Origin of the sequence: Pseudomonas alkylphenolica, assembly GCF_000746525.1 — a bacterium.
Lineage (GTDB): Bacteria > Pseudomonadota > Gammaproteobacteria > Pseudomonadales > Pseudomonadaceae > Aquipseudomonas > Aquipseudomonas alkylphenolica.
Genome location: NZ_CP009048.1, coordinates 3,518,038 through 3,742,175, shown reverse-complemented (window position 1 = coordinate 3,742,175; position 224,138 = coordinate 3,518,038). Strand labels below are relative to the sequence as shown.

Here is a 224,138-nt window from a genome sequence, read left to right as displayed (position 1 = left end):
CGCTGCCGAGCTGGCGGCCCGTTACATCAATGATCGGCACATGCCCGACAAGGCCATCGATGTGATCGACGAGGCCGGCGCCTACCAGCGCCTGCAACCGGTGGAGATGCGCGTCAAGCGTATCGATGTGCCACAAGTCGAGGACATCGTCGCGAAAATCGCGCGGATTCCGCCTAAGCACGTTACCAGTTCCGACAAAGAGCTGCTGCGTAACCTTGAGCGTGATCTGAAGCTGACCGTGTTCGGCCAGGATGCAGCGATCGATTCGCTGGCGACTGCGATCAAACTGTCGCGCGCCGGCTTGAAGTCGCCGGACAAGCCAGTGGGCTCGTTCCTGTTCGCCGGCCCTACCGGTGTCGGTAAAACCGAGGCGGCGCGTCAGTTGGCCAAGGCCTTGGGTGTCGAGCTGGTGCGTTTCGACATGTCCGAGTATATGGAGCGTCATACCGTATCGCGCTTGATCGGTGCGCCTCCGGGCTATGTTGGGTTCGACCAGGGTGGTTTGCTCACCGAGGCCATTACCAAGCAACCGCATTGCGTATTGCTGCTCGATGAAATCGAGAAGGCCCATCCGGAAGTCTTCAACCTGCTGCTGCAGGTGATGGACCACGGTACCCTGACCGACAACAACGGGCGCAAAGCGGACTTCCGCAATGTCATCGTGATCATGACCACCAATGCCGGTGCTGAAACCGCTGCACGAGCCTCGATCGGTTTCACGCAGCAGGATCACTCCTCCGACGCCATGGAAGTGATCAAGAAGAGCTTCACGCCGGAGTTCCGCAACCGTCTGGACACCATCATCCAGTTTGGCCGCCTCAGTCACGAGACGATCAAGAGTGTGGTGGACAAGTTCCTCATCGAGCTGCAGGCGCAACTGGAAGACAAGCGCGTGCTGCTGGAGGTGAGCGATGCGGCGCGCAGTTGGCTGGCTGCCGGTGGTTACGATGCGCAGATGGGCGCACGGCCAATGGCGCGGCTGATCCAGGACAAGATCAAGCGGCCATTGGCCGAAGAGATCCTGTTTGGAGAGCTGGCCGAGCACGGTGGTGTGGTGCACATCGACATTCGCGATGGCGAGCTGGTGTTCGAGTTCGAGACCACGGCTGAGATGGCGTAACGGCTAATCGTGGAGCAAGCCCGCTCCCACAGGTAGATGGCCTGGTGGGAGCGGGCTTGCCCCGCGATGCTTTTAACCGCCAACAAAAACGCCCGGCATATAGCCGGGCGTTTTTGTTGGTGTCGCTTAGCGGGCGCGGTAGGTGATGCGCCCCTTGCTCAGGTCGTAAGGCGTCAGTTCGACGCGGACCTTGTCACCGGTCAGAATACGAATGTAGTTCTTGCGCATTTTTCCGGAGATATGCGCGGTAACGACGTGCCCATTTTCCAACTCCACACGGAACATGGTGTTGGGCAGGGTGTCGACGACAGTGCCTTCCATTTCGAAGCTGTCTTCTTTCGACATGCAGTAAAGCCCTCGGTGTCCAGTTAATGGCCCGGTGCACAACTGCGCCAGGCAAAAAAAGTGGCGTGCATTGTGCCCGAAAACTGGATTTTAAGCCAATGATTTCAGTTCAGGGTTACCCAGCGCTGATTGATCAACAGCTCAATGGGGCGGTACTGGGTTTTGTAGTTCATCTTTTTGCAGTTTTTGATCCAGTAACCGAGGTAGACCGCATCGAGACCTTGTCGCAGGGCTTCGGTAATCTGCCAGAGGATGGCAAAGCGCCCCAGGCTACGGCGCTCTTCGTCGGGGTCGTAGAAGGTGTAGACCGCCGACAGACCATTGGGCAGCAGGTCGGTGACCGCTACGGCGACCAGGCGGCCGTTGAGGCGGAACTCGTAGAAGCGGGAAAACGGCAGGTCACGGACCAGGAAGGTGGCAAACTGATCGCGGCTGGGCGGGTACATATCGCCGTCAGCATGGCGTTGTTCGATGTAGCGCCGGTACAGCTCGAAGTACTCCTCCTTGAACGCTGGGCGTGCGGCGTTGACGGTCAGGTCGGCATTGCGCTTGAGGATGCGTTTCTGCTGACGGTTGGGTAGAAAGCGCGCAGCCGGAATCCGCGCCGGCACACAGGCGTTGCAGTTCTGGCAATGCGGGCGATACAGGTGGTCGCCGCTACGCCGGAAGCCCATTTCCGACAGGTCTGCGTAGACGTTCACATCCATCGGCTGGCTCGGGTCGAGAAACAGCGTGGTGGCCTGTTCGTCTGGCAGGTAACTGCAGGAATGGGGTTGAGTGGCATAAAACTTCAACCGCGCCAGCTCTGTCATGATCAACCCCTCGGGAGGTGCTTTAGATTTAAGTGTAAGCCAGCTGGAAAAACTCGCCTAGCAAACCCAGCTGGCGCTGCTGGGTTGGTCAAGGTAGCGCTGCAGGTAGTCGGCGAAGGTTGCCCGGGCAATGGCCCGGGCGCCCAGGCTATGCAGGTGGTCGGTCGGCATCTGGCAGTCGATCAGGGCAAAGCCGGCCTGCTGCAGGTGCTCGACCAGGGTCACGAAACCTACCTTGGAGGCGTTGTCGGCGCGGCTGAACATCGACTCGCCAAAAAACAACCGGCCCATGGCCAGGCCGTACAGGCCGCCCACCAGTTCGCCGTTCTGGCGAACTTCAACCGAATGGGCGAAGCCCTGTTGATGCAGCTTGAGGTAGGCCGCCTGCATGCTGTCGGTGATCCAGGTGCCATCGGCGTAGTCGCGGGGCGCTGCGCAGGCTTTGATCACGGCGGCAAAATCCTGGTCGAAACTGACCTGGTAATGGCCCTGGCGGATGAACTTGCGCAGCGAACGCGATACGTGCAATTCGTCGGGAAACAGCACTGTACGCGGGTCGGGCGACCACCAGAGAATCGGCTGGCCGTCCTGGTACCAGGGGAAGCAGCCGTGGCGGTAGGCTTGTACCAGGCGCTCGGCGCTGAGGTCGCCGCCGGCGGCCAGCAGGCCGTTGGGATCGCGCAGGGCTTTATCCAGCGCAGGGAAGGTCAGGGTGTCGCGGCTCAACCAGGTCAGCATCGTCGTTCAATGGCGGAGTAGGGGAGGGGGCAGCATTGCCTGAAACAGCATCGCGGGGCAAGCCCGCTCCCACTGAACCTGTGGGAGCGGGCTTGCCCCGCGATGCTGTTAAAGCAACTTGCTCGGGTCTTTGTTGTCACACTTGCATAAAAACACCGCATAAGCCTTTGTCACAAAAGAAAATGCGTGCTCAAATTGCGATATAGGAAATTGGCCCCCGTTTACGCGTGTTTCTGGCGTGCCGCCATGGCGGTAGGCGGGCAGTAATGTTAAAAGTAGTGGTTTGTTGACTGTTCACATAGGTCAATCACTGTTGGACGCGCATTGAGCGCAGGAATAGACGCGTTTTGAAGAAATCCACCGCTACATCGAATCCCTTGCCTGTGCCGCAGTGGCGCCAGCAATTGCATTATCGCCTCAAGGAAGGCGCGCTGATTGCCATGGGGGCGCTGTGCCTGTACCTGTGGATGGCGCTGCTGACCTACGACCAGGCCGACCCAGGCTTCAGCCATACCAGCAATGTCGAGCAGGTGCAGAATGCCGCCGGACGTGCGGGTGCTTACTTCGCCGATGTCCTGTTCATGGTGTTGGGCTACTTCGCCTATATCTTCCCGCTACTGCTGGCGATCAAGACCTGGCAGATCTTCCGTGAGCGTCACCAACCCTGGCAGTGGAGTGGCTGGCTGTTCTCCTGGCGCCTGATCGGCCTGGTGTTTCTGGTGCTTTCGGGCGCCGCGTTGGCGCATATCCACTTCCATTCGGCCGCCAGCCTGCCAGCTTCGGCCGGTGGTGCGCTGGGCGAAAGCCTTGGCGACCTGGCCAAGAACGCGTTGAACGTGCAGGGCAGCACCCTGATGTTCATTGCCTTGTTCCTGTTCGGTCTGACCGTGTTTACCGACCTGTCCTGGTTCAAGGTCATGGACGTGACCGGCAAGATCACCCTCGACCTGTTTGAACTGTTCCAGGGCGCCGCCAACCGCTGGTGGGCCGCGCGCAACGAGCGTAAGCGCCTGGTGGCGCAGCTGCGTGAAGTTGACGACCATGAGTATGACGTAGTGGCCCCGGTAGTGCCGGATCGCCGCGAGCAGGTCAAGGCCAAGGAACGCATCATCGAGCGTGAACCTGTCCCGAGCAAACCTGTCGCCGAGCGTGTGCAGCCGCCTGCGCCAGTGATCATGCCGACGCCGGCCAAGGTGCCGGAGCCGAGCAAGCGCGTGCAGAAGGAAAAGCAGGCGCCACTGTTCGTCGACAGTGCCGTCGAAGGTACGTTGCCGCCGATCTCAATCCTTGATCCTGCCGAGAAAAAGCAGGTCAATTACTCGCCCGAATCCCTGGCCAGTGTCGGCAACCTGCTGGAAATCAAACTCAAGGAATTCGGCGTTGAGGTCTCGGTGGACTCCATCCATCCGGGGCCGGTGATCACCCGTTACGAAATCCAGCCGGCCGCTGGCGTCAAGGTCAGCCGTATCGCCAACCTGGCGAAAGACCTCGCCCGTTCCCTGGCGGTGACCAGCGTGCGTGTGGTTGAAGTGATTCCCGGCAAGACCACCGTCGGTATCGAGATTCCCAACGAAGACCGGCAGATCGTACGCTTTTCCGAAGTACTGTCGTCGCCGCAATACGACGAAGCCAAATCGCCAGTCACCATGGCCCTGGGGCACGACATCGGCGGCAAGCCTGTGATCACGGACCTGGCCAAGATGCCGCACTTGCTGGTAGCCGGTACCACCGGTTCGGGTAAGTCGGTGGGGGTCAACGCGATGATCCTGTCGATCCTGTTCAAGTCCGGTCCGGAAGACGCCAAGCTGATCATGATCGACCCGAAAATGCTCGAATTGTCGATCTATGAAGGCATCCCGCACCTGCTTTGCCCTGTGGTCACCGACATGAAAGACGCCGCCAACGCCCTGCGCTGGAGCGTTGCCGAGATGGAGCGGCGCTACAAGCTGATGGCGGCCATGGGCGTGCGTAACCTGGCGGGCTTCAACCGCAAGGTCAAAGACGCCGAAGAGGCCGGTGAGCCGATCTACGATCCGATGTTCAAGCGCGAAAGCATGGATGACGTGCCGCCGCTGCTGAAAACCCTGCCGACCATCGTCGTAGTGGTCGACGAATTCGCCGACATGATGATGATTGTCGGCAAGAAGGTCGAAGAGCTGATCGCGCGTATCGCCCAGAAGGCCCGTGCCGCCGGTATCCACCTGATTCTCGCGACCCAGCGGCCTTCGGTGGACGTGATTACCGGTCTGATCAAGGCCAACATTCCGACCCGTATGGCCTTCCAGGTTTCGAGCAAGATCGACTCCCGAACCATCATCGATCAGGGCGGCGCCGAACAGCTGCTCGGCCACGGTGACATGCTTTACATGCCGCCGGGCACCAGCCTGCCGATTCGTGTGCATGGTGCTTTCGTTTCCGACGATGAAGTCCACCGGGTGGTCGAAGCGTGGAAATTGCGCGGCGCTCCGGACTACAACGAAGATATCCTCAGCGGTGTCGAAGAGGCCGGTAGTGGTTTCGATGGCGGTAGTGGCGGTGGCGGCGACGATGATGCCGAAACCGACGCGCTGTACGATGAAGCCGTGCAATTCGTCCTGGAAAGCCGCCGCGCCTCCATCTCCGCCGTACAGCGCAAGCTGAAGATCGGCTACAACCGCGCCGCGCGGATGATCGAGGCGATGGAAATGGCCGGTGTGGTCACCGCGATGAACACCAACGGCTCGCGCGAAGTGATTGCCCCCGGGCCGTCCCGCGACTGATGAACCTTCCAGCCTGTGGCCAGCGACCGGCCACAGGCCCATCCATACTGCAACGAGGATTGCCATGCGCCTGATTCGCATGATGTTGGTTTCCGCTTTGGCCTTGTCCAGCGCTTCGGCATTCGCCGGTGAGCAGGATGTGGCACGCCTGACCCAGTTGCTGGAAAAGTCCAGAACCATCGAGGCCCGATTCTCCCAGCTGACCCTGGATGCCAGCGGCACCAGCCTGCAGGAAACGGCGGGACAGATGTCGGTACAGCGTCCTGGCCTGTTCTACTGGCATACCGATGCACCGCAGGAGCAGGTGGTGGTCTCGGATGGCAAGACCGTCACCCTGTGGGACCCGGACCTGGAGCAGGCAACCATCAAGAAGCTTGATCAGCGCCTGACCGAAACCCCGGCTTTGCTGCTGTCCGGTGACGTATCGAAGATCAGCCAGAGCTTCGATATCACCTCCAAGGAACAAGGTGACGTCATGGATTTCACCCTCAAGCCGAAAACCAAAGACACGCTGTTCGACTCCTTGCGTCTTTCGTTCCGCAAAGGCCTGGTCAATGACATGCAACTGATCGACAGCGTCGGCCAGCGTACTAACATTCTGTTCACCGGGGTTAAAGCTAACGAAGCGATCCCGGCGAGCAAGTTCAAGTTCGACATCCCCAAAGGCGCGGATGTCATCTCCGAGTAAGAGGTAGTAGCGCCGTCCATGGATCTGTTTCGTAGTGACCCCGTAGCCCAGCCCCTGGCCGCGCGCTTGCGCCCGGCCAACCTGGACGAGTACGTCGGCCAGGAACACCTGCTGGCCCGCGGTAAACCGCTGCGTGAGGCACTGGAACAGGGCGCGCTGCACTCGATGATCTTCTGGGGTCCGCCCGGAGTCGGCAAGACCACCCTGGCGCGGCTACTGGCGCAGTTCTGTGATGCCCATTTCGAGACGGTTTCGGCGGTGCTCGCCGGGGTCAAGGAAATCCGTCACGCGGTGGACATCGCCAAGCAGCAGGCCGGGCAGTACGGGCGGCGCACCATCCTGTTTGTCGATGAAGTGCACCGTTTCAACAAGTCGCAACAGGATGCCTTCCTGCCTTATGTCGAAGACGGCACGCTGATCTTCATCGGAGCGACCACGGAAAACCCGTCGTTCGAACTGAACAATGCATTGCTGTCGCGCGCGCGGGTGTATGTGCTCAAAAGCCTTGATGAGCCCGCCCTGCACAAGCTGGTACAGCGGGCGCTGAGCGAGGAGCGCGGGCTGGGCAAGCGTCAACTGCGCCTGGGCGACGAAGCCTTCAAGATGCTCATGGCCGCTGCCGATGGCGATGGCCGGCGCATGCTCAACCTGCTGGAAAACGCCTCGGACCTCGCCGAAGACGGCAGCGAAATTGGCGTCGAGCTGCTGCAAAGCCTGCTCGGTGACAGCCGCCGCCGTTTCGACAAGGGTGGAGAGGCTTTTTACGACCAGATTTCAGCGCTGCACAAGTCGGTGCGCGGCTCCAACCCCGACGGCGCGCTGTACTGGTTCGCGCGCATGCTCGACGGTGGCTGCGATCCGCTGTACATCGCCCGGCGCGTGGTGCGCATGGCCAGCGAAGACATCGGCAACGCCGACCCTCGCGCTTTGAGCCTGTGCCTGGCGGCCTGGGATGTACAGGAGCGCCTGGGCAGCCCTGAGGGCGAGCTGGCTGTCGCCCAGGCCATTACCTACCTGGCCTGCGCGCCAAAGAGCAATGCCGTGTACATGGGCTTCAAAACCGCCCTGCGCGAAGCCGGCGAGCATGGTTCGCTGGAAGTACCGCTGCACCTGCGCAATGCACCGACCAAGCTGATGAAGCAACTGGGTTATGGCGACGAATACCGTTACGCCCATGACGAACCTGATGCCTACGCCGCCGGCGAAGACTATTTCCCCGACAACCTTGAACCGCGTCACTACTACCAACCGGTACCGCGTGGCCTGGAACTGAAGATCGGCGAGAAGCTCAAGCACCTGGCAGAGCTCGACCGCAAGAGCCCGCGGCAACGGAGAAAACCATGATTGCCGTGATCGCTGCCGTCAGCGCGGGCGGCATTGCCGGAACCCTATTGCGCTTTGCCACGGCCAATTGGGTCAATGCCCACTGGCCACGCCACTTCTATCTCGGTACGCTGGCGGTCAATCTGATTGGCTGCCTGCTGATCGGCTTGCTCTACGGGCTGTTTCTGCATCGCCCGCTGGTGCCGGTCGAGCTGCGCGCGGGCCTGATCGTCGGGTTTCTCGGCGGTCTGACGACATTTTCATCCTTTTCACTGGATACCGTGCGCCTGCTCGAAAGCGGGCAGGCGCCGCTGGCCTTCGGTTATGCCGGGATCAGCGTATTTGGCGGGCTGCTCGCAACCTGGGCCGGCCTGTCTTTGACCAAATTCTGAACCAACGAGAGAACGACATGCTCGATTCCAAACTGTTACGCGGCCAACTTCAGGAAGTGGCGGACCGCCTGGCCTCCCGTGGCTTCAGCCTGGATGTCGCGCGCATCGAAGCACTGGAAGAACGCCGCAAGGTGGTGCAGACCCGTACCGAACAACTGCAGGCCGAGCGTAACGCCCGTTCCAAATCCATCGGCCAGGCCAAGGCCCGCGGCGAAGATATCGCTCCGCTGATGGCCGACGTCGAGCGCATGGCCAACGAACTGGCCAGCGGCAAGGTCGAGCTGGACGGCATTCAGGCCGAGCTGGATTCGATCCTGCTGGAAATCCCTAACCTGCCGGACGAAAGCGTGCCGGTCGGTGCTGATGAAGATCACAACGTCGAAGTTCGCCGCTGGGGTACCCCGCGCACCTTCGACTTCGAGATCAAGGACCACGTGGCCCTCGGCGAGCTGAGCGGCGGCCTGGACTTCGAAACCGCAGCCAAGCTGTCGGGTGCCCGTTTTGCCCTGCTGCGCGGCCCGATCGCCCGTCTGCATCGTGCCCTGGCGCAGTTCATGATCAATCTGCATACCAGCGAGCATGGCTACGAAGAGGCCTACACCCCTTACCTGGTCCAGGCCCCGGCGCTGCAAGGCACTGGCCAGCTGCCGAAATTCGAGGAAGACCTGTTCAAGATCAGCCGTGACGGCGAGGCCGACTTCTACCTGATCCCGACGGCCGAAGTGTCGCTGACCAACATCGTTGCCGGCGAGATCCTCGATGCCAAGCAACTGCCGGTCAAGTTCGTCGCTCACACTCCGTGCTTCCGCAGTGAAGCCGGTGCCTCGGGTCGTGATACCCGCGGCATGATCCGTCAGCACCAGTTCGACAAGGTCGAGATGGTCCAGATCGTCGAGCCGGGCAAGTCCATGGAAGCCCTGGAAGGCCTGACTGCCAACGCCGAGCGCGTGTTGCAGGCGCTGGAGCTGCCATACCGCGTGTTGGCGCTGTGCACCGGCGACATGGGCTTCAGTGCGGTCAAGACCTACGACCTGGAAGTCTGGGTGCCGAGCCAGGACAAGTACCGCGAGATTTCCTCGTGCTCCAACTGTGGCGACTTCCAGGCGCGCCGTATGCAGGCGCGCTGGCGCAACCCGGAAACCGGTAAGCCGGAGCTGGTCCACACCCTCAACGGTTCGGGTCTGGCAGTAGGTCGTACCCTGGTAGCGGTAGTGGAAAACTACCAGCAGGCCGACGGTTCGATCCGCGTGCCGGAAGTGCTCAAGCCGTACATGGGTGGCCTGGAGGTCATCGCCTAAATGGAGTTCCTGCCGCTGTTCCACAAACTGCGCGGCAGCCGTGTGCTGGTTGTCGGTGGGGGCGAAATTGCCTTGCGCAAATCGCGTCTGCTGGCCGATGCCGGGGCGGTGTTGCGGGTGGTCGCGCCCGAGATTGAAGCGCAACTGACCGAGCTCGTCCGGCACAGCGGTGGCGAAATCCTCAGCCGTGGTTATCAACCGGGCGACCTTGACGGTTGCCAACTGATCATCGCGGCGACAGATGACCAGGCGCTCAACGCCCAGGTCTCGGCGGATGCTCACCAGCGCTGCGTACCGGTCAATGTGGTCGATGCGCCAGCGCTGTGTTCGGTGATCTTCCCGGCCATCGTCGACCGTTCACCTTTGGTGGTTGCGGTGTCCAGCGGCGGCGATGCGCCGGTGCTGGCACGCTTGATCCGGGCCAAGCTGGAAACCTGGATTCCGGCCGCTTATGGCGAACTGGCCGGACTGGGCGCGCGCTTTCGTGACAAGGTCAAGGCACTCTATCCGGACGTCAATCAGCGTCGTGGCTTCTGGGAAGATGTGTTCCAGGGCCCGATCGCCGAGCGGCAACTGGCCGGGCAGGGCGCTGAGGCCGAGCGTTTGCTGCAAGCCAAGATCGACGGTGCCAGCTATCAGGCACCAGGCGAGGTGTATCTGGTTGGCGCCGGTCCGGGCGATCCGGATCTGTTGACCTTCCGTGCCTTGCGCCTGATGCAGCAGGCCGACGTGGTGCTCTACGACCGTCTGGTCGCTCCGGCGATCATCGAATTGTGCCGCCGTGATGCCGAGCGTATTTATGTCGGCAAGCGTCGTGCTGACCATGCCGTGCCGCAGGATCAGATCAATCAGTTACTGGTTACCCTGGCACGTCAGGGTAAACGGGTGTTGCGTCTCAAGGGTGGTGATCCGTTCATCTTCGGCCGTGGTGGCGAAGAGATCGAGGAACTGGCCGAGCAGGGCATTCCGTTCCAGGTGGTGCCGGGTATTACCGCAGCCAGTGGTTGCTCGGCGTATGCCGGGATTCCGCTGACGCATCGTGATTACGCCCAGTCGGTGCGCTTTGTCACTGGCCACCTCAAGGATGGCACCAGCAACTTGCCGTGGAATGATCTGGTCGCACCGGCACAGACCCTGGTGTTCTACATGGGGCTGGTTGGCTTGCCGACCATCTGTGCCGAGCTGATTCGTCACGGTCGTGCTGCTGATACACCGGCAGCATTGGTTCAGCAGGGCACCACGCCGAACCAGCGGGTATTTACCGGGACATTGGCCGATTTGCCAGCATTAGTGGCTGAGCATGAAGTCCATGCGCCGACCCTGGTGATTGTCGGGGAAGTGGTTCAGTTGCGTGAAAAGCTGGCCTGGTTCGAAGGCTCTCAAGGCTGAAAATCATCGCGGGGCAAGCCCGCTCCCACCCGGTGGGAGCGGGCTTGCCCCGCGATGAATCCACCCCTAGTTTCCCGCCTTGATCCAAATCCCCCGCCCCAGCAAACGCTCCCGATCATGCGCCACAGAAAAATCCTGCAACGGCCCTTTAGGCACAATCCCGTTCGGATTGATGGTCTTGTGGCTCATGTAGTAATGCTTCTGGATATGCTCGAAATTCACCGTCTCGGCCACCCCCGGCCACTGATACAACTCCCTTAGCCAGTTCGACAGATTCGGATAGTCAACCAGGCGCCGCAGGTTGCACTTGAAGTGCCCGTGGTACACCGCATCGAACCGAATCAGCGTAGTGAACAACCGCCAGTCAGCCTCGGTCAGGTATTCCCCGGCCAGATAGCGGCGTTCGCCCAGGTGCTGTTCCAGGCAGTCCAGCTCGGCAAACACTTCATCAAACGCCTGCTCGTAAGCCTGCTGCGAGGTGGCAAAGCCTGCCCGGTACACGCCATTGTTGATTGCCGGGTAGATCCGCTCGTTCAGTGCATCAATTTCGGCCTGTAGCGGCTCGGGATAAAGGTCCAGGCGGTTGCCGGTCAGGTCGTCGAAAGCATGGTTGAAAATACGGATGATCTCCGCCGACTCGTTGTTGACGATGCGTTGCTCCTGCTTGTCCCACAGCACCGGCACCGTGACCCGACCGCTATAGTGCGGATCGTCGCGGGTATAGCGCTGATGGAGGAAGTCCAGGTGATCGAGCTTGTCGCCGGTGGAGCCTTTGCTCTGATCGAAGGTCCAGCCGTTTTCGCCCATTAGCCAGCTGACCACTGAAACGTCGATCAGGCTTTCCAGGCCCTTGAGCTTGCGAAAGATCAGGGTTCGGTGGGCCCAGGGGCAGGCTAGGGAGACATAGAGGTGATAGCGACCCGCTTCAGCGGCAGGCAATTGATTGCGCCGCTGCGCATTCTCGCGCTGGAATGCGCCGTCTTTGCTGCTTTGATACCACTGGTCATGCCAGCGTCCGTCGATCAACAGGCCCATGCTGAGCTCCTTGGCGATTCGTTCGAATATAGAGCCCAGTGTACGAGCTTGAGTTCGAACGAATAGCGCAAAGTCTGCGCCTGTTTAATCGACTTTGTTGATGGGTTGCCTTACGCCTGACGCTGATCCCAATAACGTTGCGCCTGTGCAAAGGCTTCATCGCGGTTGTGACCCAGTCCGCGCAAAGCGAGGGCCATGGTCGCAACCACGGCGAGTTCACCGTAGCTGTCGCGGGCTTCGCCGCGCCAAACCGTCAGCAGATGCTCAGGCTCAAGGCTCGCCGGTTTGACATGGCGCTGGGCCGCCAGGGCTGGCCATTCTTCATCCCATTCGATGCCGTTTGCCGTGCCATACAGGTGGCTGCTGGTATCCGGGTTGATCTCGATTTCGCCGCCATCGCCCTTGACCACGATGGTGGTGTCGCCGAGCAGCCGGCTGGCTTCACGATGCACCGCCTGGTAACCCGGGTGGAAGATACTCTGCAGGCCGCAACGGGCGCCCAGCGGATTGAGCACTCGAGCCAGGGAATGAATGGGCGAGCGCAGGCCCAGGGTGTTGCGCAGGTCGATCATCCGTTGCAGGCGCGGTGCCCAGTCCTGCAGCGGGATAAATGCCAGCTGCTGGCTGTCCAGGGACTGGGCAACGGCATTCCAGTCACGGCACAGCGGGATCTGCAGCAGCTCAAGCACTTGCTCGGTGTACAGGCGTCCGGCGGTGTGGGCGCCGCCGCCGTGCAGCAGGATGCGCACGCCGTTGGCGGCCAGGCACTTGGTGGCAAGCAGGTACCAGGGCAGGTGGCGCTTCTTGCCGGCGTAGCTCGGCCAGTCGAGGTCCACCGCGATCTGTGGCGCGTGCAGACGCTCACGCAACGCTTCGGTGAAACCGGCCAGTTCCTCCGGGCTTTCTTCCTTGTGCCGTAGCAACATCAGGAACGCGCCCAGCTGGGTTTCCTCGACCTTGCCGTCGAGCAGCATGCCCATGGCTTCGCGGGCTTCTTCACGGTTCAGGCCGCGGGCGCCGCGCTTGCCTTTGCCAAGGATGCGCACGAACTGGGCAAACGGGTGTTCGGCCGGGGTTTCGGTGATCAGCGGGCGAGGATCGGTCATATGCAATTGGTTGGCTTCGGCAGGCCCGCAAGCTTCGCGGCGAGTTTGGCGGGAGTGCCTTTGAACAGGCGGTTCAGGTGCATGCTGTTGCCTTTTTCCGGGCCCAGCTTGAGTGCGGTGTACTTGATCAGCGGGCGGGTTGCCGGCGACAGTTCGAACTCCTGGTAGAAGGCACGCAATAGCGTCAGCACTTCCCAGTGTTCGGGGGTCAGCTCCAGTTGTTCGTGGGCGGCGAGGGCGGTGGCGACTTCGTCGGACCAGTCGCTGAGTTCGACCAGATAGCCATCCTTGTCCAGAGCGATGCTGCGCTCGCCTACAGTCAGGGTATTCATAGCCAGCTGTTGACCTTGTCGTAATCCAGCGACAGCGCAACAAAGGCCGGGTAGTCGATGGCCCGAATGTTGACGTCAGTGCCAATGGCGCGTGCTTGCAGGTCTTCTTCAAGGACGTACAGGCGGCCTTGCAGATTGCTTGCCTGCAGGCTGGCCAGCGGCGCGCTGCCGGGCTGCAGGGCATACACCGCATCGCCGCAGAGCAACAGGCCATCTGCGCTGCCAAGCAGGCGCAGGCAGCTGCTCAGGCGATTGTCGCCGAAGGGCGAGTGAGAAATTACGTGCAAGGTGCTCATCAGAGGGTAATCACCTGGTCAAAACGGTCGATCAACGCGGCCAGCGCGGCATCATCCAGCACTTGCACCGGCAAGCTCAGGGTCTCAACGGCAAGGCCGCGCTCCTGCAGGCTGCTATTGGCGACGAAGAGTTCTTCGACACCGAACATCGGCAGGGCCTGCAGATTGGCGGCCAGGTTCTTCTGTTGCAACTGCGCGGGTTGCTGCCCGGGCGCGAGCTGGAACACCCCGTCGTCGAGAAACAGCATGCCCAGCGGCAGATCAAAGGCGCCGCCGGCCAGGGCGATATCCAGTGCTTCACGGGCAGAAGGGCCGGTCCAGGGCGCCTGGCGGCTGATAATCAGCAAAGACTTGGCCAATTCAATCGCCTCCAAAGCAGATCAGCCGATCGGCGCTTTGTGCGCCTTCATGCAGCTGACCAAGACCGGACAGTTCCCAGGGCGCAGGCAGATTCACTGCCGGACGCTGATAGCGTTGGGCTTCTTCAGCGTTGAGCACGCCACGGCGCAGGGCGGCGGCGATACACACGACCGCATCGAGCTGATGCTCGCTGATGAAGGACCGCCAGTTGGCAGCGACATCCAGTTCATCCTGTGGCGCAACCACGTTGGCTGAAGCGCTGTGCACGCCATCCTGATAAAAAAACAGCCGGACAATTTCATGCCCACCGGCTAGTGCTGCCTGGGCAAAGTGCAGAGCGCGGCGCGAGGAGGGCGCGTGGGCCGGAGAAAAAACCGCAATGGCGAACTTCATGGAAGGCTCATTCAGCAAAACTGCGCCAATAATAAAGCAAAAAGCCCGCAGCAACATGCCACGGGCTTTTTCGAACCTTGCCGAGCTCCCTGTAGGAGCTGGCCTTGCCAGCGATTGGACCGCAAAGCGGTCCCCTCACACTCAAGCCTTCTCTTTATGCTCCGGCAAGAACCAGTTCAGCACCAGTGCACAAATCCCCCCGGTAGCCACACCCGACTCCAGCACATTACGCAGCGCCGATGGCATATGCGCAAGGAACTCCGGCACCTGTGCCACACCCAGGCCCAACGCCAGCGACACCGCAATAATCAGCAGCGCGCGGCGATCCAGGCTGATGCTGGCGAGAATATTGATCCCCGACGCGGCCACCGCCCCGAACATCACCATTGCCGCACCGCCGAGCACCGGCTCCGGTACCGCCTGGATCACCCCGGCAACACTCGGGAACAGGCCAAGGATTACCAGCATGGCGGCAATCCACACACCGATATGGCGGCTGGCGATACCGGTCAGCTGAATTACCCCATTGTTCTGCGCGAAAACCGAGCTTGGGAAGGTATTGAACACCCCGGCCAACAGCGAGTTGGCGCCGTTGACCAGTACACCGCCCTTGATCCGCTGCATCCACAGCGGACCCTCGACCGGCTGGCGCGAGACCTTGCTGGTGGCGGTGACGTCACCAATGGCCTCCAGCGAGGTGACCAGGTAGATCACCAGCATCGGAATGAACAGCGCCCAGGAGAAGCCCAGGCCGAAATGCAGCGGCATTGGCACCTGGAACAGCTCTGCCTGGTGCATGCCGGTGAAGTCCAGGCGGCCCAGGTAGCCGGCCAGCGCGTAGCCCACGGCCAGGGCAATGACAATGGCGCAACTGCGCATCCACACCACAGGGATACGGTTGAGCACCACGATAATGGCCAGCACCACGCCCGAGAGCAGCAGGTTCTCGCCATTGGCGAAGGTGCCGTTGCCCATGGCGGCAAAACCACCGCCCATGCTGATCAGGCCGACTTTGATCAAGGTCAGGCCGATCATCAACACCACAATACCGGTCACCAGCGGGGTGATCAGGCGCTTCACGAACGGCAGAATGCGCGAAATGCCCATTTCAACGAAGGAGCCGGCAATCACCACACCGAAAATCGCCGCCATCACCGCTTCAACGGGCGTACCTTGCTTGACCATCAACGCGCCACCGGCGATCAGCGGTCCGACGAAGTTGAAACTGGTGCCTTGGACAATCAGCAGCCCGGCGCCGAACGGCCCGAAGCGGCGGCACTGGACAAAGGTGGCGATCCCGGAGATCACCAGCGACATCGAAACGATCAGGTTGGTATCCCGAGGTGAAACCCCCAGCGCCTGGCAAATCAGCAGGCCCGGCGTCACGATCGGCACAATGATTGCCAGCAGATGCTGCAGTGCTGCCAGCATTGCAATCAGCGGCCGTGGCCGGTCTTCAAGGCCGAGGACCAGTTCATTGGCCTGCGCGGGTGCGCCGGGTCCTTGCTCGATTGAACTCATGGGAGTGCTGCCCCGGAAGAAAAAAGGAGCGCATTCTACGTGCAATTGCCGGCTAAGTGTAGGCGCGGGCTTGCCTCACGATGAAACCATTGCCCACAAAAAAAGCCCGCCGAAGCGGGCTTTCTCACAAGCTACCAACCACCTGATCAGTCATCGCGACCCATCAGGCCGAACAGCTGCAGCAGGCTAACGAACAGGTTGTAGATCGATACATACAGGCTGATGGTGGCCATGATGTAGTTACGCTCGCCACCGTGAATGATCGCGCTGGTCTGGAGCAGAATGCAGACCGACGAGAACAGCACGAAACCGGCGCTGATCGCCAACTGCAGGCCGCTGATCTGGAAGAACAGACTGGCCAGCACCGCGCCCATCAGGACGAAGAAGCCAGCGGTGATGAAGCCGCCGAGGAAACTCATGTCTTTGCGGGTGATCAGCACATAGGCCGACAGGCCACCGAACACCAGGGCGGTCATGGCGAAGGCCGAGCTGACCACCTCAGCGCCACCGGCCATACCCAGGTAACGGTTGAGGATAGGGCCGAGGATGAAGCCCATGAAGCCGGTGAGGGCGAAAGTAGACACCAGGCCCCAGGCCGAATCACGCAGCTTGTTGGTGAGGAAGAACAGACCATAGAAGCCGATCAGCACCACGAAGACGTTCGGGTAGCCGACACGCATTTGTTGCGCAACGAAAGCCATGAGGCCACTGAAGGCGAGGGTGATAGCCAGCAGCCCGTACGTATTGCGCAGGACCCGGCTGACCTCCTGCTGCTCGACCTGCTGGCCGTGATTGACGGCGTAATCCTGTTCGCGCATGGCGACACTCCTGTGGGTTTGTAACGTTCAGATGCAAAGATCATAACAGAGGACTGCAAACCAGCTACACAGAGAGTTTGACAGCTTGTTTCATTTCGGTATTATGGCGCCCGCAATACGAGGAAGCGTGGCCGAGTGGTTTAAGGCAACGGTCTTGAAAACCGTCGATGGGCAACTATCCTAGAGTTCGAATCTCTACGCTTCCGCCATATTAAAAGCCCTGATTATTCAGGGCTTTTTGCGTTTTTGGAGGGCGAAAAACTTGACGCTGAAAAGGCCAAGTGTTCCGCAACTTTTCCATGGTGTTCCGCAACTCCTTCGTAAAAGATGTTTCATCGGGTTGGTTTCACGATCTCCCCGACGCGGTGGTAAACGGTCTGCGTGATCCGCTTATCGGTGTGCCCTAGTAGCCTACTCGCGTGCGCCAGGTCTTCAATTTCGCTCTCTGCTTTGGGGCGGATATCGCGAAACATGCTGTCGGCCAGGACGATATCAAGGTCTTCCATCGCTTTGGCTGCCGCCTTGGATCTAGCATCATCAAAGCGAAGGCGTAGCATCGCTGGCGTCACGTTGCGGCCGTCCTCTGTCACTATTAGGTACGGGTTGCGAACCCCTCGCGCCTTGCGTTGACTCAGAAGGCGCTCAACCAGTATCCCCAGCTGGCTGGTCTCTGTTTCCGACTCAAGACGTATCCTCAGTTTTTTTGTCGTTTTGCCCTGGGCGAATTGCAGAAAACCATCAACCACGTCTGTCGCCCGGGTGGCCAGTACATCAGCTGGGCGTTGACCGGTCAGATAACCCAAGTCCATTGCATCGCGCAGCTCGGAAGTGGCGTGCTCGTACACCGCATCCCAGATCGCCGGTCCTGCATAGAAGTCCCGAGGAGTCTCCTTGTTCTTGCGGATACCGGTCGCTGGGTTTGGGCGGTCAGTAATGCCCCACTCCCTTGCCATGTTGAAAATGTGAGAGAGAAGGGCGATCTCTCGATTCGCCCTAACCTTACCTGTCCGTCGATCTCGATACTGGGCAAGTACTTGAGGTGTAATCAGCTCCATCGGGGCATCATCGAAGGCTTTGCGCAGCTGTTTGAGCTCGACCAGGTTGTCCTTCTGGGTGCGCGGCTTTTTGCCCGGAATGATATCCCTTTCATAGCGATCGAATAGCTGCCCCATCAGGCGCGTTATTTTTGGAATGGCCTTCCTATCGAGCTTCGCCCATTCCACTTTGGCGATGTCTAGGTTCTGTACGAAAAGAGATGTCGCAAACACCGCATGGAACAAGCCAGCGAGACCATGGCGGCATAGCTTTTCGCAAGCTTGTCGAAGCGTGTCACGATCCGGCGGTTCTCTTTCAGCCAGCCGACATGCGCTCGATGATGTTGCGCTGTCGGTATTTGGGCCGATCAAACAATCTGGGTAAGCCAGGCTTGGGTTTGCGCTTCATCGAGCGCAGCGGGATGACGGGTTGCATTCGATATTGGTCGCAGTAACGGCGTAGCGCTTCGGCGTCGTAGCCCCTGTCGGCAAGCAGCCATTTACAGCGTTTACGCGGGCGGCCACGTTGGCTCGATGGAATGCTGACCTCGCCCAGCAGTGGTTGGGCATAGCTGATGTCACTGGCTTGACCGCCAGAGAGGAGAAAGCGCAACGGTGTACCGTTGGCGTCGCAGAGCATGTGGATTTTGGTTGTCAGGCCACCACGACTGCGGCCTAGAGCGTGATCGGCAGGCTCGTCAGGCCCCCTTTTTTCCCGGCGCCAGAAGAGGCTCGGGTTGCGCGAACGGCGGTTGAGTCGATCATCCAGGTTTGCAAATCGATCAAGCCTTGCTCATTCAATCTCAGGTGTAAGCGTTTGAGCATCTGATCGAATGTCCCTTGGTTTCGCCAGCCGCGAAACCGCTGATACACCGTTGACCACGGGCCGAAGCGTTCAGGCATATCTCGCCACGCAGCACCTGAGCAGAGCACCCAGAGCACGCCATCAAGCATCAGCCGGTCGCTCAGGCGGGGGCGCCCCCGGCCATGGGTTTCGGTGAAGAGATCAGCAACCACAGCCCAGGCCTCGTCCGAGAGTTCGTAACGGTTTGCCATCACAGGATTCCTTTCCGTAGATGGCTGGAAACTCTACAAAATTTCAGCTTCCGAGGGACGCCGATTGGGTTTCTCGGGATTTCGTACAGAGCCTAGTCAGCGGTGCGCTCATGTTGAAATTAGAGGAGTACAGATGTGCTCCTTGTCTTGATTCGCAAGCTGCCCGCAGATCGCAAAAGCAAAGCAAAAGCAAAAGCAAAATCAAAAGCAAAAGCAAAAGCAAAAGCAAAAGCAAAAGAAATGGCGGATGGCTGAATGAGAACCGCCGGATCGTGACACGCTTCGACAAGCTCGCGAAAAGCTACGCCGCCATGGTCTCACTGGCTTGTTCCATGCGGTGTTTGCGACATATTTTTTCGTACAGAGCCTAGCAGGTGCGCCGGCGCCGTTGAGTCGACGCACACCAAGCACTCGGCGCACAACTCATTGCGTTGCTTTAGTCCGCCCACTCCAGCCTGATGAACGCTTCGATGTCCTGCGCGCGAGCTATCGCCATTGTTTCAGTCCAGTCTTCAGCCTCCTGAATCTGCTGCCGAGCAGTTTCCGCGCTGGAGCAAGGCGGGCGGTAAGGTGCTGCCCGGGCTGGTTTGTCGCCGGGAAGCTGAGCGTGTGCTGTTTCTGGAGGCGGCGTGAGCACCTGGGCACTGCGGTCGGTCGCTCTTCTGCTGGTGCTGGCGTCCTACTGGAGCGCCTACCAGCACGGGCGATCAGTGGAGCGCACCGACGCCGCGCTGAGTGCGTCACATCGAGACACCGGTGACCGGCTGGCCGAAGTGCTGGGCGAGCGGGGAGCACGGCAGGAAGAACAACGACGCGCCGAGGCGCAGGAGGAGGTGAGAGCCCATGCGAAACAGGAGCACCAGGTTGCTCATGCTGGCGCTGCTGGCACCGATGCTGCTGGCCAGCGGCTGCAACACGACGCAGCCAAGCTCGCCGCCACCGTCAGTTGCCCCGGCCCGGATACCGCTGCTATCGCCCGAGCCCAGGCAGCCGCCCGCGCCGCCATGGTGCTCTCCGACCTGCTCGCACGGGCTGATGCTCGAGCGGGAGAACTGGCGAAAGCGTATGACCGAGCCCGAATAGCCGGCCTGGCGTGCGAAGCGTCCTATACTGCTCTGGTCAAATAACCGGAGCAGCAGCGTGAAGAAGACCCTGACGGGAGTAATCGAGGCCGGCGAGCCGCTGATTCAGCAGGCCATCAATGCTCAGCGGCGCTATCACGCAGCCCAGGACACCGGCCAGCCGGCGAAGGAAGTCGAGCGCCTGCGAGTTGAGGCTGAGTCGCTGTATCAGGCTGTCACCGAGTACCAGCTACGATCGCTTGGAGGTCCTGCGCGCTCGCTGCATTGAGCGTCCTGCACGTCTGGTGAGCGAGGGTTCATAGATAGCTCATAACGAATGACACCTCGCTGTTGGCCGTTCCAGGTCTTACCCCTAAATCAAACTTGCCTCCGCTGCTTGCTGGAAGTGTTCGATAATATCGTGCGCTCAGTGGTATCCGGAAATTTCCGCCTGTAGAGGTGTAGTCGCTGAATACGTGATCTTTGTTTAATTCCAGAGGGGTTTGATTGCCGTCTAGTATTTGTAGGGCAATGCCTTTTGCAGTTGAGGTCTTGTTTAGCTCGATGATGCCCTGGCCTGCATCCCAGGCTGGGGTGGTCGGGTTTGGAGCTAAACTGTACATGACCTTATTTATTCCACTCGGGCAGTTGTTGAGTAAAATGTTGAATGCAGTTGCTTTTGAAGTGTCGCCGATGTCGGAAAAAACGCCAAGATCATACTGTCCCATTTCAACTTTTATATCCGGGGTTTCGCAGGATTGAGCTACAATGGATGCGGTTTTGGATATACGCATTGCCAGAGGTTGCAGCGTATCTATCTGGTAATATCCAATATCCCCTGCTGGGATGGTTAAGTTTCCCTTGAGAGGGGCTATCTTAAGTAGATGTAGTGTGTGGGTAGTGCCATTGAAGCCATATCCCCCAGGTTTCCTAGAGCTACCACCAAACCCTTTGACTGGGCCATTCTCCCTTATCCATTGCCAAGCTAGGCCGCTATTGCTGATAGGGAATATGTCTGAGGCGGGGAGGGCTGTTCCTAGGTTGTTCTTGATTCCCTGGACGAATGTGGTTGTGCAATTGTATGAGCTGTTTCCTTGGAATGTCACGGTGTTTGTTTGGTAGATGGTCGTGCCGTTTGGGATGTCCCTAGGGATTGAAAGTGTTGAAGGTATATCAACAATTATGGGGTTTTGTTGGTGGCCCTCATAATATTTGCACTCTGCCGAGGCGTCGAACCATACGCAAACTAAAGCCGTAAACAAGAAGGTCTTTTTGAGGCTCATTATTTGGATGACCTCTCAATAAATTCCCAGTTATAATCTGAGTTTTCAGACTTCAGTTTGTTGTAGTGGTGAGTAAAACTGGTGATTTCGGGTTCTAGATTCTGTGCAGGGGGCGAGCACCCAGAAAGTGCAGTAAAAACACTTGTAAGGAAAGTTAGCTTGTAACTGCTTGCTTGCTTCGCGTTAATTCCATTTTTTGATCTTCATGGTTCATTGCTGATTCATGCTGGCTGAAGGGAATATTTGAAGTTACCTTCTTCTCCATCCATTCGGAATCAGACGATTCTTATTGTCGCCACAGGCTCTAGGTCTTGGACCGCATTCCTCCCCAGGTTGGCGAGCAATCACCCAGCTACTAGTTCTCAAGGTGGGGATCTTTATGTTGGCGTCAGACAGGCCTCGATTCTGCCGCCGATCGGCAATTGCCAGGCTCCGGGCAAATCCATGCCATGCGGTATTTTTATACAGTAGTGGCTGGCATGCGTTTCCTCATCTTGCGCCGGCGGAAGCTGGGCGTTGCCATACCAACAGATCAGCTGCGGAGAATGCAGCCGCTGGCTGGCGACATCCAAATCAGCGAATGCCATGACGCGGGCCTTGGGCGCTCGACAATCAGCGCCTGGATCTTCGGATCAGGGCCAGGCCCTGACGTTTTCCCGCGGTTGCTCGACGTGAAGATCACCGGCATGGCCCAGGTCGGAATGAACCTGGCGGGGATCGAGGAAGTGGACGGTGCCTACTATGCGCAGTCGTGGTGGTGCAGGGTGGAGTCGTGAGGTCGGCAGGACGCCGGAACAGGGGTGAAAATCGGTTCCCAAACTCAAGTGGGGCACCCTTGTAGAATGCGGCTTCCAGGGGTGTTGAAACTCGGAAGCTCTGGAGCTGAAAGGCGGCTGAAAGCCGCAGCGGGCGGGCTTCTTTCTATCGGATTGCTAATCCGTCTACGCCGGTTCGATTCCGACCTCGGCCTCCATTATTGAAAGCCCCGCAGATTAACGTCTGCGGGGTTTTCTTTGTGCGCAGAAAAGCCTAGGTGTTCCGCAACTTTGGGCCGGTGTTCCGCAACCTAGCGTATTTCGGAGGGCTGACGATGAAAGTTGGATGGAAGCCGTGCCGCTACCAGAGCCCTGCACCGGCTGACTTCTTCCGCGACACCTCCAGATACCCTTGGACGTGTAGGCCCTTCATATTCATTGAGATGCGCCAGTAGCCATTCGTCCGTCCAACCTACCCATTCTCCCGCAACGCTCCGCAGGTTTGCCTCAAGAACTCGGAAGACCTCGCCCCATAGGATGGTTTGAATCTCCTCAGGTGAATATCCGCTCTCGATGATGGCCCGCGCCACGTGAGCAAAGTGGCTGTTGTCGATTTCGGTGTCCAGGAATAACTCCGAAAGGGCTTGTCATACTTTCAGGCGTCGTTGGCCAATCGTGCGCACGTTTTGTTCTCGCATGGGATGAATGTGGGAGCAGGGTATCTGAAGAGCGCTGTACATGGTTCTAAGCAAAAGTCCGCTTGTGGCCGGAGGTGATATTGGTGTTCGTCACAGATTTGGCTGATCTGCGGCTAGGCCCGAATAGCCGTTGGCCTATACTGCTCTGAACAAATAGCCGGAGCAGCAGGGTGAAGAAAACCCTGGCGGGAGTTATCGAGGCAGGCGAGCCACTGATTCGGCAGGCAATTGATACGCTGCGCCGCTATCATGCAGCCAAGGATTCCGGTCAGTCAGCAAAGGAAGTCGAACGCCTGCGGTTGGGCTGAGTCGATTACCAGGCCGTCACCGAGTGCCAGCTGCGTGCCTTGGGTGGTGATGGCGCGACACTCCACTAAACTGGCCTGATAAGTTCTATCCCTTGGTTGCGCACATTTCCAACTGCAGTGCCCACCCGAAACCATTCGAATACTTCCGCAGGCTCGCCCAGGTTTAGGACCATTTGCTCGGCCTGTTCTTTCGGTGTGGCCGGGTTCATCCATTCCCGTGCCATGTCCGGGGCCAAGACCACTGGCCGGCGGTCGTGCTGTCGGCGGTGATGATGACGAACCCATCATGCTCGTTCGGCTCTTCGCTGGGCTGTCCAGCGTTGGCGCTGAACTGGCCAATGCCGGCGCAAAGGGAAGGGCGACTATCCCGGCGCCTGATCAGATAGGGCTGCTTTCTCGGTCCACCCTCATCGACTCATTCGAACCAGTTGTCGATCGGCACGATATCCCGGTGCGGCCAGATCGCGCGGAAGAAAGGATCGTGGGCCACTTTCTCGACCCTGGCGTTGATGGGAGCAGTGCGGTCCTTGGCCCAGTGCGGCCAGCGCACCAGGTCCGCATACAGCATTCCATCCTCAAGCCGTAGCAGAGCGACTCTAGTGGTCGGGGCGACGTTGTACCTATCAAGCGGTTGGTCGCCGACGCTATTAGCAAGCGGGTAGCGCATGCTCAGGGCGTCGACGAAGTCGTGGATGCCATGGTGCTGGCTCAGTCTTCCGCACATAGATCATACTCCGCAATGAGTGCGGTCAGCGGTCCCTGATTGGTAAAACGATTTGGCTTATTCGTATTGAAGGACGAACGGCAAGCTTGCGTCGCCCCGACCGGCAATTGCTGTCTCCGAAGTTCCAGTAGTTACGTAAGCTGCGGAAAAATTTAGTATTGCGTCGCCCCCGTCAGGTCCGGCACTGAACATGTCGCTTTGGATCTTGGCCAGAGATTTCGAACTCAAATCAATTAGCGCGCCATTACTGTCAAGTAGGGCGATGCCGACATTGGAAGCAGTTCCGGTTCCCGTAGTTAGAGCTAGTACGTTCTTTCCAAAAATCAGACCCGATCCGCCGCCGGTTGCATCAAAGACCATGGACACCTTCGTGCCACTGTTACAATTCACGTTCAGGTTAAAATCTTTGCCTGTAACTCTACCAGATGAAGCGCTTTCGATAGAAGCCATGTCTTTGATGGAAACAGCACCCATGTCAACGGTAATTATCCCGTCAGCATTGATGTGCCCAACGGTGTGATCAACTTTTACGGGAATAACTGAGCGATGAATGTTGGTCTCGTCAACTGAGCATGCCTCATTGTTGATCACTCCAGAGAAGGTAATCATGCCATTGCCACCTTGTAAAGGCGTTGTTAGATTATCCGCGTAGGTACTGCTAGAAGCAGCAAGGACTGATAAAGTTAAAAACTTGAGAGAGCATTTCATATTTTATCCCCATTATTTATTGGTGTAAGGGTTTGCACGCATATTCGATTGCACTGTATGGCGTTGAAGTCCCCCTAGTGCTCGTGGTTTTCATTCGGTTCTTAATGACATCCTCTGGATCCGATCGGTAATAAGTTGAGTATTTACATCAGGGGCTACACGCCAAGCGTTGCCTTTCATAGTTCAATGCCTTGTCCCGTTCAGGCAAGTTGTATGGCGCGCTGCACTGGCGTTCGCCCCACTTGATTGTCAGGTTGCCCTGGTCTTGTTCCAATAGAACCAGCGCCTTGCCGTTGGGGTCAGAAATCGCCAGTTGTTTGCCGCTGGCATCTTCCAGTGAAGCGCCGAACGGGATCATCCCGCCTTGTTCGTCGAACAGCTCGAACTGTACCCGCCGCCCGCTCTTGCCGGTGTAGCGGGCCACCACCACGGCGCCACGGCGAGGCACCAGTTGCTGGGTTGCGTTGTCGATCTCAATGTCACCGCCCAGCTCGCGGGTGTCCAGGCTGATCCAGTTGACCCGGTAAGGTTGTGCGCTGGGGATCACCGCGTAGCCGTTGCGCCCGGTTTCGACGCCGCTGTAGCTGCTGATCTTGGCGCCTTTGACCCCCGGCACCTGGGCCAGGGCGAAGGTTTCGCTGACAGTCTGGCCCAGGTTGATGCCGCCTCCGTGGGCGACCACGGATCCGGCGACGTTGAGGTTCTGCGAGTCGTAGCCGCGGCCCTGGCTGTAGCCCAGGGTGATGTCGGCCACCGAGGTGCGGGTGCTGAGGTTGGCCGACGCGGAGTTGCCGCCGGAGCTGCTGTTGCCGCCCTGTACCGAATAGAACGTGTCGCTGGTCTCGGACAGGTAGCCGTTGACGCCGACCTGGGTGCTGTCGCCGCCTTTTTGCGTGCTGGTGGTGATGAATGCACGCGGCGCGCGGGCGCGGCTGCCCAGTGGGAAGGACACTGACAGGTTGAGCTGGGTATCGCTGCTTGAGCCGCCAAAACCATCGCCCAGGTCTTTGCTGCGGGTGACGCCGATGTTGTAGCTGGCTTCGCCCCAATTGTTGCTGTAGCCGGCCGAAAAGCTCTGCGAGCCGCCGCGGTTCCAGTAGCGCTGGTCGCTGGCGTTGACGTACAGGCTGCCCAGTTCGCGGTTGCGGCCCATGCTCTGGTTGATGGTCAGGTCGGTGCGGGTCTTGGAGTTGCCCGGGCGCCGTTCGAGGTCGCTGCTCAAGTCCTGGACGTGGTCGGTCAGGGTGCGGAAACCTTCGGTGGAGTAGCGGTACGCGGCCAGCGTGAAGTTGGTGTCGGTGCCGGTGAAGGTCTTGGCGTACAGGGCGCGCACACTATTACCCTGGGTGGTTTGCCCCTGTGCGCGGCTGCTCGAGTGGGTGATGTCAAATGACACGGCGCCCAGCGCAGTGTTCTTGCCGGCGCCCAGCGACAGCGCCTTGTAGTTGTCGCTGGCCTGTACACCGATGATGCCGGTGAGGTTGCTGCTGATGCCGTAGGCCAGGGTGCTGCTGAGAATGTTCGGCGTGGCCATGCCGTCGGTGTTGCTGTTGTATTGGCCGGCCGAGACGCTGTATTTCACCTGGCCTTCACGGACCATTATCGGCAGGCTGGAGAACGCCTGGGTGGTCACCCGGCGGCGACCGTCGGCTTCGATGATGGTGATCTGCAGGTCGCCGTTGGAGCCGGACGGGTAGATATCGCTGATCTCGAACGGCCCCGGTGGCACGCTGGCGGTATACAGGATGTAATTGTTCTGGCGGATCTCGACGGTGGCGTTGGTCTGCGCCACGCCACGGATGATCGGCGCGTAGCCGCGTTCGCTGTCGGCGCGCATGCCTTCGTCGGACGCCAGCTTGACGCCACGGTAGCGTACGCTGTCGAACAGGTCGGTGTCGCTGAAGATATCACCGGCGCTGAATTGGCCCTTGATCGCCGTTACGTCATGTTGCAGGTAGCTGCGGTTGCTCTTGAAGGTGCTCGGGCGGCCGGTGCTGCTGGTGAAGTTCGACTCGTTGCGAAAACGCCAGGCACCGAGGTTGATGCCGTTACGCAGGCCCAGGTTGTTGGCGATGCGGGTGTCGGCCTCGCCGGCGCTGCGGCTGCTGTTGAACTGGTAGTTGATAAACGCCGCAGGCACGCCGTCGTCCCACAACGCGGGGTCGACGTAACCGCGAATACCACGCTGCATCGCCACTTGCGGTACGCTGGCCGCCAACTGCAGGCGGGCGGCGTCATAGCGCAGGCTGGCCTGTTCGATCATGGCGGGCAGGTCGTAGCAGCTTTGCGGGGCGTTTGGGTCGAACTTGCCTTGGGCCTGCAGCTTGTTCATGTCGATGCCCAGCTGTTGCAGCAGTTCCAGGGTCAGGCAGGGCTCGACACGGCCGGTGGCCGGGTTGCGGTTGAAGTCGACGTCACGCCGGCCCACCAGCACTTCGTTGCTGTACAGGTCGACCCGGTAATTGCCCGGCAGTACGCTGTTGGCCGACAGCAACAGTTGCAGGTCAACCGACGACGGCGCGCCTTGCAAAAAGGTGGTGTTGAAGGCTTCCAGTTGTTGCGCATCGCTGGCGTGCTGTTCGGCCAGGGCCGGCAGCGCGGCAACTACCGCCAGCGACAGGGCGCTCAACTTCAACAGGCTGGCCGTTACAGAGTGGGCGCGCAGGCGTTGGCCGGCGCAATGAGTTGGCCTGTTACCGGAAGAAAAAGACATGCAAAGGAACCTGTATCATCGTCAATGACGACTGGGCGCGGCGAGGGGCGCAATCACGCGCAGGATTAAAGCCTCGGCCTCAATCGTTATTGTTTCGTCGGCGCTTCGGCAGCAGTACTTGCGTGGCCGCTGGACAGTGTCGCGGTGTACTGACTTTGCGCACCGTAGTCATTGATGCTGTAGAACATCAGGCGCACGTTGTTGTCGGCGCTTAGCGTTTTAACCGGGAACGTTTTTACTTCACCGGGCGCCACCATGGTCGAATCCACGGCCAGCTCGCTGTGTTTGCCCGCCTCAAGTTTTATATCCGCCATCGACACGTGATACAGGCTCGGATTATTGACCTGCAACAGGGGCTTGCCGCTTTGGCGAAGCAGTTGCCATTGCAGTTCGGTCGGCGCCAGCAGGGCATTGCCTGGCAAGCCGGCGGGGCGGAAGAAAATCTTGATGCGCTGGCGCACAGCCAACTGCAAGGTGTTGGCCGCCGCCGCAGCCTGAGGGATTTCCTGTACGTTGAGCCAGACCACCGACTCTTTGTCGGCGGGCATGCCCGTGCCTTCGTACAGCACCCGCAGTAATTGCTGTTCACGGGCGAACACCCGTGCCAGTGGCGGGGTGACGGCAAAGGGCACGCTGCGCTGGGTATCGTTGTTGTCGACCCAGGATTGAATCAGCACATCCTGGTTGCCATTGCGCACGGTGACGTTGGCTTCCTTGTGGTTGCCATCAAAGACAATACGCGTGGCACTCAATGAAATACTGGCCATGGCCTGGCCGGCCATGAGCATGCCGAGCAACCCTAGGCATGCGGGAAAAGAACGACGCAACATGGTGTGTACCGTTTGATTCAGGGCTTTTGATTCAGCGTCAATGGCGAGGCCGGGCGGCCTCGCACATAGCAGTTCAGGCGCTACGCGTTATTCGTATTGCAGAATGAACGGCAGGGTGGCGTCACCGCGACCGGCGGTGGCGGTGCCCGCAGCGCCAGTGGTGACGTAGGCGGCGGAGAAGTTGAGGATCGCGTCACCACCGACAGCGCCGGTACCGTGCATGCCGCTCTGGATCTTGGCGGTGGTTTTCGAGCTCAGGTCGATCAGCGCGCCGTTGCTGTCGAGCAGGGCGATACCGACGTTGGCCGCAGTGCCGGTGCCTTTGGTCAGGGCCAGGACTTTCTTGCCGGTGACCAGGCCCGAACCGCCGCTGGCAGCGTCAAAGATCATCGAGACTTTGGTGCCCAGGTTGCAGTTGACATTGAGGTTGAAGTCTTTACCGGTTACACGGCCCGAGGATGGGCTTTCGGCGGTGCCCATGTCCTTGATCGACACAGTGCCCATATCGACGGAAATCACTCGGTCGGCGTTGGCGCCGTCAACCGAGCAGGCGTCGTTGTTGATCACGCCGGTGAAGGTGATCTTGCCGCTGCCACCTTGAACAGGAACAGGCGTCGGGTCTGCAGCCAGGGCAGCCCCTGAAGCTGCAAGTACGGACAGGGTGATAAGGGCCAGTGAGAACTTCTTCATAGTGATGTCCATTTGTATTGGTTGAAAAGTGCTGCATGAAAATGCCAATACAGGTTAGGGGGAAGGATTTGCCCTGGACATCAGACGATTCTTATAGTGGCTGATGGGCGTTGGTGGTCTGCATTAGTCGCGGCTTACTGATGGTTCAGATAGAAATGTCGACCCTAAGGCGGTATACGAATAATTCTTAGTCACTGTGGAAGTCAAGCTTACGCATTATCGAGCTTTTTGGGTGCTAATGGTCTTGGCGCTGCGGTTTCGACTGCTAGCGACGTCCTTGACTCTATTTCCAAGCATGAGCACACGTGATACTTCAAGCTCTTTGGGTGACAAGTCCTCTAAAACTGGTTGTTTAATTGGGTCTGAGGCTATATAAGGTGCTTTTTTCACAACCGCTTCAAGCGCATTTAAGATCTCTGTCTGTAGTTGGCTTTTTCGAATCACGCCGACTACGCCCACTCTATGCAAGTTTTCGATAATTAAGCGGTGCGATAGGATTGTTAAGACTAATATTTGCAACTGTGGGAAATGTCTCCTGATATAGTCGATGAGTTTTAGTCCATCTCCGTGCGGCGAGTCGGTTGGCATGTGATAATCGGTGATGAGTAAGTCGACCTGTTTCTGATTGAGTAGTGCTATCAATTCCGCCGAGCCTAGGGCTTCACCGACCACTAGAAATCGTTCGTCGTGTTTGATGAGTTCGCGCAAACCGAGGAGGACAACGGGATGATCGTCAGCAATAATTATTTTGATTTTTTGCATAAATAGTCCTGATAGCTGTGTTGCCTCAATGTACCAGGAGGCATTGGGGTGATGCGTGCCTCGTCGATTCGGGCGCCTCTCGTTGATTTCGTAGAGAAAATTAGATTAACTGGTAGTTCCGTTAGGTGCGTTCTATAAGTAGGTAATTATGAACGTTAGACTCGAGTTGGCCGTGCCGGGAGTCAGGTGTTGATCAGGGGTTCTGTAGTAGGCGGCTTTAAGGGGGGATCATCGTTACCTATATTTTCGATGCTGTTTGTAAACACCTGTGTCATTCCCGAATTTCTGTCGAATCCCAAGGGCGTTTGGTTGCCATCCACTATTTGTAACGCAATGCCGCTTGCTTGCCCTGCGTTAATTCCGAAATATTTTGACTCATGGCAATCCATACGGCTGGAATGAGGAGGTGAGGTTACCTACCTCCAGTGTGAGCTAGAATCAGACGATTCTCATCTTTGCCCCAATATGCCTTCAGCCTACTAGGCTTCGAAAATCGAGCGCTTGCGCCTGAAGACTAAGTTGCTTACCAGACTGTTACTGAGTATCAGTTGCGGTCGCTCGGCGGGCCTGCACGCTGCACTACGGGCTAACCCTTCGGCGGCATTGCGCCCCAGGTGGCAGGGCAGCCCCCAATATTTCGATTGGTCAGTTCGGTGTTTTCTACCAGGGCATCGGACAACTCCCAGGTCATGCGCTCGATCCTGGCGTTGAGCTTGGCGATCTCGGCGGCCTGGGCCTGATGGATGGTTACCAGCTTCTCGATGTTCTCCTTGGCCCGGTCGAGCTCATGCCGCAACTGCTCACACTCTGCTTCGACCAGGCGCGCATGCTGGCGCAACATTTCAACAGGCGTGGGCAGGCCCAGCGCGAAGCTGTCGTCTTCGATGATCATGGTGTCACCTGCAAATACTGTTTGGGTATACAGTAATCGAGGTAGGGTAATTCTGACCACCTCAGGGTGACGAACTGTAGGGGGGAGGGGGATTGTGTTCGGTCGGCAGGACGCCGGAGGAAGGGTGAAAATCAGTTCCAAAACTCAAGGCACGTACCGTGGCAGAATGCGGCCTGTAGCCGGGCGGTAACTTGAAAGTTTTGGAACTGAAATGTGGTGCAAGGGTGCAGCGGGCTGGCGTCTTCGTACCGGTCTTGAAAACCGTCGATGGGCAACTATCCTAGAGTTCGAATCTCTACGCTTCCGCCATATTCAAAGCCCTGATTATTCAGGGCTTTTTGCGTTTATGGGGGCGAGAAAAGCCCCTGCCAAACTTAGGCAAAAGCCTAAGAGTTCCGAAACTTTTCTTATTTTGACGGTTTTGCGATAGCCCCAACTCGGCGATAGACCCGTTCGGTGATATCGCCCTTGGTATGGCCCAAGAGCAGGCTGACGTCCTCGATGTCCTTGATTTCGGATGCTGCTTTCGGGCGGATGTCTCGGAACTGGAACTGTGTAATTCGAGATGCCAAGAGACTGTCGCCTTCCTCCATCGCTGCCGATCTGGCCAGCGCCCGAGCCTCGTCCCAGCGATTGCGCAGCATCGACGCAGACATGCGCTTACCTCGCCCACTGACTATCAGATAGCTGGAGCTGTGCCCCTGGTTCCGCGCGGCCATCTGTTTGATCAGCTTGCCCAGGCTGTTATCTATGCCGTCCACCGTGAGCATGATGCGCGGCTTCTTGTGTGTCTTGTTCTGCTGCACAACCAGATAGCCGCCCTCGATATCGTCCTTCCTCATCACCAGTACGTCCGCAGGACGCTGGCCTGTCCCATAGCGTCCTTCAATTCCGGCACTGACTTCCGATACACCGCGCCCCATACCGCATCATTGGCGTAGAAGTCGCGAGGCATCTCTTTGTTCTTGCGAACGCCTTGGCACGGGTTCTCCTTTGCCGTCAGCCCCCATTCCCTGGCCATGTTGAATACGTGTGAGAGGGTGGCGATCTCGCGATTCGCCCGTACTTTCGCTGATCTGGCGTCGCGGTACTGCGCAATCATTGCTGGCGTGAGCGCATCGATTGGCGGCGACGTGCCCGGTAGCACCAGCCTGGGTGATGCAGGAACCGTCGAACTCAGTCGAGAAACTGGACAAGCTGTTCTCGATTTACGGAGAGACCTCATCGCCGACCAAGCAGCCTTGAGGGCGGTGCAGACGTGTATCAGGGATGTCTGCCAGCGACCCTAGGAGGCTCGGGTTTCGCTTTGTCTTTTTTCGGCCAACTCTTTTTGACGGTTCTTCTTATCCAATCGGTAGCCCCACCAGAGTGTGGCGATACCGAAAACAACCAGCAGTGCTATTTGATATATGGGCACTGTTTTCTCCTTAAAAAATTAGACACGCAGAAGGATTCGGCTGCGAAGTGCAAAATTTTTCCGAAGTGCTCAAGTGCGTGACGAGTGAGCGGCGATTTGATGGGGGTATTGATCAGGGCCTAAAGAAAAAAAAGACCTGCGAGCAGGCCTGTGGTGGCCTGCTGCAATAACGTTCAGGAGTAGCGAGAGCAATAGTAATTTTTCTGGTTGTTTTTATAGGTTTTTAGGTTATTGCTCTCTTTGGAGCCCTTTATTGTTTTTCAGATGCGCTTCGGCAGCTCTCGCAGCGCCATCCTTTGTAATGCTCGGACTTCTCAAGGGCTGTAACCAATTCACGACCGCCTATAATATTTTGGCAGTTGTTATGTTTTTCATTTGGTTTTTTCATACCCTCGCATTTTTTTTGCAGGAAGGGGCTTACCACTGCCTGTTGCCTTGACGAAAGCGCTCTAAATCCCTTGTCGACGGCTAGCTGGGCGTAGCTTTGTACGCTCGGCTTTTCACCTTGGAAAGCGTTCTGCGCGATAAGGGCCGAGAAAATCTCTCGCTCGATAGTCATTCGTTAATCCTTTATTCAACCAACAAGTTTGCTCATGTTGTTTCTTGTGCTGAGCAATGCGAAAGCATACGTTACCATTGGGTGGGGCTTTAATGAACTGGGTTTCCATCCAGCTATAAAAGGCAAGGTTTCTCATTTTTGCGCAGTAAATGTTGGTTTCTTGGTGTTTAGAATATTTCAAGAGGTCTTTGTTACAATTTATTTCTTATTCGAAGAGTCGGAGAAGTTTCACTTTGCGCTTTAATGGGGGAGTGCGTCGAGCGAAATTTCCAGTATTTCGCGATAAATCTAAGGGTGACGATACTCTTTATGAGCTTCTATTTTTTATAAGAGATGCACTGTGCTAATAGTAAATTTCCGCCATTTTCTCTCGCGGGCTGTCGACCAAATTTGCACGGTTGGTACTGTCTGCGAGGCGACCTATACTGCCCTGACCAATTAACAGGGAGCTGAATCATGGATGACCTGAACGAAAAGATCGCCGCTGGTGAGCCGCTGACGCGGCAGGCGATGGGTGCGCTCTACCGATACAACGAGTCCAAAGGCCGTGCCGCCTCAGGTGGATGAGCGGCCAGTCAGCTGTTGACTCTTCAGGTCCGTGATTTCCACGTAGCGCTGGATAGGTCCCGAGTGAGCTGCTTGACCCTGCCGTTCAATTGCGCGACCTGCTCGGCCTGACCGAGGTTGATCACCACCAGCTTCTCAATGTTCTTCCGTGCCCGGGAGAGGTCGTGCTGCAGCTGCTCATTCTCTCCCTGGAGGAGGAGTGCGTGTTGCTCAAGCATCTCCATGGGCGTGGGCATGTCCAGCGAAAAGCTGTCGTCGTCGATGATCATGATGTCACCTGCTGATACTGTTTGAATGTACAGTATTCGGGGCAGGGTGAATCTGGCCAGCTCGGGGAGACGAACTGGTCCGGGTTGCGAGCAGGCAATCGCCATCCTCCAGTGCAGCCGATTTGGCAAGGTCTCTCGCGTCGTCCCAACGGTTGCGCAGCATTGAGGCTGACATCCTTTTCCTCTATCGCTGACAATCAGGTAGTCACCCTCGATAGCCCCTGGCCTTGTAGACGGTCAGCTCGGCCAGTCCTTTCTCCGAGAGAATTTCGGTTTCCATGGGATGGGCTCCACGCCGCGTATGGCGGCAGATCCTCGCCCGCGCATGTCGGCGGGCTGTACACTGAGTGTGAATTTATGAAGCCATCCAGGGATATAGAATGAAAGCCAAGGGAAAATGGTCGTCACCAGGTGTGCTGCTCCAATATCTGCCAGCTGCTGTAGGCTGAGGCCTTTATGGTGCTGGTGTAGTAGGTATTTGGGGGATGCTCGCAATCATGGCGTTGCCAAATCTGGCTCTTATTGCCTTCAGGTACATTCGTCTAAGTCGGGCAGGTTGAAGCTTCTGAAAAAGGGTCTAACGCGGGCTTGAGATGTGGGGAGATTTAGGGTTTTCCTGCTGGCGGCCGCGTGATGGCAAAATCTAGCTTCCATCAAGAAAGAGTGATTTATAGAAGCCTGGGCCGTTGGTTTGATTGGGGCATTAGTAGGTTCAGCAAGCTCGTTTGCCGGAATCTGGGTTCAAAGCCGATACCAACACCGAAGAGCGATGGCAAAAATGGTGAAGGAGTCGGCCGTAAAGGGTCGAGATGACCTCGTCGACTGGTCGGTGAAAACGGGCCGAGGCGGCCCCATCCCGCCCGTTGTGCTTTTCGTTCACTACCACACCGAGCTGTTCAAGCTGATGGGCAAAGGGCAGTTGACCCAAAAGCGTCTGAAGAAACGTCACGACGCGAACAAAGAGATGTGGCAACTGATCCATCAGATGGACGAGCAACGCCGCGCCTGGCTCATGCTGATGACTTGTTTCATTCAACCTCCTCCTACCTAATTCAGATTCAGAGTAGTAAATATAGCTAACTAGAATACTTTCCTGTTTCCAACGGGGCTAGTATTTGCAGGTGATGCAGTGTCTCGATATTCAGTGTGGCTATAATTAAAAAGGGCTTTTCTCATCCGAAACTATCCATGGTTTTTAACGGGGGTGGTCGGAGGTGTCGCATGAAGAGCTCAAGGTCGGTCATCCGTGGAGTGGCAGTGTCTTTTTTGATGACTTTTTTCCTGGCTGGTTGCGCCCAGAATCCTGATGTCCGCATTGGCCATGATCATATCTCTGGTACTATCGCGAAGAGTCCGCCAGATTATATGGTGTGCGTTCAAGATGAACTTCGAGGGAGTTCAAGTACGTACGTGGTAAAGGAGAACAACTCGCTCAAGCTATTTGTTGAAAATACCAACCCAGATAAAGCAAGTGGCCTTGTTGAGGTCTACGGTTCCGGGAGTCAGTATCAATATTCCGCCTACCAAAGAGATGCCTGGTATGACCATGGAAGGCTTCTCGATGCCGCGTATGTGTGTTCAAGAACATAAGTTGTGGTTAGAGATAACTTACGAAGGCAACAGGAGGGCATGGTTGAATCCGTTCATGGGCGTAGCGGGCGCCACCATTTTAGGCGTGCGCCAGCAGTAGCCGAGAAGCCCAGCCCCGCGCTGGGCTTTTTGTATCTGGATCACCTGTGAACACCACGCTACAGTGCTGGGAAGGGCAGATAACGCCCAAATCACGAACAAGGAGGTTGCGTATGCTTGCGAAGCTGTTGGTGACAGTTGGAATCGTCTTTTACGCCGTGGTCGTACCGGTCCTTGAGATCAACGACACTCATGTTTTCAACCAGGCTTGGGCGCCACACGCTCGGCTGCATGAAACTTGGCAGTTATTTACGAACACGGCGCTTGGCGCTTTCAGTGTCTGGCTTGTGTGGGGCAAAGATAACCTCAAACTGGCGAGCCTGCTCACTGTGTTCGTAACCGGTGGGTTCTTGATGGCTTACTGGCTCCGGGATGGATACGGTGGTTCGATGGTGCTCTCGGACGGCTCAGAGAAAATGATCCTGGGGGTTAATCTCGGCCTTTTTGCATACACGCTGGCTATCTTGCTGGCGGGTATTGCTGTTGCCGTTGAGTGGCGGAAAGCTAGCTGACAGACCGGGAACGTTAACTTACGGCTACGAATCTCGACGATGGTGATGATGATTGTGATGGTTATAGGGCCAGGAGGACGCGGCAATATCGGCCGATAGACTTGACGGTGGGGCAGCCAGTTCTTCCAGGTGAGTGATAATGTCGTCCGGTTTGAGTACCAGTATGTCGCAGTCGAGTGTGTCCAGAATCATTTCGGCGGTGTTGCCGATCAAGGCGCCGCTGAGTCCGGTACGGGCTACGCTGCCGATCACCGTTAGCGCCGCTTCGAGTTTGTGCGCCAAGTACGGGATGAGCACCTCTGCCGGGCCTTCCTCGATATGCAGGTGTTCGTCGCTGATGTGGAATTCGGCCTGGAACTTCTTGCATTGCTCGCTATAGAAAGCCTGAATGCTCTCTTTGATTTGAAACATCGGGTCGCTCGCCGAGAGCATGGGGTAGGGGTGGGCGCTCATCATGTGTAGAGCGCCGCCGGCCAGTTGCGCGATGTCGTATCCGTGGCTGACAATGCCAGAATGAAGGACCCGATGCTCCACGTCATTATTACCGACATCGACGGCCGCAAGAATGGTGCTACCGGTCCAGGGCCTGGCTGTTTTTACCATGAGCACCGGGCTGGGGCAGTACCGCAGTAGTTTCCAGTCCTCAGGGGTGAGAAGTGGCTTCATCAGTGGCTTATCGGGTAGGTGCTGGGTGATTACAAGTCCGCAGCCTTGCGCTTGTTGAGCGGCGATGATGGTTTTGTGTGAGCTGCCATGCCAGGCCTGTTGAACGCTGATGCTATAGCCCTCATTTTCCATAGAACTCTGCATGTCGTTCAAGTAGGCAGAGTGATGATTGCCTTTGCAACAAACCAACAGGTGCAAGTGCGACTGAGTAGCACTGGCAATCATTCTGGCTCGGTTCAGGATCTGATCCGTGGACTTATGCGAATCCACCACCACCAAGCTGCTGCGAACTGTGTGCATGATCGTCTTCCTGTGCGTGAGTACAGTTTTATACAGGGGTACGCGCGGCGCTTGGCCAGTGCCCCCGTTGTTCGCCAACCCTTGTTGCACACGCTTACTAATGACCTCATGCACACGACAGCAAAAGTAGAATCTCGCCCGCTCAACTCAATTGTTGATGATTGAATTGAGTGGGCATTAGTAGCCACGGAACGCACCGCTATTTCAAGCGTGCAAAATATATTCTCCAATGCTTATAGCTGGAAGTGCGACTAAGTTATCGCCCCGAGAGGACGGTGTGTGAGCAGCTCAATGGCCAAACATTATGCTCGCTAATGTGCTTGAAGATTGGGATTTCGGACGGTGAGTTAGTTTGTTTTTAGCTAAGCGAGGTAATGATTAACAAGTGTTTGATCTTATGCGGGTAGCTTCGGAATTTGCAGGCAGCTGATCTGCGGTTTTCGAATAGTGCATTTCGTCGGCAGCTCAAGAACTTCATGGGGTGTGGCAGGTCTTAGCTGATACTCAATCCTACCTGTGGAGCCGTACAAAAAATGAAGAAAACCATGGCCGTGCTTGCCTGTGCATTTCTGCTGGGAACTACAGCGCTGTTGCCGGCCGATATTTCTCCTATCGGCTCAGCGTATGCAAAGGGTAACGGGGGCGGTGGTGGCCACGGTGGTGGAAATGGCGGTGGACATGGTGGCGGCATGGGCGCAGGAAATGGCGGCCATGGTGGTAAAAGCAATGGTGGCGGTTTTGCAGGCGATCATTCCGGTAAGGCGACGCGAGATCACGGCGTAAGTGGTAACCACTACGGCAGCAATCGCAACGACGATAATGGCCATGGTACCGCCACTTCCGGCATTGCTCATTCCAAGGACACCCGCGGCTTGTCCAAGTCAACCGCAGTATCATCTACCACACCGGGTGATCACAATGCGAAAGGGCTGAGCAACGCGGTCAGATCGTCCTCGAAAAATGACCGGTGATACCTTTGGCTCTTGAGTAGCCATGTCGATCTGAACACTTCATTGAAGCCCGGCCCCGCGCTGGGCTTTTTACATCTGACGCCCTCAATTCCCGAACCCCGCACAGTTCGCCGACTATCTCCAGCACCGCGGGTTACTCGCAATCCAGGCGTAAAATAGCAGTGCTACCTCATCAGAAGGAGCCGCACATGGATACCGACCAGCTGAATCAACCGTCGCCGGCGCAAGCCGTTTGGGATCAGTACTTCTGCGCTGCGTTGATTGCGGAAAGCAATCTGACTGCACCGGTTGTAGGAGGAGCCACTCACGAAGACAGGCAAAATCTGCTGATTGAACGGGCCAAGGCGCTTGCCGACAAGATGATGGAAAACAGAAAATAACCTCAGCCCAGCCTTCGCGCTGGGCTTTCATGCCTGGCGATAAGAGACTATTGCTGATGCTTCGGCATTTGCCTGGGAGTGAACTTTTCTAGTCAGTATCATCTACATTGCAGGGAACATTCCCTTTCCGAGAGAACGTAAATGTTCAGACCCAAGTCAGTGATAGCGGTACTTACCAGCCTCGCACTCGTAGCAGGATCTGCTGGTGCGTTGGCCGACCCGGGTGGAAATGGCCAAGGGAACGGCAAGGGTAATTCGCAAAAAGCCCAGGGCCACAGCGGCCAGGGCAAAGAGAAGGCCTCCGACTGGAGCCATGGGCCTAGCATTGACCGTGGCAGCGTGCTCAGTGTGCTGACGAGCTACCGTGACTATTGGAGCCCTGGGGCTGCGTTGCCTCCTGGCATCCAGAAGAACTTAGCCCGAGGGAAGCCTTTGCCACCTGGAATCGCGAAGAAGCTCGATGGCAGGCTGTTGGGGCATCTGCCGCGTTACGATGGCTACGAGTGGCAGCAAGCCGGGACGGATCTGATTCTGGTCGCTATTGCGACAGGCATTATTTACGAAGTGCTCAATGGCGCTCTGGACTAGGAGCCGGACCACTTCTTTTTACAGGCTGGAGAGGGCAATTCATTCCACTGGACTGGTCGATGCCACTGAAATGTACGGCTAAAGTGTAGATAGCGTTGGTGTCTGTCTGGACCGCCGACTATCAAGGACGTTGTAATCGTTGCTGTTTACACTTGGCGAGTCTCTTTTATGAATGCAGCGTCATTCTGGTCCAGATACTTTCCTGTTCGAAGCGTTACATCAAGCGATTCCGCTGAGCAGTTCGATCTGTTGCGTTGGTTCTCGGTCATCAGCTTTCTCATCATTGGCGCCGTTGCCATTGGCCTCGGCTCGCTGTCGACGCGTTTTCTGATGAACGAAAGCCTCGAGCGCGATGCGCTGTTGTCGGCTCAGTTCATTCAGGCGGTGGCGGTCGGCGAAATCCGCCATCACGACCTCTCGGGCATGCAGATGGGGGCGGTGCTGGCGCCATCGGTGTATGGCATGTTGAACGAGGAAACAGCGCTTAACCGGGGGCGTGCACGTTCCGAGTTTCTCGACCATCTCGCCCACCTTCCGGACATTCTGTTGGCAACCATCTATTCGCCCGACAGGGTGGTTGTCTGGTCAACCAATCCGATATTGGTGGGGCGCAAGATTGTGGGGGATGCCGCACTTGAGGCCGCTTTTACCTCCAGGGGCCGCGTTTCGGCGAGGTATAACGAAGTTGAGGATGGGCGGATCGAGCAGCAGTTTATCCACCCTCCACAGGAGTTCTTTATCGAGAACTACATTCCGCTGATTGACGAACAAGGCAATGTTCTGGCGATGGTGGAAATTTATAAAGAACCGGTGGACTTGATCGAGCGGGTCAATCGGGGCTTTCGCTTGATCTGGATGGCCACGGCGCTGGGCGGGCTGGGCATTTACTTCGGGCTGTTCTGGATCGTCTGGCGCGCATCGAAGTTACTGGCCTCCCAGCAGAATCAACTGGTGGCCAACAAGACCTACGGCGGCCTGGTGGAAATGTCGACCGCAGTCGCGCATAGCATGCGTAACCCGTTGGCAAGCATCCGCACCAGCGCCGAGCTTGCGCAAAGTATGGAGGGGCAACCGGCCGCGAAAAATATTGCCGATATCGTCAGTCAGGTTGACCGCATGTCGATCTGGGTAAGGGATTTGCTGCTGTGTTTGCGACCGTTGCGCGGCGAGTCGGAACAGGTTGACCTGGTCGGCGCGGTTCATTCGGTATTGAGTGCCTTTGAGCAGCAGATAGCCTACTCGAAAGTCCAGGTAGCGTTTGATTCCGGGCCCACGCCGCTGGTGGTGAGTCACCAACTGTTGCTTGCACAGGTGCTCAACAGCGTGATTGCCAATGCTATTGAAGCAATGCCCGATGGCGGCCGGCTGGCGATCAGCACCAGCCTGTCTGCAGACGGGCAAAAGCTCTATCTCTCGATCAACGACAGCGGTAAAGGCATGACCCGCCAGCAGGAAATGATGGCCTTCAAGTCGTTCTACACCACCAAACTGGGCGGGCTGGGAATCGGTTTGATTATGGTCAAGCAGATCATGGAGCGCTTTGGCGGGGAGGTCAGTCTCAGTAGCCAGGAGCAGGCGGGGACCAGTGTTTGTCTGTGCTTCAAGGTTGCGAGCTGAGAACTTGCGGTTAAACCTTGGTTTCGGCAGATCAATGCGAGCCCGCACTTGGCGGGCTCGCTTGTAGTTGAAGCCTGATGTTGGCACAGCAGCGCTAATAACCCGATCCTCCGTAGCCCCCCATGTTGCTGGGCGCTTCCCTGGACTTCTGCTGGGCGCGGCTCCATTCTGCGCAGGTCATGAAACTTGTGTGGTCCACTTTCCCCGCGCCATCGAAGCTGACATGGTAAGGCTGCTTTTTGCCGGCTTGGGTGAGCATATAGTCGAAACAGGTACCGGGTACCACGGTACGCTGGGTTTCTGATAGTGGCTTGCCGCCAATGTTCTGGACCCGTTCTTTGTCCATGCCTGTCTCGACCTTTGCAACCAGTGGCTGGTCACGATAGACATAGGCGTCAGTAGCGCAGCCACTTGCTGCCGATAGCATGGCGACCAGCGCGAAGATAGCTTTGTTCATGGCAGTGCTCCCGGAAGTGAGCATCGTAAAGAAACGCCTGGGCACATCAGTTAAAGTAAAGCCGAGTGCCGCAAGGCGCGCCAAATTTGCGGGCGAGAGATTCAAATGCACGGAGCAGGGATGGTGGGGGACCTGTTGGTCCTGGGTTTTTACATGAGCGGTGCAGTGATCTGGATGTACTTCTGGTTGCTGTGCTTTGCTCATCGAAATGCATTGTTCGGGCCGATGACCGGCGTTAAATGGCTGGTACTGATTGTCGCATGCAGCTGTACTACAGCAGTTGGCCTGTATCTGGCTGCCGTTGAAACATTCACTCGAGACAATGCCGATTGGTGGCTGGTGATTGGCGCTGCCGTGATCCCGTTGATTGGCATTCAGGGTATTCGCCGCAAGCTTAAATAGGCCAGCCCCAGCACTGGCCGATGCGCTACCGACGTCTTGCTATGCTTGTTCAGGCAACGGTAAGCGCGCGAGTCTGAGGTTACGACAGCGCCGGGATGGGCCACATGGAACCTATACAGGATTATGTGGTGTACGTCGTAACGGCCCAGGAAGGCTGGTTGTCCGAGGTGTCAACGCTGTTGACGGCCTTGGCAGCGTTTGCTTCGGTGTTCGTCGCCTGTATCGCCATACGCTTCAGTGCCAGGCAAAGAAAGATGCAAGAGCGGCACAATCGACGGATGGCAACACCACACCTGTCTGCCTGGAGCAGCACCGACGTCAAGACCAGGTCCTACTGTTTCACCCTGGAAAACAATGGGCTGGGGCCGGCCATCATTCGTGAAGTGTCCCTCTGGGTCGACGGCACGCAACTGCAGGGTGAGGGGCCGGATCTGCTCGAAGCGGCCAGCAGCATGTTGCTCGGGGATATTCCCTATGAACAACATGCCGAATTGTTCATCGTCGGCGAATTCATTGCGCCGGGTAAAAAATTCAACACCACGACAGTGATGCTGGAAGACCATGAGCCAGCGGCGGTCATGGCTATTGGCAAGGGGCGATTACGCCTGCTGATTCGCTACGACAGTATCCTTGGCGACTCGTATGTCTACGATTCGGATCGCTGGCGGGATCGTCAGTGATCATTGAGGGAAGTCCGATGACAAGTCCAAGTGCGATCGTGTTGGCCGGATTCATTGCGTGGGCGTTGGCGCTACTCGTTCTGATGGAGCTGCTGCGAGGTTATCTCGTGCTGTTCAAAGGTGTGCCGGCCAATCAATTTACCCCGGACAACGCCACGCTTTCTCCCTTCATGCAGCGCCTGGCGCGGGCGCACGCGAACTGTGTGGAAGGGCTGCCGATTTTTGCTGGCCTGCTGGTACTGGCCTTGCTCACCGGGCAAACAGCGATCACCGACCCACTGGCCTACACGTTTCTTGTCGCGCGACTGATTCAGTCGTGCATTCATCTGGCTTCTCAAAGTGTTGCGGCGGTCTTTTGCCGGTTTGCCGCGTTCGCTGTACAGCTGGCGATTGCCGTTTATTGGGTCGTCCGGTTCTTGGCCCTGGCCAGCGGCTAACCAGGCAATCAGTGAACGTGAGCGGTGTCTTGACTGGCCTGTGCGTCGGCCGGCAGAACCTTGACCAGCACTTCAATCGTGCCTGCCTTTTCGAACTCCAGCGTCAGCGGGAACTGCTCGCCGGCTTTCAGTGGTTGTTCCATTCCCGACAACATCACATGGTTGGCACCGGGTTGGAACGTCACCTCGGTATGCGCAGGAATGTCCATGCCGGCAACATGCTGCATGTTCATCATGCCGTCATTGCTGGATTGGGTATGCAGTCTGGATGTTTGCGCACGAGGGCTGCTGACCGCGATCAGGCGATCCGTTTCGCTCCCTTGATTGTGCACGGTGAAATAAGCCGAGCCGCCAGGAAGGTCGACGGGCAGCTCACGCGACCATGGTTGAGAGATCTGCAACTCGCCGACCTGATAGTCATGCGCAAAACACAGGGTGCTACTGGCGAGCAGTGTGCAAAGCAGCAATAGACGGTTAATCATGGCTGAACTCCTTTGTTAGTTACTTGCTTGCGAAGTACTGACAGGCGCCTGCGGCTGTAGGCGTTCGGTCTCTTCTTCCAGGTATGTCAGCAAGGCAGAGATCTCGACATCGCCCAAACGCAGGTTGGGCATCGCCAGGCGGTTGTATTGCTCATACAACAACATGGCCAGCGGATCCTTCTCTGCCAGCATCACATCTGGTTCTTTGATCCAGCGGGTAAGCCAGGCAGGGTCGCGCTGGCGGGTGACGCCGAGCAAATCCGGGCCGATGCTGCGCATCCCGGCGTGCTCGGTATCGCCGAGCGTGTGACAGGAAGAGCAGCGCGTCCGATAGATCTGTTCGCCGACGCTGGGCTGGCGCACGCTGGGGGCTTCGGCATAGTCGTTGGTGTTGGCACTGGCCAGCTTCCAGTTGTGCAGGCTTTTGCCCAGGCGGTCGGCCAGCACATAGGGGTTTTCCATCGGGGAAGCCTTCATCCAGCGCCCGGTGCTTTGATTACCAATAATCAGGCTGAGGTTATGGTCTTTGGTTTGTCCGTCATCGACACCCTTGATGAACAGGCCGAGCTTTTGTCGCAACAGGGTGATGTCGTCTTTGTTACCGGTCAGAAACTGCCAGCCGGGGCCAATCTTGAATTTCTCGGCATAGTGTTTGAGCACTTCCGGGGTATCGGTTTCTGGATCGATACTGATCGAGTAGAAGAACACATCGTGCCCCACGCGTTCGCCGAGCAGTTTCTGCACTTGTCGCAGGCGCGCGGTTTCCAACGGGCACGAGTCGGTACAGGTGGTGAAGATGAAGTTGATGGCCACCACCTTGTCTTTGATCAGGTCATCAAAAAACCGTACTGGCTGACCGTCCTGGTTAATCAGCGGGGTGTTGGGAAAGTAGTCCCGGCCCCATTGCTGGGCCGGGGCACTTTCACTGACGGCCGCCAATGACCACTGCGCGCTGCACAGCGTAAGGAGCAGCAAGCGGCTGAGTATTTTCGAAGTTTTCCAGCCCATGCCTGTTACCTCCTGAAGGTGTGTAGGATCAGCGACGGTTATCAACGCACCGTGAGTGGAACGGTGATGGCTTTGCCGTTAAGCGGCTTGATCGTTACCGTCGGGTTTGGCGAAGGCCCGCTGCCCGTGGTGCTGGCGGACAGCCGCCAATTGCCACCGGACAACACCGTCGCAGTCCCCAGGCTCAAGGGTCCGTTGTTGGTCGATGCAGTCACCGCGAGGGTTTCGCCAATCTTCATCGCGCTGGTTCCGACCAGCTCCCAGGCGTACCGGCTGTTACTGCGAACGGTGACGCTGGCGCTGGTTACCTTGAGGTTCTGATCAACCTCTACCGCCGCCGGAGTGACTGCAACGCTCACGTTGGCCGCCAGTTTTGACACACCGTCCCGCGCATCCTTGACCTTGTATTCGAAGACTGCGCTGTAGGCTTCGTTTACCGTCGCGGGTGGGGTAAAGGTCACCTGGGTCCCGTTGGTGCTGACACTGCCCTGACCTGAGTCCGGTTGCCCCAGGCTGACGACGGTCAGCGGTACGTCACCATCGGGGTCACTGTCGTTGGCCAGCACATTGAGGGTGATCGGCACGCCGGCTTTGGTGGCGCCGCTGTCATCCCTGGCCACGGGCAGTTGATTGTCGTCTTCACCTTCACCCGGTCCTTTGTCGTCCTCATCACGGAAGCCAGGCAGGGCGGCGGAACTGATGAATTCCACACCGTCCCAAGTCGGCATGGGCGAAGGCATCAGCTCGATCTGCCCCGGGTGCTCAAGGTCAAAGCGCAGCAGCATGGAGTTGTCTTCGTGCTGAGTGTTATGGCAATGCTCCATGAAGGTGCCGGCGAACTCGCGGAAGCGGATCGCCATCTCGACTTCCTCGGAGCTGTCGACTTCCGGTCCTACACGATAGACGTCTTTGCGGGCCCATTTTTCCCACTCCGGTGGCGCCTTGCCGTCGCGGTTGAGAATGACCCCTTCCTCGAAGTGCACATGCACCGGGTGGCTCCAGCCATTGCCGCCATTTTTGATCTTCCACACTTCCAGGGTGCCGTCGCCTGAGTAGCCTGCGTCGGTCGGGCCTGAGGCCAGCTGCGGGGCGGCAGTGATGCGCCGCGGGTCCATGGCGTAGCCAAAGCCGCCGTCGGTCTTGATCGTCCAGGGTTGGGTGTCGGTGCCGTCGGAACGCCCGAATTCAAAGCTGCGGTGGCGCGCCTGCTTGAGCTTGGCCTGCATGTTCTGATCGTTACGGTCGATGGTCAGCGGGATCATTTTCTTGCCGGCGGCTTTACCCGGTTTGGCCGGTTCATAGGCCACAGGGTCCATGCTCAGGTCGTTGCCGCTGTAAGGCTTGACGTTGAGCTGGAGGAACTTGCCGACCACCGGGTCGCCGTCGCGCCACCTCGGGCCTTTGCTGGCCTGGTCGATGACCGCTTTGTATTTCTCGGACAGGACATCGGCCAGCGACACCGCGTCCTCGCTCGGGCCTTTGCCGGTGTCGTGCTCCATGAGGTTGACGAAGAAGATCTTGTCGCCGGGCTGAATCCCGTGTTTAGCGAAGTTGATGATGATGTCGTAGCGCTCGGCGATGGCCATGGTCGGCATGATGCCGTTGTCGTCCTTGAGGTCGCCGTTGCCGTTCAGGTCCAGGCTGCCATCGAAGGGGACGGCATGTTCCATGATGTTGCCGTCGTTGGCGATCATGTGGAACGGCACCCGGTTGTACGACACCCCGGAGCCTTGCGGGCCGCGAAATTCACCACCAGTGCCACGCACTTCGCGGACCACGGCGATCTTCATGTAGCGCGACACCGAGCCATTGAGGATGCGCAGGCGATAGCTACGCGCGCGCACGTCAAAGTAGGGTTTGTATAGCCAATTGACCATCATCTGGTCGCCGATGAAGCCGTCGATGTTGAACGGGTTGAACCACAGTTGGCCACTCTGGTCCCAGGCCTTGTCGGCAAAGGTCAGGTTGACGTCATAGTCACGGTTGCCCCAAGGCAATGCCGAACCGCTGGGCAGGCGCAGGTTGACGCCGTCTTCCAGTGCCTCGTTACCGCGGTCAAGGGCGCTGTAGTAGTTCATCATCGCCGCGTTGCCCTTGTAGACGTTGTGGGCGGTGAAATCGAGCATGTGATCGTGGAACCAGTGGGTGCTCATGGTTTCGCGCCAGTCACCGCGGACTTTGATGCTGCCGTTCTGGCAGGTCTTGAGCCCGGGTTGGCTATCGTTGACCCAGAGTGTTTCCCCCTCGGCGCAGGGGAACGCGGCCCTGGGGTCTTGCGCGGTGGTGTTGATGGAGTCGTAGCCGGCCAGTTGCACCGGCCAGCGGTAGTCGTAGTACTGACCGGGGAAGAAGAACGCGTTGGTATAACCGTCGCTTTCGGCCGGGTTATGGCCGTTGTGTTCATGGGTGCTGAGGGTATGCAGGCCGAAGCCGCCGTTGGCTGCCGGGTCGATTGGCAAGGCGTTGTAGTGACGCATCAGTATCGGTTGGCCGTAGCGGGCCATCAGCAGCTTGGGCGGCAGCGTGCCGTCGAAGGTCCACAGTGAGTTGTGGTTCTGGATCGGCATGTTCGGGTGAAAGCGGATACCGATGCCCTTGGCCGTCCCCTCGGTAGCAGGTACACCGGCGGTGTTGTGATAAAGCCCGCCGGGGCCGAACTCGCCTTTGGCGTAGCCGTGCATTTGCCGGTTGTCGCGCAAGCCCTGGTTGACCCGCGCGCCGGCTTGCGCGGTCTTGATCGCCGCCTGCGGGTAGAACTCGTTCCAGCGTTGATGCGACCAGCCTTTTCCTGGTGGCCGGCCCTCCGCCGGCGAGCCGACTGGGTGGCGGTTGAGGAAGGCTTCGATCTGCGCCTTCCAGGGATTGCGGTCGAGGACGTTGGCGTATTGCGTCGGGAACGGCAATAGCCCTGGTTGGCGAAGAAAGGTTTCCAGTGCCGCGCCGGTGGGACCGCTGCGAGCGACACTGTTGGGATCTTGCTCCGGGGCTGGCCCGGTTGTGGGGATGGGGAAGGGAAGGGTACCGGCTTCGACGGTCGGGTCGAGTTTCTCCGGGCCGAATTCCTCATACAGCAGCATCTGCTGGGTAAAGGGTTGTGCACCGAATAGCGGGCTGGCCAGGCCATTGGTGGGGTAATTGAAGGATGTCTGCTGAGCCGGCTGCAGAACGTTTTCAGTCCGTGGCGTGGTTCGGTCGCCGTACGCGCCGTTAGGCAACGCAAGCGCACCGTGGTTGCCCTCGGGCAACGACTTCAGCGCCTCCAGCGCTTGCTGCACGGCCACAGGGTCGGTGGGGTGGGGCGTGTAGGCCGAGGGGTCGGTCGGTGACGGTGGGCTGGTGTCGTCCATCGGCACGGCACTGGCAGAGGAAATTCCGAGTGCGATCAACAGCGCAGATGCAACGCCAGAATAGCGGAAAAGATCAAGGGTCGATCGGCGCTGCATAGGGTTGTTGTACATAGCGGTAACCTCGTTCCGTACCCGGTTGGGTGCTGCTGCGATGCCATATGAGTGTCAAACTGCCACTTTGTAATGGCAGGGGCAAAAAGCGCACCAACTTGGAGGGTCGAGGGTTATCGAAGAAAAAGCAGTTTTTATTCAATGGCTTGTATGCAGGCCCTGTAAAGGGCGCTAAGCCGGTTTTGTAGGTGGGTGGGGGGAGTTCCCCATTTCTGGTTATGGGTGAACATCTCCCCTCCGGCTGATCGAGAATCAGTCCAGATCCGCTGCCTGATGCCGCTCCGGCACCTGGGTTTCCTCATCTCCCCAGGTCCGGTTTACCCGTTGCCCACGCAGTACCGCAGGGCGTTTGGCGATCTCTTCTGCCCAGCGTTGCACGTGGGTGTATTGCTGCACATTGAGGAACTCACCCGCCGAATACAGGTTGCCCCGCACCAGCTGGCCGTACCACGGCCAGACGGCAATATCGGCAATGGTGTAGCTGTCACCCGCCAGATAGCGGTTTTCGCTGAGGCGGCGATCAAGCACATCGAGTTGGCGTTTCGCTTCCATGGTGAAGCGGTTGATCGGGTACTCGAACTTCTCTGGCGCGTATGCATAGAAATGTCCGAAGCCGCCACCAAGGTAAGGTGCCGAGCCCATTTGCCAGAACAGCCAGTTCAAGGTTTCCGTACGCCCAGCGGGGTCGGAGGGCAGGAAATGGCCGAATTTTTCTGCCAGGTACAGCAGGATCGAACCGGACTCAAACACGCGAATGGCCGGCTCCACGCTACGGTCCAGCAAGGCCGGTATCTTCGAGTTGGGGTTGATCTCGACAAAGCCGCTGGAGAACTGATCGCCTTCGCCAATGCGGATCAGCCAGGCGTCGTACTCGGCGGCGCTAACCCCGAGCGCCAGCAGTTCTTCGAGCAGGATGGTGACCTTCACGCCATTGGGGGTGGCCAATGAATAAAGCTGCAAGGGATGCTTGCCGACCGGTAGTACCTTGTCATGGGTCGGCCCGGCGACTGGCCGGTTGATGTTGGCGAATTCACCACCCGACGGGGCGTCATGCGTCCAGACCTTGGGCGGGGTATAGGGTGCTTTGCTCATTGGGTCAATTTCCTGGTTTGCTCAACGATTTGTAGATAGATTGGCTCGCAAATAACTGAAAGGAAGCAGTACATGTTCAAGATGAACGCCCTGGTCCCGGAACTGATCGTTTCCGACCTCGGGCAAAGCCTACGCTTTTACTGCGACGTGTTGGGCTTCAAGGTTGAGTACGACCGCGCGGAGGACAAGTTTGCCTTTCTGTCCTTCGGCAACAGCCAGATCATGCTCGAGCAAGACTGGCACACGGACTCGCCCTGGCGTGTTGGGCCATTGGAGCCGCCGTTTGGCCGTGGGATGAACCTGTCCATCGAATGCCCCGATGCCTTGGCGTTGGCAGGCGCTCTGGAGCGGGCAGGTTACACCCTTAGACAGGCGGTTGAGGAGCGTTGGTACCGTAGCAATGATCAGCACCGGGGGCAGCGGAATTTTCTGGTGCTTGATCCGGATGGGTATTTGCTGCGATTTGCTGAAGATCTGGGGTGGCGATAGGGGGACTGTGGGAGCGGGCCTTGCCCCGCGATCGGCTGCAAAGCAGCCGTAAACCTCAGCACGCGGTGCAGCTGCTACACCGCATCGGCTGGATTCGCTGCCGCTTCGCGGCAGATCGCGGGGCAAGGCCCGCTCCCACAGGGCGCTGCCCATTCAAGACTGCATCAAAGGAACCAGCGGTACTCCCGGGCGCTGATGTCCTGCATGAACGCCAGATGGTCCTGACGCTTGTTCTCGCAATAGACCATCACGAATTCACTGCCCAGGCTCTGGTTGACTACCGGGTGCTGGCGCATGGCACTGACGGCACTGAGCATGTCCTTGGGAAATTCGATGCCACTGCTGCGATCTTCGTTGAGCGGCGCGATGGGCTCCCGGGCGGCATCCAGGCCATGTTCCATGCCGCTGAGGATCGCGGCCAGGACCAGGTACGGGTTGGCATCGGCACCGGCCAGGCGATGTTCGATACGCAGGTTGCGCGGGTCGGATTCGGGGATGCGAATGCACGCGTCACGGTCCTCAAAACCCCAGCTGGCGCGGCTGGCCGCATTGACCATGGCGCCGTAGCGACGCATCGCATTGTGGTTGGCGGCGAAGATCGGCATGCAGCTGGGCAGCAGTTCCAGGCAGCCGGCCACGGCATGGCGCAACGGGCGCTGCTCATCGGCGGCGAGCAGGTTGTTGCCGTCCTGGTCATACAGGCTGACATGCACATGCATGCCGCTGCCCGGTGCCTCCAGGTAAGGCTTGCTCATGAAGCTGGCGCGCATGCCGTGCTTGAGTGCCACGCCACGGGTGCTGCGGCAGAACAGTGCGGCCCAGTCGGCAGCGCGCAGGCCGTCGTCGCAGTGGCCGAAGTTGATCTCGAACTGACCAGGGCCAAGTTCGGCAGTGATGACGTTAGCGTCCACGCCTTGTTCATTGGCAGCCTCGACCATCTCGCGCAGTACGTCGGAGTAACGTGACAGACGCTCGATGTGCATGTTCGGCTGGTCGTCGGGGTCATCGCTGAACGGGTCGCGGGGAAACTGTGGCAGACCTTCCTTGAGGCTGCGGTCGAACAGGTAGAACTCCAGCTCGAACGCGACTACCGGGCGAATGCCGCGACGCTGCAGACGCTGCAGGACCTGGGCGAGCACTTCCCGCGGTTCGAACTCGATGGGCGCGTGGGTGCCGTCGGAGCTGATCAGCATCTGCCCCAGCGGCTGGTTCTCCCAGCGCACCGGTTTGAGCGTGCCGGGGATCAGGCGCCGTGGCGCATCCGGGTCGCCATCGTGGAAGCAGTAGTCGCCGATCGGAAACAGACCGCCCTGGACGCCCAGCAGCACGCAGTTCTGCGGCAGCTTCAAGGGGCTGCCGGCGGCGACCTTCTCGAGCATGTCGATCGGGTAGCGCTTGCCATAGAAGTGCCCGGGAATGTCCAGGCTGATCAGGTCGACATAGCGCACCTCGGGGAATCGAGTGCGAAAGTCACGGACTTCAGTGAGCAGATCGGGAAAGCTTTTTGTTGTTGTCATCGATTGCGATCCTGCAGCGTGGTTCAACGGAATACCCAGAGCACCCGTGTCGGTTGCTCGGTGAGGTTGGCGTAACGAAACTGGCTGTGCGGCGGGAGCTGGAAGCTGTCGTTGGGACCCAGGGTCACCGGTTCTTCACTGTCATCGAGCCACAGGCTCAATTGCCCTTCGAGGACAAAGCCGCCTTGCTCGGAGCTGTCGTTCAAGTGGCCTTCGCCGCTGGTGGCACCGGGGGCCAGGTGACTTTCGAGCATGGAGAAACTGCCGGTGAGCTTGGGCGAGACCAGCACGTCGGTGATACCCCCGGCGTAGTAGAGCGTGCGCCGCTCTCCTGGGCGGGTGACCCAGTCCACTTCGCGTGGTTTGCTCAGGTTGTAGAAATAGGTGGTGGGCACATCCAGGGTTTCGCTGATGGCGGTCAGGTCGGCCACGGTGGGGCGCGACAGGCCACGTTCGACCTGGGACAGAAAGCCCACCGAGCGATCAATGCGCTGGGCCAGTTCGCCCAGGGTCAGGTTGCGGTGCTTGCGCAGGTCACGGATCAGGATCGCCAGGCCTTCGATTTCATCCTGCATGTCCATGGTGCTGTCCTCTCAAAGGTTGTCGCGCAGGCGGTACCAGGCCTTGGCCGCGGCTTCCAGCGGGGCGGCGAGCAGATCGCCGCCGGGGAAGCGGCCGTTGTCGATGGCCTGGTACAACGCCAGCAAATCGTTGTCGCCGAGAATGGCATCGCTGACGGCGCGGGCGCCGGCCAGGGTCGGCAGTACGCCATGCCCGGAGAAACCCTGCAACCAGTAGCGTTGACCGCTGCGGCCAATGTCCGGGGTACGCCGCAGGCTGCAATCCAGATGCCCGCCCCAGGCATGCTCGATGGCAACCCCGCGCAACTGCGGGAAGGCGCGTTCCAGCACCGGGCGGGTGGCGGCGGCAACGTCTTGGGGAATGCCGCCCAGATAGGTGCAGCCACCGCCAAACAACAAGCGGTGATCAGGGGTCAGGCGGAAATAATCCGGTACGAACTGGTTGTCGATCACGCAGCTGTTTCGGGGCAGCAACGAACGTGCGAAGGCGGGGTCCAGGGGCACAGTCGCCACCTGGTAGGAGCCCACTGGCAGCAGGCGCCGCGACAGTTGTCGGTCAAGCTTGTCGATGTAGGCATTGCAAGCCAGGACCAGGACATCGCTGCGCACCTCGCCGTGTTCGGTGCGGGCAACGAAGCCATTGGCGGTTTCACGGTAATCGAGTACGCGGGTCTGTTCGTACAGGCGTCCACCGGCCTCTTCAATCGCCGATGCCAGGCCTTGGGCCAGTTTCAACGGGTTGAGGTGCGCACCTTGCGGGTCGTACAGCGCGGCCTGGTAACGTGGGCTGTCGATCCACTCCGGCAAGGCTTCACGCTCGATCAGTTGCAGCTCGTTGTATCCCCATTTTTCGCTGGCTTCGCGTTGGGCTTCGCGCAGCATGCCGACGCGCCGGGGCAGCACGGCGGTCCACAGGCTGCCGGGACGGTAGTCGATATCGAAACCATGGCGTTCAGGAAGTTCACGCATCTCGTGGGCGGCCCAGCACATGCTGTCCCACAAACGGCGCGTGCGTTCCATACCGAGATGCTTTTCCAGTGGCGGCATGTCGCACGACCAGCCCAGCAGCGCCTGCCCGCCATTGCGCCCCGAGGCCGCCCAGGCCACACGGCTGGCCTCCAGCAATGTCACCCGCTTGCCCGCCAGCGCCAGACGCACGGCCGTATGCAAACCACTGAAGCCGGCACCGATGATCAGCACCTCGGTGTCCAGGCGCTCATGCAGGGTAGGGCGCAGCGGGATGGCACCGGGGTAGGTGCGGGCGTAGTAGCTGGCGACATGCTGGGCGGATTGCTTGAACATGGCGGGTCTCGTGAATTTTTATTGGTATATTTTCATGAAAAACTACCAGATAAATTTCACGAGTCCAAGCCCCCATGGATTTAAAGGCGTTGCCCGCGGCAACGCTCATTGCACTTGCAGCGGGCTGGTGCGGGCGTTGAGCAGCCGCTGACGCAGCAGGTCATAGGCCCAGTTGTAGGCCATGGTGTACGGCAGCATGAAGACGAAGAAACCGATCTCCAGCATGAACGCCTGCACCAGCGACAGGTTGAGCATCAGCGCGGCGATAGGCACACCGATCACCACAAAACCGATCTCGAAGCCGCTGGCATGCAGGGCCCGTACCTTGACGCTGCGCTTGACCCGCTCAGCCGGCCAGAGCCGGTCGAACACGCTGTTGTAGAGCATGTTCCAGAGCATCGCCACGGTCGACAGCACCACGGCCAGGGTGCCGACTTCGAGCATCGAGCGATTGAGCAGCCAGGCGCCGAGCGGGGCACAGATCAGCACGGCAATGGCCTCGAAGCCTACGGCGTGGACGATACGCTCGACGAAGGATTTGTTGGAAACACGCATGACATCACCTGGAACGATTGGATTCGACGAGGTGATTGTCATCGCTTTTTTGCTTATGTTAAAAATGTATTCCATCGATAAAAGCGATAGACCAATGCGCTATTCCCCCGAAGCCCTACACGCCTTTGTCGAAGCCGTCGCCCTTGGCTCCTTCTCGGCAGCGGCGCGCAAGTTGCGCAAAAGCCAGTCGACCATCAGTGCCGCGATCTCCAACCTTGAGGCCGACCTGGGCGTCAGCCTGTTCGATCGCCAGGCTCGTCACCCGGTGCTGACCGAAGCCGGGCGCAAGGTGCTCGGGCACGTCCAGGAGATCCTTGCCGCCAGCGAACGACTCGACGAGCTGAGCATCCGCCTGGCCGATAACGTCGAACCGCGGCTGACCATCGTCCTCTCGGACATGTATCAGCTCACCCCGGACAATCAGGTGATGCACCAGTTCGAGCAGCGCTACCAGGATATCGAACTTGAATGCATGATCGCTGAAGGGGGGGATGTCTTGAGCCTGCTGCAAAGCGGCCGCGCGCACCTGGGGTTGCTGGCGGCGCAAGCGCATTACCCGCCGGATATCGGCGTGCGCAGATTGCCCGGGCAAGCGCAGATGGGCATTTTCGTTGCCAGCGGACACCCGCTGGCAGCACTGCAGCAACCGACCCAGGCGCACCTGGCCAGCCATCGCCAGCTGTACCTCAATACCTATGCCGACAGCGAGAACAAACCGCAGGGGCGAGTCTGGTCGGCGCCGGATTACCTGTTGCTGCTGGAAATGACCGAGCAAGGTTTCGGCTGGGCCGAGTTGCCGCACGGTCTGGTGCAGCAGTATGGCCACGGCCAGTTGGTAGAGCTGGTGCTGGGTGGATGGCCGCGTCCGATTGCCGTGGATGCTGCCTGGTCGCGACTCAGCCCACCAGGGCCGGCGGGGTTGTGGTTGCTGGACTGGTTGACTCGGGAGCACTGAAAGCACCCTGGTACAGCTGCACACGGTTACGGCCTTGGTCCTTGGCCGCATACAGCGCGTTGTCGGCCATCGACAGCAGGCGTGAAAGCTCATGCTCGCCGGCATTGCCGGCAACGATGCCGATGCTGACGCTCAGTACGCCGGCGTCCAGCAGCGGCAAGGCGTGAAAGCTGTTGCAGATGCGTTGGGCGATCCGCAGTGCCTCGTGTTCATCAGCGTTGCCGAGCAGGCAGGCGAACTCTTCACCGCCGATGCGAGCGAACACATCTGCCTGGCGAATGCTCTGGCTGGCGACCTGACTGAAGGCGATCAGCGCCTGGTCACCGGTCTGGTGACCGTAGGCATCGTTGAGCCGTTTGAAGTGATCCAGGTCGCACAGCAACAGGGCCGCCGGCTCGCCGCGGCGGGCACAGTCCGCCAGCAACTGCGCGCCACGCGACATGAATGCGCGACGGTTGCCGATGCCGGTCAGCGGGTCGGTATAGGCGGCAGCCTTGAATTTCAGCTCGGTGCGTTCGCGCACCATGGCCAGGGTGACATAGGCGATGCCGATGGCGTAGAGCATTGATTCGAACAGCAGGAAAGCGAAAAAAATCGTGCCGTGGCCAGTGCTGGCAAGCGCATGCTCCAAGGATACGCCTTGGTCGGCGAAGCTGCGCACGGCGTAAAAGCCAGTGTGCGCCAGGGTCAGTAGCAGCGCAGGCAGGTAAGCCACTTCCAGGCGCTTGCGGTTGCGCCACAACTCGAACACTGACAGGCCGCCATAGACGGCAGTGAGCAGCGAATACAGGGTCACGCGCAGGCCAAGGTCGCCGTAGAAGCCTGGCATCAGCCCCCATAACGACCAGAACAGCGCGCCGGCGAATATGCCTGGCAGGTGCGCGGGACGACCGCCGAACACACGCATGGCGGTCCAGTTCAGCGCTGCCCCCAGCAGCAGGACGATATTGCCCAGCACCAGGGAAATGAAGTTGGGGGCCTGGCCACGCAGGCTCACCAGGGTTGCGCCGAGGGCGGCAAGTATCAGCATGCTCCCCAGGTAGCCGAGGGTTTGCTCGCGTACGCCGCGGCTCCAGGCGTGCAGGGTCAACAGGCCCATCAGGCCGAAAATGAACACGGCCACCATCAATAGGGTCGGGATGCTCAGCAGCACTCGTATCGCTCTCCATGCGGCCTTGCGCCGGTTTTCCGCGGCATGCTAGCCGAGCAGATGGTACTTTGCCAGCAGTCTGCTGCCGTCATCGGGTCAGACAAAATGCGTGGGTGCGTCACATTGTTGTGCCTGCGCGTCGCTTCGATTGCGGGGGGCTCAAGGCCTGAGGTATCAGTACCGCAACTGCCGCCACTCAAGAGCGGTAGATTACAAGGAAAGTCATCCAATGCCCCATTTCAAAAATGCGATCTCCCTGGCGCTTCTGTTGCTGGCCGCGCCCATGGTCAATGCCCAGCCTGCAAGTGCAGAGTCTGGCGCCGTACCCTCCAACCTGTTGGTCGATGCAGTGGCCTGGCGCCAGACTGCCGCGGAGTTCCGCGCGTTGTACTATCAAGGTTTCAACGTCGCCAAGGCACGCCTGGACCAGGCATTGGCCAATCAGAAACCGGGAGACAAGAAACCGGCGATCATCAGCGATATCGACGACACCATCCTCAGCAGCAATACCTACTGGGGTTTTCTGATCGCCCAGGGCAAGGAGTTCTTTGATGATGCGGTCTGGGACCGGTGGGTGGCTGACAATGGCCCGACGCCTACCCCAGGTGCCCTCGAGTTTCTGGAGTATGCCAAGTCCCGTGGCGTGGAAATCTTCTACGTGTCCAGCCGTGAGCAGGGCGACAAGACCTATGAGTACGCCCTGAACAACCTGCGCAAATACAAGGTGCCCTACGCCGACGAGGCCCATGTGACCATTCTGCGCGAGAGCTCGAACAAGGAACCTGCGCAACAAAAAATCGCCGGGCAATACAACGTGTTGCTGAAGTTGGGTGACAACCTCAACGACTTCGAGCGCAGCTTCTATCTCGACAGTGTCGACAAGCGGGCGCAGCAGGTGGACGACAGCCGCGACAAGTTCGGCAGCCAGTACATCATCTTCCCCAACCCCACCGACGGCCATTGGCTCAAAGCCATTTTCGGTGAGTCGGAGCCAGCCGACACGCCGGCCAACCGGGCCAAGTTTCGCGAGGCGGCGGAGCGGGGCGGCTGGAAACCGGCCAGCTGATGACACAAAAGCATCCCGCCAGCGACACGCGCGGCGGGATGTCTGGCTTTGCCGAGCAGGTTTTCGCTAGGCCCGCTGGATGTCAAATTGCAGGCCAACCGGTGCGGCCTGCAGCTCGCCACGGCGGACCATGCGCCGCTCGGCAGGGGCCGCAGCGACGGCGGCCGCGGCATTGGCTGCCTTGATGACAATGAAGGTCGCTTCGTTGCCGACCTTCAGCCCATAGTCGCTTTTCTCCATCACGGCGGCGCCCGCCGACGTGGCCATGGTCAGGGCCACATTCAGCTCTTCATCGCTGTAGAAACCCGAGCGGTAGCCGATCAGCATCGCCCGCTGGAGCATGTCGGCGTTGCCGTAAGGCCACCAGGCATCGCGAATATTGTCGTTACCGGCGAATACATTCACCCCGGCGGCGCGCAGGCGCAGGATCGGCGGGAAGGCGTGATCGCCCGGGGCGTTGGTGAGGATCGACACCCCGGCGTTCGCGAGGGTGGCGCCAATGCGCTCAAGCACATCCTCAGGCACTTGGCCCAGGGCATAGGCATGGCTGACACTCACGCGCCCTTGCAGGCCCGCGGCGCAGGTGCGGGCGGCGATCCGCTGCAGTTGCTCGACCCCTTGCAAACCCGGCTCGTGCAGGTGAATGTCGACCTTTACCCCGTGACGTTCGGCGATCCCGAACACCACATCCAGCTGACCTTCGGCATCGCCATCGAGCGTCGTCGGGTCGATACCGCCAATGACTTCGGCACCCTCGCGTATGGCGGCCTCCAGCACATCGGCCGTGCCCGGGCAGGACATCACCCCGGCCTGGGGGAAGGCCACCAGTTCAATGTCGACGATACCGCGCCACTTCTCTCGCGCCTGCATCACTGCGTGCAGGTTGCTCAAGCCGGTAGTGGCATCGACATCGACATGGCTGCGCATCGCTACCGTACCGAATGACACCGCCTGGCTGATCAGCGCATCGGCACGTTCGACCATTGACGGCGCCAGGGCCAGTTCACGTTTTTCCACGGCCAGGCGTTCACGCAGGCTGCCGACCGGCTGATGCGGATGCCAGCGGTCGCCGACAAAACTCTTGTCCAGGTGGATATGGCCGTCGATGAATCCCGGCAGCAGCAGTTGCCCGCCCAGGTCGATGCGCTCCACACCTTCAATGGCGCCCAGATCAGCGCCCAGGCGAGCGATACGGCCATCGGCGACGGCCAGGGACAGCGGACTGCCGTCGGCAGCGACGGCATTGACGAATACACGATCAAACATTTCACGACCTCTTGGTGGAGGCCGCACACCCTATAAAAGTGCCGGGGTATCGGCCAATTAAATATCGGGATCGATAGCAGTGGATTCGTGAATGCCCTTGTTTCAGCCGCCGATCAGGTGCTTGAGCGGGTGATAGTCGGCCTTCAGATTGTGGGTGGCTTTGAGGATCGCCTCTTCAATGCCGCTCAGGTGAGTGCACACCAGTTCGATGGCGGCGGCCTGATCGCCGGCTTCGAGGAACTCGATCAGGCGCAGGTGCTCATTGCCGCGGCAGGCTTCATGGCGTTCGTCATCGAGGGTCGAGGCATACAGCGAGCCGCGCTCGATCAGCTTGCGGAACCAGTCCAGAAGCACCGGGTTGTCCAGCACTTCAGCGAGGCGCAGGTGGAATTCACCGAGCAGATTGACGTAGCGCGCGTGATCACCGGCATCGGCCGCCGCTTCTTCTTGTGCCACATGCAGACGCAGGGGCTGTAGCAGGCTCTTGTCGGCGCGGCGGCAGAGCTCGGTGACAATGCCGATCTCGATCAGGCGCCGGGTTTCGAACACTGAACGGATGTCTTCATCGCTGGGCAGCGAGACCCAGGCGCCCTTGTTCAGCTCGGTGGACACCAGCCCGTCGCCTTCCAGCTGCTTGAGTGCGGCGCGTACCGACGTGCGGCTGACCTTGAACAGCTCCGCAAGCGAGGACTCGCCCAGTTTCATGCCGGGGCGCAGGGTGCGTTTTCTGATTGCCTCGTGGACCCCCAGGTAGACGCGCTCTACGGTCGATGCGGGGAGTTTTTCCGTCATTACCAGCTCCGTGATTCCTTGATTGCGCCAGCATGCCGGAAATGTGCGGTGACCAAAAGTTTCATGGTGAAAATGATCAGGCCTATCGCGGGGCAAGCCCGCTCCCACCGGGATCTGTAGGAGCGGGCTTGCCCCGCAATAGTGTGTGCATTGGTATCGAATAATTGTATACGCGCTACCTACTTCTGTTACCCGTGTTCTCATTCTTGTCACTTTGCACGCTGACCATTCGGTCAAATAAATTGGCTCTTCAGTGTGACTTTCTAAAAATTTAAATTTTTATAAATCAATTAGTTAATTCAAATGGTCAAGTAATGCGGCGATTCACTTGCCCGTCCTTTGGCACACATATTGTTCCTCGAAAATCGTAATACGAAAATTGCATACAATTTTTGTATGCATCGGCGTCCAGGCGCCGACAGCGGTCCCAACTCTCAAATCCAACAATAATTTGCTGTAGCACCACAGGCGCTGCAGCAGGAGCCCGGGGAACATGCAATTGGATACTTCCAAACCTCTGGATACCGCGTACCTGTCACCTGACCCTGCCATCTCTGCGCAGGTGTCCGGGCATGCCAGCTTAAGCCCCAGGCTGCACAATGCCGACCTTGCCCCGACCAAAGCCGCCGGACGGCGCTGGGGCGGTTACAGCATCTTCGCCTTGTGGACCAACGATGTGCACAACATCGCCAACTATTCGTTTGCCATGGGCCTGTTCGCTCTCGGCCTGTCCGGCTGGCAGATGCTCGCGGCCCTGGCCGTCGGTGCGGCGCTGGTGTACTTCTTCATGAACCTGTCCGGCTACATGGGGCAGAAAACCGGAGTACCGTTCCCGGTAATCAGCCGCATGAGCTTCGGTATCTACGGTGCGCAACTGCCAGCGATCATCCGTGCGGTGATCGCCATCGCCTGGTTCGGCATCCAGACCTACCTGGCTTCGGTGGTGTTGCGGGTGTTGTTGGTGGCGATCTGGCCGTCGCTGGCAAGCTTCGATCACAACGCCATCCTCGGTCTCTCAAGCCTGGGCTGGGCCAGCTTCGTCGCCATTTGGTTCGTGCAGCTGGTGATTCTGACCTTCGGCATGGAGATGGTGCGCAAGTACGAATCCTTTGCCGGCCCGGTGATCCTTTCAACCGTGCTGGTGCTGGCGGTGTGGATGTATCTGCGGGTGGATGGCAACCTGGCCTGGTCGGTGGGTGAACCGTTGACCGGGGTGAAGATGTGGACGCAGATCTTCGCCGGCGGCGCGCTGTGGCTGGCGATTTACGGCACGCTGATTCTCAACTTCTGTGACTTCGCGCGTTCTTCGCCGTGCCGAAAGACCATCCGCGTCGGCAACTTCTGGGGCCTGCCGGTGAACATTCTGGTGTTCGCGGTGATCAGCTTCGTGCTGTCCGGTGCGCAGTTCAGCATCGATGGCACAGTCATCGACAGCCCGACCCAGATCATTGCCGCGATTCCCGACAAGACCTTCCTGGTACTCGGCTGCCTGGCGTTCCTGATCGTCACCGTGGCGGTGAACATCATGGCCAACTTCGTCGCCCCGGCCTTCGTCCTTTCAAGCCTGGCCCCGAGCCGCCTGAACTTCCGTCGCGCCGGCCTGATCAGCGCCACCCTGGCGGTGCTGATCCTGCCCTGGAACCTTTATAACAGCCCGCTGGTGATCGTCTACTTCCTCTCCGGCCTGGGGGCGCTGCTGGGCCCGCTGTACGGGATCATCATGGTCGACTACTGGCTGATCCGCAAAGCCCAGGTGCACGTCCCGGACCTCTACAGCGAGGCGGCCTGCGGCACTTATCACTACACCCGTGGGGTCAACTACAAGGCCATCGCCGCCCTGGTGCCCTCGGCCATCGCCGCAGTCCTGCTGGCCCTGGTACCGGCATTCAGCGAGCTGACACCGTTCTCCTGGCTGTTCGGCGCGGCCATTGCCGGTGGCGTGTACTACCTGATTTCCGATCGCAAAAAACATTACGTGGACTGTTCCGGCGAGCACTTTGCCGTCGACAGCGCCCAGCACTGAGCGTCACGCACAAGGAACCGAGTCATGAGAATACTGGTAGTCAACGTCAACACCACCGTGTCGATCACCGAAGCCATTGCCCGCCAGGCGCGCAGCGTGGCGTCTCCGGGTACTGAAATCGTCGGTCTGACCCCGCGTTTCGGCGCCGAGTCGGTGGAGGGCAACTTCGAGAGTTACCTGGCAGCAATTGCCGTGATGGAGCGGGTGCTCAGCTACGATCAGCCCTATGATGCGGTGATCCAGGCCGGTTACGGTGAACATGGCCGTGAAGGTTTGCAGGAGCTGCTCAATGTGCCGGTGGTGGACATCACCGAAGCGGCTGCCAGCGTGGCCATGCTGCTGGGGCATAGCTACTCGGTGGTGACTACCCTGGATCGCACTGTGCCGCTGATCGAGGATCGCCTCAAACTGGCCGGGTTGGACAGCCGCTGTGCCTCGGTGCGTGCCAGTGGCCTGGCGGTGCTGGAGCTCGAAGAAGATCCCGAGCGGGCAATCGGGGCGGTTGTGGCTCAGGCGGAGGAGGCGGTGCGTATCGACAAGGCCGAGGTCATTTGTCTCGGTTGTGGCGGCATGGTCGGGCTGGATGAGCGCATCCAGGCGCGGACCGGTGTGCCGGTGGTGGATGGCGTGACGGCGGCGGTGGCGTTGGCCGAGTCGCTGGTGCGCTTGAAGCTGAGCACCTCCAAGGTTCGCACCTATGCGCCGCCGCGTCCGAAGGAGATTCTCGGTTGGCCGCGGGCTTTGCTGGGCTGAGCGTTTTTCATTATGCCAATACCCCTCAAAACAGGCTCTTCACGGAATCCTGAGGGATGATTCTGGGAGTGGGGTGCTGGGGCTGTGAGCTTATCCATTTTGTGTGGTGACGCTGGTGGCCCCTTCCGCCTTTACGGCGGCCTACTTTTTTCTTGGAAAAAGTAGGCATGGAACTGTCCCTTGGCAACGGACGCCAAGAAGCTGGGTGTTAAGGATTCCGCCTCAAGCCCTTTGCATAAGCGTTCGGTGAACGATAACCCAACGCCGAATGCAGCCGACTGCTGTTGTAGAAACCATGGATGTAGCTCGCGATTGCCCCATAAGCTAGCCTCTTGCTCTGATAGACCCCGCTTGCTTCTTCCTTCTTAAGCGTAGCGAAAAAGCTTTCAGCGACGGCATTGTCCCAGCAGTTTCCTTTGCGGCTCATGCTCTGCGTAAAGCCTTTTTCGGCCAATGCTTGGCGAAATTTGCTGCTCGTATATTGGCGTCCCTGGTCGGAATGGAACACAACCCCAGAAGGCCCCAAACTGGCGTTCCAAGCGTTGATAAATGCGCGCTCAACCAAATCATCCGGCATCCTGTCCGCCAAGCTGTAGCCCAGCACCTGGCGGGTCTGGATGCTTAAGACCACCGCCAGGTACAGCCAGCCTTCTCGGGTTGAAATGTAGGTGATGTCGCTCACCCAGGCTGGATTGGCGCTCTGTACCGAAAACTGACGGTCAAGCACATTGCGTGCGACAGGCTGGAAGTGGCGACTGTCCGTGGTCTGGGGCCGGAAGCGAGCCTTGGGTTTGCCATGGATACCTTCCTCGTGCATCAGCCGCGTAACCCGTTTGTGGCCGACTCGATGAGGTATCTGACGCAATGCCTCGACCAACCGTGGCCGCCCATAGGTGCTTCGACTGGCGGCATGGATCCTGCGCAGATCAATTCGAATCTGTTTGTCTGGATCTGGGCGAACCGGGCGGTTTAGGTAATCGTAAAATCCTGAAGCTGACACGCCCAACACCCGGCACAACAAACGCACCGGGAACTGAGCCCGCTCTTTAGCGACGAAGGCGTATCTCACCTGGACTCTTTGGCAAAGAATACCGCCGCCTTTTTTAGGATTTCACGCTCCATTTTGAGTTCAGCATTCTCGGCCCGTAATCGCGCCAGCTCGCTGCTCTCCTTGGTAACAGGTTGACGCTCCGGTGAACTCAACGGAAGACCTTTGCGTGACGCATCGACCCAGTTATCCAGCGTCTTAACAGACATCTCTAGCTGACGAGCGGCTTCGGTTCTGCCGACCGTTTCAGCCAGTGCAACAGCTTGGGCCTTGAATTCGTCGGTGTAGCTACGGCGATTTGGTGGGTACATGGGAACCTCCAAGTTAGCGATGTAAGTATCGCTTCTTGGCGTCCGTTGTCATGGGACAGTTCCAGCAAAACCGCTCGCTCCTGCATCCGGCCCTACGCTGCGCTCCGGGTCCCTTCGCTCCGGCACCTTCCGGGGCCACGCGGCCTACGACTTGCTTCGCCAAGTCTACGGCTCGCGCTCTTCGGCTACGCTGAAGGTGCTACGCACTGGCCCCTACAGGCACCTACGCTCAGCCTTCTGAAGTCGCAATCCGCGGCGCCTGAAATTGCGTGTATGAAGATCAAGAGCAACACGTTGAAGCGGGATTTTCCCGCGATGCGATGTAACTGGCGGGTCGATATCGCGGGGCAAGCCCGCTCCCACCGGGAGATCAATTAACCCGGTGGGAGCGGGCTTGCCCCGCGATGACATCCTGGCTCCGCCAGAATCAGATTTCGAAGATGCGTCAGCACAGGCGCCACCCGTAACTTTGCGACTTCAGGAGGCTGAGCGTAGGTGTCTGGAGGGGGCTGGTGCGTAGCACCCTTCGGCCTTAGCCGAAGTTCGCGAGCCGTAGACTTGGCGAAGCAAGTCGTAGGCCGCGATGCCCCTGGAAGGCACCGTAGCGAAGGGACCCGAAGCGCAGCGTAGGGCCGTATGCAGGAGCAGGCGGCTTTGCCTACTTTCCCCAAGAGGAAAGTAGGCCGCCGTAAAGGCGGAAGGGGCCGGCAGCGTCGCCACATCAAATGGATAAGCTCACAGCCTCAACAACCCAACCCAACGATCATACCCCCGGGATTCCGCGAAGAACCTCAAAAAAGGAGTACAGGCATCCAAGTCAACGACGCAGTTTGGCGCAATGATCCTGAACCGGTTGTGCCGCCGTGTACCACACATAATCAGCACTTTCGGCAGTCACCTTCTTGCCCACCTCAGCCAGAATCAGCACCTGGTTACCTTCGCCCGCACCCAGATCGCTCAAGTGCAGCGGCACCCCCAGATCCTTGCGTACATGGAAGGCCCCGGCCAGCAACACGGCAGGCGTGGGTGCGGCCAACAGGCTTTCGGCCATGCGCCGGTCGCGCTGCTGCTGCACAGCGAGCATCGCTGGCATCTGCGATTCGGGCAGCAAGCCGCAATGCGACTCGCGGATATCCTCGAGCAGCGTGGCTTGCACTTCAGGACGGGTGGACGCTGCACCTTCGAGCACTGGCCGCTGTTTGTAGATCTGCATGATCTGCGAGCGATTCAGGTTGGCCGAGAGCAACGGATACGGCTGGCGCAGGGCATAGGTGACCAGCGCGCCGTAGACACCCCAGTCCCAGTTGGCCTGCCAGGCCAGTGCCTGGAACGCATCGCTCGGCGGTTGCCCGGCACGGGTCGTGGCTTGCGCTGCATCGACCTTGTCCTGCTGCTCCGGGTTGAGCATTTCCATCAGCAAGCTGCCTTGCGGCCGTTGGCCGGCCAGCTCGCGCAGCAGCCACAGTTGCAGGGCGTGGTGATCAGGGTTGTCGTGTTGTTCGCCGACCAGCACCCGTGGCGCGGCGGCCAGGCGCTGAACCAGCTCTGGTGGGGTCAGGGTCCGGCCGCTGGCCAGTTCGCGGATCACCCCAAGATCAGCGTGATCGCGCCCCTGTGGCGCGATCGGGGCCGGTGGTGGCAGTACGTCTCGGGTTTGGCAGGCCGCCAACAGGCTGACCAGGCAGAGCAACAGAAGGCGCATCGGGATTCCTTGCTAAAGAGTTACCCCTCGATCACGGCAGGATGAGGGGGCGGTTTCAGCGCGCGATGATCAACGGGTGGCCGCGTTCCGGGTGTTGGTGAATGAGCACTTGCAGTCCATACACCGCCGCCAGTGCATCGGCGGTCAGCACCTCTGACGGTGGGCCATAGGCGTGAGGCAGGCCGTCTTGCAGCAACAGCAGTTGATCGCAGTAGCGCGCCGCCAGATTGAGGTCGTGGAGGATCACCATCACCGCCGCGCCACGTTCGGCGAAGTCACGCACCGCTTGCAAAATGGTGTGTTGATGCAACGGGTCGAGCATCGATGTCGGTTCGTCGAGCAGCAGCGTCTGGCCCTCGGCGCCGGGCCAGAGCTGGGCCAGTACCCGGGCCAGGTGCACGCGTTGCCGCTCACCACCGGACAGCGCCAGGTAGCTGCGTTGCGCCAGGTGCAAGGCGTCAGCCGCCGCCAGCGCTTCGGTGACGATTTCGGCATCGCGCACGCGACCGCTGGCGTGGGGCAGGCGCCCCATGCCGACCACCTCATTGACCGGAAAGGCGAAGTTCAGGCTTGAGCTCTGCGGCAGCACCGCCAGGCGCTTGGCACGCTCCTGGCCGGGCCAGTCGGCAAGCTTGCGTTGATCAAGGCTGACATTGCCTTCGGTGAGCGGTAACTCACCGCACAGCGCTGCCAGCAGGGTGCTCTTGCCTGCGCCGTTAGGGCCGAGAACGCCGAGCACTTGCCCAGGGGGCAACTGAATGTCGATATTGGCCAGTACCGTGCGATGGCCGCGGCGTACCAGCAGGTTGTCTGCTTCAAGCATCAGGTGCGCCCCCGTACCAGCAAAAAGAGGAAGAACGGCGCGCCAATCAGTGCCGTGACGATGCCGATCGGCAACTCGGCAGGTGCCAACAGCAGGCGTGCAATCAGATCGGCCAACAGCAACAGACCCGCGCCAGCCAGCAACGACGCGGGCAGCAGCACCCGATGGTCCGGGCCGACCAGCAAGCGCATCAGATGCGGTACCACCAGGCCGATGAAGCCGATCAACCCCGCTGCCGCAACCGCGGCACCGACGCCCAGGGCGGTGCACAACACCAGCTCCAGTTTGATCCGTTCGACGTCGAAGCCCAGGTGACGTGCCTCCGATTCACCCAGCAGCAGCGCGTTGAGTGCAGCGGCGCGGCGCGGCAACCACAAGGCAACCGCTACGGCCACGATCAATAACGGCCATAAGCGTTGGTAACTGGCGCCGTTGAGGCTGCCCAGGTTCCAGAAGGTCAGGGTGCGCAGGGTGGCGTCATCGGCCAGGTAGGTGAACAGACCCACCCCGGCACCGGCCATGGCGGTCATCGCCACACCGGCCAGCAACATGGTGGCGACGTTGGTCTGGCCATTGCTGCGCCCGAAGCGGTAAACGATGGCCGTGACGATCAGGCCGCCAGCGAAGGCGCACACCGACAGCACATAAGGCTCGATGGCCGCCGGCAGTCCGCCGACCAGACTACCGCCGACGATGGCGATGGCCGCCCCCAGCGCTGCGCCGCCCGATACGCCGACCAGGCCCGGGTCGGCCAAGGGGTTGCGGAACAACCCCTGCATGGCTACCCCGGACAACGCCAGCACCGCGCCGACAGCAATGCCAAGCAGCGTGCGCGGCATGCGGATCTGACCGAGGATCAGGTCTGCCTGTTGTGTGGCGTCGCCTTCCAGCGGCAGACCGATCAGACGTAACCCGGCCTTCAGTGTTTCGCCCAAGGGCAGGCTGACCGGCCCGAGGGCCAGCGACAGCCAGACCACCAACACCAGCACCAGTCCCAGAGCGAGCAGCATCGGCCGCGGTCGGACAATTGCCGTCATTGGCCAGCCTCGGCGCTCAGCGTCTTGGCGTGCGGATAGAAGGCTGCGGTCAGCGTCGCCAGGGTATCCGGCACCCGCGGACCAAGGCCACCCACCAGCAGGGTCGGGTCGATCACCAGCACACGACCGTCACGACCGGCCTGGGTTTGCGCCAGTACCGGGTTCTGCTCAAGCAGCGCGGTACGTGCTGCGTCGCCTTGCAGACGACTACCGGCCAGGAGAATGACTTGCGGATCGAGGGCCAGCATGGCTTCGCTGGACACTGGCTTGTAGCCAGTGTGTTCGCCCAGGCTTTGGCCACCGGCTTGCTCGATCATCCAGGCCGCCAGGGTGTCCTTGCCAGCCACCTGCAGGTTGCCCCCGGAATGACTGAGCAATAGCAATACCCGTGGCGCCGGGTGCTGTTGACGGGCCTGTTTGACCACGGCGGCCTGCTGTTGCAGACGCTGCTGGTAGTTGCTCAGCAGGGCCTGTGCCTGGGTCTGCTGGCCCAGCAATTGGCCCAGCGTTGTCAGGTTTTGTTGCAAGGCGGGCACATCGGCCTTGGCCGACAGCAGCTCGATGCGTACACCCGACGCCTTGAGTTGTTCCAGAACAGGCGGCGGCCCCATTTCATTACTGCCGACCAGAATGTCCGGACGCAGGGCCAGAATGCCCTCGGCCGCCAGCGCGCGCTGGTAACCGATGGCGGGCAGGTTGTGCAACGAGCGCGGGTACTGGCTGGTGCTGTCGACACCGACCAGCTTGCTTTCGCCGCCCAGGGCTACGACCCATTCGCTGAACGCACCGCCAGCGCTCACCCAGCGCTGGGGCAGGGCATCGCTGGCACTGGCCAGCTGGCTGAACAGCACAGCAGCGCAGGCCAGGAGGATTTTCTTACGCATCTAGGTGCTTCCTTAGACGGTCATCGGAGTCGCGGATTCTGCCAGAGTACGCCAGTCGTCTCGCTCCGGCACACCTGGTTTGCGCACACCAAACAGCTGGATGACCAGTTCGCCGTTGGCGTCGAAGCCCTCGTAGCTGGTGACGATGCCGTCGACACTTGGCTTGCGTACACGCCACAGTTCGGTGATGCCGGTGGTTTTCAGGTGCAGGTTGAACGCAGGATCGAGGACGTTGAACCAGGTGTCCATCCAGCGCAGGTTGCTGACCGGGCCCGAGTGAATCTGGATGCAGTGCTGGTTACCGACGAACACCATGATCGGTACTTCACGCTTGCCGGCTTCTTCAATCAGGTTGGTCAGCTCGACGGTGGCCAGCGGTTCAGCCCATTGATGACCTGCCAGGCGCAAAGCCTGGGTGCGCGCTACATCATTGCGCTTGAGCAGGGCGAAGAAGTCGTGAGTGTCCTGCAGGGCGGACCACTCAGTGCGCAGCTTGTCGGCATCGACTTCGCTGTCCGCACGCGGGGCTTTGGCGGCTGGCAGCGGTTGCAGGTCCAGTTCGACGCTTTGTTCTTCGGCACGGAAACGTTCAACCAAAGGCGCCCAGGCGGCTTGTTCGCTGGTGGCGGTGAGGAACACCTTGTGCACGGCGGTGCCTTGGCGGTCGAAAATCTGGATGCTGCGCTGCGGTCCGCGTGCAGTGTTTTCGTCGACGGCAAACACACTGGCCCAGCCGCTGAGGAACAGGCGCAGGTCGATGTCCGGTGACAGCACCATGCCCATCTGGCCGCTGCCCATGATGGTCACCTCGTGATACACGCCTTTGCGTTCATGCACGCAGTGTTCGTTGCGGGTCAGCGCCATGATGTAACCCAGCTCGCCCAGTGCAGGCAGCAGCGTTTTCCATTCCGGGCGCAGACGCACAGTATCGACGCCCAGGCGGCTGGCGGTCAGTTCGGCTTCGCTGACACCGAGCTTGGCGGCAGCATCGCGGGCGCGCAGGCCCGATTGCTCGGTGCGCAGTTGTTGCCACTGCTGGTAAAGCTCAGGTCCGGCAGCCAGGGCGAGCGTTGGGGCGGTCATGGTGAACTCCTTCAGGGTCATCGGTTCGCCGTAAGGGCGAATTCTATTGGTATTTCCACACGGCTGGGCACGGCCCGGCCATCGACTATTTCGGGACGAAAGCGCCACTGGGTCACGGCTTCGAGGGCGGCCTGATCAAGGCTTGTCACCCCCGACGAGCGCACCAGCGTGAGTTTGAGTTGCTTGCCGTGCTCGTCCAGGCACACCTCGACGCGGACGATCCCTTGCTGGTTGCGGCGACGGGCCTGCGACGGGTAGCGAGGTGGCGGCGGAGGGCTGACAAAACTGGGGCGCAGGCTGACCACTGACAAGACGGGCGGCGCAGCAGGGGCGGGCGTGCTGGGGCTGTTTGCCGGTGCCGATACCGGATTGCTGGTGATTTGGCGCGATGCTGCCGAAGCAACGGCGGTCCGGCTGGCGCGTGGCTCGGGGCGTGGCGCGGGCGCTGACTTGACGATTGCAGGCTGGGTTTTTACCGGCAGCGGCTTGGCGGCTGGGGGCACCGGCTTCGGCAGCACTGGCGCTTTCAGCGGTGCCGGCGCTGGCGCTGCGGCTTGAGGTGGTGGTGCGTGCGGGCGAGCAGACTGTGCAGGTGCAGGCTCGACGGCTTGCGCCAGGCTGACCAGTTGAATGGCCATCGGCGCTTGCCACGCCAGGGGCTCGGGCGTTGCCCGTAGCGAGTGCAATAGCCAGCCCGCGCTGACATGCAGCGCAACCGACAGCACCAGGTAGCCCCAAGGGTGTTTCATGCAGGTCTAGTTCTTATTGAAATATGAATGCGCATGGTAATAATTTGCATTTGTAAGTCAAGCTGGTTATCGTCGCCGCCAATGCTGCTGAGAATCATTTACAGTAAAGGGCCCTTCACAGAAAGGGGCATTGCTGAGCCCAAAACAAAATCCAACACATCCCTGTCAGCCCCGACGGTTAACGCATCGGGCCTGACCATCAGGAGTCAGTTAGATGTCGATCCGCCCGCCATTTCCCCAGCGTTCCTGGCTTGCCTTGCTGCTGCTCTCGCCATCGCTGGCCCTGGCTGCCGAGCCCGTTACCCAGTTCGATACCGTCAGCGTGACCGCGACGCGTACCGAGCAAACCCTGCTGCAGGTGCCCAGCACGGTGTCGGTGCACAACGAACGTGAAATCGATCAGCACAACGACAAGAACCTCAAGGATCTGGTGCGCTACGAGCCGGGTGTTTCGGTCAGTGGTACCGGCAGTCGCTTCGGTCTGTCGGGTGCCAACATCCGCGGCATCGACGGCAACCGCGTGCTGACCCAGGTGGATGGCGTGCGGGTCCCGCAAAGCAACTTCTTCAGCCCGTTCCAGGATGTGCGCAGCAACTACGTCGACCTCGACACCATCAAACAGGTGGAAATCATCCGCGGCCCGGCGTCTTCGCTGTACGGCAGCGATGCGATCGGTGGTGCGGTCAGCTTCCTGACCAAGGATGCCGCCGACTACCTCGAAGAGGGCGACGACACTTACGCACGATTCAAGACTGGCTACGACGGCAGCGATGACAGCTGGCAGCGCAGCGCCACCTTCGCCGGGCGCAGCGGCACTGTAGACGGTTTGTTGCACCTGGGCCGTCGTGACGGTCAGTCCACCGACACCTGGGGTGGCAACGGCGGCGTCGGCAGCTCGCGAGAAGAGGCCAACCCGCTCGACTACACCACCGAGAACCTGCTGGCGAAGCTGGGTTGGGACTATGCCGACGGCGACCGCCTGCAGTTCACCTACGAGCGCTATCAGGACGACGCCAACAGCAACCTGCTGAGCGACATCACTTCACGGGCCACCCTCACCAGCCCGGCCATCCTCGGTTCGCAATCGAAGGACAGCATTGACCGTGACCGCTACAGCCTCGAGCACACCCTGAGCCTCGACAGCCTGCTGGCCGACCAGCTGAAATGGCAGCTCAACTACCAGGAAAGCAGCAACAAGCAGAAAACCCTGCAACAGCGCCAGACCGTCTCGCGGGTCAACCGCGTGCGTACGCGTGACTCGCAGTACGACGAGCGTCTGTGGAGCCTGAACACCCAGGCGGACAAGCAGTTTACCGTCGGCGACAGCCGTCATCACATGATCTACGGTGCCGAGCTCAAACGCATCGAGGCCAGTAACCTGCGTACCGGCAAAGAGGTTCGCCTCGACACCGGCGCCACCGTACCGGCCACTGAAAACTTCCCGGTCAGCGACTTCCCGGATCCGACCAGCGAGTCCTTGGGTCTGTTCGTTCAGGACAACATCGAGATCGGCCGCTGGACCCTGCTGCCAGGCCTGCGTTACGACTACTACCGTCAGACTCCGCACGTCACCGACGAATTCCTCAACGGGCTGCCGGCGGAAACCGATCCGTCACGCATCACCGATGACCACATCTCGCCAAAATTCGCCGTCACCTATCAGCTGACCGAGCATGAAAGCGTGTACGGGCAATACGCCGCCGGCTTCCGCGCGCCGAGCCCGGTGAACATGTACGGTGAGTTCAGCAACCCGCAGTTCGGTTACCAGCAGATCGGCAACCCGGACCTGAAGCCGGAAACCAGCGACAGCTATGAATTCGGCTTGCGCGGTCGTTATGACCTGGGCAGCTTCGGTATTGCGCTGTTCTACAACAAGTACAAGGACTTCATTGCCACCGATACAGTGCCGGACCCTAACGGCACCGGCCTGCTGACCTTCCAGCCCCGTAACCTGGGCAAGGTCACCATCCGTGGCGCCGAAGCCAAAGGTGACATCAAGCTCGACGCCTTCATGCCTGCCGGTACCCGTGCGCTGGGTTCGATTGCCTATGCCCGTGGCAAGGATGAAGAAACCGGTCAGGCACTCAATAGCGTCGATCCGCTCAAGGCGGTCATTGGCCTGGGTTACGATGCCCCGAGTGGTATTTATGGTGGGCAGCTGACCTGGACCCTGGTGCAAGCCAAGGACCGCGTCGACCATACCGGCGATGCCGATTTGCTGATCGACCGTCAGTTCGAGGCCCCGGGCTATGGCGTTCTCGACCTCAACGCCTGGTGGCAGGTCACCGAGCAAGTGTCGATCAACGGCGGCCTGTTCAACGTCACCGACAAGAAGTACTGGAACTGGGGTGACGTTCAGGGGCGTGATGAAGATGCCGCTGGCCTGGGCCGTTTGACCCAGCCAGGGCGTTATGCAGCGGTCAACGTGATCTGGGAAATCTGATCCAGGCCGGTGCTGTCGGTGGGAATGGGCTTGCCCCGCGATTGCGGAGTTACAGTCACATCGCATCGCGGGTCAAGCCCGCTCCCACAGGCGGTTAATCGTCGTCATCATCATCCCGGTCGCGACGGCGGTCGTTGTCGTAGTAACGATAGCGGTCGTCGTCGCGATAGCGTTTGTTGTACTTGCGATGGTCGCGGTCATCGCGGTCGTCGTCCCAATCGCGGGAGTAGCGGTGGTCGCGGTCCCAGCGATGATCGTCGCGGTCGTAGTCGTGGTAGTAGCAACCGGCGGTGGCCAGTACCGTGGTGATCACGGCGAAGCGGGTCAGATGTTTCAGCACTGTGGTTCCTTGATCCGCACAGCGGTAGGGAGGGTACAGGCTCAGACCAGCCGTTCGGGGTTTTGTTTCCGGAATGCTCAAGGCAAGGAAAGTTTCTTTGCGGAATTCTGGGGAGTCCTTGGGTTGGGATGTTGAGGCTGTGAGCTTATCCATTTTGTGTGGTGCTGCTGTCGGCCCCTTCCGCCTTTACGGCGGCCTACTTTTTTCTTGGAAAAAGTAGGCAAAACCGCTCGCTCCTGCATCCGGCCCTACGCTGCGCTCCGGGTCCCTTCGCTCCAGCACCTTCCGGGGCCACGCGGCCTACGACTTGCTTCGCCAAGTCTACGGCTCGCGCTCTTCGGCTACGCCGAAGGTGCTACGCACTGGCCCCTACAGGCACCTCCACTCAGCCTTCTGAAGTCGCAGTCCGCGGCGCCTGCACTTGCGTGCATGAAGAGCAAGAGCAAGGCTTTGAAGCGGGATTTTCCCGCGATGCGAGGTAACTGGCAGGTCGATATCGCGGGGCAAGCCCGCTCCCACCGGGAGACCAATTAACCCGGTGGGAGCGGGCTTGCCCCGCGATAGCATCAGCCTGCCGCCACCAACATCTGATTTCGAAGATACGCCCGTATAGGCGCTACCCGTAACTTCGCGACTTCAGGAGGCTGAGCGTAGGTGTCTGGAGGGGGCTGGTGCGCAGCGTAGGGCCGTATGTAGGAGCCAGCGGTTTTGCCGCCGTAAGGGCGGAAGGGGCCAGCAGCGGCGCTACATCAAATGGATAAGCTCACCGCCTAAAACCCAAAAAAAAAGGCTCACACGAGGTGAGCCAAAGTCGACGTTCTGAAGGGAAGAAACCCTAATGTAGAGGTCTGCTGTTAAGTGGGCGTTAACGGTTTTTGCGGTCAGTCATTGACCCGCGGCAATACGATTCTCGCCAGCAACCCGCCGTCAGGCGCGTTGCGCAGGGTCAACTCACCGCCTTGTTCACGAATCGCCGTACGCGCCGACGGCAAGCCCAGACCGACGCCACCGGTGTCGCGATTGCGCGAGCTTTCCAGGCGAAAGAACGGCACAAATACGTCCTCCAGCGCCGCATCCGGAATCCCCGGGCCATGATCACGCACCTCGATGAACAGGCTGCGGGCATTACTGCTCAGGCGAATCGACGGTGGCTGGGCGTACTTGACGGCGTTCTCTATCAAGTTCGTTACTGCGCGCTTCAAGCCCAGCGGTCGACCGAGATACACCAGGTTCGCCGGCCCTTCGAAATCCACGTCAATTTGCTGGTCGCGGTAATCATCGACCAGGGTTTGCAGCAGCTCGGCCAGGTCGAAAGGTGTGGCCGTTTCCAGGTGGGTTTCGTCGCGGAAGAAGCCAAGCGCAGCATTGATCATGCTCTGCATTTCATCCACGTCACGGAACAGCTTGCGCTGTTGCTCGGCATCTTCGATGAACTCGCCACGCAAGCGCATACGCGTCAGTGGCGCGCGCAGGTCATGGGAAATGGCCGCGAGCATTTGCGTTCGTTCGGCGACGAAGTGCTGGATCTGCGCCTGCATGGTGTTGAACGCCGTAATGGCCTGGCGCAGCTCATGGGGGCCCTCCAGGCGAATCGGCGGGGCGCGCAGGTCGCTGCCAAAACGCCTAGCGGCACGGGCGAAACGCTGCAGCGGGCCGGCCAGTTGACGGGTACCGATCCAGGCCACCAGCAACGCGGCAATCAGTGCCAGGATACCGATGATGGTAAAGCGCATCCCGGTGCTCAGGCCCCAACTGCGATAAGGCGGGGTGAACGCCAGCCAGCTCTGGTCGGCCAGTTGCATGACCAGTTTGTAGTGCGCGTCGGGGTTGTCGGCCGGCCAGTCGGCGGGTTGGTAGACTTCCAGCCGCAGCGGAACAGTGGCCAGCAGTTGCGTCAGAGCCGGCACCGCCTGCGGGGCTACCTGTTCACCCGGACCGGGCAAGGCGAGGGCGTCACGTTGGGCGCTCCACTGCACATGCAGCATCGGGTTGCTCGCCGCGTTTGCCAGTTGCATGCGCTTGTCGGCTGGCGCGGCTTCCAGTACCCGTGCGGTGACGGCGATCTGTTCAAGCAGGCCGGTTTTCTCCAGCGGCGGTCGCGCCCAGACCCCGGCCAGTTGCACGAACAGGATGTTCAGCGCCACCGAGATCAGCATGGCGGCAATGATGGTCAGTGCGATGCGCCGGCTGATGCCGTCGTGGTGCAGGCCCAGGCGGATCATGTGCGGCTGACCTTGGCGTCGAACAGATAGCCACCGTTGCGCACGGTGCGGATAAGCGCCGGGCGCTTGCTGTCCGGCTCGATCTTGCGGCGCAGGCGGCTGACCTGCACGTCGATGCTGCGGTCATAGGCTTCATGGCCCTGGCCACGGGCCAGGTCGATCAACTGCTCGCGGGTGAGGATGCGCTGCGGGTGTTCGAGAAACACCAGAAGCAAATCGAATTCACCCGCCGACAACGGCACCATCACCCCTTGCGGGGTGCGCAGTTCACGGCGGGTGACATCGAGCTGCCAGTCGTCGAAACGGATCAGCGGCCGGGTATCTTCACCGAGGCTGCGCAGCTGCTCGCCGGCGCGGCGTTGCACGGCACGCAAGCGGGCCAGCAGTTCGCGGGCGTCGAAGGGCTTGCCCACGTAGTCGTCAGCGCCCAGTTCCAGACCGACAATACGGTCGCTCAGCTCGTCCATTGCAGTGAGCATGATGATCGGGATGCCGGTGCTGCTGCGCAGTTTCTGGCACAGGTTCAGGCCGCTTTCGCCGGGCAGCATCAGGTCGAGGATGATGGTGTCCGGACGTTGTTTTTCGATAGCCGCCCACATCGCCGTGCCATTGGCGGCCAGGTCGACTTCGTAGCCATGCATGACAAAGAACTTCTTCAGCAGGGCACAAATTTCCACATCGTCATCGACGATCAGCAGTCTGCTCACGATCAGGTCCAGTGGGGCGTCAAAAGTGCGTATCTAAAACTATTCTGCTGCGTCGGTCACATATTTCAATCATGTAATAAAGCTGCATTCGCGACACAAAGCGGACATCAGCCAGCAAAGGCCCTGGGCGATCCTGTCGGCAGACCAAACCAAGGGAATCTTCCATGCCGGCACAACCTCCAATCGACGGCCTTGACTGCAGCCAATCCCTGACCCTCGACCTGCGCACCCAGGATCTGTGGCGCAACGCGCTGCTCAGCTACCAGGACTCTCGCCTGGGCCTGTGCCGCGAGGGTACACACGTGATTCTGAGCCATTACTTCGAGCGGTACAGCCCCAGCAACAGCCAATGGATGGAATACAGCTACAAAGTGTCGTTGTCAGAACTGGTGCACTGGATCATGGCCAACGGTCAGCTGCAAGTCGATCGCTCCGGTACTGCCCCCAGGGCCATCCGCCACCAGGCCGGGAACACTCGTCATGCGTAAACTGATTTCTGCCCCGGTACTGTGCCTGTCGCTGTTAATGGTTGGCTGCAGCCAGAGCAGGGTATCGCCCAAGGAGTATTCCGGCTTTCTGCGCAACTATGACCAGTTGAGCGAGCACAAGACTGCATCGGGTGAGTCGGTGCTGCGTTGGGTCAGCCCGAAACTGCGCATGGAGCGTTACAGCCAGGTGTACATCGCACCAAGCCAGTTCTACCCGCAACCCAAGGCCAGCGCGCAGATCCCCGAGACAACCCTGAAGGCGATAACCATCTACTACGATGCGGCGCTTAAACGCGAACTGGGCAAGGTGCTGAACCTGGTCGAGCAGCCAGGGCCAAACACCTTGATCGTACGCCCGGCAATCACCTCGGTCAGCGCACACACCCAGTCACTGCATTTCTATGAGTATCTGCCAGTGACCCTGGTAGCCGCAGGGGTCAGCAGCGCCGTCGGCATCCGTGACCTGGACAGCGTGATTGCCACCGAAGCGGCATTCCTCGATGGCGGCAGTCGCACTGTGGTCGCCGAAGTGGTGCGCAAAGGCACCGGCCTGCCGCTGGAGAACGACGATCAGGTGATGACCGCCGAGAACCTCAAGCTGGTGCTCGATGGCTGGGCGCAGGATTGGCGCAATGCCGCCGTGGCCCTCAAGCAGCAAAACGCCGCTGCGTTCACAGGGCAAAAATCCACGGCACCATGAACACGCTGACCACCATCACCAGCAAGGTGAAGGGCACGCCGATTTTGACGAAATCGGCAAAGCGGTATTGACCGGGGCCGAGCACCAGGGTGTTCACGGGTGACGAAACCGGTGTCATGAATGCCGCAGAAGCCGCCAGGGCGACGATCATGGCGAAGGGGTAGGGCGAGGCGCCCAGCTGTTCAGCGGTACTGATCGCCACCGGGGCCATCAGTACCGCTGTAGCCGTGTTGGAAATGAACAGACCGATGATCGCGGTAATGGCGAACAGGCAGGCGAGGATCAGGTAAGGCCCGGCCTCGCCGAGCAACTGCACCAGCACATTCACTGCGATGGCGATCCCGCCGGTTTTCTGCAAGGCCAGGGCAAACGGCAGCATGCCGACGATCAGTACCAGGCTCTGCCAGTGGATCGCGCGGTAGGCGCTGTTCATGTCGATGCAGCGTCCGGCGCCCATCAGCAGGCAGGCGATCAGCGCAGCGATGACATTGGGTACCACGCCGCTGATCATCAGGCCGACCATCACCGCCAGGCTGATCAGGGCATAGGGCGCCTGGTTCAGGGCCGGGGCGACATTGTCGACTTCCGCCGGCAGGCTCAACACCAGAAAGTCCTTGGGCTGCGCTTGCAACTGGCGCACCGACTTCCACGGGCCGATCACCAACAGGGTGTCGCCAAGCTTGAGCTTCTCTTCCACCAACTGTTCTTCAATCGCGTTCTGGCCGCGGCGCAGGCCGACCACGTTAAGGTCCCAGCGGCTGCGAAAGTTCAGCTCCAGCACGCTTTTACCGATCAGCTGCGAGCCGGGCACCACCGCCACTTCGGCCATGCCCACGGCGTGGGACTGGTCGATGAAATAGGCGGCCTTGAAGTGCAGGGGTTCGAGTTTCATGGTCTGGCACAGGCTGCGCAGATCGTCGCGGGGGGCAAACAGATCGAGCAGCAGCACATCACCCTCATGCACCGTGGTGCTGGAGTCGGGGCTGATGACCCGGGTGGTGAACTTGTGCTGACGTTCGATGCCGACCACATTGGCACCATGCACGGTGCGCAACTTCAACTCACTGAGGCTGTGGCCGATCAAGGGCGAGTCCGGGCGCACCCGCAGGCGTCGTTCACGGCCGGCGAGTTTGTAGTCGATGATCAGGTCAAGCAGGGTGCGGCGGGTTTGCGGGCTGCCGTCCTTGCGCACTTCACCGCTGAGCCAGTGGCGGGTCAGCAGCATGTAGCCGACGCCGAGCGCGAGGATCACCAGGCCAAACGGGGTAAAGCTGAAAAAGCTGAAACCGCTTTGGCCGTGGCGCACCAGCTCACTGTGCACCACCACGTTGGGCGGTGTGGCGACCAGGCTGAGCATGCCGCTGATCAAACCGGCAAAACTCAGCGGCATCATCAACCGGCTGGGCGAGACCTTCATGCGCGCGGCGATGCTCAGCACCACCGGAATGAAAATGGCCACCACCCCGGTGGAGCTCATCACCGAGCCCAACCCGGCCACACAGACCATCAACAGCACCAGCAGGCGCACTTCGCTGTTGCCGGCACGGTCGGCCATCCATTCGCCGATGCGGTAGGCAATGCCGGTGCGCACCAGCCCCTCGCCGATCACGAACAGCGCGGCGATCAGCACCACGTTGGGGTCGCTGAAGCCGGCCAGGGCTTCCTGGACGCTGAGGATACCGGTCAGTGGTAAGGCCACGATCACCAGCAGGGCGACCACATCCATGCGTGGCTTGTTGGCGATGAACAAGACCACGCTGGTAAACAGCAGGCCGAGCACCCAGAGCAATTCGTGGTTCATGCAGTCTTCCCGATCCTTGAAGGCTGGAAGTTTGGCAGAAAGTGGAGGGTGGTTCATTGATTTACACAGGGTGGGAGCGGGCTTGCCCCGCGATTGAAGGCGCCGGTGGCCTTATCGCGGGGCAAGTCGGGTCGCCGCACCGCCGCTCCTACCGATGAGGTTGGCGCCCTGGTTGCGCACATTGCCCACGGCCTTGTCGACACGGTACCAATTGAAGGCCTCTGCCGGCTCACCCAGGTTGAGCACCATCTGTTCAGCCTGGCCCTTGTCGCAATCAGGGTTCAACCAATCCCGGGCCAGGGCCGGCGCGAGCACCACCGGCCTGCGGTCATGGATATCAACCATGCCACCGACGCTGTCGGCGGTGATGATGACAAAGCCATCGTCCTCGGCCACTCCCCATTGGCCAATGCCGGCGCAGAACGCCGGCAGGCCATCGCGGCGATGAATATAGTAGGGCTGTTTTTTTGCTTCGCCTTCATCGACCCATTCGAACCAGCCATCAATCGGTACGATCAACCGGTGCCCCCAGATCGCCCGGAAGAACGGTGAATGCGCGACTTTCTCCACCCGCGCATTGATCGGTGCTGCCCGGTCATGGGCCCAGTGCGGGCGCCAGCCCCAACGCAACCAATGGGCACGCTGCGCGGACAGGACGGCGACGTTAGTGCTGGGGGCAACATTGTAGTGCGCCAAAGGCTGATCGCCGACTTCATTGGCCAGGGCACCGGGCATGCTCAGGGCGTCGACGAAATCGTGAATGCCACGGTACTGGCTGAGTCTTCCGCACATGCAATGTGGCCTTTATTTGTCATCTGATACGGTATCAGAGGTCATCTTCGGCGAAATTCAAGGAAAACGAATTAACCTATATAGCCAAGGGTTATTGGCATATCACCGCAGCTTCTCCAACTATAGACTTCGACGCGGCAGAGCTTTGTTCGCAAGGAAGCGTGCGTATGGCAAACCATATTCTCATCGTCGGTGGCGGGGTCGGCGGCACCATGCTCGCCAATCAACTGGTCGGCAAACTCTATCCGGAGATTCTGCGCGATCAGGTGCGTATTACGCTGCTGTCCAATTCGCCTGATCATTACTACAAACCAGCCTTCATGTACGTGGCCTTCAACCAGTTCTTCAAGGAGGAACTGAAGCGCCCCGAACGTTCATTGCTGCGCCCGGAAATCGACTTTCAGGTGCAGGAAGTCACCCGCTTCGATTTCGCCGGTCAAACGCTGCATACCCGTTCCGGCAAACGCTTTGGCTATGACTTTCTGGTAATCGCCACCGGATGCGTGCCGGCACCCGAACGTATCGAAGGGCTGCAGCAGGGCGGTGATCATTTCTACCAGTACGAACCGGCGCGTCAGCTGGCGCAACGTCTGGCCAGCATCGAGAAGGGGCGGATCTTCATTACCGTGTCCTTCCCGCAAACGCCCAACGTGCCCCATCAGTGTGGTATCGCGCCGGTGGAAACCACGTTAATGCTCGATGACTACCTGCGCCGCCGCGGTGTGCGTGACAAGGTCGAGATCATCTATACCTACCCGACCACCGCACAGCTGCTGCGCAATTGCCTGTTCTTGCAGCGTCCTACCGGCGAGATCCTGCTGGGCATCTTTGCCCAGAAGAACATTCAGTTTCAGCGCGGCTTCACCCTCGGCAAGGTCGATCCTGACCAACGCATCGCCTACTCGGAAGAAGGGGATGCACAACCCTACGACATCCTCATGGCCACGCCGCCGATCCGCGCGGTGGATGCGGTGCGGGAAAGTGGCGTGTCGCAGGCAGCTAACCAGGAAGGCTGGCTGCCGACCAATCACGAAACCTTGCAGGTTTATGGTCTGGATGGGGTGTATGTGATCGGCGACACCGTCGATCTGCCTGTCAGCAAGGCCGGGGGTGCCTGCCACAACCAGGCACCAGTGATTGCTGACAACATTGCCGGCGAGATCCGCCTGGGTACCACAGTGGCGGTGTATGACGGCAAGGTCCAGGCCGCCGCGCAGATGGGCCTGAACGCCGGTATGCCGCTGACCTACGACTACCGCCACGATGTGCTGCCGACGCCGCCGACCAAACTCGGCGGCCTGCTCAGGAATGGATTCAACCGCGGCCTGTACTGGGCCGTTGCGCGCGGGATGCTGTGACCCGACACCGGGAGGAGCTGACTGACATGGAAGTGACCGATACGCTCGCCCTGCAGGGCGAAAACCCCGGCCTTGAGGCCTTCTTGAACAAACTGCAACCGCTGCTCGATGGTGGTCGCCTGGACAACCTGGTCGATCTGGCATCATTGCTGTCCGATCTGGTCGACCTGCTCGATGCGGCCATGGTCGAAAAACTCTCGGTGCAGTTTGAACAAGCCACGGCCTTGTCCTGGAACCTTGGCAACGCCATTCGCCTGGCCAAAGCCCAGACCCGTCAGGAAACCACACCCCCAAGTTTGTATGGCCTGCTGTTGCTACTACGAGAACCGCAAACCCGTCGTGGGTTTGCCCTGGTGCTCAGGGTATTGAATGCCATTGGACACCAGGATTGATCGTAGGCAAAGGAAGGCTGAGATGATCGCTAAACACTGCACCACCGTGCCCGGCGGCAATACCGTATGGGATCCGAAAAGCTATCAGCAATTTGCCCGCCTGCGTGAGCGGCCGGTGTTTGAGCTGCTGAACCGCCTACCCTTGGAGAAGCCTGAGTGCATCTATGACTTGGGCTGTGGCACTGGCATCGCCACACGGTTGTTAGCCGAACGCTGGCCGCGGGCCGAACTGTTCGGTGTCGACAGCTCCATTGAGATGCTGCAAGAGGCGATAGCCTTGCCCATCAAAGTCAACTGGCTGAACGCGGATGTCAGCCAGTGGCAAGCGGAAAAACCGGCCAATCTGTTGTTTGCCGCTGCAGTGCTGCACTTTATCGAAGACCACGAAAGCCTGCTGCCACGGTTGCTGGCACAACTGCAGGCGGGTGGTTGTCTGGCTGTGCACATGCCCAACTGGCGCGATGCACCCTGGTACTTGCTGATGCTGCGCGCCTTGAGCGAACCCGGGCCTAGCGGCCTGCCTCTGGGTACTCTGGCGCTGCGCAAATTCATGGCTTCGCGCAATGTGCTGTCGCTGGACAGCTATTACCGCTTGCTGGCACCGCTGACCCGTGAGCTGGATATCTGGGAAACCGAGCACCTGCAGGTGGTCGAAGGCAATTCGCCGATTTTCGACTGGGTCAAGGTGTCGGCTTTGCGGCCGGTGCTTAGCGCTTTGAACGAATTCGAGCGCGAAGCCTTTCTCAACAAATACCTGAAGTTGTTGCACAGTCACTACCCTGTCGAGGATGACGGGCGCACCCTGTTTCCATTCAAACGCACATTTATCGTCGCCACGGTGTGAGGCGCGGGTGTTGGCGGCCCGGCAATGATAAAGTCGGCTTTTTTCCGACGAGGGTGTGTCATGCGGGTAGTAATGGCGATGGTCGCTGCAGCACTGTTGGCCGGTTGTGCCTCTTCGGCCATGGAAGCGGCACGGACCCAGGCACCGAACAAAAGCTTCACCTCGAGCAAACCCGCCGACCGCGTTGCCCAGTGCATCCAGTTCGGCTGGCAGGACGAGGCGGTGTTTGGCGTCGACGCCAGTGGCTACCTGGAACCGGGCAAGCAGGGTGGCTTCACGGTCTATACGCGTGAAGCGGAGTCCTTCGCGGATATCCAGTCGCAAGGCGCAAACACCGCTGTCAGCTACTACGCCAAGAAGGACGACAGTGTCGCCCTGCGTCGTATGGCGGCGTTGGCCACCTGCCTGTAAACACTAGCGAGGCATGTACCCGAGCTGCCAGCGCCGGGGGATCTTCAACGAGATCAACCCCAGGGCGGCAGCGAGCAGGGCGCTGAACAGCAGGGCGGCCAGGTCGAAGACCTGCTCCAGCAAGACCCCGGCAATGGCACCGACGAACATCCCGGTCCAGGGAATCAACTGCACCCGCCAGCCGTGCCGGCGTTCGCCCAGCAGCGCGCGGCCAAGTCCGCGACCAAAGCGCGATAGCGCGCCGGTGACGTAGGTCAGGCCGATTGGCAAACCGTTCACTTCTTCGACCACGGCGTTGATCATGCCCATGGCCGTAACGGCCGCGACCAACGCTGGCAATTGCCAGCTCAGCGGCAACAGGCCGGCCAGCGCCAGCAGGGCGGCGATGATCGACAACAGCGGCCAAGGGCGCCGGCCAGTGAGGCGGGCAATTACCACGCCGAGGGCGTTACCCAGCACAAAGGCCAGCAGCACCACACCAATACGCAGCACCAGAGCGAACTCACCTTCACCCAGCGATACCGCCAGGCGTGTGGTGTTGCCGCTCATGAACGAGACGAAATCACCGGTGGCCATAAAACCAATGGCATCGGTCATGCCGGCCAGCACCGACAAGGCGGCGACAAAATACAGCCCGACCTTGCCGCGCAACCTGGCCACGCGCAGGGACCGGGCCGAAAGATAGGAGGAACCTGGCAGCATCCATTACGCTCCCAATCAACGTGAAGTGACTCAGGCGCGTTGCGCCAACCTGGCTTCGAGACCGGCAATGTGGGCCTGCAGCCGTTCGTGCTCCTGGCGTTCGGCGCTGATGTCTTCGAACACGCTGATCAGGTGTTCCGGCTCACCGTCGGCCCGGCGCTGCAGCGAAGTGCGGGCGCGTACCCAGATGTACTCACCGTTTTTGTGGCGCACCCGTTTCTCCACCTCATAGCGCTCGGTTTCACCAGCCAGCATGCGTTGCAGCAGTTGCAGGTTGGCCGCCAGATCGTCGGGGTGGGTGATCTGCTGGAAGGTCGTGGCGTAGAGCTCTTCAGGGCGGTAGCCGAGCAGCTCGCACAGGCTGTTGTTGACCCGCTGCCAGCTGCCGTCAGGGTCGATGTAGGCGAGGGCGCCCCAGGCCAGTTCGAAGATTGCGCGAAAACGCTCTTCGCTGTTGCGCAGCGCTTGCTCGGCGACCTGGCGTTCGGTGTTGTCCATGCTGATACCGACCATTTTCACCGAGCGTCCGGCGCTGTCGCGTACGACCGTGGCGCGGGAGGAAATCCAGCGCAGTTCGCCATCGGGGCGAGTGATACGGAAATCGCATTCGCAACCACTGCCGTCGGCCACCGCCTGCGCATACATGGCCTGCATCTGCGCGACGTCTTCGGCTGGCAGGTGGGCCCAGAAGTCTTCGTTGCGATGCACCGGCCAGCCATAGACCTGCTCGACATTGGGCGAGTAGGTGACCTCGTCGCTGATCAGGTTCCACTCCCAGGTGACGATGCGCGCACCTTCCTGGGCCAGCTTCATGCGTGTTTCGCTTTCCATGATTTCAGCGGTGTAGCGCCGGCGCAGGTCGGTCATCGGCAGCTCGACCACCTGCGGCTGCTGGATGTTCTGCAGGGCCTCTTCGCCGTAGCGCAGCCAGATCCAGTTGACCTGGAGAAAGTCAGCCAGCTTGCGCAGGTTGTCGTAGTCGATTTCGCCGCCGCGGGTCCATTTGTGCACCGCGGTGCGCGAGATCCCCAAGGCCGTGCCCACGGCTTGCAGGGTCAGCTTGTGATGCTCGAGCAGCTCCTTGAGGCGGAAGGCGAAACTGTTTTCCAACATGGGGCAGGTGTCCTGATCGGGGCCAAGAGCCTGTCAGTATACCTAAGCTGTCAACTTTGGGTTGACGGGTGTGGGGTGGGCTTGAGTGAACCAGTCAACTGAAGACCAGAAAATACAGATGCAGTTTAGGAAGCGTCTGACATCTATTTTTTGTCGCTCTTGGTAGCTTTTCCGGGTGTTTACGCCCGCTCAGGCGCGATATCGCGTGGGCATAGCGTGGTTTCTCTTCCCCCGTTTAAGGACAAACGCATGTTCGCACCGGCCAATAGTGTGCAGTTCGAGTTGCTGATCCCCGAGGTTCGCAATGATTTCAAGGTGCTGGCGTTTGACGGTACCGAAACCATCAGTTGCTTGTATGCGATCAAGATCGCGCTGGTCAGTGAATACCCTGACTTCGATCTGGAAAGCCTGCTCAGCCAGCCGGCGTTTCTGCGCTTCGGCTTGAACGGGGAAGGGCTGCATGGCCGCATCGAAGACGTTCGGGTGGAGGAGCCCGGCACACGCCTGACCCGCTATCAGCTGACCCTGGTCCCGGCCCTGCATTACTTGCAGTTCAGCCACAACCAACGAATTTTCCAGCAGCTGACGGTGCCGCAGATTATCGCTCAGGTGCTGCAGGGCCACGGCATCCAGGCCGATGCCTTTAGCTTCCATGTCAGCCCCTGTCCCGCGCGCGAGTACTGCACTCAGTATGGTGAATCCGACCTCGATCTAGTTCGAAGGTTGTGCAGTGAAGAAGGCATTGCCTGGCACCACCAGCACAGCCCGGAGGGTCACCACCTGGTGTTCACCGACGCTCAGACCTATTTTCCCAAACTGGGGGCAACCCCGTATCAGCAAGGCGCCGGTCTGGTGGCCGATCATCCAGTTGTCAGCCAGTTCTCCCAGCGTTTCAGTACGCGGACCAGTACCGTCACCCGGCGCGACTATGACCTGAAACGCCCAAGCCGATTGCTGGAAAGTCGCTTCACCGCCGAGTTCACTCCGGCACTTGAAGACTACCGCTACCCCACGGCGATCGAAACCGAAGAGCGCGGCAGGCAGCTTGCCCGTCAAGCCCTGGAACGGCATCGCAGCGACTACCGGTTGGCCGAAGGCAAAAGCGATCAGCCTGAACTGCGCAGCGGCCATTTCTTCGACCTGCGCGAGCACCCGCGTAAAGCGTGCAACGACTTGTGGTTGCTGCTCAGCGTGAGCCACGAAGGCAAGCAGCCGCAGGTGCTGGGGGAGTCGGCCGGCAGCGACAACCCATCCGCAGACGGCTTCAGCCAGGGTTACCGCAATAGCTTCAGTGCGATTCCCTGGGACGTGTTCTATCGGCCACCGCTGGTCACCCGCAAATCCGTGCTGGTCAGCCAGACCGCCCGTGTCACCGGGCCTGAAGGCGAAGAAATTTTCTGCGATGAGCATGGCCGGGTCAAAGTCGAGTTCCATTGGGACCGCGCCGAGCTGAACAGCGACAAGAGCAGTTGCTGGCTGCGGGTGTCCTCCAGCTGGGCCGGGGAGGGCTTCGGCGCGGTGACCATCCCGCGCATCGGTATGGAAGTGGTGGTGACCTATCTGGAAGGTGACCCTGACCAGCCGTTGATTACTGGCTGTGTGCCCAATACCCGCACGGCGGTGCCGTACCCGTTGCCCACGAACAAAACCAAAACCGTGTTGCGCAGCCGCAGCTCGCCCCGCCCAGTGGCCGGCCTACAACGAACTGTCGATTGAAGACCGGGCTGGCCAGGAGCTGATTTACCTGCGTGCCCAGCGCGACATGGAGCAAAAAATCGAGAACGACAGTCAGCTGGAGGTCGGTAACGAACGCCGGGAAACCATCAAGGGCAACAGCATTGCGGTGCTGGAAGCCGAAGACCAGCGCACCGTTAAGGCGGACCGCAAGGTCGAACTCAAGGCCAACGACTACCTGCAGGTTGCCAGCAGCAGCCATACCCGGGTCGGGCATACGGTGGCGATCGAGGCCGGCCAACAGGTCCACCTCAAAACAACAGCCAATGTGATTCTCGATGCCGGCGCCAGCATCACCTTGAGCGCTGGCGGCCAGCACATCGTGATGGGTCCGGGCGGTATTTTCAGCAGCACCGACATTCAAATCGGCGGGACACCCGTGCCCGGTGCTGTGCTCCAACAAGCCGTGCCAACTGAACTGGCTGCGCTTCACGCGCCGGTGCTGCCCCTGACGCAGCGCAAGGCTTTGCTGGCCAAAAAGCCGGTCTGTGTGGTTTGCCAAGCCGCTATACAGCAAGGGGAACAAACCGATGCTTGAATTGCCGCCACTGCCACACGATTTGCCCTGGGCGACGCCTGCTTACTTACTACTGGATGGTGTCAGCGTGCCGGATCTGGTGCAACGCCTGCACCCATGGGGCAATCCTGCTTACAACCTGTACTTGAATACGCGCTGGCATGAGTTGTTAGACATTTCCCCCTGTTTGATCGCGCTCAACGGCCTTCATGATCCGCTGCTGGCGTACTTTCAGGAACACGCCGCCCTCGAATGGGGCTATTTGCTTTTCAGTAGTGCCGATGTGCACAAGCTCTGTGAGCATTGGCGCCACTTGCTCTGTGTTGAACAGGTAGACGGCGTGGACGTCATGCCACGCATTGCCGATCCAGCGGTCATGCATCAGTTGTTCAGCATTGCGGTGCAAGACCGCAGCGCGCGCTGGTTCGGTCCTGTCACGCATGTCTGTTTGCCGGATGGCGTCGAGGGCGTCTGGCGGCAACACGCGCGCCCCCATCAGGCCATTGCCGAGCCCGCGACGTATCGATTGACCGACCAGGAACTCACCGCGTTGGGAAGCGTGGAGTTTCGCAACGCCGTCTCGGGTTTGATTGAGCACTTGCACAAGTACTTTCCGGATTTGCTGGCGACCCTAGCACCGACTGCACAGCGGTCGTATGTGCAGAACATGACGGAACAGGCCTATCAACAAGGCTTCTGCTCAGACCAGGAGCTTAGCTTCTACGCGAACGTTTTCGGCTATCTGGCCGGACAACCGCTGACTGACCATCCAGACATCGCTCACTTGCTGACGAAATCGAGACCGGATGCTCTTTTGGCCCGAGTAAAGCTTGCGGCCGAACTGGCTGAGCTTCGCGCCGATCAACGACAAGGAAGCCAGCCATGACTGTGCAACGACCGCCGAAAATCAGCGCCAATACCGCCGCCATGGCCAAAAGTGTCAAGGACATACGCTCTCCCATCGGCGTGTGCCCCTTGATGAACAAGAAGCTGCAGTTGCTACCGCTGCGTTACGGACTGGTTGAACACCTCGATCCGACCGCCGAGCTGACCCTGCCGTTCAAGATCAAGAGCCAGCCGCTGGGCATCCGCCTGCTGCGCGATGGTTACCTGTACATCATCGATGCCAACACCGGCTACCTGCACGAATACCGTGTCGAAAACGCCGAGATCAGCAAGCTGCTGTGGAACAGCAACGAGGTGACCGCCGATACGCGTACCACGTCGGTGGGCGAACCGCATTTGATCTTCACCCGGCAGCACACCTTGTACGCCTGTTACTCCGAAATTCAGTGGACGGCCTTCAAGTGCGCGCAAGTGCTCAAGTCAGGGGACGAGCGCCAGCGTTTGATGCAACGTGTCGAACTGCAGAGTGCCTGCCCGCTCTACGGCGGCGCCAACCTGTTGAGCACATTACAGGTGGAGAAATGGCTGGCGGAAGTGGCAGAAAACGCCCAGGTGCCGGACGCGTCAGGCGTCACCCAACTGCCGCCGTCCAAAGCCTTTCCCGACGGTGTCAACCCTGAGGAGAAAGTGCCGTACCACTGGGAAGACCAGCCGCTGTTCCACGACACCGAGATTGAAGCACTGACCAGTAAGGTACTCGGCGCCTACCAGAATGATTACCTGTTTCTGCTGCTGCGCGACGACATTGGCGTGATGCGCGATCTGGCCGCTGCCCAGCTGAAAGTCGCGGACTGGATCGAGCAGTGGAGTGCTGATGACAGGCGTCAGGCCCAGTACCTCAGCGGCGCTTACATCCAGTCCTTGTACGACGTCAACGACTCGCGTCTGCAGGCCTTGAGCGAAACGGATGCGGATATCCAGGCGCTGAGGGACGAGACCAGCGAGGCACAACAAGCGAGCATCTACGAATTTCTCAAGGTCCGTCGCGACCACAAGGATCCGGGGATCTTCGGCCCTGATCAGCACTGGCGCCGCGCGGCCGAAGTCAATGTCTATGCCCGGGCCTTCATCGACATGAAGGATGCCCTGGGCACGCTGCTTTATGAAAAACACCAGCGCACCATCAACAAGCTCAGCGTGCAGAGCTGGCAAACGCTGCACGGCAAGGAGCTGGGCCAGAGGGGCATCGACGATCTGGTCGATCGCGCCGCGATGGAAGCCTTCGTCATCACCGAGCAAAACCTGCTGAGTCACTGGCATGCGCGCCTGCAGAACATCCGTGACGATCGTCTCAACCTGTTCACTGCCGGCCACTTCCACCGTGCCGCCTGGTATTACGACTTCACCCTCGATGCCCAGATCCAGCACCGCCTGGAAACCGAGTTCGTTTGCGTAGCAGCGATGTGCGCGGATCAACAAGCCACGGAAAAACTGGCCGCCTACCTGGAGTCCAACCTGCTGACGGTGGTGCCCGGGCTCGACACCCTGACCTTGGCTGCACAAGCCGACGTGGCCAAGAAACTGGCTGAACTGAGCCAGTTCACCATCAGTGCCTTCACCGCACCGGAAAGTCTGGCCGGCGTCAATGTGCTGAGTAATCAGTTCCGCCTCCTGATGACCGAGCGCCTGCCTAACTACACCAAGCTGAATACCCAGTTCATGGGTTTGCAAAGCATGTTGGAAGGGGCCTACGTCCCTGCACATCAACTGGAAGTAGCTGATCAGTTGGAGAAGGCTCACGATACCTTCAGGCAGGGACAGAACATTGATCCCAATGGCTACATTCGCCACATCGGGGCACCGGCGCGACTGCAACTGTTGCGCGAATTTTCCCGCCAGGGCCTGACGTTACGCGGGGCCTCAGCAACAGAAATCGCGGCGTTCAATCAGGCCCGCGAGCAATCGATGAACCTGCGCAGTCAACTCAAGGAAACCTACCGGCTGCGCAACCGCGAATTGATGCGGCAATCCTCAGGTGTCGCCATGCCTGGCAGCGAAGCGGCCTATAACCAGCGGATCCAGCTGCTGAAAAACGCACTGCTGCCCCTGGAAGAGCGGCTGGCGGGCGCCTTGACCGTCGGTGGCGACAGCCCGGCGCAAATTGGCACGGTGATCGATGGCCTGGACCCGCAGTTGCGTACGGAGATGACCAGGACCGCGCGGGACTTCCGGGCCACTGGAACCTTTAACAAGCCGCTGTTAGCGGCGGTGAAGTCGAAAGGCGATGGGATCGCGTTGGTGCTGTTTGTTATTCAGGGGCAGAAGTTTATTGATGGGCTAATCACTCTCCTGAAAAACGACAAGCGCTCTTTAGGGGATTATTTAGCTTTCACCGAGTCTCTAATTGGAATGACCGCAGCTGGCTTTGCAGCTGCGCAAGGACTTTCTATTACGGTCTTTCAAGCACATATCGAGCAGATGGAAAGCGCTGCCGGTAAGTTAAACACTATGAGCCGTTTGGGGCGTTGGAGCGGTATTGCCGGATTTTGGGCATTTGCGTTTGGTGGCACAGCAGCATCAATCGACTTGGGCAAACACTCCCTGCAATGGGGGCAGGCCTTGGCTAAAGGCAATTACAAGGGGCTCGCTGCTACCACGCTGCAAATTACCGGTGATGGGACATTGGTTGGCACCAACACCTGGGCAGCCAAGCACACGGGCTCGATTATCAAGAACATCCTGAAAACACCGACCGAACTGCGCGCGTTGGCGTGGGCGGAGGCCAGTCCACGGCTTTTGGCTATCGGTGCACGTGCCAACCTGATAGGCCTGATCGGCACAGCCCTGCAACTGGCAGGTGAAGGCTTGTACAACTACTTCAATCTGGATGACCTGCAAGTATGGATGGAGAACAGTGCTGGGGCAACAAATCCAGGCACCGCAGCCTGCAAGACGAATGGACTGAGCTTGCCAAGGTCGTGCAAAAGCCGACTTGCGATCTGATCCGCGATGACAAAAAAACCTACCTGAAACTGGTGCTACCCGGCATCAGCACCCAGGAAATGGACCAGCGCAAGTTGCAGCTACAAGCCTACCAACAGGGCCGTGACAACTACATACACCAGCCTTACAGGCCCACCCTGCCGCCGGTGCGCTGGAACGAAAGCACCGCGATATGGGCCACGCGTTTCATCGTCGTCAGTGAAGAACAACAAGCACTGACGCTGCATCTGCCGATTCATAATTGCGAGCAAACCTCGATCTTCGCCCTGGCTTTCACCATCGCCTACCAACTGGAAGCCGAGCGCGATGTGTTCCATCACACCACTTTTGTGCTGCGTGACCTGCACATCACCCGTTCTTATGGTGTGACCATCATGACTCAGGGCACCTATCGACTGGGCTCGGTCGAGAATATGCCTCCCGGAACGGGCAAGGCTCCTTTCAAGTTATTCATCAGAGATGACCTGGCGACTGCCAATGTTTAGCAAACTGTTCAAACGCCAAAACAAAAGCACTGCCGCTGAACCTGCCCCGGACATTCGTAGTCAGCGGCCCTGCGCCGGTGAAATACGGGTCAAGGGACTGAACGAAACCCTGTTTTTGTCGCCCCTGCCGGTGTACACCGGCCAAGTCCAATCATCGCGTCGTAATTTTTCGGAGATGAACGAGACCTACCTAGAGCTGGGTGGTAGTAACCGGGGAATGGTTGAGCAAGGGAAAATACTCGCATCAGGTATTTGGATTCCTATATTTTTGGCTTTCATAATGCCAAGCTTGGTAATTATGTGCGGGGTGCTCTTCTATCCGGAAAATTTCAGTGATCCTTGGCACGACTTGTATATGTTCTTGCAGGTTAGTATCAGCGTGTCGCTTCTTTCCACTCTTCCGATCGGCGCCTATTTATACGGCATGGTCTCTAGCGTCTACAAGGCGGCCAAAACCTACCCTGTACGCTTCAACCGCCAGCGCCGCGAAGTCTGCTACGTCGACGACAAAACCCACCGCGTCCTGATCGTGCCATGGGAAAGCGTGGTCGCCTGGGTGAGCAACACCCAGGGCGTCACCAGCTATGGCGCCACCCGCCAGTACACCTTGGGCATGGGGCTGGAGGATGAGGAACAAGACAAAGTGCAGTTTCTGCTGCTGCCTCAACCCAGCGATGCCCATTCGCTCGGGATGTGGGCGTCGATTCGCAACTACATGGAAGACGGGCAGTTGGTGGATACGCCGAACCCGATGCTGGCCGTGTTGGGGTTGATTCCAACCGGGGATCGACTCAAGCCCTATGAAGGGCTGCACACCTTTGAAATCGAACGTGAAGACGCGCGGGCCATGGGAGGCCTGGATGAAGGCGGGGAGCATTTAACGGCTGAGGAGCGAGAACGCTATGGCTATACCAAGCGATCCCGATGGCCCTTGCGCTTCTGGTACATCCGTCGCGTGCTGGTGTTCTGGAAAATGCCTTACCTGCTCGCTGAATGGGGCCATCGAGTCGGCCGCCCGACGTTACCGGAGCAGGTGCAGGCATGGTCACAGCCGCTGCCGCCGGAACAGTGGGCAAAGCCCAGCCCGGCCTTGGTGAAAGCCAACCAGATCGTCAAAGAGGCGATGGATAAAAAAGGTGCGACCTTTGTCGAGGCTTGCAAGACAGCGGGTTTACATTGATGGAGTTACAACGGGCGGGGCTGCTGAGATTCTCACTTATTGTAGGAGCCAGCGTTGCTGGCGATGCCCGGCACAGCCGTGCCAGTGCCAACCTGATCGGTACAGCCCTGCAACTGGAAGCCGAGCGCGATGTGTTCCATCACACCACTTTTGTGCTGCGTAACCTGTACATCACCCGCGATTATGGTGTGACCATCATGACCGAGGGTATCTATCGACTCGACGCGGTGGAAAGCATGCCCACGGGAACGGGTAAGGCGCCTTTCAGACTGGTCTTCAGAGACGAGCTGGCGACTGCCAATGTTTAGCAAACTGTTCAAACGCCAAAACAAAAGCACTGCCGCTGAACCTGCGCCGGACATTCGTAGTCAGCGGCCCTGTGCCGGTGAAATACGGGTCAAGGGACTGAACGAGACCCTGTTTTTTTCGCCCCTGCCGGTGTACACCGGGCAGGTCCAATCATCGCGTCGTAATTTTTCGGAGATGAACGATACCTATCTGGAACTGGGCGGCAGTAACCGGGGAATGGTTGAGCAAGGGAAGATACTGGCAGCAGGGATATGGATGCTCTTGTTTTCTGCTTTTATTGCACCTGTTCTTATCATTACCTATGGAGTTCTTTTCTATCCTGAGAACTTCCCTACACCATTTAAAGATCTGGCGATGGCCGTCCAGGTATTTTCTGGATATACGTTATTAGGCATTCTCCCATTCGGTGCCTATGTATACGGAATGGTCTCTAGCGTCTACGAGGCCGCCAAAACCTACCCCGTGCGCTTCAACCGCCAGCGCCGCGAAGTCTGCTACGTCGACGACAAAACCCACCGCGCCCTGATCGTGCCATGGGAAAGTGTGGTCGCCTGGGTGAGCAACACCCAGGGCGTCACCAGCTATGGCGCCACCCGCCAGTACACCTTGGGCATGGGGCTGGAGGATGAGGAACAAGACAAAGTGCAGTTTCTCCTGCTGCCACAACCCAGCGACGCCCACTCCCTCGGGATGTGGGCATCGATTCGCAACTACATGGAAGACGGTCAACTGGTAGATACGCCGAACCCGATGCTGGCTGTGTTGGGGTTGATTCCAACCGGGGATCGACTCAAGCCCTATGAAGGACTGCACACCTTTGAAATCGAGCGCGAAGACGCGCGGGCCATGGGAGGCCTGGATGAAGGCGGGGAGCATTTAACGGCTGAGGAGCGAGAGCGCTATGGCTATTCCAAGCGATCCCGATGGCCCTTGCGCTTCTGGTACATCCGTCGCGTCCTGGTGTTCTGGAAAATGCCTTACCTGCTCGCTGAATGGGGCCACCGCAAGGGGCGCCCGACGCTGCCGGAGCAGGTGCAGGCATGGTCACAGCCGCTGCCGCTGGAGCAGTGGGCAAAGCCGAGTCCAGCCTTGGTGAAAGCCAACCAGATCGTCAAAGAGGCGATGGATAAAAAAGGCGCGACCTTTGTCGAGGCGTGCAAGCTGGCGGGTTTGCATTGATGCTGCATCAACGGGTGGAGTTGCTTACGCCCTCGCTTGTGACAGGCAAAACAGTTGCCCTACAAAGTACCCGGTGGGAGCGGGCTTGCCCCGCGATTGCGGTGTGCCAGCCAGATAGCATCGCGGGGCAAGCCCGCTCCCACCGATGGTGTGGCAGTAAAGCACCTAGTGAATTCCCACCGAGTGACTTACAGATCCAGCACCAACCGCGCCGTCCGCGCCCGCGAGACACACAACATCATGCTCTGCTGCGCTGCTTTTTCGTCATCGCTCAGGTATTGGTCAAAGTGTTCGGCCTCACCTTCAAGGATCGCTGTCTCGCAGGTGCCGCACACACCCTCCCGGCACAGGCACTCGACCTTGGCGGCCTTGGATTTCTCGATGGCCTGAAGAATGGTCATGCCTTCTTCCACCTGCAGTTCGATGCCCGATTGGGCCAATACCACGGTAAAGGCAGCACCGGTCACAGGGGCGGCTGCAAACTGTTCCCAATGCACGCGTTGTTCGGCAATACCGGCCTTGGCGGCAGTGGCGATAACCGCATCGATCAGCGGTTTCGGACCGCACACGTACAAGTGGGCATCTTCAGCCAGGCCGGCGCACAGCGTGTGCAGGTCAAGCTTGCGATCCAGGCTATCGATGTAGAAATGGGTGTTGTCAGCATGCGGTCCGCTGGCCAGCTGATCCTGGAACGCACCGTGCTCAGGGGCACGGAAGGCATAGTGCAGTTCGTAGTTGGCAGCGCCGCCTTCAAGTTCATGCAGTTGCGCCAGGAACGGGGTGATGCCGATGCCGCCGGCGATCAGCACATGGCGGCCGGCACTGGGGTCCAGGGCGAACAGGTTGTTGGGCGAGGAAATGGTCAGGCGGGTGCCGACTTCAACCTGCTGGTGCATGAACGCCGAGCCGCCTTTGGACTGCTCTTCCAGGCGCACGCCGATCTGGTAGTTGCGGGTGTCACGCGGGTCGCTCATCAGCGAGTAGGCGTTGCTGAACTGGCTGCCGTCGGCGCCCTGCATCTGCACGATGACATGGCTGCCACCGGTGAAGGCGGGCATCGGTGCGCCGTCTTCGCGGGCCAGGGTGAAGCGCTTGATCAGCGGCGTGGCCTGTTGCACGTCGGTTACCTGCACGCTGAACATTTCGTATTTGTTGGCCATGATTCACCTCGACTGCAGGGGTGCGCGGCAGGCCCTGCCGCGTCCCGGAACCCGACGCTCGCTCAGACGGCGAGGCACAGGTATTTGATTTCCAGATAATCTTCGATGCCGTACTTGGAGCCTTCACGGCCCAGGCCCGATTGTTTGATGCCACCGAACGGCGCGACCTCGTTGGAGATCAACCCGGTGTTGACCCCGACCATGCCGTATTCCAGCTGCTCGGCGACCTTGAACACCCGGGCGATATCACGGCTGTAGAAGTACGCCGCCAGGCCGTATTGGGTGGCGTTGGCCAGGGCGATGACTTCCTCGTCGCTGTTGAAGCGCACCAGCGCCGCCACCGGGCCGAAGATTTCTTCTTCCAGCAGTTCCATGCCTGGGCCGACATTGGCCAGTACGGTAGGCTCGAAGAAGTTGCCACCCAGGGCATGGGCCTGGCCGCCAAGTACCAGCTCGGCGCCTTTGCCGACCGCCTCGTCAATCAGGCTGCGGACCTTGGCCACCGCCTTGTCGCTGATCAGCGGACCGATCTGCGTGCCCTCGGCACTACCATGACCAACACCCAGCTGGCGTACGCGTTCGATGAAGCGTTCGCTGAACTGCGCGTAGACGCTGTCATGGATGTAGAAGCGGTTGACGCACACGCAGGTCTGCCCGGCGTTGCGGTATTTGGCAATCAACGCGCCTTCGACCGCGGCGTCGATGTCGGCGTCGGCGAAGACAATGAACGGCGCGTTGCCGCCCAGTTCCAGGCTGACTTTCTTGATGGTTTCAGCGCACTGGCCCATCAGCAGGCGACCGACCGGAGTGGAGCCGGTGAAGCTCAACTTGCGTACCGACGGGTGGCCGGTGAACTGCGCGCCGATGGCCGGTGCATCACCGGTGACTACGCTGAACACGCCAGCGGGCACACCCGCGCGCTCGGCAAGCTCGACCAGCGCCAGGGCGCAGAACGGTGTCTCGTTGGCCGGTTTGACCACCATGGTGCAGCCTGCCGCCAGGGCAGGGGCGACCTTGCGGGTGATCATCGCCGCGGGGAAATTCCACGGGGTAATCGCGGTGCACACGCCGATGCCTTGTTTGATCACCAGCAGGCGCTTGTCGTTGGCAGGGCTTGGGATCACATCGCCGTAGACGCGCTTGCCTTCTTCAGCGAACCACTCGACGAAGGAGGCGGCGTAGCGGATTTCGCCCAGGGCTTCATGCAGCGGCTTGCCCTGTTCGAAGGTCATCAGCCGGGCCAGGTCCTGCTCGTGTTCGAGCAGCAGTTCGAACCAGCGGCGCAGGATCTGTGCACGCTCTTTGGCGGTGCGGGCGCGCCAGTCGGTCAGTGCGGCTTCGGCGGCTTCGATGGCGCGTACCGCTTCGGCACCGCCCATCAGCGGCACGCTGCCCAGCAGCTCGCCGTTGGCCGGGTCGGTTACCTGCAGGCTGCGCCCGTCATCGGCGTCGCACCAGCGCCCAGCGATGTAGGCTTGCTGGCGGAACAGCTTGTTGTCATTGAGTTTCACGCAAGGCACTCCGAAAGCCGCCGCAGGCTGTCTGTGCAGCCGGCGGCGGTGGTTATCAGTCGTTGAGGTGGGCAACGGCGATCAGGTTGTGGAAGTGGGCGATGCCGTGTTCGCTCATGCCGCTGCGCTCACGGTCGGCCATGATCCGGCCCTGGCCACGGTAGCCGCGGGACTTCAGGCCTTTCTGCACGCTTTCCACCAGACGCAGGTCTTCCGGACGGAACACTTCGCGGTACCAGTCGATCAGCTTCTGCTGCTCCTCAGTGATGTCCTTGTTGAGGAAGTAGATGTCGTAGTGCTGCAGGGTGGTTTCGGCATCGACCGGGAACTCGTAGATCACGGTCATGAAGTTCGCTCCTGGCGGCACGTTGAACATGGTGCACGGCCAGGCCCAGAAACCGGCGAAGGACGGGTCTTTGACACTCTCGTCGAACTTGAACGACTGCTCGGAAGGCTTGGCCAGGCCGTATTGCAGGGTCCAGTTGCCGTGCAGGTTGTGGCTGTACTGACCAACGTCTACCGAGTCGGCGAAACCTGGGTGGGCCGGGGCGCAGTGGTAGCACTCGAGGTAGTTGTCGACGATCGACTTCCAGTTGGCTGGGGTGTCGCTGACAAAGCGTGCCGCCAGGTGCAGGTCGTCGATCACCGCGCAGGCTTCACGCATGCGTTTTTGCAGGCCTGGCAGCTGGTCTTCGACCGAACCTGCTTCCATGTCCATATTGATGAAGATGAAGCCTGCGTATTCTTCGACGCGCAGCTGCACCAGGGTCGAGTTCTCTTTGTCGAAGTTCACCACGTTGTCGCAGTTGCGTGCGTGGGCCAGGTCGCCGTCGAGCTTGAAGGTCCAGGCGTGGTATGGGCAGGTGATGACGTTCTTGGCCTTGCCGCTGCCGCTGAGCAACTGGTGGCCGCGGTGCGGGCAGACGTTGTAGAAGGCGCGCAGCACACTGTCGCGACCGCGTACGACGATGATGCTCTCACCGATCACTTCGCGAGTGATGTAGGCGTTGTTTTCTGCCACTTCACTGCGATGGCCGACGCAGATCCAGCTGCGCGCGAAGATGTTTTCTTTCTCGTGCTCGAACACTGCCGGCTGGGTGTAGAAACTGGCAGGGATGGTGAAAGCCTCTTCGGCGTTGGCGCAGAAATCGGCGGGCAGGCGTTTGAAGTCATTCATGATCGGGTCTCTCAAGCTCGGTTATTTTAGTTATCAGTTAACGCATATCTATCAGTTAACAAGTCAGGCAAAAAAATTTGGCTGCTGTGTGGGAGCGGGCTTGCCCCGCGATTGCGGTGTGTCAGCCACCATCCATCGCGGGGCAAGGCCCGCTCCCACAGGGGTTGTTTAGTGCACGGCAGCAGCGCTGCGCGGGGCCTGGTGTTGCGGTTCCTCACCCGCCATGCGCGCCGCCTCTTCTTCAATGCGGTAGGCCGGTACCTGGCCGTAGTCTTCGATCATCCATTTGAAGAAACCGTAGATCTTCACCAGCAGGATCACCATGAACGGGATCGCAGTCAGCACCACAGCGGTTTTCATGGTCGACAGCGAGGCTTTGGCGAACAGCATGGCCAGCGGCACCAGGGTCAGCACCACACACCAGAACAGGCGATGGGTTGGCGTCGGGTCGTCGCCTTCACGCAGGTTGCGGGTGCTGGTGGCCGCCACCGCGTAGGCTGCAGCGTCCATGTGCGAGGCGCAGAAGATCGCCATGATGAACAGGTAGACGCCAAGGAATACCTGACCCCACGGCAGGGCCAGCAACAGGTGGGTCACCGCCGATTCGCCGCCTTGTTCGCTGAGCATTTTCGGCACGTCCACGGCACCGGTAATGAACTGGTGCATGCTGTAACTTTCCAGCGCGCCGAAGAAGAACCAGCACCCGAAGCTGCCACCGAGCAGCAGGGCCATGACCACTTCCTTGATCTGCCGGCCACGCGAAACGCGGGTCACGAACATCGCCACGCCCGGAGCGTAAGACACCCACCAGAGCCAGTAGAACACCGTCCAGTTGCGGGTGAAGGCACCGTCGCCGGCCGGGTCGGTGAACAGGCTCATGTGCACGTAGTTCTGGATCATCAGGCCAATCGAGTTGGCGGTGTTGTTGATCGTGAACTGGGTCGGGCCGACCAGCAGCACCACACCGGCAAACACCAGGGCGCCGATGCAGACCATCTTGCTCAGGCGCTGCAGACCGCCATCGATACCGATGTAGGAGCTGAGCGAGAACATCACCGCCACGGCGCCGATCACCATCAATTGCACGGTGAAGGTGTCCGGGGTGCCGGTCAGGTCATGCAGGCCACGGGTCAGGGTCGAGGCGGTGAGGGCCAGCGACACGGTCAGGGCGCCCATCATGGTCAGCAGGAAGATCAGGTCGACGGTACGGCCAACCGGGCCGGTGGCCTTGAAGCCGGTGACCGCTTCGACGATCGAGGCCAGGTTCAGGCCGCTCTTCTTGCGCACATGGAAGTGATAGGCCATGGCCAGCGAAGCCAGGGCGTAGATCGACCAGGCGCTGACGCCCCAGTGGAAGAACGAGTAGCTGACGCTGTATTCGAGGGCTTTAGGGGTAGCGGCAGCGATGTTAAGGCCAGGGGTCTGGTAGTAGTAGGCCCACTCCATGACGCCCCAGTAGAGGGTCGAGGAACCCATACCGGCGCAGATGAACATGAACACCCAGGTCGCGGTGGCGTACTCGGGTTTGCCACTGCCCAGGCGGATATTGCCGTATTTGCTGAAGGCCAGGTAAAGCACGGCCAGGGAGCTACCGAACACCAACACCTGAACGCTGGTGCCGAAGGTCCGGGTGGACAGTTCGAACAACTGGTTGGCCGCGCTTTCAGCTTCGCCGGGGAAGGCTGCAAGGCCTATCACGGTGAGCAGCACGGCAATCAAACTCACGGTGATCAGGAACACATCAATCTTTTTATTTTTGTGCGACATCATCGTCTCCTGGACGTTGGCGTACTTATCTATACCCGGCAGGCATTCCGGGGTGTTGCGGTAACGCTCCTTCCTTGGTTGTTAACTGAAGGTTAACGTGAATCTTTGGGTTAACAGATTCTGCATGCAATCTGTGCCGCTCGCAAGAGGAAAAGGGCCGTCTTGTCCGACAATTCAGACAATCGGCCCCGTCCCATCAACCTTCGATCAGTGCGGTGATCGCCCGGCCCACTTCCTGGGTGGACTTCTGCCCGCCCATGTCGCGGGTGGTGTCACCGGCAGCAATGACCTGCTCGATGGCCTTGAGGATGTCGTCGTGGGCGGCGCGGTAGCGTGGGTCGGCACCGTCGTTGCCGAGGAACTCGAGCATCAGCGCGCCGGACCAGATCATCGCGATCGGGTTGGCGATGTTCTTGCCGAAGATATCCGGGGCCGAGCCGTGCACCGGCTCGAACAGCGACGGGAACTTGCGCTCGGGGTTGAGGTTGGCCGATGGCGCGATACCGATGGTGCCGGCGCAGGCCGGGCCGAGGTCGGAGAGGATGTCGCCGAACAGGTTCGAGGCTACGACTACGTCAAAGCGGTCCGGCTGCAGCACGAAACGGGCGCAGAGAATATCAATGTGCTGCTTGTCCCAGCTGATTTCCGGATAATTGGCAGCCATGGCGGCGGTGCGCTCGTCCCAGTAAGGCATGCTCACGGCCATGCCGTTGGACTTGGTCGCCGAGGTGACGTGCTTGCGCTCGCGGGTCTGGGCCACGTCGAAGGCGTACTTGAGGATGCGGTCGACACCACGGCGGGTGAACACCGATTCCTGCAGGACGAACTCGTTTTCGGTGCCTTCGAACATGCGTCCGCCCAGGGACGAGTATTCGCCTTCGGTGTTCTCGCGGATTACCACGAAGTCGATGTCGCCCGGCTCGCGGCCGGCCAGCGGGCAGGGCACGCCAGGGAACAGGCGTACCGGGCGAATGTTGACGTACTGGTCGAAGTCGCGGCGGAACTTGAGCAGCGAGCCCCACAGCGAGATGTGGTCCGGGACCTTGTCCGGCCAGCCGACCGCACCGAAGTACAGGGCGTCGAAGTCCTTCAGTTGTTCGAACCAGTCATCCGGCATCATCTTGCCGTGGGCCAGGTAGTAATCGCAGCTGGCCCACTCGAAGAATTCGAAGCTGATGTCCAGACCATGCTTGCGCGCAGCGGCCTCGACCACGCGGATACCTTCGGGGAGAACTTCGATGCCGATGCCGTCACCAGGGATGGCGGCGATTCTGAAAGTCTTGCTCATGGGGGCGCACTCGTTGTCTAGGGAACAGGTGCGGACCATGCTATAAGGGCTTCATTCAGAGATAATCTCGCCATTCATAGATTCTTAGAACACGAAACGTGAATAATCTTCCGAGCCTCGACGACCTCAATATCTTCCTTCAGGTGGCCAAACGCGCCAGCTTTGCCGCCGTGGCCGACGAACTGGGGATGTCCGCCGCGTTCATCAGCAAACGCATACGTGTGCTCGAGCAGACCCTTGAGGTGCGCCTGCTGCATCGCACCACCCGGCGGGTGACCGTGAGCGAGGAGGGCGAGCGGGTTTACCAATGGGCGCAGCAGATCTTCGATGCGGTGCAGCGCATGGGTGACGACATCAGCGCCCAGCACCGCGAGCCTACAGGTCAGCTGCGCATTGCCAGCAGCCTGGGCCTGGGGCGGCGCTTTGTGGCGCCGGCCTTGTCGGAGCTGGCCGAGCGTTATCCGCGTCTGGACGTTCGTCTGGATGTTCATGATCGCCTGGTCGACCTGATCGAAGAGGGCGTCGACCTGGATATCCGGGTCGGCAACACGATTTCGCCCAATCTGATTGCCAAGCCGCTGGCCAAGAACCGCCGGGTGCTGTGCGCCTCACCGGCCTATCTGGCGCGGCGTGGAACGCCGAAAGTGCTGGCTGAGCTGGGCAGCCATGATTGTCTGGTGATCAAAGAACGCGACCATCCTTTCGGCATCTGGCAACTGGAAGGGCCCAATGGCGAGGAAAGCGTGCGGGTGACCGGCAGCCTGTCGAGCAACCATGGCGAAGTGGCGCACCAGTGGTGTCTGGATGGGCGCGGGATCTTGCTACGTTCGTGGTGGGATGTGCATGACAGCCTGGCAGACGGGCGCTTGGTTCAGGTGTTGGGCGACTATCATCAGCCGGCGGATATCTGGGCGGTGTACACCTCGCCCTTGGCCAGCTCGGCCAAGGTGCGGGTGGCGGTGGAGTTTTTCCGCCAGTACTTTGCCGAACGCTATAGCCTGCCGGAACTAGGCTAAGCGGATTTGTGGCCGGTGGAAGCGGGCTTGCCCCGCGATAGGATGTGACTGACAGATCGCAATCGCGGGGCAAGCCCGCTCCCACCCACCAGGGTCAGCATGGAGTGATTATCTTCAGCCACGGCCAGCGCGCCTGGTAGCTTTTTGCCTTTTGCTCGAACAGATCAGGCTGTGCATTGTTCGGATTGATCCGTAGCAGCCCGTGTTCAATGTCGGTCAGGCCGTAGGGTGCATAGAGCTCACCGTTCCCGACATCCAGCCCGATACAGGTACCGGCAATCAGGTAACGATCAACTCCGTCTCGGGCTGACATCAGCTGAGGATACGGCCTGCCGAAGCGCTCGCCGTACCAGAGATGAACGCGCGCCTGATTCTTCACCTCGACATTCACCCCAAGGTCCTGAAACAGCTGTTGAGCGGCCTTGATGACCTCGTTCTCGGCCGCCCAGGACAGGTCATCGTCGAAGTAAAAAACGTCGTAGTCCTTGATGCCCCACGCCGTTGGCTGGTTCGCCTGATGATTCCAGACCGCCTGGAAAAGACAGCCGGCCGTCAGCATGCACTGACTCAGGCCCAACGCTGGCAAACGTGCAGCAAGCTCGGCGTTTATAGGGTTGGTCATGGCGATGCTGACCAAACTGTCGACAGTCAATGTCATGTGTCGCTCCCTGGATTCGTCGGTGCTGGCTTAATCTGCCAGACCCTGTTCAAACTCGGCACTGTCCCGGCATTTAACCGCCGACAACAGCAGGCGATGCTGCCACTTTTTATGCGCACGCCACATCAGCCCACGCGCTTCGCCTTGCTCGATGCTGCCTTGCTTGACCACATCCCAGGTCCGGTACAAATACCTGGCCAGTTCGGTGATGTCCTTCTGCGGCCAGCAGCAGCCGTGCTTTCTGAGCAGCACCACCATGTTGTCGATCTGCAGTGTCTCGTGCGCTTGCTCCAGGCCATGTAACGCCGGAATGACATCCATGGCCTGCCAGAGTGCGCCATAGCCGGAAAACTGCTGCTCGATCCCGTCGATCATGTCATCGAGCGCGTCCCAGATTTCAACCAGGCCCAGATCGCTCTGATAAATCGCCTGTTGCCGCCGGCGTATTTCCTCCAGCCACTGCTCGGCCAGGCGATAGACGATGGCTTCCTTGTTCGGGAAAAAGCGGTACAGCGACTTGATGTCAATGTCGCAGCGTTCGGCGATGGCGTTGGTATTGAGCAGGCCAATACCGCCTTCCTTGAGCAGTGCCAGCGTCGCCTGTTCAATCTTCTGGATGATCGCCAGGGTGCGTTGCTGGCGCGGCTCGCGGCGCATCTTCAAATCTAGCGAAGTCATCGAACGCACAGCCTTATTGTTAGTAGGCGCGCATTTCACATTGTCTTGTCCAACCGAGTCAAATCTCACTGATTGACGCCAATGGGCAACGCTGGTAGAAGTGCAAATTACAGTAATTACTGTAATTTAATCGGAGACGGTATGCGCTTAAAACAAAAACAACACTTAACGCTTTGCTCCATCGCCTTGCTCGCCGGGATCAGCGGCTGCAGCCAGACGCCTGTGCCAGTTGTCGGCAGCAACACGGTGTACCTCAACGGCGAGATTTACACGCAGGATGGCCAGCACCGCAAGGTCGAAGCGATCGCCGTTGCCAACGACAGGTTCGTCTATACCGGCAACCGGGAGGGCGCGGAATCCTTCATCAAGCAAGGTTTTCAGGTGGTCGATCTGGGCGGCAAGATGGTTTTGCCAGGCCTGCACGACAACCATATCCATGTGCTGGGCACCGTCGCCCTGGATGTCTGCGACCTTGAAGGCAAGGCAGTAAACCTCGATCAGCTGGCCAGCAAGGTGAAGGAATGCCTGCCGCGCTACGCCAGCGAGCCCGGTGCCTGGCTGAAGATCGATCAGTGGGTTCCCTATGAGGGCAATGAACCGACGGCCAACTACAAAACCATCCGCCAGGCCCTCGATGCGGCCGCCGATGGCCATCCGATCATCTTGTCCGGGGTCGATGGCCATGCCAGCGCCTACAACTCCAAAGCCTTGAGCATGGCCGAGGATGAACAGGGCAACAGCGTTGGCTTCACTGCCAAAACCCTGGCCAAGGGTGGTGTGTTCGCCGAGCTGGCGCCCTACGTCAGCCTGGACACCGGCGTAGTGCGCGACGCGGCCAAAGAGAAAATTCCGGTCGGAAACTTCGACATGTTTGCGCAAAAGCCCGGCGATCCACGCGGCGAAAAGGTCTATGGCGAGATCTTGCCGGAGGTGGCCAAGGTCATGGCGCAAAGCGGCATCACCAGCATTCAGGATGCTTGCAGCAATGACTTCATCCGCGAACAGTTGGTGAAGATGCAGAAGCAGGATCTGCTGAACATGCGGGTCACCGCCGCCACCTGCTTCATTGACGACGATTACAAGGGCAAGGTGGACATTGCCGGGCACCTGAAAAAAGCGCAGGAGGTGCGTGCTGCGTTCGCGGACAATCCGTTGATCAAGGCCGATGCGGTGAAGATATTTGCCGACGGTGTGCTCGAAGGGGATTCCTTCAGCACGCCGCCGTTCTCACCCAATGCCGGAATGCTGCACAACTATCAGACCCCCCACCTCAAGCTCAACGCCGACACCGGGGTTGTCACCGTTACCAAGGACAGCGAAGACTCGAAGAAAAACGGCATCGTCAATTACAAGGCTGAAGACTTCAAGAACTACGCCAGCGCCCTCGATGCCGATGGCTTCAGCATTCACGTCCACAGTGTTGGCGACCGCGCCACGCGTGTCGCGGTAGATGCCCTGGAAGCTGCCCGTCAGCGTAATGGCAACAAACACATCCCGCATACCATTGCCCATCTGCAGGTCATCCACCCGGACGATCAACGCCGCCTTGGCGAGCTCGGGGTGTACCTCACCTACACTTACGCCTGGATCAACCAGCAGCCCGACTATGACGTGCTGATCACACCGTTCCTGGAAAAAAGCAAAAAGGGTCAGGACATCAACGACCTGCTTTATAACAAAAACAGTTACACCTGGAACGCCATCTACCCGGTGCAAAGCTCTGCCAAAACCGGCGCAGTACTGGTCGCCGGCAGTGACGCGCCGGTCGACTCACGCGACCCGCGTCCTTTCATGAACATCGCCGCCGGCATTACCCGCGCCATACCTGGTGAGCCGGCCTACAATGCAGAGCAGTCGGCGACGCTGGAACAGATGCTCGATGCCTACACCATCAACGGTGCCCGCGCGGTTCGGCAGGACCAACTGATCGGCTCGATCGAGCCGGGCAAGTCGGCTGACTTCATCGTTCTCGACCGCAACCTGTTCGACTTGGTTGAGCAAGGAAAACCCGAACAAATCGCCGACACCAAAGTGCTGCAGACGGTCTTCCGCGGAAAGACGGTGTACAGCCAGTAGTCACTCATCAGCCACGATGCCACACCATCGGTGGGAGCGGGCTTGCCCCGCGATTGCGATTTTTCAGTCACATCGCATCGCGGGGCAAGCCCGCTCCCACCGGGGATAGTGCCGTGGCCGCTATCCAACCACAGTCGCCCCACAGATTCAGCCTTTGAGCGCCGCTTCAATCCCGGCAATGTCGATCTTGCCCATTTCCATCATCGCTTCGAATGCACGCTTGGCTGCTGCCCGATCAGGGTTGCTAATTGCCGCCGTCAGGATGCGAGGCGTGATCTGCCACGAAAGCCCCCATTTGTCCTTGCACCAGCCACAGGCACTTTCCTCGCCGCCATTGCCGACAATCGCGTTCCACAGGCGATCCGTTTCGGCCTGGTCATCCGTGGCAACCTGGAACGAAAACGCCTCGCTGTGCTGGAACATCGGACCGCCGTTGAGCCCCAGGCAGGGGATGCCCATCACCGTGAACTCCACCGTCAGCACATCGCCTTTTTTGCCCGAAGGGTAGTCGCCAGGCGCGTGATGAACGGCCACCACGGTGCTGTCCGGAAAGGTCTTGGCGTAGAACGTCGCAGCGTCCAGCGCCGTGCCGTCAAACCACAGGCAAATCGTATTCTTGCTGGTCATCTTGGGTCTCCGAAACCGGGACTGGGGACAAACAATGTAGACGCACGGTCAGCCGGGCTTCCTTGCCCGCGTCCGGGGTCAGGCAATCAGCTCGACTTTGCCGGTGGCCAGGCGATAGACGCCGCCGACGATTTTCAACTTGCCCTTGTCGAGCGCATCGGTGATCAAGGGCGTGGCGCCCTTAAGGCTCTGGACCGAGTCTTTGACATTTTGCGCCGTGGCATTTTCCATCAAGTTGCCGGGTTGTTTGAGGACCTTCTCGATAGAGGGCTTGAGTGCCTCCGTCAGTTTCGGAATGTGCCCGGGGAACACGGTGGAATCTTTCAGCGCTTTGATTCCGGCATCGATCGCGCCACAGCTTTCATGGCCGAGTACCAGGATCAACGGTGTGCCGAGTACGGCGACGGCGTACTCAAGGCTGGCCAGGCCTTCGCCGGTGACGAAGTTGCCGGCCACGCGAATCGCAAAAAGGTCACCGCGTGCGGTGTCGAACGCGTATTCGGGGGCGATCCGCGAGTCGGAACAACTGAGCACCGCCACGAACGGGTTCTGGCCGGACACCAAGGCTTCGCGCTCGTCCTTGAAATCGTGTGTGTCCGAGTTTCCGCTGACATAGCGTTCATTGCCTGCAATCAGCCGTTGTAGCGCCTGGTCGGGGTTGATTGCGTTTTGCGGTTTGGGGGGCGCAGCCGTTTTTTCGGCCGCCGTGACAAACCTGCCAGGCAGCGCACCGGACAGCAGCAGGGCACCTGCTCCAAGTCCGGCAATGCGAAGAAAACGACGACGATCAGTTGTGTTTGAAGAAGAAGTTGAATCACATGACTTACACATGACGGTGTGTACTCAGATCAACTCGGTGGCAGTAACTACTGTTGGGGAACGGGTGCATTCAGGAAATTTCAGCACCCGAACCTTGCAGTCTAGTTGATCTGCCCACCTATGTTTTTTGCGCCGCCGTGCTGGCCTGTCCAGACACTTGCGTCTCGCCTTTGGCCCGCACCGGCTTGAGCCGCGACACCCCGAACAACACCAAGGCCAGCCCGATGATCTGGTACAGCGAGACTTCTTCGCTGAGCACAGCCCATGACGCCAGCACCGTCAGCACCGGCCCGAGATTACCGACCGCGGCGGTATGGGTGGCGCCCATGCGCTGAATCGCCAGCGCCACCCAATAGATCGGCAACACCGTGGAAACCAGAGCCATCAACGCCGCGTACACCCATACCGCAGAGGGCAGCTGCCAGAGCAGGTGGGTATCGGCCGTCAGCAGATAGTGCGCCAGCACCATCAACGACGACGCACTGCCCGCAAGCCCGGCCAGGCGCATGGAACTCATGCGCTTGAGCATCATGCCGGTGCCTGAGTAATACAGCGCGTAGGTCACCGCACTGGCAAACACCCATGCCGCGCCGAGCATCACCTGGCCGCCCATTCCGTTGGCGCTGACGTCGTGCACGAAGGCGATGCCCAGGCCCAGGTAGCACAAACCCATCGCCGCCAGGGTGCGCAGGGTAGGGCGTTCGCGCAGGGCGATGGCCTGGAACACCAGCACCAGGGTCGGGTAAGTGAACAGAATCAGCCGCTCAAGCCCGGCACTGATGTACTGCAGCCCGTAGAAATCGAACAGGCTCGCCAGGTAATAACCGAACAGTCCCAGCAGCATCACCCGTACACCATCGGCAAGGGTCATGGGCGCATTGGCCGGGCCGCGGCTGGCCCACACCAGCCAGGCAAACAGTGGCAACGACAAACCCATGCGCATCGCCAGCAGCGTGATTGCATCCACCTGACTGGCCGCATAAGACAGCTTGACGAAAATCGCCTTGAGGCTGAAACCGAGTGCCGACAGCACTGCAAACAGGCTGCCGTTTTCGACGCAACGCTGGCAAAACCCACGTAATTTATTCATCAGCAGCCCGACAGAGGAGAAGGTACAGGCGTTATTCTAAAGTGAAGGCAAGCAGCGCAGAATCGCATTTTCCAGAACGAAGCCTTCGCCAAAAGAGAACCCCAAGTGCACTTTGATCTCTCTGATTTGCGCCTGCTGAGCGCCATTGCCGCCTCCGGCAGTCTGAGCAAGGCCGCTGCCAGCATCCCGGTTGCTATCTCGGCCGCCAGCACCCGCCTGCGCCTGTTCGAGGAGCGTTGCGGCATCACCGTATTCACCCGTACGGCCGGTGGCATGCAACTGACACCGACCGGTCGGCTGGTGCTGGAGGCTGCCAGCAGCGTACTTGGCGAAGCGCAAAAGCTGCAGGACACCTTAAAGGAGCTCGCCGGCCAACGCCGCATCACCCTGCGCCTGGCCGCCACCACCGTGACCACCAGCAGCCTGTTGCCCGCGGTGCTTGGCTCGTTTCTGGCCGACTACCCGGAAGTCGATCTGCAACTGACCGAGTACCGCAGCGCTGATGTCATGCGTGCCGTGCTCACTGGCGAGTGTGAAATCGGCGTATATGACGGCAGCGTTATCAGCGATGGGGTGCTGTCGTTGCCGTTTCGCAGCGAGCGGCTGGTGATGCTGGTGCCGAACGGGCACCCATTGGCAGAACGTGAACAGACGCGTCTGCGCGATGCCCTGGGGTACCCCTTCATCGGTATGCCGGCCGAGCGGGCCATGCAACGCTTTGTCGAAGAGCGGGCGATGAAACTGGCCATGCCCCTGCAGATCCGCGTACGCGCGCCCAGCTTTGAAGCCATCGCCCAACTGGTGGCTCAGCGTGCCGGGATTGCCATGCTGCCGGAGACCACGGCTCGGCGTATGGAGCAAGAACTACCGGTGCGTGTGGTGCTGCTTGAAGAGGGCTGGGCGACGCTTGAACTGCGGCTGTGCATCAAGGGGTGGGAGTCGCTCAGTACCCATGGTCGTCAGTTGGTCAGCTTTCTGTCGCAGTAGCCTGGGCGGTGGGCCGCATCGGCGGCCCTGAAGCAACCTGCGATTAAGACTTCACCGAGGCTTGCTCCGCCTGCTGGGTACGGCGCAGTACTGCCGCCGTTGCCGAGCGTGCTTCGACTTCATCCAGTAGTGCTTCCACCAGCGCCAGGCTCATCTCCAGCGATTGCTCCGTAGCCCAAAGCAAGCCGCGCACTTCTTCGTTGACCATGTCACAGGCGTGGGCGTTGGTCTGGTAGGCGCTTTTGAGCAGGACGGAGGCGTGGACCAGGGCGTCTTCGGAAGAAACACCGGCACGGACGGCGAAGAGCGGATCGTGGCTGCCGTTGCAGGAGCCGAAGGTGGTGCTGGTTTGCGTGGTGGGTGGGGGATCGGGGACTATTTTTGTCATTGTGGAGCTCCTTGATTGGTGGAGCCGCCACGAACCGTGACCAAACGATGGGTGGCGACTGTACGCAGGTTGGTCAACCGGGAATCAAGGAACCCGGCGCGCACGAAGGCGCCCCGCGCACAGCCGCCATAACACGAAACAGCAGACACAAAAAAAGCGCCAGCTGAATCGGATGGGGCGCTTGTGCGCCTTGATTTCTCGCAGGTGACCAAACCTGGTCGCTGGATTTACAGCGACGTAGAGGAGGGTAACGGGGTTGGGGGTGGGATTCAAGCGTTGGAGCAGGGCAGCCAAACGATGTTACAGATTGACTACGGGGTTGGCTGGATTTGGCAGGCTTTGCCTTGCATCGCAGGCAAAGCCAGCTCCTACCGTCTCTTCACAAACGCGGGCTGAAACCTATGCTTTGGTTCGGACCGCCCGCCAATGGAAGAGGACCATAATCATAGAAACTATAGTGATTACGGGGTGGTACTCAAAGGAACTTGGATCGAATTGAAAAAATAGTAAATTCTTGTTTTCTATAGCATCAAGATAAAATGCAATCATCAAGGCGTTATAGATGAAGCTGATAAATATATTCCATGGAACAAATCTTAGTTTGATGGGGTAACGATTCAGTAGCAAGGAAACGGTGGCGCTCAAGAGTACAAAGAAAGCAAATTCGATGATGTTCATTTATTGTGTTCGCCATAGAGATGGCCTGCGGTTATTCTATGTAGAGCCACGTTGACCACCGGTGCACATCTCCCCATAAAAATTACTACACATGTTTATCCTTCAGGTCGGAACGCCCAGCAATGAAAAATAACCATTGCTGCAGAGGTGAACAGGATTGCTAAATAGTAATCAGTTCTGCTTGGGTCAATTTCAAGCAGGATTGGTTTCCGTTGTTTGATGATGTCAAGATAAGCTATGCCCATGAAGACGTTATAGGCTAGGCTAATGATTATCCTAGGTCCTGTCATGGGTATTTTGTTAAGGCCGTAGTTTAGGATTTTGACGCTGCAAATACTGAATAGCACAAGTAAAATAAAATCGGTTTCAGTCATTTTTTGCGCTCGGCATTAAGTTGTTGTGCTGACTGTGCATCTAGCAAAAGCTCCATGGCTAGCGCCTTTTTACTCATTTGTTTGTACGCTCGCTCATGATCGGTTTTAATATAACGGTAGAGCCGCCATGCGTCAGGCTTCAACGCTTGACGTAGCAAACCAGCGCCAGACATAGCAAGATCCCCCGTCAAGTACGCCATATTGCCTTCAGTTTCACTGTAGCCAAGCTGTTTTGCGACGCCCTGATAAGCTTTGCGCACCGGTCCTTCAACATCGCGGCTCCTTTCGTAAAGATTTCTTGCATTTTCATAGATATTATTACCGCCATGTATTATTAGCGGCGCTCCGAGGGGGGCGCACAGAGTCCCTACTGAGCCATAGCAAATACCGGCCCCAGACGCGACTTGAACGGTCCCTCCGATCAAACCCAGTGTTTGGGTGACAATGCGATGCGACTCACTGAGCAAACTCTGCTGCTCCGCCTTTAACTCCCGCAGTCCCTCCTGTGGACTCAGCCGCCGCTCTTCCACATCCCGAACCACCCGTCGCGCGAAATAAGCAAGTTCACGATTGAACTGCATGCGCGTTTGGTCATCCTGCAGATGCCGCGCACTGATCGTGCAGGCGAAACCGGTAAACTGCGCCGCGGCATGGCTGACTTCCCAGAAGTCATTCATGCTCAGTTTCGACTTGTTGCTCGGCTTCGCCATCACGCATTCCTTCTTGAGAATTGGTGGGCGAAGGGCTGTTCCTGGAACTTGCGGTTGAGCGACGCGAAGTAGTTATAGGCCATGCTGCGTACTCCCTGTAGGCGGACCACGCAGGCTACGAGTTTTTTTGCCAAAGGTATGTCGGACGTTTCTGAAAATCAGCCATCCTGGATTCGCTGTTTGTAACAACTTGGAAACACTTTTCGGAAACGCCTGACATACCCGGCTCGTACTTAAGTAATAGTCTGCGTGCTTTACTTACAAGGAGTACGTACTTTGGCTCATCACGGCTATCTCTCAATCACTGGCAAGAAACAAGGACTGATCTCCGCTGGCTGTTCCGGCCTGGACTCTATTGCCAACAAGTGTCAATCCGCACACCGTGACGAAATCATGGTGCTTTCTTTCGCCCACAACCTTTCCAATCTCGACAACACCCAACATGCGATTCATCACCCGCTGATCATTATCAAGTACATCGACAAGGCGACCCCTTTGTTAGCGCAAGCGGTGGCCAGTCGTGAGGTTGTTGACTGCACGCTGAACTTTTATCGCCTGAGCCTGAGCGGTCATCAGGAAAAATACTTCACCATCAAGATCTGGGATGGGCTGATCGTTGACCAACGGCTGGAGATGCCCCATTCGGTGCTTCTGAACGACCAGGAAGCCCAGGAGCACCTTGCTATCCGCTACAGAGACATAAGCTGGTCCCACCATACCGCCGCCACTTCTGGACATGCCTCTTGGGGCGTAACCCCATGGGATGGGCAGTGACAACAACACAGAGCGCCGGTCCAAACCGAGAAAATCAGGAACGATTCAACCTGCACCGAGGTCAACACCTTCAGTAGTGATCAAAACGGTCTACATCATGAGGATCTGCCATGAGTACCCTGACGATCGAAGGCTGGTGCAAACGCAACGGCGAGCAAAAATCCACTCCGGTCGGAGACATACACTTCGACATTCTGGGCCCTAACCATACCAGGCTGGAGCAGGCCGAAGAGCGCCTGCAGAACAGCCACGAGCCTGAAGCCATGGTTGATGTCGATATGGCCGCGTTGAACCTGGTCATACCAGAGGGTTATGGCCCACTGGCCGACTGCAAGTTACGCGTTTATCTGGATGAGGATCAACGCGGTCAGTTCCATCTGGTTGGACACCGGGCCAGTGATGGCAGCCTGATCTATAGCAATGCAGTGTTGATCGCTCAATTGAGCTAACACGCACGCCGCCAAGGGGCCCGCCTCAATGACGGGTCCGCATGCGCCTCAAAGCTTCGGCATCTGCCCGATACGGCCCATCATCTCGGTCACGATCTGCAGGTCGAGCATGAACTGTTCAACAGTCTTGAACTCGTTGTCATTGTGGCCGGTGTATTTGACGTCAGGCATGGCCAGGCCGAACTGCACACCATTAGGCAATTCATGCACCGACGTGGCGCCTGCGGAGGTGCCGAACTTTTTCTCCATGCCCAGGTTTTCACTGGCCACCGCCAGCAGTGCCTTGACCCATTCACCCTCGGGGTTGCGGTACATCGGCTCGGCGATCGAAGTGTCGAAGGCCACGGTTACCTTGGACTGCTTGCTCCAGGCCGCGAGCTTGTCGCTGAGTTCACGCTTGAGCACCTCAGGCGACTTGCCGACCGGCACGCGCAGGTTGACCGCGAGTTTGAAGGCCTTGTCATCCATGCCGACGTAGGTCAGTGAGGTGGTCAGCGGCCCCATGAAGGCGTCGGAGAAGCCAACCCCCAGTTTTCCGCCCAGGTAGTCCAGCCCCCAGTTGTCGGCGGCGTAGCGGGCCGCGTCGGTGATCTGGTTGTGTTTGAGCGCTACCTTGCCGTCGAGGCTGTGGATGAAGTCGAGCATCCGGGCCACCGGGTTGACGCCGGATTCGGGCTCGGAGGAGTGGGCGGAAACGCCGGTGACGGTCAGTTGCACGTCTTTGCCGACGACCTTGGCGGTCACGCCGAAATTGCCGCCATTTTGCTTGGCGTAGTCCGCACCGGCTTTCTGCAGACTGGCGGCCAGTTCTGCGGGCTTGTCGGTGACGAGCGTGGCGACCGAGGTCGAGGGAATCTGGTTGGTCGCCAGGCCGCCGGTCATCGAAGTGATTTCAGCGCCTTCGCCTTCTGCGCTACGGCGAGGAAAGCTGGCCATGACTGTGCCGTAGCCTTTCTCGGCAATCACCACCGGGTAGCCGCCATCGAGCGCCAGGTTGTAGTTGGGGATCGGGTTGTGTTCGAAGTAGTAGGGGATGGCGTCGCCAGTGGTCTCTTCGGTGGTGTCCACCAGCAGCTTGAAGTTGCGCGCCAGCGGCAGCTGCTCTTCCTTGATGATCTTCATCGCATAGAGCGCTACGACGATGCCGTTCTTGTCATCCTCGGTACCGCGGCCATACATGCGGTCGCCGATCAGGGTGACTTTGAACGGGTCGAGTTTGGTGCCGTCCTGCAGTACCCAGTTTTCCGGGGTCACCGGGACCACATCGGCATGCGCATGGATGCCCACCACTTCGTCGCCGCTGCCTTCGAGGGCGATCTCGTAGACACGGTTGTCGATGTTGCGAAAGTTCAGGTTGAAGGCCTGGGCAAGGGCTTTGATATTGTCGGCGATCTTGATGAATTCGGGGTTCTCGTGCTGGGCAACGCCATCGACGCGCATGGTCGGGATTGCCACCAGTTCGCGCAGGGTTTCGGTGGCTGCGCTGCCGTATTTGACCCGCGCATAAAGGCCGAGCAGGCGATGGATTTCGTTCTGCTGTTCAGCGCTGAGGGTCTTGTTGTCGAGGAAGGCGCTGATGGTCGCACCGAGGTTGTCGGTTTTGCCCACATCGCTTTTGGCCAGGCTGCCAAGGAACTGCCTGAAGTCCTTCACCGAAGCGTCGTTGAAGGTCTTGAGGATGGCTGCGCTCTGTTGCGGGGTGATGTTGGCGTGTGCTTGGCTGGTGAACGACGCGAGGCTGGCCAGCATCAGGGTAGTGGCAGCCAGGTGCTTGAGTGAGAAGTCCATTGCTGGAGGCATTCCTTTGCAGATAGTGAGTAGGAGGTGTCTGCTTCAAGAAGCAGGCATTTCTGCAAACTAACATCAGCAGGAATCACTAGAGGAGCCCCTGAAGTGCGAACTGTCGCACAGAAACGCAAAAGCGACGCAGAAACGAAAAAGCACTTGAGTCTGACCGCTCGTCGGTGAGCGTTTCGGGCTGTCGAATCACCCGGCAGTCAATCGACTACTGCACAGATCAACCTGATCGATTCAATCCCTGTGCAGGAGTCAAGGTCATGTCTTATGTCGATGGTTTTGTGCTTGCCGTGCCTACCGCCAACCGCGAGAAGTTCAAGCAGCATGCCGAGGAAGCGGCGGTGGTGTTCAAGGCGTGTGGCGCCCAGCGCGTTATCGAGTGCTGGGGCGATGATGTGCCTGAAGGCAAGGTGACTTCGTTTCCGATGGCGGTGAAATGCAAGCCGGACGAAACCGTAGTGTTTTCCTGGATTCTCTGGCCTTCACGCGAGGTGCGTGATGCCGGGATGAAGAAGATGATGGAAGACCCGCGCTTGCAGCCTGACAAGAATCCCATGCCTTTTGACGGGCAGCGGTTGATCTTTGGCGGGTTCAATATTCTGGTGGATGTGTAGGCGGTTTTATCGCGGGGCAAGCCCGCTCCCACTGGGATTGTATGATCCGGTGGGAGCGGGCTTGCCCCGCGATCGCTCACACCCTGAACCGCGCCACCAACGCCGTCAGCTCCGCAGCCAACCCCGACAACGCCTGGCTGGCCTCCCGCGTCTGCTGCGCTCCGGTCGCCGAGCGCGACGACAGTTCACGAATGTTCAGCAGGTTACGGTCCACTTCACGGGCCACTTGCGCCTGCTCTTCGGCCGCACTGGCGATCACCAGGTTGCGTTCGTTGATCTGGCCGATAGCGCTGTAGATCCCCTCAAGCACCTGACCTGACGCCTGGGTGATGCCCAAGGTCGACTGCGCACGCTGGGTGCTGGCCTGCATCGAAGCCACCGCTGCCTCGGTGCCATGCTGCACCCCGGCAATCATTTGCTCGATTTCCTGGGTCGATTGCTGGGTACGGTAGGCGAGGGTGCGTACTTCATCCGCAACCACGGCAAAACCACGACCGGCTTCCCCGGCGCGCGCCGCTTCGATGGCGGCATTGAGCGCCAGCAGGTTGGTTTGCTCAGACACCGAGCGGATCACATCCAGCACCTGGCCGATGTCACGAATCTGCCCGGCCAGCTGCTGCAAGCGCTCACTGCTGGTCTGCACTTCGCTGGCCATGGCGCGGGTGCCCTCAAGGTTGTCGCTGACCTGCTGACGGCTTTGCTCGGCCAGCTGGTTGGAGGCGTTGGCCGCTTGTGAGGTGGTGACGGCATTGCGCGCGACTTCTTCCACGGCGGTGGTCATTTCAGTCACAGCGGTGGCGGCCTGTTCCAGTTCCTGGTCTTGCTGGCGCAGGCTGTTGGTGCTCTGTTCGGTGATGTTCTCCAGCACCTGGGCGGCCTGGGCCACTTGCGTGGCGTAGCCGGTGAACTGACTCAGGGTGGCGCGCTGGCTTTGTTGCATATGGGCAAGATTGGCGAATAGCTCGCCGATCTCGTCGCGGCGGGTGACTTGTACGGTCACACTCAAGTCATCCTGGGCAAAACGCTGAAAGTGCTGGCAGGCTTCGAGCAGCGGGCGCAACACGCGGCGGGCGATAAAGCCCCAGCACAGCACGGCGAGCAGCAGGGTGACCACGACCAGTGCCAGGCTCAGCAACTTGGCAGCGCTCAAGCGGCGCTCGGATTCAAGCATGATCTGCTGGCTGCGCTCGCTCAAGGCCGCCACCAACTGTTGGCGCAGGGCCTGCATGCGGGCCATGGCGTTACCGGCCTCGGTGTTGACGATGAAGTAGCGTTGCAGGTCGTTCTGCCGGGTCGCCTCGCGTTGCCCAGCGACGGCCTCGGCGTATTTGCCGAAGGTGTTTTGCAGGTCGACGGCGAGGGCTTTGAGTGCCGGGTCCTGGGCATTACTGACCAATTCGTCGAGCAGGCTGCGGCTGTTGTCGATCAGCTGTGCGGACAGCGCCATGCGTTTGTTGGCGCTGTCGTGGTGGCCGCCACTCTGTTCGACAAAGCCGGAGGAGACGTTGGCGCTGGCGCGGATCGCCATCAACAGGGCGTTGTTCAAGCGGTCCGACTGGCGCGCGGTGAGGTCCAGTTCAGTGATCTGCTGATCGCTACCCACCGCCGCGCGCCAGGCGCTGACGGTGGAGAACAGCAGGGTCAGGCTGAACAGCGACAGCACCCAGAACATTCCGGTGCGAATTTTCAGGTCGGCGAACATGCTGGCAGTACTCCTTTTAATTGTTATCAGCACCACGCTGTACCGAGCAATCGGCGGTGGGTGGTCTGCTATCGGAGTCTGCCCGGATGGACTTGAGGGCTGGAATTCGCTTGTGTTCGATTACCGCCCGCAGTTTGCCTCAGCGGCCCTCATGCTGGCGTCGGTAGGCACCCGGCTGCACGCCCATGGCTTTGCTGAAGGCGCGGGTGAAGGCAGCGATGGACTGGTAACCGACGGCAGCGCACACCTGTTCGACGGTGTTGTGAGCCTTGAGCAACCGGCAGGCATGACGCATGCGCAGGGCCAGCAGCACTTGCCCGGGGGATTGCCCGGCCAGTTCGCTGAAGCGCTTGAAGAAGGCCGAACGCGACAACCCGGTGCAGGCTGCCATGCTTTCCAGCGGCCAGGGCTGTTCGGGATGCTCGATCAGTTGCTCGACCAGGGCGGAAAATTGTGGGTGGCGGGCCAGCGATACCAGCCCGCCCATGGGCAGGTCTGCCTGCACCTGCTGGCGCAGCACGTAGAGAAACAACAGATGGCTCAGGCGCTCAAGCAAGGCCGAGGAGGGCGCAGGCTGGCGCTGGCACTCGGCGAGGATCAGCTCGAACAGCGCGGTGGCGGCACTCAGGGCCGGGTCGCCAGCACGCAGGATCAGCCAGTCGGGCAGGCCTTCGATGATCAGCGACGACAGGCCCGGCTGGAAATGAAAGAACCCGCACACCAGGCCGACGCCCTCACTGGCGTTATGGTCCAGCGCCAGCATGGCCATGCGCGGTTGCTGGCGGGCCAGTTCGCAGTCGGCGGTGCCAGACAACCGGTACTCAAGGTCACGCAGCAGGAACACTGCATCACCCGCTTCCAGGGCAATGGCCTGGGGCTGGCCAGCTATGTGCAGCCAGCAATGGCCCTGCACCACCAGGTGAAAACTGGCCCGTGCCAGGCCCTGGGTGCTGGCGTGCCAGCCACCGCAATAACGCCCGACATGGAACAGGCTGGCGTCTAGCTCAAGGCTTTCTAATAACCAATCGACAAGTGGGCTGGAGGAAATCATCTAATGGAAAGACTCAGAAGCAAGTAATAACGACTCTAGAATATGGAAGGTATTTCTTATAACCAACAGACTTGTGCGACACCCTAGTATGCAGGAGTCCACTCCATGTCGCGCGTTACTCTACACACGCTGCAAAGCGCCCCTGAAGCCGCTCGTCCTTTCCTGGAAAACGCCCAGAAGAACTCGGGCTTCATTCCCAACCTGCTCGGCGTGCTGGCCAATGCCCCGGCCGCGCTGGAAACCTACGTCACCGTTTCGGCCCTCAACGGCAAGGCCGAGCTGAGCCTGGCCGAGCGCGAAGTGGTGCAGCTGGTGGCCGCCACCAATCATGGCTGCGACTTCTGCGTGGCCGGTCACACCGCCGTGGCGCTGAACAAGGCCAAGCTGCCGCAAGAGGTGGTCGACGCTCTGCGCGCCCGCGGCGAACTGCCGCAGGAAAAGCTTGAAGCCCTGGCCGCTTTCACCCGTGAAGTGATCGCCACCCGTGGCAATGTCAGCGATGCCGGCTACAGCGCTTTGCGTGAAGCCGGCTATGGCGAAGGTCACGCCCTGGAAGTGATTCTCGGTGTGAGCCTCGCCACCCTGTGCAACTTTGCTAATGTGTTCGCCCAGACGCCGCTCAATGACGAGCTGAGCAAGTACCGCTGGCAGCCTTCGGCATAAGAACCCTTGGCGCCGGCGCAGGCTGGCGCTTTTTTAAAGGAGTAAACGCTATGCTCGATCCTGCATTGGTCACCTGGCTGGATGCCGAGGCTGAAGCCCTCGATCTGGGCCACTGCGACCCGCAGGCAGTGTTGGGGCAGTTGGCCGCAGCGCAGGTGTTGCGCGTCGGTATCGACGAAACCCTGGGCGGCAGTGGCGGCACGGTCGCCGACGCGGTGGAAACCGTGGCCAACGTCGCCAGTCATTCCCTGGCTGCTGCCTTCGTATTCTGGGGCCAGCGTGCCTTTATCGAATACCTGCTGCACAGTCCTAATACCGCCTTGCGCGAGCGCTTGTTGCCGAAACTGCTCAGCGGTGAGCTGGCCGGCGCAACCGGGCTGTCCAACGCCATGAAGTACCTGTCCGGCATCGAAGCGCTGCAAGTCAAAGGCCTTGCCGATGCACACGGCTGGACCCTCGACGGACGCCTGTTCTGGGTCACCAACCTGCGCAAGGGTGGTTTTGTCGTGGCGGCAGCAATTGAAGAAGAGGGCGCTTCACCGTTTGTGCTGGCGATCCCGGATAACGCTGCCGGGCTCACCCGCTCGGACGACCTGCAGCTGATGGGGCTGCAATCGAGCAATACCGCGGCGTTGAACTTCGAGCAGGTCGCCCTCAGCCGTGACTGGCTGCTGCACGAGAACGCCAAGCAGTTCCTGCCTGCGGTTCGCCCTTCGTTCCTGGGGCTGCAATGTGGCATGGCCATCGGCCTGGCGCGGCGTTCGCTGGATGAAGTGGAAGGCCACCTGCAAGGTGTGCGTTCGTTCCTCGGCGAAGCGTTGAGCGTGTTGCGCGAACGCCTGGAAAACACCGTCGCCGAATTGAAAAAGGGCCTGCTCGAGGGGCGCTTCCTGACCCAGCCCGCTGCGCTGTTCAAGTTGCGCATCACCTTGGCCGAGACAGCTGCCGATGCCGTGCAGCTGGAATTGCAGGCCAGCGGTGGCAAGGCCTACCTGAGTGCTTATGGCGCAGGCTTCGCGCGGCGCTGGCGCGAGTCGGCATTTGTGCCGATCGTCACGCCAAGCCTGGTGCAGTTGCGCGCCGAGCTGCAACGGCAGGCGTCGACAGCATGACCCAGGTGTTGCTTGAAGCCCGAGGAATCAGCCTTGGCTACCCGCGTGAGCAAGGCTGGCAGAGCGTGCTGGAAGACTTCGACCTGCAACTGGCGCCGGGGGAGGTGATCACCATCCTCGGCCCCAGCGGTGTCGGCAAGTCGAGCCTGTTGCGGGTGCTGGCCGGTCTGCAGCAAGCGCGCAGTGGCAGCGTCAGCCTGCTCGGTGAGCCGCTGCAGGGGCCGCATCCGCGCCTGGCAGTGGCGTTCCAGGACCCTAGCCTGTTGCCCTGGCTGAGCCTGGAAAAGAACGTCGCCTTCGGCCTTGATTTCGCTCGTCAGCCCAAACTTATGGCCAGCGAGCGCCGCGCGCGGATTGACCACGCGATCGAGGCGGTCGGCCTGCAGCACGCTCGCGAGCAGTACCCGGCGCAGCTCTCCGGTGGCATGGCCCAGCGTACCGCGCTGGCCCGCTGCCTGGCGCGTCAGCCGCAGGTGCTGTTGCTCGATGAACCTTTCGGCGCGCTGGATGAAGTGACCCGCGCCGACATGCAGCAGCTGTTGCTGCAGTTGATCTCCCGGCACAACACTGCGGCGGTCCTGATTACCCACGATATCGACGAAGCCCTGCTACTGTCCGATCGCGTGCTGCTACTGGGCAACCACCCGGCGCGCACCCTCGGCCAATGGCACATCGACCTGCCGCAACCACGCGAGCAGCGGGTCGAGGAACTGGGCGCGTTGCGTATCGACATCCTCAAAACCCTTCGGCGGGCCAGCCGCACTCCTGAACCTGATTCTGAACCCTTGCCGCTGCCGTCGGAGACTGCCCATGTGCCTGGACGACTTCACTCACACTCGTCGTGATTTCATCAAACTCAGCGCCTTGCTGACAGCCGGTGGCGCCATGCCGCTGCTGAGCAGTTTGCAGGCGCGTGCTGCCAGCGATCCGGACGCCCCGGTGCGCATCGGCTACCTGCCGATCACCGACGCCACGCCATTGCTGGTGGCCCATAACAATGGCCTGTTCGAAGCCGAAGGCATCAAGGCCGAACGGCCGGTGCTGCTGCGCAGCTGGGCGCAGGTGATCGAGGCGTTCATCTCCGGCCAGGTCAACGTCATTCACTTGCTCTCGCCAATGACCGTCTGGGCGCGCTACGGCAGCAAGGTACCGGCCAAGGTGGTGGCCTGGAACCATGTCGGCGGCTCGGGCCTGACCGTGGCCCCGGGCATCACCGAGGTCAAGCAGTTGGGCGGGCAGAGCGTGGCAATTCCGTTCTGGTATTCGATTCACAACGTGGTGGTGCAGCAGCTGTTCCGCGACCATGGCCTGACGCCGGTCTCGAAGCCGACCACCGCGCAACTGGCCGCCAACGAGGTCAACCTGGTGGTGCTGCCACCGTCGGACATGCCGCCAGCCCTGGCCAGCAAGCGCATCGCCGGCTACATCGTTGCCGAACCGTTCAATGCCCTGGCCGAAGACCTCAAGGTCGGCCGCGTGCAACGCTTTACCGGTGACATCTGGCGCAACCACGCCTGCTGTGTAGTGTTCATGCACGAGCATGATCTCAACAACCGCCCGGAATGGTCGCAAAAGGTGGTCAATGCCATCGTCAAAGCCCAGCTGTGGACCCGCGATCACCGCGCCGAAGCCGCCGCCCTGCTGTCCAAGGCCGGACCTAACCGTTACACCCCGCATACCCCGCAGGTGCTGAGCCAGGTGCTGGCACCGTCTGCCGATGACCGTGCGGCCTACATTGCCAGTGGCGCGATCCAGCATGCGCAGTGGGATGAAAAGCGCATCGACTTCCAGCCGTATCCGTTCCCCAGCTACACCGAGGAACTGGTGCGTCGCTTGCAGAACACCCTGATTGAAGGTGAGAACGGCTTCCTTGCCGGCCTCGACCCGCAGCAGACGGCCCGCGACCTGGTTGATGACCGTTTTGTGCGTAAAAGCATCGAGGCGGTGGGGGGGCTCAAGGCCTTCGGCTTGCCGGACAGTTTCGAGCGTAGCGAGGAGTTTGTGATCTGATGGGTAAGCATGTACTGCATGGCGCCCTGGGGGCTGCCGGCTTGCTCGGGTTGCTACTGCTGTGGTGGTTGGGTGTGCACCTGTTTGGTGAGGCTGATGGTCTGTCGGCACGCTTTTCGCCTGAGGCGACCCTGGCCAGTCTGGTCGAGCTGCTGGGGCAGGCTGAGGTCTACGAGCATGTCTGGGTCAGCCTCAAGCGCATCCTGATCGGCTTGCTGCTGGCGTTGCTGATTGGCGTGCCGCTGGGTTTGCTGGTGGGCAGCTATCGTCACCTGGAATCGGCGACCTCGCCAGCGTTCCAGTTTCTGCGCATGATCTCGCCGCTGTCATGGATGCCGGTGGTGGTGATGCTGATGGGCGTGGGCGACCAGCCGATCTACTTCCTCCTGGCCTTTGCCGCGTTGTGGCCGATTCTGCTCAATACCTCAGCCGGTGTGCGTCAGCTCGACCCACGCTGGCTGCAACTGAGCCGCAGCCTCAGTGCCACCCGTTGGGAGACGCTGTGCAAGGTGATCATCCCCGGGGTGATCGGCCATGTGCTGACCGGTGTACGCCTGGCGATCGGCATCCTGTGGATCGTGCTGGTGCCGTGCGAAATGCTCGGGGTCAGTGCCGGGTTGGGCTACTTCATCCTCGATACCCGTGACCGCCTGGCGTACTCGGAGTTGATGGCCATGGTGCTGTTGATCGGGGTGCTCGGGTTCATGCTCGATGCACTGGCTCGCGGGCTGCATCGGCGCTGGGTGCATGCCTGAGGTTTGATCGCGGGGCAAGCCCGCTCCCACAAGGTGAACTGCACCTGTAGGAGCGGGCTTGCCCCGCGATAAGGCCGTTAACCATTTTGAAATGGCTCCATTAATTGTTATGTTATCACATAATCATTAAGGAGCCCCCATGAACTACCCCCTAGGAAGGTTATCTTTCGGCCTGTCTGCCTCATTGTTGGCACTGCCCGCTGCCGCCACCGAACCAGTGTTGCTCGATACCCTGACCGTCAGCGAGCGCCACGTCGAAGAGTCCGCCACAGGTCCAGTGCAAGGTTATCGCGCCAATCGCTCCAGCACCGCGACCAAGACCGACACCGACATCCGCGACACCCCCCAGAGCATTGCTGTGGTGCCGAGCCAGGTGCTGGAAGATCTCAACAGCACCCGTATCGATCGGGCTCTGGATTTTGCCGGCGGGGTGAGCCGGCAGAACAACTTCGGTGGCCTGACCTTCCTCAATTACAGCGTGCGCGGCTTCACCACCGGCGAGCTGTACAAAAATGGCTTCGCCGTCAACCGCGGCAGTTACAGCGCCCCAGACACCTCGAACATCGAGCGCATCGAGGTGCTCAAGGGGCCGGCGGCCAGCCTGTACGGGCGGGGTGATCCAGGTGGCCTGGTGAACATCGTCACCAAGCGTCCCCAGGCCGAGGCCTTCACGCAGTTCAAGGCCAGCGCCGGCAGCTGGGACCGCTATCGCAGCAGCCTGGATGTGAACACGCCACTGAGCGAAGACGGCCGCGTGCTGTCGCGGGTCAACGTGGCGGTGGAGGACAACGGCAGTTTTCGCGACTACGTTGGCAGTGAGCGGCGTATCGTCAGTCCATCGCTGAACTGGCAGTTGAGCCCGGACACGCTGTTGTCGATCGACAGCGAGTTCTCGCGTACCGAGTCGGTGTTTGATCGTGGGGTCCCGGCGGTGAACAACGAACTGGGTCCGGTCAGCCGCTCGACATTCTTTGGCGAGCCGAACGACGGGCGCATCCGCAACGACAACCAGACCCTGGACCTGACCCTGGAGCACTACCTGAATGACAGCTGGAAGCTGCGCCTGGCCAATCACTACACCCAGGGCCGGCTCAAGGGCAACAGCTCCGAGCCCCAACGCCTGGTCGGCACCACCCTCAGCCGTTTTTACCGCGAGCGGGATTTCGAGTGGAACGACAACATCAGCCAGGCTGAACTGCATGGCCAGTTCGACTTCGCCGGTTGGCAACACCAGAGCCTGATCGGCCTGGAATACGAGAACTACCGCAACAGCCAGAAGTACCCGCAGAGCGCCACTTCGTTGGCTTATGGCCTGGATATCTACAACCCGGTGTATGGCAAGCCGAAGCCAGTGCTGGTCAAGCCCAATGACTTTTTTGAGCGCACGCAGAGCTACGCCCTCAACCTGCAAGACCAGATCAGCTTCACCGAGCGCCTGCGCGGTCTGATCGGCCTGCGCCTGGAGCATATCGAGCAGACAGCACAGAACCGCAGCAGCCAGATCAGCAACACGCAGGAAAAAGATGTGGCCACGCCGCGAGTAGGGTTGCTGTATCAGCTCACTCCCGAGGTCGGCGTGTTTGCCAACGCCTCGACCTCGTTCAAGCCCAACAGCATCGGTACCCAGGGTCAGGTGTACAAACCGGAGAAGGGCCTGGGCTATGAAACCGGGTTCAAGTTCGATCTGTTCGACAGCCGCGTGGGCGCGACCCTGGCGCTGTTCCGGATCGACAAGGAAAACGTCATCACCACTGATGCTTTCGGCGACAGCGTTGCTGCCGGTAAGGCTCGCAGCCAGGGCGTCGACTTGCAGTTCAGTGGCCAGCTGAGCGATGCCGTGCGCGTGATCGGTGCCTATGCCTATATCGATGCCGAGGTGACCAAGGGCGATGCCAGCCTGCCCGAGGGCAGCGACCTGCTTGGCATTCCCCGGCACAGCGGTAGCCTGATGGCGGTGTATGAGTTTCAGCGGGGCGTGCTGCAGGGGGCGGATATCGGCGCGTCGGCCAACTATGTCGGTGACCGCTCCGGGCAAGCCGGTAGCAGTTTTCGCCTGCCGGGCTACAGCACGCTCGACCTGCTGGCCCACTACAAGGTCAGCGAGCACGCCACCGTCGGCCTGAACCTCAACAACCTGTTCGACCGCAAATACTACGAGCGCGGTTACAACGCGGTGTGGAACCTGCCGGGCGAGCCGCGCAATCTGATGGTCAGTTTGAGCCTGGCGCTGTGAGCGGGCTATAGTTGCGCGTTCTGGTGTTTGCCAAAGGAAGGCTGATCATGAGCGACTCGCTGGAACTCAACCGCCGCAGCTGGGATGAACGGGCGTCACTGCATGCGGCATCCGCTGACTATGAAGTGGACAGGTTCATTGCCGATCCGCAACACCTCTCCGAAGTGGTACGTTTCGACCTGCCACGCCTGGGTGACATTAGCGGCTTGCGCGCAGTGCATCTGCAGTGCCATATCGGTACCGACACCCTGTCGCTGGCACGGCTGGGGGCGCGGATGAGCGGGCTGGATTTTTCCTCGCAATCGCTGGCCCAGGCCCGTGTCCTGGCGCAACGCTGTGACACGTCAATCGACTATGTTGAGTCGGATGTCTATGCCGCTGACCAGGTACTCACTCCCGGTAGCTTCGATCTGGTTTACACCGGTATCGGTGCTTTGATCTGGTTGCCGAGCATCGATCGCTGGGCGCGCACGGTAGCGGCTTTGCTCAAGCCAGGTGGCCGCTTGTTCCTGCGCGAGGGGCATCCGATGCTGCTCGCGGTGAACGAAGATCATCAGGATCGACTGGTGATCGAGTATCCCTATTTCGAACGCGAAGCCCCGACGGTCTGGGACAGTGACCAGACCTATGTCGAGACGGACTCCGCGCTCAGTCACACGGTGACCCATGAATGGAACCATGGGTTGGGCGAGGTCGTCAGTGCCCTGTTGCGCCATGGTTTGCAGATCAGCGCACTGGTGGAGCACGACAGCATCCCCTGGGAGGCCTTGCCGGGGCAGATGAGCAAGAATGCGCAAGGGGAATGGTCGCTGGACAAGGACCGTTGGCGGTTGCCGTTGAGCTACACCTTGCAGGCGATCAAGCAGGCTATTTAGCGTTATCGCGAAGCCGTGGGAGCGGGCTTGCCCCGCGATGATGCCCGCCCCCGCTTACCCGCACCCGCATTACTCTTGCGCTTCTTCTTCCACGGTGTACGCGGCAGCGCCGGGCCGCTGATGGTCAGGTTCAACCCGGCACAGCGCTCCACCTGCTTGCTCATCCATGCCGACTGCTTGGCGACAAAGTCTTCCAGGCTCATTTCACCACTCTGGACCATGTCCAGCGCCTGCTCCCAGATTGCCGTGGTGCCCGGATCGGCAATCGCCCGGGGCACGGCGTCAATCAGGCTGAAGGCTGCTGGCGTGGCACTCAGTGCCTTGCCCTGCTTGATCAGGTAACCACGGTCCAGCAGACCCTGGATGATCCCCGCGCGGGTAGCTTCAGTGCCGATGCCGGTGGTGTCCTTGAGCTTCTGTTTCAGGCGTGGGTCGTCCACCAGTTTGGCGACGTTTTTCATGGCCTTGATCAGGTCGCCTTCGGTGAAGGGTTTGGGCGGTTGGGTCCACAGGTCCTTGAGATTGACTTCGGCCACGGCGCAGTCCTGCCCTTTCTGCAAGGCTGGCAGTACTTGCGCGACCGGAGCCTCACGACCTTTGGCCGGGGTCAGCGCCTCAGGCAGGGCGCGGCGCCAGCCCGGCTCGACGATCTGCTTACCCACCGCGCGCAGGGCCTGGCCGGCGCAGTCGAAGTCGGCCTGGGTGCGGTCGTACTCATGGTTGGGCAGGAACTGCGCCAGGTAGCGGGCGCGAATCAGGGTGTACACCGCCTTGTACTTGGGCGGCAAACGCGAAGGGTCGCTGGCCGCTGCGGTGGGGATGATGCCGTGGTGGGCACTGACCTTGGCATCGTTCCAGGCCCGTGAGCGGCGCTGGGCCTGAAGATGCCCCTGCAGGGGTGCAAGGCTGGAGTCGGCACGCAGCAGCGCGGCGAGGATGGCCGCTGCCTCGGCGTGCTGACTCAGCGGCAGGTAACCGCAGTCGCTGCGCGGGTAGGTGATCAGCTTGTGGGTTTCATACAACGCCTGGGCGATGTCGAGGGTTTCTTGGGCACCGAGACCGAGCTTTTTCGAGCACAGCTCCTGCAGGGTGCCAAGGTCGAAGGGCAGGGGCGCAGCTTCACGTACCCGCTCGGTGGCCACCTTGATCACACGGGCGCTGGCGGCATTGCCGATAGCCGCGGCGGCCTGCTGGGCCAGGGCTTGGTTGAGGCAGCGACCCTGATCGTCGCAGGTGTCTTCGGCGGCGCGCCATTGTGCGCTGAAGCGGGTCCCGGCACTGTCGAGCAGAACATCGATAGCCCAGAACGCCACCGGCACGAAGTCGGCGATGCTGCGGTCACGATCCACGACCAGGCGCAGGGTAGGGGTTTGCACCCGACCTACCGGCAGCACGCCCTGATAGCCGGACTGGCGTCCAAGCAGGGTGAACAGGCGGCTCATGTTCATGCCGATCAGCCAGTCGGCGCGCGAGCGGCCCAGCGCCGAGTGATACAAGCTGAAGGTTTCGCTGCCGGGCTTGAGCGTAGCCAGGGCCTTGCGGATCGAGGCATCGTCCAGGGCCGACAGCCACAGGCGGCGGATCGGCCCGCGATAGCGGCAGTGCTCGACCAGCTCTCGCGCGATCATCTCGCCCTCGCGGTCGGCGTCGGTGGCGATCACCAGCTCCCGGGCTTCGCCGAGCAGGCGTTTGACCGCCTTGAACTGGCTGGCGGTCTTCGGTTTGACCAGCATCTTCCACTGGCTCGGGATGATCGGCAGGTCAGCCAGTGCCCAGCGTTTGTAACGGGCGTCGTAGCTGTCGGGCGGGGCGGTTTCGAGCAGGTGGCCGATGCACCAGGTGACCGTGACGTCAGTGCCCACCCAGCAGCCATCGCCGCGGCGGTTGGCGCCGAGGACCTTGGCGATGTCCTTGGCCTGGGAGGGCTTTTCGCAGAGAAACAGACGCATGCCGGCTGGGTGTCATTCTATGGCTGGAGTGAGGCATAGAATGCGCAGGATTGACGGGGCTGGCAAGCTTTATCTGTATGTATATACAGTTAATGTGTTGCTAGCGGGCACCCGTCTTTCGCGCCAACACTGACCAGGTATGCCAGTGTTTGCTACGACCGAGCAGGGTCTGTCCCGGTTGATTGTGTTCATGCCAGTCAAGTACGTCGAATTCACTGAACAGTTGCTTGACCTGCTCAGCTGAATGGATGCTCAGATCGCCGCGCTCCAGTTGTGCCCAGCTGTCTTCCGGCCCCATGAAATGGCCGCAGAACACGCCGCCAGGACGCAAGGCGCTGACGATCTTGCGCCAGCTTTGCTCGAAGGCTTGAGGCGGGCAGAAATACAGGCTGGAACATGCAGTGATCAGGTCGGCTTGCGGGTAATCGAAGTCTTCGAAACGACTTTGTTGCACTGTAAGTCGAGGGTGCTCGTTCAAGTCCTGCAGGTGTGCCAGGGCGTTGGCATCCTGGTCGAAGGCATGGACGACGAAGCCTTGCTCCAGCAGGTAACGGGTATCGCGGCCGGCACCGCAACCAACGTCCACGGCGGTGCTGCCAGCGGTCAAGCCTGATTGCTCCACTGCCTGGATCAGATGCGGGTAGACCGGTACTTGCAGGGCTGCGCGGTGATACTGAGCCTGGCTCAAAGCTTTGTTGTTCACGGACGAGGAGTCTCCAGAGCGTTAGCGGGTTGTTGCTTGAGGATAAAGCTGCTCAGCGCCTGCATCAGGCCTTCTGCCAGGGGTAATTGCGGGTTGCTGTAGGCGGTCAGGTTAGCCTGCCGATCAACTGCGGGTACGTACTTGAGCACATGGTTGGCGTGCTCCAGCAGCACCAGATGGGCACTGGCGTGAGACCTGATTGACGGTTGTTGCCATTGCGATCGGTAGGGCCGCAGCCGGGAATGATGATCACCACTGCCGCGTTGCGGGCGGTTGTGAGCAGGCTGCCTGCCAATGGCCTCTCGGGGCTTGGGGCCTGCACCGAGGTCTCGTCAGCCAATGCGCTGGCGGTCAGCGGCAAGGCGACGGCCAGTGTTGTAATAAATGCTTTGATCCATCGCATCTACACCGCGACTCCTGTCAGGGTTGGGAAACAATTTTCATTATTGATTGGGGTGGGCAAGACTCTATCGCTTGAGTCTGGGGAGTGCAATTCAGGCGGGTCGTTATCCGGCCTTGCGCAGGGTCAGGTTGATCCGCAGATTGCCCAGCAGCGGATGTGCCCCCGGCTTGAGTGGCAGCACCCCGTGGTAGCGCAAGCGGTCCTCGCCACCCCAGACCAGCACGTCACCATGGCGCAGACCAATACGCCGGGTGGGTTCTTTACGGGTGTGTCCGCCGAACAGAAACACCGCGGGCAGCCCCAGCGACACCGACACGATCGGCTGGGTGAAGTCACGTTCGTCGCGGTCCTGGTGCAGGCTCAAGCGATTGCCTGGGCTATAACAGTTGATCAGGCAGGCATCGGCTTGAAAGTTGTTGAACCCGGCCAAGACGGCTGCGCGGTTGGCCAGTTCCAGCAGCACCTCGGGCAGTACCGGCCAGGGCTGATTACTCAGGGGATCGACCGGACTGTAGCGGTAGCCTTGGCGATCACTCACCCAACCCAGCGCCCCGCAATTGGTCAGCCCCACAGCCATCTTCAACCCACCGGGTGTGATCATATGGCGAAACGGCGCTTGGGCGACAACCTCACGCAGTACCGGCAGCATCGCCTGAACCTGGGGCAGGGCAAAGCCTGGCAGTAGCACCGCTTGTTTGCCGACCCATTGCGGGTGCAGTGGGTCTTGAGGATTGAACAGGTCCAGTTCGGTTTGCATCATCGACGGCATATTACGCAGCGGGCAGGGGGCGTGTTCCGTATGATAAGGCGCTTTAGCGGGCATGCGTCACCCCGAATCCTGCGTTCGAACCCGGGTTTCACAGGCGCTTGGCGCTTCTTGCAGAAAAAAATAAACTTTTTGAATTCAAGGGGTTGCCAGCTCAATCGAATGAGTCCATAATTGCGTCCATCGAAAACGAGGCAGCTGAAAAGCTTAGCGTTTTCAAGGAGATAGCAGTTGTATTGAGTTGTTTCCTTAAAGAGTTGTATATGTTGGAGATCGCTTGTTCAAGGGTCTCGAGCATTTGAGGCCGAGTAGCAAAGTGGTTATGCTCCGGATTGCAAATCCGTCTACGCCGGTTCGATTCCGACCTCGGCCTCCATTATTGAAAGCCCCGCAGATTAACGTCTGCGGGGTTTTTCTTTGCGCGCTCGAAAAGCCGATCATTTCCGCATAAATAGGCATCGTTTCCGCATCAGCCTGTTATTTAGTTGGGCTAACCACCTCGCCAACACGGCGGTAAACACGCTTCGTGATCTCCTCCTTGGAGCGGCCTAGCAGCCTGCAGGCCTGGCCAATGTCTTCGATTTCCGAGGCGGCCTTCGGTCGGATATACACCGGGCGGCAGGTTGCGGTTCTCGGTACTTCTTGGTCGCATTTCACTTCACTCGGGAAAAATCAGGTGTCCATCCCAGGATAGGCTCCACGCTGCGCATGGCGGCAGAGGTGGGGAGGGGGTACAAATCGGCGATCGAGAAGACGAAACCGTGGCAGTAGTGTTCGCTGTCTTCCATCACTTCAAAGGTCGTGTGTGGGATGCCGTCGATCCAGACTGCGCGTTCTTCTTTTTTCACAGGAATGCCTCACCCGCCGTAGAACCAGACAGTGACAAATCGGATAGGAGTGGACAGGATAATTTAGGTTGATGTGACTACACTAAAAAACTGCCTACGCAGCACAATTTCACTGGTGTATGTTCATTCAATACTTGGAAGGACAAATGGAACAATTCTTCGGAGCGATTTGGCGTGCTCTCGCAACTGAAGTAGGTAGAGTTGTTGTTGGTTTTCTATTTACAACAATTTTAGGCGGTTGCCTCGGCTACTTTTTTCAGTGGATGACTTGGCGGCGTCAAGCACGACTGGACATGTATCGTCAGCGTTACGCCGATGGAGCACTCTTGCTCGAGCAGCTATCCTCGATTGTTGACCGTCGGTATTTTCGGCTTCAGCGGCTGATTTGGGCTATTTGCGATGGCGCGCCAGCAGAAAAATTAGCGATCAGAGAGAGTGAGTACTTTGAAACTGTATCAGAGTGGAATGAGAATTTAAGATCATTTCACAATAGAATTCGATTGTTGATTGGAGAAAAAGAATCTCTTCGGTTTTTAGATTATGCCGATGACAATCGTGGAGATAATCCGGAAAGCTTGCATTATAGGTTTGTTAAGGCTCATCGGCTGGTGGTGGCAGCGAAAAACAATCCGAAACTCTCTGTGTCAGCGAGACTGGCGGTTAATCAACTTAATTGGAGTGTTTCCAGTTTTGCCTATGACATCACTACCTTGTTCGTGCATCGAGCATCTTCGTTGGAACTTCTTGTTCCAGCTTCAGTTGACACTGCCCAAAGCAGGGCGATACAAACTGGGGGGAAGCCAGACCATAAGTGATGCGTTATCCGGGTGAGCACCTCTCTATAGCGGCTATTCGATAGAGGGTGAGGAGTGGAGCACAGATGTACTCTTTGGTCATTGGATGGGGTTTTGCGCAGCGCTAGCATTTTGGGCGGCATTGATGCGCTCATCGGTCCGGTTGCTGATCCAAGGATCTTGCGGCGGGCAGCTCATCAGCATGGCGCCGTGGCTGTCCTTGATATCCCGAAGCAGCGTGTCCCGCTCAACCAAGCGTGCGCGTAACTGCGCAACTTCCGGATCGCGCGCAGCAAACGCCTTAGCTCCCTGGTCGGCCATGTTACCGCCGCTGAAGCCGTAGGAGGTTGGTGCAGGCTCTGCGCTGGCGCTATCTGCAACCAGCTCAAAATCGTGGATGTACTCGTCGCAGTTGCAGTCGACGACATTCGTTTCACCAACTGACTAGCAGCAACAGAACTGATCGGCCAGCTTCTCGTACAGAGTGTCTTCCATCCCGCTGGCCACCTCAGCTTTCTTCAGCGTGACGGCGCGCTGCAGTTGCTCACGCGGCACGCTGACCATTTACTCGGTGTTTCTGGATCGGTTTTCTGTGGGCATGGGGATACCTCGTCGGGACTCGGCTAAAATTTTGATATGCGGGGGGTGGAGAGGTTGGATATGCGCTACTCGAAAATACGACCGTTTTTGTGGTGGGCTTCCGCCCTGCAGTTTTTTGCGATCCTGGCAGCCATCGAACACAAGGCATGGGATGTGGTATTCATCTGCCTGATGGTGATATGGGTGGGGATATGGTTCGCCAGGGATGCACGGCGCCTGGAGATCCACAAGCAGCCGAGCGTAGACAAGAGTTAGGCGGCTCTTTCTTCCGGCTGAAAGTCGAGCCACCCGATCTTCGGTGCCTTGGTCTTCACGTTGATCACCGGCTTGCCTTTGGCGTCGGTGATCACGCACTTGGCTCTTATGCGGAGGTCGCGAAACTTGTCAGTCTTCCTCGTAAGCTCCATGAACTGCTGGGCGTACTGCGGTGCGTCGAACATCTGACTAAGTTGCTTCACCTTCCCACCGGACATGATGTTGGCTGCCTGCTGCTCGACGGCAAGGTTCCAGTCAGTCAGGGTCAGCTCCAGGGGGGCAGAAAGCGCTACATCGGCGGTCATGCCGAAGACTGCGAATGTGCTCACAACATCTCCTTGTCAGGCCTTGTAGATATGCAGAGCACCTTGGCCGCCGGAGGCCAGTCCGTGGTTGAGCTCGACTCGTCACCCTGCAGCCAGGCCAGCATTCTGGGCCCCCATATCGAGTTCGACACCCCAGGGTTTGCGGGCCTTACTGACATTCCTGTTTGCCAGGTACTGCTCGATGGCGCCCAGCCCGCACACCCGATGCATACTCACGTCGTGCTGGTTGTGTCGGTCATGTCGGCGTCCTTGCGTGCAGGCTCCGCCCTAGCCGGGGTGGTGTGATTCGTTTAAATGGGGTAGAAGATGGCGTTTTGATGTTGGGCGGACGCCTGGTGTACTTAATATCAACCAAAAAAGTGAGGCGGTAGAATGATTACAATCAGCGGCGAACAAGCGCAGAAAGTCCGCGATTCCATTGAAAAAATAGAAGAGGAGATGGAGAAGTCCGAACCGATCCAGCGACTCCAACGGGTAGCTGCTGCTGTTCGGGTTTGGAGGGCCGGGATGGCTGAAGAGCTGAAAAAAAGAGGATATGAAAACATCGCCGATGTCACTGATGACAAGGACCTTGCTGCGATCCTTGAAGCAGCGGGGCCCATGCCAGATATCGAAAACATTTAAAAGTAATATTTCCTCGCCTTGCGGTGGTGCGCGGTATTCGTCAAAAGGCGGGCAGCGCCGGAGGGGCAGGCGGCCTTGCACTGATCGAGCACTCGCTGGCGCGCGGTTTGCTCTTCAATGCCGTGGCACTCCATCAGTTCGGCAAGGACATTCCGAGTTCCTTGTCTGGCCCGCATGCGCAGCTCTTCCTCGCCGAGCAGCTTTCGCTTCGTAGCGGTCTTCGCCGACCGATCTGATTGACTCGCAGCCATAGGGAGCCTCCTTAAAACCGCTAGGCGCAAGTGAATGTGCAGTTGCCGACGGCGTTGCTGCACTCGATTGTTGATGCGCCTCATGGCATGACGACCAGCAGACGCTTGCCGGTCTTGCCTTGATTGACCAGCAAGTAGATTAACCCTCGCCGAAGTAGCGTGATTCGTTGAAGTGGGGTATTGGTGTCGCGCTTATTTCAAGGAGATCGCTGTGGAGTGGTATGAATCATTGTTTCTGCAAGCTTGTGGTCTTGTGCTAACTCAGTCGCGAGTGGCAAACCTTCGTCGAGTCGAGGGCGTTCTGGAACTGGATATCGAGCCCACCCGCGATCTTGTCGCTTCTTACCAGCGCGGCGTTGCGTTGGTGTTCAGCGTTTCGGAAATGAAGCAGGAGCTTTCAGGGCGCGCGGAGAGCGCTCTGTTGCTGCTCGTTCACGAACATCAGTTTTCCACTACTCTGGAGATGCTGAAAAGCGAGCAGGACGTTGTCTTGAGCGCTACCTTGCGAACTGACGCCAGGTCGAGTGATTTTTCCAACTATCACGTCGATGTGGCATTGATCCGGAAGACCTCAGCTGGCGCCATGGGCATCGCACACTAGCTGTTTGCGCCTGGTGAGGCGCTGGCGAGCAGCGCCCTAGAGTCATAGACCGTCAGGCCGGTCGTCGTTGTGTCGGTTGTGCAACTGGAGCTGTAGCAACACCCGGGTTCTGTGCCGTAGCAGTTTATTGCGCAGGGCGAACAGCTCGTCCGCAGTCGTCGCGCGGTACACCACCTCGTCCTGAGAGCAGAATGTCGGGCACGCTATCTGTTTTGGGACGTTTACCTATTCGCCGGACTCGAGTACGGCTTGAAGTACGTTTCAAGTGAAGACTGGTGGGACCTCAAAATTGTGGATATTAAGATTGACGAGCGTGCCGACACGCCAGCTTATCCATAAGCAAATCATTCTTCCCGCCATTGCAGCATGGTGGAAATTTGCTTTGGGATAGGGTATTACGGGTGAACGGCATGGGGCCGGGTCTAGGAGGTCGTTGTGAGCTTGAATCAAGCGCAAGTCGATGCAGTAGAACACCTTCTGATGGCTTTCCTGAAGCGCTCCGAGAGCGCCCAGATTGTTGCCAAGGTCTACGAGGATGCCTATTCCTCAATCATGGGCAGCGAGGGCCCGGTCGGCATGGAGGAGAAGGAGGCTGCGCTTGAGCATCTGAACAATCTTCGGTTGCAGCTTAAGTAACCCGCTTTCCTGGCAAATTCGAAGCGCATCACGTTCTCGAAAATGCTCAAGCTTCCGCGCCGCAGACGGTGATACCGTGATTTCGTTGCGCGGCGGCGAGATGAAAAACTTCGAGCCTTCTGGGCCAATCCTCGGCAACCAGGCATGGTGAGGTGGTTGTTAGAACACGGTCACTCAATATTAAGGATTGATCTTGTGTCGAGCGCAGTGATTGTCAAAAGAAAGGTGTTGTTCGGTGACTGTGACCCGGAAGGGATTGTCTACACACCCAGATTTTCGTACTTCGTTATTGAGGCCGTTCATGATGCACTTTCAGTTTGGCTGTCCGGTCCTGGATTAAGAACCCTGCTAGGCTTTGATTTGCTGCCTCCGGCAAGGGCATTTTCGCTGGAGTTTCTTCATCCGGTCACCTGGGATGACGAACTTTCCATGAAAGTAAGTGTTTCCAGCGTTTCGCTTCACTCGTTCACATTTCTAGTCGAGGGAAATGTAGCGCCAGGTATCAAGGCATTTACCGCTAGCCTGACACACGTTTGCGTCTCACCGGTTACCAGGAAAATTATTGAGGTTCCTGAAGCACTGAGGGCATTACTTGTCCCTGATGAGTGCGGAGAAAGTGGCGCGCTTACCGCTGGAGGCTGAGCCCGGACATCCGCGTTCCAGCGCATCATTACAAGTTCGTTTTAAAAAATGTACTTGTATTCGCCATGGTGGTTCTTCCGATCTTATAGTCGAAAGTTTTTCAGTTGAAATCCACTATTCGCAAGGCGTGTATTGCGAGGTCTAAGCTTTAAAGCTGTTGGCTATGCAGATTAGCAACAACTGTTCTCTCGCGGTATGCGAAAAAGAACTAGTCTGACTTGATGGAGGAGAATACTCAAGCGTAGTAAAGGTGTATCTATGAACACCACCAGTATAGCGACGGATTATCTGGTCATCGGCGCGGGGGCAACAGCTATGGCCTTCGTCGATACCTTGCTCGATGAGTCGGATGCGAATGTGCTGATGGTGGATCGACATGCTCAACCTGGTGGGCATTGGAACGATGCCTACCCGTTTGTCCGCCTGCACCAGCCGTCTGCCTTCTATGGCGTTAACTCCCGCGTGCTCGGCTCCGGTCACACGGACGACTCCGAATGGGGCGGGGGCTTGTATGAACTTGCCTCAGGCGCCGAAATTGTCTGTTACTTCGATCAGCTGATGCACCAGCGATTCTTGCCGTCAGGTCGGGTGCATTACTTTCCGATGCACACCTACGAAGGTAATCGCAGCGGTGCTCATTGCATCACGTCCTTGCTCACCGGCGACAGCAAGCCTGTCCAGGTGCGCAGGAAACTGGTGGATGCGACTATTGCCCAGACAGCCGTTCCTTCGACCCATTCGCCGCATTACCGGGTAGCCCCCGGTATACGCTGCATACCGCTGAACGACCTGCCGAAGATCAGCCAGCCTTATTTGCGGTATGTGGTGGTGGGGGGAGGCAAGACCGGCATCGATGCCTGTCTGTGGCTGCTGCAGAACGGGGTGGCAGCAAACAGGGTTCAGTGGATCGTTCCAAACACTTCCTGGCTGTTGGATCGCGCCAACATTCAGCCGGGCCCGGAGAATTTTGTCCGAACGATCGGCAGCCTTGCGAACCAGTTCGAAGCCATAGGCGCTGCCGATTCGATCCCCGATCTGTTCTTCAGGCTCGAGAATGCTGGCGAACTACTGCGCATCGACAAAACCATCGAACCCACCGCATTCCGCGCTGCGACGGTGTCGCAGGGGGAGTTGTGTGCGCTACGACGCATAAGCGATGTCGTGCACTTGGGACGGGTTCGAGCGATTGAAGCCAGCGGCATATCCCTCGAAAAGGGCAGCACCGCAGGTGATTCTGACGCCCTTTACATCGACTGCAGTGCGAGCGCTATCCCCACCATTCCCGAAGGAAGCGTGAAGGCGTTCGACGGCGATCGCATCAACCTGGTGACCGTGAGCAGTTATCAGATCCTGTTCAGTGCCGCAGTGATCGCCTACGTGGAAAGCCATCTCGACGATCAGGCGCAGATGAATGCACTCTGTGGGGTTGTCCCGGTGCTGCGGATTCCACGCCATCCGGCCACCCAGTCCGCTCTCATCTGGCCAGGCATTCCAGGGCCATCTGGCCACCTGTTCCACGGCCATCCGGCCGGGCAGTCGGAGCGCAGCGACGCAGGGGTGGCATTGTTAGTCCGGGTTGGCTGGCGTCGTCAATTTCTGCGTCCGTTTGCGCATTGATTCACCCTTCAGATTGATCCGGTAAGCGTTGTGCACCAGGCGGTCGAGGATAGCGTCGGCCAGGGTCGGATCGCCGATCAGTTCGTGCCAGTTGTCCACCGGCATCTGGCTGGTAACGATGGTCGAGCGCTGGCCGTAGCGGTCGTCCAGTAGCTCCAGCATGTCGCGCCGCTGTTCGGCGGTGAACGGGGCCAAGCCCCAGTCATCGAGGATCAGCAGGTCGGTCTTGGCGTAGCTGCTCATCAGCTTGGCGAAGCGCCCGTCGCCATGGGCCAGACCCAGTTCTTCCAGCAAACGCGGCAAGCGCAGGTAACGCACGCTGTAGCCTTCTCGGCAGGCCTGGTGGGCCAGGGCGCAGGCCAGCCAGGTTTTACCGACACCGGTGGGGCCGCCGATGATCAGGTTGAGGCCGTCGCGTAGCCACTGGCCGCCGCTCAGTTGCAGGATCAGCGCCTTATCCAGCCCGCGCGGGCTGCGGTAGTCGATGTCTTCGAGGCAGGCGTTGTGCTTGAGCCGGGCCTGGCGCAGGCGGCTGCTCAGGCGCTTGTCGTCGCGTTCAGTCAGCTCGCGGTCGACCAGCAGGCCGAGGCGTTCCTCGAAGCTCAGGCTGTCGATGTCCGGGGTTTTCAGTTGTTCGTTCAGCGCCTTGAGCATGCCGTGCAGGCGCAGGGTTTGCAGCTTGTCCAGGGTCGGATGGGGCAGCATGGTGGGATTCCTTGTGTTCAGTGGTAGTAGCCGGGGCCGCGCAGGTTGGCGTGGTCGTCCGGCAGCAGGGGCAGGTGCTGCTGGGCCAGCGGCAGGTTCTCCAGCCCCTGGCGCAGGATCGATTCGAGGCTCTTGTAGCTGCACGTGCCGAGGCTGATGGCGCGACGGCAGGCCAACTCCAGGCGCACTTCGCCGTGGGTTTTGCCCAGGCGCAGGATGCCCAGGCAGGCCCGGTAGCCCTGCTGCGGATGGATGCGCCGTTCGAGGATGTGCCGGATCACGCCGGCGGTGTTCGGCCCGGTCTGCTCGGCCCAGCGGATCAGCCGTTGTGGCGTCCACTCGGCATGCTCGCGATGGCTCTTGGGCATGTGCTCGGCCTGCGTGCTGTGCCGGCCCTTGTGCATTGAGCGCAGGTGGCTGGCCACTCGCTGGTTGGCGTGGAAACACTCGACGGTGCGCGCCGTCAGGCGCACCTCCAGCTGCTTCTTCACCAGTTGATACGGCACCGAGTAGTAATGCCCATCGACCTCGACGTGGTAGTCGATGTGCACCCGCGCTTTCTTCCACTCGGCGTAGACGTAGGGTTGCTCCGGCAGGGGGCGCAGCGCCGGACGATCCAGGCTGTCGAAGGCCGTCTGGCGCGAGCCCGGCAGCTTCTTGAACGGGCGTTGGTTGAGCCGCTCCAGCAACACGGAGATGGCGCTGTTGAGTTCGTCCAAGGAGAAGAACTGACGGTTGCGCAGGGCCGCGAGGATCCAACGCTCGACCACCTGCACGCCGACTTCGGCCTTGGCCTTGTCGCGCGGTTTGCGTGCCCGCGCCGGCACCACCGCCACTCCGTAGTGCTCGGCAAGGTCGCGGTAGCTGGGGTTGATGTCCGGCTCGTAACGATGGGCCTTGCTCACCGCGCTGCGCAGGTTGTCCGGCACCACGATCTCCGGCACGCCGCCGAGGAAGGCGAAGCAACGGGTATGCGAGCCTAGCCAGTCCGGCAGCTGCTGCGACCAGGTGGCTTCGGCGAAGGTGTAGCTGGACGCGCCGAGCACCGCGACGAACACCTGCGCCTGGCGGATCTCGCCGCTGTGGCGGTCGATAACCGGCACCGTCTGGCCGGCATAGTCGACGAACAGCTTCTCGCCGACGCGGTGCTCCTGACGCATCACCACGTCCAGCTTGCCCTGCCAGGCCCGGTAGTGCTCACAGAACCAGCTGTACTGAAAGCCCTGCGGCTGGCTCAGGCGGTACTCCTGCCAGAGCAGCGCCAGGGTCACCCCGGGGCGGCGCAGTTCGGCATGCACCCATGCCCAATCGGGTAAAGGCCGCTTCTCGCTGGCAACCGCCGGGGCCGGCGGGAACAGTTGCTGCTCCAACTCGGCATCGGACAACGAACAGGGCCAACTGAGACCACTGGCGGCAAAACGATTGAGGTAGTCGCCGACGGTGACACGACCGACCTGCACGCTGACCGCAATCTGGCGAGCTGATAGTCCGACCTCGAACTTGAGACGTAGTACTTCGCGAATCTTACGCATGGATAAACGCTCCACGACGACCTCTCTGCTTCGAAAAAGAGGTCGATGGTAGTGAAGAAATCCTGCGTAGCTGCCTGCCCGGTTGAGTGGCCGGATGGCCGTGGAATCAGTGGCCGGATGCGCGTGGAATGGGTGGCCGGATCAGCGTGGAATCGGTGGTCAGATGCTCATGGAATGGGTGGCCAGATGACCGTGGAATCCGCACGGTGCCGCACTCACCGGTGGACTGGATCAAAATGTGGGTCGCTTATCTCGACAATCAGCGGCAATGGAAGCACCACGCGGGATTGTCCAACTGGCTTGCGCAGTGCCGTTTGCACCTGTTGCCGTCAGTGTTGAGAAGCCTGCAGGAGGGCGATCCTGAAAAGCTGGCAGTGTTGAATCGATTTGCTCAAGCCCGACAATCAGCTTTTGGAAATTTGCCCAGGCTTTTGCAGGCAATCGCAGATTCAACGCAAAAAGCCTGAGTGTGATGAGACGATGACTGCGCAGTAAAAAGCCCGCCGAAGCGGGCTCTTTCCTGGTGCTGAAACGAAAAGATTACTGAGTAGCTGCCCGCAGCCTGATACCACTTACGTCGACCTGCTGGCCGATGGCTAACTCTTCGCGAGGAGAACGAACAGTTTTTACTTCACCGGTGCTGCTTCGCACCTTGTAAGTTCGTCCTTCTTGCCCGGTTGCAGACTGCACGCCGGATCCGACAAAAAAACCTACACCTGCTCCTACCAATGCTCCTATCGGGCCGCCTACCGCGCCGCCAGCCAGCAGCCCTGTGCCCGCACCAAATCCAGATCCAACCGTTGTGTCACCTTCCTGGGAAATCACTTCATCAGCGATTGCAGCGCTTACCCCAAAAAGACACAGGCTAGCGCTCAAGACAACAACATTTAACGGTTTCATGCTGCCTCCCAATGGCAGGCAACGTTACCTGCCATGATGGTCAAGGCAATGCCCCGTGTCTGTATAAGGCATTCGCCTGACACAAGGCTAAGCGTAGCTTGAGCATCCCGAAGCGTCAGGGTCAGTGGCGCAAACAACCCAGCGCCACGATGCCCGCACTCGTGGCTTCGTGACGCTGGGCACCGCTTGGCTAGGACTGCATCAAATAAGCGGGACAGTTCACTGGGCTTGAGCTGTCTTCGGCGTTCATCCGGGCGCAATGCGCCATTGCTTCTTCTTTGCCCTGGTAGCTTGGCTTGAGCCGCATTTTTTCCTGGTTGTCGTAGATGTCGAAGCCGCCCGACACGGTTGTAGCGTAGAAGCGGGTGCCAGCGCGGAAGGACTGTTGCTCTATTGGCACCGCCGGAACGATAACGAATCTTGGTTGCATTTTTTGTGCCTCCCCAGGCAGACAACTAACTATTAGTCATCCATTCGGGGCGCTGCAACAAAGCTGTAAGGCAGGCGACCAGAGGTATGTCAATTACCTCGCCACTACTGCAGTCGGGTCTTCGGAATATTGCCGTCTCTGTACTGTACGTAGATTGTGTAGGGTAACGCTACGGTGTCTGCCACGCCCGACAATGCCAGGTCCACCAGCATCAACAATGCTGAGGGTTGACCGGTAATGTCGGTGGTTTGCCGGGGTTCGGCATGCAATGCGCAGAAGTCCAGGGCTGCGCCGCTGTAGACCCGTGGAATGGCATCGCAATGCGACTGCCATCGGGCAAGCTTGCTGCTTGCCACACTGTCGTCCCTGAATACGGTGTTTATCGTCCCGCAGCCTGTTAGTGATATCGCTAACAATAATGTACCGATTGCTTTCATTTTTGCGCCTCCATGCTTGGCTCAGTAGCGATTTTACAGAAATCGTTGAGGGGATTCTCTTTGATAGACCGTGGGGGGCTACTGACCGTCTGTCTATTCAGTAGTATCGACGATAATGCAAATTATTCTCAAGTATTTAGCTATCGTGTAATCTCGCCGCCGCTTGGGCGGCAAGCCGATTTGCTGCCCGTAACCGGTGCTAGTTGGGGATGGGGATGGAAGACAAGAAAGGGGCCGTAGCTATTGTGCAATGGCGTACCCGTTTCCTTGGCGAGGGTGTGCTGCAGGAAGCAACCTATGACCAGGCCTTGATGGCTGCAGAGCAACTGGAGCGGGCGGGTTCGGTCAGTGCCAGCGAATGGCTGGATATGGTGCGTCAGGCCAACGCTGCCTTGCTTCGCCAGCCAGGTTAGCTTTTCTGGTGTCCCTGCTGATCAGCTCAGCCCCCATGTCAGCAGCGATAGAAGCGCGGCCAGCAGCGTGCCGAGCAGCGCGCAGTATTCGATCTTCGAATGCTGCGCATGCAGGCGCACGTCTTCAAAGTACTGGGCCTGGATGGGGGCGTGGGGGTAATGGCGCAGGTCTTCGGCCAGGCCCTGAAGGCGTGCGTCAATAACCGCGCCAATGGCACAGTAGGTCGCGAGGTGGCTGAGGATGAAAATCAGCAGGTATTTCATTGGCGCTCCCTGACGTTGACGATTTGCAGCCCCTGGCTTATACAAGCGTCCCTTATTGCCAAAAGCGCTGCTGCAGGAACTGATGATGCACGACGAGCCGGATATTCACGAACCTGAACACGACCACTTGCTCGATCATGAGTTCTACGACGGCGAACCTGTACAGCAGGACGAAGTCGACCCGTTGTTCGATCCGCAGGACGACGATGAACAAGCCGACGCCCTGGATGAAATCGACTGGGACGAGGGTGTCGATCCGCTTGATGACCTGTAGCCGCAGGTCGCCGCGTTATCGCCCATCCACCGAGAACCTGCCGGCACCTGTCACCGACAGCAGTAGCAAACCGCCACAAATGCTCAGGTTCTTGAAGTACTGTGTGCTGTTGGCCGCGCGTTCCGGGTCGACCATAGTCCAGAACGGATGACCGATCACTGCCGTGCCGATCACGAACAAGGCGAACAGAAATGCCAACGGACGGGTGTAGAAGCCCACGATCAGCAAGATGGCGACAAAGAACTCCATGATTACCGCAACGGCGGCCGCGACGGTGGGCATGGGGGCGCCGAGTGAGGTCAGGTAACCGACGGTACCGTCGAAGCCGGTCAGTTTGCTCCAGCCAGACATGATGAACAGGATCATCAGCAGGATACGGGCGAGCAAAATGATTACATCACGCTGGTTGTCGAACAAGGTATAACGCATGGCCACCTTCCTTTGTTATCGGGCCATTTTACCTTAGCAGTTGCTTGCCGCCTTTGCGTTGGGCGGGGTGAATCGCGGACAGCAAAAAGGCGCCTATAAGGCGCCTTTTGCAGAAGATGGTGCGAGTGGCGGGACTCGAACCCGCAAGGCTCACGCCGGCAGATTTTAAGTCTGCTGTGTATACCAATTCCACCACACTCGCACAGGTTTGAAAGGGTCTGGCGACCGGGCGCGCTATTGGATCGAAGCCCTGGAGAAAACGCGTTTCCTCCGCAATCAAGCGAGCTTTATAACTCATCGTTATATTTGAGTCAACCGCCGAGGAAGGGTCTGGACCGGCCTTCTTCGACGCGCGTAGCGCGCCCTTTCAACAGGAATGCCAAACGCCTGGAATTGTGCGCAGTGCTGGCTGTCTATGCTTGATTACGACTGCTGTTTGCGTGGAGCTGTTATGAGTTCTTCTGATCGCTCGGATTTGCACGCCATGCACGCCAACCGTTACGAGCAACTGGTGCAGGCGGTGGTGGACTACGCCATCTACATGCTCGATCCGAGTGGTCATGTGATTTCCTGGAACGCCGGTGCCCAGCGGATCAAGGGCTGGACTGCCGACGAAGTCATCGGCAAGCATTTCTCGCAGTTTTTTACCGAGCAGGATCGCGCCGAAGGCAAGCCGGCGCTGCTGCTTGAACGCGCTTTGCGCACCGGGGGCGCACAGGACGAAGGCTGGCGTGTGCGCAAGGACGGCACGCGCTTCTGGGCGCTGGCAGCGTTGGATGTGATCCGTTCAGTGGATGGCGAAATTATCGGTCTGGCGAAGATCACCCGTGACATCACCGACCGTCGCGAGGCCGCCCTGCAGCTTGATGCGATGCGCGCGCAGCTGTTTCAGGCACAGAAGCTCGAAGCCCTCGGCCAGTTGACCGGTGGCATGGCCCATGACTTCAATAACTTGCTGACCATCATCATCGGCTCGGCGAGGCTGGCCCTCAACAGCAAAGACCCGCAACGCAGCCAGCGTTTGCTTGAGCATATTCTCGATGCCGGTGAGCGCGGCACGCAAATGACCCAGCAGTTGCTCAGCTTTGCCCGGCACAAGGCGTTGAAGCAGGGGCGAGTGCAGGTGGCGACATTGATCGAGTCGATTCGCCTGCTGGTGGCGCATGCCCTGCCCAAGGGCGTTGAGCTGCAAATACAACTGCAGGAGGGATTGCAGGACATCGCAGTTGATGGCGGGCAATTGCAGATGGTTTTACTCAACTTGATTCTCAATGCCCGCGATGCCGTGGGTAATGAAGGGGTTATTCGACTGATGGGCTGTAACTGTCAGCTGGATGGCGGAGTCGAAGATTTGCACGGCGTCTTCGTGCGGCTGGATGTTAGTGACAATGGCCGGGGTATTGACCCCAGTGTGTTGCCGCGTATCTTCGAACCTTTTTTCACCACCAAGGCGTTTGGCAAGGGAACTGGATTGGGGTTGAGTCAGGTCTATGGCTTTATCAGGCAGAGCAATGGTGCGGTCAGTGTTGCCAGTGTGCCAGGCGAGGGGACGTGCATGACCTTGTACCTGCCGGTGTTCACTCAGGCCACTGCAGTGCTTTCCGGCACGCCGGCGCCAGTGGCGGGCACGTGAGCCTGCAGGCTGGACAGTCATGAGCACGATTCTGGTCGTCGACGACGAGTACCTGATTGCCGATATTCTCGGCTTTCTTCTGGAAGATGAGGGTTTTGAGGTCTTGAAGGTCGGCAACGGCGAAATGGCGCTGGAGGCATTGGCGCGTACGCGGGTGGAGCTGGTGATCACCGACTACATGATGCCCAGGCTCAATGGCAAGGACCTGGCGATTAAAATCCGCGAAAATCCGCAGTTGCAGCCGCTGCCGATAATTTTAATCAGCGGCGCCCAGGCGCACGAGGGATGGGACTGTCCGGAGTTGTTCGCAGCGGTGTTCGACAAACCCTTCGATATACCCAAGTTGATTGCCAAGGTTAACCAATTGCTCCGCCCACCCACGTCGTCATGAGGCCATTGCGGCCCGCCACCAGGGCTGACGCGATCGGGGTCAAGCGCATCCGTGCGGCTTGAATCAGTGAGCGTTACTCGTGAGGTTCTCCTCTTTCCGGTGCCGGGCTGCCGGCCTGAATGCGCTTGAAAATCTCTTCGCGGTGCACCTGAACATCTTTCGGTGCGTCGATGCCGATCCTCACTTGCATACCTTTGACGCCCAGAATGGTGACTTTGATGTCATCGTTGATGACGATGCTTTCGCCAACCTTGCGGGTGAGTATCAGCATGTATATCTCCTTGGTAACGTAAGTTGCTTTGCAGGCCGCGCCCGCACAAGCCGAGAACACGCGGAACGCGTTCCTCTTTTCCTTCATTAAAGACGCTTTCGGGAAATATTAATTCCGCCGAACACAGAATCTGTTTTGAGTCTTTAGTCGCAAGTGCCGGTAGGGGCGATTGAGCATTCCACAGCAGCGAACGCTGCTCACACCGGCAAGCATAGGGGGCTTGAGCGAATATGGGAAATTTCTCTGCATGATATGAGAACTGAGGTCTTTTGTATCGACTTTCAAGGGGCTAGCGACGTTACAGGATCAACACCAGGCACCTTTTCCCGGCGTCCGGCCCTTTGCGTTCATGCGCGGTCAGCCCAGCAGTGCCACCGACTTGATCTGCGCGATCAACTGCTGACCGCTGTGCAGGCCCAACTGGTCGGCCGAGTAGCGGGTGATCCGGGCCAGCAGCACGCTGCCGGCAACATCGAGGCTGACCAGGACATGGGCACTGTTATCCGCCGGTTGATGACCCCTGACCCGTACCGGCAAGCGGTTGAGAATGCTTGAGTGGGTATCTTCGACCAGGCTCAGGCTGACATCCCGGGCCTGCACCTTGAGCCGCAATGAGGTGCCCAGTGCCAGTGGTTCGTGGGCCAGGCGCAGCGCCAGGCTGCTGCCCGGCAGTTGCAGGCCGAGTAACTGGTAGTGGGTGTCGTAACTGCTGACCTGGCCTTCGATGATCACCCCGGCATCGTCCCCCTGGGCCAGCGGCAGGTCGAGGCGGGCGAGGGTGGCGGCAATCGGGCCGCTGGCCTGGACCTTGCCCTGCTCCAGCAGCACCAGGTGGTCAGCCAGCCGGGCTACTTCATCCTGGGCATGGCTGACATAGATCAGCGGGATCTCCAGCTCGGTGTGCAGACGCTCCAGGTATGGCAGGATCTCGCGCTTGCGCGGGCCGTCGAGGGCCGCCAGGGGCTCGTCCATCAACAGCAGTTGCGGGCTGCTGAGCAAGGCCCGGGCGATGCCCACGCGTTGCGCCTCACCGCCGGACAGGGTGGCGGGCTTGCGCTCGAGCAAGTGCTCGATGCCCAGCAGCGCACAAGCTTGTTCAAGGCTGACCTTGCGCGCCTGGGCTGGAACACGGCGCCAGCCGAAGGTCAGATTGCCGTGGACAGTCAGGTGCGGGAACAGGCTGGGCTCCTGGAATACGTAGCCGACCGGGCGCAGGTGCGGGGCGATGAAGTGGTCGCGGCGCGAGTCTTGCCAGATCTGTCCGTTGACTTCGATATAGGCCTCGGATGCCCGTTCCAGGCCGGCAAGGCAGCGCAGGCAGGTGGTCTTGCCTGAGCCTGAGTGACCGAACAGGGCGCTGATGCCGCGACCGGGCAATTGCAGGTCGACGTCCAGGTCGAAATCGTCACGGGCGACCTTGAGCCGGGCATGAATCATCTTGTGCATGCTTCAGCTCCAGGCCGATTTGCCCTGGCGGCTGGAGTACAGCGCCAGCAGCACGAGGAACGAGAACACCAACATGGCGCCGGCCAGCCAGTGCGCTTGCAGGTATTCCATGGCTTCGACATGGTCGAAGATCTGTACCGAGACCACGCGGGTCTTGTCGGGAATGTTGCCACCGATCATCAGTACTACGCCGAATTCACCCACCGTATGGGCAAAGCCGAGGATGCTGGCGGTGATGAAACCGGGCCGGGCCAGCGGCAGCACCACATGGACAAACGTGTCCCAGGGGCTGGCGCGCAAAGTGGCGGCGACTTCCAGCGGGCGCTCGCCGATAGCGCTGAAGGCGTTCTGCAGCGGTTGCACGACAAAGGGCATGGAGTAAATCACCGAGCCGATCACCAGGCCGCTGAAGCTGAATACCACGGTACCCAGCCCCAGCGCCTCGGTGGTCTGGCCGATCCAGCCGTTGGGCCCCAGGGCCAGCAGCAGGTAGAAGCCGATGACCGTCGGCGGCAACACCAGCGGCAGGGCCACTACCGCGCCCACCGGCCCGCGCAGCCACGAGCGCGTGCGCGCCAGCCACCAGGCGATGGGCGTACCGACCAGCAACAGGATCAACGTGGTCAGGCTGGCCAGTTTGAAGGTCAGCCAGATGGCACCCAGGTCGCTGGCATCCAGTGGCATCAGATTTCGTAACCGTAGGATTTGATCAATGCAGCGGCTTTCGGACCTTTGAGGTAGTCCACCAGGGCCTTGGCTGCCGGGTTGTCTTTGCCCTTGTTGAGGATCAGCGCATCTTGCCTGATCGGTTCATGCAGGCTGGCCGGGACAATCCAGGCCGAACCTTCGGTGACTTTGCCGTCCTTGTAGATTTGCGAGAGGGCGACAAAGCCCAGCTCGGCATTGCCGGTGGACACGAACTGGAAGGCCTGGGTGATGTTCTGGCCTTCGACGATCTTGGCCTTGGTGGCCTCGGTCAGCTTGAGCTTGTCCAGCACCTGGGTGGCAGCCAGGCCGTAAGGCGCAGCTTTCGGGTTGGCGATGGACAGGTGCTTGAACTCATTTTTTTTCAGCACTTCACCCTTGGCGTCGACATAACCAGGTTTGGCCGACCACAACGCCAGGGTGCCGATGGCATAAGTGAAGCGCGAACCTTTGACGCTGTCGCCTTCGCTTTCCAGTTTGGCCGGGGTGCTGTCGTCAGCGGCGAGGAACACTTCGAACGGCGCACCGTTCTTGATCTGTGCATAGAACTGCCCGGTGGCGCCGTAGGCAGCGACCAGCTTGTGACCGGTGTCTTTCTCGAAGTCCTTGGCAATGGCCTGGATCGGCGCGGTGAAGTTGGCGGCGACAGCCACCTGGACCTCATCGGCCCAGGCACTGTTGAAAGTCATGAAGGTGGCCAGGGCGGCCAGGGCGAAACGCGGTGCGCACTTACTCATGAAACACAGCTCCATGGGCTGAGGGGTAGTCGTTATATACATGAATATATAGCGATTGCCCGACAAACGGAAAGCACTGCTTTAGCGCTTGAGCTGGGTGAGGGCGTTTTCAGCCAGTTTGCGGGTCAGTTCGGCGGCCGGCAGGGCTTGCCCCAGGCGCAGCGCCTGGCCTGACCAGAGGTTGCTGAAATCGCTGTTACCCTGAGGTTCGCTGATTGCCCGCAACGGCATCAGCGCACCGCCGGCCAGCGGGAAGTGCGGCGCCAGCGCACTGATGGGCCCCAGTTCACGCATGATTCGCGTGCTGATGCCGCGGGCCGGGCGCCCGGTAAACAGATTGGTCAGGGCCGTGTCGCTCTCTTTGGCGCTGTGCAGGGCCTGGCGGTGGGCCGCCGAGACCTTGGCTTCCGGGCAGAACAGGTACGCGGTACCCAGCTGTACCGCCGACGCGCCCAGCGCCAGGGCGGCCACAATGCCGCGATGGTCGCCGATGCCGCCAGCGGCAATCACCGGAACCTGCACTGCATCAACGATTTGCGGCACCAGCGCCAGGGTGCCGACCTGGGAATTGAGGTCGTTACTGAGGAACATCCCACGGTGCCCGCCGGCCTCATAGCCCATGGCAATGATCGCGTCGCAGCCGTGCTGCTCCAGCCAGATCGCCTCATCTACGGTGGTGGCGCTGGACAGCACCTTCGCGCCCGTGGCCTTGACCCGTGCCAGCAAGCTTGCCTCCGGCAGGCCGAAGTGAAAGCTCACCACTGCCGGCTTGAAGGCTTCGATCAGCTGGCAGCTGTCATCGTCGAACGGTGCGCGGTTGGACACTGGCGTCGGCGCATCAAAGTCGGCGCCCAGCTCTTCGTAGTAGGGCTTGAGCGCCAGCTTCCAGGCCGCATCGCGGGCCGGGTCCGGCTGCGGTGGCTGGTGGCAGAAGAAGTTGACGTTGAGCGGGCCGTCGCTGGCTTGCTTGAACGCCTGCAGCTCGGCGCGGATCTGCTCCAGGCTCAAGGTTGCACAAGGAAGCGAGCCCAGGCCGCCGGCATTGCTCACGGCAATGGCCATGGCCGAGCCGGTGGAACCGGCCATGGGCGCCTGAAGGATCGGCAGTTCGATGCCGAGCAGATCGAGAAGACGGGTGTCCGGCCATGGGCTCATGCCTGGGGTTCCTTCTGCGCTGTGTCCGTTACAGGGCTTTGCTGACCTTGATGTCGGTGATCTTTTTCGCGTCTTCGCCGTGGAGTTTCTCCAGGGCGGCTTGTACTTCTTCAGGGGCGTCGCTGCTCATCTGGGCGAAGTCGAAACGACGCTCACCATCGATCTTGTACTTGATGACGTACTTGGTGGTCTGGCTCATGGCTTATCTCAGCTTCGACGACGAACGGCGGATGAATTTGATCTTGTGGGTGAAGGTCGGCTTGGTCACTGCCGACAACGCACGCGGACCAACGGTATCGATGGTGATGTTCCAGAAGCCGGTGCTGGGCACAGTGATCTTCGCCGGGAAATCGACGAAAGCGCCGCCGTGATAGGTGTGGCGCCCGCCATTCTTGAAGCTGCGGAAGTTGGCGTCGTTCATCAGGCGGATGTTGCAGCGCTGGGAACACTCGATGACGACGATGTCGTCTTCGTTGAGGTGTTCGCGCTGGTGTACGAATTTCATGTTGCTCTCCGCAATGGATCTTTGGGCAAATCAAAACGATACCATGATCAACGGTTACACTGTCGCCCTTCGTGCCCGACCCACGATAAATCTGCCAATCAAGGGAGCAAAATGGTCTGGGCGCGGTCAGAGTCTTTTTCCTTGGTGGAGGTGTAGCTTGATGAAGTGGGTTGTAGCAGGGTTGGCAGTTACGCTGGGTGGTTGCGTCAGCGTGTCGGAGCTTGAAAGCTCGCCGGAAACCCTGAACGTGATTTCCGGCAAGAAGCCCCAGGAGTACGCCACCTGCGTACAGCAGCAACTGGCTGAAACCCGTGGCCCCCTTGAGGTTGAGCCGCATCATGACGGCCTGCGCCTGGTCGTGCCGCAAAAAATCGGTGCCGGGCCTGCTGCGCTGGTGGACATCAATGAGCGCGGCAGCGGCAGCAGCATCAAGCTGTACGAGCGCCTGAACAACTTCCCCCTGCGCCTGGGTGACGTGAAGACCGCAGCGACGCGCTGCATTTCCGGGTGAGTCTGTTGATGCCATCGCGGGGCAAGCCCGCTCCCACCGGCTCGGTGGGAGCGGGCTTGCCCCGCGATGTCTAAGTCAGATAGTTACCCCACTCATTTGTCCAATCAGCGCCCACAACCGCGGATCCTCGAAATCCGCCACTACCAGCTGCGCTCCGGCCGCGAGCAGGGCTTCGGGCGCCTGACTGGTGGACAGACCAACGGTAAAGATTCCGGCACGGCTGGCTGCCGTCACCCCGGGCACCGAGTCCTCGAACGCCAGGGCATGACTGGCCCGCGCCTGCAGGCATTGAAGGCCGGTGAGGTAGGGCAGTGGATCCGGTTTCGCCCGCGGCAGCTCTTCAGCCACCAGCACATGCTTGAAACGCTCGCCCAGGCCCATGGCATTGAGCATATGCACGGCGTTGGCCCGGGGCGCATTGGTCACCACGGCCATGCCGATGCCTGTCTGTTCGGCATGCTCGAGCAAGCGGACCAGCCCGGCGGTGGGCTGCAGCGTTGGTGACAGTGCGCGAAAACGCGCCTCCTTGCGATCAGCAAAAACCTGGTGCTCGGCCACTGACCGCTCGGGGAACAGGTAGCGGCACAGATCAGCGTTGGCCCGACCGCTGACGTGAGCATCGAACTCCGCCTCGGTCAACACCCGGCCTTCTTCCTGCAAGAGCTGTTGCATGGCCAGCAGGTGGAGTTTGTCGGTATCGGTCAGGGTACCGTCGAGATCGAACAGCAAGGCTTCAAGCATTCCGGGCATCCGTTGCAATGGCCGCTCATCATAACCGGATCACAGGGGCTGGTCAGTGCACGCCGAAAAGAGTACAAATGTACCCCATGAACAGATTATCGCCCAAACGCAGCGCCATCCTCACTTTCATCCGTGAGCGGATTGCCGATCATGGCCAGCCGCCGAGCCTGGCCGACATCGCCACAGCCTTCGGCTTTGCCTCGCGCAGTGTGGCGCGCAAGCATATCCAGGCCCTGGCCGAGGCCGGTTTCATCGAGGTCACCCGCAACCAGGCCCGGGGCATTCGCCTGGCCGGGGCTCTGCGTCGGCCCGAGGTCCTGGAAATTCCGGTGCTGGGCCAGGTGGCCGCAGGGCGGCCCATCGGCCCGGACGTTGATATCCACGAGCAGCTCATGCTCGACGCCCAGCTGTTCAGCCGTTCGCCGGACTACCTGCTCAAGGTACGTGGCGACTCGATGCTCGATGACGGCATCCTCGACGGCGACCTGGTTGGCATCAAGCAGCAGGCAGAAGCCCGTGACGGGCAGATCATCGTCGCCCGCCTCGATGGTGAGGTGACCATCAAGCGTTTCGAGCGGGTCAGTGCCCAGCAGTACCGTCTGCTGCCACGCAACCCGGCCTATGCGCCGATCGAGGTCGGTCCTGGCCAGGACTTTGTCATCGAGGGCGTGTTCTGCGGCCTGGTGAGGCGCGGCTGATGGGTGCGGTGCTCAGCCTCGAGGGCCTGCTCGACCAGCAACGGGTCTGGAAGGGTCGCCCTCAGGCACAGCCCCAGGGCCTGCAGCCCACCGGTCATGCGGCGCTGGATACGGCATTGCCGGGCGGTGGCTGGCCGCCCGGCGCGCTCACCGAGGTGCTGCTCAGCGTCGAGGGCTGCGGCGAGCTGCAATTGCTCTGGCCCAGCCTGGCCCGCCTGACCGCCAGCGCTGAGCGGGTGGTGCTGATTGCTCCGCCGTTTATTCCCTATGCACCGGCCTGGCAGGCGGCGGGGGTCGATCTGCAGTGGCTGACCCTGGTCGAGACGACAGCGGCCGATGCGCTCTGGGCCGCAGAGCAATGCCTGCGTTCAGGTAGTTGTGGCGCTGTGCTGTGCTGGCCGCACAAGGCCGACGACCGCGCCTTGCGCCGTTTGCAGGTAGCTGCCGAAAGTGGCCAGACCCTGGCCTTTGCCTTGCGTCCTCTGCAGGCGGCGTTGAACCCGTCACCGGCGGCGTTGCGCATTGCCATTGATGCCCGCCCAGCCCAGTGGCGGGTACTCAAATGCCGGGGCGGGCTGGCCCCGGCGCTGCCCATTGCCTGCCCCGGGCGAGGCTGATGGATCATGCTCTGGGCCTGTATCCTGCTGCCGCAGCTGGCGCTCGACGCTGTGCTGCGCGGGCGCGCCGACCCCGACACGCCACTGGTGCTGCTCAGTGGCCCGCCCCAGCGCCGCCTGCTGCAGGCGGTCAACCCGGCAGCGGCGGCCCTCGGTCTGCGTGCCGGGCAGCCGTTGACCACGGCCCAGGCGCTGGCGGGCAATTTCACCTGTGTCGACCATGACCCGGCCGCCATCGACGCCTTGCAGCAGCTGCTCGCCGCCTGGGCTTATCAGTTCAGCTCCCAGGTCAGCCTGCATTACCCGCGGGTACTGTTGCTGGAAGTCGAATCCAGCCTCGGCCTGTTCGGCCCCTGGCCTGCCTTCGAGGCGCGGTTGCGCGCGGAGCTGAGCGCCCTGGGGTTTCGTCACCGCATCGTCCTGGCCAGCAACCCGGTGGCCGCGCGTATGCTCGCCAACTGCCACGATGGCCTGGCGCTCGATTGCCCCGAGCAGACCCGCGCTGCCCTTGAGCAATTACCTATCGAACGGGTCGGTTTGCCCGTGGAGGCGGCGAGCGCCTTCAGCCGTATGGGCCTGCGCCGGCTCGGCCAGGTCATGGCGCTGCCCCGCGAGGCTCTGGCCCGGCGTTTTGCCGCGGCGGTGCAACTGCACCTGGACCGCCTGCTGGGCTTGCGGCCCATGGCGTTGACGTTCTACCTGCCGCCGGACCGCTTCGATGCCCGTTTGGAGCTGAACTTCGATGTCGAGTCGCACCAGGCCTTGCTCTTTCCGCTGCGCCGTCTGATCAACGATCTGGCCGCGTTCCTGGCGGGCCGTGACAGTGGTGTGCAGCGTTTTACCCTGCACCTGGAACACGCCGAGGGCGTCGACACCTGTGTGGCTGTTGGTCTGCTGGCCGCCGAGCGTGACCCGCTGATGCTGTTCGAGCTGGCCCGTGGGCGCCTTGAGCAACTGCAACTGAGGGCCGCGGTACGCAACCTGCGCTTGCTGGCTGAAGACCTGCCGGCCTTTGTCCCGCAGCATCGCGAGCTGTTCGAGCCACGCCCGCAGCAGAACCAGCCCTGGGAACAACTGCGCGAACGCCTGCGCGCGCGTCTGGGCGACACGGCGGTGCATAGCCTGTCGGCCCAGGCCGATCATCGCCCGGAATGCGCCTGGCGCCTGGATAATCCGGCCACCCTGGCAGCGGCCGCTCCGGCAGCGCTGCGTCCGGGCTGGCTGCTGGCTGAGCCCCAGGCCCTACCGGGCGTGGGCGTGCAACTGCTGACCGGCGCCGAGCGGATCGAGTCCGGTTGGTGGGATGGTGGCGATGTGCGCCGCGACTACTACCGGGTGCAGACCCCCACCGGGCTGTATGCCTGGGCCTACCGCAACCTCGGTGAAGACGGGCCGTTGTGGCTGCAGGGCTGGTTTGCATGAACACGCCAGTGGCTTACGCCGAACTGCATTGCCTGTCGAACTTCAGTTTCCAGCGCGGTGCCTCCAGCGCCCAGGAGTTGTTCCGCCGCGCCCGCCAGCAGGGCTACCAGGCCCTGGCCATCACCGACGAGTGCACCCTGGCCGGAATCGTCCGGGCCTGGCAGGCGGCGAGGGCGGTGGAGCTGCCATTGATCGTCGGCAGTGAAGTACGCCTGGATGATGGGCCCAAGCTGGTGTTACTGGCGGAAAATCTGCCCGGTTACCAGCACCTGTGCCGGCTTATCACCCTGGGCCGGCGACGGGCGCAGAAGGGCGCCTATCAGCTGCTGCGTGAGGACTTCGATACCCCGCTGGAGGGACTGTTGGCCCTGTGGCTGCCGGATGAAGACGAGCAGGACCTGGCTGTCGGCCACTGGTTGCGTGAGCGCTTCGCCGAGCGCCTGTGGCTGGCGGTCGAGCTGCACCGTGGCGCCGACGATGGGCTGCGTCTGCAACAGTTGCTGGCTCTGGCCGCGTCCCTGGAACTTCCCGCTGTAGCGGCGGGCGACGTGCACATGCATGCCCGAGGGCGGCGTGCCTTGCAGGACAGCATGACGGCGATCCGTCATCACTGCACCGTGGCCGAGGCCGGGCAACGCCTGTTCGCCAACGGCGAGCGTCATTTGCGTCCACTGCCGCAACTGGCCGAGCTGTATCCGCAGGCGTTGCTCGATGAAACCCTGCGCATCGCCGCCCGCTGCCGCTTCGACCTGAGCCAGATGCGCTACCAGTACCCCCGCGAGCTGGTGCCCGCCGGGCAGACGGCCAGCGCCTGGTTGCGCCATTTGTGCGAACAGGGGCAGCGCTGGCGCTGGCCCAACGGTGTCGAAGAGAAAGCCCGCCAGGCGCTGGAACACGAACTTGAGCTGATTGCCGAGCTGAACTACGAGAGCTATTTCCTCACCGTTCACGACATCGTCAAGTTTGCCCGCAGCCAGGGCATTCTCTGTCAGGGCCGTGGCTCGGCGGCCAACTCGGTGGTGTGTTTCGTGCTGGGCATCACCGAGCTGGACCCGATGCGCAGCCACCTGTTGTTCGAGCGTTTTCTGTCGCGCGAGCGCGATGAGCCCCCGGATATCGATGTCGATTTCGAACACGAGCGCCGTGAAGAAGTCCTGCAGTACGTATTCAACCGTTACGGCCGTCACCGCGCGGCGTTGACCGCTGTGGCCAGTACCTACCATGCTGCCGGCGCGGTGCGCGATATCGCCCGGGTGCTGGGCTTGCCGGTGGCGCAGATCAACGCGCTGGCTGACTGTTGCGGACGCTGGAGCGATCGCTTGCCGCCGCCGGAGCAACTGCGTGAAGCCGGTTTCGATCCCGACAGCCCGTTGCTGCGCCGGGTGCTGGCGTTGACCGGCGAATTGATCGGCTTTCCCCGTCACCTGTCCCAGCATCCGGGCGGTTTCGTGATTTCCGAGCAGCCGCTGGACACCCTGGTGCCGGTGGAGAACGCCGCGATGGAGGGGCGTACGGTCATCCAGTGGGACAAGGACGACCTCGACCTGGTCGGCCTGCTCAAGGTCGATATCCTTGCCTTGGGCATGCTCAGTGCCTTGCGCCGTTGTTTTGACCTGTTGTACCGCCATCGCGGCCGTGAACTGAGCCTGGCGCAGATCCCCGCCGATTGCGCGGCCACCTATGAAATGATCGGCCGCGCCGACACCATCGGTGTGTTCCAGATCGAGTCGCGGGCGCAGATGGCCATGCTGCCGCGGCTCAAACCAGAGAACTTCTACGATCTGGTGATCGAAGTGGCGATCGTTCGCCCCGGGCCGATCCAGGGTGACATGGTCCATCCTTACTTGCGCAGGCGCCAGAAGCTGGAAGAGGTGACCTATCCATCGCCGGCGCTGGAAAAAGTCTTCAAACGCACCCTCGGCGTGCCGCTGTTCCAGGAGCAGGTGATGGAGCTGGCCATGGTCGCGGGCGGCTATTCGGCGGGCGAGGCTGATCAGTTGCGGCGGGCCATGGCTGCCTGGAAACGTCATGGCGGCCTGGAACCACACCGCGAACGACTGATCAGCGGCATGCTCGGCAATGGCTACAGCCGCGAATTCGCCGAGCGGATCTTTGAGCAGATCAAGGGCTTTGGCAGTTATGGCTTTCCCGAGTCCCACGCCGCCAGTTTCGCCTTGCTGACCTACGCCAGTTGCTGGCTCAAGTGCCATGAACCGGCGATCTATGCCTGTGCGTTGATCAACAGCTGGCCGATGGGCTTCTACAGTCCCGACCAGATTCTTCAGGATGCCCGCCGTCACCGCATCGAGATCCGTCCGGTGGATGTCTGCCACAGCGATTGGGACTGCAGCCTGGAGCCGGGGGCAGGGCAGGCGCTGGCCATTCGCCTGGGGTTGCGGCAGATTCGCGGCTTTCGCCAGGACGATGCCCGGCGTATCGAACAGGCCCGGAGCGCGGCTGCCTGGCGTGATGTCAGTGACCTCTGCCTGCGTGCGCAACTCGATGCCCGGGCGCGCGAACTGCTGGCCGATGCCGGTGCCCTGCGCGGGCTGGCCAGCGACCGTTACCGGGCGCGCTGGAGCGTGGCAGCGGTGCAGGCGCAGTTGCCGTTGTTCGCCGGGGTCGATGCTCCTGAGGAGGCGCCTGTGAGCCTGCCGCAGCCGTCGATCGGCGAGGATATGTTCGCCGACTATGCCAGTGTCGGCACCACCCTGGGCCCGCATCCGCTGACCTTGTTGCGCCGCCGTCTCGACGTGCTGGGCTGTCGCAGTTCACAGGCACTGGAGAGCGCCGAACATGGTGACAAGGTCAGCGTGGCGGGGCTGGTGACCGGCCGCCAGCGCCCGCAGACCGCCAGCGGCGTCACCTTCGTCACCCTTGAGGATGAGTTCGGTAATGTCAACGTGGTGGTCTGGCGCGACCTGGCCGAGCGCCAGCGCCGGGCCCTGGTCGGCTCACAATTGTTACGGGTGAGCGGACGGCTTGAGTGTGAAAGCGGGGTACGCCACCTGATTGCTCGGCGCCTGGAAGACCTCAGCCCGCTGTTGCAAGGGCTGGATGTGCGCAGTCGGGATTTTCGTTAACGCATCGCGGGGCAAGCCCGCTCCCACAGAGGCTGTGGGAGCGGCGGTGCGACGACTCGACTTGCCCCGCGATGAGACCCTTCAAACCATCGCCAGCGGCTGTTTGCGCGTCGGCACCGGAAAGGCCCGGTCAATAGCGCGCAAGTCTTCGCTATTAAGGGTCAGGCTGGCCGCCGCCGCATTCAGCCGCACATGTTCCGGATCCACTGCCTTGGGGATGGCAATCACATCGTCCTGACGCGTCACCCAGGCCAGGCTGACCTGGGCCGGGGTGGCACCATGGCGCTCGGCAATCTCATTCAGGGTCGGGTGCTTGAGCAAACGCCCGGCCTGAGCCAGCGGGCAGTAGGCCATGGTCGGCATCTGGCGTTTGTGGCTCCAGGGCAACAGGTCGAACTCAATGCCGCGCTGGGCAGGGTTGTACAGGACCTGGTTGGTGGCGCAGTCGGGGTTGTGCAGCTCGCGCAAGTCGTCGGTGTCGAAGTTTGATACGCCCCAGCGGCCGATCTTGCCCGCTTCACGCAAGCGTTCGAAGGCCTCGACGGTTTCCTCCAGCGGATACTGGCCGCGCCAGTGCAACAGGTACAGGTCGATATAGTCAGTGCCCAGACGCTTGAGGCTGCGCTCGCAGGCTGCCGGGATGCCGTTGCGGCTGGCGTTGTGCGGGTACACCTTGCTGACCACGAAGACCTGATCACGACGCCCGGCGATGGCCTGGCCGACCACGTGTTCAGCACCGCCTTCGGCATACATCTCGGCTGTATCGATCAGTGTCAGGCCCAGCTCAATACCTTGCTGCAGCGCTGCTACTTCGCGGCTACGCTGGCCCGGGTCTTCGCCCATGTACCAGGTACCCTGGCCGATGGTCGGAACATCTTTGTCGGCAAGCTTCACTGTACGCATGTCATCTCCTGGGGGCGGGCTTGTTCTTGTAATACATCGAGCAGCGCCTGAGCTGCCGCAGAGAGTTTATGGTCAGCCAGTAGGGAGACGCCAATGCGTCGTTCGATGATCGGCTCGACCAGTGGCACGCAGCGGGCGCCGAGCTCCTGCATCTGGCCGATGCACAAGGCCGGTACGGCGCTGACGCCCAGGCCGTTGGCAACCATGCGGCCGATGGTCGACAGCTGATGGCTTTCGAAGGCCACCGCCAGCTTGCCATGCTCGGCCGCCAGGGCCTGCTCCAGCAGCAAGCGCACCGCCGAAGGCCGCTGCAGGGCGATGAAGTCTTCCGCCAGCAACTCGCGCCAGCTGACCTGGGCTTGCTGTGCCAAAGGTGAATCAGTGGGCACTACCGCGACGAAACGGTCCAGGTACAGCGGCTTGAACAGCATCGGCGCGCTGGCCTCGGGCTCGATACCGATGCCCAGCTCGACGCGGCGATGGCGTACCAGTTCCAGCACCTGCTCGTTGATCACGTCATGCACCGTGACATTGACCCGCGGGTAGCGCTGGCGAAACACCTTCAACACCGCCGGTAGCAGGTTGCCGGCAAAGGCCGGCATGGCGGCAATCGACACTCGCCCCAGCTGGAGAGTGAAGCGCTGGCGCAACAGTTCTTCGGTATTGTCCCAGTCGGCCAGCAACTGCCGGGCCAGGGGCAGCAGTACTTCGCCCTCCGGGGTCAGGCTGACACTGCGGGTGGTGCGGCTGAGCAGGGCGCCGCCGAGGTTGTCCTCCAGGGCCTTGATGGTCAGGCTCAGGGCCGGTTGCGACAGATGCAGGTGCTCGCCGGCCTGGGCAAAGCTCTGGTATTTGGCAACGGTGACAAAGGCGCGCAACTGCTTGACGTTCATCGGTGTGGTCTATTCTTTTGAAAAATTAATCAAACAATCATAAAAACAAAATTAACAAATAAGTCGGTTGGGGTGAAGATGCGTCAAACGCTTACCGACACCCCTGTCGGTTCAACAACTACAAAAGGCGGATCAGCATGGCCGGACTGGACAAGCGCGTAGCAACCTATGAACAGGCTCTTGAAGGCCTGACCGACAACATGACGGTACTGGCCGGTGGTTTCGGCCTGTGCGGCATCCCGGAAAACCTCATCAACGAGATCAAGCGCCGTGGCGTCAAGGGCCTGACCGTGGTCTCGAACAACTGCGGCGTCGACGGCTTTGGCCTGGGTGTGCTGCTTGAGGACCACCAGATTCGCAAGATGGTCGCCTCCTATGTCGGCGAGAACGCCGAATTCGAGCGCCAGCTGCTCAGCGGCGAGCTGGAGGTCGAACTGACACCGCAAGGCACCCTGGCCGAGAAAATGCGCGCTGGCGGCGCCGGCATCCCGGCGTTCTTCACCGCCACCGGCTACGGCACTCCGGTTGCCGAAGGCAAGGAAGTACGCGAGTTCAATGGCCGCAAGTACATTATGGAAGAAGCCATCACCGGCGACTTCGCCATTGTCAAAGGCTGGAAGGCCGACCACTACGGCAACGTGGTGTACCGCAACACCGCGCAGAACTTCAACCCGCTGGCCGCGACCGCCGGCAAGATCACCGTGGTCGAGGTCGAAGAGATCGTCGAGCCGGGTGTCCTGCTGCCTACCGAGATCCATACCCCGGGTATCTACGTCGACCGGGTGATTGTCGGCACCTTCGAGAAGCGTATCGAAAAACGCACCCTCAAAGCCTGAACCGTCCCCGAACAGAACAACAAAGAGATCCTGACCATGGCACTTACCCGCGAACAAATGGCCCAGCGTGTCGCCCGCGAACTCCAGGACGGCTACTACGTCAACCTCGGCATCGGCATCCCGACCCTGGTGGCCAACTACGTCCCGGCCGATATGGACGTGATGCTGCAATCGGAAAACGGCCTGCTGGGCATGGGCGAATTCCCGACCGAAGCGCAGCTCGATGCCGACATGATCAACGCCGGCAAACAAACCGTGACCGCCCGCCGTGGCGCGTCGATTTTCAGCTCCGCCGAATCCTTCGCGATGATCCGTGGCGGTCACGTTGACCTCACGGTGCTGGGCGCTTTCGAAGTGGACGTGGAAGGCAACATCGCCTCCTGGATGATCCCCGGCAAGCTGGTCAAGGGCATGGGCGGCGCCATGGATCTGGTGGCCGGTGCCGACAACATCATCGTCACCATGACCCACGCCTCCAAGGACGGTGAGTCGAAACTGCTGCCGCGCTGCAGCCTGCCGCTGACCGGTGCTGGTTGCATCCGCAAGGTGCTGACCGACCTGGCCTACCTGGAGATCGAAAACGGCGCCTTCATCCTGCGCGAAACCGCGCCGGGGGTGACGGTGGAGGAAATCATCGAGAAGACCGCTGGCAAGCTGATCGTGCCGGATGATGTGAAAGAGATGACGTTTTAATTTCAGGTAGTTCATTCGGACCTCATCGCGGGGCAAGCCCGCTCCCACAGGTGCAGATGTGCCTGTGGGAGCGGGCTTGCCCCGCGATGAGGTCTTCGCTATGCCAAAAAAACAACGATAAAAGGAAAATAACGTGGCCGCTGATATCCAAGACAGCCGCTCCGCTCGCTTTGCCCTGCGTTGCTCAAGCTGGGCCGAACGCTGGTTCCCCGACTCCTGGGTGTTTGCCGCCCTGGCAGTCATACTGGTCTCCGTCGCCGCCCTGGCCATGGGCGCCAAGCCTACCGATACCGCCAAGGCCTTTGGCGACGGTTTCTGGAGCCTGATTCCGTTCACCATGCAGATGGCCTTCGTGGTCATCGGCGGCTATGTAGTCGCCAGTTCTCCCCCCGCAGTCAAATTGATCGACCGCCTGGCGCGGCTCCCGAAAAACGGTCGCTCGGCGGTGTGCTGGGTGGCGCTGATTTCGATGCTGGCGTCGTTGCTCAACTGGGGCCTGTCGCTGGTGTTTGGCGGCTTGCTGGTACGCGCCCTGGCGCGCCGTACCGACCTGCGCATGGATTACCGCGCCGCTGGCGCTGCCGTTTACCTGGGCCTGGGCGCCGTCTGGGCCCTGGGCCTGTCGTCGTCGGCGGCGCAGTTGCAGGCCAACCCGGCCAGCCTGCCACCGTCGATTCTGGCCATCACTGGCGTGATCCCGTTCACCGAAACCATTTTCCTCTGGCAGTCGGGCGTAATGCTTCTGGCGTTGGTACTGGTTTCCCTGGTTGTGGCTTACGCCACCGCACCGGGGCCGGGCAGTGCCCGTAGCGCTCAAGACTGCGGCATCGACCCCAGTTTTTCGCTACCACCGCCGCCGCAGCGCACCCGGCCGGGCGAGTGGCTGGAGTACAGCCCGATCCTGATCCTGTTGCTGGTAGCGCTGGCGGCGGGCTGGTTGTACAACGAGTTCACGACCAAACCTGCGATCACCGCGATTTCCGGGCTGAACACCTACAACCTGCTGTTCATCATGCTCGGTGCCTTGCTGCAGTGGCGCCCGCGCAATTTCCTCGACGCAGTCGCCCGCGCGGTGCCGACCACCACCGGGGTGTTGATCCAGTTCCCGTTGTACGGCTCGATCGCGGCAATCCTGACCCAGGTTAAAGGGGTCGATGCGCAAACGTTGGCGCATCACATCTCGACCTTCTTTGTGCAGATCGCTACCCACGATACCTACGCGCTGCTGATGGGCGTGTACTCGGCGGTACTGGGCTTCTTCATTCCTTCCGGCGGCGGCAAGTGGATCATCGAGGCGCCGTACGTGATGCTGGTGGCCAATGACCTGCAGTACCACCTGGGCTGGGCGGTGCAGATCTACAACGCCGCCGAGGCGCTGCCGAACCTGATCAACCCGTTCTACATGCTGCCGCTGCTGGGGGTGCTGGGCCTGAAGGCGCGCGACCTGATCGGCTTCTCCTTCGTGCAGTTGCTGGTGCATGTTCCGCTGGTGCTGTTCCTGCTGTGGCTGCTCGGTACCACGTTGCAATACACGCCACCGGTGATGCCGACGCCGGCCGGCTGAGTGCTGCTCGGTGGGAGCAACTGTCTTTGTGGGAGCGGGCTTGCCCCGCGATGCGATGTGACTGACTGATCGCAATCGCGGGGCAAGCCCGCTCCCACAGCAGAGGCCGCTTTCAAAGCACCAGGTCAAGACAGTTGCTCCCAACGGAGGTGTCACTGACTGATCAACTGGGGATCATCGCAAAGCCGACGCCGAAACGGTTCCAGGCGTTGATAGTGGCGATGGCCAGGGTCAGGTTGGCTACCTCGGCTTCGCTGAAGTGTTCGAGCAGGGCGCGGTACTGGTGTTCCGGTGCATGGCGGTCAGGCAGACGGGTCAGGCTTTCGGTCCAGGCCAGGGCTGCGCGCTCACGGGGCGTGAAGAAAGCGGTATCTTCCCAGACACTCAGGGTTTGCAGGCGAGCCTCGGTTTCGCCGGCCTTGCGCGCATCATTGGCGTGCATGTTGACGCAGTAGGCACAGCCGTTTATCTGCGAAGCGCGCAGGCGGATCAGCTCCAGCAGCGAGGTTTCCAGCCCGGACTTGCCCAGGGCCATTTCCAGGCCGACCATTGCCTTGTAGGCCTCAGGCGAGTGCTTGGCCCATTCGATACGATTGCTCATCTCTGTTCTCCGGTAAGTTCCGCATCAGGCGGCGATGGCACTACCTTAGCGCCGCTGCGGTGATGCTCGAATAGCCAATTGCGGCGAATCTCAGGAGGCCAATCAACCGAGGGTCTGCAAGGTGTCACGCACCCGGTCGAGGGCCGGGTCGATGTCCAGTAACTCGATCGCGCCAAAACCCAACAACAGCCCGGAACGTATCGGTGCCTGGGCATAGAAGGGCGCCAGCGAGTAGAGCCCGACTTCGACCTTGCGCGCCATGTTGATCAGGAATTCCACCTCCAGGCCGCCCTTGGTCAGGGCGCTCAGGTGATAGCCGGCGGTGGCCGGAATCACCTCGAACCAGGGCGCCAGGTCGCCCTGCAAGCGTTGCAGGATCCGTTCGCGACGCGCGGCATAGACCTCATGCACGCGGCGGATATGTTTGAGCAACGCGCCTTCGCTGATAAAGCGGGCCAGGGCCCACTGGTTCAGGGTCGGGGTGTGCCAGTCGGTCAGTTGCTTGGCAACACAGATGGCTTCACGCAGGGCCTCGGGGACGATGGCGTAGCCCAGGCGCAGTTCCGGCAACAAGGTTTTCGAGAAGGTTCCGACATAGGCCACCAGGCCATGCCGGTCCATGCTCTGCAGTGAGTCGGTGGGCCGGCCTTCGTAGCGGAACTCACTGTCGTAGTCGTCTTCGATGATGATTGCGCCCAATGCCGCGGCGCGCTCCAGCAGGGCCTGGCGACGTGCCAGGCTCATCGGCATGCCCAGCGGGAATTGGTGCGAGGGGGTGACGTAGATCAGCCGGGTGCCTTCGGCAATCTGTTCCACGCACAGGCCCTGGTCATCCACGGGCACGTACTGCAGCTGCGCGCCCTGAGACAGGAACAGCTGGCGTGCCGGGGTGTAGCCGGGGTCTTCCATGGCCACCCGGCAGCCAGGCTCGATCAGGATCCGGGCGATCAGGTCCAGGGCCTGCTGGGCGCCGTTGCACACCAGTACATCGCTACTGTGGCACCGTACACCACGGGCGAAGGCGATATGCCGGGCGATGGCTTCGCGCAGCTCCGGCAAACCCTGATGGGCTGCGTAGCGGGCGCTGCCGCGACGGATCTGGCGCAGCGCGTACTGGTTGCAGCGGCGCCAGTCATCGAAGGGAAACTGGGCCTTGCTCGAAGCACCGCCGATGAAATCGTAGCGCAAGGTACTTGGCGCCAGATCAGCCAGCAGGTTGGATCGGGAACGCCATTTGGCCAGGGTCGCGGCGCTTGCCAGGGGGATGGCGGGGCCAGCGGGCGCTAAACGGGTCGAGGCCGGGGTAATGAAGGTGCCCTTGCCGACCTTGCCGCTGAGCAGGTTGTCGTAGGTCAGGCGCGAGTAGGTTTCGGCCACGGTCTTGCGTGACACCCCCAATTGTTCGGCCAGCAGCCGGGTTGGCGGCAGTTGCGTGCCGGCGGCCAGGCGCCCGCTGTCGATACCCTCGCGCAGTTGCTGGTAGAGCTGTTCGGCCAGACCTTTTCTGCCTTGCAGGCTGATATGAAGTTCCATGCTGGGGTGAATCCGTGCGCCATTGACTGGCATCGAGATTACCCGATTTACCCTGAAACTGCCGTTGATCCCCTCGACCGACGCCTTGGCGCAGGCGCGCCACACTTTAGAAGTCGGGGTTCTCCGGCACGTCGGCGAACCTCTTGCGCACATAGGAGCGTCGCCATGTACCTGCGAACTCTGCTGGGCCTGGGGCTGTTGCTTACCGCCAGCGCCCAAGCCGCCGAATCAATCGCTGTGTATCACTACGGCATGCCGCTGGATATCGCTCGGGTGGTGGCCATGAGCGAGCCTGAAACCGACCTCTGCGATGTGGTGCAGGCCAGCATGGTCTATATCGACTCGGCCGGCCAGCAACACACCCTGCAGTATCTGAAGTTGGCCCTGGCCTGCAGCGATCAAGGTTAGTCCCAGGCCGGTGCCAGGCTTTCCGGGCTGGTCAGGCGCAGGCCGCTGTCGAGGGCGGCGATTTTCGTCATGTCCGCAGCGCTGAGCTTGAGCTCGCGGGCCTTGAGGTTGCCCGCGAGATTCTCGCGACGGGTCGAGGACGGGATTACCGCATAGCCCAGTTGCATGGCCCAGGCCAGGGTGACCTGCGCCGGGGTGGCGTTGTATTGCCCGGCGATTGCCTGGATCACCGGGTCTTGCAGAACCTTGCCATAACCCAAAGTCATGTATGAGGTCACGGCGATGCCCTGGCTGTGCATGAACTCGACCAGCTTGCGGTTTTGCAGGTAGGGGTGCAGTTCGATCTGGTTGGTGGCGATGGCGTCTTTGCCGACCACGTCGATGGCCTGGCGCAGCAGGTCGATGGTGAAGTTGGATACGCCGATCTGACGGGTCAGGCCCTGGTCACGGGCTTCGGCCAAGGCGCCCATGAACTCGCTGACCGCAACAGCGCCTTTGGGCGATGGCCAGTGGATCAGGGTCAGGTCCAGGTAGTCGCTGCGCAGCTTGCTCAGGCTGTCCTTCAGGCTGGGGATCAGCTTGTCGGCGCTGAGGTTTTCGATCCAGATCTTGCTGGTCAGGAACAGCTGGTCGCGGGGGATGCCGCTGGCGGCAACGGCGCTGCCGACTTCGGCTTCGTTGCCGTAGATTTGCGCGGTGTCGATGGCCCGGTAGCCGAGTTCCAGGGCCTGGCTGACCGAGTCGATCACCACCTGGTCTTTAAGGCGAAAGGTACCGAGGCCGAGCAGGGGAATGGGCATGGGAAGGCTCCTTGTGAAGGGCTGTTGAAATGAGACGTGCAGTATTGCGACTGCGCGCCTGAGGAAAAATCCCTGCGCCGACACAACTTTTTTGCCGCCGACGCACGAATCGGCAGAGCCTGGTGGTAGCCTTGCAGCGTCAGTCGCAATGGATCTGGTCATGACCCAGCACAAGCTCAGCATTCGCCAACGCAATGTCGACAATATCCTCCTGGCCGCCGAGCAGGTCTTTGCTGAGAAGGGCTACGCCGGTACTGCCATGGCCGACATCGCCGAGGCGGCGCAGTTGCCGCGCAGCAATGTGCACTATTACTTCAGCACCAAGGCCGAGCTGTACCAGGCGGTGTTGTTCGGCCTGCTTGAAGTATGGAAGCAGGATGCCTTGTGCTTTGAGCTTTACGACGATCCGCGCATCGTGCTGAGCAGCTACATCCGCGCCAAGATGAACCATTCACGCACGCGGCCCTATGGTTCCAAGGTCTGGGCCAACGAGATCATCCATGGCGCGCCCAACCTCGGCGCGGCGCTCGACGACCCGTTGTATGACTGGGCCAAGATGAAGGAAGCGAAGATCCGCCAGTGGATCGACGATGGCCGCATCCTCGCGGTGGAGCCTTCGGGGCTGTTGTACATGATCTGGGCGTCGACCCAGCACTACGCCGATTTCAGCCACCAGGTCGGCTTGCTCAACGACCATCAGCCGCTCACCGACCTGCAGTTCGAGCGAGCGGTGCAGACGGTGACCAGTGTGATCTTGCGCGGGATCGGGTTGGAGCCGTAAGGCCGGTGAGAGCGGGTTAGCGGTAGGAGCGGGCTTGCCCCGCGATGCGATGTGACTGACAGCCTGCAATCGCGGGGCAAGCCCGCTCCCACAGCAAGCCCGTTCCCACAGTGGATTACTGTTGGGCAAATGCCTTCAAGCCGTCACCTTCCAGGCGATAGCGCACCCACTCGTCCTGGGGCTGGGCACCCAGCGAGCGATAGAACTGAATTGCCGGCTCGTTCCAGTCCAGCACGCTCCACTCCAGGCGGCCACAGCCGTTCTCGCAGGCTTCCACGGCGATATGGCGCAACAGCTGTTTACCCGCACCCCCGCCACGTTGGTCGGGGGTGATGTACAGGTCTTCGAGGTAGATGCCGTTGCGTCCCAGCCAGGTCGAGTAACTGTAGAAGTACACCGCGTAGCCGATGGCCTTGCCGTCACGCTCGCAGATCAGGCTCAGGGCCTTGGCGCCGTCGTCGAACAGGGTGCGTTCGATATCGGCGACACTGGCAATCACTTCGTGGCGGGCGCGTTCGTAGTCGGCAAGCTCGGTGATGAAGGCAAGAATCTGGGCCGCGTCGTCGCGGCAGGCAGGGCGGATGTGCAAGGTCATGGCAGGCTTCCGGCAGGTGGACTGATGGCGCTCATGTTAAAGGCAAGCGCATGGCAATAGGCGAATTGTGGCGGGCATTCTATGCTTGCTTGCGACTTTTTCACTGACGAACAAGGACTCAACAATGAGCTGGTCCGCGACGCAGTACAGCACCTTCGAAAACGAGCGCACCCGGCCGGTGCGCGACCTGGTGGCGGCATTGGTGCAGCAGAACATCCGCACGGCCGTCGATCTGGGCTGCGGCCCGGGCAATTCGACCCAGGTACTGGCCGAGCGTTATCCGGCGGCAGCAGTCAGTGGCATCGACAGCTCCGAGGACATGATCCGGGCCGCACGCCAGCGCCTGCCAACTATCGACTTCGCCCTGGGCGACATTGCCAGCTGGACCGCGCCCGAGGGTGTGGATGTGATCCTCGCCAACGCTTCGCTGCAGTGGCTGCCCGATCATGCCGAGTTGTACCCGCACCTGGTCAGGCAACTGACCGAGGGCGGCAGCCTGGCCATCCAGACCCCGGACAATCTCGACGAGCCGGCCCATCGCCGGGCCCGCGAGATCGCCAGCCAAGGCCCATGGGCTGACAAGATCGCTGCAATCAAGCATCCGCCACGGCATACCGCTGCCGAGTACTACGACATTCTCAGCCGCCATTGCCGCCAGGTCGAAGTGTGGCGTACCACCTATTACCATCCTTTGACGGGCGGGGCGCATGCGGTAGTGGAGTGGTTCAAGGGCTCCGCCTTGCGTCCGTACCTGGCGGCACTGGACGGCGATGAACAGCAGGGCTTCCTCACGGATTACCTGCACGCCATGGAGAAAGACTACCCGGCAGCGGCTGACGGCAAGGTGCTGTTGCCATTCCCGCGGCTGTTCATTGTCGTTACGCGCTGAAGGCCGGCTTCAGCGGCTGGGCTGCCGGCGCGGCCACTGGCGGATTACCTGCAGGTACACCAGGGCATTGACCAGTACCACCACCGAGCCCAGCAACACCTGAATACCCGGCGTCAGCCCCGCCGGGTAGATGATCGGTAGAATGTAATGCTCGATGAATCCGCCTTCGTAACCGGCCTGGCCCGCGGCCTGACGCAAGTGGTTTTCCCAGTCGGTAAGCGGGCAGAACAGATGAAAGAACTCCACCGCGATGCCCCAGCACACTGCCGGCAGGTGCCACCACAGGACCCCGCGCCACTTGAGCACCAGCAAGCCGCCGAACAGCACGAACAGAATGAACAACAGGTGAAACAGCACCAGACCATCGGCGCTCAGGCGGTACAGCATGGCAGAGGCTTCCTCGAGGTAAACATTCCTTGTACGCACCATGATAAAGGCAAACCGCCAAGGGTCGTCGCGGCCTGATGACAGGCGTTGTCCTGAGCGCATCGAACAGGCATGCTGGCGCCTTTCTGTCTGCGGAAACCGCCATGGACGCTTCCACACTTTTGCTCTACATCATCGCCGCCGGTGCGGTGATGATCACTCCAGGCCCGGCCATGCTCCTGGCGCTCAACAACGGTGCCACTCACGGCATGCGCGTGGCCGGCTTCGGCATGGCCGGGGCGATGCTCTCCGACCTGCTGCTGATCGCTGCCGTTGGCTGTGGCCTGGGTGCCTTGTTGCAGGCCTCCGAACAGCTGTTCAGCCTGGTCAAATGGGTCGGCGCGGTGTACCTGTTGTACCTGGCCTGGGTGCTCTGGCACGCGCCGAGCAATGCCCTGGAGCGGGTGCCGATGAATACCGGCGCCAGTGGCCGTTCAGCCTTTCTACGCGCGCTGTTCGTTGGCTTGTCCAATCCCAAGGGGCTGCTGTTCTTCTCGGCATTTCTGCCACAGTTCATTCGCCCCGACCAGCCAGTGGCCGAACAGTACCTGGTGCTGGCGATCACCAGCGCTGCCCTCGACGGGGTGATGATGGCGGTCTATGCCTACGGTGGCCGGCATGCCATGCGGCGTTTTTCGGCGCGCACCCTGCAATGGATCAACCGCAGCTGCGCCGGGATGCTGGCGGCGCTGGCGGTGGGCTTGAGCCTGTATCGACGCAGCGATATGCACTGAGGACAAACAACGAGGGAGGATCACTGATCCTCCCTCGTTGTTTGTGGCCACGCCTCAGGAGGCTTCGCGGTAGGGGTTGCGCGGATCATGCTGCCAGTCGAGGAACGGCTTGCCGGTGTCCTGCGGCACCATCTCGATGCAGTCCTGCACCGGGCAGGTGATCTGGCACAGGTTGCAGCCCACGCACTCGGCGTCGATCACCTCGTAGCGGTGGCTGCCATCGGCCTGCTTGAGGTTGGCGATGGCCTGGTGCGAGGTGTCTTCGCAGGCGATATGGCAGCGTCCGCAGCCGATGCAGGCGTCCTGATCGATTTTGGCGATGACCTGGTAGTTGATGTCCAGGTACTTCCAGTCGGTGGTGTGGCCCACGGCGCGACCGCTGAAGTCCTGCAGGTTGCGGTAGCCCTGACTGTCCATCCAGCGCGAGAGGCCGTCCTTCATGTCTTCGACGATGCGAAAGCCATGCAGCATCGCTGCAGTGCATACCTGCACGGCGCCGCAGCCCAGGGCAATGAACTCGGCGGCGTCGCGCCAGCTGCCGATGCCGCCGATGCCGCTGATCGGCAGGCCGCGGGTGGCCGGGTCGCGGGCGATTTCGGCGACCATGTTCAGGGCAATCGGTTTGACCGCCGAGCCGCAGTAGCCGCCGTGGGTGCTCATGTCGCCGACAATCGGCAGGGCGACCATGCGTTCGAGGTCGACGCTGGTGATCGAGTTGATGGTATTGATCAGCGACACCGCATCGGCACCGCCACGATGGGCAGCACGCGCGGACTGACGGATGTCGGTGATGTTGGGGGTGAGTTTGACGATCACCGGCAGCGAGCAATGGGTCTTGCACCAGCGGGTCACCTGTTCGACATACTCCGGCACCTGGCCGACTGCCGCGCCCATGCCGCGCTCGGGCATGCCGTGGGGGCAGCCGAAGTTCAGTTCGATGCCGTCGGCACCGGTAGCCTCCACCAGCGGCAGGATGGCCTTCCACGACGCCTCGACGCAGGGCACCATCAACGACACGATCAGCGCGCGGTCGGGCCAGTCCTTTTTCACCTGGGTGATTTCGCGCAGGTTAATTTCCAGCGAGCGGTCGGTGATCAGCTCGATGTTGTTGATGCCCATGACCTCGCGGTTGACCCCGTAGTGGGCCGAGTAGCGCGACGACACGTTGACCGCGGCCGGGTCTTCGCCAAGGGTTTTCCAGACCACGCCGCCCCAGCCGGCCTGGAACGCACGGACCACGTTATAGGCTTTGTCGGTAGGCGGCGCCGAGGCCAGCCAGAACGGGTTGGGCGCTTTGATGCCCGCGAATTCGATCGACAGGTCAGCCATTATGCAGCCTCCACATTGAGCATTAGTTGCGCATGCATGGCCTCGGCGGCCAGCTTGCCGTGCTGCACGGCCTGGACGGTGAGGTCCTGGCCGAGGTGGGTACAGTCGCCGCCGGCGTACACGCCGGGCAGGCTGGTGCGCATGTGTTCATCGACGCGAATGCGATCACCATCGCGGGCCAGTGTTTGCGCGCTGCTGTCACTCAGCGCCTGACCGTCGAAGGCCTGGCCGATGGCTTTGAAAATGGCATCGGCGGCCAGTTCGAAGGTTTCTCCTGTGGACTGCAAGCGACCGTCGAGCATGTGCGTGCGGGCAAAGCGCATGCCGCGTACCCGGCCTTGCTCGTCGAGCAGCACTTGTTCAGGTTGGGCCCAGGTCAACAGGCGCACCTGGTTTTCCTTGGCGATGTGCTGCTCATGCTCGGTGGCGCCCATGTCCTCGAAACCACGGCGGTACACCAGATTGACATCGCGAGCACCGAGACGGGCCATCTGCACGGCCATGTCGATGGCGGTATTGCCGGCACCGAGGACGATGCAGCGGTCGGCCACGGGCAGGGTGGTCAGATCGTTGGCTTGACGCAGTTCGCGGATATAGTCGGTGGCGGCAAGCATGCCGGGGGCGCTTTCGTCGGCCAGGCCCAGTTGGCGACTGGCGTTCAGGCCAAGGCCAAGGAACACGGCATCGAACTGTTGTTGCAGCTCGGCCAGGCTGAGGTTTTCGCCGAGCACCTGGCCATGGCGGATTTCGATACCGCCGATCTGCAGGACGAAGTCCACCTCGCGCTGGGCGAAGTCATCGACCACCTTGTACTTGGCAATCCCGTACTCATTCAGGCCGCCGGCCTTGGGCCGGGCTTCGAAGATCACCACGTCGTGGCCGTGCCAGGCCAGGCGATGGGCACAGGACAAACCGGCAGGCCCGGCACCGACCACGGCAATGCGCTTGCCGGTACTGGCGGCGCGCTGGAAGGGGTGCTCTTTGAACTCGGCATGGTCCAGGGCATAACGTTGCAGCAAGCCGATCAGTACCGGGGCGCACTCCTGGTGATGGTTGCGCACGCAAGCTTGCTGGCAGAGGATTTCGGTCGGGCAGACCCGCGCGCAGCTGCCGCCGAGGATGTTGGCCGAGAGGATTTTTTCCGCCGCACCCTGGACGTTCTCCTGGTGGATGTTGCGGATGAACGAGGGAATGTCGATGTCGCTGGGGCAGGCGTTGACGCACGGGGCGTCGTAGCAGTACAGGCAGCGGGAAGCTTCCACGGCGGCCTGGCGGGCGTTCAGCGGTGGCGCCAGGTCGCTGAAGTGCTCGGCCAGTGCGGCATTGTCGGTGGACGGTCGGGGGAGGTGGCTGAGGGACTCGATCACGGTGGTTTCCTCATGTTTCTTATTGTTGGGGCTTTGATCGCGGGGCAAGCCCGCTCCCACCGGGGAAGGTGATACCTGTGGGAGCGGGCTTGCCCCGCGATGCTGCTAGCGCTTAACCGCTACCGGACGCTGATGCTCGGCCCGCTTGCTCAACAGATCGAACACTGCCGGATACGCCGGCCGCTCGATATATCGCCCGGCACCTCGTTCGGCACGCAAGTCACCATTGGCCCAGACCAGCTTGCCCTGGCTGATGGTGTGGCTGGGAATGCCACGCACGGTCTTGCCTTCGAAGATGTTGAAGTCGACCTGTTGATGATGCGTCGCCGCAGAAATGGTCCGCGTGCCTTGCGGGTCCCAGAGCACCAGGTCGGCATCGGCCCCGACGCGCAGAGCACCTTTACGCGGGAACAGGTTGAAGATCTTCGCGGTGTTGGTGGACGTCAGCGCAACAAAGTCCTGCATCGACAGCCTGCCGCTGTTCACCCCTTCGTCCCAGAGCACCGCCATGCGGTCTTCGATACCGGCGGTGCCGTTGGGGATACGGCTGAAGTCATCGCGGCCCGCGGCTTTCTGCTCGGCGCAGAAACAGCAGTGGTCGGTGGCGGTGGTGTGCAGGTTGCCCGATTGCAGGCCGCCCCACAGGGCTTCCTGGTGGCCGTCCTTGCGCGGCCGGAAGGGCGGGCTCATGACGTAGCCGGCGGCGGTTTGCCAGTCAGGATGGTGGTAGACGCTGTCGTCCAGCAGCAAGTGCCCGGCCAGCACTTCGCCGTAGACCGGCTGGCCTTTGGCGCGGGCGTAGGCGATTTCGTCCAGTGCTTCGCGGGTCGACACGTGCACCAGGTACACCGGTGTGCCGAGGGTTTCGGCAATGCGGATGGCGCGGCTGGCCGCTTCACCCTCAACCTGGGAGGGGCGCGACAACGGATGCGCTTCGGGCCCGGTGATGCCCTGGGCGAGCAGCTTGCGCTGCAGGTGATAGACCAGCTCGCCGTTCTCGGCATGCACGGTGGGCACCGCACCCAGCTCCAGGCAGCGTTCGAAGCTGGCGACCAGGGTATCGTCGGCGGCCATGATCGCATTCTTGTAGGCCATGAAGTGCTTGAAACTGTTGACGCCGTGCTGGCTTACCAACTCGCCCATTTCCTCCCGCACCCGCTCGCTCCACCAGGTGATGGCGACGTGAAAGCCGTAGTCGGAGGCGGATTTTTCAGCCCAGCCGCGCCACTGATGAAAGGCTTCGAGCAAGGACTGCTGGGGGTTGGGAATGACGAAGTCGATGATCGAGGTGGTGCCGCCGGCAAGGCCGGCAGCGGTGCCGCTATAGAAGTCCTCGCTGGCCACGGTACCCATGAAGGGCAGCTGCATATGGGTGTGCGGGTCGATGCCGCCGGGCATCAGGTACTGGCCGCTACCATCGAGAATCTCGCAGCCGTTGGGGAGGTCGAGGTCGGTGCCGATGGCCTTGATCACTCCGTCGGCACAGAGCACGTCGGCACGATAACTTTCCTCATGGGTAATCAGGGTGGCACCACGAATCATAAGCGTCATCAGAGGCTCCTCGCAGGCTTGACCGGTTGATACCGGTTCTAGGTTTTGTTCTTTTTGCAGCGTAGGTCAAAACCTGTCATCGCTGTCAGGAAATGAATCTAGTAGGGGTTCTGAAAATCGGCAAATAATTAATTTATATGCTTATATCTGATGTAAACGTATGAAATTAAACATATTCATAGCTGTTCTTGTGTTCTGACAAAACGACCAGTGGTCTTGTCGTTCTTGACAGGTTGTGGAAATGGTCAAGATTTCTCATGGGTACCCGTGATTGCCCTTATGCCCGTGCAAGTACCTCCAAAAACACAAGAACAGTGGAGTGGCCATGCAGCAGACCCGATCGCAAGTGCGTGAACGTGATGGCTTGTATGAACTCGACGCCGGCAGCGACGTCCTCGACAGCCCCCGGTACAACCACGACATCGCTCCAACCAAGGTACAGGAGCGCACCTGGAACAAATGGCACATCACCGCGCTGTGGGTCGGCATGTCGATCTGTGTGCCGACCTATACCCTGGGCGGGGTGCTGACCGCTTACTTCGGCCTGACGGTGGGCGAAGCGTTGCTGGCGATCCTGCTGGCCAACACCGTGGTGCTGATTCCGCTGACGCTCAATGCCTTTCCCGGGACCAAGTACGGCATTCCCTTTCCGGTGCTGTTGCGTTCTTCGTTCGGCATCATCGGCTCCAACGTGCCGTGCCTGATCCGTGCCTTGGTTGCATGTGGCTGGTTCGGCATCCAGACCATGTTCGGTGGCCTGGCCATTCACCTGTTCCTCGGGTCGTTGTCGGCGGACTGGAAGGCCTTGGGCGGCACTGGCGAAGTGATCGGCTTCATGCTGTTCTGGTGCCTGAACCTGTGGGTGGTGCTGCGCGGCGCCGAGTCGATCAAATGGCTGGAAACCCTTTCGGCGCCGTTGCTGGTGCTGGTCGGTGCCGGGCTGCTGGTGTGGGCGTTGCCCAACGTGTCGATCAGTGAGCTGATGGCGCAGCCACCCAAACGTCCGGAAGGGGCCAGCGTCTATGGCTATTTCTTTGCCGGGCTGACCGCTATGGTGGGCTTCTGGGCCACCTTGTCGTTGAATATCCCCGACTTCAGCCGCTACGCCAAAAGCCAGAAAGACCAGATCCTCGGGCAGATTTTCGGCCTGCCGCTGACCATGTTCCTGTTCGCGGCATTGGGTGTGGTGCTGACCGCTGCCTCGGCGTCGCTGGTGGGGCAGACTGTGTCCGATCCGGTCAGCCTGATCGGGCATATCCAGAGCCCGGTGTGGGTGGCCCTGGCCATGGCCCTGATCATCATCGCCACCTTGTCGACCAACACTGCAGCGAACATCGTTTCGCCCACCAACGACTTCCAGAACCTTGCGCCCAAGTGGATCGGGCGCACCAAGGCGGTGCTGCTCACCGGCCTGGTCGGCTTGTTGCTGATGGCGCATGAGCTGCTGAAAAAGCTTGGGCTGATTGTCAGCGACGTGAGCCTGGAGAGTGTCTATTCCAACTGGCTGCTGGGTTATTCCAGCCTGCTCGGGCCGATTGCCGGGATCATGGTGGTCGACTACTTCCTGCTGCGCAAACAGACCCTGGACCTGGCCGGCCTGTACCGCGATGACGTCTACCCGGCCTGGAATGCCGCCGGCTTCATTGCCTTCGGGGTGCCAGTGGCGCTGACCCTGCTGTCGCTGCAAAGCCAGGTTTTCAGCTGGTTCTACGACTTTGGCTGGTTCACCGGCTCCGCCCTGGGCGGGCTGATCTACTACGCGCTCGGCCAGCTCAAGACTGCCCGTGCGGCCAACCTCAAACCCACCGTGTAGCGCCTATGGCCCGCAGAGGCCAGGCAGCAGATGCAGGAGAACAGCATGCAAACAGCACAGGACGTTCTGCAATCGACCCATCGGCATATCAACGGCGAACGCCTGTGGCAGTCGCTGATGGATCTGGCCCGGCTCGGCGCTACGGTCAAAGGCGGGGTGTGCCGCCTGGCGCTGACCGACCTTGATCGCCAGGCCCGCGACCTGTTCGTCAAATGGACTGAGGAGGCGGGTTGTACCGTCACTATCGACGGCGTTGGCAATATTTTCGCCCGCCGTCCAGGGCGCAACCCGCAGCTTCCGCCGGTGATGACCGGCAGCCATATCGACACCCAGCCCACCGGCGGCAAGTTCGATGGTTGCTTTGGGGTCCTGGCCGGGCTGGAAGTCATGCGCACTCTCAATGACCTGAAGATCGAAACCGAGGCGCCGCTGGAGGTGGTGGTCTGGACCAACGAAGAAGGCTCGCGCTTTGCCCCATGCATGATGGGCTCGGGGGTGTTCGCAGAGAAATTTACCCTGGAAGAAACCCTGGCCAAGACCGACGCCGAGGGCATCAGCGTCGGCCAGGCGCTCAACGCCATCGGCTATGCCGGGCCGCGGCCGGTCAGTGGTCACCCGGTGGGGGCGTATTTCGAAGCGCATATCGAGCAGGGACCAATCCTGGAGGATCAGCACAAGACCATCGGCGTGGTCCTTGGCGCCCTTGGCCAGAAGTGGTTTGACCTGACCTTGCGCGGTGTCGAGGCGCACGCCGGGCCGACGCCGATGCACCTGCGCAAAGACGCCCTGGTGGGCGCCAGTGCGGTGGTGGCGGCGGTCAATCGTGTGGCCCTGGAGCATCAACCGCATGCCTGTGGCACTGTCGGCTGTCTGCAGGCGTATCCGGGCTCGCGCAATGTCATACCAGGCGAGGTGCGTATGACCCTGGACTTCCGTCATCTGCAGCCGGAACGTCTGGATTCGATGATCGCCCAGGTGCGCGAGGTGATCAGCAGCACCTGCCAGCAGCATGGGCTGAGCCATACCTTGACCCCGACCGCGGACTTCCCGCCGCTGTACTTCGAACAGAGCTGTGTCGAGGCGGTGCGCAGTGCTGCTCAGGGCCTGGGGTTGTCCCACATGGACATCGTCAGTGGCGCCGGGCATGACGCGATCTTCCTCGCCGAGCTGGGGCCGGCTGGGATGATTTTCGTGCCTTGTGAAGGGGGGATCAGCCACAACGAAATCGAGAATGCCGCGCCCGAGGACCTGGCGGATGGCTGCGCGGTGTTGTTGCGTGCGATGCTGGCGGCGGCACAGGCGGTGGCGCGGGGGAGGGAAGCGGCGTAGGTCTGATCGCGGGGCAAGCCCGCTCCCACCGGGCGGAGTGGTTCACCCGGTGGGAGCGGGCTTGCCCCGCGATCGCGATATCAAAGACTATCCCGCACCATCTGCAAAAACGTCGCCACCAGACGCCGTGAGCTCTGCTCACGCAAGCACACCAAAGTCTCGGTCAGGCGCCGCTGACAATCGACAATCGGCAATGCACACACCCGCGCATCGGCGCCGAACTCGGCCGCCGACACCACACCGACGCCAATCCCCACCACCACCGCCTCGCGCGCCGCTTCCCGGCCTTCGACCTGAATCGCCGGACGAATGCGCAGGCCCGCGCGTTGCATTTCTTCTTCCAGGGTCTGGCGGGTCACCGAGCCCGGCTCACGCAGCACAATTGGCGTGTCATCCAGATCGGCCAGGCTGATCGAGCCACGGCTGGCCCAAGGGTGGTTATGCGAGACAAAGGCCACCATCGGATCGCTGCGCATCGGCACGCACAGCAGACGCTCGTCATCGACATCACGACCGAGCAGGGCCAGGTCGGCCTGATAATTGAATAGCCGTAGCAGCGACTCATCAGTGTTACCGGTCTCGATCTTGACGCTGATACCGGGGTACTGCTGACAGAACTGGGCGATTTGCGGCAGGACGTGCACCGGCGCATCCACCGCCAGTACCAGGGTGCCGGTCTGCAAGGCGCGTGAGTCCTGGAGCAGCTCATGGGCCTCGGCCTCTACGGCAAACAGGCGTTGGGTAATGCCCAGCAAGCGCTCACCCAGATCGGTCAATTGCACCGAACGCTTGTTGCGGTGAAACAGCAGCACGCCGAAGCGTTCCTCCAGTTTGCGCACCTGATCGGAGATGGCCGGCTGGGTCAGGAACAACCGTTCGGCGGCACGGGTGAAGCTGCCGTGCAGGGCAACGGCGTGAAAAGCTTTCAACTGAGCATGGGAAACCGACATCGCAGCACCTGTTACAAGCTGAGCTTATTTGTGAAATACGATAAATCGATTTTATTTATCAGTCAGTAATTGTTTCTATCTCCTCCAGCCCGCCACGTCACCTGCAGTGACCGGTGGGTCATGGAGCTGGCTGACAAGGCATAACAACACCCCTTGCTCCAGGTTCCATCTGACCAGGTGACGGTCCTGACCGGCCGTCACGCAGTGCGCAACACAAGAACAAAACAGGCGTTTTTTCAAATTCTGCCGGCACACTCAAGCTCCGAGGTCAGGGTCACCATGAATAAACACATTGCAGATATCAAGCGTTGGCGCGTGCAGATTTTTGCCATTACCTGGATTGCCTACGCTGCGTTTTACTTCACCCGCAAAGCGTTCTCCGTCGCCAAACTGGGCATCGGCGAAGACCCAAGCTTCACCCTCGATAAAATGGCCATGGCCAACCTCGACGCCATCTACCTGGCGGCTTACGCGGTAGGGCAGTTCACCTGGGGCATGCTCGCCGACCGCTTCGGGCCACGGGTGGTGGTGCTCGGCGGCCTGGTGATCTCGGCGGCGGCAGCCTTGGTGATGGGCAGTTACGCGACCTTCCCGATCTTCGCCACCTGCATGCTGGTCCAGGGCCTGGCGCAGTCCACCGGCTGGGCGGGGTTGTGCAAGAACATCGGCAGTTTCTTTCCGTCATCGCAGCGCGGGCGGGTACTGGGGCTGTGGAGTTCTTGCTACGCCTTTGGCGGCCTGGTCGCTTCGCCGTTTGCCGGCTGGTGGGCCTACACCCTGATCGGCAGCTGGCATGCGGCATTCTTCTCCAGTGCCGCAGTAGTAGCGCTGGTGGCCGTACTGTTCTTCTTCCTGCAGCGCAACAAGCCTGAAGACATCGGTCTGCCTGCGGTAGAGCCGGAGCCTGAAAGCATGGTGCCCGGTTCGACGATTTGCAGCGTCTGGGCGCCGCTGCGCGAGATTCTGCGCAACCGCACTGTGCTGACCCTGGGCCTGGCGTACTTCATGCTCAAGCCGGCGCGCTACGCGATTCTGTTGTGGGGGCCGGTGATGGTCTTTGAACAGATGCCCTCGGTGGGCAAAGTCGGTGCAGCGATCATCCCCACTGCCTTCGAGCTGGCCGGCTTGCTCGGGCCGATTCTGATTGGCCTGGCTTCGGACAAGCTGTTCGGCGCCCGACGCATGCCGGCCTGTGTGATCAGTCTGTTGGTACTCACGGTAGTGCTGGCGCTGTTTATGGGCGCGATGCAAAGCGGCAGCGTGATTTTGGTGGTGGCTTTGCTGTTTGTCATGGGCCTGACCCTGTATGGGCCCGACTCAATGATCAGTGGCGCGGCGGCCATCGACTTCGGCAGTGCCAAGGCCGGTGCCACGGCGGCCGGTTTCGTCAACGGCTGTGGTTCGGTGGGGGCAATTCTCGGCGGGCTGCTGCCGGGTTACTTCGACGGTGTCACGGTGTTCATCGTGTTTGCCGGCTGCGCGCTGTTCTCGGCGCTGGTGCTGGTGCCGCACTGGAACAGTCGACCGGCAACTGCCGAACACACCCCGGCCGTGGCCCCGAACACCGCCATGGCAATCAAACCGCTGCGCACCTGAAACCTTCAAGGAAGCCGATCATGAGACCCTTCTGGCTGCAACAGGCGCTGGATCAGGAACAATCCAGCGCATGCCCGGCGCTGGCCGCTGACACCCACTGCGATGTGTGCATTGTCGGCGGTGGCTACACCGGCCTGTGGACCGCGCTGATGCTCAAGGAACACAACCCGGCGCTGGACGTCGTGCTGATCGAAGCCGACATCTGTGGTGCCGGGGCCAGTGGGCGCAACGGTGGATGCGCCCTGTCATGGTCGGCCAAGTATTTCACCCTCGAACGCCTGTTCGGGATGCAGGAGGCGGTGCGCCTGGTCAAGGCCTCGGAGCAGAGCATCCATGCCATCGGTGATTTTTGCCGGGCCCATGGCATCGATGCCGACTACCGTCTGGACGGCACCCTGTACACCGCCACCAACCGCGCCCAGATGGGCGCCACCGATGGCGTGATTGCCGCCCTGGAGCGCCAGGGCATCAACTCGTTCCAGCGCTTGCCGGTGGAGCAGGTACAACGCCTGGCGGGCTCGGCCAAGCATCTGGAAGGCTGGTTCTCGCCGGCCGCCGCCACGGTACAACCGGGCAAGCTGGTGCGTGGCCTGCGCCGGGTTGCCCTGCAAAAAGGTGTGCGCATCCACGAAGGCACGGCCATGACCGGTTTGCAGGAAGGGCCCCAGGCCGGGGTGGAAACCGCCGGTGGCACGGTCCGCGCCGGCCGTGTGGTGCTGGCCCTCAATGCCTGGATGGCGCGGGCGTTCCCGCAGTTCGAACGCAGCGTGGCGATTGTCTCCAGCGACATGATCATTACCGAACCGCAGCCGCAGCTGCTGCGTCAGATCGGCTTGACCAGCGGCGTCAGCGTGCTGGATTCGCGGATATTCGTGCATTACTACCACAACACCAGCGATGGCCGGCTGATGCTCGGCAAGGGTGGCAATACCTTTGCCTACGGTGGCCGGATGCTGCCGGTGTTCGACCAGCCGTCGCCTTATGAGGCGCTGTTGCGGCGTAGCCTTGGGGAATTCTTTCCGATCTTGGCCCAGGTGCCGGTGGCGGCTACCTGGAACGGGCCTTCGGACCGTTCGGTGACCGGCTTGCCGTTCTTTGGCCGTCTGGGCCACCAGGGCAATGTGTTTTATGGCTTCGGTTATTCGGGCAGCGGTGTCGGCCCTTGTCATATGGGCGGGCAGATCCTTTCTTCACTGGCGCTGGGGCTGGATAACCCATGGACCCGCTCGCCGCTGGTCAACGGTCCGCTGGGCTATTTCCCGCCCGAACCGATCCGTTACCTGGGCTCGCTGATGGTGCGCAATGCCATTCGTCGCAAGGAGCAGGCCGAAGACCACGGGCATCGCCCGCGCCGCCTGGACGTACGCCTGGCGCGCTTTGCCGCGGCGGCGGGCAAAGCCGACAAGGCCTGAGTAGTTTTTTTGTCGATTGCCACCACGAGGACGTATAAACTGCACCCACTTTGCCGGTCGCTACCTGAACCGGCACCTGAAACAAAGAGAGTCGAGATGGGCGCACAGTGGAAAGCCAAGCATAGAGAAACAGCAGCCAACGCCAAAGGCAAGATCATGGGCAAGCTGTCCAAAGAGATCCAGATCGCCGCGAAGGCTGGCGCTGACCCGGACATGAACCCACGCCTGCGTTTGGCGGTCGAGCAGGCCAAAAAGGCTTCGATGACCCGCGAAACCCTGGAGCGGGCGATTCGCAAGGGTGCTGGGCTTGATGGCGACGCGGTGAACTACACTGCGGTGACCTACGAAGGTTTTGCCCCGCACCAGGTGCCGCTGATCGTCGAGTGCCTGACCGACAACGTCAACCGTACCGTGGCGCAAATCCGCGTACTGTTCCGCAAAGGCCAGCTGGGTGCTTCGGGCTCGGTGGCCTGGGACTTCAACCACGTTGGCCTGATTGAAGCCACCCCGAGCTCGGCCGACGCCGACCCGGAAATGGCCGCCATCGAAGCCGGCGCCCAGGACTTCGCAGAAGGTGAAGAAGAGGGCTCGACCCTGTTCATCACCGACACCACCGACCTGGATGCCGTGCAGAAGGCCCTGCCTGCTCAAGGTTTCACCGTTGTTTCGGCGAAGATCGGGTACACCCCGAAGAACCCGGTCAGCGGCTTGAGCGATGAGCAGATGGCCGAAGTCGAAGCCTTCCTCACGGCCATCGATGACAATGATGACGTGCAGAACGTGTATGTAGGTCTGGCTGGCTGATGTAAATCTTCAAGGCCTCATCGCGGGTCAAGCCCGCTCCCACTGGTGGGAGCGGGCTTGACCCGCGATTTGCTCACTGATCGCCGCAAACCCGGGCCGCTGCATGACATCAGGCTGTATGCACAAGCGTTGCACCGCGCGTAATTCCTCGCAGTCCTCCTCGCAGCATCCAAGCAATTCCCCCAGCAGCACCCCGAATGCCAGTACTTCGATCCGTTGCAAGGCTACCGCTGCAGTGCTGCCATCCTGCGGATAAAACGATGCCGCACCAAAATCGCCCAGCAGGCAGTCGCCCGCTTCATCACACAGAATGTTGTGCGCATACAGGTCGCCGTGAGTAATGCCATGCCCGTGCAAATGGGCAGCCACCGAAGCAATGGCACCTGCCAGTCGTCTGACCGATGACAGGCTCAGGCGCCGTTCAGCGGGGTAAGTGTCGCGGGTGCAAGAGGCCAGGCTCGGTGGCCCGGCCAGGTTGAACCAGCTCGGGTCGATCAGTTGCATCACCAGCGCAGGCAGTTGCTCGGGATGATTGTCGATACGCCCGGCCAGACGCACCAGTTGCCGATGATCGCCCGCAGCGATGCAGGCGGCCATCTCGTTCAGGGGGGAGCCATCGCTGGTCATCTGGCCTTTGTACAATTTGACCGCTACCGGTTCATCCTGCTCCCGCCAGCGGGCCTGATGGATCACGCCGGAGGCACCCTGGCCCAGCACCTGGGCCAGGCGCACATGCTGCCAATCGATGCGTGGGCAATGGCCGGGATCTTCAGGCGTGCAGAATGGCGCCGGCAGCGGATTGCCGGCATAGGCCAGCCAGGCCAGGCGCGGCATCTGCAGTAACCAGTCCGGCAACGCCTGCAGCTGGTTGGCAGCAATGCGCATCAGTTCAAGCTTCTGGCAGCGCGCGAGGCTGGCGGGCAGCGACTGTAAGCGGTTCCCGGCCAGCATGATCTTTTGCAGGTCCGCGCAGTCGCCCAGCGCCTCGGGCAACGCGGTTAGGCAGTTGTCCGTCAATATCAGTGCGCGCAGACGCTTGGGCAAGGCGTTGGGGCTGAGCTGTTCGATGCGGTTGCTCTTGAAACCCACGATTTCCAGCGCAGGGCACTGGCCGACACCCTCAGGCACGTGGGTAAAGTGGTTGTCCGAGCAGAACAGCACCTTGAGCCGGTGCAGGCGCCCCAGGTCATCAGGCAGTTCGCTCAGGCGGTTGCCGCTCAGGTTGAGGACTTCCAGGCTGTCGGCCAGATCGAAGATTTCCCGTGGGAAGTGTTCAAGCTCGTCGCTCAGATCGAGCCGGGTAATACCTGCCAGTCGGCCTGTCTTGAGGTCGGTGAGGGTGTGCATGAGGAGAACGCGGATCCGGTAAAAAAAGCGGTCGCCATGATAGCGGAATCGGTCCGCAGCAGGTGACTTGAGTGCCAGCCAGTCATCCGTGGGAGGCGGGCATGCATTTGTGCACATCCGATAAGACTTAAGTCATATGGCAGCCTCGTCACGTGCGTCCATACTCGACATTCGCCCTTTTAAATAACAACAAGTTCAGGGTTCAGTATCGATGACTTATCAGCACAGTTACGCCCATTCCATCGCCGATCCTGCTGCGTTCTGGGCCGATCAGGCCGATGACCTGGCCTGGTACCGCAAGCCACTGCAAACCCTCAGTGAAAACGCCGATGGCACCCATCAGTGGTTTGCCGACGGTCGCCTCAACAGCTGCTACCTGGCCCTGGACCATCAGATCGAACAGGGGCGTGGTGAGCAAACCGCGCTGATTTATGACTCGCCTGTGACCGGCAGCCAGCAACAATTCACCTATGTGCAATTGCGTGACGAAGTGGCGCGCCTGGCCGGATTGTTGCGCGAGCTTGGCGTGCAGAAGGGTGACGGGGTGATCATCTATATGCCCATGGTGCCCCAGGCGGCCATGGCCATGCTCGCCTGCGCCCGTATCGGTGCAGTGCATTCGGTGGTGTTCGGCGGTTTTGCCGCCAATGAGCTGGCGCTGCGGATCGACGATGCCCGCCCCAAGCTGTTGTTGACTGCCTCGTGCGGGCTGGAATTCAATCGGGTGATCGAATACAAGCCGCTGGTTGATCGCGCCCTGACGCTGGCCAAACATCAGCCGCAGCGGGTGCTGGTGCTGCAACGACCGCAAGCGCAGGCGACCCTGGTTGAGGGGCGCGATCTGGATTGGCACAGCGCTGTGGCCATTGCCAGCCCGGTGCCCCCGGTGGAGCTGGCGGCCGCCGACCCGCTGTACATCATGTATACCTCCGGCACCACCGGCAAACCCAAGGGTATCGTCCGCGAAAACGGCGGCAATGCCGTGGCCCTCGGCTTTGCCATGCGCCATATCTACGGCATGCAGGCCGGTGATGTGTGGTGGGGGATTTCCGATGTCGGCTGGGTGGTCGGTCATTCACTGATCGTCTACGGTCCGCTGATGAATGGCTGCACCACGGTGTTCTACGAGGGCAAGCCGATCCGCACTCCGGATGCTGGCGCTTACTGGCGGGTAGTCGAGCAGTACCGGGTCAACGGTCTGTTCTGTGCGCCGACCGCCATGCGTGCGATCCGCAAGGAAGATCCTGATGGCGAGCTGCTGCGCCGCTATGACCTGAGTTCGCTGCGCCAGTTGTTCCTGGCAGGAGAGAAGCTCGACTCCAGCACCCATCAGTGGCTGGAGTCGACCAGCGGCAAGACGGTCCATGACCACTGGTGGCAAACCGAGACCGGTTGGCCGGTCACCGCACCTTGCGTGGGGCTGGACGGCAGCGCGGCGCGGCCGGGGTCAAGCAATCGCGCAGTGCCGGGTTACCACGTGCGCGTGCTGGACGACGACGGCCAGTTGCTCGGTGCCCACCAGCAGGGCGCCATCGTCATTGCCTTGCCATTGCCGCCAGGTTGCAGCCAGACGCTGTGGGGCGATCACCAGCGCTACCTGGACGCTTACCTCTCGGCTTATCCGGGTTACTACCACACCGGAGACGGCGGCTACCTGGACGACGATGGTTTCGTCTACATCATGGGACGCACCGACGACGTCATCAACGTCTCCGGGCATCGGCTGTCCACGGGTGAGATGGAAGACCTGGTCGCCCGTCATCCAGCGGTGGCCGAATGCGCGGTGATTGGTGTGCACGACGAGATCAAGGGCCAGGTGCCATTGGCGCTGGTGGTGCTCAAGGACGGCCAGGGCATCAACGAGGCCGCCTTGCAGAGCGAACTGGTGGCGAGCGTGCGTGAGCAGATCGGCGCCCTGGCGTGCTTCAATCAGGTGCGGGTGGTCAAGCGCCTGCCCAAGACCCGTTCGGGCAAAATCCTGCGTGCGGTATTGCGCAAGATCGCCGATCAGCAGGCCTACACACCGCCCTCGACCCTGGATGATCCAGCAGTGCTGGGGGAAATCGAAGCGGTGCTGGCCAGTTTCGCTTGTGGGAGCGGGCTTGCCCCGCGAGGCGGTGGGACTGATACAGATCCATCGCGGGGCAAGCCCGCTCCCACACGACTGCGTCAGGGCGCATAGGGCAGGGCGCGTTTGTGGGCGGTCTTTGCGTAAGCGCCAATGATGATCTTGGCGCTTTGCGCAGAAACCGGCCTGCCGAGCAGGAAGTTGTCGATTTCATCGTAAGTGCAGCCGTAGGCCAATTCGTCCGGCTTGCCTGGGTCGAGATCTTCGAGGTCGGCGGTCGGGGTTTTCACTACCAGGTCTGCAGGCGCTCCCAGTACCAACGCGATCTGGCGGACCTGTCCTTTGACCAGGCCAGCCAGCGGGGTCAGGTCGCAAGCGCCATCACCGAACTTGGTGAAGAAGCCCATCACCGCTTCAGCCGCGTGATCGGTACCCACCACCAGGCACCCTTTATCACCGGCAATGGCGTACTGGGCGATCATGCGTGCGCGCGCCTTGACGTTGCCTTTGACGAAGTCGATCGCGTGCTCATCAGCGGTGTGCTGGCCGCTCAACGCACCCATCATGGCATCGACGGACTGGCCGATGTCGACAGTCAGGGTTTCATCGGGGTTGATGAAACGCAGCGCCTGTTGAGCGTCCTCTTCGTCACGCTGGACATAGAAGGGCAGGCGTACTGCGTAGAACTTTGCCGGGTAGCCTTCGGCCCGTAGTTGCTCAACCGCAATCTGGCAGAGCTTGCCTGCGGTGGTGGAGTCAACGCCGCCGCTGATCCCCAGCACCAGGCCTTTGGTGTGCGTGGCCCGTACACGTTCTTTGAGGAAGTCTATGCGGGTGGAGATTTCTTGCGCCGCATCTTTTGCCTCATCCGTCCACTGATTGACCTTGAGGTCGTGAGCGATACGAACAGCCGGGTTTTCAGATTGCAGATTAGCGCTCATTGCTGGCCCTCCTTGACGTTGAAAACCTGCTTCAGATACGACAGGTACTCCGGTGACTCACACTGCGACTTGCCCGGTGCATCGGAAATCTTGGCTACCGGCTGGCCCTGGCAGGTGACCATCTTCATCACGATGCTCAATGGCTTGACCCCTTCGACACCATTGGTGAGATCCGTGCCGATACCGAACGAGACGTTGATGCGGCCACGGAAGTGACGCAGGATCTCCAGCGAACGATCGCCCAGGTTCAGGCCATCGCTGAAAATCAGGGTTTTGCTGCGCGGATCGATGCGCAGTGACTCGTAGTGAGCAATCATGCGCTCACCCCATGCCAGCGGGTTACCCGAGTCGTGGCGGCAGCCATCGAACAGCTTCGCGTAGTAAGCGTCGAAGTCAGCCAAAAAGGCGTCCTGGTTGATCACATCCGTCAGGCACACGCCGACATCACCGCGATACTCCTTGACCCAGCCATCGAGTGCGGCCTTCTGACTGTCGATCAGGCGGGGGCCGAGTTGCTGGTGAGCCTGGTACCACTCGTGGGCGTTCGTGCCGATGGCTTTGATGTCCAGTTCGCGGGCCAGGTGTACGTTGCTGGTACCGACAAACACACCCGGGAAGTCACGCATCATCGTTTTAACGACTTCCTCCTGAGACTTGAAGGAGATCCTGCGCCGGGTGCCGAAGTCGGCCACTTTGAAATCAGCCAGCTCATCGGCGCTGGCGTTGGCTTTCAACCAGTCGAACTTCCTGTACAGGCTTTCACGTACCTGCTCCATAGACAGGTCGGGGTAAACATGGCGGTTACGGATCTCGCTGACGATGGCAAGGATCTTGATCTCGAATGGCGAGATTCCGACCCAGGGGCCGCGCGCGCGGATTTCCAGCTGGCCGTTGGCCTTGCCAACCTTCACGAACCGGGGCTTGAGGCGGAAGTCTTCCAGGTAGTCCACATAGTCATGCTTCATGAACGGGATGGCGCGCAGGTGGCGCAGCATGTCCTGGGTGCTGTGCAGTTCCTGAAGCTGTTCGATGGCCTCACGGATCTCACTGATGTAAGGCGTCAGATCTTCATTCGAGCGCACGCGCAAGGCCCATTCCGAGTCAGCCGCAGGGTACGAGTGATAGATAGCCTGGCCCATCGTCAGCTTGTAGAAATCGTCGTCGGTGGGTGAGCGGACGATTGGCTTGTTGTAGTCGAAGACACTTTCCATGTTACTTCCCCTCACTTACGAATTGGCTCAATTGTGCTTCAGTGTTCACCAGCACCGCGCCGGCATTTTTCATCGCCAGCAGTGCCTGTTCGGCATCCTCCTGACTGATCGCTCGGCAGGCAGGCAGGTACAACGCCACTTCAAAAACCGCGGCGAGCAATTGCAGCACCGTCATTTTCACGCAGTACTCAAGGGCAAGCCCGCCGACCAGTACTTTCCTGATGCCCCTGGCGCGCAACACTTCGATAACGCCGGTGGTCATTGCATCGTCGTGATAGACCGCGCCATAAGGGTGCAAGTCGAGCTCCAGGCCCTTGTAGACCATGTAACCGTATTCAGTGACTTTCGGCAGGCCGGGGAGAAGCTCGAAACCCGGCGTGCCAACGACGCAGTGTGGAACCCAGGTTTTGTCTGCGTGGGCAAGTCCTGTCGGGGCACCCATTTCGGCGTGAGAGCCGACAACCCATTTGGCATTGGGGCTGTGCGCATCCTTGCTGCCCACTCGAAAGCCGGCGAGCGAAGCCATGAAATTCAGTGCCGGAACGATTTCATCGCCGCCGGGCACCGGGAGTTCATCTGGGCAAAGCGGGCTGAACCCGCACTGTGCATCAACGTCAAAGCTAGCAATTTCGGATTGGGGGAAGTTCATCTCAGTGCCTCCGCTGTCGTCTTGAGCATATAGTGCGTGACACGTATTAAGTAGTCAACATGAATTATTGAAATACGCGAAAGCAGATCATGCAGTGTCATAATTTCAGGCGTTGAGTGAATATTTGCTGCTCTAGGGAAGGCCGCGGTTTTTCGATGATGCATTTGACTACATAATTCGTCATACGTACTATGTGCGAAAGGAGGGCGGCATGAGCAAAGCAAAACTGGCGGTATATGGCGGGGCGTTCAATCCTCCACACGCAGGGCACGCCCAGGTGATGGCTGCACTGCTGCCTCAAGCGAAGCAGGTGCTGGTGGTACCTTCGTTCTGCCACCCGTTTGGAAAGCAAATGGTGGATTTCGACTTGCGCGTGCAGTGGCTGGAAAAAATCGTCGGGGTTTTCAACGAGCCGCGCCTGGTTGTCGATGATTGCGAGCGTGAACTTTTCCGGCGCAAGTCGCCGATTTTCAGCATTGACCTGCTCAGGTTCATTGCCGATCGCTTCGGCCTGGACAAAAAAGACGTTGCCCTGGTGATGGGTGAAGACAATCTGAAGGTGCTTCACACGTTTCATGGCTACCAGGCGATCATGGACGAGTTTTCGGTCGTCACCATGCCGGAGACCATCAACGTCCACAGCACGATGATCCGTGATGCCCTCAAGGCCGGTGGCGACATCCCTTCAAGCTGGATAGCGCCAGGCCTGCGGATGACGGACTACCGGGTTTTCGCCGATACTGGGCGGATGTCGTCAGATCAATCGTTGAAGAGTGCGTAAAGTGAGTGAAGAACGAAGAGGGGCCATCCAGTCAGTCGATGTCGGGATCCTTCGATTCAATCGCGAGCTTGGCCGTGCGGAAATTCTCCTGCACAAGCGCCAGAACCCGGATGAACCTTATTTCGGCCAGTGGGCTTTGCCTGGCCTGGTCATCAACGGGGACACCCAGGATCAAAGCCTGGAAGCGGCGATCGACCGTCTTCTGCTTTCACCCAAGGTCGGGATTAGCGTTAGCCATTGCGAACAGGTGGTAACAGTCGGTAATGCCGTACGTGATCCCAGGGGCTGGGCCACGACCACCGTTTACATGGCCATGGTCGATGACACGGTTGATGTTGAAGGCGACAAACAGTGGGTAGACCTGGTTGCTGTCAGCGAGAAGAAGTTCTTGCTGGCGTTCGACCACAACGAACTGGTCGCCAGAATCAGGGCGCGTCTCGCGGGTAAATTCCGCTACACCAGCATCGGATTCGCCATGCTGCCGATGAAGTTCACCATGACTGATGTGATCACCTTGTTCTCGGTGGTCAGGGGCGCCAACCCGGCCAAGGGCAAGACCAGCATCGTCCAGCGGGTCAAGAAAATGATCGAAGCGCAGCTCATCGCGTTGACTGACGAGACCGTCCAGCTCGCCATGGGCCGGCCACAATACCTTTACCTCAAGCTCAAACCGGAAGTGATTTTCGAGTTTGACCGTGCACTGTCAGATGACTAAGGCGTAAATCATGAACGCACCGGAGCAGGCTTTTCAGATCTTGCTGGAGACCCCGTTCTTCAACGTAATCAAGCGCGGTAAGTACTTTATCGTGACCGAAGAGCATGAGGTCAACGCTGCTGTAATCCTGGCCAGGAATACCGAGGGCCAGTACCTGATGGTCCAGCACTACCGGGGTGCCATCGACCAGGATTCCCTGGAGCTGCCGCGCGGTGGCCGCAAGCCGAATGAAACCCTACTGGAGACCGCCAGGCGCGAGCTGCTGGAGGAGACCGGGTATATAGCGCAGTCCTGGTCGTTTCTCGGCAAGGTGCACACCAACACTTCACTGATCCGCAGCTCGGTCGAAGTGTACCTGGCCGTTGAAGCGGTGCAGGTGACAACGCAAACGGATGGCGAGACCAAGGGTACCTTGGTGTATTCCGAGGAAGAGATGAAAGGCCTGATCCGCGCCGGCAAGATCACCGACGCCCACACGCTGTCAGCCTGGGCAATGCGCTAGTGTCGTATCTTCAGCCGATCTGGCGCAGTTGACCCAGACGGCTGCGAGTCCGGGCCAGATCACTGGCCATGCCTTGCAGGCTCTCGTCGAGCGGCGCTGCGCCGATCAGCACCAGGTGCTTGTCCTGGTCATAGAGCACATCCACCAGGTTGATGAAGCGCTGTTGCTCGGCGATCGAGCACTGCTCCAGGCACGGCAGGCCGTCGAGGATCCAGTGATCGAAACGCCGGGCCAGTTCCAGGTAGTCGATGACGGCCGTGGGCTGTTCGCAGAGCTGGGCAAAATCAAATCCCACTGTGTCTTGCCGGATGAGCCGCGCCTGCAGCTCGCGCTTGCCCACCTGCAGGGGTATCGAGACCTCGCCCAGCAAAGGCAGTCGCAACGCCTGACGTTGTTCCGGGCTGCCAGGGCAGAGGTAGTGGCCTTGAGTAAAACGCTGCTGACTGGCGGCGTTGGGCAGGCTGCGGTAATCCTGCTCACCATCGACCTGCAGCACCTGCATCTGGCTGTTGATCAGGTTAATGACCGGCTTGAAACGCTGGTGATAGAGCGGATTGGGCAACAGCCCCTCAGGCGCGTAGTTGGAGGTCACCAGGACAAAAATGCGCCGGGCGAACAAGGCCTGGAACAACCGGGTGATCAGCATCGCGTCGCCGATGTCGTGGACATGGAACTCATCGAAGCACAACACCTGGCAGGCCTCGAGTAACTGATCCAGGGTACAGGCCAGAGCATCGTCCTGGTGGCGGTGTTCGAACATGCCTTGATGCAGGCGGGCGAAGAAGTCGTGAAAGTGCAAGCGGCGCTTGTGCGTGTGGGGCAAGGCCTGGAAAAAACCATCGAGCAGCCAGCTTTTGCCGCGACCGACCGCTCCATGCAGGTACAGGCTGCGGGCCTGGCCGCTTTCCAGGCGGGCGGCCTGGGTTGCCATGTGTTCGATGATCTGCAACTGGCCGAGACTCAGGGTGTAGCCCTGGGTGGCGGCCTTGTTGCGAAAATACTGACGAACGCTGTCAGCGCAGTCGGTTTCGTCGTGCGCCACAGCCCCGAGGCGTCGGCGCAGAGCACGTAGCGGCGAACGTATCCAGGAGGTCGGCAGGGCAGGCAATCTGGGCTCCTTGAGGTTAATGCGACTCAAGGACCGGCTTGAGCAAGCGCGGCTAATTTAACCAATATGTTCCACAGCTGCCAGCACTCCCTACCGGGCTAGCCTGGCGAAAAATCCTATACCGGATTTGTACGTTTTCTCGCTGGCTGGCAGCTTTTTTCTCGGCTGCTACCCTCAAGGTCAGGTTAAACCTGCATTCAAGGACGCGATGGTGAAGGGATGCTCTCTGGCGGTGATGCTCGGGCTGGTCGTTGCTGACGCTTCGATCGCCGCCCAATTCATGGTTGAGGTCAAAGTGCATGTGCAGCGCGGCTGCGTACTTGTCCATCAGCCCCGCGAGGCCGGTGCACAGGCGCTGGGCGTCCTCGACTTCGGCAGCGCGGCCCGGCTGGACGCGCCATCCGGCCCCATGACCGCTCAGTTACTGAACCAGCGCCCGCCGCGGCTTGAGTGCAACCCTGACACCAGCTACCAGGTCCAGGTCGACGCCGGTCAACACGGCGGCGTGGGCGAAGTACGCTACCTGACCAGCGCCCAGCCTGCGGCCCGGCCGATCCCGTATCGCCTGTACCAGGATCCGGCCTGGCGCGTGCCGCTGCCGGTCAACGTGATACAGCATGCGCGAGTGCCCGCCAGCGGTTCGCTGGAGCTTCCGTTGTATGCCCGTATCGACCGTCTTGCCCAGGTGCCAGCGGTTGGACGTTATTCGGATTTGCTCAAGGTGACCGTCACCTGGTGAAGGTCACTGTGTCGCCTGCTCAAGAGGTGCTTGCTAAAGGAACTGGCAGCATGAAAAAAGCCCTGTTGTTGAGTATCGGCCCGTTGTTACTGGTGAGCCCTGACGTCTTCGCTGGTATGAGCGGGCATATCCAGGCGCGACTGGTGATCAGTGCCGCCTGTCAGATCAGTAGCGACTCCGGCAGCAGTATCGATGCCTCCGGAGCCGGTGTGCTGGATTTTGGCAGCCAGGGCCCGAGCTGGACCAACCCGCTGCATTCGCGCCTGGATGAAGTGGGTGAAGCGGGCAGCCTGCAGGTGCGCTGCAACCCTTCGGTACGGGCTTTTAGCGTCAGTATCAATGGCGGCGCTAATGGCGATGGGGCCAATCGCCGCCTGCGCAATGGCCGCGAGCTGATTCCCTATCAACTGTCGGCCGACCTCTCGGGTGCGGCCCGCTATGGCATTGGCCAGCAGCGCAATTTCGCCATCAACAGTGCCGCGCAGATCCCCATACCCATCTACGGCGCGGTACTCGCCCATCCCAAGGCGCTGCCGGCCGGCATCTATCGCGACACCCTGATGGTGACCCTGGACTGGTAACACGCAAGGAGTGACTCATGCATCCTTACATTTCTCGATTGCTCTTCGCCGGCGTCGGCTTCGCGCTGTGTACGCAAGCCCAGGCGGCGAGCGTAACCGGGCAGATCAATGCCACTCTGACTTTGACTGCCAGCTGTCAGGTCAACGGTGCCAGCGGCAGCAGCGGTGTGAACTTCGGTGCGCTGGATTTCGGCACCCAGGAAGCGTTGTTCACCCAGGCGCCGGGCCAGGTGCTGGGCGGTGGTGGCGGGGCGATGAGTATCCTCTGCTCCAGCGGTACGGTGCCGGTGGTGAAAATCGGTACCGGTGCGCACGACGCTCAGTCTGCCGGCGGCAACCGCGCGCTGGCCGATGGTGCTGGCAACTTCGTGCCTTATGACTTCTATACCGATGCAGGGCATACCCAGCCGTTGGCGATCAACGGCACGATCACGCTGCCGACCAGCATCGGCGTCGCGCAGACGGTCAACCTCTATGGCCTGGCCAAGGGCAAGGCTGGCCTGCCGGCCGGGGTCTACGCCGACACGGTGAACGTCGAGTTGAGTTTCTGAAGCGTGTTGCGTCCGCTGCACGGGCTAATGATGGTGCTGATATGGATTGCCCCTGCGCCATTGACAGCGCAAGTCAGCAGCAGCTTCCAGGTCAGTGCCCAGGTGGTGGCAGGATGCCTGGTGGTCGGCGGTGGGAGTAACTACGGCAACCTCGACTTCGGCAGCTATTCGGCGCTTTCCAGCGGTCCTGTCAGCACTGCACTTACCGGCACCAGCGTGACCCTGCAATGTACGCCGGGGGTGGCCCTGAGCATGAGCATCGGTGGCGGACAGAACAACAGCAGTGGCACCCGCAATCTCAAACGCAGCACGGGCTCGCAGTTGCTGGCCTATCAATTGTTTCGTGACGCCGGTCTCAGCCAGAGCCTGGGCATCGACCAGAGCGTCGCAGTGACCTACAGCGACCCCAATGCGATCAAGTTGCCGGTGTACGCTCGGGCGCAATTGAGCGGCAACCTGCCGGCTGGCAGCTACACCGATGTGGTGCAAGTGGTGCTGACCTGGTGAGAGGACTTGCCAGGTGTATTCGACAAGCAAGGAGACTGCGGATGAGGGTAAGCGCTGGCAATTCGCGCGGGGTAATCAAAGGGCTGGGCTTGATGCTGGCGGTGCTGTCGGGCGCCCCCTTGCAGGCGGCTACCTCGGTGCTGATCTGGCCGATTGATCCGGTGCTGGAGGCTGACCAGAAAGCTGCGGCGCTGTGGCTGGAAAATCGCGGCACAGCACCGGCCAGCCTGCAGGTGCGAGTGTTCGCCTGGCGCCAGGGCGACTACGACGATCAGTACCAGGCCCAGCGCGAGATTATCGGCAGCCCACCGGTGGCGACTATCGCCCCTGGGCAAAAGCAGTTGATCCGTCTGACCCGCACCAGTGCCTCCCCGGCGGGCCAGGAACAAGCCTACCGGATCATTATCGATGAGATCCCCCCGGCGTTGCCGGACGCCACCAACATTGACAAGCCGCAAGCTGCGATCCGTTTTCAGATGCGCTACTCGGTACCGTTGTTCGTCTACGGCCAGGGCCTGTGGGGCAAGCCGGACACCAGCGGCCAGCGCGACCCGAATAGTGTAGGCAAGCCGGCGCTGAGCTGGCGCGAGGTCTCGGTGCAGGGCCGACCTTATGTGGAAATTCGCAACACCGGGCCTATGCATGCGCGCCTGACCGACGTGGTGCTGCAACAGGGGGGGCAACACCGTCCGCTGGTCGAAGGCCTGCTCGGCTATGTGCTGCCTGGCGCCAGCATGCGCTGGCCGGTGCCGCAACCGATGACCGCGGCCACGGTGCTCAAGGGCCGGGTCAATGGTCAGGAACCGGCCCAGACCCTGAGCCAGGGGCAATAAACGCTCAGTGATACTGCGGGAACAGGGGCCAGGGAGGACCCGGTAATGGTTGGATACCGTGTGTGAGTATTTCACCGGCCACGACCCGCTCGCGGGTGCTGGCGGCCTGTGCGCTGCTGGTGCTGGGCTGTGGCCCGTTGCTTGGCGCCGAGCTGCCACCGCCACCGTCCAGCCTGCAAGCGGTTGGCGATGCGCAGTTGTACCTGGAGCTGGTGGTCAATCAGATGAGCAGCCCTGAGCTGGTGGCGGTGCAGCAACGCGCCGGGCGCCTGTACATGGCCACGGCGGACCTGCAGGCGGCGGGTATCCAGGTCCCAGGGCTGAGCGGCGCTGAAGTGGCCCTGGACACGATCAGCGGTCTGCACACCGACTACGACAGTCAGGGCCAGCGCCTGCTCTTGCAGGTGCCAGCCGCCTGGTTGCCGACCCAGGCCATCGGTAATCGTCAGCTGTACCCGGCCAGCGATGCCCGCAGCAGCTTTGGGGCATTGCTGAACTATGACCTGTACCTGAACGACACCGACGACGGCGGCACCTACCTTGCCGCCTGGAACGAGCTGCGCCTGTTTGACAGCTGGGGCACCTTATCGAGCACCGGGCAGTGGCGCCAGGCCCTGGATGGCAACGAGTTCGATGACAGCCAGCGCGGCTATCGGCGCTACGACACCACCTGGCGCTATACCGACGAAGCGCGCCTGCTGACCCTGGAAGTGGGCGACGTGCTCAGTGGCGCCTTGCCCTGGACCAGTTCGGTACGCCTGGGCGGCGTGCAGGTCTCGCGGGACTTTGCCGTGCGCCCGGACCTGGTCACCTATCCCTTGCCGGCGTTTGCCGGTGAGGCGGCGGTCCCCTCATCGCTGGATCTGTTCATCAATGGCTACAAAAGCTCCAGTGCCGAGTTGCAGCCTGGGCCCTACACCCTGACCAACATCCCCTTCATCAATGGTGCCGGTGAGGCGGTAGTGGTGACCACTGATGCCCTGGGGCGCCAGGTGTCCACCACCTTGCCGTTCTATGTCACCAGCAACTTGCTGCAAAAGGGTTTGAGCGATTTCTCGGTTGCCGCCGGCAGCCTGCGTCGCGACTATGCCTTGCGTGACTTTGCCTACGGCCCGGGCGTGGCCGCCGCCAGCCTGCGCTACGGCCTGAGTGAGCGCTTCACCCTGGAAAGTCACGTCGAATCCGCTGAATCCCTGACGCTGGGCGGTGTGGGTGGCAACTGGCAGGTCGGCAACTGGGGCGTGGTCAATGCGGCGCTGAGCCAGAGCAGCTTCGACAGCCGTAGCGGCCAGCAATGGAGTCTGGGCTACCAGTACAACAGTCCGCGTCTGGGCTTCAATTATCAACTTTTGCAACGACGCGGCGATTACGCCGACCTGTCACTGGTCGACAGCCCTTACACGCGCCTGAGCCAGCGCAGTGAGCAAGTCACCCTGAGCCTGAACCTGGAGCGCTACGGCAGCCTGGGTGCTGGCTACTTCGATGTGCGTGCCGGTGACCACAGCCGTACTCGTCTGCTCAACCTGAGCTGGAGCAAGCCCTTGTGGGGCAACAGCAGCCTGTACCTGTCGGCCAACCGCGAGATCGGTGACAGCCAATGGGCTGTTCAGGCGCAATGGGTGATCCCGTTCGACATGAGCGGCACCTTGAGCCTGAGCCTCGAGCGCAACAACAACGGCGAAAATTTGCAGCGGGTCAACTACAGTCGTGCGGTGCCGGCGGGCGGCGGCGTGGGCTACAGCCTCGGCTATGCCGAGGGTGACCGCGAGGCCTATCGTCAGGCCGACCTGACCTGGCGCCTGCAGTCGGTACAGTTGCAGGCTGGCGCCTATGGCACGGATGGCGACACCACGCGCTGGGCGGATGCCAGCGGTTCGCTGGTATGGATGGATGCCGGGGTGTTTGCCGCCAATCGCATTGACGACGCTTTCGTTGTGGTCAGTACCGATGGTTTTGCCGATGTCCCGGTGCGCTACGAGAACCAGCTGGTCGGCCGCACCGACAGCAACGGGCATTTGCTGGTGCCCTGGAGCAGCGGTTACTACCGGGGGAAATACGAGATCGACCCGATGGAGCTGCCCAGCACCGTGCAAGTGCCGCAGGTCGAGCAACGTCTGGCGGTGCGCCGCGGTACAGGTTATCTGCTGGAGTTTCCGATGCAACGGGTGGTAGCGGCCAGTATCCACCTGGTCGACGCCGCGCAGCGCGATCTGCCGCTGGGCAGCCAGGTGCGGCATGAACAGAGTGGCGCTCGCACCGTTGTAGGGTGGGACGGGCTGGTCTATCTGGAAGGGCTGGCCGAACACAACAGCCTGGAGGTCGAACGCAGCGATGGTGGCAACTGTCGTGTGCAGTTCCGTGTCGAGGACGATCAATCGCAGGTACCGCTGATCGGGCCGCTGGTGTGCCAATGAAGCGTCTGTTGGCGGTCCTGACGCTGCTGCTCACTACTCAGGTACAGGCCCAGTGCTTGGTGGTGGCAACCAACCCGGCCAGTTTTGGCTCGCTCAACTCGACGCAGGTGCGCAATGTGGTGCAGTCCGCCTCCGCCAGCAACGCCGGCCTGCAGTGCACCGGCTCGCTGCTGAGCCTGTTGGCCAGCGACGACCATTTTTATGCCACCTTCACCCCGCTCGGCGGTACCAGCGGGCTGGTCGGGCCCACCGGTGATGTGATCACTTACACCTTGTATGCCAACAACACCACCAGCTTTGCTATTAACCGCAACCAACGTTTTGATTTTGCCCGCAATGGCATTATCGATGCGCTCGGGCTGCTCAACGGCACTTCGCCCAAGAGTGTGCCGATCTACCTGAAAACCCTGATTGGCAGCAATGTCGCCGCTGGCCTGTATCAGGAAACGTTCTCGGTGGAGTGGGATATCAATTACTGCTATGGCATTGGGCTGCTCGGCGCATGCATCGGTCGTCAGATTTTGACGCAATCGACCAGTCTGACCATCAACTTGACGGTGACCAACGATTGCCAGATCACCACGCCGGCCATCAGCTTTGGCAGTGCCCCGGTGATCAGTGGCTTTACTGCGGTCAATCAGAGCATCAACCTGTCCTGCACCAAGGGCAGCAACTACACGGTGGGCCTGGATGACGGTCAGAATGCGGCGGGTGGGCGGCGGCGGATGAAGTCCAGTGCCAATAACTACCTGGCCTATGACATTTTCAAAAGTGCTGGCACGCAGCGCTGGGGCGTGCTCTCCAGCGCCCGGCGCGCCAGCAGTGACGCCGACATCAACCCAGGGGCGGGTACCGGGACCGGTAGTCAGGTGTTCAACTACAACGCCAAGGTTTATTCCGATCAGGCCACACCGCCGGCTGGCACCTACCTGGACAGTGTGATTCTTGACGTGCAGTTCTGATGCTGAAGTCAGGTTGTGCCCGGTGAATTTTCCCCGGTTGCCGAGCCTCAAGCGCATGCCGGTGGTCATTGTCTGGTGCAATATTTACGAATTGCGGGAACTATCTACACTAGGATTTCTCTATCATGGCACCGCTCGACAGGTGGCAGGGCATTGTAAGGTGACCGCCGCCTGATTAGACTGCGCCGAATTTAGTACGCATAGCCCTTGTTAAGGACGTATATGATCAAGAAATGCTTGTTCCCGGCGGCCGGTTACGGCACTCGCTTCCTGCCTGCTACCAAAGCCATGCCCAAGGAAATGCTGCCGGTGGTGAACAAGCCACTGATCCAGTACGGCGTTGAAGAAGCGCTGGAAGCTGGGCTTAACGAGATTTCCATTGTCACCGGTCGCGGCAAGCGCGCCCTGGAAGACCACTTCGACATCAGCTACGAGCTGGAAAACCAGATCAAGGGCACCGACAAGGAAAAATACCTGGTCGGCATCCGTCGTCTGCTCGACGAGTGCTCGTTCTCCTACACCCGTCAGACTGAAATGAAAGGCCTGGGCCACGCGATCCTTACCGGTCGTCCGCTGATCGGCGATGAGGCGTTCGCCGTGGTGCTGGCGGATGACCTGTGCGTCAACCTCGAAGGCGACGGCGTGCTCAAGCAGATGGTCAAGCTGTACAAACAGTACCGCTGCACCATCGTTGCGATCATGGAAGTCGACCCGCAGGAAACCAGCAAATACGGTGTGATCGCCGGTGACCTGATCGGCGACGACCTGTACCGTGTACGCAACATGGTCGAGAAGCCAAAACCCGAAGATGCCCCGTCGAACCTGGCGATCATCGGCCGCTACATCATGACCCCGGACATCTTCAAGCTGATCGAAGAAACCGAGCCGGGCAAGGGCGGTGAGATCCAGATCACCGACGCACTGATGAAACAGGCCCAGGATGGCTGCGTTATTGCCTACAAGTTCAAGGGCAAGCGTTTTGACTGCGGTGGCGCCGAAGGTTACATCGAAGCGACCAACTTCTGCTTTGAGAACTTCTACAAGACCGGTAAGGCTTACTAAGCTTTCGGAATTGTATGAAAAGGCCACCTTCGCAGACTGTTTGAAAAATTAGCAATCTGCCCGGCCTTTTAAAAGAATGCTCCGTATCGAAAGGTACGGAGCATTTTTCGTTTTTCAGCGCATTAGCTCGTCGCGGCTTCATTTGAACTTGGAAGGTGGTGCGAGCTGTCGCAATGTACAAAATATTTATTGCTGGTGATTGAATTCTGGAATATGACTACGTATATCGGTGTTGGAATTCCGTCCTCAATGGTCAGAGTGCGCTTTGGACGTTTGGTTAAAAACACCGTACAAAAAGTGGCGTTGTTTACTCTGTCGAATCTGTGGATGGGCTACCGACACTTGCTGGCAAACACAGGAGCGCGCGTGAGTGTAGGAGGTGTTGTTCCGAAGCGTCTTGTAATGGCCGATATGGTTGGGTAGTGAAGAAAAATGCTCAATAGCCGGAAAATATCCGGCTATTTCAGAAGGCCCCTAGAATATAAGCATGTCGCTTAGTGCTGATAAGATATAACTATGTCATCTATCTTGCTTAGTGGTATGTCGTAGTGGTTGGGTTTCGTATGGTCTCTTACTTGCAGTGTTTCTTTTGATGCGTCAATTCCAATAAAGAACAATCTGTTTGCGGTCTGGTCGTTGTAGTAGACAGTAATTGACGTTCCGTCTATGGTGTTTTCCAGTTCTTCTATTTTGAGTTTGCTTAAAGGCATGGTGTACCTCACTTAAGTGTTGTTGATTGTTTTGCAGGTTGCCTTCACTACTTTAATCGGCGCTAAGGCGTGTTTTTTACGAATGCTAACGTGGGTGGAGTTGTGCTTTCAGGAAGTAGAGTATCGCGGCGTGAAAACGATGCAACTGGCATTTTTAATAGGTGGGCGTCGTGTGGTATGTCATTTTTATGTTTTTGGAATAATTTGTTGTTTTTTTATTTCAAGAACTAGATGACTTGTTGTTATCGCTGTGACATTGATTGCGGTCCGCACCAGCACCGCCGCCAGCGGAATCAGGCAGGCCTTGGCCCGGTGGTAGGGCCTGACTTGCGTCCGCCGCCGAATCGGCGGGTGTCGCGCCGGACGGGGCCATCGTCCTGGGCGTTCAGAAAATGATGTCTGTTCGGGTGGCTTTTTTGTTTCCGACTTGTCAGTCGGGGTATGCTGACGGCCTGGCAAGGAGACTGAAATGGCCTACGATTTTGATCTGTTCGTGATTGGTGCCGGGTCCGGTGGTGTGCGCGCTGCGCGTTTTGCCGCGGGCTTTGGTGCAAAAGTAGCGGTTGCCGAAAGCCGTTACCTGGGTGGTACCTGTGTCAACGTCGGCTGCGTGCCGAAAAAACTGCTGGTGTACGGCGCGCATTTCGCCGACGACTTCGAGCAGGCCGCAGGCTTTGGCTGGTCGCTGGAAGATGCTCAGTTCGACTGGGGCCAGCTGATCGCCAACAAGAACCGCGAGATCGCGCGGCTTAACGGCATTTACCGCAACCTGCTGGTCAACAGCGGTGTGACCCTGCTCGAAGGCCACGCCAGGCTGACCGGTGCCCATGAAGTGGAAGTCGACGGCCAGCGCTACAGCGCCGAGCATATCCTGATCGCCACCGGTGGCTGGCCGCAGATTCCGGACATCCCGGGCAAGGAACTGGCGATCAGCTCCAATGAGGCGTTCTTCCTCAAGGACCTGCCCAAGCGTGTGCTGGTGGTCGGCGGCGGTTATATCGCCGTGGAATTTGCCGGCATCTTCCAGGGGCTGGGAGCGAAAACCTCGCTGCTGTACCGTGGCGAGCTGTTCCTGCGCGGCTTCGACGGCGGGGTGCGCACGCACCTTAAGGAAGAGCTGGAAAAACGCGGTATGGATCTGCAGTTCAACAGCGATATCCAGCGTATCGAGCGTCAGGACGACGGTAGCCTCAAGGCGACCCTCAAGGATGGCCGCGAGCTGGTGGCCGACTGCGTGTTCTACGCCACCGGTCGGCGACCGATGCTCGACAACCTGGGCCTGGAAAACACCGGCGTGGAGCTCGATCCGCGCGGCTTCATTCGCGTCGATGACCTGTACCAGACCACCGAGCCGTCGATCCTGGCCATTGGCGATGTGATCGGTCGTGTGCAGCTGACGCCGGTGGCCCTGGCCGAAGGCATGGCCGTGGTCCGGCGTCTGTTCAAGCCCGAACAGTATCGCCCGGTGGACTACCAGAACATTCCGACCGCCGTTTTCAGCCAGCCGCCCATCGGCACGGTGGGCCTGACCGAAGAACAGGCGCTGGAACAGGGTTACACGGTGCAGATCTTCGAAAGCCGCTTCCGGCCGATGAAGCTGACCTTGACCGAAGTCCAGGAAAAGACCCTGATGAAACTGGTGGTCGATGCCGACACTGACCGCGTGTTGGGCTGCCATATGGTCGGCCCGGATGCTGGCGAAATCATCCAGGGCCTTGGCATTGCGCTGAAGGCCGGGGCGACCAAGCAGCAGTTCGACGAAACCATCGGTGTGCATCCAACGGCTGCCGAAGAGTTCGTGACCCTGCGTACGCCGGTTTCGCGTTGAGTAACGACCCTGCGCGGTTGCCGCGCAGGGTCGGTGATGTTTCCTACTTAAGCTGTAACGAAAACGGTCATCCACGGGTGACCGCAGCTGACATTCGCCGATAGCGACATTCCAGATACTGGCCGGGTTTTGCATAGCCGTGCACAGTCGGGTCAGGGCCTGATTGTTTCAATCAATTCCGAATAGAATGTCACTATGAAGCCTTCAAAAAAGCATCTTCTTGCACTGGGTTGCAGCCTTTTTCTGAGTGCCGGTCTGGCGCAAGCCGACGGCCAGATGAGATTCAGCGGTAGCGTTCTGGCGAGTACTTGCCAGGTCAATGGCGGCCAGAACGACGTGGCGGTTCAGCTGCCCCCGGTACAGGCACGCCTTCTGGCCAATCCCGGCCAGGTCGCTGGCATCACGCCGTTCGCCTTGAGATTGACCAACTGTTCGTCCGGCTTGAATCGTGTTTCCACCTATTTCGAACCCGGACCCACCGTCAATCCGGAAGGGCGATTGAGGGTTGATGCAGGTGGAAGCGCTAATGTCGACGTTCAACTGCGCAACTCAAGCAATTCACCGATGAACCTGGCGGGTGCCCAAGGCAGCCAGAACTCCCAGATTGTCAGCATCAACAACGGCCAGGCGGTACTCAACTACTCGGCTGCGTATTACTCGCTGGGCAGCACCACTCCAGGGCTGGTGAACACCCGCGTGCAATACACCCTGATCTACCCTTGATACCTCAGGCAGCCCTTTATGGGCTGCCTACCTCTGCGTTTTGTCGATCCAGGAAACATCCATGAAAAGTCTCTGCCTGCCGTTCTGGCGCGGGTGGCTGCTGGCTGCCTGTCTGTTCAGTGGCACGGTCAATGCCAGCGTGGTCATCGCCACAACCAGGGTGATCTACCCCGCTGAGGAAGCGGAAGTCACGATAAGCCTGAGCAACAGTGGGCAGCATCCCTCGCTGGTGCAAGTCTGGATCGATGATGGTCAAGCGGACGTGCCAGTGGAGCAACTACAGGTGCCCTTCAGCTTGACCCCGGCGCTGTTTAGGCTCGATCCGGGCAAGGGGCAGGCACTGCGTTTGTTTCAGGGGCAGCATGACTTTGTTCAAGACCGGGAAAGTCTCTACTGGCTCAATGTGCTGGACATTCCACCCAAAGGCCAGGGCAATGCCTTGCAGTTGGCTGTGCGTTCCCGGATCAAGCTGCTGTACCGCCCCCATGGACTTGCGGGCAATGCCCAGCAGGCGCCGCAAGCATTGACCTGGCGATTGCTCACGCGTGACAACGCCTGGATGCTCGAGGCGCGCAACCCCAGCCGCTTTTACGTCAATCTCGCCGAGCTGTCCGTGCACTTGAACGGACGGGAGTACGAGGCAACCAGCAGTCATGTCGCCCCCTTGTCGACCGGGCTGTTTGCACTGCCGGGCCTGGACCGGGCCGAGGGGCCAAGCGCCACCGTGCACTTTGCCAGCGTCAACGACTATGGCGCGGTGCTGCCTGCACAGCAGCCTGCCGAGATTGTGCACAGGCACTGAGCGCGCTGGAGTCAACGTCAATGAATACTTCTTCTACCGGCCCGCAGCGGCTGCCGGTGCGGGTTCTGCTGTGCGTCGCAATCGCGCTGGCTGGAGGTGAGGCTCTGGCAACCGCCCTGGAATTCGATGCCAGGTTCTTGCAGGGAGAACGCGGTCCAGCTGCCGATCTCAGCCGTTTCCAGCATGCCGATGCGGTACCTGAAGGCGATCAGATACTGGATGTAACGATCAATGAGAGCTGGGCAGGACGCTGGTCGGTGCCTTTGCGTCGACAGGCGGGCGACTTGCAGTCCGGTCCCTGTTACACCGGTGCCTTGCTCCAGGACCTGGCCGTCGATCAGGCGCAGCTTGCGGCGTCCGTACGCGAACGGTTGCAGCACGCCACGGGTTGCCTGCCATTGTCGGCACTGGGGCTTGAGGCCAGCGAACACCTGGACTTTTCCGCGCTGACGCTGACCTTGCAGATCGCCCAGCAATCGCTATTGCACACACCGCGTGATTATCTGCCCCCGGAGCAATGGGACAGCGGCACAAGCGCGGCCTTCATCGATTATCGTCTCAATCTTTTCAGTCAACAGAGCCGCACTGATAACCAGCGCTGGAGCCAGTCATTCCTGGGGCTTCGCAGTGGTGTCAACACCGGCCCCTGGTACTGGCGCCACGAAGGCAATCTGCAGGCCGGGGAAGGCATTGAGCAGCGCTATCAACCCGTGGCCACTTACGTGCAGCGCGATGTTCCGGCGTGGCAGGCGCAATTGACCCTGGGCGAGGCCTACAGCCGTGGCGAAGTGTTCGACAGTATCGCCTACCTGGGTCTGGGGCTTGGCAGTGACGAACGCATGTTGCCGGCTTCGCAGCGCGGTTTTGCGCCAACCGTCAACGGTGTTGCCTACAGCACGGCATTGCTGACCATACGCCAGCGCGGGGTGGTGATACATGAGTCGACCGTGCCACCCGGGCCGTTCGAAATCAGCGACCTGTATGCCAACGGTTTCAGCGATGATCTGCACGTGACCCTCAGGGAGGCCGATGGTAACCAGCGAACCTTTGTCGTGCCTTATCAGGCGGCGCCCCTGGCTCTGCGCCCAGGTGCCAGTCGTTTTGATTTCAGCGTCGGGCGCTGGCGCGATGGTTTGGGCGGCACCGGGCCGGAGCATGTGCAGGGTAGCTGGCAACAGGGCGTGAGCAATCGTTTCAGTGTTCATGCCGGCCTGCTGGGCGCCGATGGTTACCAGTCGGGTGCGTTGGGGGCAACCTTGAACAGTCGCCTGGGTGCCGTGGCGTTGACCCTGCTGCAGTCACGCACAGACCTGGCCTGGCACGGGCAGTCCGACGGTCAGGCGCTGCGCCTGAGCTGGCGCCAGGTGATGGCCGCGTCGATGACCGACCTGAGCGCCAATCTGACCAGCAGTAGCCTGGACTACTACGGTTTCAACGACGTTGCCCGTCTGCAGCGCGACAACGGGCGCAACCTGTACGATCAGGCCTCTGCGCGCCTGCGCGCGAGCCTTGCCGTCAGCCAGGGATTGGGGGAGCAGGGAGGGCGCCTGAGGCTGCAAGCCACACGCACACAAAATTGGCGGCAAGCGGGGAGCGATTTGAGTTACTCGCTCGGCTACTTCAATCACTATGGCTCGCTGGGTTATGGCCTTACGGCCAGTCGCGAGCAGTACTCATCGGCGGGGCGGCGCAATCATTTCGGCCTGAGCTTGAGCTTGCCGCTCGGTGAAGCCCGGCGCAGTTCGTTGAGCAGCAGCCTGAACAGCGATGGCCAGGGCCAGCGCACGACCAACACCCGGCTCACTACCACGGCAGGTGAGTACAGCGAATGGAGTTACGGCCTGGGCGTTGCCACCGGGCATGACCAGCAACAAAACACTGTCGGCCTGGACGCCAATCTACTCTACAGCGGCCCGGTCGCGGAGTTCAGTGGCGCGTTAACCCAGCACAGCGATTATCGTCAGGCCTCCCTGGGTGTTCGTGGTGCACTGGTCGGCCATGCTGGAGGGCTGACAGCTGCGCAGTCACTTGGCGAGAGCTTTGCCATTGTGCATGCGCCGGGGGCAGCGCACGCGCGGCTCAAACAGGCGCCGCAGGTACGCCTTGATACCCGCGGCTATGCTGTTCTGCCGCAGTTGACACCCTATAGCCTCAACACCGTAGAGCTGGACCCCAAAGGCACGTCGCAGGATGTCGAGCTGCAGATCAGCAGCCAGCAAGTGGTGCCGCGCGCCGGTGCTGCGCCGTTGCTGTATTACCCCACCCGTAGCGGCCGCAGCGCCGTGATCGACGCACGATTGGCCGATGGTGGCGCCTTGCCGTTCGCTGCCCAGGTGCTGGATGAGTCTGGCGATGAACTGGGAATGGTCGGGCAGGGCAGCCGTCTGCATGTGCGGGGCGTCAATGAGCAGGGGCGCTTGCAGGTACGTTGGGGCGAAAGTGTGCAGCAACAGTGCTTCCTCACCTACCAGCTAGCCGATACCCAGCCGACAGACGCTGCACCGGTGCGCTTGTCGGCGACTTGCAAGCACGCCGCTGATGATCGGTCGCAGTCACTGTTATGAAGGTTCAGCCTGTCTGCTGCGCGGCTTATAGCCAAAACCAATCAGCAACATGAGCTTTGCCAATGAGCATTGAGCAAATGTATTAGCTACGATTCTCCCATCAGATTTTTCAACCCCCTGAAGGAGAGTCACTCATGCCTATCATCAACAGCCAGGTAAAACCGTTCAAAGCCACTGCTTACCACCAGGGCAAGTTCGTCGAAGTGTCTGAAGCCGACCTCAAGGGCAAATGGTCCGTCGTATTCTTCTACCCGGCCGACTTCACCTTTGTCTGCCCGACCGAGCTGGGCGACCTGGCCGACAACTACGCCGAGTTCAAGGATCTGGGTGTAGAAATCTACGGCGTGTCGACCGACACCCACTTCACCCACAAAGCCTGGCACGACACCTCGGACACCATCGGCAAGATCCAGTACCCGCTGATCGGTGACCCGACTCACGTGATCTCGCGCAACTTCGACGTGCTGATCGAAGAAGCCGGTATCGCTGACCGTGGCACCTTCGTGATCAACCCTGAAGGCCAGATCAAGATCGTTGAACTGAACGACGGCGGTGTTGGCCGTGACGCCAGCGAACTGCTGCGCAAGATCAAGGCTGCCCAGTACGTCGCTGCCCACCCAGGCGAAGTCTGCCCGGCCAAGTGGAAAGAAGGCGAAGCCACTCTGGCGCCATCGCTGGACCTGGTCGGCAAGATCTAAGACCGTGAGCCAGCCGAGGGCGGTGATCTACCGCACCTGACGTTGTCACCGCCCCGCAAAACGCCCGGGCGCTTTCGCCCGGGCGTTGTTATTTCTACCGTTTGAAAAAGGAATCGCCCGTATGTTGGACGCCACGCTTAAAACTCAGTTGAAAGCCTACCTGGAGCGGGTCACTCAGCCGATCGAGATCGTTGCTTCCCTCGACGACGGCGCGAAGTCCCGCGAATTACGCGACCTGCTGGTGGAAATTGCCAGCCTGTCCACCCTGATTACCTTGCGTGAGGACGGCAGCGACGCGCGTCGCCCTTCGTTCTCGCTCAACCGCCCGGGGGGCGATATCAGCCTGCGCTTTGCCGGTATCCCCATGGGCCACGAATTCACCTCGCTGGTGCTCGCCCTGCTGCAGGTCGGCGGTCATCCGTCCAAGGCCAGCTTGGAGGTGATCGAGCAGATCAGCGCCCTTAAAGGTGAGTTCAGCTTTGAAACCTACTTCTCGCTGTCGTGCCAGAACTGCCCGGACGTGGTCCAGGCGTTGAACCTGATGGCGGTGCTCAACCCTAATATCCGCCATGTCGCCATCGATGGCGCGTTGTTCCAGGCCGAAGTGGAATCGCGCAAAGTCATGGCCGTGCCGAGTGTCTACCTCAACGGCGAAGTGTTTGGCCAGGGTCGCATGGGGCTGGAAGAGATCCTCGCCAAGCTCGATACCAGTGCCGGTGAGCGTCAGGCCGAGAAGATCAACGCCAAAGATGCCTTCGATGTACTGGTGGTAGGCGGTGGCCCGGCTGGCGCCGCAGCGGCGATCTACGCAGCACGTAAAGGTATCCGTACCGGCGTGGCGGCAGAACGTTTCGGCGGTCAGGTGCTCGACACCATGGCCATCGAGAACTTCATCTCGGTACAGGAAACCGAAGGCCCGAAACTGGCCATGGCCCTGGAAGAGCACGTCAAACAGTACGACGTCGACATCATGAACCTGCAGCGTGGCGAAGCGCTGATTCCGGCCACCGACGGCGGCCTGCACGAAGTGCGTCTGGCCAGTGGCGCTTCGCTCAAGGCCAAGACCGTGATCCTGGCCACCGGTGCCCGCTGGCGCGAAATGAACGTGCCGGGCGAGAAGGAATACCGCAGCCGTGGCGTGGCCTACTGCCCGCACTGCGATGGCCCGCTGTTCAAAGGCAAGCGTGTGGCGGTGATCGGTGGTGGCAACTCGGGCGTGGAAGCGGCTATTGACCTGGCAGGTATCGTTGCCCAGGTGACGCTGATCGAGTTCGACAGCCAGTTGCGTGCCGACGCCGTATTGCAGCGCAAACTGCACAGTCTGCCGAACGTGAAAGTGATCACCAGTGCACTGACCACCGAAGTGCTGGGCGACGGCGAGAAGGTCAATGGCCTGCGCTACAAGGACCGCAACAATGACGTACTGCATGACATCGCGCTGGAAGGGATCTTCGTGCAGATCGGTCTGCTGCCCAACACCGACTGGCTCAAAGGCACGCTCGAACTGTCGCCGCGTGGTGAGATCATTGTCGATGCCCGTGGCCAGACCAACCTGCCAGGTGTGTTTGCCGCAGGTGACGTGACCACCGTGCCGTACAAGCAGATCGTGATTGCGGTAGGCGAGGGGGCCAAGGCGTCACTGGCAGCCTTTGATCACCTGATCCGGACTTCGGCACCAGCCTGACAAGCCAAATCGCGGGGCAAGCCCGCTCCCACAGAGCCAAACTCTGTGGGAGCGGGCTTGCCCCGCGATTGCGTTCTCAAGTCGAACGCTCCCCGACACAAGCACGCCGATACTCTCCAGGCGTCACTCCATAAGCCTGCTTGAACTGCCGGTTCAGGTGGCTCTGATCAGAAAACCCCAACGCAAAGGCCACGTTGAACGGCAAACAGTCGCTTTTCAGCAATTCCCGCGCCCGGCTCAGACGCCGTTGCTTGAGCCAGGCATGCGGTGGCAGACCGGTGGCTTGACGGAACACCCGGGCGAAGTGAAACGGCGAGAGGTTGACCGATTCGGCCAGCTCTTGCAGTGAGGGCGGGTAGGCCAGGCGACTGTCCATCAGCTCCTTGGCCCGGGCCACGGCGCAGGGCTCGTTGCCCGGCTGACGGACGCTGGCCATACCGCCGACACGGCCATGACGCTGCACCAGCAGCAACACCGCCTCGCGCCAGGCAGTCTGTTGCTCCAGCGCGCTGGCACCGTGTTCCGCCGAACAATGCAACCAGCTGAACGCCTTGGCCAGTTGCGGGTCGTGCAGAACGCTGGCCTCGAAGCTGGGCAAACCGTCGCGTTTGAGTTCCAGTTCATCCAGCACCCCGGTGATGCGTTCGCTGTCCGGATAAAAACCGCGGTAGCGCCAGCCTTGCTCATGGGCCTTTGCCCCGGTGTGTAATTCATCGGGGTTGATCAGCACCATGCTGCCCACCGGCGCCAGGTGTTCACTGCCGCGGTGCCAGAAACGCTGGGCACCGGACTCGATGATGGTGATTACATAGCCTTCATGCACATGAGGAGCAAAGCGCTGCTGGAAATACCTGGCGTGCAGCATCTCGATATCGCCAAGTGCTGGTACTTGCCAGAAGCGGGTCTGTTCCTGCGGCGCAAGGTTCATGGATTGCCGTTCAACCACCAGCGAAAGACGAAGAAGAAAGCCATGCTCACCAGCATGCTGATCAGGGTGCTGCGGGTCAACAATACCAGCACTACTGCGACCACTGAACCCAGCAGGTAGGGGTTGGCCAGGCTCAGGTCGAGCTGATGGTCGGGCAGGAAAATGATCGGCCCGCAGATTGCCGTGAGCATGCCCGGCACGGCAAAACCCAGAAACTGGCGCGCGTTGGAACTCAGGCGCAGCGGCAGGCGCGGTTCGAGAAAGGCGTAACGGTTGAGGAACACCAGCAAACCCATACCGATAATCAAGGCAAAGATCATGCGCGTGCTCCGCTGAACTTCTGACAGATGAAGCCGGCGCTCATGCCCAGCAGACCGGCCGCTACCAGACCGGTTTCCCAGTGCCAGAAGCTGAACAGCACCGAACTGAACAACGACACCGCGACGCAGACCACGGTGGGCAGGTTGCGCACCAGTGGTGCGATCAGCGCGACGAAGGTGGCGACAATGGAAAAGTCCAGGCCCAGTTGATCCAGGTGCGGGATGTTCTGGCCGAGAATGATGCCGGCCAGGGTGAACAGGTTCCAGGCAATATAGAACGTCAGGCCCACTCCGAGGGCGTACCAGCGATTGAACTGCTGCTGGTCATACTGGCTGGTGAGGGCGAAGAACTCGTCGGTCAGCAGAAAGCCCAGGCCTAGCCGCCAGCGGGTTGGCAGCCCGGAGAGCACCGGGCGCATCGACAGGCCGTAGAGCAAGTGCTGCGAAGTCAGCAGCAGGGTCGTCAAGAGGATCGAGAACAGGTTGGCCCCGCCCTTGATCATGCCGATCGCCACCAGCTGGGCGGCGCCGGCAAAAACGATGGCTGACAGGCCCTGGCCTTCCCACGGCGTGAGGTCGGCTTCGATGGCCATGGAGCCGGCCAGCAGGCCCCAGGGGGCAACGGCCAGGGACAATGGCAGGATGGCAATGGCGCCCTGGATAAAGGCTTGGCGGGCGAACGGTGGACTGGACATGGAAATATGCAGTTACTGAACAAGGTTGCACAGCATGCCAGAGCTGCGCGCAGGTGACTTGAACGATCTTGCTGTTCAGGCTCACCTGTTTGCCCAGTCAAGGTTCAGTGCTGGCTGCTGAGCAAGCGCTGGCTGACCGAGAAGCAACCGTTGAGGTCCACCGCTTTTTTCCAGTACCACTGACGACGCACCGGATCGCTGTTGCCCTGCAGCCGGTAGATTTCAGCCTGGTAGTCACGCTGGCGTCCCCACTGCATGGCCAGGCCCTGGGGCTGCTCACGGTTGCACAGCAGGCGCTCGGCAGGTTGCGGATAGTAGGCGGCGAAGCGGCTGGCCGAGCTGGGGATGTTTTCGAGGTCCCTGGCAAACGCAGCACTTTGGCGGTAGCCCGGGCACCAGGCCTCGATCCCCAGGGCCGCGGGTGCAAAGCCCTGGTCAAGGCTGGTCTGCAGCAGCGGGCAGGCAACTGCCGGAACCTGTTCAGCGGGCAGGTAGGTCATGTAGTAGAGCGCCAGGCGGTAGCGGGCCACCGGATGCTCAAGCTCCACGGCCTTGTTCAACAGGCTCACTGCCGGGGCCAGACTGCGGCCCATGGCCCGGCCCTGTTGCGCGAGGTCCTGGTCGGTGGTGCTGGTCTTGAGGCTGAAACCGCTGATCTGCTGGTCGGCTTGCTCCAGAAGGGTCAACGCCTGGCGGTACAGCAGGTCGGCATGGGGATCGATTGGCGGGCTGTCAGCCAAGGCGCAGGCGGGCGCAAGTGCCACCAGCAATACCCCCAGAAAGCGTGCGCGTAGCAGGGGGAAAACGTTGCGAGGTTGTATCTGACGGTTGCGCATCAAGCAAATAGCAGGTGGGTGGTTTTCAGGGTTCAATCCGACTGTCCATAGTGGGGCTCGAAGGGGCCTGGGAGAAAGTCGGGCATTCTAACCGTTGTAGGACCGGTCTCGAAAGCCACGAAGACTCAGGGCCAGAGCACATGGAGATTGTAAAGCAGGCCCGCTGCGGCGATTAGCAGCAGCACGGCACCGCTGGTCAAGCTGATCAAGCGCTGGCGTTGCGGGGTTGCCAGTTTGCTGGTCAAGAGGATGTACAGACTCAATATGGCCAAATCCATTACGGTCCAGAGCAGGGAAAGTAGTAACAGACTGTGACTTGTATCAGTCGTGACCTGGATGAACTGCGGGAAAAACGCCACGAAAAACAGGATGTCTTTCGGGTTCGACAGGCCGATGGCAAAGCCTTTCCACAGACTACCCCGCGTGCTGGCTGTGACGACGGCATCGGTTTTTTGCGCCAGCGTCTGACGCAGACCGGCAATGGCCAGGTAGCCGATGAACAGGCAACCCGCCAGGCTCAGTGCTGTCAGCAAATGCGGGGCGATGGCGGCACTGGTGAGAATCAGGCCGGCAGCCAGGGCAATCAGCACCAACGAAGCGCCGTTGGTACCGATGGCGGTCATCAGGGCCTGGCGGCGTCCGGCGCTGGCAGCGGTGTTGACGACCAGGGCGACGACCGGCCCCGGCGTGGCGATCAACAGCGTAACGGTCAATGCATAGGTCAACAGCAGGGCGGTGTTCATCAATGGCGCTCAGCAACAAGGAGGTGGCCGGGCATTCTCGACAGCCCCTGCAACCTTGTAAAACGCCTGTTGCTATGGCTTTCTATTAGTTTGACTCATGCTTAAGGGCGACCATGTCCGAACGAATTCCAGCGCTGCAGGCCCTGCGGGCTTTCGAGGTGGCGGCACGCTATGGCTCCTTTACCCGGGCAGCCCAGGAACTGGCGCTGACTCAAGGGGCTATCAGCCACCACATCAAGACCCTTGAGGGGCTGTTCGACTGCGCCTTGTTCGAACGCCGCGGCCCGAAGCTGGCGCTTACCGAGCCGGGGCGCTTGCTGGCTCAGGAGCTGAAAGTCGGGTTCAAAATCATCGAAAATGCCTGCGGGCTGCTTAAACAAGACCGCAACGGCATTCGTCTGAAGGCGCCATCGACCCTGACCGTGCGCTGGTTGTTGAAGGTACTCGAGCAGTTTCGCCAGCAGGACTCACACCGCCGTGTGCAGCTGTCCAGCGTGTGGATGGATATCGACCACGTCGATTTCTACAGCGAACCTTTCGAGGCCGCGATTTTGCTGGCTGACGGGCGTTTTGCCGCCGAGGTCGACAGTCTCAAGCTGTTTGACGAGTGGTTGGTACCGGTGTGCAGCCCGGAACATCAGGCTGCTGCAGCGCGGGACCTGAACGCCTTGAACCGCCTTGAGCTGTTGCACTGCTCGGCAGACCGCCGCGATTGGCGGCGCTGGCTGACGCGCCTGGGTGCGGCGCAGGTGACGATCGACCGTGGCCAGCTGTTCGACACCCTCGACCAGGGTATCAGCGCTGCCCAGCAGGGTGCGGGTATCGCCGTGGTCGATTTGCTGTTGGCCCAAGGTGAGCTCGACAGTGGCCGCTTGGTCATGCCTTTCCCCCAGGCTGTGGCCACTACCGAGGGTTATTACCTGACCTGGCCAAAGTCCAGCCCCCAGGCCCGGCATGTGCGGGTATTGGGTGAATTTCTGCGTACCCGGGTGCCGCAACCACCCTTGCACGGGGTTGATTATTTGTATGACTAATAGCTGTGCGGCACGTAGCGCTGATGTTCAGCAAACACCCGCTCAGACATGAAATCGATGAACACCCGCAAGCGTGTCGGCATCTGCCGGCCGGACGGCCACAGCAGGTAGAAGCTGCCGCGGCGCTCCAGGTAATCGTCGAGCACGGTGACCAGCTCTCCTTTGGCCAGTTGCTGGCGCACGGTGAAGTCCGGCAGGCAAGTGATGCCACGGTCGCGCATGGCAAAGCAGACCCGGGTTTCGACATGGTTGCAGACCATCGACACCGGGATCTCATAGTCGCGTTCGCACGCTTCGCGGCGTAACGGCCAGCGCTCGAGTTTGCCGCTGCTGGGGAAACGATAGTGCAGGCAGGTGTGCCGGGTCAGGTCATCAGGGCGGCGTGGGGTGCCGCAGCGTTGCAGGTAGCCGGGCGACGCCACCAGCAGGTGGTGGAAGTGGCCGAGGAATTTTGCCTGCAGGCGTGAATCCGAAGGGGTACCGCCGCGCATCACCACGTCGAAGCCTTCGCCGATGATATCGACCATGCGGTCGCTGAAATCCAGGTCCAGTTCGATTTCCGGATACAGCGCCATGAACTCACTCAAGGCCGGCATCACCAGGGCCGTGACCTGCGGCAGACTGATCCGCAGGCGGCCGCGCGGCGTTTCGTTTGATTGCAACAGCTCAAGCTCGACGGATTCAATTTCGGTGAGGATGCGCCGGCTGCGTTCGAGAAACACCATACCCTCGGCGGTGAGGGTGATGCTGCGGGTGCTGCGGTGAAACAGGCGCACTCCCAGGCGCGATTCCAGACGCGCAACCCGTTTGCCAACGGCTGAGGCACTTACCCCCAGAGACTGGGCGGCAGCGACAAAACTGCGGGTTTCGGCAACCCGGACAAACACCACGAAACCATTGAGGCTATCCACCTGAAACTCCTATTGCGGACATCTATGTCCTGGATGTACGGAATACTACCCGTCTTTTTCCGTAGTAGCCGCCGCCCGTAAGGTTGCCCTGGTCTTTTACCCAGGAGTTTCACCATGACCCAGATGAGTTGCACAGCCGCCCCGGCAGCGCCCGGAATGATCGAACAACCGTTGCCGCTTAGCGGCTTGTTGGCCCTGGCCATGACCGGCTTCATTGCCATCCTCAGCGAAACCTTGCCCGCCGGGCTGCTTGGGCAGATCTCGGCAGGTATGCAGATCAGCGAGGCCATGACCGGGCAACTGGTCACGGTCTATGCCCTGGGCTCGTTGCTCACCGCCATTCCGCTGGTGACCCTGACCCAGGGCTGGCGCCGGCGTCCGGTGTTGTTGCTGGCGATTGCCGGCTTTCTGCTGTTCAACACCCTGACTGCCGTGTCGCAATCCTACCTACTGACCCTGGTGGCGCGCTTCATGACCGGCGTCGCCGCCGGCCTGGCCTGGGGGGTGATCGCCGGACATGCACGGCGTATGGTCAGCCCTGCTCAACAGGGGCGGGCCATGGCGGTGGCCATGATCGGTGCGCCGGTAGCCCTGTCGCTCGGGGTGCCGGCCGGTACCTGGCTGGGAGAACTGCTCGGCTGGCGGATGACCTTTGCCCTGGTCTCGGTTGCAACCCTGGGCCTGGTGGTCTGGGTGCTGTGCAAGGTGCCGGACTTTGAAGGCCACAAACCGGGCCAGCGCCCAGGTGTGTTGCACGTGTTGTGCACGCCTGGGGTATTGGCGGTGTTACTGGTGATTTTCACCTGGATCCTGGCTCACAACGTTCTGTACACCTACATCGTCCCGTTCCTCGCTGCTGCGGGACTGGCTGCGAGTACCGGTCTGGTGTTGCTGACGTTCGGCATCGCTGCCCTGGCCGGTATCGCCCTGGTCGGCGCCTGGGTCGACCGGCACTTGCGCAATCTGGTGCTGTTGAGCCTGATCGGCTTTGCCACGGTGGCGCTGGTGCTGGGACTTGTCGGTCAGTCGGCGCTGCTGGTGTTTGTCAGCGTAGCCCTCTGGGGACTGACTTACGGCGGCGCGCCGACCTTGCTGCAAACCGCCAGCGCCGATTCCGCCGGGGAGGGTGTCGATGTCGCCCAGTCGATGCTGGTCACCGTGTGGAATCTGGCCGTTGCCGTTGGCGGCCTGCTCGGCGGGCTGTTACTGACGCACTGGGGCGTGGGTAGTTTCACCTGGGTGCTGTTGCTGCTGATCGGTCTGGCCTTGCTGATTACCGGTAGCGCCCATCGCCATGGCTTTGCGCCGGGCGCGCGGGTGGCCGGCTAAGGTAGAATCGCTGCTCAGACAGTTTGTTTCGAGGTTGCAGCGGTGGAGTTACAGCAGGGCTTTGTCCTGACCCGGCATTGGCGTGACACCCCGGCAGGCACCTGTGTCGAGTTCTGGCTGGCCACCGATCAGGGCCCGCGTCGTTTGCGCTTGCCGCTGCAGACCTCCGTGGCCTTCATTCCCGCAGCCCACCGCCAGCAGGCCCAGAGCGTGCTGCGCGGCGAGCGCGGGGTAGAGCTGCGACCACTTGAGCTGCGCGACTTCGAACAACGGCCCGTGCTGGGTCTGTACTGCCGTCAGCATCGCCAGTTGATACAGCTGGAGAAGCGCTTGCGCGCCGCCGGGGTGCAGGTTTACGAAGCCGACATTCGTCCACCGGAGCGCTACCTGATGGAGCGTTTCATTACCGCTCCGGTCAGTTTCAGCGGCACCCCGGACGAACAGGGGGTAGTGCAGGACGCCCAGCTAAAGCCCGCACCCGACTACCGCCCGAGGCTGAAACTGGTATCGCTGGACATCGAAACCACCGAGCGCGGCGAGTTGTACTCGATTGCCCTGGAAGGCTGCGGTCAACGCCAGGTGTACATGCTCGGCCCGGCCAACGGCGATGCCACTGGCATCGACTTCGACCTTGAGTATTGCGACACCCGTGCGCAATTGCTGGAGCGCTTGAACCACTGGCTGGCGCTGCACGATCCCGATGCGATCATTGGCTGGAACCTGGTGCAATTCGACCTGCGCGTACTGCAGGCCCACGCCCAGCAACTGCAGGTCCCGCTTTGCCTGGGGCGTGAGGGCGAGCCGATGGAGTGGCGCGAACATGGCAGCCGCGCGCACTTTTTTGCCGGCGCCACCGGGCGCTTGATCATCGATGGTATCGAGGCGTTGCGCTCGGCGACCTGGAGCTTTCCTTCGTTCAGCCTGGAAAACGTCGCCCAGACCCTGCTCGGCGAGGGCAAGGCGATCGACACGCCGTACCAGCGCATGGATGAAATCAACCGCATGTTCGCCGAAGACAAGCCCGCCCTGGCGCGCTACAACCTCAAGGACTGCGAACTGGTCACGCGCATTTTCGCCAAGACCGAACTGCTTACCTTCCTGCTGGAGCGGGCCACGGTCACCGGCTTGCCGGCCGACCGTAGCGGTGGCTCGGTCGCTGCATTTTGCCACCTGTACATCCCCTTGATGCATCGCCAGGGCTTTGTTGCGCCAAACCAGGGTGAGCGCCCCGATGAAGCCAGCCCTGGCGGCTTTGTCATGGACTCACGGCCTGGCTTGTACGAGTCGGTGCTGGTGCTCGATTACAAGAGCCTGTATCCGTCGATCATCCGCACCTTCCTCATCGACCCGCTGGGCTTGATCGAGGGCCTGCGTGAACCGGGTGACGAGACATCGGTACCCGGCTTTCGCGGCGCCCGTTTTTCCCGCAGCCATCACTGTCTGCCAGCGATTGTCGAGCGGGTCTGGCAAGGGCGCGAGACTGCCAAGCGCGAACATAACGCGCCGTTGTCACAGGCGTTGAAGATCATCATGAATGCCTTCTACGGTGTACTGGGCTCCAGTGGTTGCCGCTTCTTCGATCCACGTCTGGCTTCATCGATCACCCTGCGCGGCCACGAGATCATGCGCCGCACCCGTGAGCTGATCGAGGCCCAGGGTTATGCGGTGATCTATGGCGACACCGATTCCACCTTCGTCTGGCTCAAGAGCGCCCACAGCGAAGCCGATGCCGAGGTGATCGGACGGCGCCTGGTGCAGCAGGTCAACCAGTGGTGGCGCGAGCATTTACGCGACAGCTACGACCTGGACAGTGCCCTGGAGCTGCAGTACGAGACCCACTACAAACGTTTCCTGATGCCGACCATCCGCGGCGCCGAGGAGGGCAGCAAGAAGCGCTATGCCGGCCTGGTTCTGCGCGGTGACGGGCACGAAGAGATGGTCTACAAGGGGCTTGAAAGTGTGCGTACCGACTGGTCGCCACTGGCCCGGCAATTCCAGCAGGAACTGTACGAACGCATCTTTCGCCGCCAGCCCTACCAGGCCTATGTGCGCGAATATGTGCGCCAGACCCTGGCCGGGGAGCTGGATGACTTGCTGATCTATCGCAAGCGTCTGCGCCGGCCGCTGGCTGACTATCAACGCAACGTGCCGCCGCATGTACGGGCGGCGCGCATGGCTGACGACTTCAACCAGCGCCAGGGCCGGCCCCGGCAGTACCAGAACGGTGGCTGGATCAGCTATGTGATCACCGTGGCCGGCCCCGAGCCGTTGGAGACCCGGCATTCGGCCATTGACTACGACCACTACCTGACCCGGCAACTGCAACCGGTGGCCGATGCCATCCTGCCGTTTGTGCAGGATGACTTTACTGCGTTGGTCGATAAGCAGATGGGCCTGTTCTAACAGCAATGACACCTGTGGGAGCGGGCTTGCCCCGCGATGCGATGTGGCTGACAGTCCGCAATCGCGGGGCAAGCCCGCTCCTACCCGCCGCGAACCAACCACAGCGCCAACATCAGCCACGCCGCCGCAGCCAGGGCGGTGATCGTGCGTACATGGTTCCAGCGATTCCAGCTCGGTACATAACGGTGCCAGGCCGCTGCCGCCTCGCTGCTGGCCGGGTCGAGGCGTGCCAGTGCCTGGTTTTTCGGCACGTTGAACAGCATCGTCACGACGATATTGCCCACCAGGTACAGGCCGCTACCAATGGCCATGCACAAACTGCCCGGCAATGGCCAACGCTGGTAAGCCCAGATCAGCAAGCCGACGCTGGTCAACGCCGTGCCAAGAAACAAGGCCAGGAACAGGCGGTTGAGCACCACTTGGTTGATTGACTGCATGGCCGCCACGGCACTGTGTTCCGGGATACGTTCCAGCGCTTTCATGACGAAGTTGGAAAAGGCGAAGAACAACCCTCCCATCAGGCCACAACCCAGGGCCGTGGCCAGGATCAGCAACAACAGCAAGGCATCGACAACGCTCATGGTCCGGTCCTTCAGTAGCGGCAGGGGCAGGCGTGGCTGACAGCCATCAGCTATCCTCAAATTCAGATGTCAGCCTGTTCTGGACATGCCCAAGGCCGTACATGGAAATCGGAAGTTACCTTTGAGCTGTCCACGGATTTCGTCCTGTAGTTTAGGCTCGCACCTCGGATCTTTCGTCGCGATCTGTAGTCTTTGATGCATGGAATTTGAAGGAGATGCGCATGCTCGTACGGTCACTGACCTTTGCCACCTTGCTGGCCATAGTTGCCGGCCCAGTCTTCGCTGACAACAGTGATCCCAAACCGCTGGACCAGGATCTGTACAGGGCCCGTCCGTTGATTGTCATTGCGCCCAGTACTGCGGACCCGACCCTGCGTGCCTTGAACCAGGCGCTGGAAGACCCGGCCACCAAGGCTGCGTTCCAGGAACGCAACCTGGTGCTGTACAGCATCGCCGGCATGATGGGCAAACGCGAAGGCAAGGACCTCGATCAGCAGACGACCATGGCGTTGATCCGTCAGTTCAGGTTCAGCGCCGCCGACACTGTCGTTACCCCGGTGGTGCTGGTGGGCAAGGATGGCGCACAGCATCGAATAGCACACACAGGCACCCTTGAACCCAAGGCGATCTTTGACGCCGTAGACGCCTTGCCGGCCGAAGAAAAAGCCATCGTCGCCCCGACCGTGGCAGAACAGAAGCAGGCGGTCACCGCCCCGGCCAAAGACGGCAAACCGGTTAAACCCGTCAAACCGGCCAAGCCGCTGCCACCGCCCAAGCCCCTGGAAGACTGAGGCTGATCAACTGCCGGTCTTGACCTGACTCCACACCCGGGTGCGCACCCGCTCAAGCTTTAGCGGCAAGGGTTCGAGCGGGAACAGGGTGTCGAGCACCGCTTGCGGCGGGTACACCGTGGGGTTGTCGCGGATGTTGCTATCGACCAGATCGGTCGCGTCCTTGTTGGCATTCGGGTAGCCCAGGTAGTTGGTCGAGGCGGCGATGACCTCGGGCTTGAGCATGTAGTTGATGAACGCCAGGCCCTGTTGCGGATTCGGCGCTTGCTTGAGCAGCACCATGTTCTCCAGCCAGATTGGCGCACCTTCGCGCGGGATGCTGTAGCGCAGCTGGCGGCCGTTGCCGGCATTCTCCGCGCTGAGCTTGGCCTCGAATACACCGCCGGACCAGCCCAGTACTACGCAGACATTACCGTTGGCCAGGTCGGAGATGAACCGCGACGAGTCGAAGTAGCGGATATGCGGGCGCAACTTGAGTAACAGCGCTTCGGCCTTGCGGTAGTCGTCCGGGTTCTTGCTGTTGTAGGGCAGGCCCAGGTAGTGCAGAGCGATGGGGATGATCTCGTTGGGGGCATCGAGCATGGCCACTCCGCATTCGCTCAGCTTGGCCAGGTTGGCCTCGTCGAAAATCAATGCCCAGGAGTCCACCGGGGCCTGTTCGCCGAGCAAGGCTTTGACCTTGTCCTGGTCATAACCGATGCCGGTGGTGCCCCACATGTAGGGGGCGGCATAGCGGTTGCCGGGGTCGTTGCTCTGCAGTTTGGCGAGCATCTGCGGGTCGAGGTGGGGGAAGTTGGGCAGCTGGCTGCGATCAAGCTCGGCCAGTACCCCGGCCTTGATCAGGTTGGGCAGCAGGTCGCCGCTGGCGAACACCACGTCATAGCCGCTGCGCCCGGCCATCAACTTGCCCTGCATCACGTCGCTGTTGTCGAACACGTCATAAACCGGGGCGATGCCCGAGGCCTGCTGGAATTCCTTGGTGGTGTTCGGCGCGATGTAGTCGTACCAGTTGTAGATGTGCACGCTGGGGGTGGCAGCTTCTTCTGCCTGAACGCCGGCAGTGCACAGCAACGCGGCCAGGGCCAGGGGTAAACAGCGAAACGGCTTCATGGGGACACTCCAGAGTTCTTGTTGTTGTCAGGCAGTGTTAGGGAATCAGCAGCTCGCGGCGCCCGTCGGGATGCTCGATCCGCGTACCCGGCAGTTGCAGGCGGCGGTCTTTGAGGTAGTCATAGTCGCGGCGGGCGAGTTGCAGTTGCTTGAGGTCCAGCTCGATCTGTTGGCGGCACGTTTCGCGACCGGCTTCGAACAGTACGCGGCCAAAGGGATCGACCGCGGCGCTGCCGCCGGCGAACAGCAGCCCACCGTCACCTGCGCCGACCCGATTGACCATCACCGCGAAGGCCTGGTTTTCCTGGGCACGGGCCATGATCGCGGTACGGTGCACCGGGCCGTAGGGGTCCATGTTGCCGTTGCTGACGATGATCAGGTCGACACCCAACTGGCCCAAGGCGCGGCTGCTCTCTGGCAGTTCGATGTCGTAGCAGATCAACAGACCGATGCGCAGGCCTTTCCAGCATGCGCTAGCGTAGCGGTCACCGGGCTGAAACAGCCCGCGCTCGGACGGCCACAGGTGGGTCTTGCGATAAGACAGGGCGATGCCTTCGGGGGTGAGCAGCACCGAGGTGTTGTAGTAAACGCCGTCGGCCTGCTCGGCAACACCAATCACCACCGCCACATCGCGTTCGCGCACCGCCTGCTGGACCGTTTGCAGGGCCGGGCCATGCAGCGGTTCGGCAACCAGCGGCAGCTGCTCGGCGCTGGCAAAGCCCATCAGCTGGGTTTCCGGAAATACCAGCAGGTCGGTGTCGGCCTTGCAGCTGGCAATGGCCTCCAGCGTGCGTTGCAGGTTGTAGGCGGTATCGCCGTCGCGGCCATCAATCTGTATCAGTTCGATCTTCATCGCGGTTCCTTGTGCAGAGCTGGAACCGAGTATGCGCGGCCGGTTGCTGGCCGCACATTACTGCGATGGAGTAACCCTCAGTGGTTATTGGCCTGCTGCAGGTCGCAGCTCACGGGCGAAATGCTCGATGGCCAGTACATAACCATGAGTGCCGAATCCGGCCAGCACGGCCTTGGCCACCAGTGAGACATAGGAGTGATGGCGGAAAGCTTCACGCCGGTGCACGTTGGAGATGTGTACTTCGATCACCGGCACTTCGGCGGCGATCAACGCGTCATGGATGGCCACCGAGGTGTGGGTCCAGGCGCCGGGGTTGATGATGATGCCGTCGACCCGCCCACGGGCCTGGTGAATCCAGTCGATCATCTGGCCTTCGTGGTTGCTTTGCTGGAATTCCAGGGTCAGCTCCAGACGATTGGCCGCCTGTTGGCATAAGGCTTGGACGTCGGCGAGGGTTTCGCGGCCATAGACCTCGGGCTGGCGCAGGCCGAGCATGTTCAGGTTGGGGCCGTTGAGCACGAGCAGGGTGGTCATGGCTGAAGGTCTCCGGTGAGGGTGTCGGTGATTACGATCTGGCCGCTGCGCGCGGCCTGGTTGATGGCGTCGACGATCTGCAGGTTGCGCAGGCCGTCGCGTACCGTTACCAGCGGCTGGGTCTGGCCACGGATCACCTGGCAGAAGTGCGCGAGCTGGCGTTGCAGTGGATCGGCGTGTTGCAGGCTGGCAACGGCGCTGGCGAAAGGCGTCCACCAGGAGCGATCCTGGGGTTGTTCGTAATATTTGAGCCGCATGGTAGGAATCGACAGCGAGCCGCGGGTGCCGGCGATGACATAGCAGTCTTCGTCGTCATAGCTTGGGTAATCGAGGTTTTCCCGCGCGGTTTGTTCCCAGCTGCGGGCGCAGGCGGCGGTGTCCGAGAGCAGGAAGGTGCCCAGCGCGCCACTGGCAAAACGCAGGCTGATCGCCACGCTGTCTTCCACGGCAAAGCCGCGCGTGGCGCTGGAGGCCTGGGCCTGCACGGCAACGATCTCGCCGCACAGCGAACGCAGGTTGCCGATCTCGTGAATCATGTTGATCAGCACGGGCCCGCCGCCTGCCTTGCGGCGCCAGGGGGCTGCCTCGAAATAGTCATCAGGCTTGTAGAACAACGCGCTGCCCATCACCGCCACCAGATTGCCGAGCAAGCCTTCGGCGATCAGCTCGCGGGCCTTGGCAAGGATCGCACTGTGGGCACGATGGTGGCCGACCAACAGCCGCGCCCCGCGTTGCTCGGCGATGGCCAGCAGGCGCTGGCCCTCTGCCAGGCTATGGGCCACTGGCTTTTCGATCAGCGCGGCCACACCTTGCTCGACACAGGCCAGGGCGCCTTCGACATGCAGGTGGTTCGGGGTGGCGAGAATCACGCCGTCCGGACGCTGCTCGGCGAACAGTTCGGTCAGAGAGGAGTACAGCGGTACCCCGACAGTTGCGGCCAGTTCGGCAGCGGCCGGGGCCGGGTCGACCAGGGCACAGAGCTGGCAGGCGTTGCTGGCCTGGATCAGTTCAACATGACGCCGACCGATCAGGCCGGCACCGGCGACGGCGATGCGTAGGGGAGTCATGGCGCTCTCATTGTTCTTGTTGGGCAAGGCAGACCGCGACGGCGGTTTTGTGAGAGGCTAATAAAAAACGCTGGGGAGATAATCGGCCAGAATGAAGAATCAGAATATGCTGCTAGCGAATAATGAGCCGTTGCTGCGCGATCTTCAGTTGTTCTGTGAAGTGGCGCGGCGCTCAAGCTTCATTGCCGCAGCAACCGAAACTGGCCTGTCGCCGGCCCATGTCAGCAAGCGCATCGCCACCCTGGAGACGCTATTAGGGGTAAAACTGTTCAACCGCACCACACGGCGGGTGAGCATCACCAGCGATGGCGAGGCGGCGTTCGTCTGGGCACAGAAGATCCTCGAGAACGTCGAGTCGATGTTCGAGTCATTGTCCGCAGCACACAGCGAGCCGCGGGGTACCTTGCGGATCAGCACCAGCCTGCGCCTGGGGCGCGAGCATGTCGCGCCGATTCTGTCGCTGCTGCGCCAGCGTCATCCCAATCTGGACATCTGGCTGGAGCTGATGGACCGCCGGGTCGACCTGATTGGCGAGAACTTCGACATCGACATTCGCGTCGGTGAAGTCCAGGAAAAACACCTGATCGCCCATCGCATCGCCGAGAACAAACGGGTGCTGGCTGCCGCCCCCGATTACCTGGCGCGCCGTGGGCCGGTGCGCGTGGCGGCGGAGCTGGCGCAGCACGACTGCCTGCTGTTTCGTAGCCGTGATGACCGCTTCGGGGTCTGGCGCCTGCTCGGTCCGAACGGCGCCGAGACAGTCAAGGTCACCGGGCCGATGGCGGCCAACCACAGTGATATCGTCCGCCAGTGGGCGCTGGACGGGCACGGCATCATCATGGCCTCGTACTGGGATCTGGTCGGCAACCTTGAAGATGGCTCGCTGCAGCGGGTGCTGCCGGCCTACCACCAGCCTGCGGATGTCTGGGCGGTGACGGCTGCGCGCTCAAGCAGTTCGGCCAAGGTGCGCAGTTGTGTGGCGTTTTTACGGGAGCAGTTGAGCGAGGGGCCTTATGCGTTGGCTGTGGGCGGATGATCTGGGCAATATCAGCCGCCGGACACTCAACTGATCCGTATAAATCCTATAAACCTGAATCTGTAACTCAGTACACCTCAACGCCATAGTAAGGGCCTCCGTGATGAGGTCCGAACCATGTATCAGTATGACGAGTATGACCGTGCGCTGGTGTTCGAGCGCGTGGCGCAGTTTCGCGATCAGGTGCAGCGTTTCATGGCTGGCGAGCTGAGTGAAGAAGAGTTCCTGCCACTGCGCCTGCAAAACGGCCTGTACCTGCAAAAGCACGCCTACATGCTGCGTGTAGCGATTCCTTACGGCACCCTCGGTGCCCGCCAGATGCGCACCCTGGCGCGCATCGCCCGCGACTATGATCGCGGCTACGGGCATTTCACCACCCGTCAGAACATCCAGTTCAACTGGATCGAACTGGAGCAGGTGCCCGACATCCTCCAGCACCTGGCTGAGGTCGAGATGCATGCCATCCAGACCTCCGGCAACTGTGTGCGCAACATCACCACTGAAGCCTTCGCCGGCGTCGCTGCCGATGAGCTGCTCGACCCACGGCCGCTCGCCGAAATCCTGCGCCAGTGGTCGACCATCAACCCGGAATTCCTGTTCTTGCCACGCAAGTTCAAGATCGCCATCTGCTCGGCCGTTGAAGACCGTGCGGCGATCATGATGCATGACATCGGCCTGTACCTGTACCGCGACGACCAGGGCCAGATGTGCTTGCGGGTCATGGTCGGCGGCGGTCTGGGGCGTACGCCGATTCTCGGTCTGCAGATCCGCGAGGGCCTGCCGTGGCAGCATCTGTTGTCTTATGTCGAAGCGATCCTGCGGGTCTACAACCGCCATGGTCGCCGCGACAACAAGTACAAGGCGCGGATCAAGATCCTGGTCAAGGCGCTGGGTATCGAGGCTTTCTCCCGGGAAGTCGAGCAGGAGTGGCAACACATCAAGGACGGTCCGGCGCAGCTGACCATCGATGAATTCCAGCGCGTGGCCGCAGCCTTCGAACCGCCGGCCTACGCCAGTGTGGTCGACAGCGAACTCGAGTACGAAACCCACCTGGCCCAGGACCACGGGTTTGCACGCTGGGTGTCCTGCTGCGTGAAACCGCACAAGGTGCCTGGCTATGCCAGCGTGGTGCTGTCGACCAAACCGGGGGCGTCTTCGCCACCGGGCGACCTGACCGCGGCACAGATGGAAGCGGTGGCGGACTGGTCCGAACAGTTCGGCTTCGGCGAAATCCGTATCGCCCATGAACAGAACCTGATCCTTCCGGACGTTCGCAAGCAGGACCTGCACGCACTCTGGCGCCTGGCCTGCGAGCGCGACCTGGGGACCGCCAATATCGGCATGCTCACCGACATCATCGCCTGTCCTGGCGGCGACTTCTGTGCCCTGGCCAATGCCAAGTCGATTCCCATTGCCCAGTCGATCCAGCGCTGCTTCGAAGACCTGGACTACCTGCATGACCTGGGCGAGCTGAGCCTGAACATTTCCGGCTGCATCAATGCCTGCGGCCATCACCACATTGGCAACATTGGCATCCTTGGCGTCGACAAGAACGGCAGCGAGTGGTACCAGGTGACGCTCGGCGGCGCTCAGGGCAAAGACAGCACCTTGGGCAAGGTGATCGGCCCATCGTTCAGCGCCGACGAAATCCCGCGGGTCATCGAGCAGATCATCGCCACCTACTGCGCCTATCGTGAGCTGGACGAGCCGTTTGTCGACACCGTGCGCCGGGTTGGCCTGGAGCCCTTCAAAGAGCGGGTCTATGCCAAGCGTCCCGAGGAGCTGATATGCGTAATGTGATTGCCTTGCGCAACGGCGAGCCGCAGCTGCTCGCCGAGGATGGCTGGCAGCTGGTGCGTGACAGCCAATCGGCGTTGCCTGATGGCTTGCTGATCCTGCCGCTTGATCTCTGGCTGGCGCGTCAGGCGTCGCAACCTGGCGGTCGCGATGGCCTGTGGCTGGGGCCGGATGACGAGGTAGAGCCGCTGCAACCCTGGTTGGCGCAACTGCCACTGATTGCGATTGATTTCCCCAGCTTTCGCGATGGGCGTGGTTATAGCCAGGCCTACCTGTTACGCACTCGCCTGGGCTGGCACGGCGAGTTGCGCGCCATCGGCGACGTGCTGCGTGATCAACTGAGTCATATGCGCCAGTGCGGTTTCGACAGTTTTGCCGTGCGCGAGGACAAGTGCGCCGAGGACGCACTCAAGGGCCTGGCCGGGATGAGTGTGCTGTACGGGCGCTCGGTGATCGAGCCGCGGCCGCTGTTTCGACGTCGTTAAGGGAACGCGATGGTAGTTAGCTGAAACCCTGTGCCTGGACTAACATCAAGGTGCCAGCAATGTGGTCGGCAAAGTGGTTCGATCAATCGCAGCTTGCCCGAGCAAGGACTACATCGATGGCCCCCTTCACGCGTAAATGCAGTGTTGTTCTGATTACCTTGGTGTTGGCCAGTTGCAGCAACCTCAAGGAAGTTCAGGAGTTCGCCAATGAGTCGGCGAAGTTTGCCAGCGATACAACACTGATTGATCGCTATAAAAGCACCTTTGCGCGTGAAGCGCCGTTTCTGACCACCCCTGCTCAGAGAACTGTGGCAAGCAACAATGACGCACGTCGGCAAAAGCAACTGACCGATATGCTTCATTTGAACTATGGGGTTGCCAGTTACATGCAGACCTTGGCTCGCCTGGCGGGTGATGAGTCGTTCAATGTGTCCAGATCGCTCGATGGGCTGGCGCAAAGTCTCGGCAAGCATCCTGAGCTTGGGATCAACGAGCAACAGGTGGCGGCCTATTCATCCCTGGCCAAGACCGTGGCCAAAGGACTGACAACTGCTGCTCAGCAGGCAGCGGTGCGGGATATGGTTACGGGGGCCGATAGTGACCTGCAGGTGTTGTTGAGCGCAATGAAGGATGTGCTGCGCTATGCGCAAGCAACCAGTGCCAATGAGAAGGGCATGGTGATTGGCCGTTACGAGACAGAAATTCCGTTCTACCAACGGCAAAACATGTGGCTGGTTGCCAGCCTGGGCACCGAAGCCATGACTGCCAAACGGCAGGAATATGAAGCCGTTGACGGCGAGTATGCCGCCGCCCAGCAAGCGCTGGACAGGATCAAGGCCGGACATGCGCGACTGCGGGAGGATGTCGATCACCTGTCGGCCAAGGAAGTTCGATTGGCGATCGATGCAATGACCAAGGAAATCAAAGCTGTTCGCAAGCAACTCGATGGCCTCAAGCCCTGATCGGCCAGGAGCACAACCATGGCACTGCAAACCAGAGAAGAAATCGAACAGGTCGCCGAGGCGTTGCGCAAGACGGCGGATGCCATCCATGAACGGCTGATGAAAGCCATTATTGACGAGGAGATTGAGCAACGCGCTGCGCAATTGATCTTCAATGACGAAGTGTTGTTGCGACAACAATGTAGCAGCCTTTATATCGACGCGATCAACTGCGTGGTAGCAGATCTGTCGCAGAGCCAGGCGGCGGTGACCGGAACCATCAATGCCGCAAAGCGAACCATCAAAACTGTGCAGAGCATCACCGTTTTCATCGATCTGGTAGCCGATCTGTTGCTATTGGCCGCTGCAATATATGCCGCCAAACCGGCCCCGATCGTGGGCGCTCTCAAGGAGATAAAAGATGATATTGCAGCGCTCCCTGCTCAGTGATTTGGCGCTATGACGCAACCGCTCCTGATCCGCGGAGTGATGATCAGGTGCTACGGATTTCCCTCAGTGCCAACATGAGCTGTAGAAGATTCCTACTTGAGGCAAGGGTGTTTCCGATTTGTAAGCCTTATCTGTAAGCATACTCTTGCGGTGTCTTAACTAAACGGCTGTCGCCGATGTTCAGCTCATCCCATCTTTTTCAGTGTGTCGCGCGCCAGTAGCGCCGACGATCACTCTCGGTACGCAAATGTTCCCTCCTGACTATTGCTCTGCGCTGCAGGGCAACTGAGGCATCTGCGTGCCTGAAAGGTGCGAAAGCTGGTTAAACGCTGTGATGGAGTCTCTCTATGGCTGTAAAACGCACCTCAAAACACCTCGCCGTTTCCGGCCTGATGGTGGCGCTGTTCGCCACACTCGGCGGCTGTGCCAGTGTGGCGGTTCCTACCGAGCAGGTCGAGTTGACCCGCAATGCGGTCAGTCGCGCGGTAACCGCCGACGCGACGCAGTTTGCCCCGGTGGAAATGAAGTCTGCCCAGGACAAGCTTTACAAAGTGGAGCGCGCACTGGGCGAGCAGGACTTTGCCCAGGCGCGTCTGCTGGCTGAGCAGGCCGAAGCCGATGCCGATCTGGCCGAACGCAAGGCGCGGGCCCTTCGGACCCAACAGCAGCTCGAAGAAGCCCGGCAGGGTATCGAAGTGCTCAGGCAGGAAATGCTGCAAGCCCCTGACGCCATTGTTTCGCCTAGCCGATAAGGACCGCTTCCATGCAATTCAAATACCTGTTTATCGCTGTCTCTGCCGCGGGCCTGCTCCTCAGCGGCTGTGGCACCACGCCGGAAAATGCCGGCTTGCTGGAAGCGCGCGAGCAATTCAGTGCACTGCAGAGCAAACCTGAATCCAGTCGTCTGGCCGGGGTGGAAACCAAAGCGGCATTTGCCGCTTTGGGCCAGGCGGACCTTGCCTCGCTCAAGGATCGCAAGGCACCGCAGGTCGAGCAGTTGGCTTATCTGGCCAAACAGAAAATTGCCATTGCCGAACAGACCATCGACCTGCGCAAGGCCGAAGCCGGCCTGCTGGGCATCGAGGCGCAGCGTACCCAGGCGCGTCTGGATGTGCGCACCGCCCAGCTCAAGGCGTTGCAACAGCTCAATGCCAAGCCGACTGAACGCGGTGCGGTGGTCACATTCGGTGATGTGCTGTTTGACACCGGTCGTGCCGAACTCAAGGCCGGCAGCCTGCGTAACCTGGATCAGCTGACCGAGTACTTGCGCGCCAACCCTGAGCGCAAGGTGCGGGTTGAAGGCTTTACCGATTCCACCGGTGGCGATGCATACAACCAGCAGCTGTCAGAGCGTCGTGCCGCTGCAGTCGCCAACGCGCTGCGTCGTGCCGGCGTCGCGCCGGAGCGGGTCAAGGTAGCCGGTTATGGCAAAGAGTTTCCGGTGGCTTCCAATGCCGATGCTCAGTCGCGCCAACTCAATCGCCGCGTGGAAGTGATCATTTCTCACGGTAGCAATGCGGTCAGCGACCGCAGCTGAAGACACTACGGGCCCATCCGCGAAGGATGGGCCCGTAGTCGTTAGAACACGTGCCGCAACAGCCAGTACAACCCGCCTGCCAGCACAATCGCCGCTGGCAATGTCAGCACCCAGGCCATCAGCAGGTTGAAGATGGTCCGCATCTGCAGGCCCGAGCCATTGGCAACCATGGTCCCGGCCACCCCCGAAGACAGCACATGAGTCGTCGATACCGGCAGGCCGTACATGTCCGCCGCGCCAATGGTGCACATGGCTACCAGCTCCGCAGAGGCCCCTTGAGCGTACGTCAGGTGGGTTTTGCCGATCTTCTCACCGACCGTAACCACAATCCGCCGCCAGCCGACCATGGTGCCCAGGCCCAGGGCGATGGCTACGGAAATCTTCACCCACAGCGGTATGTAGCGGGTGGCGTCGTCCAGCTGGCGCTTGAACAGTTGCAGGTTGGCCTGGGTGTCGCTGTCGAAGCGGACCAACTGGTGCTTGTCGATCAGGCGAATGGTTTCGCTGGTCAGGTACATGTCGTTACGCACGTTGGCCATGGCCTCGGCGGGTACCCGGTTCAGCGAGCCATAGCCTTCGACTTCGCTACCGATGGCGCTGGTCAGGGCGGCGAGGGCCGGAACCAGTTCAGGGCTGGCTGCCGGTTGGCGGATGAATTCGGTCAGGGTCTTTCTCGGATCGGCGCTCAACAGGTGCGCGGAGCCGCGCTGCAGTGACTGCTGGGTAGCTTCGGCGACTGCGGCAAACTGCATTGACTGTTCGGCGGGCATCGTGCGGTTCAGGGCGTAAGCCATCGGCAGGGTGCCGACCAGAATCAGCATGATCAGGCCCATGCCTTTCTGGCCATCGTTGGAGCCGTGGGCAAACGACACCCCGGTGCAGGTCAGGATCAGCAAACCGCGGATCCACCAGGGCGGCGGCGTATTGCCGACGGGGGCCTGGTACAGATCGCGGCGTTTGACCAGATGACGCAGCACCAGCAACAACAGCGCCGCACAGGCAAAACCGACCAGCGGTGACAACAGCAGCGAATAGCCCACCTTGCTGGCCTGGGCCCAGTCCACACCGCTGGTGCCATCGCGGCCATGCATCAGTGCATTGGCCACGCCGACGCCAATGATCGAACCAATCAATGTGTGCGAGGAGGAGGCCGGAAGGCCCAGCCACCAGGTGCC

The 224,138-nt window shown here is 60.4% G+C and carries 224 protein-coding genes, 3 tRNA genes and 9 pseudogenes (2 of these 236 only partly in view); 115 read left to right on the top strand and 121 right to left on the bottom strand.

Translation table 11 applies throughout. The features are described from left to right. Positions 1-1,120: the end of an ATP-dependent Clp protease ATP-binding subunit ClpA gene (clpA, locus tag PSAKL28_RS17185; RefSeq protein WP_038612792.1), read on the top strand. Its footprint begins 1,151 nt before the window's first position; 1,120 of the gene's 2,271 nt are visible here — the last part of the coding sequence; its start codon lies beyond the left edge, outside the window; it ends in the stop codon at positions 1,118-1,120. A 126-nt stretch (positions 1,121-1,246) separates the two neighbouring features. Here the strand turns inward: clpA and infA are convergent, their stop codons facing one another. The 3 genes from infA to aat all read right to left on the bottom strand — a co-directional run bounded on the left by infA (position 1,247) and on the right by aat (position 3,015). After that, a complete protein-coding gene (infA, locus tag PSAKL28_RS17180; protein ID WP_002553999.1) occupies positions 1,247-1,465 on the bottom strand; it encodes a translation initiation factor IF-1 in 219 nt (72 codons plus the stop codon). Between the two features lie 104 nt (positions 1,466-1,569). After that, positions 1,570-2,277, bottom strand: a complete 708-nt coding sequence (locus tag PSAKL28_RS17175) for an arginyltransferase (RefSeq protein ID WP_038612790.1) — start codon at positions 2,275-2,277, stop codon at positions 1,570-1,572. 57 nt (positions 2,278-2,334) lie between these two features. Continuing rightward, a complete protein-coding gene (gene aat / locus PSAKL28_RS17170) occupies positions 2,335-3,015 on the bottom strand; it encodes a leucyl/phenylalanyl-tRNA--protein transferase (protein ID WP_038612788.1) in 681 nt (226 codons plus the stop codon). A 347-nt stretch (positions 3,016-3,362) separates the two neighbouring features. On the opposite strand from aat, the gene ftsK reads away from it, so the two are divergent. The 6 genes from ftsK to cysG all read left to right on the top strand — a co-directional run bounded on the left by ftsK (position 3,363) and on the right by cysG (position 10,864). Beyond that, positions 3,363-5,774 carry a DNA translocase FtsK gene (ftsK, locus tag PSAKL28_RS17165; protein ID WP_038612786.1) on the top strand — a complete coding sequence of 804 codons (2,412 nt, stop codon included), beginning with the start codon at positions 3,363-3,365 and terminating at the stop codon, positions 5,772-5,774. A gap of 64 nt (positions 5,775-5,838) precedes the next feature. Beyond that, on the top strand, positions 5,839-6,462 hold the full coding sequence (gene lolA / locus PSAKL28_RS17160; RefSeq protein WP_038612784.1) for an outer membrane lipoprotein periplasmic chaperone LolA: 624 nt from the start codon (positions 5,839-5,841) through the stop codon (positions 6,460-6,462). An 18-nt stretch (positions 6,463-6,480) separates the two neighbouring features. Further along, a complete protein-coding gene (locus tag PSAKL28_RS17155; protein WP_038612782.1) occupies positions 6,481-7,806 on the top strand; it encodes a replication-associated recombination protein A in 1,326 nt (441 codons plus the stop codon). Next, on the top strand, positions 7,803-8,177 hold the full coding sequence (gene crcB, locus PSAKL28_RS17150; RefSeq protein WP_038612780.1) for a fluoride efflux transporter CrcB: 375 nt from the start codon (positions 7,803-7,805) through the stop codon (positions 8,175-8,177). Before PSAKL28_RS17155 ends, crcB begins: the two co-directional genes overlap by 4 nt. 17 nt (positions 8,178-8,194) lie before the next feature. Further along, positions 8,195-9,475 (top strand): serine--tRNA ligase, encoded by a 1,281-nt coding sequence (gene serS, locus PSAKL28_RS17145; protein WP_038612778.1) that lies wholly within the window; start codon positions 8,195-8,197, stop codon positions 9,473-9,475. Beyond that, entirely contained in the window at positions 9,476-10,864 is a 1,389-nt protein-coding gene (cysG, locus tag PSAKL28_RS17140; RefSeq protein WP_038612776.1) for a siroheme synthase CysG, read from the top strand. Positions 10,865-10,930: 66 nt separating this feature from the next. Here cysG and PSAKL28_RS17135 read toward each other — a convergent pair whose 3' ends face one another. The 8 genes from PSAKL28_RS17135 to PSAKL28_RS17100 all read right to left on the bottom strand — a co-directional run bounded on the left by PSAKL28_RS17135 (position 10,931) and on the right by PSAKL28_RS17100 (position 16,725). Beyond that, on the bottom strand, positions 10,931-11,899 hold the full coding sequence (locus tag PSAKL28_RS17135) for a glutathione S-transferase family protein (RefSeq protein WP_038612774.1): 969 nt from the start codon (positions 11,897-11,899) through the stop codon (positions 10,931-10,933). 110 nt (positions 11,900-12,009) lie between these two features. Beyond that, positions 12,010-13,005: a glycosyl transferase family protein gene (locus tag PSAKL28_RS17130; RefSeq protein ID WP_038612772.1), complete on the bottom strand. Its 996-nt coding sequence runs from the start codon at positions 13,003-13,005 to the stop codon at positions 12,010-12,012. Next, positions 13,002-13,337: a TusE/DsrC/DsvC family sulfur relay protein gene (locus PSAKL28_RS17125; protein WP_038612770.1), complete on the bottom strand. Its 336-nt coding sequence runs from the start codon at positions 13,335-13,337 to the stop codon at positions 13,002-13,004. Before PSAKL28_RS17125 ends, PSAKL28_RS17130 begins: the two co-directional genes overlap by 4 nt. Then, positions 13,334-13,633: a sulfurtransferase complex subunit TusB gene (tusB, locus tag PSAKL28_RS17120; RefSeq protein WP_038612768.1), complete on the bottom strand. Its 300-nt coding sequence runs from the start codon at positions 13,631-13,633 to the stop codon at positions 13,334-13,336. The genes PSAKL28_RS17125 and tusB overlap by 4 nt, the downstream gene beginning before the upstream one ends. Next, positions 13,633-13,992, bottom strand: a complete 360-nt coding sequence (gene tusC, locus PSAKL28_RS17115) for a sulfurtransferase complex subunit TusC (RefSeq protein WP_038612767.1) — start codon at positions 13,990-13,992, stop codon at positions 13,633-13,635. Before tusC ends, tusB begins: the two co-directional genes overlap by 1 nt. A 1-nt stretch (position 13,993) precedes the next feature. Continuing rightward, a complete protein-coding gene (tusD, locus tag PSAKL28_RS17110; protein WP_038612766.1) occupies positions 13,994-14,386 on the bottom strand; it encodes a sulfurtransferase complex subunit TusD in 393 nt (130 codons plus the stop codon). Positions 14,387-14,527: 141 nt separating this feature from the next. Then, positions 14,528-15,907 carry a nucleobase:cation symporter-2 family protein gene (locus PSAKL28_RS17105; RefSeq protein WP_038612765.1) on the bottom strand — a complete coding sequence of 460 codons (1,380 nt, stop codon included), beginning with the start codon at positions 15,905-15,907 and terminating at the stop codon, positions 14,528-14,530. A gap of 146 nt (positions 15,908-16,053) precedes the next feature. Next, positions 16,054-16,725: a Bax inhibitor-1/YccA family protein gene (locus PSAKL28_RS17100; RefSeq protein ID WP_038612764.1), complete on the bottom strand. Its 672-nt coding sequence runs from the start codon at positions 16,723-16,725 to the stop codon at positions 16,054-16,056. Between the two features lie 121 nt (positions 16,726-16,846). Between PSAKL28_RS17100 and PSAKL28_RS17095 the strand changes: the two genes are divergently transcribed. Continuing rightward, positions 16,847-16,934: transfer RNA gene (locus PSAKL28_RS17095), tRNA-Ser, on the top strand. 123 nt (positions 16,935-17,057) lie between these two features. Here the strand turns inward: PSAKL28_RS17095 and PSAKL28_RS17090 are convergent. Beyond that, positions 17,058-18,005: a phage integrase gene (locus tag PSAKL28_RS17090; protein ID WP_051939459.1), complete on the bottom strand. Its 948-nt coding sequence runs from the start codon at positions 18,003-18,005 to the stop codon at positions 17,058-17,060. Continuing rightward, positions 17,960-18,815 (bottom strand): annotated as a pseudogene (locus PSAKL28_RS17085) (IS5 family transposase). The gene PSAKL28_RS17090 and the pseudogene PSAKL28_RS17085 overlap by 46 nt, the downstream one beginning before the upstream one ends. Positions 18,816-19,051: 236 nt before the next feature. On the opposite strand from PSAKL28_RS17085, the pseudogene PSAKL28_RS28300 reads away from it, so the two are divergent. From PSAKL28_RS28300 to PSAKL28_RS17070, 4 genes and pseudogenes are all read left to right on the top strand, one after another. After that, positions 19,052-19,186 (top strand): annotated as a pseudogene (locus tag PSAKL28_RS28300) (IS5/IS1182 family transposase); the annotation flags it as partial. 124 nt (positions 19,187-19,310) lie between these two features. Next, the gene (locus PSAKL28_RS28585; protein ID WP_371261977.1) at positions 19,311-19,448 is read left to right on the top strand and encodes a glycoside hydrolase family protein; all 138 of its coding nucleotides are present in this window, start codon (positions 19,311-19,313) and stop codon (positions 19,446-19,448) included. Further along, complete coding sequence (locus tag PSAKL28_RS17075) at positions 19,445-19,942, top strand: DUF2514 domain-containing protein (RefSeq protein ID WP_038612761.1); 498 nt, start codon at positions 19,445-19,447, stop codon at positions 19,940-19,942. Before PSAKL28_RS28585 ends, PSAKL28_RS17075 begins: the two co-directional genes overlap by 4 nt. Before the next feature lie 13 nt (positions 19,943-19,955). Beyond that, on the top strand, positions 19,956-20,165 hold the full coding sequence (locus PSAKL28_RS17070; RefSeq protein ID WP_038612759.1) for a hypothetical protein: 210 nt from the start codon (positions 19,956-19,958) through the stop codon (positions 20,163-20,165). Positions 20,166-20,193: 28 nt separating this feature from the next. Here the strand turns inward: PSAKL28_RS17070 and PSAKL28_RS28295 are convergent, their stop codons facing one another. Continuing rightward, entirely contained in the window at positions 20,194-21,159 is a 966-nt protein-coding gene (locus tag PSAKL28_RS28295; protein ID WP_075226568.1) for a fimbrial protein, read from the bottom strand. A gap of 479 nt (positions 21,160-21,638) precedes the next feature. Between PSAKL28_RS28295 and PSAKL28_RS17065 the strand changes: the two genes are divergently transcribed. After that, positions 21,639-21,935: a hypothetical protein gene (locus PSAKL28_RS17065; protein ID WP_038616842.1), complete on the top strand. Its 297-nt coding sequence runs from the start codon at positions 21,639-21,641 to the stop codon at positions 21,933-21,935. A gap of 290 nt (positions 21,936-22,225) precedes the next feature. On the opposite strand, the pseudogene PSAKL28_RS28730 reads toward PSAKL28_RS17065, so the two are convergent. Further along, positions 22,226-22,549 (bottom strand): annotated as a pseudogene (locus PSAKL28_RS28730) (DUF7079 family protein); the annotation flags it as partial. Positions 22,550-22,782: 233 nt separating this feature from the next. Here PSAKL28_RS28730 and PSAKL28_RS27735 point away from each other — a divergent pair. Further along, positions 22,783-22,920 (top strand): hypothetical protein, encoded by a 138-nt coding sequence (locus PSAKL28_RS27735; protein ID WP_157687048.1) that lies wholly within the window; start codon positions 22,783-22,785, stop codon positions 22,918-22,920. A gap of 65 nt (positions 22,921-22,985) precedes the next feature. Here PSAKL28_RS27735 and PSAKL28_RS17055 read toward each other — a convergent pair. The 10 genes and pseudogenes from PSAKL28_RS17055 to PSAKL28_RS17005 all read right to left on the bottom strand — a co-directional run bounded on the left by PSAKL28_RS17055 (position 22,986) and on the right by PSAKL28_RS17005 (position 33,051). Continuing rightward, positions 22,986-23,644 (bottom strand): annotated as a pseudogene (locus PSAKL28_RS17055) (SOS response-associated peptidase). A gap of 57 nt (positions 23,645-23,701) precedes the next feature. Further along, on the bottom strand, positions 23,702-24,352 hold the full coding sequence (locus PSAKL28_RS17050) for a fimbrial protein (RefSeq protein ID WP_038612757.1): 651 nt from the start codon (positions 24,350-24,352) through the stop codon (positions 23,702-23,704). Positions 24,353-24,500: 148 nt separating this feature from the next. After that, positions 24,501-27,065, bottom strand: coding sequence for a fimbria/pilus outer membrane usher protein (locus tag PSAKL28_RS17045; RefSeq protein WP_257011816.1), 2,565 nt, complete (start codon positions 27,063-27,065; stop codon positions 24,501-24,503). 86 nt (positions 27,066-27,151) lie between these two features. Beyond that, positions 27,152-27,895, bottom strand: coding sequence for a fimbrial biogenesis chaperone (locus tag PSAKL28_RS17040; RefSeq protein WP_038612755.1), 744 nt, complete (start codon positions 27,893-27,895; stop codon positions 27,152-27,154). Between the two features lie 87 nt (positions 27,896-27,982). Next, complete coding sequence (locus PSAKL28_RS17035; protein ID WP_038612753.1) at positions 27,983-28,585, bottom strand: fimbrial protein; 603 nt, start codon at positions 28,583-28,585, stop codon at positions 27,983-27,985. Positions 28,586-28,772: 187 nt separating this feature from the next. Beyond that, a pseudogene (locus tag PSAKL28_RS17030) lies at positions 28,773-29,347 on the bottom strand (response regulator). 586 nt (positions 29,348-29,933) lie between these two features. After that, entirely contained in the window at positions 29,934-30,239 is a 306-nt protein-coding gene (locus tag PSAKL28_RS17025) for a hypothetical protein (protein ID WP_038612751.1), read from the bottom strand. 407 nt (positions 30,240-30,646) lie between these two features. Further along, positions 30,647-31,371 (bottom strand): annotated as a pseudogene (locus PSAKL28_RS17020) (tyrosine-type recombinase/integrase); the annotation flags it as partial. 535 nt (positions 31,372-31,906) lie between these two features. Next, the gene (locus PSAKL28_RS17015; protein WP_038612749.1) at positions 31,907-32,215 is read right to left on the bottom strand and encodes an LIM domain-containing protein; all 309 of its coding nucleotides are present in this window, start codon (positions 32,213-32,215) and stop codon (positions 31,907-31,909) included. Between the two features lie 590 nt (positions 32,216-32,805). Next, on the bottom strand, positions 32,806-33,051 hold the full coding sequence (locus PSAKL28_RS17005) for a hypothetical protein (RefSeq protein WP_038612745.1): 246 nt from the start codon (positions 33,049-33,051) through the stop codon (positions 32,806-32,808). Positions 33,052-33,820: 769 nt separating this feature from the next. Here PSAKL28_RS17005 and PSAKL28_RS17000 point away from each other — a divergent pair. From PSAKL28_RS17000 to PSAKL28_RS16995, 3 genes are all read left to right on the top strand, one after another. Next, positions 33,821-34,102, top strand: coding sequence for a hypothetical protein (locus tag PSAKL28_RS17000; RefSeq protein WP_157687047.1), 282 nt, complete (start codon positions 33,821-33,823; stop codon positions 34,100-34,102). A 170-nt stretch (positions 34,103-34,272) separates the two neighbouring features. Further along, a complete protein-coding gene (locus tag PSAKL28_RS28290; RefSeq protein WP_075226566.1) occupies positions 34,273-34,641 on the top strand; it encodes a hypothetical protein in 369 nt (122 codons plus the stop codon). A gap of 212 nt (positions 34,642-34,853) precedes the next feature. Next, a complete protein-coding gene (locus PSAKL28_RS16995; protein ID WP_038612740.1) occupies positions 34,854-35,252 on the top strand; it encodes a hypothetical protein in 399 nt (132 codons plus the stop codon). Between the two features lie 24 nt (positions 35,253-35,276). On the opposite strand, the gene PSAKL28_RS16990 is transcribed toward PSAKL28_RS16995, so the two are convergent. Then, positions 35,277-36,218 carry a universal stress protein gene (locus tag PSAKL28_RS16990; RefSeq protein ID WP_038612738.1) on the bottom strand — a complete coding sequence of 314 codons (942 nt, stop codon included), beginning with the start codon at positions 36,216-36,218 and terminating at the stop codon, positions 35,277-35,279. Between the two features lie 533 nt (positions 36,219-36,751). Here PSAKL28_RS16990 and PSAKL28_RS28285 point away from each other — a divergent pair. The 4 genes from PSAKL28_RS28285 to PSAKL28_RS16970 all read left to right on the top strand — a co-directional run bounded on the left by PSAKL28_RS28285 (position 36,752) and on the right by PSAKL28_RS16970 (position 39,774). Next, a complete protein-coding gene (locus tag PSAKL28_RS28285; protein WP_075226564.1) occupies positions 36,752-37,189 on the top strand; it encodes a hypothetical protein in 438 nt (145 codons plus the stop codon). Between the two features lie 188 nt (positions 37,190-37,377). Continuing rightward, a complete protein-coding gene (locus PSAKL28_RS16980) occupies positions 37,378-37,569 on the top strand; it encodes a hypothetical protein (RefSeq protein WP_038612733.1) in 192 nt (63 codons plus the stop codon). A 141-nt stretch (positions 37,570-37,710) separates the two neighbouring features. After that, on the top strand, positions 37,711-38,157 hold the full coding sequence (locus PSAKL28_RS16975; protein ID WP_038612731.1) for an anti-virulence regulator CigR family protein: 447 nt from the start codon (positions 37,711-37,713) through the stop codon (positions 38,155-38,157). Between the two features lie 168 nt (positions 38,158-38,325). Further along, on the top strand, positions 38,326-39,774 hold the full coding sequence (locus PSAKL28_RS16970; protein ID WP_038612729.1) for a sensor histidine kinase: 1,449 nt from the start codon (positions 38,326-38,328) through the stop codon (positions 39,772-39,774). Positions 39,775-39,868: 94 nt separating this feature from the next. Here the strand turns inward: PSAKL28_RS16970 and osmE are convergent, their stop codons facing one another. Then, complete coding sequence (gene osmE / locus PSAKL28_RS16965; protein WP_038612727.1) at positions 39,869-40,231, bottom strand: osmotically-inducible lipoprotein OsmE; 363 nt, start codon at positions 40,229-40,231, stop codon at positions 39,869-39,871. Positions 40,232-40,354: 123 nt separating this feature from the next. On the opposite strand from osmE, the gene PSAKL28_RS16960 reads away from it, so the two are divergent. The 3 genes from PSAKL28_RS16960 (at position 40,355) to PSAKL28_RS16950 (ending at position 41,750) form a co-directional block, all read left to right on the top strand. Next, positions 40,355-40,633, top strand: a complete 279-nt coding sequence (locus tag PSAKL28_RS16960) for a hypothetical protein (RefSeq protein ID WP_157687046.1) — start codon at positions 40,355-40,357, stop codon at positions 40,631-40,633. Between the two features lie 104 nt (positions 40,634-40,737). Further along, positions 40,738-41,313 carry a DUF8453 domain-containing protein gene (locus tag PSAKL28_RS16955; protein WP_038612723.1) on the top strand — a complete coding sequence of 192 codons (576 nt, stop codon included), beginning with the start codon at positions 40,738-40,740 and terminating at the stop codon, positions 41,311-41,313. Positions 41,314-41,330: 17 nt separating this feature from the next. Next, on the top strand, positions 41,331-41,750 hold the full coding sequence (locus tag PSAKL28_RS16950) for an MAPEG family protein (RefSeq protein WP_038612721.1): 420 nt from the start codon (positions 41,331-41,333) through the stop codon (positions 41,748-41,750). Positions 41,751-41,758: 8 nt separating this feature from the next. On the opposite strand, the gene PSAKL28_RS16945 is transcribed toward PSAKL28_RS16950, so the two are convergent. The 4 genes from PSAKL28_RS16945 to yghU form a co-directional block, all read right to left on the bottom strand. Then, positions 41,759-42,232 (bottom strand): copper chaperone PCu(A)C, encoded by a 474-nt coding sequence (locus PSAKL28_RS16945; protein ID WP_038612719.1) that lies wholly within the window; start codon positions 42,230-42,232, stop codon positions 41,759-41,761. Between the two features lie 15 nt (positions 42,233-42,247). Next, complete coding sequence (locus tag PSAKL28_RS16940; protein WP_038612717.1) at positions 42,248-43,240, bottom strand: SCO family protein; 993 nt, start codon at positions 43,238-43,240, stop codon at positions 42,248-42,250. Positions 43,241-43,281: 41 nt separating this feature from the next. Continuing rightward, the gene (locus tag PSAKL28_RS16935; RefSeq protein ID WP_038616837.1) at positions 43,282-46,683 is read right to left on the bottom strand and encodes an Ig-like domain-containing protein; all 3,402 of its coding nucleotides are present in this window, start codon (positions 46,681-46,683) and stop codon (positions 43,282-43,284) included. A gap of 267 nt (positions 46,684-46,950) precedes the next feature. Beyond that, entirely contained in the window at positions 46,951-47,790 is an 840-nt protein-coding gene (gene yghU, locus PSAKL28_RS16930) for a glutathione-dependent disulfide-bond oxidoreductase (protein WP_038612715.1), read from the bottom strand. A gap of 72 nt (positions 47,791-47,862) precedes the next feature. Here yghU and PSAKL28_RS16925 point away from each other — a divergent pair, with 72 nt between their 5' ends. Further along, positions 47,863-48,279: a bleomycin resistance protein gene (locus tag PSAKL28_RS16925; protein WP_038612713.1), complete on the top strand. Its 417-nt coding sequence runs from the start codon at positions 47,863-47,865 to the stop codon at positions 48,277-48,279. 164 nt (positions 48,280-48,443) lie between these two features. On the opposite strand, the gene PSAKL28_RS16920 is transcribed toward PSAKL28_RS16925, so the two are convergent. The 4 genes from PSAKL28_RS16920 to PSAKL28_RS16905 form a co-directional block, all read right to left on the bottom strand. Further along, a complete protein-coding gene (locus tag PSAKL28_RS16920; RefSeq protein WP_038612711.1) occupies positions 48,444-49,796 on the bottom strand; it encodes a glutamine synthetase family protein in 1,353 nt (450 codons plus the stop codon). Between the two features lie 23 nt (positions 49,797-49,819). Then, complete coding sequence (locus PSAKL28_RS16915) at positions 49,820-50,377, bottom strand: helix-turn-helix domain-containing protein (RefSeq protein ID WP_038612709.1); 558 nt, start codon at positions 50,375-50,377, stop codon at positions 49,820-49,822. A 12-nt stretch (positions 50,378-50,389) separates the two neighbouring features. Next, complete coding sequence (locus PSAKL28_RS16910) at positions 50,390-51,679, bottom strand: NAD(P)/FAD-dependent oxidoreductase (RefSeq protein WP_038612707.1); 1,290 nt, start codon at positions 51,677-51,679, stop codon at positions 50,390-50,392. 105 nt (positions 51,680-51,784) lie between these two features. Beyond that, entirely contained in the window at positions 51,785-52,234 is a 450-nt protein-coding gene (locus PSAKL28_RS16905; protein WP_038612705.1) for a multidrug/biocide efflux PACE transporter, read from the bottom strand. Between the two features lie 94 nt (positions 52,235-52,328). Between PSAKL28_RS16905 and PSAKL28_RS16900 the strand changes: the two genes are divergently transcribed. Continuing rightward, on the top strand, positions 52,329-53,189 hold the full coding sequence (locus PSAKL28_RS16900; RefSeq protein WP_038612703.1) for a LysR family transcriptional regulator: 861 nt from the start codon (positions 52,329-52,331) through the stop codon (positions 53,187-53,189). On the opposite strand, the gene PSAKL28_RS16895 is transcribed toward PSAKL28_RS16900, so the two are convergent. Then, entirely contained in the window at positions 53,131-54,342 is a 1,212-nt protein-coding gene (locus PSAKL28_RS16895; protein WP_051939457.1) for a GGDEF domain-containing protein, read from the bottom strand. The genes PSAKL28_RS16900 and PSAKL28_RS16895 overlap by 59 nt on opposite strands. A gap of 226 nt (positions 54,343-54,568) precedes the next feature. On the opposite strand from PSAKL28_RS16895, the gene PSAKL28_RS16890 reads away from it, so the two are divergent. Continuing rightward, positions 54,569-55,405, top strand: a complete 837-nt coding sequence (locus PSAKL28_RS16890; RefSeq protein WP_038612701.1) for a 5'-nucleotidase, lipoprotein e(P4) family — start codon at positions 54,569-54,571, stop codon at positions 55,403-55,405. Between the two features lie 66 nt (positions 55,406-55,471). Here PSAKL28_RS16890 and PSAKL28_RS16885 read toward each other — a convergent pair whose 3' ends face one another. Together PSAKL28_RS16885 and PSAKL28_RS16880 are read right to left on the bottom strand one after the other, a co-directional pair. Then, a complete protein-coding gene (locus PSAKL28_RS16885) occupies positions 55,472-56,671 on the bottom strand; it encodes an amidohydrolase family protein (protein WP_038612699.1) in 1,200 nt (399 codons plus the stop codon). 102 nt (positions 56,672-56,773) lie between these two features. Continuing rightward, positions 56,774-57,463, bottom strand: a complete 690-nt coding sequence (locus PSAKL28_RS16880) for a GntR family transcriptional regulator (protein ID WP_038612697.1) — start codon at positions 57,461-57,463, stop codon at positions 56,774-56,776. A gap of 493 nt (positions 57,464-57,956) precedes the next feature. Here PSAKL28_RS16880 and PSAKL28_RS16875 point away from each other — a divergent pair, with 493 nt between their 5' ends. Next, positions 57,957-59,486 (top strand): NCS1 family nucleobase:cation symporter-1, encoded by a 1,530-nt coding sequence (locus PSAKL28_RS16875; protein WP_096335682.1) that lies wholly within the window; start codon positions 57,957-57,959, stop codon positions 59,484-59,486. A gap of 24 nt (positions 59,487-59,510) precedes the next feature. Continuing rightward, positions 59,511-60,239, top strand: a complete 729-nt coding sequence (locus tag PSAKL28_RS16870; protein WP_038612694.1) for an aspartate/glutamate racemase family protein — start codon at positions 59,511-59,513, stop codon at positions 60,237-60,239. A 208-nt stretch (positions 60,240-60,447) separates the two neighbouring features. Here PSAKL28_RS16870 and PSAKL28_RS16865 read toward each other — a convergent pair whose 3' ends face one another. The 8 genes from PSAKL28_RS16865 to PSAKL28_RS26560 all read right to left on the bottom strand — a co-directional run bounded on the left by PSAKL28_RS16865 (position 60,448) and on the right by PSAKL28_RS26560 (position 67,876). Continuing rightward, the gene (locus PSAKL28_RS16865; protein WP_038609159.1) at positions 60,448-61,308 is read right to left on the bottom strand and encodes an IS3 family transposase; all 861 of its coding nucleotides are present in this window, start codon (positions 61,306-61,308) and stop codon (positions 60,448-60,450) included. Next, a complete protein-coding gene (locus PSAKL28_RS16860; protein ID WP_038608001.1) occupies positions 61,305-61,598 on the bottom strand; it encodes a transposase in 294 nt (97 codons plus the stop codon). Before PSAKL28_RS16860 ends, PSAKL28_RS16865 begins: the two co-directional genes overlap by 4 nt. 817 nt (positions 61,599-62,415) lie before the next feature. Then, a complete protein-coding gene (locus PSAKL28_RS16855) occupies positions 62,416-63,300 on the bottom strand; it encodes a ChaN family lipoprotein (protein ID WP_038612691.1) in 885 nt (294 codons plus the stop codon). 55 nt (positions 63,301-63,355) lie between these two features. Beyond that, positions 63,356-64,123: a heme ABC transporter ATP-binding protein gene (locus tag PSAKL28_RS16850; protein ID WP_038612688.1), complete on the bottom strand. Its 768-nt coding sequence runs from the start codon at positions 64,121-64,123 to the stop codon at positions 63,356-63,358. Further along, positions 64,123-65,106 carry a FecCD family ABC transporter permease gene (locus tag PSAKL28_RS16845; protein ID WP_167335147.1) on the bottom strand — a complete coding sequence of 328 codons (984 nt, stop codon included), beginning with the start codon at positions 65,104-65,106 and terminating at the stop codon, positions 64,123-64,125. The genes PSAKL28_RS16850 and PSAKL28_RS16845 overlap by 1 nt, the downstream gene beginning before the upstream one ends. A gap of 50 nt (positions 65,107-65,156) precedes the next feature. Next, positions 65,157-66,044, bottom strand: a complete 888-nt coding sequence (locus PSAKL28_RS16840; protein ID WP_038612682.1) for a heme/hemin ABC transporter substrate-binding protein — start codon at positions 66,042-66,044, stop codon at positions 65,157-65,159. A gap of 12 nt (positions 66,045-66,056) precedes the next feature. Next, positions 66,057-67,127, bottom strand: coding sequence for a hemin-degrading factor (locus tag PSAKL28_RS16835; RefSeq protein ID WP_038616830.1), 1,071 nt, complete (start codon positions 67,125-67,127; stop codon positions 66,057-66,059). A 17-nt stretch (positions 67,128-67,144) separates the two neighbouring features. Then, entirely contained in the window at positions 67,145-67,876 is a 732-nt protein-coding gene (locus PSAKL28_RS26560; RefSeq protein ID WP_051939455.1) for an energy transducer TonB, read from the bottom strand. A gap of 214 nt (positions 67,877-68,090) precedes the next feature. Between PSAKL28_RS26560 and PSAKL28_RS16825 the strand changes: the two genes are divergently transcribed. After that, a complete protein-coding gene (locus PSAKL28_RS16825) occupies positions 68,091-70,319 on the top strand; it encodes a TonB-dependent hemoglobin/transferrin/lactoferrin family receptor (RefSeq protein ID WP_038612680.1) in 2,229 nt (742 codons plus the stop codon). Between the two features lie 94 nt (positions 70,320-70,413). On the opposite strand, the gene PSAKL28_RS16820 is transcribed toward PSAKL28_RS16825, so the two are convergent. From PSAKL28_RS16820 to PSAKL28_RS16810, 3 genes are all read right to left on the bottom strand, one after another. Beyond that, on the bottom strand, positions 70,414-70,659 hold the full coding sequence (locus PSAKL28_RS16820) for a hypothetical protein (RefSeq protein ID WP_075226562.1): 246 nt from the start codon (positions 70,657-70,659) through the stop codon (positions 70,414-70,416). An 881-nt stretch (positions 70,660-71,540) separates the two neighbouring features. Next, the gene (locus tag PSAKL28_RS16815; RefSeq protein WP_038612677.1) at positions 71,541-72,881 is read right to left on the bottom strand and encodes an ATP-binding protein; all 1,341 of its coding nucleotides are present in this window, start codon (positions 72,879-72,881) and stop codon (positions 71,541-71,543) included. Then, positions 72,878-73,588 carry a response regulator gene (locus PSAKL28_RS16810; protein ID WP_038612674.1) on the bottom strand — a complete coding sequence of 237 codons (711 nt, stop codon included), beginning with the start codon at positions 73,586-73,588 and terminating at the stop codon, positions 72,878-72,880. Before PSAKL28_RS16810 ends, PSAKL28_RS16815 begins: the two co-directional genes overlap by 4 nt. 164 nt (positions 73,589-73,752) lie before the next feature. Here PSAKL28_RS16810 and PSAKL28_RS16805 point away from each other — a divergent pair, with 164 nt between their 5' ends. Then, a complete protein-coding gene (locus PSAKL28_RS16805; RefSeq protein ID WP_051939453.1) occupies positions 73,753-74,076 on the top strand; it encodes a hypothetical protein in 324 nt (107 codons plus the stop codon). Beyond that, entirely contained in the window at positions 74,069-74,776 is a 708-nt protein-coding gene (locus PSAKL28_RS16800) for a DUF3313 domain-containing protein (protein ID WP_038612671.1), read from the top strand. The genes PSAKL28_RS16805 and PSAKL28_RS16800 overlap by 8 nt, the downstream gene beginning before the upstream one ends. On the opposite strand, the gene PSAKL28_RS16795 is transcribed toward PSAKL28_RS16800, so the two are convergent. Then, complete coding sequence (locus tag PSAKL28_RS16795; RefSeq protein WP_038612668.1) at positions 74,748-76,577, bottom strand: SLC13 family permease; 1,830 nt, start codon at positions 76,575-76,577, stop codon at positions 74,748-74,750. The two genes, PSAKL28_RS16800 and PSAKL28_RS16795, sit on opposite strands and share 29 nt — an antisense overlap. A gap of 111 nt (positions 76,578-76,688) precedes the next feature. Then, the gene (locus PSAKL28_RS16790; protein WP_051939451.1) at positions 76,689-77,369 is read right to left on the bottom strand and encodes an SOS response-associated peptidase; all 681 of its coding nucleotides are present in this window, start codon (positions 77,367-77,369) and stop codon (positions 76,689-76,691) included. 167 nt (positions 77,370-77,536) lie between these two features. Here PSAKL28_RS16790 and PSAKL28_RS16785 point away from each other — a divergent pair, with 167 nt between their 5' ends. Genes PSAKL28_RS16785 through PSAKL28_RS16770 form a run of 4 tightly spaced genes read left to right on the top strand, consistent with a single transcriptional unit; the run spans position 77,537 to position 80,374 of the window. Next, the gene (locus PSAKL28_RS16785; RefSeq protein ID WP_038612665.1) at positions 77,537-78,727 is read left to right on the top strand and encodes an NAD(P)/FAD-dependent oxidoreductase; all 1,191 of its coding nucleotides are present in this window, start codon (positions 77,537-77,539) and stop codon (positions 78,725-78,727) included. A 26-nt stretch (positions 78,728-78,753) separates the two neighbouring features. Beyond that, positions 78,754-79,119, top strand: a complete 366-nt coding sequence (locus tag PSAKL28_RS16780; RefSeq protein WP_051939449.1) for a DUF1641 domain-containing protein — start codon at positions 78,754-78,756, stop codon at positions 79,117-79,119. Between the two features lie 22 nt (positions 79,120-79,141). Beyond that, positions 79,142-79,963 carry a methyltransferase domain-containing protein gene (locus PSAKL28_RS16775; protein WP_038612662.1) on the top strand — a complete coding sequence of 274 codons (822 nt, stop codon included), beginning with the start codon at positions 79,142-79,144 and terminating at the stop codon, positions 79,961-79,963. Between the two features lie 60 nt (positions 79,964-80,023). Beyond that, positions 80,024-80,374, top strand: coding sequence for a hypothetical protein (locus PSAKL28_RS16770; RefSeq protein WP_038612659.1), 351 nt, complete (start codon positions 80,024-80,026; stop codon positions 80,372-80,374). Positions 80,375-80,377: 3 nt separating this feature from the next. Here PSAKL28_RS16770 and PSAKL28_RS16765 read toward each other — a convergent pair whose 3' ends face one another. Next, the gene (locus tag PSAKL28_RS16765) at positions 80,378-81,076 is read right to left on the bottom strand and encodes a YoaK family protein (RefSeq protein WP_038612656.1); all 699 of its coding nucleotides are present in this window, start codon (positions 81,074-81,076) and stop codon (positions 80,378-80,380) included. A 30-nt stretch (positions 81,077-81,106) separates the two neighbouring features. Next, entirely contained in the window at positions 81,107-82,189 is a 1,083-nt protein-coding gene (locus tag PSAKL28_RS16760) for a helix-turn-helix domain-containing protein (RefSeq protein WP_038612653.1), read from the bottom strand. A 249-nt stretch (positions 82,190-82,438) separates the two neighbouring features. Here PSAKL28_RS16760 and PSAKL28_RS16755 point away from each other — a divergent pair. The 7 genes and pseudogenes from PSAKL28_RS16755 (at position 82,439) to PSAKL28_RS16725 (ending at position 91,442) form a co-directional block, all read left to right on the top strand. After that, positions 82,439-84,461: pseudogene (locus tag PSAKL28_RS16755) on the top strand (type VI secretion system Vgr family protein). Further along, positions 84,454-85,326 (top strand): DUF4123 domain-containing protein, encoded by an 873-nt coding sequence (locus PSAKL28_RS16750; RefSeq protein ID WP_038612651.1) that lies wholly within the window; start codon positions 84,454-84,456, stop codon positions 85,324-85,326. Before PSAKL28_RS16755 ends, PSAKL28_RS16750 begins: the two are co-directional and overlap by 8 nt. After that, complete coding sequence (locus PSAKL28_RS16745) at positions 85,323-88,289, top strand: toxin VasX (protein WP_038612648.1); 2,967 nt, start codon at positions 85,323-85,325, stop codon at positions 88,287-88,289. The genes PSAKL28_RS16750 and PSAKL28_RS16745 overlap by 4 nt, the downstream gene beginning before the upstream one ends. After that, the gene (locus PSAKL28_RS16740; RefSeq protein ID WP_038612645.1) at positions 88,265-88,774 is read left to right on the top strand and encodes a hypothetical protein; all 510 of its coding nucleotides are present in this window, start codon (positions 88,265-88,267) and stop codon (positions 88,772-88,774) included. Before PSAKL28_RS16745 ends, PSAKL28_RS16740 begins: the two co-directional genes overlap by 25 nt. After that, on the top strand, positions 88,767-89,954 hold the full coding sequence (locus PSAKL28_RS16735) for a DUF6708 domain-containing protein (RefSeq protein ID WP_257011815.1): 1,188 nt from the start codon (positions 88,767-88,769) through the stop codon (positions 89,952-89,954). The genes PSAKL28_RS16740 and PSAKL28_RS16735 overlap by 8 nt, the downstream gene beginning before the upstream one ends. Beyond that, positions 89,954-90,262, top strand: coding sequence for a hypothetical protein (locus PSAKL28_RS16730; RefSeq protein ID WP_038612642.1), 309 nt, complete (start codon positions 89,954-89,956; stop codon positions 90,260-90,262). Before PSAKL28_RS16735 ends, PSAKL28_RS16730 begins: the two co-directional genes overlap by 1 nt. Beyond that, complete coding sequence (locus PSAKL28_RS16725) at positions 90,255-91,442, top strand: DUF6708 domain-containing protein (RefSeq protein WP_257011814.1); 1,188 nt, start codon at positions 90,255-90,257, stop codon at positions 91,440-91,442. Before PSAKL28_RS16730 ends, PSAKL28_RS16725 begins: the two co-directional genes overlap by 8 nt. Before the next feature lie 188 nt (positions 91,443-91,630). On the opposite strand, the gene PSAKL28_RS16720 is transcribed toward PSAKL28_RS16725, so the two are convergent. The 5 genes from PSAKL28_RS16720 to PSAKL28_RS16700 form a co-directional block, all read right to left on the bottom strand. Beyond that, on the bottom strand, positions 91,631-92,602 hold the full coding sequence (locus PSAKL28_RS16720; protein ID WP_038612639.1) for a PDR/VanB family oxidoreductase: 972 nt from the start codon (positions 92,600-92,602) through the stop codon (positions 91,631-91,633). A gap of 62 nt (positions 92,603-92,664) precedes the next feature. Continuing rightward, complete coding sequence (locus PSAKL28_RS16715) at positions 92,665-94,113, bottom strand: NAD-dependent succinate-semialdehyde dehydrogenase (RefSeq protein ID WP_038612636.1); 1,449 nt, start codon at positions 94,111-94,113, stop codon at positions 92,665-92,667. Positions 94,114-94,168: 55 nt separating this feature from the next. Beyond that, the gene (locus tag PSAKL28_RS16710; protein WP_038612633.1) at positions 94,169-95,290 is read right to left on the bottom strand and encodes an aromatic ring-hydroxylating oxygenase subunit alpha; all 1,122 of its coding nucleotides are present in this window, start codon (positions 95,288-95,290) and stop codon (positions 94,169-94,171) included. A 168-nt stretch (positions 95,291-95,458) separates the two neighbouring features. Continuing rightward, positions 95,459-97,057 (bottom strand): BCCT family transporter, encoded by a 1,599-nt coding sequence (locus PSAKL28_RS16705; RefSeq protein WP_051939447.1) that lies wholly within the window; start codon positions 97,055-97,057, stop codon positions 95,459-95,461. Between the two features lie 196 nt (positions 97,058-97,253). Continuing rightward, positions 97,254-98,345: a tartrate dehydrogenase gene (locus PSAKL28_RS16700; protein ID WP_038612630.1), complete on the bottom strand. Its 1,092-nt coding sequence runs from the start codon at positions 98,343-98,345 to the stop codon at positions 97,254-97,256. A gap of 98 nt (positions 98,346-98,443) precedes the next feature. Between PSAKL28_RS16700 and PSAKL28_RS16695 the strand changes: the two genes are divergently transcribed. Continuing rightward, positions 98,444-99,361, top strand: a complete 918-nt coding sequence (locus tag PSAKL28_RS16695) for a LysR substrate-binding domain-containing protein (protein ID WP_038612628.1) — start codon at positions 98,444-98,446, stop codon at positions 99,359-99,361. Positions 99,362-99,455: 94 nt separating this feature from the next. Here the strand turns inward: PSAKL28_RS16695 and PSAKL28_RS16690 are convergent, their stop codons facing one another. Both PSAKL28_RS16690 and PSAKL28_RS16685 read right to left on the bottom strand, forming a co-directional pair. Further along, a complete protein-coding gene (locus tag PSAKL28_RS16690; RefSeq protein ID WP_038612625.1) occupies positions 99,456-100,019 on the bottom strand; it encodes a nucleotidyltransferase family protein in 564 nt (187 codons plus the stop codon). A gap of 30 nt (positions 100,020-100,049) precedes the next feature. Next, on the bottom strand, positions 100,050-100,697 hold the full coding sequence (locus PSAKL28_RS16685) for a TetR/AcrR family transcriptional regulator (RefSeq protein WP_075226560.1): 648 nt from the start codon (positions 100,695-100,697) through the stop codon (positions 100,050-100,052). A 141-nt stretch (positions 100,698-100,838) separates the two neighbouring features. On the opposite strand from PSAKL28_RS16685, the gene PSAKL28_RS16680 reads away from it, so the two are divergent. After that, the gene (locus PSAKL28_RS16680; protein WP_038612619.1) at positions 100,839-102,773 is read left to right on the top strand and encodes an amidohydrolase; all 1,935 of its coding nucleotides are present in this window, start codon (positions 100,839-100,841) and stop codon (positions 102,771-102,773) included. Between the two features lie 147 nt (positions 102,774-102,920). On the opposite strand, the gene PSAKL28_RS16675 is transcribed toward PSAKL28_RS16680, so the two are convergent. The 3 genes from PSAKL28_RS16675 to PSAKL28_RS16665 all read right to left on the bottom strand — a co-directional run bounded on the left by PSAKL28_RS16675 (position 102,921) and on the right by PSAKL28_RS16665 (position 105,309). After that, positions 102,921-103,400, bottom strand: a complete 480-nt coding sequence (locus PSAKL28_RS16675) for a VOC family protein (protein WP_038612617.1) — start codon at positions 103,398-103,400, stop codon at positions 102,921-102,923. 78 nt (positions 103,401-103,478) lie between these two features. After that, entirely contained in the window at positions 103,479-104,231 is a 753-nt protein-coding gene (locus tag PSAKL28_RS16670) for a carbonic anhydrase (RefSeq protein ID WP_038612615.1), read from the bottom strand. A gap of 106 nt (positions 104,232-104,337) precedes the next feature. Further along, positions 104,338-105,309 (bottom strand): DMT family transporter, encoded by a 972-nt coding sequence (locus tag PSAKL28_RS16665; protein ID WP_038612613.1) that lies wholly within the window; start codon positions 105,307-105,309, stop codon positions 104,338-104,340. 105 nt (positions 105,310-105,414) lie between these two features. Here PSAKL28_RS16665 and PSAKL28_RS16660 point away from each other — a divergent pair, with 105 nt between their 5' ends. Continuing rightward, on the top strand, positions 105,415-106,296 hold the full coding sequence (locus tag PSAKL28_RS16660) for a LysR family transcriptional regulator (protein WP_038612611.1): 882 nt from the start codon (positions 105,415-105,417) through the stop codon (positions 106,294-106,296). A gap of 43 nt (positions 106,297-106,339) precedes the next feature. Here PSAKL28_RS16660 and PSAKL28_RS16655 read toward each other — a convergent pair whose 3' ends face one another. Together PSAKL28_RS16655 and PSAKL28_RS16635 are read right to left on the bottom strand one after the other, a co-directional pair. After that, on the bottom strand, positions 106,340-106,684 hold the full coding sequence (locus tag PSAKL28_RS16655) for a DUF6124 family protein (RefSeq protein WP_051939445.1): 345 nt from the start codon (positions 106,682-106,684) through the stop codon (positions 106,340-106,342). A 1,048-nt stretch (positions 106,685-107,732) separates the two neighbouring features. Beyond that, positions 107,733-108,446, bottom strand: a complete 714-nt coding sequence (locus tag PSAKL28_RS16635; protein WP_038612601.1) for a DUF4225 domain-containing protein — start codon at positions 108,444-108,446, stop codon at positions 107,733-107,735. A gap of 276 nt (positions 108,447-108,722) precedes the next feature. Here PSAKL28_RS16635 and PSAKL28_RS16630 point away from each other — a divergent pair, with 276 nt between their 5' ends. Further along, the gene (locus PSAKL28_RS16630; RefSeq protein ID WP_038612597.1) at positions 108,723-109,220 is read left to right on the top strand and encodes an Hcp family type VI secretion system effector; all 498 of its coding nucleotides are present in this window, start codon (positions 108,723-108,725) and stop codon (positions 109,218-109,220) included. 110 nt (positions 109,221-109,330) lie between these two features. Further along, positions 109,331-109,669 (top strand): hypothetical protein, encoded by a 339-nt coding sequence (locus tag PSAKL28_RS16625; RefSeq protein ID WP_038612594.1) that lies wholly within the window; start codon positions 109,331-109,333, stop codon positions 109,667-109,669. A 48-nt stretch (positions 109,670-109,717) separates the two neighbouring features. On the opposite strand, the gene PSAKL28_RS16620 is transcribed toward PSAKL28_RS16625, so the two are convergent. Then, positions 109,718-111,457, bottom strand: coding sequence for a dipeptidase (locus tag PSAKL28_RS16620; protein WP_038612591.1), 1,740 nt, complete (start codon positions 111,455-111,457; stop codon positions 109,718-109,720). 269 nt (positions 111,458-111,726) lie between these two features. Between PSAKL28_RS16620 and PSAKL28_RS16615 the strand changes: the two genes are divergently transcribed. Further along, entirely contained in the window at positions 111,727-112,080 is a 354-nt protein-coding gene (locus PSAKL28_RS16615) for a DUF1428 domain-containing protein (RefSeq protein WP_038612588.1), read from the top strand. A gap of 76 nt (positions 112,081-112,156) precedes the next feature. Here PSAKL28_RS16615 and PSAKL28_RS16610 read toward each other — a convergent pair whose 3' ends face one another. After that, positions 112,157-113,782: a methyl-accepting chemotaxis protein gene (locus PSAKL28_RS16610; RefSeq protein ID WP_038612585.1), complete on the bottom strand. Its 1,626-nt coding sequence runs from the start codon at positions 113,780-113,782 to the stop codon at positions 112,157-112,159. A 139-nt stretch (positions 113,783-113,921) separates the two neighbouring features. After that, on the bottom strand, positions 113,922-114,833 hold the full coding sequence (locus PSAKL28_RS16605) for an AraC family transcriptional regulator (RefSeq protein ID WP_038612582.1): 912 nt from the start codon (positions 114,831-114,833) through the stop codon (positions 113,922-113,924). A gap of 105 nt (positions 114,834-114,938) precedes the next feature. Between PSAKL28_RS16605 and PSAKL28_RS16600 the strand changes: the two genes are divergently transcribed. From PSAKL28_RS16600 to PSAKL28_RS16570, 7 genes are all read left to right on the top strand, one after another. After that, positions 114,939-115,496, top strand: coding sequence for a carboxymuconolactone decarboxylase family protein (locus PSAKL28_RS16600; protein WP_038612579.1), 558 nt, complete (start codon positions 114,939-114,941; stop codon positions 115,494-115,496). A 50-nt stretch (positions 115,497-115,546) separates the two neighbouring features. Then, a complete protein-coding gene (locus tag PSAKL28_RS16595; RefSeq protein ID WP_038612576.1) occupies positions 115,547-116,608 on the top strand; it encodes an acyl-CoA dehydrogenase family protein in 1,062 nt (353 codons plus the stop codon). Continuing rightward, positions 116,605-117,453, top strand: coding sequence for an ABC transporter ATP-binding protein (locus PSAKL28_RS16590; protein WP_038612573.1), 849 nt, complete (start codon positions 116,605-116,607; stop codon positions 117,451-117,453). Before PSAKL28_RS16595 ends, PSAKL28_RS16590 begins: the two co-directional genes overlap by 4 nt. After that, positions 117,419-118,618, top strand: coding sequence for an ABC transporter substrate-binding protein (locus tag PSAKL28_RS16585; protein WP_038612570.1), 1,200 nt, complete (start codon positions 117,419-117,421; stop codon positions 118,616-118,618). Before PSAKL28_RS16590 ends, PSAKL28_RS16585 begins: the two co-directional genes overlap by 35 nt. Then, positions 118,618-119,373: an ABC transporter permease gene (locus tag PSAKL28_RS16580; protein WP_038612567.1), complete on the top strand. Its 756-nt coding sequence runs from the start codon at positions 118,618-118,620 to the stop codon at positions 119,371-119,373. Before PSAKL28_RS16585 ends, PSAKL28_RS16580 begins: the two co-directional genes overlap by 1 nt. A 139-nt stretch (positions 119,374-119,512) precedes the next feature. Then, positions 119,513-121,606: a TonB-dependent siderophore receptor gene (locus PSAKL28_RS16575; protein WP_038612564.1), complete on the top strand. Its 2,094-nt coding sequence runs from the start codon at positions 119,513-119,515 to the stop codon at positions 121,604-121,606. Between the two features lie 47 nt (positions 121,607-121,653). Beyond that, positions 121,654-122,481, top strand: coding sequence for a class I SAM-dependent methyltransferase (locus tag PSAKL28_RS16570; RefSeq protein WP_038612561.1), 828 nt, complete (start codon positions 121,654-121,656; stop codon positions 122,479-122,481). A gap of 2 nt (positions 122,482-122,483) precedes the next feature. On the opposite strand, the gene PSAKL28_RS16565 is transcribed toward PSAKL28_RS16570, so the two are convergent. From PSAKL28_RS16565 to alkB, 4 genes are all read right to left on the bottom strand, one after another. Continuing rightward, positions 122,484-124,430, bottom strand: a complete 1,947-nt coding sequence (locus tag PSAKL28_RS16565; protein ID WP_038612558.1) for a DNA topoisomerase III — start codon at positions 124,428-124,430, stop codon at positions 122,484-122,486. A 100-nt stretch (positions 124,431-124,530) separates the two neighbouring features. Beyond that, positions 124,531-125,133 (bottom strand): class I SAM-dependent methyltransferase, encoded by a 603-nt coding sequence (locus PSAKL28_RS16560; protein ID WP_051939443.1) that lies wholly within the window; start codon positions 125,131-125,133, stop codon positions 124,531-124,533. Continuing rightward, on the bottom strand, positions 125,130-125,306 hold the full coding sequence (locus PSAKL28_RS27985; protein WP_174446945.1) for a hypothetical protein: 177 nt from the start codon (positions 125,304-125,306) through the stop codon (positions 125,130-125,132). The genes PSAKL28_RS16560 and PSAKL28_RS27985 overlap by 4 nt, the downstream gene beginning before the upstream one ends. A 333-nt stretch (positions 125,307-125,639) precedes the next feature. Then, positions 125,640-126,296: a DNA oxidative demethylase AlkB gene (gene alkB, locus PSAKL28_RS16555; RefSeq protein ID WP_038612555.1), complete on the bottom strand. Its 657-nt coding sequence runs from the start codon at positions 126,294-126,296 to the stop codon at positions 125,640-125,642. A gap of 308 nt (positions 126,297-126,604) precedes the next feature. On the opposite strand from alkB, the gene PSAKL28_RS16550 reads away from it, so the two are divergent. Continuing rightward, a tRNA-Cys gene (locus PSAKL28_RS16550) sits at positions 126,605-126,678 on the top strand. A gap of 101 nt (positions 126,679-126,779) precedes the next feature. On the opposite strand, the pseudogene PSAKL28_RS28280 reads toward PSAKL28_RS16550, so the two are convergent. Together PSAKL28_RS28280 and PSAKL28_RS16545 are read right to left on the bottom strand one after the other, a co-directional pair. Next, positions 126,780-126,908, bottom strand: a pseudogene (locus PSAKL28_RS28280) (integrase); the annotation flags it as partial. Positions 126,909-126,955: 47 nt separating this feature from the next. Further along, positions 126,956-127,150 (bottom strand): hypothetical protein, encoded by a 195-nt coding sequence (locus PSAKL28_RS16545; RefSeq protein WP_038612552.1) that lies wholly within the window; start codon positions 127,148-127,150, stop codon positions 126,956-126,958. 146 nt (positions 127,151-127,296) lie between these two features. Between PSAKL28_RS16545 and PSAKL28_RS27725 the strand changes: the two genes are divergently transcribed. Continuing rightward, on the top strand, positions 127,297-127,965 hold the full coding sequence (locus PSAKL28_RS27725; protein ID WP_157687045.1) for a hypothetical protein: 669 nt from the start codon (positions 127,297-127,299) through the stop codon (positions 127,963-127,965). A 78-nt stretch (positions 127,966-128,043) separates the two neighbouring features. On the opposite strand, the gene PSAKL28_RS16540 is transcribed toward PSAKL28_RS27725, so the two are convergent. After that, positions 128,044-128,265, bottom strand: a complete 222-nt coding sequence (locus PSAKL28_RS16540; protein ID WP_038612549.1) for a hypothetical protein — start codon at positions 128,263-128,265, stop codon at positions 128,044-128,046. Positions 128,266-128,795: 530 nt separating this feature from the next. Then, positions 128,796-129,128: a hypothetical protein gene (locus tag PSAKL28_RS16530; protein WP_038612544.1), complete on the bottom strand. Its 333-nt coding sequence runs from the start codon at positions 129,126-129,128 to the stop codon at positions 128,796-128,798. Between the two features lie 27 nt (positions 129,129-129,155). Between PSAKL28_RS16530 and PSAKL28_RS16525 the strand changes: the two genes are divergently transcribed. Both PSAKL28_RS16525 and PSAKL28_RS16520 read left to right on the top strand, forming a co-directional pair. Next, positions 129,156-129,410 carry a hypothetical protein gene (locus PSAKL28_RS16525; protein WP_038612540.1) on the top strand — a complete coding sequence of 85 codons (255 nt, stop codon included), beginning with the start codon at positions 129,156-129,158 and terminating at the stop codon, positions 129,408-129,410. A gap of 87 nt (positions 129,411-129,497) precedes the next feature. After that, positions 129,498-129,749 carry a hypothetical protein gene (locus PSAKL28_RS16520; protein ID WP_038612537.1) on the top strand — a complete coding sequence of 84 codons (252 nt, stop codon included), beginning with the start codon at positions 129,498-129,500 and terminating at the stop codon, positions 129,747-129,749. On the opposite strand, the gene PSAKL28_RS16515 is transcribed toward PSAKL28_RS16520, so the two are convergent. Then, a complete protein-coding gene (locus PSAKL28_RS16515) occupies positions 129,746-130,000 on the bottom strand; it encodes a hypothetical protein (protein WP_051939441.1) in 255 nt (84 codons plus the stop codon). The genes PSAKL28_RS16520 and PSAKL28_RS16515 overlap by 4 nt on opposite strands. 211 nt (positions 130,001-130,211) lie before the next feature. Here PSAKL28_RS16515 and PSAKL28_RS16510 point away from each other — a divergent pair, with 211 nt between their 5' ends. The 4 genes from PSAKL28_RS16510 to PSAKL28_RS16500 all read left to right on the top strand — a co-directional run bounded on the left by PSAKL28_RS16510 (position 130,212) and on the right by PSAKL28_RS16500 (position 133,496). Continuing rightward, positions 130,212-130,601 (top strand): hypothetical protein, encoded by a 390-nt coding sequence (locus PSAKL28_RS16510; RefSeq protein ID WP_038612534.1) that lies wholly within the window; start codon positions 130,212-130,214, stop codon positions 130,599-130,601. A gap of 435 nt (positions 130,602-131,036) precedes the next feature. Next, complete coding sequence (locus PSAKL28_RS16505) at positions 131,037-131,237, top strand: hypothetical protein (RefSeq protein WP_051939439.1); 201 nt, start codon at positions 131,037-131,039, stop codon at positions 131,235-131,237. 195 nt (positions 131,238-131,432) lie between these two features. After that, positions 131,433-131,879, top strand: coding sequence for an acyl-CoA thioesterase (locus tag PSAKL28_RS27115; RefSeq protein WP_075226558.1), 447 nt, complete (start codon positions 131,433-131,435; stop codon positions 131,877-131,879). A 258-nt stretch (positions 131,880-132,137) separates the two neighbouring features. Continuing rightward, positions 132,138-133,496: an NAD(P)/FAD-dependent oxidoreductase gene (locus PSAKL28_RS16500; RefSeq protein WP_174446944.1), complete on the top strand. Its 1,359-nt coding sequence runs from the start codon at positions 132,138-132,140 to the stop codon at positions 133,494-133,496. On the opposite strand, the gene istB is transcribed toward PSAKL28_RS16500, so the two are convergent. Continuing rightward, entirely contained in the window at positions 133,446-134,201 is a 756-nt protein-coding gene (istB, locus tag PSAKL28_RS16495; protein ID WP_003290589.1) for an IS21-like element ISPpu7 family helper ATPase IstB, read from the bottom strand. The two genes, PSAKL28_RS16500 and istB, sit on opposite strands and share 51 nt — an antisense overlap. Before the next feature lie 17 nt (positions 134,202-134,218). Beyond that, positions 134,219-135,733: an IS21-like element IS1491 family transposase gene (istA, locus tag PSAKL28_RS16490; RefSeq protein WP_019364253.1), complete on the bottom strand. Its 1,515-nt coding sequence runs from the start codon at positions 135,731-135,733 to the stop codon at positions 134,219-134,221. 221 nt (positions 135,734-135,954) lie between these two features. On the opposite strand from istA, the gene PSAKL28_RS27110 reads away from it, so the two are divergent. Continuing rightward, complete coding sequence (locus tag PSAKL28_RS27110; protein ID WP_157687044.1) at positions 135,955-136,200, top strand: hypothetical protein; 246 nt, start codon at positions 135,955-135,957, stop codon at positions 136,198-136,200. Positions 136,201-136,273: 73 nt separating this feature from the next. On the opposite strand, the gene PSAKL28_RS27105 is transcribed toward PSAKL28_RS27110, so the two are convergent. The 3 genes from PSAKL28_RS27105 to PSAKL28_RS16480 all read right to left on the bottom strand — a co-directional run bounded on the left by PSAKL28_RS27105 (position 136,274) and on the right by PSAKL28_RS16480 (position 137,500). Next, on the bottom strand, positions 136,274-136,633 hold the full coding sequence (locus PSAKL28_RS27105; protein ID WP_075226554.1) for a hypothetical protein: 360 nt from the start codon (positions 136,631-136,633) through the stop codon (positions 136,274-136,276). A gap of 190 nt (positions 136,634-136,823) precedes the next feature. After that, positions 136,824-137,063 (bottom strand): hypothetical protein, encoded by a 240-nt coding sequence (locus PSAKL28_RS16485; protein WP_038612531.1) that lies wholly within the window; start codon positions 137,061-137,063, stop codon positions 136,824-136,826. A 104-nt stretch (positions 137,064-137,167) separates the two neighbouring features. After that, positions 137,168-137,500: a YceK/YidQ family lipoprotein gene (locus PSAKL28_RS16480; RefSeq protein ID WP_038612529.1), complete on the bottom strand. Its 333-nt coding sequence runs from the start codon at positions 137,498-137,500 to the stop codon at positions 137,168-137,170. 215 nt (positions 137,501-137,715) lie between these two features. Here PSAKL28_RS16480 and PSAKL28_RS16475 point away from each other — a divergent pair, with 215 nt between their 5' ends. Next, entirely contained in the window at positions 137,716-137,913 is a 198-nt protein-coding gene (locus tag PSAKL28_RS16475; protein WP_038612527.1) for a hypothetical protein, read from the top strand. 21 nt (positions 137,914-137,934) lie between these two features. Here PSAKL28_RS16475 and PSAKL28_RS16470 read toward each other — a convergent pair whose 3' ends face one another. Then, positions 137,935-138,177 (bottom strand): hypothetical protein, encoded by a 243-nt coding sequence (locus PSAKL28_RS16470; protein ID WP_038612526.1) that lies wholly within the window; start codon positions 138,175-138,177, stop codon positions 137,935-137,937. Between the two features lie 55 nt (positions 138,178-138,232). Between PSAKL28_RS16470 and PSAKL28_RS16465 the strand changes: the two genes are divergently transcribed. Beyond that, positions 138,233-138,451: a hypothetical protein gene (locus PSAKL28_RS16465; protein WP_306452872.1), complete on the top strand. Its 219-nt coding sequence runs from the start codon at positions 138,233-138,235 to the stop codon at positions 138,449-138,451. Positions 138,452-138,466: 15 nt separating this feature from the next. Here the strand turns inward: PSAKL28_RS16465 and PSAKL28_RS16460 are convergent, their stop codons facing one another. Both PSAKL28_RS16460 and PSAKL28_RS16455 read right to left on the bottom strand, forming a co-directional pair. Further along, on the bottom strand, positions 138,467-138,880 hold the full coding sequence (locus PSAKL28_RS16460; protein ID WP_038612523.1) for a DoxX family protein: 414 nt from the start codon (positions 138,878-138,880) through the stop codon (positions 138,467-138,469). A 117-nt stretch (positions 138,881-138,997) separates the two neighbouring features. Further along, positions 138,998-139,082: transfer RNA gene (locus PSAKL28_RS16455), tRNA-Leu, on the bottom strand. A 249-nt stretch (positions 139,083-139,331) separates the two neighbouring features. On the opposite strand from PSAKL28_RS16455, the gene PSAKL28_RS16450 reads away from it, so the two are divergent. Further along, positions 139,332-140,513, top strand: coding sequence for a two-component system sensor histidine kinase NtrB (locus tag PSAKL28_RS16450; RefSeq protein ID WP_038612520.1), 1,182 nt, complete (start codon positions 139,332-139,334; stop codon positions 140,511-140,513). Between the two features lie 19 nt (positions 140,514-140,532). Next, positions 140,533-140,904 carry a response regulator gene (locus PSAKL28_RS16445; RefSeq protein ID WP_038612517.1) on the top strand — a complete coding sequence of 124 codons (372 nt, stop codon included), beginning with the start codon at positions 140,533-140,535 and terminating at the stop codon, positions 140,902-140,904. A gap of 73 nt (positions 140,905-140,977) precedes the next feature. On the opposite strand, the gene csrA is transcribed toward PSAKL28_RS16445, so the two are convergent. From csrA to PSAKL28_RS16415, 7 genes are all read right to left on the bottom strand, one after another. After that, positions 140,978-141,175, bottom strand: a complete 198-nt coding sequence (gene csrA, locus PSAKL28_RS16440; RefSeq protein WP_038612515.1) for a carbon storage regulator CsrA — start codon at positions 141,173-141,175, stop codon at positions 140,978-140,980. A gap of 357 nt (positions 141,176-141,532) precedes the next feature. Continuing rightward, on the bottom strand, positions 141,533-142,621 hold the full coding sequence (modC, locus tag PSAKL28_RS16435) for a molybdenum ABC transporter ATP-binding protein (RefSeq protein ID WP_038612511.1): 1,089 nt from the start codon (positions 142,619-142,621) through the stop codon (positions 141,533-141,535). 3 nt (positions 142,622-142,624) lie between these two features. Beyond that, positions 142,625-143,305, bottom strand: coding sequence for a molybdate ABC transporter permease subunit (gene modB, locus PSAKL28_RS16430; protein WP_038612508.1), 681 nt, complete (start codon positions 143,303-143,305; stop codon positions 142,625-142,627). Beyond that, complete coding sequence (modA, locus tag PSAKL28_RS16425) at positions 143,305-144,063, bottom strand: molybdate ABC transporter substrate-binding protein (RefSeq protein WP_038612505.1); 759 nt, start codon at positions 144,061-144,063, stop codon at positions 143,305-143,307. Before modA ends, modB begins: the two co-directional genes overlap by 1 nt. Positions 144,064-144,144: 81 nt before the next feature. Next, positions 144,145-145,218: an NAD(P)H-dependent flavin oxidoreductase gene (locus tag PSAKL28_RS16420; protein ID WP_038612503.1), complete on the bottom strand. Its 1,074-nt coding sequence runs from the start codon at positions 145,216-145,218 to the stop codon at positions 144,145-144,147. Positions 145,219-145,246: 28 nt separating this feature from the next. Next, positions 145,247-145,417, bottom strand: a complete 171-nt coding sequence (locus PSAKL28_RS27890; RefSeq protein ID WP_096335681.1) for a hypothetical protein — start codon at positions 145,415-145,417, stop codon at positions 145,247-145,249. Between the two features lie 3 nt (positions 145,418-145,420). After that, positions 145,421-145,723 (bottom strand): DUF1883 domain-containing protein, encoded by a 303-nt coding sequence (locus PSAKL28_RS16415; RefSeq protein ID WP_038612501.1) that lies wholly within the window; start codon positions 145,721-145,723, stop codon positions 145,421-145,423. Between the two features lie 160 nt (positions 145,724-145,883). Here PSAKL28_RS16415 and PSAKL28_RS16410 point away from each other — a divergent pair, with 160 nt between their 5' ends. Next, entirely contained in the window at positions 145,884-146,234 is a 351-nt protein-coding gene (locus PSAKL28_RS16410; RefSeq protein ID WP_038612499.1) for a hypothetical protein, read from the top strand. A gap of 75 nt (positions 146,235-146,309) precedes the next feature. On the opposite strand, the gene PSAKL28_RS16405 is transcribed toward PSAKL28_RS16410, so the two are convergent. Then, a complete protein-coding gene (locus PSAKL28_RS16405; protein ID WP_038612497.1) occupies positions 146,310-146,975 on the bottom strand; it encodes an HAD family hydrolase in 666 nt (221 codons plus the stop codon). A 77-nt stretch (positions 146,976-147,052) separates the two neighbouring features. Between PSAKL28_RS16405 and lexA the strand changes: the two genes are divergently transcribed. Genes lexA through PSAKL28_RS16385 form a run of 4 tightly spaced genes read left to right on the top strand, consistent with a single transcriptional unit; the run spans position 147,053 to position 152,795 of the window. Further along, a complete protein-coding gene (gene lexA, locus PSAKL28_RS16400) occupies positions 147,053-147,673 on the top strand; it encodes a transcriptional repressor LexA (RefSeq protein ID WP_038612495.1) in 621 nt (206 codons plus the stop codon). Next, positions 147,673-148,290, top strand: coding sequence for a translesion DNA synthesis-associated protein ImuA (imuA, locus tag PSAKL28_RS16395; protein ID WP_038612492.1), 618 nt, complete (start codon positions 147,673-147,675; stop codon positions 148,288-148,290). Before lexA ends, imuA begins: the two co-directional genes overlap by 1 nt. A gap of 6 nt (positions 148,291-148,296) precedes the next feature. Further along, complete coding sequence (locus tag PSAKL28_RS16390; RefSeq protein WP_038612489.1) at positions 148,297-149,712, top strand: Y-family DNA polymerase; 1,416 nt, start codon at positions 148,297-148,299, stop codon at positions 149,710-149,712. After that, positions 149,688-152,795, top strand: coding sequence for an error-prone DNA polymerase (locus tag PSAKL28_RS16385; RefSeq protein WP_218918488.1), 3,108 nt, complete (start codon positions 149,688-149,690; stop codon positions 152,793-152,795). Before PSAKL28_RS16390 ends, PSAKL28_RS16385 begins: the two co-directional genes overlap by 25 nt. 81 nt (positions 152,796-152,876) lie before the next feature. Here the strand turns inward: PSAKL28_RS16385 and PSAKL28_RS16380 are convergent, their stop codons facing one another. Further along, positions 152,877-153,698, bottom strand: a complete 822-nt coding sequence (locus tag PSAKL28_RS16380) for an aldo/keto reductase (RefSeq protein WP_038612484.1) — start codon at positions 153,696-153,698, stop codon at positions 152,877-152,879. Beyond that, positions 153,686-154,591, bottom strand: coding sequence for a LysR family transcriptional regulator (locus PSAKL28_RS16375; protein WP_038612481.1), 906 nt, complete (start codon positions 154,589-154,591; stop codon positions 153,686-153,688). The genes PSAKL28_RS16380 and PSAKL28_RS16375 overlap by 13 nt, the downstream gene beginning before the upstream one ends. Positions 154,592-154,728: 137 nt before the next feature. Here PSAKL28_RS16375 and PSAKL28_RS16370 point away from each other — a divergent pair, with 137 nt between their 5' ends. The 3 genes from PSAKL28_RS16370 to PSAKL28_RS16360 all read left to right on the top strand — a co-directional run bounded on the left by PSAKL28_RS16370 (position 154,729) and on the right by PSAKL28_RS16360 (position 157,684). After that, a complete protein-coding gene (locus PSAKL28_RS16370; RefSeq protein WP_038612479.1) occupies positions 154,729-155,427 on the top strand; it encodes a CoA transferase subunit A in 699 nt (232 codons plus the stop codon). Positions 155,428-155,463: 36 nt separating this feature from the next. Next, positions 155,464-156,120 (top strand): CoA transferase subunit B, encoded by a 657-nt coding sequence (locus PSAKL28_RS16365; protein ID WP_038612478.1) that lies wholly within the window; start codon positions 155,464-155,466, stop codon positions 156,118-156,120. Between the two features lie 133 nt (positions 156,121-156,253). Continuing rightward, positions 156,254-157,684 (top strand): short-chain fatty acid transporter, encoded by a 1,431-nt coding sequence (locus PSAKL28_RS16360; RefSeq protein WP_038612476.1) that lies wholly within the window; start codon positions 156,254-156,256, stop codon positions 157,682-157,684. A 163-nt stretch (positions 157,685-157,847) separates the two neighbouring features. On the opposite strand, the gene PSAKL28_RS16355 is transcribed toward PSAKL28_RS16360, so the two are convergent. Continuing rightward, positions 157,848-158,285, bottom strand: a complete 438-nt coding sequence (locus tag PSAKL28_RS16355) for a carboxymuconolactone decarboxylase family protein (protein WP_038612474.1) — start codon at positions 158,283-158,285, stop codon at positions 157,848-157,850. Positions 158,286-158,387: 102 nt separating this feature from the next. Further along, positions 158,388-159,818, bottom strand: coding sequence for a MocR-like pyridoxine biosynthesis transcription factor PdxR (pdxR, locus tag PSAKL28_RS16350; RefSeq protein WP_038612472.1), 1,431 nt, complete (start codon positions 159,816-159,818; stop codon positions 158,388-158,390). A 165-nt stretch (positions 159,819-159,983) separates the two neighbouring features. Between pdxR and PSAKL28_RS27720 the strand changes: the two genes are divergently transcribed. Next, a complete protein-coding gene (locus tag PSAKL28_RS27720; protein WP_038612470.1) occupies positions 159,984-160,226 on the top strand; it encodes a DUF2790 domain-containing protein in 243 nt (80 codons plus the stop codon). On the opposite strand, the gene dkgB is transcribed toward PSAKL28_RS27720, so the two are convergent. Then, positions 160,223-161,026: a 2,5-didehydrogluconate reductase DkgB gene (gene dkgB / locus PSAKL28_RS16340; protein WP_038612467.1), complete on the bottom strand. Its 804-nt coding sequence runs from the start codon at positions 161,024-161,026 to the stop codon at positions 160,223-160,225. The genes PSAKL28_RS27720 and dkgB overlap by 4 nt on opposite strands. 160 nt (positions 161,027-161,186) lie before the next feature. On the opposite strand from dkgB, the gene PSAKL28_RS16335 reads away from it, so the two are divergent. Beyond that, positions 161,187-161,807, top strand: a complete 621-nt coding sequence (locus tag PSAKL28_RS16335) for a TetR/AcrR family transcriptional regulator (protein ID WP_038612464.1) — start codon at positions 161,187-161,189, stop codon at positions 161,805-161,807. Between the two features lie 115 nt (positions 161,808-161,922). On the opposite strand, the gene PSAKL28_RS16330 is transcribed toward PSAKL28_RS16335, so the two are convergent. Then, complete coding sequence (locus tag PSAKL28_RS16330; RefSeq protein ID WP_038612461.1) at positions 161,923-162,402, bottom strand: GNAT family N-acetyltransferase; 480 nt, start codon at positions 162,400-162,402, stop codon at positions 161,923-161,925. A 124-nt stretch (positions 162,403-162,526) separates the two neighbouring features. Between PSAKL28_RS16330 and tam the strand changes: the two genes are divergently transcribed. Beyond that, on the top strand, positions 162,527-163,291 hold the full coding sequence (gene tam / locus PSAKL28_RS16325) for a trans-aconitate 2-methyltransferase (protein WP_038612458.1): 765 nt from the start codon (positions 162,527-162,529) through the stop codon (positions 163,289-163,291). 9 nt (positions 163,292-163,300) lie between these two features. On the opposite strand, the gene PSAKL28_RS16320 is transcribed toward tam, so the two are convergent. After that, positions 163,301-163,678, bottom strand: a complete 378-nt coding sequence (locus tag PSAKL28_RS16320) for a DUF2784 domain-containing protein (RefSeq protein ID WP_038612455.1) — start codon at positions 163,676-163,678, stop codon at positions 163,301-163,303. 143 nt (positions 163,679-163,821) lie between these two features. Here PSAKL28_RS16320 and PSAKL28_RS16315 point away from each other — a divergent pair, with 143 nt between their 5' ends. After that, on the top strand, positions 163,822-164,451 hold the full coding sequence (locus PSAKL28_RS16315) for a LysE family translocator (protein WP_038612452.1): 630 nt from the start codon (positions 163,822-163,824) through the stop codon (positions 164,449-164,451). A gap of 54 nt (positions 164,452-164,505) precedes the next feature. Here the strand turns inward: PSAKL28_RS16315 and preA are convergent, their stop codons facing one another. The 3 genes from preA to hydA all read right to left on the bottom strand — a co-directional run bounded on the left by preA (position 164,506) and on the right by hydA (position 168,698). After that, positions 164,506-165,783, bottom strand: a complete 1,278-nt coding sequence (gene preA, locus PSAKL28_RS16310) for an NAD-dependent dihydropyrimidine dehydrogenase subunit PreA (RefSeq protein ID WP_096335679.1) — start codon at positions 165,781-165,783, stop codon at positions 164,506-164,508. Beyond that, on the bottom strand, positions 165,780-167,147 hold the full coding sequence (locus PSAKL28_RS16305) for an NAD(P)-dependent oxidoreductase (RefSeq protein ID WP_038616791.1): 1,368 nt from the start codon (positions 167,145-167,147) through the stop codon (positions 165,780-165,782). Before PSAKL28_RS16305 ends, preA begins: the two co-directional genes overlap by 4 nt. A 105-nt stretch (positions 167,148-167,252) precedes the next feature. Beyond that, positions 167,253-168,698 carry a dihydropyrimidinase gene (gene hydA, locus PSAKL28_RS16300; RefSeq protein WP_038612446.1) on the bottom strand — a complete coding sequence of 482 codons (1,446 nt, stop codon included), beginning with the start codon at positions 168,696-168,698 and terminating at the stop codon, positions 167,253-167,255. Between the two features lie 325 nt (positions 168,699-169,023). Between hydA and PSAKL28_RS16295 the strand changes: the two genes are divergently transcribed. Continuing rightward, entirely contained in the window at positions 169,024-170,511 is a 1,488-nt protein-coding gene (locus PSAKL28_RS16295; protein WP_038612443.1) for an NCS1 family nucleobase:cation symporter-1, read from the top strand. 45 nt (positions 170,512-170,556) lie between these two features. Beyond that, positions 170,557-171,840, top strand: a complete 1,284-nt coding sequence (locus PSAKL28_RS16290) for a Zn-dependent hydrolase (RefSeq protein WP_038612440.1) — start codon at positions 170,557-170,559, stop codon at positions 171,838-171,840. 80 nt (positions 171,841-171,920) lie between these two features. Here the strand turns inward: PSAKL28_RS16290 and PSAKL28_RS16285 are convergent, their stop codons facing one another. Continuing rightward, entirely contained in the window at positions 171,921-172,790 is an 870-nt protein-coding gene (locus PSAKL28_RS16285) for a LysR family transcriptional regulator (RefSeq protein WP_038612437.1), read from the bottom strand. 279 nt (positions 172,791-173,069) lie between these two features. Here PSAKL28_RS16285 and PSAKL28_RS16280 point away from each other — a divergent pair, with 279 nt between their 5' ends. The 3 genes from PSAKL28_RS16280 to PSAKL28_RS16270 all read left to right on the top strand — a co-directional run bounded on the left by PSAKL28_RS16280 (position 173,070) and on the right by PSAKL28_RS16270 (position 176,602). Beyond that, entirely contained in the window at positions 173,070-174,386 is a 1,317-nt protein-coding gene (locus tag PSAKL28_RS16280) for an MFS transporter (RefSeq protein ID WP_038612435.1), read from the top strand. Positions 174,387-174,406: 20 nt separating this feature from the next. Continuing rightward, positions 174,407-175,798 carry an FAD-dependent oxidoreductase gene (locus PSAKL28_RS16275; RefSeq protein ID WP_038612433.1) on the top strand — a complete coding sequence of 464 codons (1,392 nt, stop codon included), beginning with the start codon at positions 174,407-174,409 and terminating at the stop codon, positions 175,796-175,798. A gap of 96 nt (positions 175,799-175,894) precedes the next feature. Beyond that, entirely contained in the window at positions 175,895-176,602 is a 708-nt protein-coding gene (locus tag PSAKL28_RS16270) for a YebC/PmpR family DNA-binding transcriptional regulator (RefSeq protein ID WP_038612430.1), read from the top strand. A gap of 27 nt (positions 176,603-176,629) precedes the next feature. Here PSAKL28_RS16270 and PSAKL28_RS16265 read toward each other — a convergent pair whose 3' ends face one another. Further along, positions 176,630-177,949, bottom strand: a complete 1,320-nt coding sequence (locus tag PSAKL28_RS16265; RefSeq protein WP_038612428.1) for a leucine-rich repeat-containing protein kinase family protein — start codon at positions 177,947-177,949, stop codon at positions 176,630-176,632. A 211-nt stretch (positions 177,950-178,160) separates the two neighbouring features. Here PSAKL28_RS16265 and PSAKL28_RS16260 point away from each other — a divergent pair. Further along, positions 178,161-180,026, top strand: a pseudogene (locus PSAKL28_RS16260) (propionyl-CoA synthetase); the annotation flags it as partial. Positions 180,027-180,118: 92 nt separating this feature from the next. Here PSAKL28_RS16260 and nadE read toward each other — a convergent pair. From nadE to PSAKL28_RS16245, 3 genes are read right to left on the bottom strand one after another with little or no spacing between them, the layout of a single operon-like run. After that, the gene (nadE, locus tag PSAKL28_RS16255) at positions 180,119-180,958 is read right to left on the bottom strand and encodes an NAD(+) synthase (RefSeq protein WP_051939436.1); all 840 of its coding nucleotides are present in this window, start codon (positions 180,956-180,958) and stop codon (positions 180,119-180,121) included. After that, a complete protein-coding gene (gene pncB, locus PSAKL28_RS16250; RefSeq protein ID WP_038612426.1) occupies positions 180,955-182,169 on the bottom strand; it encodes a nicotinate phosphoribosyltransferase in 1,215 nt (404 codons plus the stop codon). Before pncB ends, nadE begins: the two co-directional genes overlap by 4 nt. A gap of 1 nt (position 182,170) precedes the next feature. Further along, positions 182,171-182,818 carry a nicotinamidase gene (locus PSAKL28_RS16245; RefSeq protein WP_038612423.1) on the bottom strand — a complete coding sequence of 216 codons (648 nt, stop codon included), beginning with the start codon at positions 182,816-182,818 and terminating at the stop codon, positions 182,171-182,173. A gap of 211 nt (positions 182,819-183,029) precedes the next feature. Here PSAKL28_RS16245 and PSAKL28_RS16240 point away from each other — a divergent pair, with 211 nt between their 5' ends. From PSAKL28_RS16240 to PSAKL28_RS16230, 3 genes are read left to right on the top strand one after another with little or no spacing between them, the layout of a single operon-like run. Beyond that, positions 183,030-183,599, top strand: a complete 570-nt coding sequence (locus tag PSAKL28_RS16240) for a nucleotidyl transferase family protein (protein ID WP_038612420.1) — start codon at positions 183,030-183,032, stop codon at positions 183,597-183,599. Between the two features lies 1 nt (position 183,600). Beyond that, positions 183,601-184,314, top strand: a complete 714-nt coding sequence (locus PSAKL28_RS16235) for an NUDIX hydrolase (protein ID WP_051939434.1) — start codon at positions 183,601-183,603, stop codon at positions 184,312-184,314. Between the two features lie 10 nt (positions 184,315-184,324). Beyond that, a complete protein-coding gene (locus PSAKL28_RS16230) occupies positions 184,325-184,816 on the top strand; it encodes an NUDIX hydrolase (RefSeq protein WP_038612415.1) in 492 nt (163 codons plus the stop codon). Between the two features lie 10 nt (positions 184,817-184,826). On the opposite strand, the gene zapE is transcribed toward PSAKL28_RS16230, so the two are convergent. Continuing rightward, positions 184,827-185,924, bottom strand: coding sequence for a cell division protein ZapE (zapE, locus tag PSAKL28_RS16225; RefSeq protein ID WP_371261976.1), 1,098 nt, complete (start codon positions 185,922-185,924; stop codon positions 184,827-184,829). Positions 185,925-186,159: 235 nt separating this feature from the next. Here zapE and PSAKL28_RS16220 point away from each other — a divergent pair, with 235 nt between their 5' ends. The 14 genes from PSAKL28_RS16220 (at position 186,160) to ahpF (ending at position 202,582) form a co-directional block, all read left to right on the top strand. Then, on the top strand, positions 186,160-186,663 hold the full coding sequence (locus PSAKL28_RS16220) for a Csu type fimbrial protein (protein ID WP_257011908.1): 504 nt from the start codon (positions 186,160-186,162) through the stop codon (positions 186,661-186,663). A 50-nt stretch (positions 186,664-186,713) separates the two neighbouring features. After that, the gene (locus PSAKL28_RS16215) at positions 186,714-187,244 is read left to right on the top strand and encodes a Csu type fimbrial protein (protein ID WP_038612411.1); all 531 of its coding nucleotides are present in this window, start codon (positions 186,714-186,716) and stop codon (positions 187,242-187,244) included. Positions 187,245-187,261: 17 nt separating this feature from the next. Further along, on the top strand, positions 187,262-187,795 hold the full coding sequence (locus tag PSAKL28_RS16210; protein WP_038612408.1) for a Csu type fimbrial protein: 534 nt from the start codon (positions 187,262-187,264) through the stop codon (positions 187,793-187,795). 27 nt (positions 187,796-187,822) lie between these two features. Next, on the top strand, positions 187,823-188,302 hold the full coding sequence (locus PSAKL28_RS16205; RefSeq protein ID WP_096335678.1) for a Csu type fimbrial protein: 480 nt from the start codon (positions 187,823-187,825) through the stop codon (positions 188,300-188,302). Between the two features lie 41 nt (positions 188,303-188,343). Further along, positions 188,344-189,135 (top strand): fimbrial biogenesis chaperone, encoded by a 792-nt coding sequence (locus PSAKL28_RS16200; protein WP_038612405.1) that lies wholly within the window; start codon positions 188,344-188,346, stop codon positions 189,133-189,135. Between the two features lie 95 nt (positions 189,136-189,230). Continuing rightward, the gene (locus tag PSAKL28_RS16195; RefSeq protein ID WP_371262003.1) at positions 189,231-191,549 is read left to right on the top strand and encodes a fimbria/pilus outer membrane usher protein; all 2,319 of its coding nucleotides are present in this window, start codon (positions 189,231-189,233) and stop codon (positions 191,547-191,549) included. Further along, positions 191,546-192,511, top strand: coding sequence for a Csu type fimbrial protein (locus PSAKL28_RS16190; RefSeq protein WP_038612398.1), 966 nt, complete (start codon positions 191,546-191,548; stop codon positions 192,509-192,511). The genes PSAKL28_RS16195 and PSAKL28_RS16190 overlap by 4 nt, the downstream gene beginning before the upstream one ends. Positions 192,512-192,733: 222 nt before the next feature. Further along, positions 192,734-193,573, top strand: coding sequence for a UTP--glucose-1-phosphate uridylyltransferase GalU (gene galU / locus PSAKL28_RS16185; protein WP_038612395.1), 840 nt, complete (start codon positions 192,734-192,736; stop codon positions 193,571-193,573). A gap of 1,179 nt (positions 193,574-194,752) precedes the next feature. After that, positions 194,753-196,111, top strand: a complete 1,359-nt coding sequence (gorA, locus tag PSAKL28_RS16175; RefSeq protein WP_038612389.1) for a glutathione-disulfide reductase — start codon at positions 194,753-194,755, stop codon at positions 196,109-196,111. A gap of 195 nt (positions 196,112-196,306) precedes the next feature. Then, complete coding sequence (locus PSAKL28_RS16170; protein WP_038612385.1) at positions 196,307-196,834, top strand: fimbrial protein; 528 nt, start codon at positions 196,307-196,309, stop codon at positions 196,832-196,834. A gap of 61 nt (positions 196,835-196,895) precedes the next feature. Beyond that, positions 196,896-197,636 (top strand): fimbrial biogenesis chaperone, encoded by a 741-nt coding sequence (locus PSAKL28_RS16165; protein ID WP_038612382.1) that lies wholly within the window; start codon positions 196,896-196,898, stop codon positions 197,634-197,636. 20 nt (positions 197,637-197,656) lie between these two features. Next, entirely contained in the window at positions 197,657-200,200 is a 2,544-nt protein-coding gene (locus PSAKL28_RS16160) for a fimbria/pilus outer membrane usher protein (protein ID WP_051939432.1), read from the top strand. Between the two features lie 134 nt (positions 200,201-200,334). Continuing rightward, entirely contained in the window at positions 200,335-200,898 is a 564-nt protein-coding gene (gene ahpC / locus PSAKL28_RS16155) for an alkyl hydroperoxide reductase subunit C (protein ID WP_038612379.1), read from the top strand. A gap of 121 nt (positions 200,899-201,019) precedes the next feature. Beyond that, positions 201,020-202,582 carry an alkyl hydroperoxide reductase subunit F gene (gene ahpF / locus PSAKL28_RS16150; protein ID WP_038612376.1) on the top strand — a complete coding sequence of 521 codons (1,563 nt, stop codon included), beginning with the start codon at positions 201,020-201,022 and terminating at the stop codon, positions 202,580-202,582. Positions 202,583-202,658: 76 nt separating this feature from the next. On the opposite strand, the gene PSAKL28_RS16145 is transcribed toward ahpF, so the two are convergent. The 5 genes from PSAKL28_RS16145 to PSAKL28_RS16125 form a co-directional block, all read right to left on the bottom strand. Next, the gene (locus PSAKL28_RS16145) at positions 202,659-203,510 is read right to left on the bottom strand and encodes an AraC family transcriptional regulator (RefSeq protein WP_038612372.1); all 852 of its coding nucleotides are present in this window, start codon (positions 203,508-203,510) and stop codon (positions 202,659-202,661) included. Continuing rightward, a complete protein-coding gene (locus tag PSAKL28_RS16140) occupies positions 203,507-203,830 on the bottom strand; it encodes an AzlD domain-containing protein (protein ID WP_038612369.1) in 324 nt (107 codons plus the stop codon). The genes PSAKL28_RS16145 and PSAKL28_RS16140 overlap by 4 nt, the downstream gene beginning before the upstream one ends. Then, entirely contained in the window at positions 203,827-204,525 is a 699-nt protein-coding gene (locus PSAKL28_RS16135; protein WP_038612366.1) for an AzlC family ABC transporter permease, read from the bottom strand. Before PSAKL28_RS16135 ends, PSAKL28_RS16140 begins: the two co-directional genes overlap by 4 nt. A gap of 104 nt (positions 204,526-204,629) precedes the next feature. Next, positions 204,630-205,361: a hypothetical protein gene (locus tag PSAKL28_RS16130; protein ID WP_051939430.1), complete on the bottom strand. Its 732-nt coding sequence runs from the start codon at positions 205,359-205,361 to the stop codon at positions 204,630-204,632. Positions 205,362-205,486: 125 nt separating this feature from the next. Continuing rightward, on the bottom strand, positions 205,487-206,104 hold the full coding sequence (locus tag PSAKL28_RS16125) for a LysE family translocator (RefSeq protein WP_038612362.1): 618 nt from the start codon (positions 206,102-206,104) through the stop codon (positions 205,487-205,489). 113 nt (positions 206,105-206,217) lie between these two features. Here PSAKL28_RS16125 and PSAKL28_RS16120 point away from each other — a divergent pair, with 113 nt between their 5' ends. Further along, positions 206,218-207,138 (top strand): LysR substrate-binding domain-containing protein, encoded by a 921-nt coding sequence (locus tag PSAKL28_RS16120; RefSeq protein WP_038612359.1) that lies wholly within the window; start codon positions 206,218-206,220, stop codon positions 207,136-207,138. Here the strand turns inward: PSAKL28_RS16120 and PSAKL28_RS16115 are convergent. After that, positions 207,135-208,049: a LysR family transcriptional regulator gene (locus PSAKL28_RS16115; RefSeq protein ID WP_038612357.1), complete on the bottom strand. Its 915-nt coding sequence runs from the start codon at positions 208,047-208,049 to the stop codon at positions 207,135-207,137. The genes PSAKL28_RS16120 and PSAKL28_RS16115 overlap by 4 nt on opposite strands. A 123-nt stretch (positions 208,050-208,172) precedes the next feature. On the opposite strand from PSAKL28_RS16115, the gene PSAKL28_RS16110 reads away from it, so the two are divergent. Continuing rightward, positions 208,173-209,378, top strand: a complete 1,206-nt coding sequence (locus PSAKL28_RS16110) for an MFS transporter (protein WP_038616768.1) — start codon at positions 208,173-208,175, stop codon at positions 209,376-209,378. 42 nt (positions 209,379-209,420) lie between these two features. Beyond that, positions 209,421-211,781, top strand: coding sequence for a DNA polymerase II (locus PSAKL28_RS16105; protein WP_038612354.1), 2,361 nt, complete (start codon positions 209,421-209,423; stop codon positions 211,779-211,781). A gap of 80 nt (positions 211,782-211,861) precedes the next feature. On the opposite strand, the gene PSAKL28_RS16100 is transcribed toward PSAKL28_RS16105, so the two are convergent. Further along, entirely contained in the window at positions 211,862-212,362 is a 501-nt protein-coding gene (locus PSAKL28_RS16100) for an anthrone oxygenase family protein (protein ID WP_038612352.1), read from the bottom strand. Between the two features lie 221 nt (positions 212,363-212,583). On the opposite strand from PSAKL28_RS16100, the gene PSAKL28_RS16095 reads away from it, so the two are divergent. Then, positions 212,584-213,153, top strand: coding sequence for a DUF4174 domain-containing protein (locus PSAKL28_RS16095; protein WP_038612348.1), 570 nt, complete (start codon positions 212,584-212,586; stop codon positions 213,151-213,153). Between the two features lie 6 nt (positions 213,154-213,159). On the opposite strand, the gene PSAKL28_RS16090 is transcribed toward PSAKL28_RS16095, so the two are convergent. The 4 genes from PSAKL28_RS16090 to PSAKL28_RS16075 form a co-directional block, all read right to left on the bottom strand. Continuing rightward, entirely contained in the window at positions 213,160-214,263 is a 1,104-nt protein-coding gene (locus PSAKL28_RS16090; RefSeq protein ID WP_038612345.1) for a polyamine ABC transporter substrate-binding protein, read from the bottom strand. Between the two features lie 37 nt (positions 214,264-214,300). Further along, complete coding sequence (locus PSAKL28_RS16085; RefSeq protein ID WP_038612342.1) at positions 214,301-215,116, bottom strand: carbon-nitrogen hydrolase family protein; 816 nt, start codon at positions 215,114-215,116, stop codon at positions 214,301-214,303. Positions 215,117-215,200: 84 nt separating this feature from the next. After that, positions 215,201-215,650, bottom strand: coding sequence for a type II 3-dehydroquinate dehydratase (gene aroQ, locus PSAKL28_RS16080; protein ID WP_038612339.1), 450 nt, complete (start codon positions 215,648-215,650; stop codon positions 215,201-215,203). Continuing rightward, entirely contained in the window at positions 215,647-216,717 is a 1,071-nt protein-coding gene (locus PSAKL28_RS16075; protein WP_038612335.1) for a Gfo/Idh/MocA family protein, read from the bottom strand. Before PSAKL28_RS16075 ends, aroQ begins: the two co-directional genes overlap by 4 nt. A 91-nt stretch (positions 216,718-216,808) precedes the next feature. Between PSAKL28_RS16075 and PSAKL28_RS16070 the strand changes: the two genes are divergently transcribed. The 7 genes from PSAKL28_RS16070 to PSAKL28_RS16040 all read left to right on the top strand — a co-directional run bounded on the left by PSAKL28_RS16070 (position 216,809) and on the right by PSAKL28_RS16040 (position 222,963). Next, entirely contained in the window at positions 216,809-217,753 is a 945-nt protein-coding gene (locus PSAKL28_RS16070; RefSeq protein WP_038612332.1) for a LysR family transcriptional regulator, read from the top strand. Between the two features lie 117 nt (positions 217,754-217,870). After that, the gene (gene nirA, locus PSAKL28_RS16065) at positions 217,871-219,553 is read left to right on the top strand and encodes a nitrite reductase NirA (RefSeq protein ID WP_038612329.1); all 1,683 of its coding nucleotides are present in this window, start codon (positions 217,871-217,873) and stop codon (positions 219,551-219,553) included. Further along, the gene (locus PSAKL28_RS16060; protein WP_038612326.1) at positions 219,541-220,035 is read left to right on the top strand and encodes a DUF934 domain-containing protein; all 495 of its coding nucleotides are present in this window, start codon (positions 219,541-219,543) and stop codon (positions 220,033-220,035) included. Before nirA ends, PSAKL28_RS16060 begins: the two co-directional genes overlap by 13 nt. Positions 220,036-220,094: 59 nt before the next feature. Further along, positions 220,095-220,997 carry a hypothetical protein gene (locus tag PSAKL28_RS16055; protein ID WP_157687043.1) on the top strand — a complete coding sequence of 301 codons (903 nt, stop codon included), beginning with the start codon at positions 220,095-220,097 and terminating at the stop codon, positions 220,995-220,997. Between the two features lie 18 nt (positions 220,998-221,015). Continuing rightward, positions 221,016-221,426, top strand: coding sequence for a hypothetical protein (locus tag PSAKL28_RS16050; RefSeq protein WP_038612320.1), 411 nt, complete (start codon positions 221,016-221,018; stop codon positions 221,424-221,426). Between the two features lie 347 nt (positions 221,427-221,773). Continuing rightward, a complete protein-coding gene (locus PSAKL28_RS16045) occupies positions 221,774-222,178 on the top strand; it encodes a DUF4398 domain-containing protein (RefSeq protein ID WP_038612318.1) in 405 nt (134 codons plus the stop codon). An 11-nt stretch (positions 222,179-222,189) separates the two neighbouring features. Then, the gene (locus tag PSAKL28_RS16040; protein WP_038612315.1) at positions 222,190-222,963 is read left to right on the top strand and encodes an OmpA family protein; all 774 of its coding nucleotides are present in this window, start codon (positions 222,190-222,192) and stop codon (positions 222,961-222,963) included. 41 nt (positions 222,964-223,004) lie between these two features. On the opposite strand, the gene PSAKL28_RS16035 is transcribed toward PSAKL28_RS16040, so the two are convergent. Then, on the bottom strand, positions 223,005-224,138 hold the 3' portion of the coding sequence (locus tag PSAKL28_RS16035; protein ID WP_038612312.1) for an inorganic phosphate transporter. It continues 483 nt past the right edge of the window; only the last 1,134 of its 1,617 coding nucleotides appear in the window; its start codon lies off the right edge, out of view; the stop codon is at positions 223,005-223,007.

Coding starts and splice junctions, on each gene's coding strand:
- infA (WP_002553999.1), bottom strand. CDS start 1,465: ATGTCGAAAGAAGACAGCTTCGAAATGGAAGGCACTGTCGTCGACACC.
- PSAKL28_RS17175 (WP_038612790.1), bottom strand. CDS start 2,277: ATGACAGAGCTGGCGCGGTTGAAGTTTTATGCCACTCAACCCCATTCC.
- aat (WP_038612788.1), bottom strand. CDS start 3,015: ATGCTGACCTGGTTGAGCCGCGACACCCTGACCTTCCCTGCGCTGGAT.
- lolA (WP_038612784.1), top strand. CDS start 5,839: ATGCGCCTGATTCGCATGATGTTGGTTTCCGCTTTGGCCTTGTCCAGC.
- PSAKL28_RS17155 (WP_038612782.1), top strand. CDS start 6,481: ATGGATCTGTTTCGTAGTGACCCCGTAGCCCAGCCCCTGGCCGCGCGC.
- crcB (WP_038612780.1), top strand. CDS start 7,803: ATGATTGCCGTGATCGCTGCCGTCAGCGCGGGCGGCATTGCCGGAACC.
- serS (WP_038612778.1), top strand. CDS start 8,195: ATGCTCGATTCCAAACTGTTACGCGGCCAACTTCAGGAAGTGGCGGAC.
- cysG (WP_038612776.1), top strand. CDS start 9,476: ATGGAGTTCCTGCCGCTGTTCCACAAACTGCGCGGCAGCCGTGTGCTG.
- PSAKL28_RS17135 (WP_038612774.1), bottom strand. CDS start 11,899: ATGGGCCTGTTGATCGACGGACGCTGGCATGACCAGTGGTATCAAAGC.
- PSAKL28_RS17130 (WP_038612772.1), bottom strand. CDS start 13,005: ATGACCGATCCTCGCCCGCTGATCACCGAAACCCCGGCCGAACACCCG.
- PSAKL28_RS17125 (WP_038612770.1), bottom strand. CDS start 13,337: ATGAATACCCTGACTGTAGGCGAGCGCAGCATCGCTCTGGACAAGGAT.
- tusB (WP_038612768.1), bottom strand. CDS start 13,633: ATGAGCACCTTGCACGTAATTTCTCACTCGCCCTTCGGCGACAATCGC.
- tusD (WP_038612766.1), bottom strand. CDS start 14,386: ATGAAGTTCGCCATTGCGGTTTTTTCTCCGGCCCACGCGCCCTCCTCG.
- PSAKL28_RS17105 (WP_038612765.1), bottom strand. CDS start 15,907: ATGAGTTCAATCGAGCAAGGACCCGGCGCACCCGCGCAGGCCAATGAA.
- PSAKL28_RS17100 (WP_038612764.1), bottom strand. CDS start 16,725: ATGCGCGAACAGGATTACGCCGTCAATCACGGCCAGCAGGTCGAGCAG.
- PSAKL28_RS28295 (WP_075226568.1), bottom strand. CDS start 21,159: ATGAGCCTCAAAAAGACCTTCTTGTTTACGGCTTTAGTTTGCGTATGG.
- PSAKL28_RS17065 (WP_038616842.1), top strand. CDS start 21,639: ATGCGTTTCCTCATCTTGCGCCGGCGGAAGCTGGGCGTTGCCATACCA.
- PSAKL28_RS17050 (WP_038612757.1), bottom strand. CDS start 24,352: ATGAAATGCTCTCTCAAGTTTTTAACTTTATCAGTCCTTGCTGCTTCT.
- PSAKL28_RS17045 (WP_257011816.1), bottom strand. CDS start 27,065: ATGTCTTTTTCTTCCGGTAACAGGCCAACTCATTGCGCCGGCCAACGC.
- PSAKL28_RS17040 (WP_038612755.1), bottom strand. CDS start 27,895: ATGTTGCGTCGTTCTTTTCCCGCATGCCTAGGGTTGCTCGGCATGCTC.
- PSAKL28_RS17035 (WP_038612753.1), bottom strand. CDS start 28,585: ATGAAGAAGTTCTCACTGGCCCTTATCACCCTGTCCGTACTTGCAGCT.
- PSAKL28_RS17025 (WP_038612751.1), bottom strand. CDS start 30,239: ATGATCATCGAAGACGACAGCTTCGCGCTGGGCCTGCCCACGCCTGTT.
- PSAKL28_RS17015 (WP_038612749.1), bottom strand. CDS start 32,215: ATGACTATCGAGCGAGAGATTTTCTCGGCCCTTATCGCGCAGAACGCT.
- PSAKL28_RS17005 (WP_038612745.1), bottom strand. CDS start 33,051: ATGATCATCGACGACGACAGCTTTTCGCTGGACATGCCCACGCCCATG.
- PSAKL28_RS17000 (WP_157687047.1), top strand. CDS start 33,821: ATGGCAAAAATGGTGAAGGAGTCGGCCGTAAAGGGTCGAGATGACCTC.
- PSAKL28_RS28290 (WP_075226566.1), top strand. CDS start 34,273: ATGAAGAGCTCAAGGTCGGTCATCCGTGGAGTGGCAGTGTCTTTTTTG.
- PSAKL28_RS16995 (WP_038612740.1), top strand. CDS start 34,854: ATGCTTGCGAAGCTGTTGGTGACAGTTGGAATCGTCTTTTACGCCGTG.
- PSAKL28_RS16990 (WP_038612738.1), bottom strand. CDS start 36,218: ATGCACACAGTTCGCAGCAGCTTGGTGGTGGTGGATTCGCATAAGTCC.
- PSAKL28_RS28285 (WP_075226564.1), top strand. CDS start 36,752: ATGAAGAAAACCATGGCCGTGCTTGCCTGTGCATTTCTGCTGGGAACT.
- PSAKL28_RS16980 (WP_038612733.1), top strand. CDS start 37,378: ATGGATACCGACCAGCTGAATCAACCGTCGCCGGCGCAAGCCGTTTGG.
- PSAKL28_RS16975 (WP_038612731.1), top strand. CDS start 37,711: ATGTTCAGACCCAAGTCAGTGATAGCGGTACTTACCAGCCTCGCACTC.
- PSAKL28_RS16970 (WP_038612729.1), top strand. CDS start 38,326: ATGAATGCAGCGTCATTCTGGTCCAGATACTTTCCTGTTCGAAGCGTT.
- osmE (WP_038612727.1), bottom strand. CDS start 40,231: ATGAACAAAGCTATCTTCGCGCTGGTCGCCATGCTATCGGCAGCAAGT.
- PSAKL28_RS16955 (WP_038612723.1), top strand. CDS start 40,738: ATGGAACCTATACAGGATTATGTGGTGTACGTCGTAACGGCCCAGGAA.
- PSAKL28_RS16950 (WP_038612721.1), top strand. CDS start 41,331: ATGACAAGTCCAAGTGCGATCGTGTTGGCCGGATTCATTGCGTGGGCG.
- PSAKL28_RS16945 (WP_038612719.1), bottom strand. CDS start 42,232: ATGATTAACCGTCTATTGCTGCTTTGCACACTGCTCGCCAGTAGCACC.
- PSAKL28_RS16940 (WP_038612717.1), bottom strand. CDS start 43,240: ATGGGCTGGAAAACTTCGAAAATACTCAGCCGCTTGCTGCTCCTTACG.
- PSAKL28_RS16935 (WP_038616837.1), bottom strand. CDS start 46,683: ATGCAGCGCCGATCGACCCTTGATCTTTTCCGCTATTCTGGCGTTGCA.
- yghU (WP_038612715.1), bottom strand. CDS start 47,790: ATGAGCAAAGCACCCTATACCCCGCCCAAGGTCTGGACGCATGACGCC.
- PSAKL28_RS16925 (WP_038612713.1), top strand. CDS start 47,863: ATGTTCAAGATGAACGCCCTGGTCCCGGAACTGATCGTTTCCGACCTC.
- PSAKL28_RS16920 (WP_038612711.1), bottom strand. CDS start 49,796: ATGACAACAACAAAAAGCTTTCCCGATCTGCTCACTGAAGTCCGTGAC.
- PSAKL28_RS16915 (WP_038612709.1), bottom strand. CDS start 50,377: ATGGACATGCAGGATGAAATCGAAGGCCTGGCGATCCTGATCCGTGAC.
- PSAKL28_RS16910 (WP_038612707.1), bottom strand. CDS start 51,679: ATGTTCAAGCAATCCGCCCAGCATGTCGCCAGCTACTACGCCCGCACC.
- PSAKL28_RS16905 (WP_038612705.1), bottom strand. CDS start 52,234: ATGCGTGTTTCCAACAAATCCTTCGTCGAGCGTATCGTCCACGCCGTA.
- PSAKL28_RS16900 (WP_038612703.1), top strand. CDS start 52,329: ATGCGCTATTCCCCCGAAGCCCTACACGCCTTTGTCGAAGCCGTCGCC.
- PSAKL28_RS16890 (WP_038612701.1), top strand. CDS start 54,569: ATGCCCCATTTCAAAAATGCGATCTCCCTGGCGCTTCTGTTGCTGGCC.
- PSAKL28_RS16885 (WP_038612699.1), bottom strand. CDS start 56,671: ATGTTTGATCGTGTATTCGTCAATGCCGTCGCTGCCGACGGCAGTCCG.
- PSAKL28_RS16880 (WP_038612697.1), bottom strand. CDS start 57,463: ATGACGGAAAAACTCCCCGCATCGACCGTAGAGCGCGTCTACCTGGGG.
- PSAKL28_RS16875 (WP_096335682.1), top strand. CDS start 57,957: ATGCAATTGGATACTTCCAAACCTCTGGATACCGCGTACCTGTCACCT.
- PSAKL28_RS16870 (WP_038612694.1), top strand. CDS start 59,511: ATGAGAATACTGGTAGTCAACGTCAACACCACCGTGTCGATCACCGAA.
- PSAKL28_RS16860 (WP_038608001.1), bottom strand. CDS start 61,598: ATGTACCCACCAAATCGCCGTAGCTACACCGACGAATTCAAGGCCCAA.
- PSAKL28_RS16855 (WP_038612691.1), bottom strand. CDS start 63,300: ATGCGCCTTCTGTTGCTCTGCCTGGTCAGCCTGTTGGCGGCCTGCCAA.
- PSAKL28_RS16850 (WP_038612688.1), bottom strand. CDS start 64,123: ATGCTTGAAGCAGACAACCTGCTGGTACGCCGCGGCCATCGCACGGTA.
- PSAKL28_RS16840 (WP_038612682.1), bottom strand. CDS start 66,044: ATGCGTAAGAAAATCCTCCTGGCCTGCGCTGCTGTGCTGTTCAGCCAG.
- PSAKL28_RS16835 (WP_038616830.1), bottom strand. CDS start 67,127: ATGACCGCCCCAACGCTCGCCCTGGCTGCCGGACCTGAGCTTTACCAG.
- PSAKL28_RS26560 (WP_051939455.1), bottom strand. CDS start 67,876: ATGAAACACCCTTGGGGCTACCTGGTGCTGTCGGTTGCGCTGCATGTC.
- PSAKL28_RS16825 (WP_038612680.1), top strand. CDS start 68,091: ATGTCGATCCGCCCGCCATTTCCCCAGCGTTCCTGGCTTGCCTTGCTG.
- PSAKL28_RS16815 (WP_038612677.1), bottom strand. CDS start 72,881: ATGATCCGCCTGGGCCTGCACCACGACGGCATCAGCCGGCGCATCGCA.
- PSAKL28_RS16805 (WP_051939453.1), top strand. CDS start 73,753: ATGCCGGCACAACCTCCAATCGACGGCCTTGACTGCAGCCAATCCCTG.
- PSAKL28_RS16800 (WP_038612671.1), top strand. CDS start 74,069: ATGCGTAAACTGATTTCTGCCCCGGTACTGTGCCTGTCGCTGTTAATG.
- PSAKL28_RS16795 (WP_038612668.1), bottom strand. CDS start 76,577: ATGAACCACGAATTGCTCTGGGTGCTCGGCCTGCTGTTTACCAGCGTG.
- PSAKL28_RS16790 (WP_051939451.1), bottom strand. CDS start 77,369: ATGTGCGGAAGACTCAGCCAGTACCGTGGCATTCACGATTTCGTCGAC.
- PSAKL28_RS16785 (WP_038612665.1), top strand. CDS start 77,537: ATGGCAAACCATATTCTCATCGTCGGTGGCGGGGTCGGCGGCACCATG.
- PSAKL28_RS16780 (WP_051939449.1), top strand. CDS start 78,754: ATGGAAGTGACCGATACGCTCGCCCTGCAGGGCGAAAACCCCGGCCTT.
- PSAKL28_RS16775 (WP_038612662.1), top strand. CDS start 79,142: ATGATCGCTAAACACTGCACCACCGTGCCCGGCGGCAATACCGTATGG.
- PSAKL28_RS16770 (WP_038612659.1), top strand. CDS start 80,024: ATGCGGGTAGTAATGGCGATGGTCGCTGCAGCACTGTTGGCCGGTTGT.
- PSAKL28_RS16765 (WP_038612656.1), bottom strand. CDS start 81,076: ATGCTGCCAGGTTCCTCCTATCTTTCGGCCCGGTCCCTGCGCGTGGCC.
- PSAKL28_RS16760 (WP_038612653.1), bottom strand. CDS start 82,189: ATGTTGGAAAACAGTTTCGCCTTCCGCCTCAAGGAGCTGCTCGAGCAT.
- PSAKL28_RS16750 (WP_038612651.1), top strand. CDS start 84,454: ATGCTTGAATTGCCGCCACTGCCACACGATTTGCCCTGGGCGACGCCT.
- PSAKL28_RS16745 (WP_038612648.1), top strand. CDS start 85,323: ATGACTGTGCAACGACCGCCGAAAATCAGCGCCAATACCGCCGCCATG.
- PSAKL28_RS16735 (WP_257011815.1), top strand. CDS start 88,767: ATGTTTAGCAAACTGTTCAAACGCCAAAACAAAAGCACTGCCGCTGAA.
- PSAKL28_RS16730 (WP_038612642.1), top strand. CDS start 89,954: ATGGAGTTACAACGGGCGGGGCTGCTGAGATTCTCACTTATTGTAGGA.
- PSAKL28_RS16725 (WP_257011814.1), top strand. CDS start 90,255: ATGTTTAGCAAACTGTTCAAACGCCAAAACAAAAGCACTGCCGCTGAA.
- PSAKL28_RS16720 (WP_038612639.1), bottom strand. CDS start 92,602: ATGGCCAACAAATACGAAATGTTCAGCGTGCAGGTAACCGACGTGCAA.
- PSAKL28_RS16710 (WP_038612633.1), bottom strand. CDS start 95,290: ATGAATGACTTCAAACGCCTGCCCGCCGATTTCTGCGCCAACGCCGAA.
- PSAKL28_RS16705 (WP_051939447.1), bottom strand. CDS start 97,057: ATGTCGCACAAAAATAAAAAGATTGATGTGTTCCTGATCACCGTGAGT.
- PSAKL28_RS16700 (WP_038612630.1), bottom strand. CDS start 98,345: ATGAGCAAGACTTTCAGAATCGCCGCCATCCCTGGTGACGGCATCGGC.
- PSAKL28_RS16690 (WP_038612625.1), bottom strand. CDS start 100,019: ATGACATTGACTGTCGACAGTTTGGTCAGCATCGCCATGACCAACCCT.
- PSAKL28_RS16685 (WP_075226560.1), bottom strand. CDS start 100,697: ATGACTTCGCTAGATTTGAAGATGCGCCGCGAGCCGCGCCAGCAACGC.
- PSAKL28_RS16680 (WP_038612619.1), top strand. CDS start 100,839: ATGCGCTTAAAACAAAAACAACACTTAACGCTTTGCTCCATCGCCTTG.
- PSAKL28_RS16675 (WP_038612617.1), bottom strand. CDS start 103,400: ATGACCAGCAAGAATACGATTTGCCTGTGGTTTGACGGCACGGCGCTG.
- PSAKL28_RS16670 (WP_038612615.1), bottom strand. CDS start 104,231: ATGTGTAAGTCATGTGATTCAACTTCTTCTTCAAACACAACTGATCGT.
- PSAKL28_RS16665 (WP_038612613.1), bottom strand. CDS start 105,309: ATGAATAAATTACGTGGGTTTTGCCAGCGTTGCGTCGAAAACGGCAGC.
- PSAKL28_RS16655 (WP_051939445.1), bottom strand. CDS start 106,684: ATGACAAAAATAGTCCCCGATCCCCCACCCACCACGCAAACCAGCACC.
- PSAKL28_RS16635 (WP_038612601.1), bottom strand. CDS start 108,446: ATGGCGAAGCCGAGCAACAAGTCGAAACTGAGCATGAATGACTTCTGG.
- PSAKL28_RS16625 (WP_038612594.1), top strand. CDS start 109,331: ATGAGTACCCTGACGATCGAAGGCTGGTGCAAACGCAACGGCGAGCAA.
- PSAKL28_RS16620 (WP_038612591.1), bottom strand. CDS start 111,457: ATGGACTTCTCACTCAAGCACCTGGCTGCCACTACCCTGATGCTGGCC.
- PSAKL28_RS16615 (WP_038612588.1), top strand. CDS start 111,727: ATGTCTTATGTCGATGGTTTTGTGCTTGCCGTGCCTACCGCCAACCGC.
- PSAKL28_RS16610 (WP_038612585.1), bottom strand. CDS start 113,782: ATGTTCGCCGACCTGAAAATTCGCACCGGAATGTTCTGGGTGCTGTCG.
- PSAKL28_RS16605 (WP_038612582.1), bottom strand. CDS start 114,833: ATGATTTCCTCCAGCCCACTTGTCGATTGGTTATTAGAAAGCCTTGAG.
- PSAKL28_RS16600 (WP_038612579.1), top strand. CDS start 114,939: ATGTCGCGCGTTACTCTACACACGCTGCAAAGCGCCCCTGAAGCCGCT.
- PSAKL28_RS16595 (WP_038612576.1), top strand. CDS start 115,547: ATGCTCGATCCTGCATTGGTCACCTGGCTGGATGCCGAGGCTGAAGCC.
- PSAKL28_RS16590 (WP_038612573.1), top strand. CDS start 116,605: ATGACCCAGGTGTTGCTTGAAGCCCGAGGAATCAGCCTTGGCTACCCG.
- PSAKL28_RS16585 (WP_038612570.1), top strand. CDS start 117,419: ATGTGCCTGGACGACTTCACTCACACTCGTCGTGATTTCATCAAACTC.
- PSAKL28_RS16580 (WP_038612567.1), top strand. CDS start 118,618: ATGGGTAAGCATGTACTGCATGGCGCCCTGGGGGCTGCCGGCTTGCTC.
- PSAKL28_RS16575 (WP_038612564.1), top strand. CDS start 119,513: ATGAACTACCCCCTAGGAAGGTTATCTTTCGGCCTGTCTGCCTCATTG.
- PSAKL28_RS16570 (WP_038612561.1), top strand. CDS start 121,654: ATGAGCGACTCGCTGGAACTCAACCGCCGCAGCTGGGATGAACGGGCG.
- PSAKL28_RS16565 (WP_038612558.1), bottom strand. CDS start 124,430: ATGCGTCTGTTTCTCTGCGAAAAGCCCTCCCAGGCCAAGGACATCGCC.
- alkB (WP_038612555.1), bottom strand. CDS start 126,296: ATGATGCAAACCGAACTGGACCTGTTCAATCCTCAAGACCCACTGCAC.
- PSAKL28_RS27725 (WP_157687045.1), top strand. CDS start 127,297: ATGGAACAATTCTTCGGAGCGATTTGGCGTGCTCTCGCAACTGAAGTA.
- PSAKL28_RS16540 (WP_038612549.1), bottom strand. CDS start 128,265: ATGGCCGACCAGGGAGCTAAGGCGTTTGCTGCGCGCGATCCGGAAGTT.
- PSAKL28_RS16525 (WP_038612540.1), top strand. CDS start 129,156: ATGCAGAGCACCTTGGCCGCCGGAGGCCAGTCCGTGGTTGAGCTCGAC.
- PSAKL28_RS16520 (WP_038612537.1), top strand. CDS start 129,498: ATGATTACAATCAGCGGCGAACAAGCGCAGAAAGTCCGCGATTCCATT.
- PSAKL28_RS16515 (WP_051939441.1), bottom strand. CDS start 130,000: ATGGCTGCGAGTCAATCAGATCGGTCGGCGAAGACCGCTACGAAGCGA.
- PSAKL28_RS16500 (WP_174446944.1), top strand. CDS start 132,138: ATGAACACCACCAGTATAGCGACGGATTATCTGGTCATCGGCGCGGGG.
- istB (WP_003290589.1), bottom strand. CDS start 134,201: ATGCTGCCCCATCCGACCCTGGACAAGCTGCAAACCCTGCGCCTGCAC.
- istA (WP_019364253.1), bottom strand. CDS start 135,733: ATGCGTAAGATTCGCGAAGTACTACGTCTCAAGTTCGAGGTCGGACTA.
- PSAKL28_RS27105 (WP_075226554.1), bottom strand. CDS start 136,633: ATGAAACCGTTAAATGTTGTTGTCTTGAGCGCTAGCCTGTGTCTTTTT.
- PSAKL28_RS16485 (WP_038612531.1), bottom strand. CDS start 137,063: ATGCAACCAAGATTCGTTATCGTTCCGGCGGTGCCAATAGAGCAACAG.
- PSAKL28_RS16480 (WP_038612529.1), bottom strand. CDS start 137,500: ATGAAAGCAATCGGTACATTATTGTTAGCGATATCACTAACAGGCTGC.
- PSAKL28_RS16475 (WP_038612527.1), top strand. CDS start 137,716: ATGGAAGACAAGAAAGGGGCCGTAGCTATTGTGCAATGGCGTACCCGT.
- PSAKL28_RS16470 (WP_038612526.1), bottom strand. CDS start 138,177: ATGAAATACCTGCTGATTTTCATCCTCAGCCACCTCGCGACCTACTGT.
- PSAKL28_RS16460 (WP_038612523.1), bottom strand. CDS start 138,880: ATGCGTTATACCTTGTTCGACAACCAGCGTGATGTAATCATTTTGCTC.
- PSAKL28_RS16450 (WP_038612520.1), top strand. CDS start 139,332: ATGAGTTCTTCTGATCGCTCGGATTTGCACGCCATGCACGCCAACCGT.
- PSAKL28_RS16445 (WP_038612517.1), top strand. CDS start 140,533: ATGAGCACGATTCTGGTCGTCGACGACGAGTACCTGATTGCCGATATT.
- csrA (WP_038612515.1), bottom strand. CDS start 141,175: ATGCTGATACTCACCCGCAAGGTTGGCGAAAGCATCGTCATCAACGAT.
- modC (WP_038612511.1), bottom strand. CDS start 142,621: ATGCACAAGATGATTCATGCCCGGCTCAAGGTCGCCCGTGACGATTTC.
- modB (WP_038612508.1), bottom strand. CDS start 143,305: ATGCCACTGGATGCCAGCGACCTGGGTGCCATCTGGCTGACCTTCAAA.
- modA (WP_038612505.1), bottom strand. CDS start 144,063: ATGAGTAAGTGCGCACCGCGTTTCGCCCTGGCCGCCCTGGCCACCTTC.
- PSAKL28_RS16420 (WP_038612503.1), bottom strand. CDS start 145,218: ATGAGCCCATGGCCGGACACCCGTCTTCTCGATCTGCTCGGCATCGAA.
- PSAKL28_RS27890 (WP_096335681.1), bottom strand. CDS start 145,417: ATGAGCCAGACCACCAAGTACGTCATCAAGTACAAGATCGATGGTGAG.
- PSAKL28_RS16415 (WP_038612501.1), bottom strand. CDS start 145,723: ATGAAATTCGTACACCAGCGCGAACACCTCAACGAAGACGACATCGTC.
- PSAKL28_RS16410 (WP_038612499.1), top strand. CDS start 145,884: ATGAAGTGGGTTGTAGCAGGGTTGGCAGTTACGCTGGGTGGTTGCGTC.
- PSAKL28_RS16405 (WP_038612497.1), bottom strand. CDS start 146,975: ATGCTTGAAGCCTTGCTGTTCGATCTCGACGGTACCCTGACCGATACC.
- lexA (WP_038612495.1), top strand. CDS start 147,053: ATGTACCCCATGAACAGATTATCGCCCAAACGCAGCGCCATCCTCACT.
- imuA (WP_038612492.1), top strand. CDS start 147,673: ATGGGTGCGGTGCTCAGCCTCGAGGGCCTGCTCGACCAGCAACGGGTC.
- PSAKL28_RS16390 (WP_038612489.1), top strand. CDS start 148,297: ATGCTCTGGGCCTGTATCCTGCTGCCGCAGCTGGCGCTCGACGCTGTG.
- PSAKL28_RS16380 (WP_038612484.1), bottom strand. CDS start 153,698: ATGCGTACAGTGAAGCTTGCCGACAAAGATGTTCCGACCATCGGCCAG.
- PSAKL28_RS16375 (WP_038612481.1), bottom strand. CDS start 154,591: ATGAACGTCAAGCAGTTGCGCGCCTTTGTCACCGTTGCCAAATACCAG.
- PSAKL28_RS16370 (WP_038612479.1), top strand. CDS start 154,729: ATGGCCGGACTGGACAAGCGCGTAGCAACCTATGAACAGGCTCTTGAA.
- PSAKL28_RS16365 (WP_038612478.1), top strand. CDS start 155,464: ATGGCACTTACCCGCGAACAAATGGCCCAGCGTGTCGCCCGCGAACTC.
- PSAKL28_RS16355 (WP_038612474.1), bottom strand. CDS start 158,285: ATGAGCAATCGTATCGAATGGGCCAAGCACTCGCCTGAGGCCTACAAG.
- pdxR (WP_038612472.1), bottom strand. CDS start 159,818: ATGGAACTTCATATCAGCCTGCAAGGCAGAAAAGGTCTGGCCGAACAG.
- PSAKL28_RS27720 (WP_038612470.1), top strand. CDS start 159,984: ATGTACCTGCGAACTCTGCTGGGCCTGGGGCTGTTGCTTACCGCCAGC.
- dkgB (WP_038612467.1), bottom strand. CDS start 161,026: ATGCCCATTCCCCTGCTCGGCCTCGGTACCTTTCGCCTTAAAGACCAG.
- PSAKL28_RS16335 (WP_038612464.1), top strand. CDS start 161,187: ATGACCCAGCACAAGCTCAGCATTCGCCAACGCAATGTCGACAATATC.
- PSAKL28_RS16330 (WP_038612461.1), bottom strand. CDS start 162,402: ATGACCTTGCACATCCGCCCTGCCTGCCGCGACGACGCGGCCCAGATT.
- tam (WP_038612458.1), top strand. CDS start 162,527: ATGAGCTGGTCCGCGACGCAGTACAGCACCTTCGAAAACGAGCGCACC.
- PSAKL28_RS16320 (WP_038612455.1), bottom strand. CDS start 163,678: ATGCTGTACCGCCTGAGCGCCGATGGTCTGGTGCTGTTTCACCTGTTG.
- PSAKL28_RS16315 (WP_038612452.1), top strand. CDS start 163,822: ATGGACGCTTCCACACTTTTGCTCTACATCATCGCCGCCGGTGCGGTG.
- hydA (WP_038612446.1), bottom strand. CDS start 168,698: ATGACGCTTATGATTCGTGGTGCCACCCTGATTACCCATGAGGAAAGT.
- PSAKL28_RS16295 (WP_038612443.1), top strand. CDS start 169,024: ATGCAGCAGACCCGATCGCAAGTGCGTGAACGTGATGGCTTGTATGAA.
- PSAKL28_RS16290 (WP_038612440.1), top strand. CDS start 170,557: ATGCAAACAGCACAGGACGTTCTGCAATCGACCCATCGGCATATCAAC.
- PSAKL28_RS16285 (WP_038612437.1), bottom strand. CDS start 172,790: ATGTCGGTTTCCCATGCTCAGTTGAAAGCTTTTCACGCCGTTGCCCTG.
- PSAKL28_RS16280 (WP_038612435.1), top strand. CDS start 173,070: ATGAATAAACACATTGCAGATATCAAGCGTTGGCGCGTGCAGATTTTT.
- PSAKL28_RS16275 (WP_038612433.1), top strand. CDS start 174,407: ATGAGACCCTTCTGGCTGCAACAGGCGCTGGATCAGGAACAATCCAGC.
- PSAKL28_RS16270 (WP_038612430.1), top strand. CDS start 175,895: ATGGGCGCACAGTGGAAAGCCAAGCATAGAGAAACAGCAGCCAACGCC.
- PSAKL28_RS16265 (WP_038612428.1), bottom strand. CDS start 177,949: ATGCACACCCTCACCGACCTCAAGACAGGCCGACTGGCAGGTATTACC.
- nadE (WP_051939436.1), bottom strand. CDS start 180,958: ATGAGCGCTAATCTGCAATCTGAAAACCCGGCTGTTCGTATCGCTCAC.
- pncB (WP_038612426.1), bottom strand. CDS start 182,169: ATGGAAAGTGTCTTCGACTACAACAAGCCAATCGTCCGCTCACCCACC.
- PSAKL28_RS16245 (WP_038612423.1), bottom strand. CDS start 182,818: ATGAACTTCCCCCAATCCGAAATTGCTAGCTTTGACGTTGATGCACAG.
- PSAKL28_RS16240 (WP_038612420.1), top strand. CDS start 183,030: ATGAGCAAAGCAAAACTGGCGGTATATGGCGGGGCGTTCAATCCTCCA.
- PSAKL28_RS16230 (WP_038612415.1), top strand. CDS start 184,325: ATGAACGCACCGGAGCAGGCTTTTCAGATCTTGCTGGAGACCCCGTTC.
- PSAKL28_RS16220 (WP_257011908.1), top strand. CDS start 186,160: ATGCTCGGGCTGGTCGTTGCTGACGCTTCGATCGCCGCCCAATTCATG.
- PSAKL28_RS16215 (WP_038612411.1), top strand. CDS start 186,714: ATGAAAAAAGCCCTGTTGTTGAGTATCGGCCCGTTGTTACTGGTGAGC.
- PSAKL28_RS16210 (WP_038612408.1), top strand. CDS start 187,262: ATGCATCCTTACATTTCTCGATTGCTCTTCGCCGGCGTCGGCTTCGCG.
- PSAKL28_RS16205 (WP_096335678.1), top strand. CDS start 187,823: ATGATGGTGCTGATATGGATTGCCCCTGCGCCATTGACAGCGCAAGTC.
- PSAKL28_RS16200 (WP_038612405.1), top strand. CDS start 188,344: ATGAGGGTAAGCGCTGGCAATTCGCGCGGGGTAATCAAAGGGCTGGGC.
- PSAKL28_RS16190 (WP_038612398.1), top strand. CDS start 191,546: ATGAAGCGTCTGTTGGCGGTCCTGACGCTGCTGCTCACTACTCAGGTA.
- galU (WP_038612395.1), top strand. CDS start 192,734: ATGATCAAGAAATGCTTGTTCCCGGCGGCCGGTTACGGCACTCGCTTC.
- gorA (WP_038612389.1), top strand. CDS start 194,753: ATGGCCTACGATTTTGATCTGTTCGTGATTGGTGCCGGGTCCGGTGGT.
- PSAKL28_RS16170 (WP_038612385.1), top strand. CDS start 196,307: ATGAAGCCTTCAAAAAAGCATCTTCTTGCACTGGGTTGCAGCCTTTTT.
- PSAKL28_RS16165 (WP_038612382.1), top strand. CDS start 196,896: ATGAAAAGTCTCTGCCTGCCGTTCTGGCGCGGGTGGCTGCTGGCTGCC.
- PSAKL28_RS16160 (WP_051939432.1), top strand. CDS start 197,657: ATGAATACTTCTTCTACCGGCCCGCAGCGGCTGCCGGTGCGGGTTCTG.
- ahpC (WP_038612379.1), top strand. CDS start 200,335: ATGCCTATCATCAACAGCCAGGTAAAACCGTTCAAAGCCACTGCTTAC.
- ahpF (WP_038612376.1), top strand. CDS start 201,020: ATGTTGGACGCCACGCTTAAAACTCAGTTGAAAGCCTACCTGGAGCGG.
- PSAKL28_RS16145 (WP_038612372.1), bottom strand. CDS start 203,510: ATGAACCTTGCGCCGCAGGAACAGACCCGCTTCTGGCAAGTACCAGCA.
- PSAKL28_RS16140 (WP_038612369.1), bottom strand. CDS start 203,830: ATGATCTTTGCCTTGATTATCGGTATGGGTTTGCTGGTGTTCCTCAAC.
- PSAKL28_RS16135 (WP_038612366.1), bottom strand. CDS start 204,525: ATGTCCAGTCCACCGTTCGCCCGCCAAGCCTTTATCCAGGGCGCCATT.
- PSAKL28_RS16130 (WP_051939430.1), bottom strand. CDS start 205,361: ATGCGCAACCGTCAGATACAACCTCGCAACGTTTTCCCCCTGCTACGC.
- PSAKL28_RS16125 (WP_038612362.1), bottom strand. CDS start 206,104: ATGAACACCGCCCTGCTGTTGACCTATGCATTGACCGTTACGCTGTTG.
- PSAKL28_RS16120 (WP_038612359.1), top strand. CDS start 206,218: ATGTCCGAACGAATTCCAGCGCTGCAGGCCCTGCGGGCTTTCGAGGTG.
- PSAKL28_RS16110 (WP_038616768.1), top strand. CDS start 208,173: ATGAGTTGCACAGCCGCCCCGGCAGCGCCCGGAATGATCGAACAACCG.
- PSAKL28_RS16100 (WP_038612352.1), bottom strand. CDS start 212,362: ATGAGCGTTGTCGATGCCTTGCTGTTGTTGCTGATCCTGGCCACGGCC.
- PSAKL28_RS16095 (WP_038612348.1), top strand. CDS start 212,584: ATGCTCGTACGGTCACTGACCTTTGCCACCTTGCTGGCCATAGTTGCC.
- PSAKL28_RS16090 (WP_038612345.1), bottom strand. CDS start 214,263: ATGAAGCCGTTTCGCTGTTTACCCCTGGCCCTGGCCGCGTTGCTGTGC.
- PSAKL28_RS16085 (WP_038612342.1), bottom strand. CDS start 215,116: ATGAAGATCGAACTGATACAGATTGATGGCCGCGACGGCGATACCGCC.
- aroQ (WP_038612339.1), bottom strand. CDS start 215,650: ATGACCACCCTGCTCGTGCTCAACGGCCCCAACCTGAACATGCTCGGC.
- PSAKL28_RS16075 (WP_038612335.1), bottom strand. CDS start 216,717: ATGACTCCCCTACGCATCGCCGTCGCCGGTGCCGGCCTGATCGGTCGG.
- PSAKL28_RS16070 (WP_038612332.1), top strand. CDS start 216,809: ATGAAGAATCAGAATATGCTGCTAGCGAATAATGAGCCGTTGCTGCGC.
- nirA (WP_038612329.1), top strand. CDS start 217,871: ATGTATCAGTATGACGAGTATGACCGTGCGCTGGTGTTCGAGCGCGTG.
- PSAKL28_RS16060 (WP_038612326.1), top strand. CDS start 219,541: ATGCGTAATGTGATTGCCTTGCGCAACGGCGAGCCGCAGCTGCTCGCC.
- PSAKL28_RS16055 (WP_157687043.1), top strand. CDS start 220,095: ATGTGGTCGGCAAAGTGGTTCGATCAATCGCAGCTTGCCCGAGCAAGG.
- PSAKL28_RS16050 (WP_038612320.1), top strand. CDS start 221,016: ATGGCACTGCAAACCAGAGAAGAAATCGAACAGGTCGCCGAGGCGTTG.
- PSAKL28_RS16045 (WP_038612318.1), top strand. CDS start 221,774: ATGGCTGTAAAACGCACCTCAAAACACCTCGCCGTTTCCGGCCTGATG.
- PSAKL28_RS16040 (WP_038612315.1), top strand. CDS start 222,190: ATGCAATTCAAATACCTGTTTATCGCTGTCTCTGCCGCGGGCCTGCTC.